The 222,837-nt window shown below is 65.6% G+C and carries 244 protein-coding genes, 1 tRNA gene and 2 pseudogenes (2 of these 247 only partly in view); 107 read left to right on the top strand and 140 right to left on the bottom strand.

The features are described 5' to 3' along the window. The 7 genes from G6N36_RS25700 to G6N36_RS25670 form a co-directional block, all read left to right on the top strand. A protein-coding gene (locus tag G6N36_RS25700; RefSeq protein WP_163689550.1) for a hypothetical protein crosses the window boundary here: on the top strand, positions 1–632 show its 3' portion. 226 nt of this gene lie to the left of the window's left edge; only the last 632 of its 858 coding nucleotides appear in the window; its start codon lies off the left edge, out of view; the stop codon is at positions 630–632. A gap of 77 nt (positions 633–709) precedes the next feature. Further along, the gene (locus tag G6N36_RS25695; protein ID WP_163689549.1) at positions 710–1,675 is read left to right on the top strand and encodes a metal-dependent hydrolase; all 966 of its coding nucleotides are present in this window, start codon (positions 710–712) and stop codon (positions 1,673–1,675) included. 5 nt (positions 1,676–1,680) lie between these two features. Further along, a complete protein-coding gene (locus G6N36_RS25690) occupies positions 1,681–1,860 on the top strand; it encodes a ferredoxin (RefSeq protein ID WP_235690173.1) in 180 nt (59 codons plus the stop codon). A gap of 4 nt (positions 1,861–1,864) precedes the next feature. After that, positions 1,865–3,055: an NAD(P)/FAD-dependent oxidoreductase gene (locus G6N36_RS25685; protein WP_163689547.1), complete on the top strand. Its 1,191-nt coding sequence runs from the start codon at positions 1,865–1,867 to the stop codon at positions 3,053–3,055. 5 nt (positions 3,056–3,060) lie between these two features. Beyond that, positions 3,061–4,227: an FAD-binding domain gene (locus tag G6N36_RS25680; RefSeq protein ID WP_163689546.1), complete on the top strand. Its 1,167-nt coding sequence runs from the start codon at positions 3,061–3,063 to the stop codon at positions 4,225–4,227. Positions 4,228–4,560: 333 nt separating this feature from the next. After that, the gene (locus tag G6N36_RS25675; RefSeq protein WP_163689545.1) at positions 4,561–5,004 is read left to right on the top strand and encodes an STAS domain-containing protein; all 444 of its coding nucleotides are present in this window, start codon (positions 4,561–4,563) and stop codon (positions 5,002–5,004) included. Between the two features lie 103 nt (positions 5,005–5,107). Then, a complete protein-coding gene (locus G6N36_RS25670; protein WP_235690172.1) occupies positions 5,108–5,527 on the top strand; it encodes a hypothetical protein in 420 nt (139 codons plus the stop codon). A 14-nt stretch (positions 5,528–5,541) separates the two neighbouring features. Here the strand turns inward: G6N36_RS25670 and G6N36_RS25665 are convergent, their stop codons facing one another. Both G6N36_RS25665 and G6N36_RS25660 read right to left on the bottom strand, forming a co-directional pair. Next, a complete protein-coding gene (locus G6N36_RS25665) occupies positions 5,542–6,783 on the bottom strand; it encodes a serine hydrolase domain-containing protein (RefSeq protein WP_163689544.1) in 1,242 nt (413 codons plus the stop codon). Between the two features lie 9 nt (positions 6,784–6,792). Then, a complete protein-coding gene (locus tag G6N36_RS25660; protein ID WP_235690171.1) occupies positions 6,793–7,758 on the bottom strand; it encodes a hypothetical protein in 966 nt (321 codons plus the stop codon). Between the two features lie 61 nt (positions 7,759–7,819). Between G6N36_RS25660 and G6N36_RS25655 the strand changes: the two genes are divergently transcribed. After that, positions 7,820–8,455 carry a TetR/AcrR family transcriptional regulator gene (locus G6N36_RS25655; RefSeq protein WP_163689543.1) on the top strand — a complete coding sequence of 212 codons (636 nt, stop codon included), beginning with the start codon at positions 7,820–7,822 and terminating at the stop codon, positions 8,453–8,455. 116 nt (positions 8,456–8,571) lie between these two features. Then, positions 8,572–8,901 (top strand): hemophore-related protein, encoded by a 330-nt coding sequence (locus tag G6N36_RS25650; RefSeq protein ID WP_163689542.1) that lies wholly within the window; start codon positions 8,572–8,574, stop codon positions 8,899–8,901. A gap of 15 nt (positions 8,902–8,916) precedes the next feature. On the opposite strand, the gene G6N36_RS25645 is transcribed toward G6N36_RS25650, so the two are convergent. The 5 genes from G6N36_RS25645 to G6N36_RS25625 form a co-directional block, all read right to left on the bottom strand. After that, positions 8,917–10,284: a serine/threonine-protein kinase gene (locus G6N36_RS25645; protein ID WP_163689541.1), complete on the bottom strand. Its 1,368-nt coding sequence runs from the start codon at positions 10,282–10,284 to the stop codon at positions 8,917–8,919. Between the two features lie 152 nt (positions 10,285–10,436). After that, positions 10,437–11,102: an IF2 family translation initiation factor gene (locus G6N36_RS25640; protein ID WP_163689540.1), complete on the bottom strand. Its 666-nt coding sequence runs from the start codon at positions 11,100–11,102 to the stop codon at positions 10,437–10,439. A 25-nt stretch (positions 11,103–11,127) separates the two neighbouring features. Beyond that, positions 11,128–11,682 carry a CsbD family protein gene (locus G6N36_RS25635; protein ID WP_163689539.1) on the bottom strand — a complete coding sequence of 185 codons (555 nt, stop codon included), beginning with the start codon at positions 11,680–11,682 and terminating at the stop codon, positions 11,128–11,130. Between the two features lie 173 nt (positions 11,683–11,855). After that, positions 11,856–12,323: a cyclic nucleotide-binding domain-containing protein gene (locus tag G6N36_RS25630; RefSeq protein ID WP_163689538.1), complete on the bottom strand. Its 468-nt coding sequence runs from the start codon at positions 12,321–12,323 to the stop codon at positions 11,856–11,858. 129 nt (positions 12,324–12,452) lie between these two features. Next, positions 12,453–14,000: a serine/threonine-protein kinase gene (locus G6N36_RS25625; RefSeq protein ID WP_163689537.1), complete on the bottom strand. Its 1,548-nt coding sequence runs from the start codon at positions 13,998–14,000 to the stop codon at positions 12,453–12,455. A gap of 379 nt (positions 14,001–14,379) precedes the next feature. On the opposite strand from G6N36_RS25625, the gene G6N36_RS25620 reads away from it, so the two are divergent. Both G6N36_RS25620 and G6N36_RS25615 read left to right on the top strand, forming a co-directional pair. Further along, entirely contained in the window at positions 14,380–15,291 is a 912-nt protein-coding gene (locus G6N36_RS25620) for a cyclopropane mycolic acid synthase family methyltransferase (protein WP_372512264.1), read from the top strand. Between the two features lie 44 nt (positions 15,292–15,335). Then, a complete protein-coding gene (locus G6N36_RS25615) occupies positions 15,336–16,220 on the top strand; it encodes a cyclopropane mycolic acid synthase family methyltransferase (protein ID WP_163689535.1) in 885 nt (294 codons plus the stop codon). Here G6N36_RS25615 and G6N36_RS25610 read toward each other — a convergent pair whose 3' ends face one another. Beyond that, the gene (locus tag G6N36_RS25610) at positions 16,221–17,471 is read right to left on the bottom strand and encodes a KasA/KasB family beta-ketoacyl-ACP synthase (protein WP_163689534.1); all 1,251 of its coding nucleotides are present in this window, start codon (positions 17,469–17,471) and stop codon (positions 16,221–16,223) included. Between the two features lie 138 nt (positions 17,472–17,609). Here G6N36_RS25610 and ppk2 point away from each other — a divergent pair, with 138 nt between their 5' ends. Continuing rightward, on the top strand, positions 17,610–18,488 hold the full coding sequence (gene ppk2, locus G6N36_RS25605) for a polyphosphate kinase 2 (RefSeq protein WP_163689533.1): 879 nt from the start codon (positions 17,610–17,612) through the stop codon (positions 18,486–18,488). Here the strand turns inward: ppk2 and G6N36_RS25600 are convergent. Together G6N36_RS25600 and G6N36_RS25595 are read right to left on the bottom strand one after the other, a co-directional pair. Continuing rightward, positions 18,416–18,970 (bottom strand): DUF5994 family protein, encoded by a 555-nt coding sequence (locus tag G6N36_RS25600; RefSeq protein ID WP_163689532.1) that lies wholly within the window; start codon positions 18,968–18,970, stop codon positions 18,416–18,418. The two genes, ppk2 and G6N36_RS25600, sit on opposite strands and share 73 nt — an antisense overlap. Before the next feature lie 378 nt (positions 18,971–19,348). Next, on the bottom strand, positions 19,349–19,552 hold the full coding sequence (locus G6N36_RS25595) for a cold-shock protein (RefSeq protein ID WP_083128005.1): 204 nt from the start codon (positions 19,550–19,552) through the stop codon (positions 19,349–19,351). 329 nt (positions 19,553–19,881) lie between these two features. On the opposite strand from G6N36_RS25595, the gene G6N36_RS25590 reads away from it, so the two are divergent. Further along, positions 19,882–21,234: a glycoside hydrolase family 183 protein gene (locus G6N36_RS25590; protein ID WP_163689531.1), complete on the top strand. Its 1,353-nt coding sequence runs from the start codon at positions 19,882–19,884 to the stop codon at positions 21,232–21,234. 39 nt (positions 21,235–21,273) lie between these two features. Further along, positions 21,274–22,005 (top strand): peptidoglycan recognition protein family protein, encoded by a 732-nt coding sequence (locus tag G6N36_RS25585; protein WP_163689530.1) that lies wholly within the window; start codon positions 21,274–21,276, stop codon positions 22,003–22,005. Between the two features lie 4 nt (positions 22,006–22,009). Here the strand turns inward: G6N36_RS25585 and G6N36_RS29980 are convergent, their stop codons facing one another. After that, on the bottom strand, positions 22,010–22,654 hold the full coding sequence (locus tag G6N36_RS29980) for a DUF4333 domain-containing protein (protein WP_235690170.1): 645 nt from the start codon (positions 22,652–22,654) through the stop codon (positions 22,010–22,012). Beyond that, entirely contained in the window at positions 22,651–24,069 is a 1,419-nt protein-coding gene (locus G6N36_RS25575; RefSeq protein ID WP_179964967.1) for a neutral zinc metallopeptidase, read from the bottom strand. The genes G6N36_RS29980 and G6N36_RS25575 overlap by 4 nt, the downstream gene beginning before the upstream one ends. A gap of 202 nt (positions 24,070–24,271) precedes the next feature. Between G6N36_RS25575 and G6N36_RS25570 the strand changes: the two genes are divergently transcribed. Beyond that, complete coding sequence (locus G6N36_RS25570) at positions 24,272–25,855, top strand: serine/threonine-protein kinase (protein ID WP_163690904.1); 1,584 nt, start codon at positions 24,272–24,274, stop codon at positions 25,853–25,855. Here the strand turns inward: G6N36_RS25570 and G6N36_RS25565 are convergent. The 3 genes from G6N36_RS25565 to G6N36_RS25555 all read right to left on the bottom strand — a co-directional run bounded on the left by G6N36_RS25565 (position 25,849) and on the right by G6N36_RS25555 (position 30,151). Next, positions 25,849–26,811 (bottom strand): serine hydrolase, encoded by a 963-nt coding sequence (locus G6N36_RS25565; RefSeq protein ID WP_179964869.1) that lies wholly within the window; start codon positions 26,809–26,811, stop codon positions 25,849–25,851. The genes G6N36_RS25570 and G6N36_RS25565 overlap by 7 nt on opposite strands. A 107-nt stretch (positions 26,812–26,918) precedes the next feature. Beyond that, entirely contained in the window at positions 26,919–28,721 is a 1,803-nt protein-coding gene (gene stpK7 / locus G6N36_RS25560; protein WP_163689529.1) for a serine/threonine protein kinase StpK7, read from the bottom strand. 71 nt (positions 28,722–28,792) lie between these two features. Continuing rightward, positions 28,793–30,151, bottom strand: coding sequence for a cytochrome P450 (locus tag G6N36_RS25555; RefSeq protein ID WP_163689528.1), 1,359 nt, complete (start codon positions 30,149–30,151; stop codon positions 28,793–28,795). 133 nt (positions 30,152–30,284) lie between these two features. Between G6N36_RS25555 and G6N36_RS25550 the strand changes: the two genes are divergently transcribed. Continuing rightward, complete coding sequence (locus tag G6N36_RS25550) at positions 30,285–32,657, top strand: lysylphosphatidylglycerol synthase transmembrane domain-containing protein (protein ID WP_163689527.1); 2,373 nt, start codon at positions 30,285–30,287, stop codon at positions 32,655–32,657. 43 nt (positions 32,658–32,700) lie between these two features. Here G6N36_RS25550 and G6N36_RS25545 read toward each other — a convergent pair whose 3' ends face one another. From G6N36_RS25545 to G6N36_RS25535, 3 genes are all read right to left on the bottom strand, one after another. Next, positions 32,701–33,666 carry a DDE-type integrase/transposase/recombinase gene (locus G6N36_RS25545; RefSeq protein WP_163684333.1) on the bottom strand — a complete coding sequence of 322 codons (966 nt, stop codon included), beginning with the start codon at positions 33,664–33,666 and terminating at the stop codon, positions 32,701–32,703. 35 nt (positions 33,667–33,701) lie between these two features. Next, positions 33,702–34,136 carry a hypothetical protein gene (locus tag G6N36_RS25540; protein WP_163684331.1) on the bottom strand — a complete coding sequence of 145 codons (435 nt, stop codon included), beginning with the start codon at positions 34,134–34,136 and terminating at the stop codon, positions 33,702–33,704. 66 nt (positions 34,137–34,202) lie between these two features. Continuing rightward, on the bottom strand, positions 34,203–35,747 hold the full coding sequence (locus tag G6N36_RS25535; protein WP_197746616.1) for an alkaline phosphatase D family protein: 1,545 nt from the start codon (positions 35,745–35,747) through the stop codon (positions 34,203–34,205). A 185-nt stretch (positions 35,748–35,932) separates the two neighbouring features. Here G6N36_RS25535 and G6N36_RS25530 point away from each other — a divergent pair, with 185 nt between their 5' ends. The 5 genes from G6N36_RS25530 (at position 35,933) to G6N36_RS25510 (ending at position 40,251) form a co-directional block, all read left to right on the top strand. Then, entirely contained in the window at positions 35,933–36,319 is a 387-nt protein-coding gene (locus G6N36_RS25530; RefSeq protein ID WP_163689526.1) for a DUF2237 family protein, read from the top strand. 46 nt (positions 36,320–36,365) lie between these two features. Beyond that, positions 36,366–36,848 (top strand): hypothetical protein, encoded by a 483-nt coding sequence (locus tag G6N36_RS25525; protein WP_163689525.1) that lies wholly within the window; start codon positions 36,366–36,368, stop codon positions 36,846–36,848. A gap of 96 nt (positions 36,849–36,944) precedes the next feature. Further along, complete coding sequence (locus G6N36_RS25520; RefSeq protein WP_163689524.1) at positions 36,945–38,195, top strand: TolB-like translocation protein; 1,251 nt, start codon at positions 36,945–36,947, stop codon at positions 38,193–38,195. Positions 38,196–38,306: 111 nt separating this feature from the next. Next, complete coding sequence (locus G6N36_RS25515) at positions 38,307–39,185, top strand: DUF4344 domain-containing metallopeptidase (protein WP_163689523.1); 879 nt, start codon at positions 38,307–38,309, stop codon at positions 39,183–39,185. A gap of 142 nt (positions 39,186–39,327) precedes the next feature. After that, the gene (locus G6N36_RS25510) at positions 39,328–40,251 is read left to right on the top strand and encodes a DUF4436 domain-containing protein (RefSeq protein ID WP_163689522.1); all 924 of its coding nucleotides are present in this window, start codon (positions 39,328–39,330) and stop codon (positions 40,249–40,251) included. Between the two features lie 13 nt (positions 40,252–40,264). Here the strand turns inward: G6N36_RS25510 and G6N36_RS25505 are convergent, their stop codons facing one another. After that, a complete protein-coding gene (locus tag G6N36_RS25505; RefSeq protein WP_163689521.1) occupies positions 40,265–41,404 on the bottom strand; it encodes a serine hydrolase domain-containing protein in 1,140 nt (379 codons plus the stop codon). A 377-nt stretch (positions 41,405–41,781) separates the two neighbouring features. Here G6N36_RS25505 and G6N36_RS25500 point away from each other — a divergent pair, with 377 nt between their 5' ends. Next, positions 41,782–42,228: a hypothetical protein gene (locus G6N36_RS25500; RefSeq protein WP_163689520.1), complete on the top strand. Its 447-nt coding sequence runs from the start codon at positions 41,782–41,784 to the stop codon at positions 42,226–42,228. Between the two features lie 5 nt (positions 42,229–42,233). Here the strand turns inward: G6N36_RS25500 and G6N36_RS25495 are convergent, their stop codons facing one another. The 6 genes from G6N36_RS25495 to G6N36_RS25470 all read right to left on the bottom strand — a co-directional run bounded on the left by G6N36_RS25495 (position 42,234) and on the right by G6N36_RS25470 (position 46,943). Beyond that, positions 42,234–43,010, bottom strand: a complete 777-nt coding sequence (locus G6N36_RS25495; protein WP_235690169.1) for an IclR family transcriptional regulator — start codon at positions 43,008–43,010, stop codon at positions 42,234–42,236. Positions 43,011–43,012: 2 nt separating this feature from the next. Further along, positions 43,013–43,825, bottom strand: coding sequence for a 3-(cis-5,6-dihydroxycyclohexa-1,3-dien-1-yl)propanoate dehydrogenase (gene hcaB / locus G6N36_RS25490; RefSeq protein WP_163689519.1), 813 nt, complete (start codon positions 43,823–43,825; stop codon positions 43,013–43,015). After that, complete coding sequence (locus G6N36_RS25485) at positions 43,822–44,106, bottom strand: dihydrodiol dehydrogenase (RefSeq protein WP_163689518.1); 285 nt, start codon at positions 44,104–44,106, stop codon at positions 43,822–43,824. The genes hcaB and G6N36_RS25485 overlap by 4 nt, the downstream gene beginning before the upstream one ends. Next, the gene (locus tag G6N36_RS25480) at positions 44,103–44,729 is read right to left on the bottom strand and encodes a 3-phenylpropionate/cinnamic acid dioxygenase subunit beta (RefSeq protein WP_163689517.1); all 627 of its coding nucleotides are present in this window, start codon (positions 44,727–44,729) and stop codon (positions 44,103–44,105) included. Before G6N36_RS25480 ends, G6N36_RS25485 begins: the two co-directional genes overlap by 4 nt. After that, positions 44,726–46,153 (bottom strand): aromatic ring-hydroxylating dioxygenase subunit alpha, encoded by a 1,428-nt coding sequence (locus tag G6N36_RS25475; protein ID WP_163689516.1) that lies wholly within the window; start codon positions 46,151–46,153, stop codon positions 44,726–44,728. The genes G6N36_RS25480 and G6N36_RS25475 overlap by 4 nt, the downstream gene beginning before the upstream one ends. Positions 46,154–46,247: 94 nt before the next feature. Beyond that, positions 46,248–46,943, bottom strand: coding sequence for a class II aldolase/adducin family protein (locus tag G6N36_RS25470; RefSeq protein ID WP_197746615.1), 696 nt, complete (start codon positions 46,941–46,943; stop codon positions 46,248–46,250). Positions 46,944–48,064: 1,121 nt separating this feature from the next. On the opposite strand from G6N36_RS25470, the gene G6N36_RS25465 reads away from it, so the two are divergent. Then, entirely contained in the window at positions 48,065–48,706 is a 642-nt protein-coding gene (locus G6N36_RS25465) for a TetR/AcrR family transcriptional regulator (protein ID WP_163689515.1), read from the top strand. Between the two features lie 185 nt (positions 48,707–48,891). Here the strand turns inward: G6N36_RS25465 and G6N36_RS25460 are convergent, their stop codons facing one another. Then, the gene (locus G6N36_RS25460; RefSeq protein ID WP_163689514.1) at positions 48,892–49,401 is read right to left on the bottom strand and encodes a hypothetical protein; all 510 of its coding nucleotides are present in this window, start codon (positions 49,399–49,401) and stop codon (positions 48,892–48,894) included. Positions 49,402–49,403: 2 nt separating this feature from the next. After that, positions 49,404–50,723 carry an amidohydrolase family protein gene (locus G6N36_RS25455; RefSeq protein WP_163689513.1) on the bottom strand — a complete coding sequence of 440 codons (1,320 nt, stop codon included), beginning with the start codon at positions 50,721–50,723 and terminating at the stop codon, positions 49,404–49,406. A gap of 224 nt (positions 50,724–50,947) precedes the next feature. On the opposite strand from G6N36_RS25455, the gene G6N36_RS25450 reads away from it, so the two are divergent. Continuing rightward, the gene (locus tag G6N36_RS25450; RefSeq protein ID WP_163689512.1) at positions 50,948–52,441 is read left to right on the top strand and encodes an aldehyde dehydrogenase family protein; all 1,494 of its coding nucleotides are present in this window, start codon (positions 50,948–50,950) and stop codon (positions 52,439–52,441) included. Between the two features lie 31 nt (positions 52,442–52,472). Here G6N36_RS25450 and G6N36_RS25445 read toward each other — a convergent pair whose 3' ends face one another. The 5 genes from G6N36_RS25445 to G6N36_RS25425 form a co-directional block, all read right to left on the bottom strand. Further along, positions 52,473–53,651: a thiolase family protein gene (locus G6N36_RS25445; protein ID WP_163689511.1), complete on the bottom strand. Its 1,179-nt coding sequence runs from the start codon at positions 53,649–53,651 to the stop codon at positions 52,473–52,475. Then, complete coding sequence (locus G6N36_RS25440) at positions 53,651–54,085, bottom strand: Zn-ribbon domain-containing OB-fold protein (protein ID WP_163689510.1); 435 nt, start codon at positions 54,083–54,085, stop codon at positions 53,651–53,653. Before G6N36_RS25440 ends, G6N36_RS25445 begins: the two co-directional genes overlap by 1 nt. Then, positions 54,078–55,502: an aromatic ring-hydroxylating oxygenase subunit alpha gene (locus G6N36_RS25435; protein ID WP_163689509.1), complete on the bottom strand. Its 1,425-nt coding sequence runs from the start codon at positions 55,500–55,502 to the stop codon at positions 54,078–54,080. The genes G6N36_RS25440 and G6N36_RS25435 overlap by 8 nt, the downstream gene beginning before the upstream one ends. A gap of 16 nt (positions 55,503–55,518) precedes the next feature. Further along, entirely contained in the window at positions 55,519–56,421 is a 903-nt protein-coding gene (locus G6N36_RS25430) for an SDR family NAD(P)-dependent oxidoreductase (RefSeq protein ID WP_163690899.1), read from the bottom strand. A gap of 85 nt (positions 56,422–56,506) precedes the next feature. Beyond that, the gene (locus tag G6N36_RS25425) at positions 56,507–57,397 is read right to left on the bottom strand and encodes an enoyl-CoA hydratase/isomerase family protein (RefSeq protein ID WP_163689508.1); all 891 of its coding nucleotides are present in this window, start codon (positions 57,395–57,397) and stop codon (positions 56,507–56,509) included. Between the two features lie 84 nt (positions 57,398–57,481). Here G6N36_RS25425 and G6N36_RS25420 point away from each other — a divergent pair, with 84 nt between their 5' ends. Genes G6N36_RS25420 through G6N36_RS25410 form a run of 3 tightly spaced genes read left to right on the top strand, consistent with a single transcriptional unit; the run spans position 57,482 to position 60,175 of the window. Beyond that, the gene (locus G6N36_RS25420; protein ID WP_163689507.1) at positions 57,482–57,919 is read left to right on the top strand and encodes an SRPBCC family protein; all 438 of its coding nucleotides are present in this window, start codon (positions 57,482–57,484) and stop codon (positions 57,917–57,919) included. Then, positions 57,916–59,109, top strand: a complete 1,194-nt coding sequence (locus G6N36_RS25415; protein WP_163689506.1) for an acyl-CoA dehydrogenase family protein — start codon at positions 57,916–57,918, stop codon at positions 59,107–59,109. Before G6N36_RS25420 ends, G6N36_RS25415 begins: the two co-directional genes overlap by 4 nt. Next, entirely contained in the window at positions 59,099–60,175 is a 1,077-nt protein-coding gene (locus G6N36_RS25410; protein WP_163689505.1) for an acyl-CoA dehydrogenase family protein, read from the top strand. Before G6N36_RS25415 ends, G6N36_RS25410 begins: the two co-directional genes overlap by 11 nt. Here the strand turns inward: G6N36_RS25410 and G6N36_RS25405 are convergent. Genes G6N36_RS25405 through G6N36_RS25395 form a run of 3 tightly spaced genes read right to left on the bottom strand, consistent with a single transcriptional unit; the run spans position 60,159 to position 63,052 of the window. Next, positions 60,159–60,584 carry a nuclear transport factor 2 family protein gene (locus tag G6N36_RS25405; RefSeq protein ID WP_163689504.1) on the bottom strand — a complete coding sequence of 142 codons (426 nt, stop codon included), beginning with the start codon at positions 60,582–60,584 and terminating at the stop codon, positions 60,159–60,161. The genes G6N36_RS25410 and G6N36_RS25405 overlap by 17 nt on opposite strands. Beyond that, on the bottom strand, positions 60,581–61,807 hold the full coding sequence (locus tag G6N36_RS25400) for a cytochrome P450 (RefSeq protein WP_163689503.1): 1,227 nt from the start codon (positions 61,805–61,807) through the stop codon (positions 60,581–60,583). Before G6N36_RS25400 ends, G6N36_RS25405 begins: the two co-directional genes overlap by 4 nt. 30 nt (positions 61,808–61,837) lie before the next feature. After that, positions 61,838–63,052 carry a cytochrome P450 gene (locus tag G6N36_RS25395; RefSeq protein ID WP_163689502.1) on the bottom strand — a complete coding sequence of 405 codons (1,215 nt, stop codon included), beginning with the start codon at positions 63,050–63,052 and terminating at the stop codon, positions 61,838–61,840. 128 nt (positions 63,053–63,180) lie between these two features. Here G6N36_RS25395 and G6N36_RS25390 point away from each other — a divergent pair, with 128 nt between their 5' ends. From G6N36_RS25390 to G6N36_RS25380, 3 genes are read left to right on the top strand one after another with little or no spacing between them, the layout of a single operon-like run. Then, complete coding sequence (locus G6N36_RS25390; protein ID WP_163689501.1) at positions 63,181–65,265, top strand: CoA transferase; 2,085 nt, start codon at positions 63,181–63,183, stop codon at positions 65,263–65,265. Beyond that, complete coding sequence (locus G6N36_RS25385) at positions 65,246–65,485, top strand: hypothetical protein (RefSeq protein WP_163689500.1); 240 nt, start codon at positions 65,246–65,248, stop codon at positions 65,483–65,485. Before G6N36_RS25390 ends, G6N36_RS25385 begins: the two co-directional genes overlap by 20 nt. Then, the gene (locus G6N36_RS25380) at positions 65,482–66,600 is read left to right on the top strand and encodes a thiolase family protein (protein ID WP_163689499.1); all 1,119 of its coding nucleotides are present in this window, start codon (positions 65,482–65,484) and stop codon (positions 66,598–66,600) included. The genes G6N36_RS25385 and G6N36_RS25380 overlap by 4 nt, the downstream gene beginning before the upstream one ends. 12 nt (positions 66,601–66,612) lie before the next feature. Here G6N36_RS25380 and G6N36_RS25375 read toward each other — a convergent pair whose 3' ends face one another. Both G6N36_RS25375 and G6N36_RS25370 read right to left on the bottom strand, forming a co-directional pair. Then, positions 66,613–67,833 (bottom strand): CaiB/BaiF CoA transferase family protein, encoded by a 1,221-nt coding sequence (locus G6N36_RS25375; RefSeq protein WP_163689498.1) that lies wholly within the window; start codon positions 67,831–67,833, stop codon positions 66,613–66,615. 35 nt (positions 67,834–67,868) lie between these two features. Further along, complete coding sequence (locus G6N36_RS25370) at positions 67,869–69,101, bottom strand: cytochrome P450 (RefSeq protein WP_163689497.1); 1,233 nt, start codon at positions 69,099–69,101, stop codon at positions 67,869–67,871. Positions 69,102–69,148: 47 nt separating this feature from the next. On the opposite strand from G6N36_RS25370, the gene G6N36_RS25365 reads away from it, so the two are divergent. Genes G6N36_RS25365 through G6N36_RS25350 form a run of 4 tightly spaced genes read left to right on the top strand, consistent with a single transcriptional unit; the run spans position 69,149 to position 73,274 of the window. Further along, on the top strand, positions 69,149–70,372 hold the full coding sequence (locus G6N36_RS25365; RefSeq protein ID WP_163689496.1) for a CaiB/BaiF CoA transferase family protein: 1,224 nt from the start codon (positions 69,149–69,151) through the stop codon (positions 70,370–70,372). A 23-nt stretch (positions 70,373–70,395) separates the two neighbouring features. Then, complete coding sequence (locus G6N36_RS25360) at positions 70,396–71,586, top strand: CoA transferase (protein ID WP_235690168.1); 1,191 nt, start codon at positions 70,396–70,398, stop codon at positions 71,584–71,586. Then, complete coding sequence (locus G6N36_RS25355) at positions 71,583–72,029, top strand: VOC family protein (RefSeq protein WP_163689495.1); 447 nt, start codon at positions 71,583–71,585, stop codon at positions 72,027–72,029. Before G6N36_RS25360 ends, G6N36_RS25355 begins: the two co-directional genes overlap by 4 nt. Positions 72,030–72,080: 51 nt before the next feature. Further along, a complete protein-coding gene (locus tag G6N36_RS25350) occupies positions 72,081–73,274 on the top strand; it encodes a cytochrome P450 (RefSeq protein WP_163689494.1) in 1,194 nt (397 codons plus the stop codon). A gap of 4 nt (positions 73,275–73,278) precedes the next feature. Here G6N36_RS25350 and G6N36_RS25345 read toward each other — a convergent pair whose 3' ends face one another. Then, the gene (locus G6N36_RS25345; protein WP_163689493.1) at positions 73,279–74,046 is read right to left on the bottom strand and encodes an enoyl-CoA hydratase/isomerase family protein; all 768 of its coding nucleotides are present in this window, start codon (positions 74,044–74,046) and stop codon (positions 73,279–73,281) included. Positions 74,047–74,169: 123 nt separating this feature from the next. Between G6N36_RS25345 and G6N36_RS25340 the strand changes: the two genes are divergently transcribed. From G6N36_RS25340 to G6N36_RS29975, 3 genes are all read left to right on the top strand, one after another. Continuing rightward, positions 74,170–75,726, top strand: coding sequence for a class I adenylate-forming enzyme family protein (locus G6N36_RS25340; protein WP_163689492.1), 1,557 nt, complete (start codon positions 74,170–74,172; stop codon positions 75,724–75,726). Continuing rightward, positions 75,723–76,649, top strand: coding sequence for an SMP-30/gluconolactonase/LRE family protein (locus tag G6N36_RS25335; protein WP_163689491.1), 927 nt, complete (start codon positions 75,723–75,725; stop codon positions 76,647–76,649). The genes G6N36_RS25340 and G6N36_RS25335 overlap by 4 nt, the downstream gene beginning before the upstream one ends. A gap of 289 nt (positions 76,650–76,938) precedes the next feature. Further along, positions 76,939–78,498 (top strand): HNH endonuclease signature motif containing protein, encoded by a 1,560-nt coding sequence (locus G6N36_RS29975; RefSeq protein WP_163689490.1) that lies wholly within the window; start codon positions 76,939–76,941, stop codon positions 78,496–78,498. Between the two features lie 42 nt (positions 78,499–78,540). Here G6N36_RS29975 and G6N36_RS25325 read toward each other — a convergent pair whose 3' ends face one another. Genes G6N36_RS25325 through G6N36_RS25315 form a run of 3 tightly spaced genes read right to left on the bottom strand, consistent with a single transcriptional unit; the run spans position 78,541 to position 80,285 of the window. Beyond that, complete coding sequence (locus tag G6N36_RS25325) at positions 78,541–78,963, bottom strand: DUF3237 domain-containing protein (protein ID WP_163689489.1); 423 nt, start codon at positions 78,961–78,963, stop codon at positions 78,541–78,543. An 11-nt stretch (positions 78,964–78,974) separates the two neighbouring features. After that, a complete protein-coding gene (locus tag G6N36_RS25320) occupies positions 78,975–79,874 on the bottom strand; it encodes a VOC family protein (RefSeq protein WP_163689488.1) in 900 nt (299 codons plus the stop codon). Between the two features lie 15 nt (positions 79,875–79,889). Next, positions 79,890–80,285, bottom strand: coding sequence for a nuclear transport factor 2 family protein (locus G6N36_RS25315; RefSeq protein ID WP_163689487.1), 396 nt, complete (start codon positions 80,283–80,285; stop codon positions 79,890–79,892). Between the two features lie 99 nt (positions 80,286–80,384). On the opposite strand from G6N36_RS25315, the gene G6N36_RS25310 reads away from it, so the two are divergent. The 5 genes and pseudogenes from G6N36_RS25310 (at position 80,385) to G6N36_RS25290 (ending at position 85,050) form a co-directional block, all read left to right on the top strand. After that, the gene (locus tag G6N36_RS25310) at positions 80,385–81,521 is read left to right on the top strand and encodes an acyl-CoA dehydrogenase family protein (protein ID WP_163689486.1); all 1,137 of its coding nucleotides are present in this window, start codon (positions 80,385–80,387) and stop codon (positions 81,519–81,521) included. Continuing rightward, positions 81,518–82,753, top strand: a pseudogene (locus G6N36_RS25305) (acyl-CoA dehydrogenase family protein). The gene G6N36_RS25310 and the pseudogene G6N36_RS25305 overlap by 4 nt, the downstream one beginning before the upstream one ends. Beyond that, positions 82,750–83,235, top strand: coding sequence for an FAS1-like dehydratase domain-containing protein (locus tag G6N36_RS25300; protein ID WP_163689485.1), 486 nt, complete (start codon positions 82,750–82,752; stop codon positions 83,233–83,235). The pseudogene G6N36_RS25305 and the gene G6N36_RS25300 overlap by 4 nt, the downstream one beginning before the upstream one ends. A 166-nt stretch (positions 83,236–83,401) precedes the next feature. Then, complete coding sequence (locus tag G6N36_RS25295; RefSeq protein ID WP_235690167.1) at positions 83,402–84,619, top strand: NAD-dependent succinate-semialdehyde dehydrogenase; 1,218 nt, start codon at positions 83,402–83,404, stop codon at positions 84,617–84,619. Then, positions 84,616–85,050 (top strand): MaoC/PaaZ C-terminal domain-containing protein, encoded by a 435-nt coding sequence (locus G6N36_RS25290; RefSeq protein WP_163689484.1) that lies wholly within the window; start codon positions 84,616–84,618, stop codon positions 85,048–85,050. Before G6N36_RS25295 ends, G6N36_RS25290 begins: the two co-directional genes overlap by 4 nt. Here G6N36_RS25290 and G6N36_RS25285 read toward each other — a convergent pair. Next, the gene (locus G6N36_RS25285) at positions 85,043–85,837 is read right to left on the bottom strand and encodes an SDR family NAD(P)-dependent oxidoreductase (protein ID WP_163689483.1); all 795 of its coding nucleotides are present in this window, start codon (positions 85,835–85,837) and stop codon (positions 85,043–85,045) included. The two genes, G6N36_RS25290 and G6N36_RS25285, sit on opposite strands and share 8 nt — an antisense overlap. Positions 85,838–85,933: 96 nt before the next feature. Between G6N36_RS25285 and G6N36_RS25280 the strand changes: the two genes are divergently transcribed. Genes G6N36_RS25280 through G6N36_RS25265 form a run of 4 tightly spaced genes read left to right on the top strand, consistent with a single transcriptional unit; the run spans position 85,934 to position 89,713 of the window. Continuing rightward, complete coding sequence (locus tag G6N36_RS25280) at positions 85,934–86,131, top strand: ferredoxin (RefSeq protein WP_163689482.1); 198 nt, start codon at positions 85,934–85,936, stop codon at positions 86,129–86,131. A 10-nt stretch (positions 86,132–86,141) separates the two neighbouring features. Beyond that, positions 86,142–87,188, top strand: coding sequence for an acyl-CoA dehydrogenase family protein (locus G6N36_RS25275; RefSeq protein WP_163689481.1), 1,047 nt, complete (start codon positions 86,142–86,144; stop codon positions 87,186–87,188). Between the two features lie 23 nt (positions 87,189–87,211). Then, entirely contained in the window at positions 87,212–88,351 is a 1,140-nt protein-coding gene (locus G6N36_RS25270; protein WP_163689480.1) for an acyl-CoA dehydrogenase family protein, read from the top strand. A 12-nt stretch (positions 88,352–88,363) separates the two neighbouring features. Further along, on the top strand, positions 88,364–89,713 hold the full coding sequence (locus tag G6N36_RS25265) for a phosphotransferase (protein WP_163689479.1): 1,350 nt from the start codon (positions 88,364–88,366) through the stop codon (positions 89,711–89,713). 4 nt (positions 89,714–89,717) lie between these two features. Here the strand turns inward: G6N36_RS25265 and G6N36_RS25260 are convergent, their stop codons facing one another. Next, positions 89,718–89,912: a hypothetical protein gene (locus tag G6N36_RS25260; RefSeq protein WP_163689478.1), complete on the bottom strand. Its 195-nt coding sequence runs from the start codon at positions 89,910–89,912 to the stop codon at positions 89,718–89,720. A gap of 96 nt (positions 89,913–90,008) precedes the next feature. Between G6N36_RS25260 and G6N36_RS25255 the strand changes: the two genes are divergently transcribed. Continuing rightward, the gene (locus tag G6N36_RS25255; RefSeq protein ID WP_163689477.1) at positions 90,009–91,313 is read left to right on the top strand and encodes an amidohydrolase family protein; all 1,305 of its coding nucleotides are present in this window, start codon (positions 90,009–90,011) and stop codon (positions 91,311–91,313) included. Here the strand turns inward: G6N36_RS25255 and G6N36_RS25250 are convergent. From G6N36_RS25250 to G6N36_RS25220, 7 genes are read right to left on the bottom strand one after another with little or no spacing between them, the layout of a single operon-like run. After that, positions 91,303–92,790 carry an adenylate/guanylate cyclase domain-containing protein gene (locus G6N36_RS25250; protein WP_163689476.1) on the bottom strand — a complete coding sequence of 496 codons (1,488 nt, stop codon included), beginning with the start codon at positions 92,788–92,790 and terminating at the stop codon, positions 91,303–91,305. The genes G6N36_RS25255 and G6N36_RS25250 overlap by 11 nt on opposite strands. A gap of 3 nt (positions 92,791–92,793) precedes the next feature. Then, the gene (locus G6N36_RS25245; protein WP_163689475.1) at positions 92,794–93,330 is read right to left on the bottom strand and encodes a nuclear transport factor 2 family protein; all 537 of its coding nucleotides are present in this window, start codon (positions 93,328–93,330) and stop codon (positions 92,794–92,796) included. 1 nt (position 93,331) lies between these two features. Then, positions 93,332–94,108, bottom strand: coding sequence for an SDR family NAD(P)-dependent oxidoreductase (locus G6N36_RS25240; RefSeq protein WP_235690166.1), 777 nt, complete (start codon positions 94,106–94,108; stop codon positions 93,332–93,334). A gap of 5 nt (positions 94,109–94,113) precedes the next feature. Continuing rightward, positions 94,114–94,935, bottom strand: coding sequence for an SDR family oxidoreductase (locus G6N36_RS25235; protein ID WP_163689474.1), 822 nt, complete (start codon positions 94,933–94,935; stop codon positions 94,114–94,116). After that, a complete protein-coding gene (locus G6N36_RS25230) occupies positions 94,932–95,870 on the bottom strand; it encodes an LLM class F420-dependent oxidoreductase (protein ID WP_163689473.1) in 939 nt (312 codons plus the stop codon). The genes G6N36_RS25235 and G6N36_RS25230 overlap by 4 nt, the downstream gene beginning before the upstream one ends. Positions 95,871–95,898: 28 nt before the next feature. Further along, a complete protein-coding gene (locus G6N36_RS25225) occupies positions 95,899–96,699 on the bottom strand; it encodes an enoyl-CoA hydratase/isomerase family protein (protein ID WP_235690165.1) in 801 nt (266 codons plus the stop codon). After that, a complete protein-coding gene (locus G6N36_RS25220; RefSeq protein WP_163689472.1) occupies positions 96,696–97,892 on the bottom strand; it encodes a cytochrome P450 in 1,197 nt (398 codons plus the stop codon). Before G6N36_RS25220 ends, G6N36_RS25225 begins: the two co-directional genes overlap by 4 nt. A 97-nt stretch (positions 97,893–97,989) precedes the next feature. Between G6N36_RS25220 and G6N36_RS25215 the strand changes: the two genes are divergently transcribed. Both G6N36_RS25215 and G6N36_RS25210 read left to right on the top strand, forming a co-directional pair. After that, complete coding sequence (locus tag G6N36_RS25215; protein ID WP_163689471.1) at positions 97,990–98,802, top strand: enoyl-CoA hydratase/isomerase family protein; 813 nt, start codon at positions 97,990–97,992, stop codon at positions 98,800–98,802. Positions 98,803–98,804: 2 nt separating this feature from the next. Then, a complete protein-coding gene (locus G6N36_RS25210) occupies positions 98,805–100,007 on the top strand; it encodes an acyl-CoA dehydrogenase family protein (RefSeq protein WP_163689470.1) in 1,203 nt (400 codons plus the stop codon). On the opposite strand, the gene G6N36_RS25205 is transcribed toward G6N36_RS25210, so the two are convergent. The 11 genes and pseudogenes from G6N36_RS25205 to G6N36_RS25160 form a co-directional block, all read right to left on the bottom strand. Further along, positions 99,973–100,743, bottom strand: coding sequence for an enoyl-CoA hydratase/isomerase family protein (locus tag G6N36_RS25205; RefSeq protein ID WP_163689469.1), 771 nt, complete (start codon positions 100,741–100,743; stop codon positions 99,973–99,975). The genes G6N36_RS25210 and G6N36_RS25205 overlap by 35 nt on opposite strands. Continuing rightward, entirely contained in the window at positions 100,740–101,540 is an 801-nt protein-coding gene (locus tag G6N36_RS25200; RefSeq protein ID WP_163689468.1) for an enoyl-CoA hydratase/isomerase family protein, read from the bottom strand. The genes G6N36_RS25205 and G6N36_RS25200 overlap by 4 nt, the downstream gene beginning before the upstream one ends. Continuing rightward, positions 101,537–102,508 carry an NAD(P)H-dependent flavin oxidoreductase gene (locus tag G6N36_RS25195; protein ID WP_163689467.1) on the bottom strand — a complete coding sequence of 324 codons (972 nt, stop codon included), beginning with the start codon at positions 102,506–102,508 and terminating at the stop codon, positions 101,537–101,539. The genes G6N36_RS25200 and G6N36_RS25195 overlap by 4 nt, the downstream gene beginning before the upstream one ends. Further along, positions 102,505–103,368 (bottom strand): enoyl-CoA hydratase/isomerase family protein, encoded by an 864-nt coding sequence (locus G6N36_RS25190; RefSeq protein ID WP_163689466.1) that lies wholly within the window; start codon positions 103,366–103,368, stop codon positions 102,505–102,507. The genes G6N36_RS25195 and G6N36_RS25190 overlap by 4 nt, the downstream gene beginning before the upstream one ends. Continuing rightward, on the bottom strand, positions 103,365–103,592 hold the full coding sequence (locus tag G6N36_RS25185; RefSeq protein WP_163689465.1) for a biotin/lipoyl-containing protein: 228 nt from the start codon (positions 103,590–103,592) through the stop codon (positions 103,365–103,367). Before G6N36_RS25185 ends, G6N36_RS25190 begins: the two co-directional genes overlap by 4 nt. Then, positions 103,589–104,557: an alpha-ketoacid dehydrogenase subunit beta gene (locus G6N36_RS30395; protein ID WP_372512430.1), complete on the bottom strand. Its 969-nt coding sequence runs from the start codon at positions 104,555–104,557 to the stop codon at positions 103,589–103,591. The genes G6N36_RS25185 and G6N36_RS30395 overlap by 4 nt, the downstream gene beginning before the upstream one ends. Positions 104,558–104,677: 120 nt before the next feature. Then, positions 104,678–105,478: pseudogene (locus tag G6N36_RS30390) on the bottom strand (thiamine pyrophosphate-dependent dehydrogenase E1 component subunit alpha); the annotation flags it as partial. Positions 105,479–105,671: 193 nt separating this feature from the next. Further along, positions 105,672–106,067, bottom strand: a complete 396-nt coding sequence (locus G6N36_RS25175) for a nuclear transport factor 2 family protein (RefSeq protein WP_235690164.1) — start codon at positions 106,065–106,067, stop codon at positions 105,672–105,674. A gap of 2 nt (positions 106,068–106,069) precedes the next feature. After that, positions 106,070–106,474: a Zn-ribbon domain-containing OB-fold protein gene (locus G6N36_RS25170; RefSeq protein ID WP_235690163.1), complete on the bottom strand. Its 405-nt coding sequence runs from the start codon at positions 106,472–106,474 to the stop codon at positions 106,070–106,072. Continuing rightward, on the bottom strand, positions 106,471–107,637 hold the full coding sequence (locus G6N36_RS25165) for an acetyl-CoA acetyltransferase (RefSeq protein WP_163689461.1): 1,167 nt from the start codon (positions 107,635–107,637) through the stop codon (positions 106,471–106,473). Before G6N36_RS25165 ends, G6N36_RS25170 begins: the two co-directional genes overlap by 4 nt. Positions 107,638–107,641: 4 nt before the next feature. After that, positions 107,642–108,715: an LLM class flavin-dependent oxidoreductase gene (locus G6N36_RS25160; protein ID WP_163689460.1), complete on the bottom strand. Its 1,074-nt coding sequence runs from the start codon at positions 108,713–108,715 to the stop codon at positions 107,642–107,644. Positions 108,716–108,813: 98 nt separating this feature from the next. Here G6N36_RS25160 and G6N36_RS25155 point away from each other — a divergent pair, with 98 nt between their 5' ends. From G6N36_RS25155 to G6N36_RS25130, 6 genes are all read left to right on the top strand, one after another. Beyond that, positions 108,814–109,638 carry a MaoC/PaaZ C-terminal domain-containing protein gene (locus G6N36_RS25155; RefSeq protein ID WP_163689459.1) on the top strand — a complete coding sequence of 275 codons (825 nt, stop codon included), beginning with the start codon at positions 108,814–108,816 and terminating at the stop codon, positions 109,636–109,638. Beyond that, a complete protein-coding gene (locus tag G6N36_RS25150) occupies positions 109,635–110,267 on the top strand; it encodes a TetR/AcrR family transcriptional regulator (RefSeq protein WP_235690162.1) in 633 nt (210 codons plus the stop codon). Before G6N36_RS25155 ends, G6N36_RS25150 begins: the two co-directional genes overlap by 4 nt. Beyond that, entirely contained in the window at positions 110,257–111,003 is a 747-nt protein-coding gene (locus G6N36_RS25145) for an SDR family NAD(P)-dependent oxidoreductase (protein WP_163689458.1), read from the top strand. Before G6N36_RS25150 ends, G6N36_RS25145 begins: the two co-directional genes overlap by 11 nt. Before the next feature lie 63 nt (positions 111,004–111,066). Then, a complete protein-coding gene (locus G6N36_RS25140; protein ID WP_235690161.1) occupies positions 111,067–112,692 on the top strand; it encodes a class I adenylate-forming enzyme family protein in 1,626 nt (541 codons plus the stop codon). Further along, positions 112,689–113,357 (top strand): nuclear transport factor 2 family protein, encoded by a 669-nt coding sequence (locus tag G6N36_RS25135; RefSeq protein WP_163689456.1) that lies wholly within the window; start codon positions 112,689–112,691, stop codon positions 113,355–113,357. Before G6N36_RS25140 ends, G6N36_RS25135 begins: the two co-directional genes overlap by 4 nt. Position 113,358: 1 nt before the next feature. Further along, positions 113,359–114,492 carry an acyl-CoA dehydrogenase family protein gene (locus G6N36_RS25130; protein WP_163689455.1) on the top strand — a complete coding sequence of 378 codons (1,134 nt, stop codon included), beginning with the start codon at positions 113,359–113,361 and terminating at the stop codon, positions 114,490–114,492. 2 nt (positions 114,493–114,494) lie between these two features. Here the strand turns inward: G6N36_RS25130 and G6N36_RS25125 are convergent, their stop codons facing one another. Then, the gene (locus tag G6N36_RS25125) at positions 114,495–115,304 is read right to left on the bottom strand and encodes an SDR family NAD(P)-dependent oxidoreductase (RefSeq protein ID WP_163689454.1); all 810 of its coding nucleotides are present in this window, start codon (positions 115,302–115,304) and stop codon (positions 114,495–114,497) included. A 208-nt stretch (positions 115,305–115,512) separates the two neighbouring features. Between G6N36_RS25125 and G6N36_RS25120 the strand changes: the two genes are divergently transcribed. The 7 genes from G6N36_RS25120 (at position 115,513) to G6N36_RS25090 (ending at position 122,094) form a co-directional block, all read left to right on the top strand. Next, a complete protein-coding gene (locus tag G6N36_RS25120; protein WP_163689453.1) occupies positions 115,513–116,124 on the top strand; it encodes a TetR/AcrR family transcriptional regulator in 612 nt (203 codons plus the stop codon). Between the two features lie 106 nt (positions 116,125–116,230). Then, positions 116,231–117,700 carry an aldehyde dehydrogenase gene (locus G6N36_RS25115; RefSeq protein ID WP_163689452.1) on the top strand — a complete coding sequence of 490 codons (1,470 nt, stop codon included), beginning with the start codon at positions 116,231–116,233 and terminating at the stop codon, positions 117,698–117,700. Continuing rightward, the gene (locus G6N36_RS25110) at positions 117,697–118,455 is read left to right on the top strand and encodes an SDR family oxidoreductase (protein ID WP_163689451.1); all 759 of its coding nucleotides are present in this window, start codon (positions 117,697–117,699) and stop codon (positions 118,453–118,455) included. Before G6N36_RS25115 ends, G6N36_RS25110 begins: the two co-directional genes overlap by 4 nt. Beyond that, on the top strand, positions 118,452–119,978 hold the full coding sequence (locus G6N36_RS25105; protein WP_163689450.1) for a class I adenylate-forming enzyme family protein: 1,527 nt from the start codon (positions 118,452–118,454) through the stop codon (positions 119,976–119,978). The genes G6N36_RS25110 and G6N36_RS25105 overlap by 4 nt, the downstream gene beginning before the upstream one ends. Beyond that, on the top strand, positions 119,975–120,277 hold the full coding sequence (locus tag G6N36_RS25100; protein ID WP_163689449.1) for a hypothetical protein: 303 nt from the start codon (positions 119,975–119,977) through the stop codon (positions 120,275–120,277). Before G6N36_RS25105 ends, G6N36_RS25100 begins: the two co-directional genes overlap by 4 nt. Before the next feature lie 63 nt (positions 120,278–120,340). Then, positions 120,341–121,630 (top strand): DUF427 domain-containing protein, encoded by a 1,290-nt coding sequence (locus G6N36_RS25095; protein ID WP_163689448.1) that lies wholly within the window; start codon positions 120,341–120,343, stop codon positions 121,628–121,630. A 14-nt stretch (positions 121,631–121,644) separates the two neighbouring features. Then, positions 121,645–122,094, top strand: coding sequence for a nuclear transport factor 2 family protein (locus G6N36_RS25090; RefSeq protein WP_163689447.1), 450 nt, complete (start codon positions 121,645–121,647; stop codon positions 122,092–122,094). A 152-nt stretch (positions 122,095–122,246) separates the two neighbouring features. Here the strand turns inward: G6N36_RS25090 and G6N36_RS25085 are convergent, their stop codons facing one another. Then, positions 122,247–123,053, bottom strand: coding sequence for an SDR family NAD(P)-dependent oxidoreductase (locus G6N36_RS25085; protein WP_163689446.1), 807 nt, complete (start codon positions 123,051–123,053; stop codon positions 122,247–122,249). A gap of 48 nt (positions 123,054–123,101) precedes the next feature. Between G6N36_RS25085 and G6N36_RS25080 the strand changes: the two genes are divergently transcribed. Beyond that, positions 123,102–123,944 carry an SDR family NAD(P)-dependent oxidoreductase gene (locus G6N36_RS25080; protein WP_308205960.1) on the top strand — a complete coding sequence of 281 codons (843 nt, stop codon included), beginning with the start codon at positions 123,102–123,104 and terminating at the stop codon, positions 123,942–123,944. A gap of 84 nt (positions 123,945–124,028) precedes the next feature. After that, positions 124,029–124,886, top strand: coding sequence for a mycofactocin-coupled SDR family oxidoreductase (locus G6N36_RS25075; protein WP_163689444.1), 858 nt, complete (start codon positions 124,029–124,031; stop codon positions 124,884–124,886). 92 nt (positions 124,887–124,978) lie between these two features. Here the strand turns inward: G6N36_RS25075 and G6N36_RS25070 are convergent. Continuing rightward, positions 124,979–125,061: transfer RNA gene (locus G6N36_RS25070), tRNA-Tyr, on the bottom strand. Between the two features lie 102 nt (positions 125,062–125,163). On the opposite strand from G6N36_RS25070, the gene G6N36_RS25065 reads away from it, so the two are divergent. After that, positions 125,164–125,655, top strand: coding sequence for a YajQ family cyclic di-GMP-binding protein (locus G6N36_RS25065; RefSeq protein ID WP_163689443.1), 492 nt, complete (start codon positions 125,164–125,166; stop codon positions 125,653–125,655). 3 nt (positions 125,656–125,658) lie between these two features. Here the strand turns inward: G6N36_RS25065 and G6N36_RS25060 are convergent, their stop codons facing one another. Then, positions 125,659–126,462 carry a transglutaminase-like domain-containing protein gene (locus tag G6N36_RS25060; RefSeq protein ID WP_163689442.1) on the bottom strand — a complete coding sequence of 268 codons (804 nt, stop codon included), beginning with the start codon at positions 126,460–126,462 and terminating at the stop codon, positions 125,659–125,661. Positions 126,463–126,595: 133 nt separating this feature from the next. On the opposite strand from G6N36_RS25060, the gene G6N36_RS25055 reads away from it, so the two are divergent. Beyond that, positions 126,596–127,621, top strand: coding sequence for an NAD(P)H-dependent glycerol-3-phosphate dehydrogenase (locus tag G6N36_RS25055; protein WP_163689441.1), 1,026 nt, complete (start codon positions 126,596–126,598; stop codon positions 127,619–127,621). Positions 127,622–127,629: 8 nt separating this feature from the next. On the opposite strand, the gene G6N36_RS25050 is transcribed toward G6N36_RS25055, so the two are convergent. The 3 genes from G6N36_RS25050 to grcC1 all read right to left on the bottom strand — a co-directional run bounded on the left by G6N36_RS25050 (position 127,630) and on the right by grcC1 (position 130,229). Beyond that, positions 127,630–128,154, bottom strand: a complete 525-nt coding sequence (locus G6N36_RS25050) for a hypothetical protein (RefSeq protein WP_372512429.1) — start codon at positions 128,152–128,154, stop codon at positions 127,630–127,632. Between the two features lie 147 nt (positions 128,155–128,301). Next, positions 128,302–129,180 (bottom strand): zinc metalloprotease HtpX, encoded by an 879-nt coding sequence (htpX, locus tag G6N36_RS25045; protein WP_163689440.1) that lies wholly within the window; start codon positions 129,178–129,180, stop codon positions 128,302–128,304. A 41-nt stretch (positions 129,181–129,221) separates the two neighbouring features. Then, the gene (gene grcC1, locus G6N36_RS25040) at positions 129,222–130,229 is read right to left on the bottom strand and encodes a nonaprenyl/(2E,6E)-farnesyl/geranylgeranyl diphosphat synthase (protein ID WP_179964868.1); all 1,008 of its coding nucleotides are present in this window, start codon (positions 130,227–130,229) and stop codon (positions 129,222–129,224) included. A 21-nt stretch (positions 130,230–130,250) separates the two neighbouring features. On the opposite strand from grcC1, the gene menJ reads away from it, so the two are divergent. Beyond that, positions 130,251–131,471 carry a menaquinone reductase MenJ gene (menJ, locus tag G6N36_RS25035; RefSeq protein WP_163689439.1) on the top strand — a complete coding sequence of 407 codons (1,221 nt, stop codon included), beginning with the start codon at positions 130,251–130,253 and terminating at the stop codon, positions 131,469–131,471. Positions 131,472–131,489: 18 nt separating this feature from the next. Here the strand turns inward: menJ and G6N36_RS25030 are convergent, their stop codons facing one another. After that, a complete protein-coding gene (locus G6N36_RS25030; RefSeq protein ID WP_163689438.1) occupies positions 131,490–132,089 on the bottom strand; it encodes a TetR/AcrR family transcriptional regulator in 600 nt (199 codons plus the stop codon). A gap of 85 nt (positions 132,090–132,174) precedes the next feature. Here G6N36_RS25030 and G6N36_RS25025 point away from each other — a divergent pair, with 85 nt between their 5' ends. Further along, the gene (locus tag G6N36_RS25025; protein WP_163689437.1) at positions 132,175–133,737 is read left to right on the top strand and encodes a phytoene desaturase family protein; all 1,563 of its coding nucleotides are present in this window, start codon (positions 132,175–132,177) and stop codon (positions 133,735–133,737) included. Here G6N36_RS25025 and G6N36_RS25020 read toward each other — a convergent pair. Beyond that, the gene (locus tag G6N36_RS25020) at positions 133,734–134,003 is read right to left on the bottom strand and encodes a hypothetical protein (RefSeq protein WP_163689436.1); all 270 of its coding nucleotides are present in this window, start codon (positions 134,001–134,003) and stop codon (positions 133,734–133,736) included. The two genes, G6N36_RS25025 and G6N36_RS25020, sit on opposite strands and share 4 nt — an antisense overlap. Before the next feature lie 21 nt (positions 134,004–134,024). Here G6N36_RS25020 and G6N36_RS25015 point away from each other — a divergent pair, with 21 nt between their 5' ends. Together G6N36_RS25015 and G6N36_RS25010 are read left to right on the top strand one after the other, a co-directional pair. After that, positions 134,025–134,456 carry a GAF domain-containing protein gene (locus G6N36_RS25015; protein ID WP_179964867.1) on the top strand — a complete coding sequence of 144 codons (432 nt, stop codon included), beginning with the start codon at positions 134,025–134,027 and terminating at the stop codon, positions 134,454–134,456. A 150-nt stretch (positions 134,457–134,606) separates the two neighbouring features. Further along, on the top strand, positions 134,607–134,846 hold the full coding sequence (locus tag G6N36_RS25010; protein ID WP_163689435.1) for a hypothetical protein: 240 nt from the start codon (positions 134,607–134,609) through the stop codon (positions 134,844–134,846). Here G6N36_RS25010 and G6N36_RS25005 read toward each other — a convergent pair. Together G6N36_RS25005 and G6N36_RS25000 are read right to left on the bottom strand one after the other, a co-directional pair. Next, a complete protein-coding gene (locus G6N36_RS25005; RefSeq protein WP_163689434.1) occupies positions 134,843–135,904 on the bottom strand; it encodes an alpha/beta hydrolase fold domain-containing protein in 1,062 nt (353 codons plus the stop codon). The two genes, G6N36_RS25010 and G6N36_RS25005, sit on opposite strands and share 4 nt — an antisense overlap. A gap of 40 nt (positions 135,905–135,944) precedes the next feature. Beyond that, on the bottom strand, positions 135,945–136,637 hold the full coding sequence (locus tag G6N36_RS25000) for a demethylmenaquinone methyltransferase (protein ID WP_163689433.1): 693 nt from the start codon (positions 136,635–136,637) through the stop codon (positions 135,945–135,947). A gap of 70 nt (positions 136,638–136,707) precedes the next feature. On the opposite strand from G6N36_RS25000, the gene G6N36_RS24995 reads away from it, so the two are divergent. Further along, on the top strand, positions 136,708–137,532 hold the full coding sequence (locus tag G6N36_RS24995) for an SDR family oxidoreductase (protein WP_163689432.1): 825 nt from the start codon (positions 136,708–136,710) through the stop codon (positions 137,530–137,532). Positions 137,533–137,610: 78 nt separating this feature from the next. Here G6N36_RS24995 and G6N36_RS24990 read toward each other — a convergent pair whose 3' ends face one another. After that, positions 137,611–138,738, bottom strand: coding sequence for a glycosyltransferase family 4 protein (locus G6N36_RS24990; protein ID WP_163689431.1), 1,128 nt, complete (start codon positions 138,736–138,738; stop codon positions 137,611–137,613). Positions 138,739–138,871: 133 nt separating this feature from the next. Here G6N36_RS24990 and G6N36_RS24985 point away from each other — a divergent pair, with 133 nt between their 5' ends. Next, positions 138,872–139,546, top strand: coding sequence for a DsbA family protein (locus G6N36_RS24985; protein WP_163689430.1), 675 nt, complete (start codon positions 138,872–138,874; stop codon positions 139,544–139,546). A 3-nt stretch (positions 139,547–139,549) separates the two neighbouring features. Here the strand turns inward: G6N36_RS24985 and G6N36_RS24980 are convergent, their stop codons facing one another. The 4 genes from G6N36_RS24980 to G6N36_RS24965 are packed head-to-tail and all read right to left on the bottom strand — an operon-like array spanning position 139,550 to position 143,020. Further along, positions 139,550–140,065, bottom strand: coding sequence for a DUF3592 domain-containing protein (locus G6N36_RS24980; RefSeq protein WP_163689429.1), 516 nt, complete (start codon positions 140,063–140,065; stop codon positions 139,550–139,552). Positions 140,066–140,087: 22 nt separating this feature from the next. Next, positions 140,088–141,716, bottom strand: coding sequence for a 2-succinyl-5-enolpyruvyl-6-hydroxy-3-cyclohexene-1-carboxylic-acid synthase (gene menD, locus G6N36_RS24975; RefSeq protein WP_163689428.1), 1,629 nt, complete (start codon positions 141,714–141,716; stop codon positions 140,088–140,090). 2 nt (positions 141,717–141,718) lie between these two features. Continuing rightward, the gene (locus tag G6N36_RS24970; RefSeq protein ID WP_163689427.1) at positions 141,719–142,501 is read right to left on the bottom strand and encodes an alpha/beta fold hydrolase; all 783 of its coding nucleotides are present in this window, start codon (positions 142,499–142,501) and stop codon (positions 141,719–141,721) included. Between the two features lie 18 nt (positions 142,502–142,519). Beyond that, positions 142,520–143,020 (bottom strand): nitroreductase family deazaflavin-dependent oxidoreductase, encoded by a 501-nt coding sequence (locus G6N36_RS24965; protein ID WP_163689426.1) that lies wholly within the window; start codon positions 143,018–143,020, stop codon positions 142,520–142,522. Between the two features lie 102 nt (positions 143,021–143,122). Here G6N36_RS24965 and G6N36_RS24960 point away from each other — a divergent pair, with 102 nt between their 5' ends. From G6N36_RS24960 to G6N36_RS24950, 3 genes are read left to right on the top strand one after another with little or no spacing between them, the layout of a single operon-like run. Continuing rightward, positions 143,123–143,557 carry a hypothetical protein gene (locus G6N36_RS24960; RefSeq protein WP_163684331.1) on the top strand — a complete coding sequence of 145 codons (435 nt, stop codon included), beginning with the start codon at positions 143,123–143,125 and terminating at the stop codon, positions 143,555–143,557. A gap of 43 nt (positions 143,558–143,600) precedes the next feature. Next, positions 143,601–143,795 (top strand): hypothetical protein, encoded by a 195-nt coding sequence (locus G6N36_RS24955; RefSeq protein ID WP_163689425.1) that lies wholly within the window; start codon positions 143,601–143,603, stop codon positions 143,793–143,795. Next, a complete protein-coding gene (locus G6N36_RS24950) occupies positions 143,795–144,556 on the top strand; it encodes a DDE-type integrase/transposase/recombinase (RefSeq protein ID WP_163689424.1) in 762 nt (253 codons plus the stop codon). Before G6N36_RS24955 ends, G6N36_RS24950 begins: the two co-directional genes overlap by 1 nt. A 19-nt stretch (positions 144,557–144,575) precedes the next feature. Here the strand turns inward: G6N36_RS24950 and G6N36_RS24945 are convergent, their stop codons facing one another. From G6N36_RS24945 to G6N36_RS24935, 3 genes are all read right to left on the bottom strand, one after another. Beyond that, a complete protein-coding gene (locus G6N36_RS24945) occupies positions 144,576–145,313 on the bottom strand; it encodes a DJ-1/PfpI family protein (RefSeq protein WP_163689423.1) in 738 nt (245 codons plus the stop codon). Positions 145,314–145,331: 18 nt separating this feature from the next. Continuing rightward, entirely contained in the window at positions 145,332–146,288 is a 957-nt protein-coding gene (locus tag G6N36_RS24940; protein ID WP_163690890.1) for a GlxA family transcriptional regulator, read from the bottom strand. A gap of 62 nt (positions 146,289–146,350) precedes the next feature. Beyond that, complete coding sequence (locus G6N36_RS24935) at positions 146,351–147,316, bottom strand: o-succinylbenzoate synthase (protein ID WP_163689422.1); 966 nt, start codon at positions 147,314–147,316, stop codon at positions 146,351–146,353. A gap of 44 nt (positions 147,317–147,360) precedes the next feature. On the opposite strand from G6N36_RS24935, the gene G6N36_RS24930 reads away from it, so the two are divergent. The 3 genes from G6N36_RS24930 to G6N36_RS24920 all read left to right on the top strand — a co-directional run bounded on the left by G6N36_RS24930 (position 147,361) and on the right by G6N36_RS24920 (position 149,048). Beyond that, the gene (locus G6N36_RS24930; protein WP_163689421.1) at positions 147,361–147,852 is read left to right on the top strand and encodes a DUF427 domain-containing protein; all 492 of its coding nucleotides are present in this window, start codon (positions 147,361–147,363) and stop codon (positions 147,850–147,852) included. Between the two features lie 96 nt (positions 147,853–147,948). After that, a complete protein-coding gene (locus tag G6N36_RS24925; protein WP_163689420.1) occupies positions 147,949–148,437 on the top strand; it encodes a TspO/MBR family protein in 489 nt (162 codons plus the stop codon). Continuing rightward, positions 148,434–149,048 carry an SOUL family heme-binding protein gene (locus G6N36_RS24920; RefSeq protein WP_163689419.1) on the top strand — a complete coding sequence of 205 codons (615 nt, stop codon included), beginning with the start codon at positions 148,434–148,436 and terminating at the stop codon, positions 149,046–149,048. Before G6N36_RS24925 ends, G6N36_RS24920 begins: the two co-directional genes overlap by 4 nt. A gap of 3 nt (positions 149,049–149,051) precedes the next feature. On the opposite strand, the gene G6N36_RS24915 is transcribed toward G6N36_RS24920, so the two are convergent. Beyond that, positions 149,052–150,596, bottom strand: coding sequence for a long-chain-fatty-acid--CoA ligase (locus G6N36_RS24915; RefSeq protein ID WP_163689418.1), 1,545 nt, complete (start codon positions 150,594–150,596; stop codon positions 149,052–149,054). A 125-nt stretch (positions 150,597–150,721) separates the two neighbouring features. After that, positions 150,722–152,326 (bottom strand): amidohydrolase, encoded by a 1,605-nt coding sequence (locus G6N36_RS24910; RefSeq protein WP_163689417.1) that lies wholly within the window; start codon positions 152,324–152,326, stop codon positions 150,722–150,724. A 697-nt stretch (positions 152,327–153,023) separates the two neighbouring features. On the opposite strand from G6N36_RS24910, the gene G6N36_RS24905 reads away from it, so the two are divergent. Next, positions 153,024–153,494 (top strand): YciI family protein, encoded by a 471-nt coding sequence (locus G6N36_RS24905; protein WP_163689416.1) that lies wholly within the window; start codon positions 153,024–153,026, stop codon positions 153,492–153,494. 64 nt (positions 153,495–153,558) lie between these two features. Here G6N36_RS24905 and G6N36_RS24900 read toward each other — a convergent pair whose 3' ends face one another. The 3 genes from G6N36_RS24900 to G6N36_RS24890 all read right to left on the bottom strand — a co-directional run bounded on the left by G6N36_RS24900 (position 153,559) and on the right by G6N36_RS24890 (position 155,203). Further along, positions 153,559–154,026, bottom strand: coding sequence for a hypothetical protein (locus G6N36_RS24900; protein WP_163689415.1), 468 nt, complete (start codon positions 154,024–154,026; stop codon positions 153,559–153,561). A gap of 13 nt (positions 154,027–154,039) precedes the next feature. After that, a complete protein-coding gene (locus G6N36_RS29555) occupies positions 154,040–154,783 on the bottom strand; it encodes a hypothetical protein (protein WP_163683909.1) in 744 nt (247 codons plus the stop codon). Between the two features lie 168 nt (positions 154,784–154,951). After that, positions 154,952–155,203 carry a DUF3253 domain-containing protein gene (locus tag G6N36_RS24890; RefSeq protein WP_163689414.1) on the bottom strand — a complete coding sequence of 84 codons (252 nt, stop codon included), beginning with the start codon at positions 155,201–155,203 and terminating at the stop codon, positions 154,952–154,954. 66 nt (positions 155,204–155,269) lie between these two features. Between G6N36_RS24890 and fadD8 the strand changes: the two genes are divergently transcribed. Further along, complete coding sequence (gene fadD8 / locus G6N36_RS24885; protein WP_163689413.1) at positions 155,270–156,871, top strand: fatty-acid--CoA ligase FadD8; 1,602 nt, start codon at positions 155,270–155,272, stop codon at positions 156,869–156,871. Between the two features lie 94 nt (positions 156,872–156,965). Here fadD8 and G6N36_RS24880 read toward each other — a convergent pair whose 3' ends face one another. Next, positions 156,966–157,559, bottom strand: a complete 594-nt coding sequence (locus tag G6N36_RS24880) for a nucleoside/nucleotide kinase family protein (RefSeq protein WP_163689412.1) — start codon at positions 157,557–157,559, stop codon at positions 156,966–156,968. After that, the gene (locus tag G6N36_RS24875; RefSeq protein ID WP_235690159.1) at positions 157,543–157,815 is read right to left on the bottom strand and encodes a hypothetical protein; all 273 of its coding nucleotides are present in this window, start codon (positions 157,813–157,815) and stop codon (positions 157,543–157,545) included. Before G6N36_RS24875 ends, G6N36_RS24880 begins: the two co-directional genes overlap by 17 nt. 66 nt (positions 157,816–157,881) lie before the next feature. Between G6N36_RS24875 and G6N36_RS24870 the strand changes: the two genes are divergently transcribed. Next, positions 157,882–159,093 carry an RNA polymerase sigma factor gene (locus tag G6N36_RS24870; protein WP_163690888.1) on the top strand — a complete coding sequence of 404 codons (1,212 nt, stop codon included), beginning with the start codon at positions 157,882–157,884 and terminating at the stop codon, positions 159,091–159,093. Here the strand turns inward: G6N36_RS24870 and G6N36_RS24865 are convergent. From G6N36_RS24865 to G6N36_RS24850, 4 genes are read right to left on the bottom strand one after another with little or no spacing between them, the layout of a single operon-like run. Next, complete coding sequence (locus G6N36_RS24865; protein ID WP_163689411.1) at positions 159,090–159,713, bottom strand: SAM-dependent methyltransferase; 624 nt, start codon at positions 159,711–159,713, stop codon at positions 159,090–159,092. The genes G6N36_RS24870 and G6N36_RS24865 overlap by 4 nt on opposite strands. Then, entirely contained in the window at positions 159,713–160,474 is a 762-nt protein-coding gene (locus G6N36_RS24860; RefSeq protein ID WP_163689410.1) for a PIG-L deacetylase family protein, read from the bottom strand. The genes G6N36_RS24865 and G6N36_RS24860 overlap by 1 nt, the downstream gene beginning before the upstream one ends. Next, positions 160,471–161,412, bottom strand: coding sequence for an acyl-CoA dehydrogenase family protein (locus G6N36_RS24855; protein WP_163689409.1), 942 nt, complete (start codon positions 161,410–161,412; stop codon positions 160,471–160,473). The genes G6N36_RS24860 and G6N36_RS24855 overlap by 4 nt, the downstream gene beginning before the upstream one ends. Further along, entirely contained in the window at positions 161,409–162,113 is a 705-nt protein-coding gene (locus G6N36_RS24850) for a glycosyltransferase family 2 protein (protein WP_163689408.1), read from the bottom strand. Before G6N36_RS24850 ends, G6N36_RS24855 begins: the two co-directional genes overlap by 4 nt. 56 nt (positions 162,114–162,169) lie before the next feature. Here G6N36_RS24850 and G6N36_RS24845 point away from each other — a divergent pair, with 56 nt between their 5' ends. The 8 genes from G6N36_RS24845 to menE all read left to right on the top strand — a co-directional run bounded on the left by G6N36_RS24845 (position 162,170) and on the right by menE (position 168,856). Further along, positions 162,170–162,856, top strand: a complete 687-nt coding sequence (locus tag G6N36_RS24845) for an HAD family hydrolase (RefSeq protein ID WP_372512239.1) — start codon at positions 162,170–162,172, stop codon at positions 162,854–162,856. After that, positions 162,853–163,314, top strand: coding sequence for a nitroreductase/quinone reductase family protein (locus G6N36_RS24840; RefSeq protein WP_163689406.1), 462 nt, complete (start codon positions 162,853–162,855; stop codon positions 163,312–163,314). The genes G6N36_RS24845 and G6N36_RS24840 overlap by 4 nt, the downstream gene beginning before the upstream one ends. A 10-nt stretch (positions 163,315–163,324) precedes the next feature. Continuing rightward, positions 163,325–163,786 (top strand): nitroreductase/quinone reductase family protein, encoded by a 462-nt coding sequence (locus G6N36_RS24835; RefSeq protein WP_083128073.1) that lies wholly within the window; start codon positions 163,325–163,327, stop codon positions 163,784–163,786. Next, positions 163,783–164,694, top strand: coding sequence for a 1,4-dihydroxy-2-naphthoyl-CoA synthase (locus G6N36_RS24830; protein WP_163689405.1), 912 nt, complete (start codon positions 163,783–163,785; stop codon positions 164,692–164,694). The genes G6N36_RS24835 and G6N36_RS24830 overlap by 4 nt, the downstream gene beginning before the upstream one ends. A 75-nt stretch (positions 164,695–164,769) precedes the next feature. Further along, positions 164,770–165,654: an SDR family oxidoreductase gene (locus G6N36_RS24825; protein WP_163689404.1), complete on the top strand. Its 885-nt coding sequence runs from the start codon at positions 164,770–164,772 to the stop codon at positions 165,652–165,654. Further along, positions 165,654–167,213 carry a long-chain-fatty-acid--CoA ligase gene (locus G6N36_RS24820; RefSeq protein ID WP_179964866.1) on the top strand — a complete coding sequence of 520 codons (1,560 nt, stop codon included), beginning with the start codon at positions 165,654–165,656 and terminating at the stop codon, positions 167,211–167,213. Before G6N36_RS24825 ends, G6N36_RS24820 begins: the two co-directional genes overlap by 1 nt. Before the next feature lie 23 nt (positions 167,214–167,236). Further along, positions 167,237–167,608: a VOC family protein gene (locus G6N36_RS24815; RefSeq protein WP_163689403.1), complete on the top strand. Its 372-nt coding sequence runs from the start codon at positions 167,237–167,239 to the stop codon at positions 167,606–167,608. Between the two features lie 159 nt (positions 167,609–167,767). Beyond that, positions 167,768–168,856, top strand: coding sequence for an o-succinylbenzoate--CoA ligase (gene menE / locus G6N36_RS24810; protein ID WP_220096929.1), 1,089 nt, complete (start codon positions 167,768–167,770; stop codon positions 168,854–168,856). Between the two features lie 12 nt (positions 168,857–168,868). Here menE and G6N36_RS24805 read toward each other — a convergent pair whose 3' ends face one another. Then, the gene (locus tag G6N36_RS24805; protein WP_163689402.1) at positions 168,869–170,272 is read right to left on the bottom strand and encodes a 13E12 repeat family protein; all 1,404 of its coding nucleotides are present in this window, start codon (positions 170,270–170,272) and stop codon (positions 168,869–168,871) included. A 160-nt stretch (positions 170,273–170,432) separates the two neighbouring features. Here G6N36_RS24805 and G6N36_RS24800 point away from each other — a divergent pair, with 160 nt between their 5' ends. Further along, positions 170,433–171,047, top strand: coding sequence for a pyridoxamine 5'-phosphate oxidase family protein (locus G6N36_RS24800; protein WP_163689401.1), 615 nt, complete (start codon positions 170,433–170,435; stop codon positions 171,045–171,047). A 38-nt stretch (positions 171,048–171,085) separates the two neighbouring features. On the opposite strand, the gene G6N36_RS24795 is transcribed toward G6N36_RS24800, so the two are convergent. After that, positions 171,086–172,096: a zinc-binding dehydrogenase gene (locus G6N36_RS24795; RefSeq protein ID WP_163689400.1), complete on the bottom strand. Its 1,011-nt coding sequence runs from the start codon at positions 172,094–172,096 to the stop codon at positions 171,086–171,088. Continuing rightward, positions 172,072–172,203 (bottom strand): hypothetical protein, encoded by a 132-nt coding sequence (locus tag G6N36_RS30155; RefSeq protein ID WP_264001400.1) that lies wholly within the window; start codon positions 172,201–172,203, stop codon positions 172,072–172,074. Before G6N36_RS30155 ends, G6N36_RS24795 begins: the two co-directional genes overlap by 25 nt. Before the next feature lie 109 nt (positions 172,204–172,312). Between G6N36_RS30155 and G6N36_RS24790 the strand changes: the two genes are divergently transcribed. From G6N36_RS24790 to G6N36_RS24775, 5 genes are all read left to right on the top strand, one after another. Further along, positions 172,313–173,674 (top strand): hypothetical protein, encoded by a 1,362-nt coding sequence (locus G6N36_RS24790; protein ID WP_163689399.1) that lies wholly within the window; start codon positions 172,313–172,315, stop codon positions 173,672–173,674. 126 nt (positions 173,675–173,800) lie between these two features. Next, complete coding sequence (locus G6N36_RS24785; protein ID WP_163690885.1) at positions 173,801–175,144, top strand: molybdopterin-dependent oxidoreductase; 1,344 nt, start codon at positions 173,801–173,803, stop codon at positions 175,142–175,144. A 1-nt stretch (position 175,145) separates the two neighbouring features. Beyond that, positions 175,146–175,667, top strand: a complete 522-nt coding sequence (locus tag G6N36_RS24780) for a hypothetical protein (protein WP_163689398.1) — start codon at positions 175,146–175,148, stop codon at positions 175,665–175,667. Between the two features lie 10 nt (positions 175,668–175,677). Next, complete coding sequence (locus tag G6N36_RS29550; RefSeq protein WP_179964865.1) at positions 175,678–175,971, top strand: hypothetical protein; 294 nt, start codon at positions 175,678–175,680, stop codon at positions 175,969–175,971. Next, positions 175,968–176,450 carry a YncE family protein gene (locus G6N36_RS24775; RefSeq protein ID WP_179964864.1) on the top strand — a complete coding sequence of 161 codons (483 nt, stop codon included), beginning with the start codon at positions 175,968–175,970 and terminating at the stop codon, positions 176,448–176,450. The genes G6N36_RS29550 and G6N36_RS24775 overlap by 4 nt, the downstream gene beginning before the upstream one ends. A gap of 21 nt (positions 176,451–176,471) precedes the next feature. Here the strand turns inward: G6N36_RS24775 and G6N36_RS24770 are convergent, their stop codons facing one another. From G6N36_RS24770 to G6N36_RS24760, 3 genes are read right to left on the bottom strand one after another with little or no spacing between them, the layout of a single operon-like run. Then, a complete protein-coding gene (locus tag G6N36_RS24770; protein ID WP_163690884.1) occupies positions 176,472–177,101 on the bottom strand; it encodes a class I SAM-dependent methyltransferase in 630 nt (209 codons plus the stop codon). A 1-nt stretch (position 177,102) separates the two neighbouring features. Next, complete coding sequence (locus G6N36_RS24765; protein WP_163689397.1) at positions 177,103–177,768, bottom strand: TIGR04282 family arsenosugar biosynthesis glycosyltransferase; 666 nt, start codon at positions 177,766–177,768, stop codon at positions 177,103–177,105. Beyond that, positions 177,765–178,421, bottom strand: coding sequence for a glycosyltransferase family 2 protein (locus G6N36_RS24760; protein ID WP_163689396.1), 657 nt, complete (start codon positions 178,419–178,421; stop codon positions 177,765–177,767). The genes G6N36_RS24765 and G6N36_RS24760 overlap by 4 nt, the downstream gene beginning before the upstream one ends. A gap of 100 nt (positions 178,422–178,521) precedes the next feature. Between G6N36_RS24760 and G6N36_RS24755 the strand changes: the two genes are divergently transcribed. The 4 genes from G6N36_RS24755 (at position 178,522) to G6N36_RS24740 (ending at position 181,257) form a co-directional block, all read left to right on the top strand. Further along, positions 178,522–179,220, top strand: coding sequence for a response regulator transcription factor (locus G6N36_RS24755; RefSeq protein ID WP_163689395.1), 699 nt, complete (start codon positions 178,522–178,524; stop codon positions 179,218–179,220). Next, entirely contained in the window at positions 179,210–180,235 is a 1,026-nt protein-coding gene (locus G6N36_RS24750) for a sensor histidine kinase (RefSeq protein WP_163689394.1), read from the top strand. The genes G6N36_RS24755 and G6N36_RS24750 overlap by 11 nt, the downstream gene beginning before the upstream one ends. Before the next feature lie 118 nt (positions 180,236–180,353). After that, positions 180,354–180,800, top strand: coding sequence for a nitroreductase/quinone reductase family protein (locus tag G6N36_RS24745; RefSeq protein ID WP_163689393.1), 447 nt, complete (start codon positions 180,354–180,356; stop codon positions 180,798–180,800). Between the two features lie 70 nt (positions 180,801–180,870). Beyond that, a complete protein-coding gene (locus tag G6N36_RS24740; protein WP_235690158.1) occupies positions 180,871–181,257 on the top strand; it encodes a hypothetical protein in 387 nt (128 codons plus the stop codon). Positions 181,258–181,320: 63 nt separating this feature from the next. Here the strand turns inward: G6N36_RS24740 and G6N36_RS24735 are convergent, their stop codons facing one another. The 5 genes from G6N36_RS24735 to G6N36_RS24715 are packed head-to-tail and all read right to left on the bottom strand — an operon-like array spanning position 181,321 to position 185,307. Further along, positions 181,321–182,448: an NAD(P)H-dependent flavin oxidoreductase gene (locus G6N36_RS24735; protein ID WP_163689392.1), complete on the bottom strand. Its 1,128-nt coding sequence runs from the start codon at positions 182,446–182,448 to the stop codon at positions 181,321–181,323. 13 nt (positions 182,449–182,461) lie between these two features. Further along, positions 182,462–183,274 (bottom strand): alpha/beta hydrolase, encoded by an 813-nt coding sequence (locus G6N36_RS24730; protein ID WP_163689391.1) that lies wholly within the window; start codon positions 183,272–183,274, stop codon positions 182,462–182,464. Next, positions 183,275–184,306 carry an NAD-dependent epimerase/dehydratase family protein gene (locus tag G6N36_RS24725; protein ID WP_163689390.1) on the bottom strand — a complete coding sequence of 344 codons (1,032 nt, stop codon included), beginning with the start codon at positions 184,304–184,306 and terminating at the stop codon, positions 183,275–183,277. It lies immediately after the preceding gene. After that, positions 184,303–185,079, bottom strand: a complete 777-nt coding sequence (locus tag G6N36_RS24720; RefSeq protein ID WP_163689389.1) for an S-methyl-5'-thioadenosine phosphorylase — start codon at positions 185,077–185,079, stop codon at positions 184,303–184,305. The genes G6N36_RS24725 and G6N36_RS24720 overlap by 4 nt, the downstream gene beginning before the upstream one ends. Before the next feature lie 3 nt (positions 185,080–185,082). Continuing rightward, the gene (locus tag G6N36_RS24715; RefSeq protein WP_083124226.1) at positions 185,083–185,307 is read right to left on the bottom strand and encodes a hypothetical protein; all 225 of its coding nucleotides are present in this window, start codon (positions 185,305–185,307) and stop codon (positions 185,083–185,085) included. A 71-nt stretch (positions 185,308–185,378) separates the two neighbouring features. Between G6N36_RS24715 and G6N36_RS24710 the strand changes: the two genes are divergently transcribed. Next, the gene (locus G6N36_RS24710) at positions 185,379–186,254 is read left to right on the top strand and encodes a 1,4-dihydroxy-2-naphthoate polyprenyltransferase (protein WP_163689388.1); all 876 of its coding nucleotides are present in this window, start codon (positions 185,379–185,381) and stop codon (positions 186,252–186,254) included. 81 nt (positions 186,255–186,335) lie between these two features. Here G6N36_RS24710 and G6N36_RS24705 read toward each other — a convergent pair whose 3' ends face one another. From G6N36_RS24705 to G6N36_RS24690, 4 genes are all read right to left on the bottom strand, one after another. Next, positions 186,336–186,848, bottom strand: coding sequence for a transposase (locus G6N36_RS24705; protein ID WP_163689387.1), 513 nt, complete (start codon positions 186,846–186,848; stop codon positions 186,336–186,338). Next, the gene (locus tag G6N36_RS24700) at positions 186,811–187,896 is read right to left on the bottom strand and encodes a transposase (protein WP_163689386.1); all 1,086 of its coding nucleotides are present in this window, start codon (positions 187,894–187,896) and stop codon (positions 186,811–186,813) included. Before G6N36_RS24700 ends, G6N36_RS24705 begins: the two co-directional genes overlap by 38 nt. A 119-nt stretch (positions 187,897–188,015) precedes the next feature. Further along, a complete protein-coding gene (locus G6N36_RS24695) occupies positions 188,016–189,122 on the bottom strand; it encodes a DUF1214 domain-containing protein (protein ID WP_163689385.1) in 1,107 nt (368 codons plus the stop codon). Next, complete coding sequence (locus G6N36_RS24690) at positions 189,119–189,694, bottom strand: TetR/AcrR family transcriptional regulator (protein WP_163689384.1); 576 nt, start codon at positions 189,692–189,694, stop codon at positions 189,119–189,121. Before G6N36_RS24690 ends, G6N36_RS24695 begins: the two co-directional genes overlap by 4 nt. A gap of 118 nt (positions 189,695–189,812) precedes the next feature. Between G6N36_RS24690 and G6N36_RS24685 the strand changes: the two genes are divergently transcribed. Beyond that, positions 189,813–190,976, top strand: coding sequence for a sulfotransferase family protein (locus G6N36_RS24685; protein ID WP_276067374.1), 1,164 nt, complete (start codon positions 189,813–189,815; stop codon positions 190,974–190,976). Positions 190,977–190,988: 12 nt separating this feature from the next. On the opposite strand, the gene G6N36_RS24680 is transcribed toward G6N36_RS24685, so the two are convergent. Beyond that, complete coding sequence (locus tag G6N36_RS24680; RefSeq protein ID WP_163689382.1) at positions 190,989–191,354, bottom strand: ester cyclase; 366 nt, start codon at positions 191,352–191,354, stop codon at positions 190,989–190,991. A gap of 53 nt (positions 191,355–191,407) precedes the next feature. Between G6N36_RS24680 and G6N36_RS24675 the strand changes: the two genes are divergently transcribed. Then, a complete protein-coding gene (locus tag G6N36_RS24675) occupies positions 191,408–192,193 on the top strand; it encodes a response regulator transcription factor (protein WP_163689381.1) in 786 nt (261 codons plus the stop codon). A gap of 14 nt (positions 192,194–192,207) precedes the next feature. Here G6N36_RS24675 and G6N36_RS24670 read toward each other — a convergent pair whose 3' ends face one another. Beyond that, the gene (locus G6N36_RS24670) at positions 192,208–193,242 is read right to left on the bottom strand and encodes an aminotransferase class V-fold PLP-dependent enzyme (protein WP_163689380.1); all 1,035 of its coding nucleotides are present in this window, start codon (positions 193,240–193,242) and stop codon (positions 192,208–192,210) included. Then, positions 193,239–193,547, bottom strand: coding sequence for a DUF4229 domain-containing protein (locus G6N36_RS24665; RefSeq protein WP_163689379.1), 309 nt, complete (start codon positions 193,545–193,547; stop codon positions 193,239–193,241). The genes G6N36_RS24670 and G6N36_RS24665 overlap by 4 nt, the downstream gene beginning before the upstream one ends. 48 nt (positions 193,548–193,595) lie before the next feature. Here G6N36_RS24665 and G6N36_RS29450 point away from each other — a divergent pair, with 48 nt between their 5' ends. After that, the gene (locus tag G6N36_RS29450) at positions 193,596–193,751 is read left to right on the top strand and encodes a hypothetical protein (protein WP_165799741.1); all 156 of its coding nucleotides are present in this window, start codon (positions 193,596–193,598) and stop codon (positions 193,749–193,751) included. Positions 193,752–193,764: 13 nt separating this feature from the next. On the opposite strand, the gene G6N36_RS24660 is transcribed toward G6N36_RS29450, so the two are convergent. The 8 genes from G6N36_RS24660 to G6N36_RS24625 are packed head-to-tail and all read right to left on the bottom strand — an operon-like array spanning position 193,765 to position 201,349. After that, on the bottom strand, positions 193,765–194,922 hold the full coding sequence (locus G6N36_RS24660; RefSeq protein WP_163690882.1) for a MinD/ParA family ATP-binding protein: 1,158 nt from the start codon (positions 194,920–194,922) through the stop codon (positions 193,765–193,767). A gap of 14 nt (positions 194,923–194,936) precedes the next feature. After that, positions 194,937–195,911: a c-type cytochrome biogenesis protein CcsB gene (gene ccsB / locus G6N36_RS24655; RefSeq protein WP_163689378.1), complete on the bottom strand. Its 975-nt coding sequence runs from the start codon at positions 195,909–195,911 to the stop codon at positions 194,937–194,939. A 16-nt stretch (positions 195,912–195,927) separates the two neighbouring features. Beyond that, positions 195,928–197,589: a cytochrome c biogenesis protein ResB gene (gene resB, locus G6N36_RS24650; protein ID WP_179964863.1), complete on the bottom strand. Its 1,662-nt coding sequence runs from the start codon at positions 197,587–197,589 to the stop codon at positions 195,928–195,930. Further along, positions 197,586–198,386 carry a cytochrome c biogenesis CcdA family protein gene (locus G6N36_RS24645; protein ID WP_179964862.1) on the bottom strand — a complete coding sequence of 267 codons (801 nt, stop codon included), beginning with the start codon at positions 198,384–198,386 and terminating at the stop codon, positions 197,586–197,588. The genes resB and G6N36_RS24645 overlap by 4 nt, the downstream gene beginning before the upstream one ends. Continuing rightward, a complete protein-coding gene (locus G6N36_RS24640; RefSeq protein WP_163689376.1) occupies positions 198,383–198,994 on the bottom strand; it encodes a TlpA disulfide reductase family protein in 612 nt (203 codons plus the stop codon). Before G6N36_RS24640 ends, G6N36_RS24645 begins: the two co-directional genes overlap by 4 nt. Next, positions 198,991–199,599 (bottom strand): histidine phosphatase family protein, encoded by a 609-nt coding sequence (locus G6N36_RS24635; RefSeq protein ID WP_163689375.1) that lies wholly within the window; start codon positions 199,597–199,599, stop codon positions 198,991–198,993. Before G6N36_RS24635 ends, G6N36_RS24640 begins: the two co-directional genes overlap by 4 nt. Next, positions 199,596–200,912, bottom strand: a complete 1,317-nt coding sequence (gene hemL, locus G6N36_RS24630; protein ID WP_163689374.1) for a glutamate-1-semialdehyde 2,1-aminomutase — start codon at positions 200,910–200,912, stop codon at positions 199,596–199,598. Before hemL ends, G6N36_RS24635 begins: the two co-directional genes overlap by 4 nt. 50 nt (positions 200,913–200,962) lie before the next feature. Next, positions 200,963–201,349 carry a PNPOx family protein gene (locus G6N36_RS24625; protein WP_163689373.1) on the bottom strand — a complete coding sequence of 129 codons (387 nt, stop codon included), beginning with the start codon at positions 201,347–201,349 and terminating at the stop codon, positions 200,963–200,965. A gap of 23 nt (positions 201,350–201,372) precedes the next feature. On the opposite strand from G6N36_RS24625, the gene G6N36_RS24620 reads away from it, so the two are divergent. Continuing rightward, complete coding sequence (locus tag G6N36_RS24620) at positions 201,373–201,753, top strand: nitroreductase family deazaflavin-dependent oxidoreductase (protein WP_163690880.1); 381 nt, start codon at positions 201,373–201,375, stop codon at positions 201,751–201,753. Here the strand turns inward: G6N36_RS24620 and G6N36_RS24615 are convergent. From G6N36_RS24615 to G6N36_RS24595, 5 genes are read right to left on the bottom strand one after another with little or no spacing between them, the layout of a single operon-like run. Then, a complete protein-coding gene (locus G6N36_RS24615; protein WP_163689372.1) occupies positions 201,750–203,117 on the bottom strand; it encodes a cytochrome P450 in 1,368 nt (455 codons plus the stop codon). The genes G6N36_RS24620 and G6N36_RS24615 overlap by 4 nt on opposite strands. Continuing rightward, positions 203,114–203,599, bottom strand: a complete 486-nt coding sequence (locus G6N36_RS24610; protein WP_163689371.1) for a pyridoxamine 5'-phosphate oxidase family protein — start codon at positions 203,597–203,599, stop codon at positions 203,114–203,116. The genes G6N36_RS24615 and G6N36_RS24610 overlap by 4 nt, the downstream gene beginning before the upstream one ends. Before the next feature lie 19 nt (positions 203,600–203,618). Next, positions 203,619–203,930 carry a hypothetical protein gene (locus tag G6N36_RS24605; RefSeq protein ID WP_163689370.1) on the bottom strand — a complete coding sequence of 104 codons (312 nt, stop codon included), beginning with the start codon at positions 203,928–203,930 and terminating at the stop codon, positions 203,619–203,621. Positions 203,931–203,974: 44 nt separating this feature from the next. Then, a complete protein-coding gene (locus G6N36_RS24600; RefSeq protein ID WP_163689369.1) occupies positions 203,975–204,571 on the bottom strand; it encodes a TetR/AcrR family transcriptional regulator in 597 nt (198 codons plus the stop codon). Continuing rightward, on the bottom strand, positions 204,558–205,415 hold the full coding sequence (locus tag G6N36_RS24595; protein WP_163689368.1) for an oxygenase MpaB family protein: 858 nt from the start codon (positions 205,413–205,415) through the stop codon (positions 204,558–204,560). Before G6N36_RS24595 ends, G6N36_RS24600 begins: the two co-directional genes overlap by 14 nt. A gap of 122 nt (positions 205,416–205,537) precedes the next feature. Between G6N36_RS24595 and G6N36_RS24590 the strand changes: the two genes are divergently transcribed. Continuing rightward, the gene (locus G6N36_RS24590) at positions 205,538–206,938 is read left to right on the top strand and encodes a WS/DGAT/MGAT family O-acyltransferase (protein ID WP_264001248.1); all 1,401 of its coding nucleotides are present in this window, start codon (positions 205,538–205,540) and stop codon (positions 206,936–206,938) included. Positions 206,939–206,949: 11 nt separating this feature from the next. Here G6N36_RS24590 and G6N36_RS24585 read toward each other — a convergent pair whose 3' ends face one another. From G6N36_RS24585 to G6N36_RS24545, 9 genes are all read right to left on the bottom strand, one after another. After that, positions 206,950–207,219, bottom strand: a complete 270-nt coding sequence (locus tag G6N36_RS24585) for a hypothetical protein (protein ID WP_163689367.1) — start codon at positions 207,217–207,219, stop codon at positions 206,950–206,952. Then, positions 207,216–207,707: a transport-regulating membrane protein Mce1N gene (locus tag G6N36_RS24580; protein ID WP_163689366.1), complete on the bottom strand. Its 492-nt coding sequence runs from the start codon at positions 207,705–207,707 to the stop codon at positions 207,216–207,218. The genes G6N36_RS24585 and G6N36_RS24580 overlap by 4 nt, the downstream gene beginning before the upstream one ends. After that, entirely contained in the window at positions 207,704–208,096 is a 393-nt protein-coding gene (locus G6N36_RS24575) for a hypothetical protein (protein WP_163689365.1), read from the bottom strand. The genes G6N36_RS24580 and G6N36_RS24575 overlap by 4 nt, the downstream gene beginning before the upstream one ends. Before the next feature lie 20 nt (positions 208,097–208,116). Beyond that, complete coding sequence (locus G6N36_RS24570; RefSeq protein WP_163689364.1) at positions 208,117–208,530, bottom strand: hypothetical protein; 414 nt, start codon at positions 208,528–208,530, stop codon at positions 208,117–208,119. Next, positions 208,527–209,507, bottom strand: a complete 981-nt coding sequence (gene hemB / locus G6N36_RS24565) for a porphobilinogen synthase (RefSeq protein WP_163689363.1) — start codon at positions 209,505–209,507, stop codon at positions 208,527–208,529. Before hemB ends, G6N36_RS24570 begins: the two co-directional genes overlap by 4 nt. Before the next feature lie 21 nt (positions 209,508–209,528). Continuing rightward, positions 209,529–211,211, bottom strand: a complete 1,683-nt coding sequence (locus tag G6N36_RS24560) for a bifunctional uroporphyrinogen-III C-methyltransferase/uroporphyrinogen-III synthase (protein WP_163689362.1) — start codon at positions 211,209–211,211, stop codon at positions 209,529–209,531. A 30-nt stretch (positions 211,212–211,241) separates the two neighbouring features. After that, positions 211,242–212,183: a hydroxymethylbilane synthase gene (hemC, locus tag G6N36_RS24555; RefSeq protein WP_163689361.1), complete on the bottom strand. Its 942-nt coding sequence runs from the start codon at positions 212,181–212,183 to the stop codon at positions 211,242–211,244. A 3-nt stretch (positions 212,184–212,186) separates the two neighbouring features. Continuing rightward, positions 212,187–213,533, bottom strand: coding sequence for a glutamyl-tRNA reductase (locus G6N36_RS24550; protein ID WP_163689360.1), 1,347 nt, complete (start codon positions 213,531–213,533; stop codon positions 212,187–212,189). Positions 213,534–213,647: 114 nt separating this feature from the next. Next, a complete protein-coding gene (locus G6N36_RS24545; protein WP_163689359.1) occupies positions 213,648–213,914 on the bottom strand; it encodes a glutaredoxin family protein in 267 nt (88 codons plus the stop codon). Between the two features lie 38 nt (positions 213,915–213,952). On the opposite strand from G6N36_RS24545, the gene G6N36_RS24540 reads away from it, so the two are divergent. Then, a complete protein-coding gene (locus tag G6N36_RS24540; protein WP_163689358.1) occupies positions 213,953–214,855 on the top strand; it encodes an HAD family hydrolase in 903 nt (300 codons plus the stop codon). A gap of 51 nt (positions 214,856–214,906) precedes the next feature. Beyond that, complete coding sequence (locus G6N36_RS24535; RefSeq protein WP_163689357.1) at positions 214,907–215,446, top strand: FAS1-like dehydratase domain-containing protein; 540 nt, start codon at positions 214,907–214,909, stop codon at positions 215,444–215,446. A 7-nt stretch (positions 215,447–215,453) separates the two neighbouring features. On the opposite strand, the gene G6N36_RS24530 is transcribed toward G6N36_RS24535, so the two are convergent. From G6N36_RS24530 to G6N36_RS24490, 9 genes are all read right to left on the bottom strand, one after another. Continuing rightward, on the bottom strand, positions 215,454–216,524 hold the full coding sequence (locus G6N36_RS24530) for a lysophospholipid acyltransferase family protein (RefSeq protein ID WP_163689356.1): 1,071 nt from the start codon (positions 216,522–216,524) through the stop codon (positions 215,454–215,456). A gap of 38 nt (positions 216,525–216,562) precedes the next feature. Then, complete coding sequence (locus tag G6N36_RS24525; protein ID WP_163689355.1) at positions 216,563–217,639, bottom strand: SDR family oxidoreductase; 1,077 nt, start codon at positions 217,637–217,639, stop codon at positions 216,563–216,565. Positions 217,640–217,668: 29 nt separating this feature from the next. Next, positions 217,669–217,770 carry a 30S ribosomal protein bS22 gene (locus G6N36_RS24520; RefSeq protein ID WP_003402602.1) on the bottom strand — a complete coding sequence of 34 codons (102 nt, stop codon included), beginning with the start codon at positions 217,768–217,770 and terminating at the stop codon, positions 217,669–217,671. Between the two features lie 157 nt (positions 217,771–217,927). Continuing rightward, positions 217,928–218,185 (bottom strand): helix-turn-helix domain-containing protein, encoded by a 258-nt coding sequence (locus tag G6N36_RS24515; protein WP_083124197.1) that lies wholly within the window; start codon positions 218,183–218,185, stop codon positions 217,928–217,930. A gap of 139 nt (positions 218,186–218,324) precedes the next feature. Next, the gene (proC, locus tag G6N36_RS24510) at positions 218,325–219,197 is read right to left on the bottom strand and encodes a pyrroline-5-carboxylate reductase (protein ID WP_179964861.1); all 873 of its coding nucleotides are present in this window, start codon (positions 219,195–219,197) and stop codon (positions 218,325–218,327) included. A 55-nt stretch (positions 219,198–219,252) separates the two neighbouring features. Further along, the gene (locus G6N36_RS24505; RefSeq protein WP_163689354.1) at positions 219,253–220,065 is read right to left on the bottom strand and encodes a thioesterase family protein; all 813 of its coding nucleotides are present in this window, start codon (positions 220,063–220,065) and stop codon (positions 219,253–219,255) included. A 17-nt stretch (positions 220,066–220,082) separates the two neighbouring features. Continuing rightward, a complete protein-coding gene (locus G6N36_RS24500) occupies positions 220,083–220,928 on the bottom strand; it encodes a sugar phosphate isomerase/epimerase family protein (RefSeq protein ID WP_163689353.1) in 846 nt (281 codons plus the stop codon). Between the two features lie 28 nt (positions 220,929–220,956). Further along, a complete protein-coding gene (locus G6N36_RS24495; RefSeq protein WP_163689352.1) occupies positions 220,957–222,075 on the bottom strand; it encodes an Rv0497 family membrane protein in 1,119 nt (372 codons plus the stop codon). Positions 222,076–222,132: 57 nt separating this feature from the next. Then, on the bottom strand, positions 222,133–222,837 hold the 3' portion of the coding sequence (locus G6N36_RS24490; RefSeq protein ID WP_163689351.1) for a Ppx/GppA family phosphatase. It continues 261 nt past the right edge of the window; 705 of the gene's 966 nt are visible here — the last part of the coding sequence; the start codon falls outside the window, past its right edge; its stop codon occupies positions 222,133–222,135.

Genomic DNA, 222,837 nt, shown 5'->3' with positions numbered 1-222,837 from the left:
ACAACGGCGCCACTTACCCGGGCTTTGATCGGGCAGTGCCGGAATTGCCGGCTCCGAACTCAGATGCCCCCGCCCAGTTAGTGGCCATCCGACCGGTACCCGGCGCCGAGCAATTCGGTCCTCCCGCACCGTTCTACGGAAACGAGTACTTCCACATTCTGGAGATCACGCCGGTCGAGCGTGGTTACCGCGCCTACGTGTGCGACGGTCTGTACAAGATTTTTCGCGAAGGCGAAGAGCGGGAAAAGTACGTGTCCGTCGTCAAATACGCCGCGAATCACCGGGGCCTCAACGACGTCAACGGCATGAAGGTGTGGCGAGTCGAATTCACCGACACTCCGCCTGCCGCCGATGCGCCCGCGATGGTGACCGATCAACGCGGGCCCAACCCCGCACCCGCCGGGGACGTGTTCGGGCCGTGGCGCATCACCGCCGCCAGCGACTTCGCCTGGGGGACGGACATCAACCGCGAATTCACCTCCGACGAGTGGATCGATGGCGCCCGACGCACATCGCAATGCTCCGATCTGCTGCCCCATTGGCGCACCGAGCGTGACGCGAACATCGGGGCCACGCTCGACACGCCGCCGGACCCCGAGCCCGCGTCGCCCGGCTGGCCGGAGGCGGGCTGACCGGAGGTACGTATAGCCAATATTCGCCCCGGGTAGTCAACCTTCACCGACACTGCCGCTACCCCGGGGAGGAATCGATGCCAGAAGTCCAACTGCATCACGACGGGCACCCGAAATACCGCCGCATGGTGCGCTTCGACTGGTCGCAGACACCGCTGCACTGGGTGCCCGACGATCCGTTCGCGACGCACATGATCAACGTGCTGCACCTGCTGCTCCCCGAAGGTGAACGACACTTCATCAAGGCGGTCCTCGAGGCCTCGTCACTCATCGACGATCCCGAATTGGAGTCGGCGATCAAACCGTTCGTGCAGCAGGAGTCCTGGCATGCCTGGGCACACCAGGTCGTGCTGGACCATCTCGCCGAGCAAGGCATCGACACCAAGCCCTACACCGACCGCCTCGGACGCACCCTGTCCATCACGCTCGGCGACCCGCCCAAGCTGCTCCCGGCACGACTCCACAAATGGTGGCTCTATCGCCGACTGGCTGACGTCGCTGCGCTCGAACACTTCACCGCGATGCTCGGCCAGTGGGTGCTGCAGAACCGCACCCACGACGAGATCGGCACCGACCCGATGATGCTCGACCTACTGCGCTGGCACGGTGCCGAGGAGGTCGAACACCGCTCGTTGGTCTACGACGTCTACCAACACGTCAGCGGCAACTACGTCATCAGAGCCGTCTCGATGGTGATGACGACGCCGTTGTTCATCGGTTGGTGGATCGCCGGCGCGCGGTACCTGATGGCCGCCGACCCGACCATCGACCAGAAATGGCGCTGGCGCGACTGGGTGCGGGCCGCGCGCAAGGGCCTACTACCCGGACCGTGGACCCTGCTGGTGTCCGCGCCGCTGCGCTACTTGCGGCCCAGTCACCACCCCGACCACGAGGCCTCCACCGAGCAGGCCATCGAATATCTCGAGTACTCCCCCGCAGCGAAGGCCGCCCGCGAACGGGCCGGCGCCCGGCAACGACCGCAGGGTGCCGAGATGACCAGCGGTCAGCAGATCTCCGAGGCGGAAAGGGCTGGCGCACAATGAAAGTGATGGTCGATCTCGACACCTGCGATGGAAACGGTGTCTGCATGAGCATCTGCCACGAGGTGTTCGACGTGCAGGAGGACGGCCTGCACGTGCTGCAGGATCACCCGAGCGACGACCTGCGCCATCAACTCGAGGGCGCAGCAGTGTCATGTCCCACTCAGGCGATCACGGTGGAGGACTGACGCGATGCCCACCGACCTTCGCGAGATCGTCGTCGTCGGCGCGGGGCTCGCAGGAATGCGTGCCGCCGAAACGCTACGGCAGCAGGGCTACGACAGCGCGCTGACCGTCGTCGGCGACGAGCGCCACGCGCCCTACCACCGTCCGCCCCTTTCGAAGAAACTCCTCAGCGGGCAGATCCAACGGGCCGGCATCGACCTTGCGCTGCAGTTCGATTTCGACGCGCGGGTCCTGCGTGGCGCGTCGGCGCGCAAGCTCGACACGTCGGCGCGCACCCTTGAACTCGACGACGACGGCACGCCGGTGTCGCTGCACTACGACGGCCTCGTCATTGCCACCGGCGCCACCCCGCGCGCCTGGCCGGGCGGGTCGGTGCCCGACGGCGTCCTGCTGCTGCGCACCGTCGACGACTGCCTCGCGATTCGCGAACGACTCGCGGCACGGCCGCGGGTCGTGGTGGTCGGCGGCGGGTTCATCGGCGCCGAGGTCGCCGCGACGTGCCGGACACTCGGGCTCGACGTCACGCTGATCGAACGCGGGAATGGTCTGCTGCAGTCCGCGCTCGGCGCCGAGATGGCCGAGTGCTGGGCGAAATTGCACACCCAGCACGGGGTCGACCTCAGGGTCGGTGTCGACGTGCAGGGGTTCGTCGGCGAACGAAAGGTGGAAGGCGTCACGCTGAGCGACGGCTCGCGGGTTGCCGCGGACCTTGTCATCGTCGGGTTGGGCGTCACCCCCGCCACCGGCTGGCTCGAAGGGTCAGGGCTGCGCGTCGACGACGGTTTGGTGTGCGACGCGACCGGTGCGGTCGACGGGTGCGAAAACGTCGTCGCGGCGGGCGACATCGCGCGCTGGTGGCATCCGCGCTACGAACGCCACCTCCGCATCGAGCACTGGGACCACGCGGGACGCCAGGGCGAAACCGCGGCCCGGACGCTGCTGGGCGCTGCGGATGCCTACGACGGCCTGCCGTACTTCTGGTCCGACCAGTACGACGTCAAGCTTCAGATGCTGGGGGTGCCGACCGGCTACGACGCCTTCACCATCGTCGACGGTCGACCCGACGGCTGGGACTTCACCGGGGCCTACGGGCGCGAGGGCCACACCATCGCGGTGCTGTCGACGATCCCCGGCCGGGTCCAGGTCTACCGCGACGCGATTGCACAGGCGGCAGCCTTTCCACCGAGACCGGTGTAGCGCAGATGCGGGTCGCCATCAGCGGGGCCGGTGTCGCGGGCACAGCGCTCGCATACTGGTTGGACCGGGCCGGCCACACGCCCGTTTTGATCGAGCAGGCACCGCGATTCCGCACCGGCGGATACATGATCGACTTCTGGGGCGTCGGCTACCGCGTTGCGGAGCGAATGGGCATCGAGGAGCAGCTCTGCGAGCTCGGCTATGACGTGAACTGTCTGCGCTCGGTCGGCCGCGACGGCAAGGTCAAGTCAGAACTCGGCGTCGAGATCTTCCGTCGCATGCTCGACGACGATTTCATCAGCCTGCCCCGCGGCGATCTGGCTGCGGCGATCTACCGCACCATCGACGGCCGAGTCGAGGCCCGTTACGGCGACAGCATCAGCGCGATCAAGCAACTCGGCAACGGCGTCCGCCTGAGCTTCGAGCACGCCCCGCCCGAACAGTTCGACCTCGTCGTCGGCGCGGACGGGCTGCACTCGACCGTGCGGCGGCTGGAGTTCGGACCGGAGGGTGACTACCTGCACTATTTGGGCTGCCGGGTCGCCGCATGCGTGGTCGACGGCTACCGCCCCCGCGACGACCTCACGTACGTCACCTACAACACCATCGGCCACCAGATCGCCCGCTTTGCCCTGCGCGGCGACCGCACGATGTTCCTGTTCGTGTTCCGCTCCGAGGACAGCGGTGACGAGACCCCACCGAAACAGCGGCTGCGCAATGAGTTCGGCCACCTCGGCTGGGAGTGCCCCCAAATACTCGATGCGGTCGATGACGTCGAGGATCTCTACTTCGACGTGGTGAGCCAGGTCCGGATGGACCGCTGGTCGCGCGACCGAGTGCTGCTGATCGGCGACGCCGCGGGATGCATCTCGTTGCTCGGCGGCGAGGGCACCGGGCTGGCGATGACCGAGGCGTACGTCGCCGCCGGTGAACTCGTCCGCGCGGACGGCGACCACCGCCGCGCCTTCGACGCGTACGAGAGCCGGCTGCGTCCGCTGATCTCGTCCAAACAGGTCAGCGCCCAGCGGCTCGTCGGCTTCTTCGCGACGCGAACCCGCTTCGGGTTGTGGTTCCGCAACGTCGCCATCCGCACCATGAACTTCTCTCCAGTGGCGACGCTGTTCTCCGGCAGCGTGCGCGACGACATCGAACTGCCCGATTACGCCATCTAGGTCGCCGGTTCAGCTAATCGCCGAACGGTCGCACGACCCGATAAGAGCAGGTGATCAAGGTGACGCTGCACAATTGTGCAACGGTTTCCGTTGTCCATAAGTGCAGTTACTGACATGCACGCAAGATCACACTTAGTCAAGCTGACCAAAAGTATTGCAGCCAAGCCAAACTGGAAGTTTTCTCAAGCTGCAGACGGGCGACGAAATCCGTACTATCCTCAACTTTGGTTGAGTTCCCAGCCCGCCGGCAGCGCCGTTCTGGCGCCGCGTACTGGACTCACTCCGGGACGCTCTCCGGCGACACCTCTACAAAAACGATTTCGGGGTTGTGCAATGAGGAATGGGACCGTTCGTATCGGTCGGCCGGATCCTGCTTTGGTAGATGAGCACCGGCAATGCGGCAGAGCGACCTTTGCGGTGCGGCGGCTCGCCGCGTCACGCCTGGCCATCGCGGTGATCGGCGACATCGACGCCGGTAACGGACGCGAACTCGGCCGCTTCGTCGAACAGCACACCGGGATTTCGCGCCAGCTGGTGCTCGACCTTCGGGCCGTCGACTTCGCGGGCACCCAGGCTTTCACGGCGATCTACTACATCAGCGTCCACTGCGCCCGCAACGACGTCGACTGGATCCTCGTCGGCAGCCACCCCGTGCGACGCCTGCTCTCGATCTGTGACCCCAACGGTGAACTGCCGCTCGTCGACGACCTCCCGTCGGCGCTGGAGCGCCTGACCCGCACGGCTCGGTGCCACCAGCACGTTCGATCCGCGGTATAGCTCCCCGGTCCGCATCCCGCAGTGCTGCTGGCGCAGCGAGACGCTTTTCTCATTCTGTATGACAACGATGCAGTGATCCCGCCTCTTCGAACACACCAGGGGATTGACCGAGCCCGCTGCCGCGATGGTCGAAGGCATCGCCTTCGCCGTCGAGAGACTCGCCGAAGATGCCCACTTCGCGAATCTGCTCAGGAACGGCAACAAGAGCGGCTCGGCCGTCTCGCTCACGTCCGACACCTCCAAGGCGTTCAGCCGCTCGATGCTGCACCGGTGCGACGTCGACTGGGAGAAGCACGGCTACGACGAGGCGGCGCTCGACGAGCTCGCCGAGTTGGGGCTGCGCACGTTCCACTCGATACTCGTCGACCCCGGCGAGCCCGCGCGTGACGGTTATGCCTTGCGCCGCTTCATCTCTCGATGGCTGGGCCCTGCCATCGTCTACCCGCGGCTGACCCAGGTCATGGAGGCGCTGCAGCCGGTCGGCACACGGGCGAAACGGAGCCGACCTACCGCTGCCTCGTGACCTGCCCGCATCGTCTAGAAGTTCATCCCGGTATAGACCTCGTTGAGGACCTTCGGCAGCAACGCGTTCGCAGTCGTGGCGCCATCGGGTGACAACGTGAGGTTCGTCCAAATGACCAGTGTCACATCGTTGTCCGGGTCATGGCCCATGAACGAGTTGAAGCCCGGCAGCTCGCCGCCGTGGTAATACATCTGCGCGGTCGGGCTGTACCGCTGATACGAGATTCCGTATCCGTACATCTGCCCGCCGGGTGAGCCCGGATCCTCGATTTGCAGGCTGTCCAACCACTGCTGCTGATAGTCGGCGTTGAACACCTCGCCCGATACCAGCGCCTTGATCCACGTCGCCAGGTCGTCGGCCGTGGAGATGGCTCCGCCCGCGGCGGTGGCGTACGACGGATTCTGATACGTGTAGTCGATCGGTTTGAGTGCACCGGAACGCATTTCGGCTTGCATCTCTGCCGGGTACGGGATGTCGGCCAACGCGTACTTGCTCTCGCCGTACATGTAGCCGTGTGAGTAGGGTGCCGGGATCGACGTGTCGTCGATCGCCGGAAGCGACGTCTGACCGATGCCGACCGGGCCGAGCAGCCGTTTCTTGAACTGTTCGGCCAGCGGACGCCCACCGACCTGCTCGGCGATGACACCCAGCAACACGTAGTTGGTGTTGTCGTACATGTACTCCGCGCCCGGAGCGAACTCCCGGGGATGGGCGAACGCGATCGCCAACGCCTCTCGCGGCGTCCAGGCTTTCACCGGATCGGACTCGAGGGATTCGGCGAGTTCGGGTGCTTCGGTGTAGTTGTAGAGGCCGCTGCGCATCTTCAGCAGATCGGCGATCGTGATCTTGTCACCGTCGGGCACGTCCGGAACGTATTTCGACACGGGATCGGTGAATTTCAGCTTGCCGTCCTGGGCGAGCAGCACGATGAGCGCCGCGGTCAGCGTCTTGGTGTTCGACGCGATCCGGAAATGCGTACCACCGGCGGGCGGCCGCTGCGCGCCGAGCTCGGTCGTGCCGACCGCCGCTCGATATTCACCCTGCGGGGTCCGCAGAACCACCATCGCACCCGGCACGTAGAGGTCCTTGGCCGCCTTCTCGACCGCCGCTTGGAACGCCCCGGGATCGATGGGCTTGAGCGCCGGGTTCTCTGGCGTGGCAGTCTCGGATGCCGTCGTCGACTCCGGCGATGAGCACGCGCCGATGACGAGGCCCAGGCACATCGCCAGTGACGCGACGCGAACCGTTGCCTTCATTGCCGCACCCTATGCGACTGGAGGGGACTCAGCGCACGGGACTCGAGGGTAAGTGGGGTGCTGGCGACTGTGTCGCTCCGAGGTTGGCATGAGGGCACCTTGACCCCGGAGGGAGGCTCGACGCGGACGGGTCACAACGTCCACCACGCGGTGCAGCCACGGTGTCCGGACGGGCCGCCACACATGCCGGTGCTCGGCCGGCCACGCGTAGGCGGGTCCCCCGTCGTCGACCAGCGATAGCAGACGTGGCTCACCCAGCACGCGCGCCGAGGCCGCATACAGCGCCTCGGCCCGCGGCGCGATCACCCCGACATCGACCATCCGAAATACGCTGTTCTCGCTGTCGATGATCTGCTCGATCGTCACGTTCTCGATCGGGTAGCTCACGGGCAATACATCTTTCAACGACAGCAGCGCCTGCGGTCCGCGCGCCCGCGGATGGCCGACGAGCGCCGCCACGGGCGCGAACCGACCCAGCGCGAGGTTCGCGTCGAACACCAAAGCATGGGCATACAGCACCCGCACCAAAACCACATTCATGAAGAACCGCTCGGCCAGGCCTTCCCGCTCGGCGAGCTCCGCGTGCGCGAGGTAACCGGCCACGACGCTCGCGTTGTGGGCCAGATACCAGGACCGCGCCGACGGCGCCCGGAAGAAGTCCGCCCAGCGCTCAACCGTCGGTCGCGACGCCACGACATCCTCACGCTCGACCAGAAGCTTCGCCTCGAGGGCGTCGCGCAGCAGATCCTCGTTGACCGCGCGCCACCACGGGCTGCCCGGCACCCCGGCGTCCAACGCATTGAGGACACCCCGCGACTGCTGCCACCGCATGAACGCCACCACCGCGCGCCGGTACGCGCGGAAGGGCCGCCGCGCACCGCGAAGCGCATACGTATCGCGAGCCAACCGAATGCGCGCCGCGGGATCGTCGCGCACCTCGGCGACCATCCGCGAGGCTTCCTGGGCGGCGGTCACATTCTGCCCCTCTCGTCAAATGTGAACAGTATTCACATCGGTTGATGTTAGCGTTGTAAACATGCCACGTCCAGTGGAAATTCCTCATCCGGAAAATTCAGGCCCGCGCGCCAGGCGGGGCGCCTACCACCACGGAGATCTCAAGCGCGCACTGACCGATGCGGCATTGGCGTTGGTTCAGGAGAAGGGCCCGAAGGGTTTCACGCTGCGCGAGGTCGCCCGGCGCGCGGGCGTCAGCGCTGCCGCGCCGTATCGGCACTTCGCCGACAAGGCACAGCTGCTGGCGGCCGTGGCCACGCAAGGGTTCGTACAACTGCACGAGGCGTTGGACGCGGTAGTCGCGGTCAACGACGACCTCGCCGAGCAAGCACTCGCGACGGGGAGGGAGTACGTGCGGTGGGCCGTCACCCATCCCGACTACTACCAGGTGATGTTCGGTGCCGAACTCGACAAGACCGGCAGCCCCGAGGTGATCACCGCCGGGATACGCGCCTTCGACGATCTACTCGACACCATCAGGCGGTGTCAGCAGGCCGGACTGCTGCCCGCCGGCGATCCGCGCGCGACCGCAGGCCCCATTTGGTCGCTGCTGCACGGCATTTCGATGCTCACGATCGGCAGCGAACTCACCCACGTCGGCATCGACGAGGAAACCGAGGCGCTGACGGATCGTGCGCTGCGCCAGATGATGTTCTGACCGCCCGATTCCGCTCTCTTAATGTTTACTCAGAGATGTTCTGCCACAAGGGGAATAGCCGTCCTCGATCGGAAAGAGACGTGGTGAGCTGGGGTGATGCGTGCTAGCGTCAACTCATGCGCTTGAAAGCAACAACTCTCGTCGCCTCGGGCGGTTTGCTGCTGTCGATGGCCGCAGGCGCCGGAACGGCGTCGGCACAGGATCTCGCCCCGCTCCTCAACACCACCTGCACGTATCCGCAGGTGATCGGGGCGCTCACGGCTCAGAACCCAGCCGCTGCGGGCCAGTTGACCGCCTCGCCCTCGACCGTCGCCATTGTCCAGCAGTACCTCGTCTCGCCCCCCACCGAGCGCCAGAAAATGCTCTCGCGGCTGCAAACCCTTCCGGCAGCCGCACAGTACGTCGGCCTCCTGTTGGGCGTCGCGGCCACCTGCAACAGCTTCTGACGCGCGAGCAGCCGGCTACGCCGGCCCGGTGAGGTTGCCCTCGCGGATGTCTCTGCGGCACTCGATCCGGGTCTTGCCCGTTTCGCCCACGCACACCCGCACCTGTTCCTCGATCCCCGGCGGGTACACCTCGTCGGTCGGACCGGGAGTGGCGGTCGGACTCGGTACGGGGCCTTGGTAAATCGACCATAGATGGTCGCCGGTCGACGGCAGCCGCGAGCAGTACGCCTGCTGGCCGGTCGTAGCGACACCCGCCGAGCCCAGCGGATCGCAGTCCGCACCGATGAGCACCACCGGCACGACCGGGGCGCTCGTCGGAGCCGACGCTTCAGGGCTGACCGCGGGACCTTGGGGCGCCGGCTCGTCCCGATTCGCGATGGTCACCCCAGCCGCGATCGCCGCGCCGCCGAGCACCGCGGCGACGCCCGCCGCCAGCAGTCCGAGCCGCCAGCGGCTCGATCCGCCGTTCTTCATGTGCTTGTTCCGGCGCCCCGACGCGGGCGCCGACATCGTCGCGTCGGTGGCTCCGATCTGCTGTGCCACCTCGGACAGACCGTGAGCCATCGCCTCGGCGAAGTCGCCGCACGAGTCGAAGCGGTCGCCGGGCGCCTTGGCCAGCGCGCGCTGGAACGCGGGGCCCAATCCGGACAGTTCGGGGATGCGGTCGCCGATCGACGGCGGGCTGGCCGTGAGGTGATTGCTGATGACCACGGCCGGGTTGTCGTGCTGGAACAACTGCTGGCCGGTGAGAAGGTGGAAGGCGGTCGCGGCGAGCGCGTACTGGTCGGCCCGACCGTCGAGCGGCTCGCCCATGAGCTGCTCGGGCGCCGCGTAGGCCACCGTGCCGACGGTCATGTTGGTGGCCGTCAGATCCGAGGTGTCCGCGTTCGAGCGTGCGATGCCGAAGTCGGCGAGCAGCGCGCGGCTGAAGGTGGAATTCGACTGGGCCAGAAGGATGTTCGACGGCTTGACGTCGCGATGGAGCAAGTGCTGCTGGTGCGCGTAGTCCAGCGCGTCGGCGACGCCCGACACGATCCGCACGACGTCCGCAGGCGGCAGCCCGCCGCCCTGATGGTCGGCGAGAAGCCGCGCGGCGTCGGTGCCCTCGACGAAGTCCATCGTGATCCAGAACTGACCGTTGTACTCGCCGCGGTCGTGCACTCCGACGATGTTCGGGTGCCACAGTCGCGCAACCAGGTCGGCCTCGCGGTTGAAGCGCTCGAGGTATTCGCGGTCGGTGGTCAGCTCGACCGGCAAGATCTTCAGAGCGTCGCACCGGGGCAGCCGCGGGTGCTGGACCAGATAAACCTCGCCCATGCCGCCCGCGCCCAGTTGGCGCACGACGGTGTACCCGGCGAAGACGTCGCCTTCGGCTAGGGGCATGGCGCCACGCCCCACATGGTGCCGCTATCGCCGTTTCGCGCCATCCGCAAACCTTCGCACGAAGACGTGCTGCGGTTGCTGTGGGGGCTGCCCTCAGCTGCCCACATCGAACGGCTGGACCGGGGCGAGCCCCTGAAGAACGTGATCGCTCACTAGTCCTCGTCGGCCCGACGCTGCGCCACTTCGTCGGCCAGATCGTCGACGCGGTCGGCGTGGGCACGCTTGTCGACGGCGTCGCTGCGCTTCTCGGCAGCATCGTCCAGCTCCGACTTGGCGACGGCGGTCACCGATTTCTCGGTGGCCGTGACGGTCTGCTGCTTGGCGCGTTTCGCATCTTCGACACCCGTCACCTTGCGGGCGGCCTCCTCGTCGATGCGTCGCTTCGTATCGTCCGACCGCTTCGCTGCGGAATCTGCGGCCTCGCGCTTGCGCTCTTCGGCAGCCGATCGCGCCTTGTCGACCTTGCGCTGCGCAGCCTTTCGGGCCTTGCCAGGCGCGGCGATGACGCCTTCTTGCTTTTGGCGCAGTTTCTCGTCGGCCTGCTTCTTCGTTCGCGCGGCTTCCTGGTCGAGCCGAGTGGCTTCTCCGAGTGCCTCGCTGCGCTCCACCAGGGCAACCCCACGCTTTCCGACTTCTGGATCGCCCAGTGCATTGCCGACCGCGGCGTCGACGACACCGACCGACCGCTCGTAGAGGAGCCGCCCGGGTGCCTCCGAGTCGACGCGAGTGAGCACGCGCTGTTCGAAGAGGCGCAACGGCGCGCGGGCGATCCGGTACTGCAGCCGTAAGGCCGCGAGCGGAATCTCGGTGATCTTCATCTGTCGCTCCTATCGGTAACCGTGGTCACGCCTGATCCGAATGGTCGATGACCTCCGCACGGCGTCTCAGCTGATTCGCCTCGGCCTGCGTGGAAACGGCGTCGCTCACGGCATGTCGATGCTCATCGACTGCATCGCCGTACTCGTCGGCCGCAGCCCGGATGCCGGCGCGCTCGTCTGCTTTCGCGCTCACCGCCTGTCGTTGCGCGTCCGCCTCGGCCTTCGTCTGCTCACGAACCGCTTCCTGCCTCGCGGCATCATCGGCCGCGGCCTTGGCTGCGGCTTGGTCGCCACGCACTTGCGCGGTGGCCACCGCCGCCTCCGCCCCCGCCTGCAGTCGTTCCTCGGAGGCTTCGCGCTTGGCGTCGTCCGCGACGGATTGTGCATGCGCGGCTTGGGCATCCGCTTCGGCTTCGGCCTTGGCGGCGTCTCGACGATCCTTGGCATCAACCTGGTCGAGTTGTCCCTCGGTGGTCAACGAGTCGTTCCCCGTGATGGCTCCGGCGACCTCTTTCGCCTTCCCCTTGACCGAATCGAACAGGGCCCTGCGGGCTTCGCCCGACTTCTCGCCTTTGGTCATCGCAACTCCTCACATCGTGTTCGCGATACTCATTCCACATCCGGGTCGGTTGAAACCCCGGCGCATGCGAGATCACTGACGAAACACGGGTTGAGCTGCACATTTCATCCGAAGATCGAATTGACGCTCTACGCAAATTAGTCGGCAAAGAAGCAAAACAGGCCGACCGCAGGTCAACTCGGTTCTGCGGTGGCCGATGCAGGTACGTGGCGCGCGACCGTCTCGTCCAACGTTTCACGCAGGGGGCGGACCTCGGTGAGCAGTCGTTCGAGGTCGTCACGCTCGATGTGCAACACCTCGGCCCTACCGGTCGTCGTCACCGTCGCATTGCGCAGTTTGCCGCGGCGCAGCGCGGATTCGCCGATGATCTCGCCCGGCCCGACGAGGGCGATGCGCTCGTGGCCGACATAGACACCCGCTTCGCCGCTGAGCAGGATGTAGCAGGCGTCCGACGGGGTGTGCTGGCGAATCAGCGGCCAGGGGCCAGATGTCGAGGTGCGGTGGGCGGCCTCGACGAGTTTCTTCAGGTCGGCGTCGGAGAACTTCTCGAACGTCGGGAACTCGCGCAGCCGGCGGGCACTCTCCTCCTGCTCCTGCCTGCGGGCCTCAGCACTGGCGCGTTCGTACGAGCGATTGTCCATGGTCGAGTCCCCGATCCGCGATGTGACCCCTGACGCCGTGAGCCTATCCATCAAACGACGCGGATGCGGCCGTAATCCGTGCGATTTGGGTGCGCTGACGATCGCTGAGCGAGTGTTGGCGCACCCAAATCACCGCTGATCGGAGCCGTACTCCAGCGCGGGCTCCGCCGAATCCACGCCGCTTCTGCTGAGAATGGTCAGCATGTCGGGCTGCACCTCGTAGCGGGCGCCGTCGGCGGGGTTGACCGCAGTGAACCCACCGCCCGACGGAACCGCGTTCGACAGTTGCAGATTGGCTCCGTCGCGCAGCCGCTCACCCCGGTAGTAGTACGTACCCGGCGCCGACTCACACACGACCGCAATGGAATTCGCCGTTCTGATCGCCGCAGCAGGCGTGCTGCCCGCGTCGCAGCGCGCGGTATGGCCGACGAACCCCTGCGCGTCCGTTCCAGACACCCCCGAAATCGGTTCAGATCTGGCCGACGTCGTGGTGGGAGTGGTGCTCGTGGTCGACGGCGACTCCTCGTCCGTCGGCGTGGTCGTGACCGTCGTCGTCGAGGGCGTCGGCAGTGCGAGCTTGGTCTGCGGTGCCGACTCGCCGCCGCGATCGCTGAAAACCAGCACCGCCGCGAGCACCACGGCCACGGTGAACATCGCTATCGTCGCTGCCACCAGCGCCACCTGCGCCGGGCTGAACCGCGACTTCTTGACCGGTGGGACCGCTGGCGGGACCGGGCCGTGCGGCTGCTGGTAGCCCGTCCGTGCCGGGTTCGGGTCGAGGGCCGAGAACTGCCTGGTATTGCTCGGCGGAGGTGGCACAGGTACTGGCGCCGCCGTCGAATCCGTCATCGCCGCTGCAGCCGCTTTGGCCAGCTCACCAGCCGTCGTGTACCGGTCGTTCGGCTGCTTCGCCATGCCCTTCGCGACGACGTCGTCGAACGCGCGGTTGATGCCCCTGCGCATGATGCTGGGCCGCGGCGGCGGCGAGAACATGTGCGCACCCATCATCTGCCGCACATCGCCCGCCTCGAACGGAGCGCGGCCGGTCAGGCACTCGTAGAGCAGGCAGGTCAACGAGTACACGTCCGCGGCGGGCCCACCGCGGCCGCCGCTGAACCGCTCCGCCGCCATGTAGGCGCACGACCCGATGACCAGCCCGGTGCTCGTCACGTTCGCCTCGCCGCCACCGTGCGCGATGCCGAAGTCGACCAGATAGGCGAAGTCGTCGGGCGTCAGCAACACGTTCTCCGGCTTGATGTCGCGGTGCACCAGCCCGCTGCCGTGCGCCGCGTCCAGGGCCGCCGCCACCTGGCTGATGATCGACACCGCGCGAGTCGGCGGAAGCGCGCCCTTGACCCGTAACTCGTCCTTCAGGCTGGCGCCCTCGACGAGGCGCATGTCGATGTAGAGGACGCCGTCGATATCGCCGAAGTCGTGCACCGGGATGACGTGCGGTTCCTGCAGCCGCGCGGCGACGCGGGACTCGCGGCGAAACCGCTGCTGGAAGCCCTGGTCTGCCGCTACCTCCGTGCGCAGCACCTTGATGGCCACCAGGCGTTCCCTGACGGTGTCGTAGGCGCGGTACACCTCGCCCATGCCGCCTTCGCCGATCAGCGCTTGAAGCTCATACGGTCCGAATTGCGTACCCACGCGAGTGCCGCCGTTCGGGGAACCCATATGAATCCTTCCGTCCTTTCGGTACGCAAATTTGCAGGTCGATCCGCTGCGCTCAAACGAGTTCCCGCGCCGCGCTCTTCCTTAACCCGCTCCCCACAGCGGGCAGATTGTGGCACCATCATTGCGGCCACTGAAAACAAAGCAGCACAAGCGATTTGCTTCAGTGGCCGAGTCTACAAAGGGTCGAGGTGCATTGCGAATTGATAGCCGCCCACCTGCAATGACACCAGCCGGGTGGTGCACCCCCGCGTGGTACTCCACAAATTCAGAGGCATAACGTCGGCCCTGTTGGGGAACACCTCCATGTCGACGTTCGAGTCGGAAACCGTACAAGAGTGTGACAGGAGTCGCGGTGGCTAGTTCAACGGAAAAATCCCAGGTGAGTACGCCCGACCCGAAGTCCAAGTGGCTTTCCGAGTCGGCGGGCCAGACCCGTGGTTCGGACAAGAAGGAAGTCCAGTTCCACTACGACATCTCCAACGACTTCTTCAAGCTGTGGCAGGACCCCACCCAGACCTATAGCTGCGCGTACTTCGAGCGCGAAGACATGTCCCTCGAAGAGGCGCAGATGGCCAAGGTCGATCTTTCCTTGGGCAAGTTGGGCCTACAGCCAGGCATGACGCTGCTCGACATCGGCTGCGGCTGGGGCTCGACGATCATGCGGGCCGTCGACAAATACGACGTCAACGTCATCGGTCTGACGCTGTCGGAGAACCAGAAACAGCACATCGAGGACCACTGGTTCGCCAACTCCAAGAGCAAGCGCAACATGGAGGTCCGTCTGCAGCCGTGGGAGGACTTCGACGAGCCCGTCGACCGAATCGTGTCCATCGGCGCGTTCGAGCACTTCGGCTTCAACAAGTACGACGACTACTTCAAGAAGACCTTCAACTGCCTACCCGAAGACGGCGTCATGCTGCTGCACACGATCATCATCCCCGAGGACGAGGAGATCAAAGCCAAGGGACTGCCGCTGACCATGTCGAACGTCCGCTTCATCAAGTTCATCATGGACGAGATCTACCCCGGCGGTCGTCTGCCCCTGGCGTCGATGGTCAAGAAGCACGCAGTCGGCGCCGGCTTCAACGTGACACGCGAGCAACACCTGCAACCGCATTACGTCCGAACACTGGACACGTGGGCGGCAAATCTCGAGGCCAAGAAAGACGAGGCCATCGCGGTCACGTCCGACGAGGTCTACGAGCGGTTCTTGAAGTACCTGACCGGCTGCGCCGACCTTTTCCGCAACGGCTACACCGATGTGTGTCAGTTCACCTGCGAGAAGGCGTGATTCGTCTCGTAATCATTTGAGTCTATTTAGTAGGGTCATCGACAATGACTGACATCGAGTCCGGACCAACCGATATGCGGCCTCACTTCGAAGAGATCCAGGCCCATTACGATCTCTCGGACGAGTTCTTCGGTCTCTTCCAGGATTCCTCGCGAACGTACAGTTGCGCGTTCTTCGAGCGTGATGACATGACGCTCGGGGAAGCGCAGTTAGCCAAAATCGATCTGGCACTCGGCAAGCTGGATCTACAGCCGGGCATGACGTTGCTCGATGTCGGCTGCGGCTGGGGCTCGGTAATGCAGCGCGCCGTCGAGCGCTACGACGTCAACGTCGTCGGCCTGACCCTGAGCAAGAACCAGCACCGCTACTGCCGGCAGCTCTTCAAGTCGCTCGACACCGACCGCAGCACCCGCGTCGAGCTACACGGCTGGGAGGAGTTCGACGAACCCGTCGACCGCATCGTCAGCATCGAGGCGTTCGAGGCATTCCCCAAGGAGCGGTACTTCCCCTTCTTCGAAACGTGCAACCGCATCCTTCCCGAAGGTGGCCGCCTGGTCCTGCAGACGATCATGGGGCATCCGCTCAAGCGCTGGCCCGACCTGGGCATTCCCATCGTCATGTCGGACCTGAAGTTCATGCGGTTCATCGCCAAGGAGATCTTCCCCGGCGGTTCCATCCCATGCGACGAGGACATCATCGGGCTTTCCGACAAGGCCGGCTTCTCGATGCACCACTTCGAGACCCTGAATCCGCACTACGTCCGCACCCTGCGAACGTGGGCCGACAATCTCGAAGCCGCACACGACGAGGCTGTCGCCGCCACCTCCGAAGAGGTCTACGAGCGCTACATGAAGTACCTGACCGGGTGCGCGGACTTCTTCGAGCGCGGCATCAGCGAACTCGGCCAGTTCACCCTGGTCAAGGGCTGATCAGGGCGCGCCGAAGGCCAGCACGACGTTGTTGCCGCCCAGCCCGAAGGAATTCGACACCGCGTACCGATAGTCGCCGGGCCGAGGCCGGTCCACCACCACATCGAGGTCGATCTCGGGATCGAGGGACTTCAGGTTGCGCGTCGCCGGAATGACGCCGTCGCGCAGCGCCTGCACCGTCAGCACCGCCTCCACGGCTCCTGCGGCGCCCAACGAATGACCCAGCGCCGCCTTGGGCGCATATACCGCCGCCGAATGGTCGCCCAGTGCGCGCCGGATCGCGTGGGCTTCGGCAAGATCCCCGAGTTTGGTGCCGGTGGCGTGGGCGTTGACGTGGTCGATGTCGGTCGCCGTGAGGCCCGCCAGGTGAATCGCCCGGCTGATCGCGTCGCCGGCCCGCTCACCGGTCGGGTCGGGGTCCACGACGTCGTAGCCGTCCGACGTGATGGCCGCGCCCATCAGTCGAGCGAGGATCGGAGCCCCTCGCGCCTTGGCGTGTTCCTCGGTTTCGATGAGCATCAGCGCAGCGCCCTCGCCGAGCACCATGCCATCGCGGTCGGTGTCGAACGGACGGCACGCACCCGCCGGGTCGTCGTCATTGGTCGACAACCACCCGAGGTTGTTGAATGCCGCGACGGGCACGGCTTCGATGCAGTTCTCGACGCCGCCGCAGATCGCGATATCGGCCTCGCCCAGGATGATGCCCTGCCAGGCTTCGGCGATGGCGGCCGCGCCCGAGGCGTCTGCCAACACCGGGGACGTGATGCCCCCTCTGGCCTTCAAGTCCAAGCCGACCGAGGCGGCCGGCGCGTTCGGCATGTGCATCTGCACAGCCAACGGGTTGGCCGCGCGCATGCCACGTTCCTGGAAGTCGTCGTAGAGCCGGATCATCGCCTCGGTGCTGGCGAGCGCGAGGCCGATCGACACGAGGAGGCGACGGGTGTCGACTTCGGGCGATCCGGCTGTCTCCCACAGGCGTCGGCCGAGCACCCGCGACATCTTCTGCATGTAGGACAGCCGACGGAGCTCGACCCGGTCGAGGTACTGGTCGAATTCCTCTCGGAGTTCACCTCCGATGCGGACGGGGAAGTTGTATTCATCGACGAACGGCTTCTCGAGGCGGCGAATTCCGCTCTGCCCCTCCAGCAACTGCTGCCAGGTTTCTTCGGCGTTGGTCGCCAAGGCATTGCTCGACGCCACCGCTGTGACGACGACATCGGGCAGACCGTCGCCGGTGGTCTTACTCGCCATGGGTCACCAAAGTTCCTTCACTGCGCTAGCTGACCTGGTCGAGATTTCCCCAATTTACGACCGAATATGCGTCGGCGCAGCGACTTTTTGCATGCGCTCGAATCCAACATTAGCGGCAACTGCCCTAGCGTTGAAACCATGACCGAGATCGATCTCGAGGCACTCTCGACAAGCACACACGGCTATACGGTCAACGACGAGGACGACGACGACCCCGTCCTGCTCGACGAAGATGGCAACTACATCGACACGTGGCGCGAGCGATATCCCTACGACTCCCGGCTGCCCCGCGCTGAGTACGAACGCGTGAAGCGGCGGCTACAGATCGAGCTGCTCAAGCTGCAGAACTGGAGCAAACGCACCGGGGCTCGGCACGTCATCGTCTTCGAAGGCCGCGATGCCGCCGGCAAAGGCGGCACCATCAAGCGGTTCATGGAGCATCTCAACCCTCGCGGCGCGCGGGTGGTGGCGCTGGAGAAACCCACCGACCTCGAGAAGGCGCAATGGTATTTCCAGCGCTACGTGAGGCATCTGCCGACGGCCGGGGAGATGGTCCTGTTCGACCGGTCGTGGTACAACCGCGCCGGCGTCGAAAAGGTGATGGGGTTCTGCACCCCGGAGGAGCACGCCGAATTCTTAAGGCAGGCACCGATGTTCGAAGACATGCTCGTCAGCCAGGGCCTGGACCTCACCAAGTTCTGGTTCTCGGTGTCACCTGCCGAGCAGCGCACCCGGTTCGCGATCCGTCTGGTCGATCCCGTACGCAACTGGAAGTTCTCGCCGATGGACATGGAGTCGATCGACAAGTGGGAGCAGTACACGCAGGCCAAGCAGGAGATGTTCGCCGCAACCGACACCGACTACGCGCCATGGATCGTCGTGAAGAGCAACGACAAGAAGCGCGCCCGCATCAACGCAATGCGCCATCTCCTCGCGAAGTTCGACTACGACGACAAAGACGACGAAGTCGTCGGCGAACCGGACTCGTTGATCGTGGGGCGGGCCTTGGAGGACTGAGGGTTGCGCAGCCGGCCGGCCCAGATCGCACTCTCGCCTCGCGCGACGCTCATCACGGTGCGCGCGGTCTCCCACAGCTGACTGCCGCGATCCGCGTGCACGGCGGGTAGACCCGCCGCACAGCGCATGACCATCGTGCCGAGATTCGCCGACGTCATGTAGGGCACCACAAGTAGATTCGCGCAGGTACCGCGCCCCTCGACCTTCATCAGGCGAGGGCGCCGGGGGCCTGGGCTGTCAACCGTTCTGGCGCCGCTGATGATCGAGTCGAAATCGACCGGGCCCTCGGTGGGCGACCAGTTGATGGCGATGTCGACGATTTCCCCCAGTGGCGCATGCAAACGTTCGATGAGTTCAGGAAGCTCCGCGCCCACCGAGGCGGTATGCGGCCACCACGCCCCGTCGATGTCGGAGCCCAGTTGGGGTGCGAGCAGAAGGCGAACGGGGCGGGCCAACCGGCGCGTCCCCGACAGGCCGTTCACGACAAGGGCTTAGCGGAAGATGACTTCTTTTGGTCGCTGTCCGAGAAGGTGGGATTCTGTGTGGGCTCCGTGGAGCTCGTGCGCTTGTCGGCGACGTGCGGCTGATGGGGGTGTGAAAACAGATCTGACGATTCCATAGAACACGTCCTTAAAACATACGGGTGCGAGCCCATACATACGAAGTGGGCGAACGGAGATCCGTCCGCAGGCTGATCGCGAGAGCGACATCAGAAGAATGCTGAGGCGAAAGGCCTGACACCCAATTTACCCGATCATCGATAAAACCGGTGATCCGCCTTCGCCGACGACCGCAAAGTCCGTAGATAGCGGTGTGGGCTGGCGGGTACGTCCCCACCAGCCCACACGACCAAGATCAGGTTAAACGGCGGACACACCGACTGCCTGGGGACCCTTGGTCCCCTGCTCGACGGTGAACTCAACACGCTGGTTCTCCTCGAGCGACTTGTATCCATTTCCCTGGATTTCGCTGAAGTGAACGAAAACGTCGTCCGCTCCGCCATCCGGAGCAATAAAGCCGAAGCCCTTATCGCTGTTGAACCACTTCACAGTTCCCTGCGTCATACTTTTCTACTTCTCTCATTGTGTACGGATGTCGACAGACACCCGTGTAGAGCCTAGCACGCCCGGGGGCGAAGACGTATTCGCCTGTGCGGTAATCCTTTTGGTGTTCGGCGCAATTGCGGGTGCTGGTGAGCGAAGCAGTCTCGATGACATGTCCTGAGCGGCAACGGTTCTGAACGACGACCCGGCTTGCGCGGGCCATCGGTTGCGACACGGTCACGGAAGGGTATCCATCCGGGTAGCACTAGTCACAAAAATCCCACTGGTCACTATCGTCACAGGAAGCCGATTATGACGTCACCGCGACGTCGTGCCACGAAAGGTGTGACATGTCGCCGCGTCATCTCATCGCATCGATATCCGCGGTTTCGGCGACCGTACTCACCGTGGCCATCGGCGTGGCACCGACCGCATTAGCCCAGCCCTGCAGCGGTGCCGCCGCGGCTATCCAGCCTCCCGCCTCATCCAACTCCGGCGAGACTCCGGACCTGCCGGGCGACGGTCGACCTCGGGGCCAGCGGCCCACCGGGGCCAATGAGGGCGCCGCACTGCCGAGTCTGGGGCAGGTCCAAGGGGCCTCCCGGTATGACCAGCAAGCCGCGGTGGTGCCCGATGCCGCCCAGCCTGTTCCCGATGCCAACCCGGTGGCGCCGCCGGCGCCTCCTCCGCCGCCGGCGCCACCGGGTACGTCGCTCGTGGGCTGGGTGACCGGACCGGAAAGCCCGAACGACACCGTCAACCGCTTCGCCATCACCGGCACCGACCTCGGCATCATGTGGGACAACGGTGGCGGTGAGGTGCTGATGGCCTTCGGCGACACCTATGGGTACTGCGGTGTGCGCGGCCAGCAGTGGCGGTACAACGCCCTGTTCCGAAGCCGGGACGGCGTGCTGTCCAAGACGGTGTCGGCCTCGAGTTCTCCCCTGTGGTCCCAAGGACTTTCGAAGCAGATCATCAACAGCATCAAGTTCTCGCCGACCGAGAAGGGCATCATCCCGACCGCAGGTATCGCAGTCGGCGGCAAGCAGTACCTGAACTTCATGTCGATCAAGAATTGGGACAGCGACGGTCGCTGGACGACGAACTTCTCGGCCATCGCGGTGTCGCCGGACAACGGCGAGCACTGGGGCGTCTATCCGGACTCCGTGCGCCCGGCATCGCCGAACAGCACCGACCGGGTCCGGTACGTCGCGGGCAATGAGAACTTCCAGCAGGGCGCGTTCCTGACGCCGGGCCCCGGCGATCCCTACCTCTACTCGTTCGGCACCCCGGCGGGGCGCGGTGGTGCGGCGTACATGTCGCGGGTGCTGCCCCAGAGCGTGCCCGACCTTCGCAGGTACGAGTACTGGAGTTCGGCCTCCAACTCGTGGGTGCCGGGCGATCCCGCGGCGGCGACGCCGGTGATCCCCGGACCCGTCAGCGAGATGTCCGCGCAGTTCAACAAGCATCTCGGGCAATACCTGGTGCTGTACGGCAACGGCGCCAACGACATGGTGATGAGGACGGCGCCCGCACCGCAGGGGCCGTGGAGCCCGGAGCGCGTGCTGGTTCCGTCGATGCAGTTCCCCGGCGGCATCTACGCGCCTTTCCTGCATCCGTGGTCGACGGGCCGAGAGCTGTACTACAACGTGTCCCTGTGGTCGGCATACAACGTCATGCTGATGAGAACCGTTCTGCCGTAAGGGTCTGGGTCGGGCCGGCATCTGCTTATCCTGGGCGCCATGGACATTCGTCCGCCCGACGAACACGAAGGCCGTCCCGACCTCATCAGCCGGCGTCGGCTGCTCTGGCTGAGCGGCGCCGGACTGGCGGCCGCCGTCGCGCCGATTGCCGTCCCTGTCGTGACGTCCGCTGCACCGGTGGCACATCAGATCTTGTGCCGGGACGCGTGGGGCGCCGCTCCAGCTCGCCCCGGCGGCAGGACTCACACGCTCGGTCGCATGACGATCCATCACACCGAAGTGACTCTCGGTGACAACGCCGACGCTCCAGCCCGGCTCCGTCAGCACCAGCGCTACCACCAGGACACGCATGGATGGATCGACATCGCCTACCACTTCAGCGTCGACCGCAACGGGAACATCTACCAGCTTCGAAGGCCAGACCTGGTGGGCGACACCGCCACGAGTTACGACCCGACCGGCCACTTCCTCGTCGTGTGCGAGGGCGACTTCGACAAGGAGCAGGTCAGCGAGGATCAGCTCAACGGGACGGCGCTCGTATTAGCCTCAGCCGCCCAGCAATTCGGCATCTCGCCTGACACGCTGGCGGGACACCGTGACTTCAGCTCAACGACGACCTGTCCCGGCGAGAGCCTCTACGAACACGTGACCTCAGGTGATCTCCGGAACCGGGTGGACGGGCTCCTCGCCGCAGGCCCGGTCGGCCTGCCGTTGCTCTGCGGGCCCGAAGCGACCGATACCGTCGCGGCCATCGAATCGGGCCTGCGCTGACTCCCTAGCGCGGTCCGTCGACCTCGTAGGTGCCGAGGTCGTCCTGGAAGACCACCTGCACCGTGCGTTTCGCGCCGTTGATGGTCACGTCACAGGAGAAGCCCGCGCCCACTTCGACTTTCGGGTTCTTGCCGCCGTTGCACTGCACAGCCGACACGTCGTTGGCGCCGTAGCCGTTGATCGGATTGCTGAGAATCTCCGTCACACCGGCTTCGGCCGCGCCGACGTCGAGAACCGTTCCGCCGCCGAGGAATCCGGAGATCCAGAGTCCCCCGATCAACGCCGCGCCGCCGATGATGACGACCGCGGCGACCGCGCCGGCGATCATCGGCAGTCGCGACTGTTGAGGGTTCACGGGCGGCGGCTGTTGTGGCGCAGCGGGCTGCTGGCCGTACTGCGGTGTCTCCGCGGGTGTCCATTGTGGGGTCGGCCGGGCCGCGGGCGGCCAACCGGGTTGCTGCTGCGGCGGGTACTGCGAAGGCGGGTACTGGGGCCGCTGCGGCGGCGGGTATTGGGGCCGCTGCGGCGGGTACTGCGGGCGCTGCGGCGGCGGGGCCGCCGGCCTGCCGGGCTGAGGCGCACCGCCAGGGCGCTGCCACCACGGTTGTCCGGATGGCTCTCCGGAGCCTCCTTCGGGTGGGCGCGTCATGTGAACCGCTCGAAACACTCGTCGATGCGGCTGGAAAGCCCCAACCGATAGGCGAGGATCCGGGAGAAGCCCGCCGGTGCCGGAACCCCGTTCACATCGCTGGCGGCCAGTCCGTTGGCCAGTAGACCCGCCACCGCCTCGTCGGTGTCTCCCGGCGACAGGATGAAATCGGCGCCGTCCTCTTCGGTCATCTGTCCCTGCGCCACGCCGGTCAGACAGGCAGTGCGCAGCGCCGCGACAGGCGTATCGATTTTCGCGCCACGCTCCTTCTGTACCGCGAGCGCATAGCGCGACGTCACGATCGACAACGCGGAGTTGTCGCCTTGCACCAACACCTCGTCGCTCTCCTCGTTCTTGGTCGCTCCCGCCGCCTGCAGCGCGGGCATGTCCACGAAGATCTTGTTGGAATCCGGGCAGTACGAGGTCGGTTCGGTGATCGTGGCACCCGTGCATTCGGACCGGTCGGTGGTCAGTGTCGGAGCCTCGGCCGGCTGAAAAGTCGTGTCCAGCACGGCCATCAGCTTCGCAAGGGTGTCGTCGTTGATCGGGCTGTCCAGCGACGTGCCGGAGTCGAACGTCACGTGTTCGGGCAGATCACCCTGGCGTTTGGTGATCTCGTCCATGTCGATCGCCGCGCATTGGTCCGCACCACCGGTGAACCCCAACTGAAAGGCACTGACGCGGTCGAGCGCCGAGCCGTGCGGGTCGTCGGACGGTCCGCCTTCCAAGCGGTCGCGGATGTAGATCACCCCGGCGAGCACGTGGTTGAGACCGTCGCCGGTGCTCAACGTGAACCGCGGCGAATCTCCGGCAGCCACCCAGTGCAGGTATACCCCCGCGAAGCAGTCGGCTTGCTGCTCTCTGACCAGGCCGGGGGTGTCCATGTCGGCGATCCCGGCCATCCATTGCAGCGCGTGCCCGTATTCGTGGGCGATCACGCCGACGACACCCATGTCACCGAAGTACTCCTGCGCGACCGGCAGGAACACCCCGCGGTCCCAGATCATCGTGTTGAGCCGGAAGCAGAACGCCGCGTTGGGGCTGTCATACAACGACGCGCCGCACAGCTCCGGGCTGTTCGGATCCGTCGAGTCGTAGGACGCCAGGGTGTCCACCGGTTCGAACTGGCCCGCCAGATACTTGTCGTAGTTCTTGGCCCAGAACTCCTGAATATCGTTGACCGCCAACAGCGCGAGGCGATCCATCGGGCCGTCGTCGCTGTACTCGACGGTGCCCTCGGGTTCGGGCGCATTCGGCCGGGGACCGCTGGGCCCTTCGCTGACCGGCAGGCCGCCGACGCGCTCGGGGTTGAACAGCATCGACGTCGCCCGGCCGTCGATCACCGAAGGCGTGCACGCCGTCAACAGCGCCGCGCATACGACGACCGGCACCACGCGAGCGAAGCCCCTGCGCACCGTCTCGCCCGCGCCGTGCCGCACCACCCGCACCACGTCGTTCACCTGTCGTTACCCCTGTCAGTGCAGTCGTCCCGCCCAACTTTGCCGCTTCCGCTGGACTTCAGCAGGAAGATTATGCGAAGAATCCCACCCGCGACGGATACTGCGTGGTGGAGGAGGTGAGATCGAGGTGGATTCTCCGAGCTCGCGCGTCGGCCAGATGTTCGGCCACTACCGGCTCACCGGCCTGCTCGGGCGGGGTGGCATGGGCGAGGTGTACCGGGCAGACGATACGAAGAAGGGCCGTACCGTCGCGCTGAAAATCCTCGCCGAACAGTTCTGGCAGGACGAAAAATTCAGAACCCGTTTCCAGCGTGAGTCGCGGGCGGCCGCCGTTCTTCAAGAACCACACGTCATTCCGATCCACGACTGGGGAGAGATCGACGGGCACCCGTACATCGACATGCGACTCGTCGAGGGCCAGACCCTGCAGGAGCTGCTGAGCACCGGACCGCTCAAACCCGCCCGGGCGTCGTTCATCATCGGCGGGGTTGCCGCCGCCCTGGACGCCGCGCACGCCGCCGGGCTGATTCACCGCGACGTGAAACCGCAGAACGTCATCGTCACACAGTCGGACTTCCCCTACCTCGTCGACTTCGGCATCGCCGAAGCCAAGGGCGAGAGCGGCTTGACGAACACCGGCATGCAGATCGGCACGTGGACCTACATGGCTCCGGAGCGGTTCCGCGACCGCGAAGCCACTCCCGCGGTCGACGTGTACGCACTCGCCTGCGTTCTGTTCGAATGCCTGACCGGCGAACCGCCATTCCAGTCGAACAGCATCGAGCAGATCATGACGTCGCACCTGTTCATGCCGCCACCACAGCCCAGCCAGGCCAATCGGGCCCTGTCACCGACATTCGACGACGTCGTCGCGCGCGGAATGGCCAAAGAACCCGATGACCGCTACGGAAGCTGCGGAGCCTTGGCCCGGGCGACACAGCGCGCCGTGGAATCGGACACCACGATCAGGCCCACCCCGGATCCCGGTCCCACGATGCCGGTGCCGACACAGCAGGCCTGGAATCGTCCGCGGACGGCCGCAGGCGCCGGCGATCCGACCATGCACCGGCCGGCGAACGTCGCCCCACCGCAGCCGCCGTACCGCCCGCCGCCGTCGCATCCTCCACCGCCCACCCCCAGCGCGCCGCGACCCGCCGCCAGTTCTCCGCCGCCGGCGGCGACCTCGCGCAAGTGGTTGATGCCGGCCGTCATCGCGGCCGTCGCGGTACTGGTGCTGGGCGGAACCGGGATCGTGATCGGAGTGCTGACCAACGACGACCCTCCCCCGCCGGTGCCCACCGATCGTGCGGATCCCCCGGTCCCGCGGCCCGGCGCCGATACCGATACCAGAACCCCGGAGCCGACGCCTACCGTGGATCCGCTGTCGGAGGGTTCGCCTCCTCCGCCGCCGCTGGTCGGCCGGGACACCAGCGCCAACCCGACGAGTTGCACCGGCGACTACGCGCTTCCCGGCCGCAACGATCCCGGCACGCACGCCCGCCGGGGTTCGGCCGACACCTCGTGCTTCTTCACCGACAGCGTTCTGCGTTCGTATTGGCAGAAGTACGGTGACGCCAGCCGTGACCTTCGAGAGGTGTCGGCGCCCGGTGCTGTCGATTGTGTTCCCGGCAACGGATTCCGCTGTGATGGAGCAAATTTCGTGATGGAGTGCCAAGCGCGTCCAGGCAACGCCTACATCACCTGCACCGGCGGCCGAGACGCCGTCGTCTATCTCTACTGAGGGCAGCTACCCGCGGGCAACAGGTCGGCATGGTCGGTAAGCCAGGTCGTGATCTGCGTCAAAGCCGCTGTCCCGTCGTCGAATGCGCCCGATCGCGGTTCGACGGCCACCGCGACGACCGCCGACCCGTCCCTTACGGGGATGACCCCTAACTGGCGGACGAGGTAATTGCCCGCCGGCGAGGGACCCCAGCCACCTTTGAATTTCGCGCCGGGGAGCATGCCAAGGCCCCAGCGCTGGTCGGGCTCGACCTCTCCCATCAGATCCATGACCGGCTGGTCTCTGGGATCGCACGCGGCCGCTGACAGGAACGTCGCCTGATCGGCCAGCGACCACGTCGTCTGCCCGAACGCGGTGAACTCCGGCCTGACCTTGCGGGATTCGACGGCGGTCGGTGCGCCGGCGTCGGCCAGCACTGCCTCCACCTTCTCGGCGGCCTCGGACGAGTCTCCCAGGCTCGCCCAGATCGATTCGGCCGCATCGTTATCCGATTGGGTGATCGCGGCCCGCATCGCCTCGGTGACCTGGCCGGTCTCCCGCAGGCCTGCGATGGCCAGCGGCACCTTGATGGTCGACCACGCCGTCCCGGTGCTCCATTCGCCCGCCGTCACCGGTGCCGGTCCCGCGCCCAACGGTCGGACGACGATGCCCACCGTTGCATTGAGTTGGGCTGCGAGAGAGGCGAACTCGGTGGCGAAGGGCCCGCCGTCGACGGGCGGCGGAACACCGGGGGTCGCGGGCGACGACGGCGCCTGGGTGAGGAGCGGCGGCGCACTGCTGCTCTGCGTGGACGCCGGCTCAGCCGAGATGTTGCGACCGATGACGATGCCGCCCCCGACGATTCCGATGGCTGCCAGGGCGGCGACGAGCACGACCAGAGATCGGCGGGGGCGATTCTGATTCGAGCGGGTGTCTCTGGGACCCGGCATCGGTCGGCTGTTGGTCGTGGTGGCCATCTCCCCCAGTATCACGGCTGTCGGCGCGGACTCCGCGCAGCAAGGCGGCACGCTGTTGATAACAATTTGACACCGCAGTGCAGCCGAGGAACCTCAGACTGTGGGAATCACTTCGCCGCGCCGTTGATCCTCGGTGTGAGGATCATGCCCTTCTCGACGCCCCACATCGTCGCGATCGTCTTGTATTCGCCGGTCTGAATCAGGTGCTCGAGCGCCTTAAGCAGCGATTGCGCCAGGCCTGATCCCTTGGCCACCGGCCAACCGTAGGGAGCCGAGTCGAACACCTCGCCCGCGGCCTCCAGTTCGCCGCCCGAGGTCTTGATCGCGAACAACGTCACCGGTGAATCCGCCGACATCGCATCCACCTCCCCGTCGATGAGCGCTGCGGTCAGATCGTCCTGGCTCACGAACACCTTCTTGTCGATCGGCGGCTGCCCGGCAGCTTCACAGGCGCCACTCTTCGCCGGGATCTCCTCCGCCTCTTGCAGAGACGGGTATGCGACACCGACGGACAACCCACACGCATTGTTCGGATCCACTCCGCCGCCCGGGCGTTGCGCCCACAGCGTCCCCGCCTCGAAGTACGTCACGAAGTCAACCGATTCCTCGCGCTCCTTGGTGTCGGTGAACGACGACATCCCGACGTTGAAGTCGCCGCCGCGCACGGAGGGAATGATCGCCTCGAACGCCGTTTCGCGGTACTCCGGCACCAACCCCAGGGTGCGGGTGATCGCATTCATCAGGTCGACGTCGAAACCGACGATTGCTCCACTGGCGTCCTTGAATTCGTTTGGGGCATAAGGCACATTCACCCCGATGATCAGCCGGCCCGTCGACCTGATGTCTTCGGGCACCGTGGCGGCGATCGATTCCACCGCGCCGGGCTGCGGCCCCGGCGTCATCGTCGACGAGCTCTCCGCCACGCTCGCGGGTTCGGCCCCACCGGAGCCGCCCCGCCATTGCCAGACCCCGAGACCGCCTGCCACCACCACCAGTGCCACCGCGACGGCGACCGCGACGAGGCGCCCGGACACGTGCCGTCGGGCGGGGGCGGCACGTCGGGCCGAATGCCGTCCGCTGCCCGCCATCCGCACCGGTGCATTGAGCGCACGCCGTGCGGCAGAGGCCAATTCGGCGGCCGACTGATACCGCTTTCCCGGCGACTTCGCCATGCCCTTGGCGATCACCGCGTCGAACGCCGCCAGCTTCGGGTCGACGGCCGATGGCCGCGGAATCGGCTGGGTCATGTGCCCGGCGATCTGCTGTTCCAGGCTCTGCGCCGGATAGGGCCGCAAGCCGGTCAGGCATTCATAGAGCACGCACGTCAGCGCGTAGATGTCCGACGTCGCGTCGACCGGCTTGCCCTCGAACCGCTCGGGCGCCATGTACGCCATCGTCCCCAGCGTGCTGCCCGCGGTCGTCAACCCGACTTCCCCTGCGGTTCGCGCCAGCCCGAAGTCGATCAGGTAGACGAAATCGCGGTCGGTGATCAGGATGTTCGACGGTTTGACGTCGCGGTGGATCAGCCCAGCGGCATGTGCGGCGTCCAGCGCGGTCGCGACCTGTTCGGTCACCTTGACCGAGAGTTCGGGATCCAGCGGGCCGGAGGTCTCGTTGAGCATCGTCCCGAGATTGCGGCCCTCGATCAGCCGCATATCCAGGTAGAGACGGCCGTCGATCTCGCCGAAACTGTGGATCGGCACGACATGTGGGTCGTTCAGGCCCGCGGCGGCCTGGGATTCGCGCCGGAACCTGGCCTGGAACGTCTCGTCGGCCGCCATGTTCGGCGGCAGCACCTTGAGGGCGACGATGCGGTCGGTTCTGGTGTCGTAGGCCCGGTAGACCTCACCCATTCCCCCTCGGCCTATCAGCCTTTGAAGCTGATAGTGCCCGAATGGTGTCGCATCCACCGTCAACTCCTCGGCAGCGGGCCCCCCGCGTCACGTGTCGATCGAAACTACATCAGGTTTGCCAGAAAGTCCTACGAGTGGGCGACTTGCGCTGGACCGGTGGGCGCGACCTTCTTGACGGCACGGACGGTGATCTGCCCGCCGCGCTGCGGCGTCATGATGACGTGCTTGAGCCTCGTCTTCTCACCAGGCTCGGAAGTGGTGCTCAACTCGACGCGACGCAGGATCTCGCGCAGCACGATCCGCATCTCGACCATCGCGAAACCCGCACCGAGACAACGCCGATTGCCGCCGCCGAACGGGAACCACGTCGTCGGACTCAGCGTCGCGCCGACCATCCGGTCCGGATCGAACTTCTCGGGGTTCGGGTAGACGTTCGGATCGGCGTGCACCGACGTGATGCTGGGGACCACCATCACCCCGACCGGTAGCTGGTATCCCCCGACCTCGACGGGTTCCTTCAGGATCCTGCCGACGTCGGGGACCACGGGGCGGATCCGCAGCGTCTCCTTGGCGATCGCGTCGAGGTACTCGTCACCGGCGGCATCGCCGGCCTCGGCCGCGGCGACGGCTCGCGCCAGAATCTGCGGGTGTCGGGTGAGCCGCTCCAACGCCCACGCCAGCCCGGTCGCCGTGGTGTCGTGGCCCGCCACCAGCAGGGTGATCAGCTGATCACGCAATTCCTTGTCGCTCATCCCGGTTCCGTCGGCCGCGCCGGCCTGAACCAGCATGGCCAGGGCGTCGGTGCGCTCGGCGAGGTTGGGATCGGCGCGACGTTCGGCGATCTCGGCGTACAGCAGCCGGTCGGCTTCGGCCATATTGCGTGCGAACCGCCGCCATGCCGGGCTTTTCTGCAGCTTCGGTTTCGCGATGGCCAACGACTCCCACGGGCCGACTTTCAACAGCCGGGGCATCACGTCGCGCAGTGCGGCGAGCCGCGCCGGATCGCTGGCGCCGATCACCGTCCGCAGGATCACCTCCAACGTGATCTCCGACGTTTTCGGCGCCACCGCGAACGGCTGGCCGACGGGCCAGCCCGCGATGTTCTCCGCCGCGATGTCAGCCATCAGCTCGGCCTGGCGTGCGACCGCGTCACGATGGAACGGGGCCATCATCAGCTTGCGCCGTTCGCGATGGACGTCGCCGTCGATGACCAGCACCGAGCTCGACCCCAACAACCCGCCCAGCATCGAATTTGCTTCGCCCGCATGGAAAATCCGCGGGTCGCCGGCGAACACCGTCTTGATCGCCTCTGGGTCGGCCATATAGACCATCTCGCCCATCATCGTGTTGCGCAGCGTGAACATCGTGCCGTAGCGGCGCCGGCACGACGCGACGAACTGCGGCCACCACCGCATCATCAACACCAGCTGGACCGCGGCGGGCAGTTTGGGCCCAGGGGGGAGAGCATTCCGCACTGTTGGACTCATGCCTAATAGGCTACGTGCGGGAGTCGGCCCAGGCAACGGGTTGGGCGTTTCCGATAACCTCGGTCACGAGATGTGCGGCTAATGTGTCGGCGAGTCGCGCACCGGCGCGCCGCATCCGAAAGATCCTTTATCTATGCGAGTTGACGGGCGGGACATCACCGTCACGGGTAGCTTGCTGCAACCGTTGACCCGCCGGACCAACGACATCTTCCGGCTGGTCCTCTCGGCGGTGTTTCTCGCCGTCGTCATCACCAGCTCGCTGATCACGCGCAACGAGTGGGTCGCCCTGGAACGGTCGATCTCCGAGATCGTGGCGGTCCTCACCCCCACCCAGGCCAACCTGGTGTACCTCGCATACGGCGTCGCGATCCTGGCGTTGCCGTTCGTCATCCTGGTCAGCCTCATCGTGGCCAGGCAGTGGAAACTCCTCGGCGCGTACGCGGCCGCCGCTGCGATCGCCGGTCTGGCGCTGTCGATCAGCAACGCCGGCATCGCGGCGCCGCAATGGCACTTCGACCTCCGAGACCGTCTCGACACGGTGCCGTCGCAGTTCGTCGACGACCCGCGCTGGATCGCGATGCTCGCCGCGGTGCTCACCGTTTCGGGGCCCTGGCTGCCCGCGCGGTGGCGGCGGTCATGGTGGGCGCTGTTGCTGGCGTTCGTACCGATCCATCTCGTGATCAGCGCGGTGGTTCCGGCGCGCTCGCTGTTCGGGCTCGCCGTTGGCTGGTTCATCGGCGCGCTGGTCGTGCTCGTCGTCGGCACCCCCGGCCTCGATGTACCGCTGGAAGGGGCGGTTCGCGCCATGGCGCGCCGCGGGTGCGTCGTGACCGCACTCAAGGTGGTGCGGCCGTCCGGTGCCGGGCCGCTGATCCTGCACGCGGAATGCGACCAGCAGCAGACGACGGCCGTGATGCAGATGTACGGACCACACCAGCGCGGCGGCGGCGTGCTGCTTCAGGTGTGGCGGAAGGTTCGGCTCCGCGATCGGGAGACCGCGCCACTGCACGCGTCGATGCGTCGCGCGGTAGAACACCGGGCGCTGATGGCGATCGCGATCGGTCAGCTGAAGCTCGCCAACATCTCCACGATCGCGGTAGCCGGGCTCGAGCGCAGCTGGACGTTGTACGCGCACACCCCCGCGCACGGGACGCCGCTCGGCGATTGCACGGCAGCCATTCCCGTCGACCGAGTCTGGGAGTCGTTGCGCGAACTTCACGACTGCCAGATCTCACACGGGGACCTGCGCGCCAGCGAGATCACCGTCGAGGAGACCGTGTTGTTCGGTGGCTTCGGCAGTGCCGAGTACGGCGCGACCGACGCGCAGCTGCGTTCGGACATCGCACAGTTGTTGGTGACGACGACCCATCTGTACGACGCGCCGTCGGCCGTACGGGCAGCGATCGATGCATTCGGCAAGGACACTGTGCTAGCGGCATCGCGGCGTCTCACCAAAGCAGCTGTGCCACTGCATATCCGGCAATCCGTGCGCGATGCGAAGACCGTCATCTCCGCCGCGCGTGACGAGGTGAAGCGTCAGACACGCGTCGATGAGATCCGGACCGAGACCGTCACGCGATTCACCCGCAGCCAGCTGATCCAGCTCGTGCTGTTGATTGCGCTGGTGTACGTCGCGTATCCGTTCATCAGCTCGGTCCCGACCTTTCTCACCGAACTCCGCACTGCGAACTGGTGGTTCGCACTACTGGGACTGGCGGCGTCGGGGCTGACTTATCTCGGTGCGGCGGCGGCGCTGTGGGCGGCCGCCGACGGCGTGGTGAAGCTATGGGGCCTGATCGTCATGCAGGTGGCCAACAAGTTCGCCGCGACGACGACCCCGGCGGGCGTCGGCGGTCTTGCACTCAGCGCGAGGTATCTGCAGAAGGGCGGCGTCACCCCGATGCGCTCGACGACCGCTGTCGCGCTGCAACAATCGGTGCAGGTGATCACCCACATCGTGTTGCTGATCTTCTTCAGCACCGCGGCGGGCGTGTCCGCCAACCTCTCTCGGTTCGTGCCCAGCGTCAACGTCCTGTATCTGGTGGCCGGCCTGCTGCTGGGGTTGGTCGGCACCTTCCTGCTGGTGCCCCGGCTGCGGCGCTGGCTGGCGACGTCGGTGCGGCCGCGACTGCAGGAGGTGATCGGCCATCTCATCGAACTGGGCCGCGAACCCAAGCGCCTGGCGATCATCGTACTCGGTTGTGCGGCAACCACTCTCGGTAACGCGTTCGCGTTGTGGGCAGCCATCGAGGCGTTCGGCGGCAACACCTCGTTCATCACCGTCACCGTGGTGACGATGATCGGCGGCACGTTGGCCTCGGCGGCGCCGACGCCCGGCGGAGTGGGGGCGGTGGAGGCCGCGTTGATCGGCGGTCTGGCCGCATTCGGGATGACCGCCGCGATCGCCGTTCCGGCGGTGCTGCTCTACCGTGTGCTGACGACCTGGCTGCCGGTGTTTGTCGGCTGGCAGGTCATGCGGTGGATGACGCAGAGCGGACGCATCTAGCCCGTCGCGATTTCGGTGCGCAAACAGTCGCTAGCGGGCGTTGTCAAGCTGCGTGGAGTCGGTCGGGGTCGTTTTCGGGTGGGAGGTTGATGCCCACAGTGGCCTTGGGTGATTCGGTGTGCGGGCGTGCGCGGAATCGTTCGGGGTGGGTGTCGTAGTAGGCCTGGAGGGCGTGGTCGCGTTGGAGCCACCGCTGCGTCCATTGCCCGTCGTGGACCTCGGCGGGGGTGAACAGTGCGATCCCGCTGTGGCGGTGGTGCTGGTTGTACCAGGAGACATAGGAGTTTACCCAGGCCCGCGCGGCATCGAGATCATCGAAGATACCGGGATAGTTCGGCCGGTATTTCATCGTGCGGAATTCCGATTCGGAGAACGGGTTGTCATTGCTGACCCGTGGCCGGTTGTGGGTCTGAGCGATGCCGAGATCGGCGAGGAGGTCTTTGAGATCCGTCGAGCGCATCGCCGGCCCAGAATCGGCGTGCACGACTGCGGGCGACCCGTGGGTGGTGATCGCGGTCTGGAACATCTGCGTGGCGAGATCGTCGCTCTCGCGTTGCTCGACGCGCCAGCCCACGATCTTGCGAGAGAAGATGTCAATTATCGAGTACGCCTTGAACGCCACGCCCCGCCACGGGGTGCGCAGGTCGGTGATGTCCCAACTCCAGATCTGTTGCGGGCCGGTCGCTTTGAGTACTGGTGCCGGCCGCGGAATCTTGTTCGTCGAGCGGGTCGGGCAGATCGGACGAGCGCTTTGATCGACGATCGCGGCCGCGATACGCCACCAGGACCGCCGTGAGGCCAGCATCACCCCGTCATCCCAAGCGGCGGCAAACGAATGGTCCACCGACGTGCCCGCCTGCCAGCCGGTGATGATCTTGTCCTGGATCACCACGCGGTCACCCGCGCAGATGCGCGCGGGGTAGGCCCGATCTTTCTGCGGCACCGGGTTACTCACCCGCGGCCGCGGCTTGCGGCGGTAATGCCACGTCGAACGCGACAACCCGATCATCGTCAGCGCCTGGCGCTGGGATCTGATCGCGGCGCTCAGCTCGGCGACGAGTCCGTTCTCGCGCTCGAGGAATCGTCGAGATCGGTCATCGTCAGGGCTGCATCGGGCTCTTCGGCGTTCATCGCATGCAAGAGCCCGATAGCTTTTCCCAGGGCCTCGTTGGCGTGTTCGAGCTCGCGTACCCGCGCCTGTAGTCGAGCCACTTCGGCCTCGTCGCGCTCCTGTTTCGCCGTCTGCGCCATCGCCAGCGCCGATCGTTTCGCCGGGGGAACCGTCACACCACTACCTTCTCGCGGAATAAGCCCCCGGTCGAGATCACCGGCGAACACCGTGGCTTCCCACCGCCTCAACTGGCGCACCGATACCCCCTGAGCAGCACGCCAGGATCCCTTCTGACCATGAGGCAACAAGTGATACTCAATGACGAACTCATGAATCTCGGCAGAGCTGAACCCCGCACTGATCGACACAACCCAACCCCTTCACACTGGCCCAAACCGACTCACAACCAGCGTGGCAAAGAGGGTAGGCGATCGTTAGCGCACCGAAATCGCTAATATGGGGGCGCGGTCCGATACGACGAACGACGCCCCCGTCCGCACCTCGGCGCCCGGCCTGGATACGTAGGGCAGGACGCGAAAGTCCGCCCGCATCTCGTCCGCGGCGAATCTGGCCCGCACATATCCGCGACGACCGCTGAAGTACCGAAGGTGCGGGTTCTCGGGCAGCATCGCCGCGATGTCGTCGCGCATATCAAATCCGTCGCCGCCCGAGCTGATCGACGTCGTCACCAATTCGGTAGCCACCACCGGCGATAACGGGTCATCGGGCCGAGCATGCACCTCGGCCGCCCAATGCGAATGCACGTCTCCGGTGAGCACCACGGCATTGCGGACGGGCGAGTGCACGAGGCCGTGAACGACCCGGTCGCGGTTGGCCGCATAGCCGTCCCACGCATCGGGGTTGAATCCGCGACCCGCACCCGGTGTGAACTCCACCTGCGAGAAGAACACCTGCTGGCCGAGGATGTCCCATCGCGACCGAGATCGCTGAAACCCGTTGAGCAGCCACCGTTCCTGTTCGGCGCCGATCAGTGTGGCCGACGGGAGCTTCCGTTCGTCGCAGTTCGTGCGGAACCCATCGCCGCACGGCTGATCGGTGCGGTACTGCCGGGTGTCGAGCATGTGCAACGTCGCCAGACCGCCCCACCGCACCCGACGGTAGAGCTTCATGTCGATGCCGCGCGGCACCGCCGACCACCGCAACGGCATGTTCTCGTAATAGGCCTGCAGTGCCGCGGCACGGCGACCGGGAAAAGCTGGGTCGGGCCTCTCCGGCACTTCGTCGGCCCAGTTGTCGGCCACTTCATGGTCGTCGAACACCGCCAGCCACGGCGCCACCGCGTGCGCGGCCTGCAGGTCCGGATCGGTCTTGTACTGCGCGTACCGCTGCCGGTAGTTGGCCAGTGTCACCGTTTCGGGACCGGCATGTGCCCGCACACCCATATCCGAAGCGGCGTACTCGTATTGGTAATCGCCAAGGTGTACAACAAGATCCGGCTGCTCCTCGGCGAGCCGGCGGTACGCCGTGAACCAGCCCTGCTGATAGTTCGCGCACGATGCGACGCACATCGTCACCGGTGCCAACGACCCGCCCTCGGGCGAGGTCCGCGTTCGGCCGACCGGCGACACATGACCACCGGTGCGGAAGCGGTAGAAGTACTCGGCACCGGGACGCAATCCGGCGAGTTCGACGTGCACACTGTGCGCCGACGCCGGGACAGCTGTCGTGATCCCCCGCTGTTCGATCTGGCTGAACCACTCGTCGCGCGCCACTTCCCATTCGACGTCGATCGCCCGTGCCGGCATGCCTGCGAATCCGTCGTCGGCCAACGGATTCGGTGCCAGCCGCGTCCAGATGACCGCGCCGTCTGCGGAGGGCTCACCGGACGCCACGCCGAGCGTGAACGGATCGGATCGGATGGGGCTCAAGCGGCGATCGTCGGTGAACCCGACGACCGGCAACGCGCCGAGCGCGAGCGCACCTTTGAGAACGGCGCGGCGGCTCGGACGCAGGGACACGGCCGAGTGTCAGAAAGCCAGCTGTCCTGCCGGTGACGGGCGGACATCCGGTGTCTCCCGCCGGTCAGGCCATTGCGCGAAGATCCGGCTACGACGCGACGAACGTGGGTTACCCGCACGCTTTCCGGTGTGCGAACGTGCGGGTAACCCACGTTCGCGCAAATCGGAGAGGCCATACTTAACGGGTGGGTGAACGCAATGTATTGGGCGGTCCGCTCGAGCCGTGCGGCACCGATCCGATGACCGGCTTCTACCGCGACGGCTGCTGCTCGACCGGACCTCAGGACGTGGGCAGACACACCATCTGCGCCGTCGTGACCGCCGAATTCCTCGAGCATCAACGCTCCATCGGCAACGATCTGTCGACCCCGATGCCGCAATACCGCTTTCCCGGTCTCGAGCCCGGCGACCGTTGGTGCGTCACCGCGGTGAACTGGCTGAGGGCATATGAGGACGGCTACGCCGCCCCGGTCGTCCTGGCCTGCACCCACGAACGCACGCTCGACGTCGTTCCGATCGAGGCGTTGCGCGAGAACGCCGTCGACGTCCCCGACGACCTGGAAAGCCTTTAGCGCAATACCCGTCAGCACGTCTCCGATCAGGCATACCGTGTGCGCTATGACCGATCAGGAACCCGCAGTCGCCGCTGCGCATCCACCCGAGAAATTGCTCCGCATCGTCAACCCGATGCTGCGCAAGCTGCTGGGCACCCCACTGGCGGGTTCACTTCGCAAGCAGCTGATGGTGCTCAACTTCAAGGGACGCAAATCCGGCCGCCAGTTCTCGATTCCGGTGAGCGCACACCACATCGACGGCGCGCTGTACGCCATCGCAAACGCGGGTTGGAAGCACAATTTCAGCGGCGGCGCCGACGCCGAGGTTCTGCTCAACGGCAAGACCACGAAGATGCACGGCGAAGTCATCTCGGACCCAGCCGCCGTCGCCGATCTCGCGCACCGCGCCGCCCAGTCCTACGGCGTCAAGAAGGCCCAGACGATGATGGGTCTCAAATTCCGCGACGACCGCATCCCCACCGTCGACGAGTTCGCCGAGGCGTTCGCCCGCGACAAGATCGTCGCGGTCAAGTTCACCCCGCGCTGACCCACCTCGGTCAGCGAGTTCAGTCCCCGCTTCCGACCGCATCAAGAATCCTCCAAGCCGCCTCGTGCACCCTTCCACCACTGGAAAGGACTGCACATGAATCAGATCTTGCGTCGAGCCTCTGTCGTCGCGGCGACAGCGGCGGTGGTGGTCGGATGCTCGTCGACGGAGCCGGCCGCGCACCCCGGCGAACCCGCGCCGTCGGCGCCAGCCACCTCAACACAGACGCCCCTTGCCGCAACGATGGCCGCATACAACGAGGAAGCGCCCATCCAGGACGTACCTTGGTCGGAGGTCGGCCCCGGCTGGATGCTCGCGATGTGGAACGCCGCCACCCCGACGAACGCCGGAGACGAATTCGAGCCGGGCGATCCGACGCCCTACAACTCGGAGACGACGCTGTACCTCGTCAACCCTGAGGGGGGCCGCTACGCGATCACCACATTCGAGGCGCCCGGCGAATCCGGTTCACTACCCACCCTTGTCGACTGGTCGGGCGACGGGACTCGAGCACTGTTCTCCCGCACCGGCGACGACCTGACCGTCATGCAGGTCGACCTGCGCACCGGTGAGCGGACGTCGTTCCGGGTCGAGGACGGCTTCGCGGTGACCCCGCGCTACTCGCTGCCCGAAGGCAAAGCGGTGTTGTTGCTCGAATCGCGGACCACCGAAGGCCCGGCATCCCTGACGCGGGTCGATCTCTCCGGTAAGCAGCAGCTGACGTACCCGGTGGACAAGCTCGGGAGCGAGTTCAACGAGTCGTTCCTCTCCACACCCGACGGCACGGAACTGATGCTCGGCACCGATCGGGGCCTGACGCGGATGGGCAACGACGGAACGCCGGGCAAGGAGCTGCCGGTGCCGGACGCCAGCTATTGCCTACCGATGCGGTGGTGGGACGCAGATGTGGCCCTGACCCGTTGCAACGGACCGGATTTCAGCTATTCGCGGCTGTGGCTTGTTCCCCTCGACGGCACGGCGCCGACGCCTCTGACGGCGAAGAACGACGGAACGCAGGGCCCCGACATGGCCGACCTCAACGCGTGGCAGGTGCCGGAAGGCACGTTCGTACAGGCAGCGGGCGGATGCGGCTTCGTGTATCTCGCGACGCTCAACGCGGACGGTACGACGACGCCGGTGTCGGTTCCGGACGTGGACGACAACCACAGCGTGCGCGTGCTCGGCGTCAAGGACGGCAACCTTCAGTTGCAGGCGACCCTGTCGTGCGGCAGCGGCGAGACGCTCGTCGACTACGACCCGGAGGCGGGAACGTCGACGGTTCTGCTCGGGGGTGACACCAACGGCGGTGGCGTCCTCGACGCCTTGGCCTACCCGGCGCGGCCCTAGCCGGGGCGTCGCTCGCTATCCCGATTCAACAAATCAGCTGGTCACCATTTACTTCGCACCCAAAATCTGCGACTGTGTCAATTTCGGGGGGTCGCAGCTAAGGGGTAAACCATGCGCAGTCGAATTCTGCCGCTGTTGGCGGCTGGCTTGATCGTGGCCGGATGCGGCAGTGCGACGACCGATGAGGCCAACGCTCCTGAAACTCCGGCAGCCGCGGACACGTCGGTGAAGGGAAAGGTCGACGAGAACGGTGCCCCGGAGGCGCCACCCGCAGACGGCGCCGGCGGAACGATGATTGTCACCTACGAAGACGCCGACACGCCCGAGGCGCTGAACGGGAAGAAGATTCAGCAGGCAAACCGGATGCTCGAAGACCTCGCCGACGACATAAACCAGACGCTCGTGCTGCCCAACGACATCACGCTGCGCGGGGCGCAATGCGGTGTCCCGAACGCATATTGGAGCGAGAGCGAGAACGCCATCACCATGTGTTACGAGGACACCGACTGGTCCATGGCGGTTTTCACGAACGCGGGCGACGCCGATCCGCTTCAGTCGGCGCTTGGCTCCGAGTACACGACGTTCTATCACGAGACCGGCCACATGGCGATCAGCATCTATGACCTGCCGGTCACCGGGCGCGAGGAGGACGTCGCCGATCAGGCCGCCGCCTACTTGCTCTTGACGCCAGGGGACGACGGAACGGTCGATCCGGAGTCGGTGCAGTCCGTGAAGGACTTCGCACGCGCGTTCGCCGCACTGGCAGAAGTCCAAACCGAGTTCACTGCCGAAGACATGGCCGACGAACACTCGTTGAATCTGCAGCGGGTGTACAACATGGACTGCTGGATCTACGGATCCGATCCCGAAGCCAACGGCGATTTGGTCGGCAACGGACAACTTCCCGAGGATCGCGCAGCGGGGTGCCCGGCCGAGTGGGAGCAGCTCGACCAAGCCTGGTCGACGTTGCTGGAACCCCACTGGAAATAGAGCTATCCATCCTACGAACCGTGATCTTGATAACTCGCTGGTAGTCGGTTTGCAGACACCAAGGTGAACATTATTGACATTGGCGTAGACGGCTGTGTTCAAAGCAAGGACAGAACCGTCTAGCGGCCCTAGCATTCCGTCCGTGGAACCCCAGAGGCCAGAGGCGCCAGAGCGCCAGGCAAATTCGCGCCACGGTACTCCCGAGCCCAAATCGGGCCGGCGCGTCGGAACCATCGTCGGCGTCGTCGCGGTGGTCCTGCTGGCCTACTTCGGCACGCTGTTCGCCTACTGGTGGCTGTCGGGCTCGTCGACCGAGTTGGGTCCCGCCGACACCGGCGACGGATCCGAAACCGTCGTCCTCGTGACGGTGAAGGCCTTGCGCACCGTCGACTATCAAGCCGACGTCAAGGTGCTCGTCATTCCGCAGGATGACCTCACCGACGAACGTCTCGAGGTGCTCAACGCCGACATATCGGTGCGGTTGTTCCCGTGGAACACGTTGGGCGACTTGAGCTTCCCCGCAGGTGAGGCACCTGCGGAGAAGACCACCACCCTCGACCTCAACGGTGACGTGAACAACTGGCCGTTCGACTCTTACAAGAGCGAGCCGATCAGTGCCACGCTACTTGTCGGATCGGGTGAGGAGCGGCAGTTCATGCCGGCCCGCGTGGAGGTAGAAGGCTCGCTGCAGGGCTGGGATATCACTGCCGACGAGGTTGCTCCGGGACCGCAGACCTCGGGCACCGACGAGGCGATTCAGGTGACGATGAAGCGGTCACTCGGCCCGCTGGCATTCGATCTCGGCATCTGCATCGTGTTGATCACGCTGCCCACGTTGGCGATTGCCACTGCCCTGCAAGTGATCACGCGACGGAAGGCATTCCAGATGCCGTTCCTGACGTGGTACGCGGCGATGCTGTTCGCGGTTGTGCCGCTGCGGAACATCTTGCCGGGAGCACCGCCGCCGGGTGCGTGGATCGACGTCGGCCTGGTGCTGTGGGTCCTCGTCGCCTTGGTGACGGCGATGTTGATGGCTGTCATCTCCTGGTGGAAACAGGTCGACTAGAACCGATTAGGCCTTATTCCCAGATGTCCTGTAGCTCGTCGGCGATCGCCACTGGGTCCTGCGTGTCGGTGTTGCAGGTGACGGCGATGGATGTGTGCCGGTCCGCACTGACGCGGAATGCGCTGACGAATCCAGCCCAGGAGCCGTCGTGGTCGAGGCTGCCGTCGGGGTAGACGAAGATGCCGGCGCCGTAACGGTCCCCGTCGCCGGAACCGGTGTCTGCGGCCCCTTCGACCTGCTCGTCGAGCAGACGCTGGCCGCCCAGCTTGCCGGTCCGATAGTTATCGGCCCACCGCACCAGTTGAGTGGGTGTCGTTTGGATGGCGCCGTCACCGACCTGCTCCCATGCGGAATTCGAGACGGTGTACTCGGAGGTGTCCTCGTCGAACCCGTAGGACAGGGCCTTGCCCGGGATCGAGCTGCCGGCATCCATCGCCATGGCTAGATCAAGCGGCTTGAAGACCTGGGCGCTCAGGTAGGCGGGCAAGGGTTGGCCGGAGACCCGCTGGACGATGTCGGCCAGCAGCAGGTAGTTGGAATTCGAGTACTCAAACTGGTCGCCGGGTTCGAAGTCCAAATCCTGTACCTGGGTGAGGATCTGCAGCGCCTGTTCCTGCGTCGTGCGGTCGCTGTATTGATAGCCGGCGTCTTCCAGCAGTCCGATGTAGTCCGGGATTCCGCTCGTTTGATGCATGACTTGGCCGACGGTCACGGTTTCGGCCCACGCCGGGAGTCCCGGCACCACGGAGGCCAGGGTGTCGTCGAGCGAGAGCTTGCCCGCGTCCACCAACAGCAGGACCGCAGTGGCGGTGAATTGCTTGGACACAGAAGCGATGTCGAAGACGGTGCTATGGGTGATCTCGGCGCCGGTTTTCAGATCGGCGAGACCACGGACTCCTTTCCAGACCACCTCGCCGTCGACGCCGACCGCGGCGGAGCAGCCGGGCTCGTCAAGCTTGATGGCGCCGTTGAGTACGTCCTGGCTGCGGGCCGCGGATTCGTCCGGCGCGAACGCCGCGGTGGCGGCGTTCCTGTCGTGGGTTCCCGGCGCCGGCGCGAGTGCGCTGCTGCACGCCCCCAGGAGCAGTGCAACGACGACAAGCCGAATCGTAAGCTGTCGCTTACGGGTCGCCCCGGCGCAACGAGTCACCATGGCTACCTCCCGCGCCGACAATATATCCACGTAACCTGCGTGACTGCTGTACGAGCGAAACACCGAGTACGAGATCGGCCAGCAGGCAACGGGATTGGACGACGAGCTCTGTCCGGACCACACGATCACGCGCTGACGTTGATCCGAAGCCGAACGTCAGCGATCCCGACGACACGTTGCTGACAGCTCGGACCCCTCGCTAGTCACAGGCGTATCGCCGGTCACAACTGCCACCGAAAACACAGGAAGCGCGGCCTTTTCGCAGGTTTTGTTTGAAATTCTCCGATTTCGGGGAATTCGCCATCGGGTAATGGTGTGATGGACATCACCGTCGATGAATTCATTTGGACCCAGGCATCCATGTGAAGGGGGGAACGATGGACCCAATTTTGGGGCACGCGTGGATCGGGGCGATAGCCATCCCACTGGCGATAGTGATGGCCATCGCGTTCGTCTTGGAGCAATACCAACAGCGTCAAGATCGCGTGGACGGCGTGCTGCTGTCATGGGATGACCTGCGGTTGACCCGCAGTCTTCTCATCGTCGGTTCAGGCCGTGACGCCGAGCGATATCCCGTCGGCGGGCTGAGCGCGAAGGTCGAGGTCACTCGCTCGCCCGGTCAGCCCGACGACGAAGTCCACCTCGTCATCAAGAACGCAGGGGCCGACATCCGCCGCAGGCAGCCGTACTCGTACGGTGCGAGCGGGAACGCGCAGATGTTCGCGATCAAGCTCAACATGCTCGGCGGCCACCCCCGCAAGGCGTCCGACGCCTCGGCCGCCGGCGTCGTCGATGGCCCACGCTCGGATCGCCACGCCGCCTGAGCACCCTACGTTTTCAGTAGCTGCGCCGCATCGTCGACCACGCCCATCACGATCTCGCCGATGCGACGCTTGCCCGTCGGGCTCATCCGTGGACGCGGTATCGCTGTGCTGAAGGCCAGGTGCGGCAACCCGTCGCGAGCGGGAAACGCGACCGCAATCGACGAGACATCCGCCTCGCTCTCCTCAGAGCTGCACGCATAACCGCGCCGCCGGATCTGCGCGAGCTCTCGCAGCAATCCGGCTTTGGTCTTGATGCTGCGGTCGGTGAGAGTGACGAGTTCTTCTGTCGGATAGAGCTTCTCGATTTCAACGAGCGACAGCCCGGCGAGCATCGCCTTTCCGGACGCGGTCGTACTCGCGGGCAGCGCCATACCCACCCGTGAAGCGGTCCGTGCCACCTTCGAGCCTTCGATCGCGTCCACGAAACAGACCGCCGTGTTGTCGAGCATGGACAGATGCACCGTCTCATCGAGCGTGGAGCTGAGCTTCTCCAGATACGGGCGCAGCGGCGCCAAGAAGTCGAGACGACGGGTGATGGAGAAGGCAATCTTCGTCAGCGCGGTGCCTGCGGTGTAGATCTTTGTCTTCGGGTCTTGTTGGACGAAACCGCGATAGAGCAACATCGCCAACATTCGGTGGGCACTCGAGGATGCGACACCGAGGTAGTCGCTCACGTCGGTCAACCGAAGTTCGCCCCGTTCCGCGAGGAGTAGTACCACCTTCAGCGCGTTGTCCACCGACTCGATGGGGTATTGCGGCATCGGTCCGCTGGCGGTTGTCACGATCACATGACCTTGCTCGGCGATGGACTGGGCCCGAGCCCGTACCCGCCGTCGGGATGCAAAGTGTCCCCGGTGATTCCGCGTGCACGATCAGAAGCCAGATACACAAAGCACCAGGCGTGATCTTCGGCGGTCAACGCGACGTTCAGTGGAGTTCGGGCCTTCAGAGCACTGGCGCGATCGGGATCGTCACCGAGTCGAAACTCGCTCTGGCCCAACGCGGTCAAGCCTCGCAGATCGGTCTTGACCGTGCCTCCCGGCGCGACACCGTTGACCCGGATACGCGGCGCCAATTCATAGGCGAGGCTGGCGACCAAACCGCGGACCGCGAACTTCGACGACACGTAGAGAACCCCGCCGCGTCCGGGATAGAACGAGGATGCCGACTCCGCGAGCACTACCGACGATCCAGTCCCGCGCTGCAAGGCCGGGACTGCCGCCTTGACCGACTGCAGATGGCTCAACACGTTGACTCGGAACATCTCGTCGAAGGCCGCGTCGAGGCGGTCCTCGGCGATGTCGGTCAGGCCTTGGTAGAAGTCGAACACGCCCACACAGTTGACCAAGGTGTCCAGTCCCCCATACGCGTCGACGGCGGCGTCTACGCCATCGACGTTGGCGGCCCTCGTCGTCGCGTCGCCCTCGATCACGGGTGCGTCGGGGAGTTCGTCGCGCAGGGCGCTGCACTTGTCGGCGTCGCGTTCCAGCGCCACCACCTGCGCGCCCTCACGGCGAAACGCGTCCACTACGGCGCGGCCGATACCGGATCCGGCTCCGACGATCAGCGCGCGTTTGCCGTCGAGCCATCCGGTCATCGGTCGCCCTCGCCGTCGGGGACCAGCGGCGCGTTGGGGTTGCTGATCATCGCCTCGAGTGTGGCCGTGTTCTGCCACGTCAGGGCTTCCACCTCCAACGCGTCCAGGGTTATCCAGCGCCCCGTGCGGGGTGACGTGATGAGAAGCCGTGTTCCGTTACGGGTCTCGATGCGGTGGACCTCGGTGGCACTGAACTCGTTCGCGATGACGATCGGATCGCCGACAACTGCGTCGAGCAGACTCTGCGGCACTGCCGATGTCCGGTCGTCTCCGGCACTCATAGAAAGATCGCCAGGTTCTGCATGCGGATGACCGATTCGTCGATGAAGATCGTGCGGCGGGCGATTTTCCAGCGGTCCCCTTCGCGCCGCAGCAGATCTTCACGGCCACACGACGCGGTCGCGGCTTCGTTGACGTCGCCGCGGCTGCGGAACAGCAGCTCGGCCGAGTCGACGATCAGGTGGTCGTCCTTGTCGGTCGCGAAGGTACGCACGTTGGTGATGTAGTGCCGCAGCCGAGACGGCGGATCCTCCGTCCACGCATGCTCGGTGCGGAACCGGGCCACCCGGCGGCTCAACGAGTACTTGTTCTCGTCGAAGTGAGCCATGCCCGGCGACGAGTCGTACCCGGTGCCCAACGCGGTCGAAACCCGCACCGGCATCACGTAGTGCACATCGTCGGTGAACAAGTCCAACCACTCGCCGTACGCCTGGGCGTCGAGCAGGTAGGCCTCATCGACGAGGAATTGGTGGGCGCGCAGGTGGCGCTCATCGTTGAAGGGCAGCGTGCTTCCGACGCGACGGTCACGCGCCGCGTGGTCGCCGAGTACCGACTGCTCGGAGTACGTCTCGCCGCGCCCGAATCGGCGGAATCCGCCGGCTCGATCATGCTGCGGCGCAGTCATACCCGCGCTCCATCGGCAACCGAAAGGGTTGCCGTCTGGACCAGTGGCTCGATCCCGTCGGCACGTGTCCCGACCGCCACCGTCGACGAGGGCGCGACCGGACGCTCCAGATGGTCGGCCCACAATCGCAGCAGAGCACGCTGGTTGGCTTCGTTGTAGCCGACCTGCGCTGTGCCTGGGCCATGAAATTCGTTGGGCAGCAGGCGCTTTCCGACAGGTGTATCGTCCTCCAGCAGCCCCATCCGACTGTTGAGCTGCAGACGCCGCGCCATCGAACCCGCCGCGGTGTTGGTCAGCGACACCCAGTTCTCGACATCGTCCTGCTCGAACATCCCCGTCGAGCCGAAACACATCAAATACGCCTTGTAGGAGTTCTTCTTGAAATCCTCCGGCGCCGCCGAGTCGACCGCGAACCAGGAGTAGACCTCGGTCTCGTGTGCGCTGATCGGTTGCCACGTCCGTAGCGAGATGAACGGCAGGACAGCGTCACCGTCCTCCACTTTGGGCCAGTTGTGCACCAGGCTCATGTTCGGGAAGCAGGACGCCGCCGAGATCATGAAGCCGTCGCCACCGACCAGCAACTGCTGATCCGAGGACCAGATCTGTTCGACACGCGCGATCATGTCGTCGGTGTAGCCGACGTAGCGCATCCGCTCCCGGAAATCGCCGGGCGGCAGCTTGTAGGTGGTGCCTCCGCCGACCCCGGCCCAGTAGGTGGCGCCGTCCTTGCGCTTTTCCGCTTTCGGCTCGCGGAACAGCCCGATCTCCACCACCGACGTGTGCGTCTGCGGCGTGTGATACATGTCGCCGGCGAAGTTCTCGGCGCCGATCTTCCAGTTGGCGTTGATGCGCCATCGCTGGGGACCGCGGACCTCCAAACCGGCCGGGCTCTGCCTGGAGTAGTAGTCGAGGTAGAACCGGAAGTCGCCGAGATAGTCCTCGAGGGGTTCGGCGTTGGCGTCCAGGCTGATGAAAATCAGTCCGTTGTAGCTGGCGAGGCTCGGGGCGGGCAGCAGAGTCTGACCGCGCTTCTTGAACCCTTGCTCACCTCCATAGGCCTCGTGATGAAACGGCAAGCCGAGGATGCGTCCGTCATTGCGGTACGACCACCCGTGATATGGGCACCGGAAGTTCGAGGCGTTGCCCATCTCCGCGCGGCACACCTGCATGCCCCGGTGCAGGCACATGTTGAACATCGCTCTGATCTCGCCCTTGGAGTCGCGCGCGATGACGAACGAATCGTCGAGCACGCGCCTGACCACGTAGTCACCTTCGAGCGGAACCTCTGACTCGTGTCCGACGAATATCCAGGACCGGCCGAAGATCCGCTCCCGTTCGAGGGCGAAGATCTCGGCGTCGTTGTAGATGTGGGCAGGGATCATGCCCCGGCGCACTGCAGCCAGGACATCCTCGAGGTCGGCCATCGCAATCCTCCAACCGGGCGGTTCTCCGGCAGAGAGTTCTCTGACAGACAGAAAGCCATCTCCGCCAGTTAGAGGGATTCTCTACACCGGAGCGCTAGTCAAGGATGCTCGGACGACTCTTGCGAAGCAGATACTGATATCCGGCGTCGAGTTGCTTCTGGTTCCACGCTTGTTCGCGCTTGAACGCCGACTCTGCAGGGTCGGACCAGATAGCCGGCCCCCCGGCGGACATCGCCATCAGCTGGGTACGACAGGCACGTTCGAGCAGGACGGCGTGCATCACCGCGCTGGCGACGTTCGGCCCGGCGACGGCAGCGCCGTGGAACGGCATCAAGATGGCCGGCGCACCACCGAGTTCGGCGGCCAGTGCGCTCCCGAGTTCTCGACTGGCAATCAACGCGCCGGTGACGGTGAAGCGCGGTAACCCGGCTTCGAAGAGGACGCCGTCGTGGGATATCGGGCGCAGCGGCACATCGAGGGACGCGAAGGCGGCCAGTGTCGGGGCGTGGGTGTGCACGACACACTGCACCTCGGGTCGGGCGGCCATGATTTCGGTATGGATCGGATACTCGATGTGGCGCGGTCCGTTTCCGGCGGCGACGTCACCGTCGGGCGTCACGAGAGCGACGCGGTCGGTCGTCACCTCGTCGAACCCCCACCCGCTGGCCTTCATCCAGACGCCGCTGCCGTCGGGATCCCGCACCGAAGCGTGCCCCCACACCATGTCGGTGAGGCCGTGCGCCGCCAGCGCGGCGCTCGCCGAAATGACTTCTGCTATCGGATCGTCCACGGCGTTCCCCTCGTCTCATCCGGTCCATGCACTCCCGATTGTGGTACTAGGACTGGCGAACGCGCGGGAACACTGCCTCGCGGCGCCGTGCGTTGCTTTGTTGCGACTGGACAATCGCGCCCGAGTTGTTTGGTCTAAAAAGCAGCACTATCGTTGTGCGACTAGACAATTGGGCCCGCGATGTTTGGTCATGAAGAGGCTATATGCTGCCGAGCGTGGATGTCAGTGCGGGCATAGCGAGCATCGGTCGAATTGGCGGGGGGCGTCGTGGCGTGTGCTTGTGAAGAATCAGGCCAGCCGCTCTGCGGCTGGTGCGAGGACGCCATCGGGCAGGATCTACCGTCCTCACACCACAAGTGCCTGAACGGTTACTGCTCGTAGCCCTGGCCATGGAAACCCGAGTCTTTCGGTTGGCTGGATCGCTTTCGCAATGCTGCCTTCGTCCCAGTGACTCTCGTGCCGCGACCGAACAGGCGATTCAAACCTGTCAGGCTCCCCCGTAAGGGGCCTTACCAGGGTGGCAGGTGCGTACAGCCGACGGTCGCGATGCCGTCGTCGATCGAAAAGGCAAGAGGCGCCGATCTCGACATCTTTGCGCTCGAGCGTGCCGAACGGCGGATGACGCGAGAGGTAGCCGGCCGATAACTGCAGCGGTGTCCTCCAATCGTGCTGTCTCGGTGATAGCCGCAGGTCGCGCGGAGTCTCTTCGTGTGCTTTCGCGTCGTCGCAATCGGCTTTTCTCCAGGTCAAGAAAACTTCTGTACGGTTTCGATTCCCGTCAGCCTCCGCCAGCTGAAGTCGCCTCACGCCGCATCGGACGAGTTTCGGCAAATCGCATGACCATTCTGGACGGCCATGTGCAGTAGCTCGGAAATTTCGGCTAGCCATTGACGGCCATAGAACAGTGGTCATACGCTTTTTCGAGCCATGTACGGTGGCCCATTGGGGCTAGGAGCGAAGTTGGGACGTCGACGCACGTGAACACGATCGCACCCGCCGTCATCGAACGTGACGGCACATGACATTCCATCGCATCGCTGCGCGCACCGTGAAAATCTCTACTGGGATTCACCGGTCCAACCGCACGAGGGCGTGTCGCGGCGAAACGCTCATAACCGCAAATGCGTAGTCGTGGCTGGGCGGGCGCTACGCCCTCCTCGGACGAGGAAGCGATCGGACGCATTCTGGATGCGGTGGATGAAGTGCTCGGCGAGCACGGATCGGTATTGCGCCTTGCAGACGTCGCCCGCAGGCTCGGGGTGACTCGGCAGACGGTGTACCACTACTTTCCCAATGCCGACGCGCTTCTCATCGCCAGTGCGATGCGCGCGGTCAACGGATTCGTGGACCAGGTTGTAGAACGCGTCCGCGGACTCCACGACCCGGTCACCGCGGTCGTGGAAATCATTTCGTTCGCAGTAGAAAACCTCACCGGAGATCCACAGTTAGAGAGCCTTCTCACCCGGCGACCCGATGCAGAAGCTGCGACCTCGCTAACGTCCGATACGGCAATCGCCTTCTGTCTCTCGGCTTTTCATCGGCTCGATGTCGATTGGGAGCTCCATGGGTTCGACGCCGCAACGCTGACGCAGCTCACCGAAATGACCTTGCGCACGGTTCAGTCCCTCCTCACCGATCCCGGAGAGCAGCCGCGCGAGGGAGTTGCACTGCGCCGTTTCGTTGCGCAATGGCTGGGCCCTGCGATCCTCCATCCACGAACGAGATCGTTGTCGGTAGACGGATACGACCCAAAACTTCGGTAGGGATGGGGCCTTCCCGGGTCCCACTGCTTGCCCCTCGCTCGCCGCGGTATCTCAGCCGGAGCGGGCCCGGTGGGGTTTCCCTGCGACGACGAGTACTCGTCGCAATACAGAACTGCGTTGTGTTCATATCCCACAGCCTCACCCGCGGCGACCGTCCACTGTCGTCGGTAGCGCCTTGCATCCCATTAACCCACTGGGTTTTCCGCACCGATTCGCGCTGCCAATCGGCGGAAATGTTCGCTTCCACCGACCGTCTCGATCTGCAAGTCCCCTGCCTGGACCGCACACCTTTTGAACGCACTGGCGGCGCTGCCCAAGCTGTATAGGAATCCGCCGCCGGCGGCGGCATCGTCCGGACCGCCGAGTCCGGTCAGCATGACATCGGCAGCCCCAATCGCCGAGGCGGCCGCGACATATGCCCCCACCCTGCGATTCTCGGCGTGAAGGCTCGCAGTGACAACCAAGACCGTCGGAAACGATGCGTATGCGTGGAGCAGACTCTCGAGGTCGCGACACTTTGCGCCGAGAATTTCAATTGCGATCGAGCATGCGTCGTCCTCTGTGTAGACGGTGACGTCCCAACCAGCAGCTGCGCGGTCGAATATGAGGCCGCCGGCATACTGCACCGCGGCTGAAACGCTTTGCGCCATAACACCAAGGGTGTATCTGACGGTCGAGTTGATTGGCGCATGCATGGTTACGACGAGGACGTGCCCCCAGTCATAATCGTCGCCATTCGCTTCCGCATCTCGCCGTAGGTGAGTGCCTGGATACCCGGCTTCGGAATGCGATCGACGTCGACCTTCGGGGTGGACAGGTCCTTATCCGCGACCTTCGCGCGTAGCGCGGCAACGGTGCAGGCTTCTCGACCAAGCCGTTCGACACCGGAATAGCCAAAGGCGTTCGCCGCATTACGCCAGGAGATCGCCTCGATTTCATCGTGACTGCACCCCTCGAGTTCTTCGGCGAGCTGTTCGGGGGCATCGGGCCAACTCGAGTCCGAATGCGGGTAATCCATTTCCCAGCATATGGTTTCGATACCGATACGGTGCCGATTTTCTATGCCGACGCGGTCACGGATGAAGCAGGACAGGAAGTTCCGACGAAACACGTCGGTAGGAGTGTTGCCATCGCCGAGGTCGTCACCGGTCCAGGCGCGCTGCCGGCCGTAAATATCCTCAAAACGCTCTAACAAGAACGGGATCCATCCGATACCGCCCTCCGACAGGGCGAACTTGATACTCGGGAACTCCTTGACAACGCGCGAGAACAGCAGATCAGCGGTGAACCTGCCGGTGTCCAGCGCCAGCATTGAGTTGTAGGCGAGGTAGCTGGTTTGGTCAGAAGGCACGGGCATTCCGCCGCCGGTCCCGATGTGAATGTTGACCACTGTGTTGTTCTCACAAACTGCTTCCCACAACACGTCCCAGTGAGGGTCTTGCCATGGCGGCTGGCCGTAATTGCCGACGTGCTGGGGCACCGTTACCGCGCGGCACCCAAGCGAAGCGAGCCGCCGCACCTCGCTCGCGGATTGGCCCGGATCCCACAACGGGAGAATTCCCATCGGGATGAAGCGGTCAGGATGCGCACCGCACCAATCCTCGATGTGCCAGTCGTTGTAGGCCCTGACCATCACCGCCGAGACCTCGCGCTCGCCCCGATAGGTGAACAGCGCACCCGAAATGGTTGGAAACGAGGGAAAGCACACTGAGGCGAGCACTCCGCAGGCGTTCATGTCCTCGACCCGGGCGTCGACGTCGTAGCAGCCTTTGCGCATGTCCTCGAATCGAGAGGGTTCGAAGCCCCACTCGTCGTTGGGGCGGCCCGCCACCGCGTTCAATCCGATGTTCGGCAGCTTGATACCGTCATAAACCCAGGCCACCGAGCCGTCGGCGTCCTCGACGATGCGCGGTGCGTCGTCCGCATAGCGTGCGGGGACCCGCCCGGCGAACATATCCGGTGGCTCAACCGTGTGGTCATCCACGCTGATCAACACCAAATCGGATGGATCGACCATCACAAAACTCCTTCATTTACGCGGTCTTCGCGCTGCGGGTTGCCCGCCACGTAGCATCATCGTCGAGCGCATGACGATACAGTCAGACATATTATGTTCAATTGAGACGAACTACAACGATGTCTACCGAATCTGTTTCTTGTCCGTTATCAGCAGTATTCGGCGATTTCTCGACGCTCCTAAATGTGTCACACTCATACATAGCTTGTTCTAGTGTTCTATCTATGACCACTCTTTCCATCCGTTCCCAGCTCGACTCGGCGACGCTACCTCCGGCGAGGATGCTGATCGACGGGCAATGGATCGACGGCGCTCTTGACCCGGTCCGTCATCTGCACCCAGCCACCGATGAGGTGGTCTTCGAGGCGCCGGGCGGGGACGCACAAGCCGTCGACGCTGCCGTTACCGCCGCACGCCGTGCCTGTGACGAGGGTCCCTGGCCGCGTATGTCGGGACGGGAGCGTGCGCGGTACCTGCGCCGTATTGCCGACGCGATCCGCGATGACGCCGACAACCTGGCGGCACTTCTGTCACTGGACAACGCGACACCTGTGGCGTTCGTCGGCTACTACCAGATGGGCGCCGAGTATCCAGCCGACCTGTTCGACAGCTACGCCGGCTGGATCGACAAGGTCACCGGTGAGACCTTCCCGCAGTGGGAGGCCGACCAGCCGTTCGTTTTCACCACCCACGAACCTGTCGGAGTCGTTGGCCTGATCACGCCGTGGAACGCCCCGCTGGGGTTGATGAGCCAGAAAGTGGCGCCCGCCCTGGCCGCCGGGTGCACTGTGGTTGCGAAGCCCTCGGAGATGGCGCCATTGACCAGTCTGCGCCTCGGCGAGTTGATTGCCGAGTCCGATCTGCCGCCCGGGGTGTTCAACGTCATCACGGGCGCGGGTGCCGATGTCGGCACTGCGCTGGTCGCAGACCGTCGCGTGGACAAGGTGTCTTTCACCGGCAGCCGTGCAGTAGGTGGACAGATCGCGTCGGCGATGGGCGCGCGGATCGGCCGTGTCTCACTGGAACTCGGCGGTAAGAGCCCGGCGGTGGTTTTCGCCGACAGCGACATCGGCCTCGCGGTCGCGATGGCCGCCGGCAACGCCTTCCTCGGTCTGTCGGGTCAGGTCTGCGTGTGCCAGTCCCGCATCCTCGTCGAGCGCCCGGTCTATGACGATGTCGTCGCTCAACTCGTCGGATTCGCCGCCGCCGCGAGCTACGGCGATCCGTTTGACCCGACTGTCACTGCGGCGCCGATGATCAGCGCCGCGCACATGAAGCGCGTGAACGAACACATCGACCATGCCGTGAAAGACGGCGCGGGGGTGGCGGCAGGTGGGACCCATCGCCCTGCGGGCGCGCCCGACTCGGGCAACTTTGTGTCACCAACCGTGCTCGTCGACGTCGAGAACAGCATGGCTGTCGCCCAGGATGAGATCTTCGGGCCAGTGCTGTGTGTGATTCCGTTCGACTCCGAGGATGAGGCCATCCGGATCGCCAACGACACCGAGTACGGACTCGGCGCGGCGTTGTACACCCGGGACGTGAGCAGAGCTATCAGAGTCGGTGCAGCGCTCCGGGCGGGGAACGTCGGTGTCAACACCTGGACCCTGCAGCCTCACGCACCTTTCGGCGGAGTCAAACAATCGGGCCTGGGCGCGGAGAACGGCCGAGCCGGAATCATGGAGTACCTCGACACGAAAACGACGTTCATCCGCTGAACGACAACGGCGGACGCGAAGTAGTGTCCTGTCAAGGTCGCCGGAGCAGCATCATGGTGGTACCGCTGTTGGCGCCACCGACACCGCACGCGGCGAGCTGCGCATCGGTTACCTGACGGGCACCGCCCTCACCGCGAACTTGCACACACGCCTCGTGCAAATGGCCGAAGCCGTGCAGCCGGCCGCCCGAAAGTTGGCCCCCCGCGGTATTGATCGGCAACTCACCGCCGAGCGAGAAGCGCGTCGGATCGGCGATCCAGTCCCCTGATTCGCCGTATCCACAGAATCCGAAATCCTCGAGGAAGCATAGAACAAACACACTGAAGCCGTCGTACAGCGATGCGTAGTCGACATCACTGGGCGCGAAATCGGTTCTCTCCCAGAGCGTCGACCACCGGGAGTTCAACCGACCGATATCCTGACCGCCCTCGAAAAGGAACCGGTCGTGGTGGGCGCAATCGAGCGCCTCGACGACGACGCCAGGGTGGTCCAAAGCGGACGCGTGCTCTGCGCGTGACACCACGAATGCGGTCGCACCGTCGCACGCGATGTCGCAGTCGTACATACACAGCGGGTCGGACACCATTCGCGAGTCGAGATATGTGCTCAGATCGATCGGTTCGCTGTAGACCGCCTTGGGATTGAGCTTGGCGTGCGCCCGCTGGACGATCGCGATCTGACCCAGCTGCTCCCTGGTCAGCCCGAATCGGTGCATCCGGGAACGGATCTGGAGCGCAGCGAGGTTGGCCGCCGCCGCCCCGTACGGCAATTGCCAACCGAGCTGACCCGTCGCCCGTGATCCGGGCGCCACTCCGTAGCCGCGCCGACGGTCAGCTCCCTGTGCCGTGCCCTCCCAGATGCTCCGCCAGCACAGGACGTGATTCGCCATACCGCCGGCCACGGCGAGCATGGCATCGACGACGGCGCCGAGCTGGCCGGGGTATTCGACACCACCGGCCACCCAGTTCGGTCGAATGCCGAGCGCATCGTGGATCTCGCGTAGCCCCGCGCCCGAGAAACCCTTGCCGGCCATCGACGCACCTGGGTAGGTCGTGAGCCCGTCGATGTCGGCCAGCGTCAAACTCGCATCCTCGACCGCCGCCAGACACGCATCGACGGTGAGCTGCAACGGATCCCGGCCCAGTCGACGCCCGATGTCGGACTGGCCGATGCCACTGATGATGACCTCGTTGGTCAAATTCGAATGCATCAGCGCTCCGGAGCGAACAGGGGCAGGTGAACGGTGTCCCCTGCTGCACCGTCGTCACACCTCTCGAAGGTCACCCGCACCGGCATGCCGACAGCGACATCGCCGGGGGCGACATCGATGAGATTGGTCAGGACGCGCGCGTGAGGATCTTCGACCGGGTTGACGAAGGCGATGACATAGGGCGTGGGGACGCCGGGAAAGAACGGATGGTGATTGACCGTCCACGACTCGACAATCCCGCGACCCGACATCGCCACCCACTCCGGCGTGGCATGGTCGAATTGGCAGCGCAGCGCCGGGGGATGAATGACGCGCTCGCATTCGGGGCACTGTTGTAGCCGCCAGACACCCTCGGCTCCCGATGTCCAGTACGGGCGGTTGAGCTCCGATAGCGCGGGCAGAGGTCGGCCGCTGGACGCGTGCTCGTCAGGCACCGACCGCCCCGTCATCGGCCGCGTCGTCGACACCGAAGATGAAGCGATCGGCAATCGCGTGTTCGTTGCGGATCGACATCTCCTGCGCGGTATTGAGCCACAGACCGTCGAAGCCCTTGGAATGCAGGCCCGCGTGGATGGCTCCAATGTTCTTGAGGTCCTGGGTTGGAAGCTCGCCCCACCCGTCGTGGTCCTGCCAACGTTCGAATTCCAGCCAACTGGTCTCGGGGACCTCGCCTGGCGCGAAGTGCTCCAGTGAGAACATCTCGAAGACGCACCGGTTCGGATCCTCGGCGTCGGGCAGCATCCGATATCCGAGGACGCAGGATTTCTCGACCAGAATCACCAGAGTCGGAAACACGTGCCAGTCTCCGTTACCCGCGAAGTACTGCTCCATGGTCATCTTCGGAAAATCGACGCCCTCGGCCAGGGCGAGTTCCTCGCACATCTGGTGATAAAGCACAAAGGGTGGGATCTCGCTGGGCTCCATCGTCGCAAGCTGTTGCGCCACGCGATAATCGCGTTCGGTGGCCAGTGACCGTACTTCGAGGTAGTTGTACTGCATCGAGTTGGCGAAGACCTCTGGGCGGGCCGCTTGCTCCTTGCGCGCGCTGTCCTTATTGCCGCTGTCCGGTCGCGCCGTGTAGATGAATCGGGAGTGGTTGCGATACGCGATCGTCGGCGTGTATGGCGCGTAGACGAATTCCTGGGGCGGCGCCGGCTCGGTCGACGGGCGCGGGCCCTGCGTCGCGCGCAACGTCTGCGGATGCGTGCCCGGTGTGTGGTAACCCTCGATGAACGCATCGATCACCGTCTTGTAGTTGGCAGGCAGGAACGTCCGTTTGCGCCAGCGGAAACGCATGTCCTGCAACCGGAAAGGCGCAAGGGCGGTTGGTAGCGGATCGAGCCACTCCAGGAGATCCGGCGGATCCTCGGCCATGCTGACGAACACCCAGCCTCCCCAAGTGCCCACCGCGACCGGCCGCAGCGACCACTGTTCACGAGGACGATTGAGAAACTCGTCGCGTGAGGGCACGAACGACGAGCGGCCGTCGAAAGCGTACCGCCACCCGTGAAATTCACACCGGAGCTCGCCGTCGGCGGCGCAGCCCGTTCCCCGAACGACTTTCATCCCCCGGTGCGTGCAGGCGTTGTAGAACGCTTTGATGCTCGCGTCCTTCTGCCGCACCACCATGATCGACTGCCTGCCGATCGTGTACTCGTAGTAGTTGCCGGGTTCGGGAATCTCTTCCTCGCGGCAGGCGGGTTGCCACACCTGTGTGAAAAGCCGATCGAGTTCGAGCTTCAGGAATTCGGGATCGATGTAGCGGCTCTTCGGGACGAACGTTTCACCGCAGGCGTACCGAGGTGGCACCTTCCCTGCGGCTTCCTGGGTCCCGTTGTCGATGGTCGTCATCGCGTGTCGCTTCCGATCAGCTGGCGGGGGGCTTGTCGAAGATGTTCGGGGACACCGAGCCCTTGAACGACGCCTCGATCTCGGCGAACGCTGTCGGGATGTCCCAGGTGCCCGATGCGGATACGATCTCGCGTTCGAAAACCGGGTTGGTCATCAGGCTGATCCGCCCATTACCCGCGAAGATGATTCGCCTGTTGAGCCATTCCGACTGCTCGCTGGCCAGGTAGATCACCGGCGGCACAACGTTTTCCGGAGCCAGCCGCTTGTTCTCCGCCGAGTAGTCCAGACTGCCGCCGCCCTTGATGCCCTGGGTCATCCGCGTACCGGCGATCGGAGCGATGGCGTTGCTGCGAACCCCGTACCCCGCGAGTGCGTTGGCGCACGAGTATGTGAGTCCGACGATGCCCATCTTGGCCGCGGCGTAGTTCGGCTGGCTGGGCGCGCCGTGCAGCCCGGACATCGACGTGAAGTTGATCAGGCGGTACTGACCACCGCGGTTCTCCCGCCACCACGTAGCCGCGTGGCGAGTCAGGTTGAAAGTCCCTTTCAAATGCACCGAGATGACGGTGTCGAAATCCTGTTCGCTCATCTTGAAGATCATGTTGTCGCGGAGAATTCCGGCGGCATTGACCATGATGTCGAATCCGCCCAGCGTCGACGCTGCACGGTTGATCAGCTCCTCGCAGGCACCGTAATCGGTGATGTCAGTGGTGTCGGAGAAGGCCTTGCCCCCGCGCTCGTTGATCGCAGCGGCAACACTTTCGGCCGGACCCGCATCGTGGCCGCTGCCATCGACCGCGACACCGGCGTCGGACACCATCACGGTGGCCCCTTCGGCTGCCAACCCCTCGGCAACAGCCGCTCCGATCCCGCGACCGGCGCCGGTCACCAGCGCCTTTCGTCCGTCCAGGACTCCCATCATCGACTCCTCACCGAATCACTCAACGACCAGCATACAGAACACATGCACACAATTTGTATAGCTGTAGCCAGGCTTTGGCAATTCAGTCAAAGCCCCACTCCGTGTACCTACGCTCGAGCTCGGCCATCGCCTGCCGGCCGCCACGCGCCGTGCGCTCCTTCATGAAGTTGAACTCGTCCTCGCGCCACGCGAGATTGGTGAACACGCTGTGACCCATCGGCACCCAGTCGCCGAACTGGGCCATCCCCACGGCGTTCCAGAACGTGATCAGCGCATGTTTTCCGATCATCAGGCCGTCGGCTGAGTGATGTGCGATCGCGCGGGCGTACCGCATGGCCTCCTCGCGCAACTCATCCGCGGGAACGACCGACGAGGCGACCCCCCACTCCTTGAGCTCGGCGGCTTTGACCTTGCGGCCGGTGATCATCGCCTCGTATCCGCGGTTGGGTCCGAGCTTGAGCAGTGCCAGCGGCATGATGGTGGAGAAGCCGGCGAAGCCGATCCGTGCCTGGGGCCTCGCGATGTACATGTCGTCAGAGACGACGAGGATGTCTGCGGCCAGGGCCAGATTCATCCCAGCGCCCAACGTGGCCCCCTGACAGGCGGCGATAACAGTCTTGGGGAACTCCATCCAGTTCGTGAAGTGGCGGTGCAAACGACGGGCGTTCGCCAGTCGGGCCGTCTGCGGAAGCCTCGAGCCCTTCTTCAGTCCCGCCTGCTCGACCGGCAACCGGCGAACGTCGTCTCCGCTGCAGAAGTCCTTGCCCGCAGCCGCCAGGACAACGACTTTGACCTCGTCGTCTTCCTCTGCCTTGTCCAAGCGGTCCTTGAACAACGCATGCATATCGGGGGAAAGGATCGCGTTTCGCCGGTCGGGCCGATTGATGGTGATGCAGGCGACGTGTGGTTCGACGACCTCGTAGGTCACCCAATCCTCGTCGACCTCGAATTCGCCGTCATTCTTCTCACCCACGAGCCTTGCCTTCCGCGCCACCACTCATCCTGAACATTAAGACAGTATCCGATCATTTGTTTCATCGGTGATATTCTCCTTCGCATGCCTCAACTCGCTATCACCAAGCACGTCGATGCGATACCGGCGACCGTGTGGGCGATTCTGGCGGACTTCGCCGACGTCAATTGGATTCCCGTGGCCGGAGTGGTGGAGGTCGAGGGCGAGGGCATCGGCATGCGCCGCTTGATTCACGGGAGCGGAGCCAAACCTGTTGCCGAAACGCTGACGAGCTTGAATCCCGCCCGCATGGAGCTGGGTTACTCGATTGCCGACAACCCCCTGCCCGTCGCACGATTCGACGCGCTCGTCTCCGTGCGCCCCGCCGGTGATGCCGCGACGACAGTCACCTGGAACGTCGACTACGACCCTGCGGGCACCACCGAGGCGGACCATTCTGCCGCGCGCGACGCGGTCGAGGCGGTGTACGGAATGATGGCCGGGTGGCTGGCGGACGCCTCGTCGGCCCGTGAGGCCACATGACCGAACGCGATTACGGCGTTCCGCTCTCGCCTTCGGATCGCATTTTCCGCGACGAGGTTCGCGACTTCCTGGCCTCGGCCCTGACCCCGGATCTGCGCTCACGCGAAGGCGGCGAGGCCGGGCGACTGGATCGGATGCGCACCTGGCAGAGCCGTCTCCACGAGGCCGGGCTGGCCGCCATTTCGTGGCCGACGGAATTCGGCGGCCGCAGCGCAACGCCGGCGCAGCAGTTGATCTTCAACGCCGAGATGGCGTCCGCACACGCTCCCGAGCCGATCAACCGCAGTGCGATAAATCAGCTCGGCCCCACGATCATTCAGTGGGGTGACGACGAACAGCGCTCCCATTACCTGCCGCGCATCCTCTCCGCCGAGGACGTCTGGTGCCAGGGCTTCAGCGAGCCCGAAGCGGGCAGTGATCTTGCCTCTCTGAAGACGAGGGCCATCGTTGATGGCGACGAGCTGGTGATCAGCGGACAGAAGGTGTGGACATCAAAGGCGCAGTACGCCAACAAGATCTATCTGCTCGTTCGCACGGACCCGGGCGCCCCGCCGCACGACGGGATCAGCTATGTCCTGGCCGACCTGGCGGTCGAGGGCATCGAGGTACGTCCCATTCGCCAGATCACCGGCGACGCCGAGTTCAACGAGGTCTTCTTCGACAACGTCCGGGTGCCGCTCACCGGCGTTCTCGGCCCGTTGAACGAAGGCTGGCGGGTGGCGAAGTCGACGCTTGGCTACGAGCGAGTCGGCCAAAGCCGCACGCACCGGATCGAGCGCCGCCTGACCATCCTCACCTCGATGGCCGCAGAGCCGAATGCGCTCAGCGGCAACGGGTTGGACGACGATTACGTAGCCGACCAATTGGTGCGCTTCACCGCCCAGGTCGAGGCGTTGCGCCAGATCGCGGCACAGGCGACGGCCGCAGGCGTACGCGGGGTGAGCCCAGGGCCTGAGGCGTCGGTCGCCAAACTCCTGACCTCGGAGGTCGACCAGGCGATGGCGAACTTCGGGCTCGACCTCGCCGGTCCAGCGGGCACGTTGTTGCCCGGGTCGCCCGGCGCGGTGAAGAAGGGCAACGTCGCCAAGAGCTATCTGCTGATGCGCGCTGCGACGTTCGGTGCCGGGACGTCGGAGATACAGCGAAACGTCATCGCCGAGAAACTGTTGGGTCTGCCCCGTGACCCGTGAGCATGAACTGTCCCTGACCGAGATGGCCGACTCCGCGGCGGAACTCAGCGAACTGCGAGCCACAGCTGATGACATCCTGAGTCACGCGTGGACAGTCGAGCGCACCCGCGGCCTCCTCGACGGCCCCGAACCGGCATTCGACAAAGACCTGTGGAAAACGATCGTCGAATTGGGCTGGCCCGATGTCTTGGTATCCGAGGCCCGCGGCGGCGGCGGCGCAGGCATACGCGAGCTCTGTGTACTCACCGAGGCGGCCGGCGCGATTGCTCTACCGGTGCCACTGGCCTCGGTCGCCGCCGCGGCCTGGTGCGCGGACCGTTGCGTCGAGGGCATCACGCTCGTTCTCGAGGACGTGGGCGCGACACTGCGGGAGGGCAAGGTCACCGGAACCTGGCCACTGGTGTCGTTCGGTGCGGTGGCCCAGCAGCTGATCGTCATCGCGAGGAGCGAAGCAGAAACCGTGTTGGGCATCGTCGATGCGGACGGCGGCGGTGTGCAGCGCACGCCACAACTTTCGCTTGACCACAATCCCACCAGCAGCATCACACTTGCTGACGCGGAGCTGCTGCCGTTCAGCTCAGGGGCCGATGCCGTCGAACGCCATGGCAGGGCCGTGATGCGCGATCGGCTCGCCACAATCGCCGAAGTCATCGGGATCGCTTCGGCCGCCAACGACGCCGCGGTCGAATACGCAAAAGTGCGAACCACTTTCGGTCGGCCGATCGGATCACGTCAGGCGATCAAGCACCGTCTCGTCGACCAACGTTCGGTCATCGAAGTCGCTCGCGCATTGGTGAATCGGGCCGCCGATGCCTGTGAACTCGCCCATCCCGACGCCGAAGCGCTGGTGTCGTTGGCCGCGTTCTGGGCGGTCGACTCGCTGCGGCGAGTACCAGAAGGCGCTACCCAGGTGTTCGGCGGGATCGCCTATACCTGGGAGCACGACGCGCACGTGCACTTGCGACGCGCAGCTTGTCGTATCGCGGACCTCGGCTCGCGCTCGTTCCACCGATCGGTTGTTGTTCGCTGGCTCGATTCGGGAGCCTCGGCTACCCGAAGTCCATGATGATATGGGTGAGTTTCGACTCGGCGAGCGCCCACTGTCCGTCGGTGCGGACCCAACGATCGTGGTAGTGCCCGAACGCCGTCAACGATGTCCCGTTGTCCCAGATAACACGTTCCTGCACAGGCCAGATGGCTTGGGCTTCATCTCCGTCCCCGGATATCTCGACTTCTGGGATGTGGACCTGATGCACGGTGCGGGCACCGGCCACTGATTCCTTGATCGCGGCGATGACCTCGTCGCGGCCAATGATCGGTTCGATGTCCGGGTTGCCGTCACTCAGATCGAGTCTGACATCCGGCGCGAGCACCGTGGCAAACTCCTCCCAATCCTTGGTATCCAGGGTCCTGCAGTATTTCGCCTTGGCTTGATACAGGTCTTGGATGACGATCAGAGCTGTGTCACCACTCATCTGACTGCAAGATCCAGCCGCTCGAGACGACGCACCAAGATGCTCGGAAGCCAACGTCCAACCGCTGCGGGCTCGATCCATTCGGTCTGTTCCAAAAGCATTTCCAAGACGAGTCGAGCTTCGAGGCGCGCCAGTGCTGCGCCGACGCAAAAGTGCGCGCCCTTGCCGAAGGTGATGTGGCCCTTGCCTTTCGGACGATCCAGTCGAAACTCATCAGGACTTTCGAACTGTGCGGGGTCCCGATTTGCCGCGCCCCACAACAGGAACAGCCGGCTTCCGGCCGGCAGTTCGACGCCGCCCAGGGCGGTGTCGTCGACCACGTGCCGATAGTGTCCCCGGAAGGGCGGCTCGAATCTCAAGGACTCCTCGATGAACGCGCCCAGTAAGGCCGGATCAGCACGAAGCTGACGCTGGATGTCAGGGTGCGTTGCCAAAATCCAGACGGCGCTGCCCAGCAGCGACGCCGTCGACTCACCACCTGCGCTGAACAGGGTCAACATGATGACCCGGGCGGTGTTGTCGTCGAGTGCGCCGGTCGCGCACGCCGTGGCGAGGTCGCCAAGCAGGTTGTCCCCGGGGTTGCCTGCCGCCTGCGCGAAGTACTCGCTGATGTAGACGCTCAGCTCGATTGCCGCTTTGCCGGCTGCTGCGAGACCGTCGGCGTCGATCAGTCCGTCGAGCAGTTGCGTCGTCGCATAGCCCGACTTGATGAGCATGTCGACGTCGTCGTCCGGCACCCCGATCAGCCTGGCCACCACCATCATCGGGAGGCGGTTGGCCATCGCGCTCATCCACTCGATCCGCCCGTCGGTTCTGCCGTCACGCCAGAGGCCGGCAGCCGTATCAGCGACGAATCGCTCAGTTGCTCGAATTCGTTTGGCTGCGAGTTGGGGCACGAGCATCTTCCGATGGACGGCGTGAATCGGGTCGTCCGCAGTCGCGAGAACATGGGATGAACCGCCGAACCCCTCCATCTCGAATGCGCCGACCCCGTTTTCAGGGGTATAGGTCATCGTGGCGGTCAGATTCGATGAGAAATCGTCGGGACGCCCGATGACTTCGTTCACCGCGTCCCAGCTGCAGACCGCGTAGAAGCCTGAGCCGGCGACCTCCTGAACCGGCCCGCGTTGGCGCATGCGCGCGTAGTACGGATAGGGGTCCTGGATGGTGGCGTCACTGAAGAATTCAACCCCGGAACCGGCCTCATGAACACTCACCGACATCGCGCTCCACCCTCTTCGCGGTAAAGACGATCAGCGGTAGTCGAGCGTGACGGGTAGCCGATCGTATGTGTGCACCAAGGCCGACGGACGCAAGGTGCCCTCACCAGTCACATGAATACCTTTGGCGCGCTTGATCACTTCGTCCAGGACGAACCGGGCCTCGCGCCGGGCCAACGCTGCCCCCATACAGAAGTGCTCGCCGACACCGAAGCCCAGATGTCCCGCAGCATCACTACGGTGCACATCGAATTCCTCTGCGGTCGGTCCCCAATGGTCTGCGTCACGGTTGGCGGATGCATAAGCGAGAAGAAGCCCGTCGCCTTCGCGGATCGTGGCGCCACGCAGTTCGACGTCTTGGGCCGCCTGTCGAGCCATGCTCATCACCGGTGTCCACCAGCGCAACACCTCCTCGACGGCGTTGTTGCCGACCTCAGGATCTGCGAACGCCTGCTGCGCCTGATCGGGATGCATGTCGAAACACGCCGCAATGCCCGCGATCAGACTCTGCGTAGTCTCACTGCCTGCGGCCAATAGCGTCAGCGCATAGGTCATCACCTGGATCTCGTTGAGCGGTTCGGAGTCGATCCGCACCTGGGAGAGCATCGACAGCAGATCATCGGTCGGATCCTTGGCGCGCTCGGCAACCAGTTCCATCAAGTAGGGGGCGACCTCACCGAAGATCAGCTCCATGTCGCCATCGTCAGCGACGCCGCTACCGACCTTCGCGATCGTCGTCGCCCACCCCGCCACCTTGGGCCAGTCGGCTTCGGGCACGCCCAGCAGATAAGCGAAGACATACACCGGGAACGGTTCAGCGACGTGTTCGATCCAGTCGAATTCGCCGTCGGGAAGGCCGTCGAAGATGGTGGCGATCACCTCACGCACGCGCGCCTCGAGTTTCGCGACGGCACCTGGCGTGAAGCGGACGCCGATCGCCTTGCGATGCGCACGGTGTTCGGGCGGATCCATGAACAGGATTCCGCGAGCGCCGTAGCCCTGAGGGTCGCGGCCCTCCCGACGCGCGATGAGATCCATCATGATCCCGATACGCTCCGACGAGAACTTCTCTGGACGCGCCGAAATGGTTTTGATGTCGTCATACTTCGTCACGACCCAGAACTGCCCCTGCTCATACCAGTGGACCGGGTCGGTGTCACGCAGCTGCGCAAACGTCGCGTTCGGATCACCCAGATAGAACGAAGCATCGTCGAAGCGAGCGTCCGAGGGTGCCGTGGTGGTAGCCATGACTCTGAACAATAGAACATGTTGTGTGAATGTGTGAATAGCCGCGCAGTCGGGGTGGTTGGACATCAATGGAACGAATGTTGTTCAATTGTATAAATGAGCCATGCCTCAGTCAGGAGCTGTGAAGGGTGACCGACGACGTGCCCTCCTCAGCTTTCTTGTCCGGTGTGCGTGTATTGCAGCTCGGTGACGGTATCGCGGGGTCATCGGCCGCCGCCTTGCTGGCCAGCCTCGGCGCCGACGTCGCCCGCCTTCCGCAACCGGCGGCCCACCGTGCGGGGCCCGCCATCAACACTGCCGGGGGTCCCGAACCGGCCGTCGACCTGGTCCTCGACCGGCAGAAGCGGACGCTGTCGTCCGACGCGGAAGCGGACCTCAGCGACTTCGACATCGTCATCAACGACGGTGCGAGAGAGCAGCCCTCAGCCACCGAAGGGGTCGTCGTCGTCAACCTCACGCCCTTCGGCATGGACGGACGGCACCGCATGCGACCCGGCGGTGAAATCGTGGCGCAAGCGAGCGGGGGGTTGCTGGCCACCATCGAGGACGTCGACGGCACACCCGTACCCGCGCCGGGGTACGTCGCGTCTAAATCCGTGGGGGCAGTGGCGGCGTTGGCGGCACTGCACGGACTGGACCGACGGATCAACGACGGCGGCGCCGTCGTGGTGGACGTTTCGGCGCAGGAAGCGGTGATCTTCACGGCTGCGCTCCCCGAGTGCGCCCACACCATGTACCGGTGTCCCGGCCGCGCCGGCAGCGGGCGTTACCTGGCGCCCTCGGGCGTCTTCGAATGCCGGGACGGACTCGTTCGCATCACCGCCGTTGAGAACCATCAGTGGCAGCAGTTGAGGAAGACTCTCGGCGATCCCGCCTGGGCGGCAGGCCTTGACGAACGGGCCGCCCGAATCGAGCATGCCGATCTGATCAACGCGCGGGTGACCGAATGGACGCGAAAGCAGAACAAGGCGGACTGCGCCGCGCTCTTGCAGTCCAACGGTGTTCCCTCGACCCCGGTCAATCATCCCGGCGAATTGCTGGATTCTCCGCAGCTTGCCCACCGCTCGTCCCTTCAGAACGTGCGAATCGACGATCGCGACGTCACCGTGCTCGGTCCACCGTGGAGCGTGACGCCGGGTCGGCCCGGGACCGGCCACGGCACCGGAATCGCCGGACTGCGCATCGCCGAACTCACCCACGTGCTCGCCGGACCCATCGTCGGGGCGCTGCTCGGCGGGATGGGCGCAACGGTCGTTCGGCTCGAGGATCCCGACCGCTTGGATATCTACCGTCGGAGCGGCCCGTTTGCCGACGGGGTCCCCGGCCCCGAGCGCGGCGCGTACTACGCCGTGGCAAATCACTCGAAGCGGAGCGTGTTGCTCGACCCGGAGCACATCGGCGCCGATGTCGCCGCGATACTCGCCGACTCCGATGTCCTCATCGAGAACGTCGGTTCGTCTCGGTTGAAGCGCCTCGGCGTGGATCCTGCGGAACTCGCGGACACCGGTCGATTGACTCTTCGCGTATCCGGCTTCGGCTCCGATGGACCACTGGCCGGATATCGGGTGTACGCCAACAACGTTCAGGGTTACGGCGGTTTGGCGGCACTGAGCACCACCGCTGACGGAGCGCCGGCTCGTCTGGGTACCGTTCTGGCCGATCCGCTGGCCTCGGTCGTCGGCGCGTTGGTGATCGCGGCGTGGGCACTGGATCGAAATCGATCCGGCGGGGCGGTGATCGATCTGTCCATGGCCGAAGTGGTCGCGTCGACGGTTGCCGAGTACGTCGCCGCCGCCTCAACAACGCAGACGACACCGACCGACGATGTTCGGCGACTTGTCCAACGTTCGACCGACGAACGCTGGGTCGCTGTCGAGCTGGCAGGAACCCAATGCGAAGCAGACACCATCGAGTTCGTCTGCGCCCTCATCGCCACCAATCGGGCGGACGACGCAGCGCTGAAGCTCCAAAGCGCGGGCATTTCGGCTGCTGTGGTCCGACGTGCCGATGAGCTGGTGAACGACAGCCACCTCAACGAGCGCGGCTTCTTCCCCGAGATCGCCCATCCGGATCCCGATCTGAGAACCGCACGAGTGGTTGGACTCCCTTGGCGGTTTGCCGGCGAGGGTCCAATTCCGCTGAGTCCGCCGCCCGCGCTGGGGAGTTCGAACGACCTCTACGAGAGGAACACCGATGCCGATGTCACCGCCTGACCGCCCGGCGACCGTATGGTCGTCGACCTTCATCCCCTCGAAGTCGCCCTTGCCGGGCTTCGGCGCCGACGGTTACAGCGTGGCGTGGGTCGACAGCGGCACCGAGCGACTTCAAGTGGTCGTCGACGGCGCCCGCCCAAGGCCCGGGACGACGGGACGGTTGGTGGGCCGCACCTTCGACGATCAGATCGTCGAGATGTTCATGGCGGATGACCGATGACCGGCGTTCATCTCGCCGGTGTCGGCGTCACGGAATTCGGGAAACACCGGGACGTCCCGCTGGTCGAACTCGGCGTCACAGCGGCGCGGCTAGCGCTGCAGGACTCCGGGCTTGACTACGCCGACATCGGCGAAGTTTTCACCGCGTCATCGCTGGCCGGACCGCAGACCGGCATCAAGGTTGCACTCGAGTTGGGACGCACCGGGATTCCGGTGACCGCAACCGAAAGTGCCTCGGCGAGCGGCATGGTCGCGCTCCGACACGCGATCTCTGCAGTCGCTTCGGGGCGAAGCACTGCCGCTCTCGCCATCGGCTACGAGAAGACCACCGCCCTGGAGCCCGGCGGTGTGGTGCCCGCAGCTGTCGGATTCTGGGACCGCTTTCCCGCCCAGACGCACTACGCCATCGAGGCCGCACGCTGGCTGCACGACGCCGGCTGTGGACCCGAGGTGATCGCGGCTGTGGCCGCGAAGTCATACAACCAGGCCCGCCTGAATCCGCTTGCCGTACGGCGCGACTCCGATGCGGTGACCGTCGACGATATTCTGTCTGCCCGGATGGTCGCCGACCCACTGACGAAGATGATGTGCCATGCCTCGGTCGACGGCGCAGCGGCGGTCGTCGTGACGCGCGACCCTCGCCCGCGGTCGGTCTCGGTGTTGGCGGTCGAACAGACCAGCTGGCCGACGGATCCGACCTGGCCCCTTGTCGGGCCCGTCGTAGGACCGCCGTCGCAACTCACGCTCACCGCCGAACGGGCTTACACCACCGCAGGCATCGAACCGGCAGATATCGGCGTGATCTCATTGCACGATATGTGTGCCAGCGAGGAGATCACGGCGCTGATCGCTATGGGTCTTGCCGATTCCCAAAAAGCCGTCGAACTCGCTCAGACTGGCGGTCTCGCGCATGACGGCGCCTTGCCCACCAACACCGACGGCGGGTGCTTGGCTCGTGGCCACGCCTTCGGGGCAACCGGCCTGGCCCAGGCCGCCGAAATCGTCACGCAACTTCGCGGCGAGGCTGGCGCGCGGCAGGTGGCACAGCCACGAGTCGGGATGGCTCAAGCCGTCGGCGGCGGGGGCTCCTGCGTCGTGGCGCTGATGCGCGCCTGACCTGGCGATCTTCTACGCGATCGCGCCGCTCTCCTTGAGCGCGACGATCCGGTCCCAGTCACCGCCGAGATCCAGGATGAGTTGCTCGGTGTCGGCGGCGAATTCGGGCATCGGAGCCAACGACAAGGGCGTCTCGTCGAAAAGCACGGGGCTCGCCACGAGGTCGAAACTCGCGCCCTGGTCCTGCACCGTGACGACGTTGCCGTTCGCGCGCACCTGTGGGTCGGCGGCCACCTCGGCGGTGGTCTGCACCGGCGCCCACTGTCCGTCGAAACCCTCCAGGGCTACCCGCCAATGAGCCAGCGGCTGAGCACCGATTGTTGCGCGCAGCACCGCTATCGCCTCTGCACCGTTGGCAGCGAGTAGCTGGTGGGTCGCGAAGCGTTCATCGTCGGCCAACTCAGGAACGCCCACCCGGCGACAGAACTCAGCGAAGTAGCGGAATCCCTGCAGCATGGACAGCCCGAGGAACCGCCCGTCTGCGGTCCGGTAGAACCCCACCAAGGGATTGTTCGGGGTGACGTTGGCTCCCGCAGGATTGGTCTGCCACGGTTGACCACTGACCAACGCGGCGTTGATCGCCACGCCGGAAGCCCACACACCCACTCCCAACAGCGAGATATCCACCACGCGGGCATGACCCGTGCGCTCGCGCTCGAAGAGCGCAGCGGCGATACCGCCGGCGATCGTCATACCACCGATCGAATCCCCGTACGCGGGGCCCGGTTGCGGAACCACCCCGTCGATATCGCAGGGCGTCGAACCGGCGGCCCCCGCGGCCCGGCTCCAGAATCCCGTCATGTCATAGCCACCGGTTCCGGCGTCAGGCCCCAACGGCCCATAGGCGCTGCCGCGCGCATACACGATGTCGGGATTGGCGGCCCGCAGATCGTCGACGTCGATCCGCAGCTTCTTCCGGGCGTCGGGCAGGAAATTTGTGAGGAAAACATCGCTGGTCTTGGCGATGTCCATCAGCAACTCATGACCGTCCGGCGTCGCCATGTCCAAGGCGACCGAGCGTTTCCCGCGGTTTGCGTGCTCCATCACCGGGTTTCGCTCACCCTCGATCGTGATGTGCCCGAGTTGACGGAGGCCGCGCTGGGAGTCGCCGGTCTGCGGATGCTCGATCTTGACCACGTCAGCGCCCCAGTCCGCCAACACTGCGCCGGCAGCGGGCACAAACGTCCACTGCGCGACTTCGAGTACCCGTACGCCCGACATGGGTCCGCTCATCGATTCCCCTCGTACCTTCGTTGATCGCTATCGTGTCAGCGGCGATTCAGCGTCACCGGCAGCAGATCGAAATTGTTGTTCAGCGCCGATGGCCTGGGAACGCGTTCTCCGGTGACTTCAATGCCGCTGGCGCGCTTGACGATTTCGTCAAGCGTCAGTCGCGCCTCTCTGCGGGCGAGTGCAGCGCCCATGCAGAAGTGTTCGCCGACTCCGAAGCCGAGATGGCTCGGCGCGTCCTTGCGTCTGATGTCGAACTGATCGGCCGTTTCACCAAAGTGCTCCGTGTCGCGGTTCGCTGAACCGTAGGCGAGCAGCACTCCATCACCCTCCCGGATCACCTTGCCGCGCAACTCCACATCGTGGGTGGCTTGTCTCGCCATGCTGCGTACCGGTGTCCAATAGCGAAGGACTTCTTCGATGGCGTTGTCCACCAGCGAAGGATCGTCGAACAGTGCTCGCGCCTGGTCCGGATGACTTGCCAGGCACTCGGCGATGCCCGCGATCAGACTCTGCGTGGTTTCGCTACCGGCCGCAAGCAGTGTGAGCGCATAGACCATGATCTGGAGGTCGTCGAACGGTTCCCCGTCGATCTCCCCCAACGTGGCGAGCATCGTCATCAGGTCGTCGTCGACCGGGTTCTGAGCCTTCTGCTTGGCGATGTCCAGGAGATACGGACCGATCTCGGTCATGATGACATCGAAATCCGCCTGGGTTGCCGCTCCACTTCCGGAGCGTGAAATCGCCGTCGACCATCCGGCCACTTTGGGCCAGTCGGCCTCGGGTACACCGAGGAGATAGGCGAACACGTAGACCGGAATCGGCTCCGCGACGTGCGATATCCAGTCGAACTCGCCGTCGGGCAACGCGTCGAAGACCTCGTTGACAACCTGTTTCACCCGCTCTTCGGCCTTGGCCACCGCCGCCGGGGTGAAGCGGCCCTGGAACGTGCGTCGATGTGCGCGATGGACCGGCGGATCGAGGAACATGATGCCTCTGTTCCGGTAGCCCTGCGGCTCGACTCCCTGCTTGTGCGCGATGAGATCCATCAGAATCGCGATGCGTTCGGAGGCGAACTGATGCGGTCGTGCCGAAATCGCCTTGATGTCATCATATTTTGTGATGACCCAGAATTGTCCGTCGTCATACCAGTGCACGGGATCGTGTGACCGCAGCTCGCGAAACACTTCGTCGGGGCGATCGAGGTAGAACTGAGCCTGATCAAATTTAGCGCCTGAAGTCGCCGACCGGGGATTCGTGACTGCCGCCATAGATGAACAATAGAACACAATATGTCTATTTGCGATATGGTTGTCGAGTGAGCGCTGCCTTGTCGCACCTTCGGGTGTGTGACCTCAGCGGGCAACTGGCCGGCGCGGGCGCGACGAAGATCCTGGCCGCGTTTGGTGCCCAAGTGATCCGGGTCGAGGATCCCGCGACCCGTGGCCTGTGGGACGCCCTACGGGGAGTCGGTCCCTATGTCGACGACCGTCGTGGGATCGATCTCGGCGCCGGGTTCAACAACCACAATGTCGGGAAGTACGGCGTCACCATCAACCTGCGTCTCGACGAGGGAAAACAGCTGCTGCGTGAACTCGTGGCGATCAGTGACGTCGTCTGTGAGAATTTCGCGGCGGGCGTGATGGCGCACCGCGGCTTCGGCTACGACGACCTTCGCGACATCAAGCCCGACATCATCTACGTGTCCAACTGCGGATTCGGTCACACCGGGCCGTACCGCGACTTCAAGACCTGGGGACCGATCGTGCAGGCGATGAGCGGTCTCACGTTCACCTCGGGGCTGCCCGATGCCGAACCGGCCGGCTGGGGCTTCTCCTACATGGATCACGGATCGGCCCTCTATATGACTGTGGCCATCATGGCGGCACTGCATCACCGTGACCGCACAGGCGAAGGTCAGCACGTTGATCTGGCCACGGTGCCCGCGGGCATCGCGATGCTGCCCACCGAGGTGCTCGACTGGACGGTGAACCAGCGGCGCACCTGCGCACGCGGCAATCGGGCCGACTTCGACGAGTTCGCACCCCACGGCATCTACCCCTGCGCGGGTGAGGACCGATGGATCGCCATCGCGTGCCGTGACGACAGGGAGGCGGCGTTGCTGGCCAAGGTGCTGGATGAACCCGCCATCGCATCGGAGCGATTCGCGACATTGGCCGCTAGAGTCGCCGCGGCCGATGAACTCGACGAACTGGTCGCCGCGGCCACCTCCACCCGCGATGCCATCGGACTGGCCGACGATCTCGTCGACGTCGGGGTACCTGCGAGTGTTGTCAAGAGCCCGCGAGAGCGCATCGACGAGGACCCGGACCTGGCACGGATGGGACTCTTTCCTACCGTCACGCACCCCGACATCGGCGCGGTACGCGTCGAGGGCGTTCCACTCACCTTCTCGGAAACCCCGTGGCGGATCGATAGACCGGGACCCAAACTGGGCCAACACAATCGTGAGATCTTCGGAGAGCTCCTCGGTCACGATGACTCGACCCTTGATCTGTGGGCTGAGCGAGGTGTGATCTGAGCGCGCTAGCCGATCTCCGCGTCGTGGAGATAAGCGACCAGTTCACGCCCGTGGGCGGGCGTGTGCTCGCTGAACTCGGAGCCGAAGTCATCGTCGTCGAACCGCCCCAGGGTTCCCCGCACCGTCTGCGCCCGCCGTTCGTCGATGAAGAACCCGGCGTTGACCGCAGCCTGCGTTGGTGGAGTCAAAACGTCGGAAAGCGCAGCGTGACCGTCGACCTTCGATCGGAGTCGGGCGTTGACACGTTGCGCCGACTCATCGGAGGCGCCGACATCGTGCTTGCCGGGGGTGATCGACTGACGGGTGGGATCACTTATCGCGAGGCAACCGCGGATCATCGCAGCCTGATCTGGGTTTCGGTGACGCCGTTCGGTCTCGGCAGCGTCCGGGCCGACGACCCCACCACCGACCTCACTGTGCTGGCCGGCGGCGGCCCGGTGTGGAATTGCGGCTACGACGATCACTCCATACCGCCGATGCGCGGCTCTGGCGACCAGGCGTCCAACATCGGCGGCATGTACGCCGCGATCGGCGCGCTTATCGCGCTCTCACACCGCGACCACAGCGGCGTCGGCCAACTCGTCGACGTCAACGTGACCGCGGCCTGCAATGTGACCTGCGAACAGACCACCTATCACTGGCTTGTGAACCAGGCGGTCTGTGTCAGGCAGACCGGACGCCACGCCTACCCCACACCCAGTTCCGAGGTCCAAGTACGTTGCGCCGACGGACATTACGCGACCACCGGGGTGCTGCCGCGCAAGCCCGAAGAGTTCAGTCGGATGATTGCCTGGCTCTCCGAGTTGGAACTGACCGAGGAGCTACCGGAGACCGTGTTCCTCGAGATGGCCGCCGCCCGAACCGCGCCAGTCGACCTTGCCTCGATCGGTGAGGACGACGAAACGACGGCGATCATGAGCGCGGCCCGTGAGGCCATCACCTTGATCGCCTCACGCATGCCAGCCAAGGAGTTCTTCATCGCGAGCCAGCAACGGGGTTTCCCGGCGGGCGCCATTCTGCCGCCTGATGAGGCCTTTGACGACGAACACATGGTGGCACGCGGTATGCATGTGCCTGTCGAGCACTCCGAGCTCGGCCGGACAATCGTTTATCCCGGTGTGCCGTACGCATTTTCGGCCAGTCCTACGTCACCGCCGAAACGTGCGCCGCTGCTCGGTGAGCACAATGCGCTTCTCGACGAGCTCGCACCTTGAGCGCCGGGCACCGCCTCACCCATGTCGGGCTGTGCGTCACGGACATCGAGCGCTCGACCGAGTTCTACTGTTCAGCGCTCGGATTCACCAAGATCGGCGAGATGCACGTCGATGACGAATCGTCCGCACGACTGCTCGACGTCGCCGAACTGGTGCTCGATCTGGTCTACCTCGAGCGCGACGGATTCCGCCTGGAACTGCTGGCCTATCCCACAGTGGGCACAACGGGCGACGGCGCGCCACGCCAGATGAACGCTCTCGGCTTCACCCATCTGTCCTTCCGCGTGGATGACGTCGACACTCTTGCCGCAGCCGTGGTCGAGCACGGCGGAAAACTGCTGCCCGATCGCACGGTCGAATTCGGCGGCGGCAATCGCGGGCTGATGCTGACCGATCCCGATGGAAACCTGCTCGAGTTCATCGAGCGCATACGCCGCGACTGAGCAACTAATCACAATTCGTTCTGTTGTTCAGTTGGATGGTAGAGTCCGTCTGTGCCCGCGACCAGCGAGTTGATGTACTCACCGTTCTCGAAAGCCGTCTTCGACGACCCCTATCCGGTGTACCGTCGGCTTCGCGACGAGGCGCCGGTGTATCGCGATCCCGACGACCGTTGGTGGGTGCTGTCGCGGTTCCAAGACGTGGCGGGCGCGCTGCGGGACTGGGAAACGTACTCATCCAAGCTCGGCCCGGCGCCGGAGAATCCCGACGACGACGGCCGCAAGTATTCCGTCATCTCGATGGACCCGCCGCGACACGACCGCATCCGGGGCGTCCTGAAGGGCTTCTTCACCCCCCGCGCCGTCGCCTCGCTGGAGGGTGCCCTGCAGGCGGTCGTCGACCATCACCTCGGTCAGCTCAAACGCGGCACCACCGTCGACGCAATGGAAGCCTTCGCCTTCGCCGTGCCCACCGATGTGATCGGCGACCTACTCGGCGTGCCGAAGGCCGATCGCGAACAGCTGAGGGTGTGGTGGGAAGCGTTCTTGACCAGGCACGAAGGCGAAGTCGCGATGCCGCAAAGTGCTATCGAGGCCAACCGCAACATCAGCGCTTATATCGGCGATCTCATCGACAGGCGCCGCACCGACCCGGGCGACGATCTCATCAGCATCGTGCTGCAGGCCACCTTCCACGACCCCGAAATCGGCGACGACCGCTCGTTGACGCCGCACGAGGTGTTGATGTTCTGCAATCTGCTTTCCGCGGCGGGTTCTGAGACCACCCAGAAGCTGATCTCCAACGGTCTGGTCGCATTGCACGACCACCCCGACCAGTGGCAGCGAATCGTCAGCGATCACAGCGTGATTCCGGCCGCGGTCAACGAGGCCCTGCGTTACGACACCCCCAGCCACTGGGTGGCCCGGACACTGACGCGTCCCGTGGAGCTACACGGTGTGACCATGGATGCCGGTGACTGGGTGCTGTTGCTGTTGGGCAGCGCCAACCGCGACGAGCGTCGCTACGACGACCCTGATCGCTTCATCATCAACCGTCCGCGCGGCACCGATGTCTACTTCGGCTGGGGCATCCACATCTGCCTCGGCCAGTGGCTGGCTCGGCGCGAGGCGCAGATGGTCTTCGAATACGTCGCGAAGCACTTTCCCGACTACGCGATCGGCGCACACGAACGTGTGCTGACGGCGACGGTGCGCGGCTATACCAGCGTGGAGATGACGCTGCGCTGAGCGCTCAGTCGACGACCCACTGCGGCTCGCGCTTCTCGGCGAAGGCCTTCATGCCTTCGAGGTAATCGGGATGGGTCATCTGGTGCTGCAGGACATAGCGGTAGGCGACGTCGTGGGCGGCGTGCAATCCGACGTCGAGGCTCGTCCACATTCCCTTGATCGAGGCCTGCACGGTCGCCGGGCTCAACTTCGTGATCGCCAGTGCGATCTCTCGCGTGCGCTCCTGCAGACGATCGGCCGGCACGACCTCGTTGATCAACCCGATCTCATACCCCCGCTGGGCGCTGATCCGCCCGTCCTTGGTCATCAGCGCCAATTGCATGACCATCGACAGGGGCATCCTGCGCAGAAGAACCGTTGGCTCCAATGCGAAGACGTTGCCGACCATCAGGTGGGTGTCGATCAGCTCGGCGTGCTCGGCCGCGATGATCAGGTCGGAGTCGGCCACCTGGTGTAGCCCTCCCCCGACCACCATTCCGTTGAGAGCGCAGATGACCGGCTTCCAGACGTTGTGATGCAGCCTCGAGCCCGGCACCTTGTTGCGGATACCCGACTGCGCGGTGGCACGGATGTCCTGGCCTGCGCTGAAGGCGCGGTCACCTGCGCCTGTGATGATGGCGACGCGGATGTCGGAATCGTCGCGTACCCGCGCCCACGCCTGCCCGAGCTCGGTACGGGTCAGATCATCGGTGGCATTGAGCCGCTCCGGGCGGTTGATGGTGATGGTCGCGATGTGATCGCTGACATCGAACAGGATCCTCTGAAAGTCCACCGCTAACCCCAATCGAAGTCGTGATGCAACAGATATGCATATAGTGTGTAAGTGTCTCATACCGACGAACCGGTCCGTTCGCCGGTCGAGACCGCAGATCATCGGTGCAGATCGGGAGGTGTGATGCCGGGGTCCGACGCAACCAAATCTGACGACCGCGCCGAGGATGTGGTTGATTCGCGACCCGATCTCGCCGACCGTATCGAGGCGATCCTCGGCATCGACCCTGATGCCGGCGCAATAGAGTTCGGCGGCACATGGACAACGTGGGGGTCGCTCGCAGCGGTCGCCCACGGAGTAGGAAACCGCCTGAGTTCGGCTGGTCTGGCCCCGGGCGCCCCGGTAGGCCTGGTGTTGCGCAACGATCCGGCAATGATCGCGGCGATGCTGGGAGTGCTGCTGGCCCGTTGTTGCATCGTCACGCTCAATCCGTCACATGGCGACGAGGGTCTGGGCCACGACATGCGCGACCTCCGCCTACCCGCAGTGGTGGCGTGCGGTGTCGACTGGGACCGGGCGGGCGTCAAGGAGGCCGCGACGGGGGCGCTCGGCCTTCGCGTATCGGTGACCGACCGCCCTGTCGAGGTCGTGACGGGCCTCGAATCCCCCGGCGACGGGCCGTTCCGCCAATCCGATCCAGCAGTCGCGGTGGAGATGCTCACCAGCGGAACAACGGGACCGCCGAAGCGGATTCCATTGGCATACAGCGCGTTCGAACGCACAATCGTAGCGGCCAGCGCTCATTACGGGTCCCACGACGAGACCGGCCCACGGCTGCGACGGGGTGTGATGATCGTCAGTTCGCCGCTGGTGCACATGTCTGGACTGTTCCGCACACTGCTCTACGTGTGTCAGGGCCGCCAGATCGCACTGTTGCCGCGGTTCACCGTCGACGATTTCATCGATCGTGTGGTCCGGCACCGACCCAAGGCCGTCAGCCTGGTCCCTACCGCGCTGGCAATGGTATTGGACGCCGACGTCGACCCCGGCGTGTTCGACAGCGTCAAGGTGGTGACATCGGGCACCGCACCGCTGTCGGCCCACCTGCAGGAGACGTTCGAAGACAAATACGGCGTCGCCGTGCTGCCCTCCTATGGTGCGACGGAGTTCGCGGGCGGAGTCGCGGGATGGAATCTGAAGCTGCACCACGAATGGGCCGAGTCCAAGCGCGGCAGTGTGGGCCGGCCCCAACCCGGCCGGGAGATACGCATCGTCGCGGCGGATGGTGACCATGAGGTCCCTGCAGGCGAGCAGGGCGTCATTGAAGTGCGCACCGCAGGCGGGGAATGGGTACGCACGACCGATCTCGGGCGCCTCGACAGCGACGGATTCCTTTTCGTCGACGGACGCACCGACGATGTCATCAACCGGGGCGGCTTCAAGGTCACACCTGCCGATATCGTCGCCGCTCTACGTTCGCATCCCGCCGTGCGCGATGCCGGGGTGACGGGCGTGCCCGATGAACGACTCGGCGCGGTTCCGGTCGCAGCCGTCGAGTGCGTCGAGGGCAAGGACGTCACCGCCGACGATCTGCTCACCTACCTCCGTGGGCGGCTAAGCCGATATCAGGTGCCCGCCGGTTTGAAGATCGTCGACGAACTCCCCCGAACCCCATCGATGAAAGTCAGCCAGCCGGGAATTCGCGCGCTGTTCGAAAGCCCCGACGAGGCGGCCGTGTGACAGTACGTTGCATCGCATCGGGATTGGGCTTTCCCGAAGGTCCGGTGGTCGATGACGACGGCTCGGTCTTGGTCTCGGAGATCGCCAACGGCCGAATCAGCCGGGTGCACGCCGATGGCACGGTGGAGACATTCGTTGTGACCGGGGGCGGCCCCAATGGGATGGCTCGATTGCCCGACAGCCGAATCATAGTGTGCCAGAACGGCGGCTCCCGGTTTGCCGTCAGGCCATGGCCGTTCGCCATCACCGGCTCCGTGCCGTTGTTCCTGCCCGCCGGCGCGCCCGATCAACCCGTCACCCCGCAACTGCAGATCGTCTCCGCCGACGGTGAGGTCACGACTCTCACAACGACGTTCACGAGTATCGGTGGTGATGAACTACCGTTGGCGCGGCCCAGCGACATCTGCGTGGATGCGCAGGGCGGCTTCTATGTCACCGATGGCTTCGCGGTGCAGGGACGGAGCCGAAACCTCACCGGCGTCCTGTACGGCACCCCCGACGGACAATTGCGCGAAATCGTTTACCCACTGGAACTCCCCAACGGCGTGGCGCTCTCCCCGGACGGATCGACGCTGTATGTCGCCGAGACCAGGACGCGGCGGATCTGGGAGTTCGAGGTGCTCGGCCCCGGCCGCCTCGGCTCCGCGCGGGGGCTGGCCACGGTGCCGAGTGGCGGACCGATGAATTTCGGCGGTGCCGACGGACTTTGCGTCGCTCCCGACGGCGCGATCATTGTCGCTACAGTGGGAACCGGTGGGGTGACGACGTTTTCGCCCGATGGTCAACTGCTCGGTGCGATTGTCGCCGATGACCCGATGACCACCAACGTCGCGCTCAGCCACGACGGCCGTTCGCTGTTCATCACGCTGGCATCGTCGGGTCGCCTGGTGGTCGTGGACGATTGGCGCTCTGCTCTCGTGTAGCCCCGTTGACACGACGCGACGCGACGGCTTACGGCGCTGATCGCAAGCGAGTTCCGCGACGACGGCCGCGACCTCCGAGTCCCGCTTTGATGACGTGGTGTCGGCGATCGCCAACGGCCGGATATTCCCGACGGACGCCGGATCGCCAACCGAAATCTGGCGATGCTCGCCCCGAGATTCGCGTCGCCGGGCTCCGTCCCCGAAGAATCGTGAAAACTCTTTTGCCCCAACAGTTTCAATTGTCACATACTTGACCGGACTTGTCGGTAACCGAACGTATGTTCGACTCATGGGGATGCCTCTCATGGACGCGGTCGCCGCCTACACCACCGGTGTGGACGCGCTGCTGAACGCCGAGGTAGACGGTCCGTCGCACCGCGACCTGCTCACGTGCTTCGACGCCATTCAGACTGCCTCGCAGCGTGTTCCAATGACGGGCTACGCCATCCTGGCGCGGTTGGACCGCGAAGCAGACCCCAAACAATTGGGGGCTACCTCGCTATGGCAGCTACTCACCCTGCGCACCCGGATGAGCAAGGGCGCGGCCCTGAAATCAATCGCGCGCGCCCGTCTGCTCGGTCCGAAGCGCACCCCGCAGGGTCAGGACCTACCACCGGAGTGGGAACACACGGCCGCCGGTCTCGCGGCAGGACTGTTCGGCGACGAACACGTCGAGGTCGTCCGCAAGTTCTTCAAAGCCCTGCCGGCCACCATCGACCCTGTCACCCGCGGTCAAGCCGAACACAGCCTCGCCAGCGCCGCTGCCGAATTGGACCCGCACTCCCTGACCATCGCCGCCATCCACCTGCTGGCTCTGTTGCACCCCGACGGGGACGAACCCGCCGACGCCGCCGCCCGCAAAGCCGGCCTCACCCTCGGCCCACAACAACCCGACGGCCTGAGCCACCTGTCCGGATGGATCTCGGCGAAAACTCGCGCCCTACTCGAACCTGTCCTCGCCAAATTCGCCGAACGCAACCGCCACCCAAAGACGCCATCGCCCGCCTCCGATGACACCCCGCCCGAGCAGGCTCCGACCGCACAAGACACGCTGCCCTTCACCGAGGAGCGCGAGCCGCAGCCGAAACCATTGAGCGACGAGCTACCAGTGGACACCGACGCGCTAACGGCCGATGACGAGCCCGCCGATGACGTTGCCGGGGAGGGCGATCCGTTCGCCACACATCCTGACGACCCGCCGTTGCCGCAACCCGAGCCGCTCCTCGACCTGCAGTTCCGCACCAAAGCCCAATACACTCACGACGCGTTCGCCACCGCCCTCGAGATGCTGCTGAGCTCCAGAACTCTCGGGACGCTGAACGGCCTACCCACCACCGTGGTCGTGACCACGACCCTGCAGGAACTCCAAGCCGGCGCGGGGTACGCCGTCACCGGCGGCGGCACCCGCCTACCCATGCGCGACCTCATCGCCATGGCAGCCCGCGGCGCCCACCACTACCTCGCCGTCTTCGACGAACACACCAGCGAAACGCTGCACCTCGGCCGCGCCAAACGCTGCGCCACCGCCGCGCAGAAACTCGCGCTGTTCGGCCGCGAACGCGGCTGCTCCGCCCCGGGATGCACCGCCCCCTTCTATGACTGCCAAGCCCACCACGGCGTCGAGGACTGGAAACTCAACGGCCAAACCAACATCGACGACCTCACCCTCGCCTGCGGCCCCAACAACCAACTCATCGAAGACACCGAGTGGACCACCCGCCGCGGCCCCGACGGCCGCTTCCAATGGATACCGCCTCCGCACCTCGACACCGGCCAACCCCGCACCAACAACCTCCACCACCCCGAACGCCTTCTCAAACCCAACGATGAAGACGACGACCCCCTCTAGGCGTCGGCCCGACTCACCTGCCACGCAGGTCGCTCCCATCGGTCACACGACTTCGTAGACCTCGTATTCCAGACTCTCACCCGCGAAGGATCCCTTGGCAACGCCGAGTATTCGGGTCAACCACTCGTACCGCGGGTCACCGGTTTCGAAGTACATCGCAGAGTAGACCCCCGCGGTGGCGGCATTCATCCGTCCGGTATAGGTGACCAGAATCGTTGCGCCATCGTCAGTTTCGAGCGTGAGCCTGGCATCGACGAGGACCCGCCCGGACGGCTCGACGAATGCCCAGTCGGCGGCCGCACGACCTTTGAGGGATGCTTGCAACCGCTCGCCCTCGTAACGTGCGCTGGTGATCTCACCGATCGTCCGGCTTCCCGACGGTCCCGTCGAGATCGCGATCGGTTCGGCGAGCTCGTAGGTGACGTGGCACAGCGGACGCAACGTGGCATCCAGAGACGTTGGCACCGCGGTCACCGTCACCCTCGTTCCGCGGCGACGAACTCGAACACCGCGCCGTAACAGCTCGCTGGATCGGTGATCAATCGATCGCCGTCGTGCTCGGCGATGACGATGTCATGGGCAACAAGGTGGGCCTCCGCCGCGGCGAGATCAGCAGTCTCGAAGATGCACGAATGCATGATCTCGCCGTTACGGGCCAGATCCCTGCCTGCCACCGAATCCTCGGTCAGCGGCTTGATCAGGTCGATCGTCGTATTCGCACCGAGTTCGAGTCGGTTGCGCTCTGCGTGTTTCCCGTCGTCCTTCGCGACGACGTCGGCCCCGAGTGCGCGATAGATGTCGGTGGCGCGATCGAGATCACGAACCACCACGCCGACCCGCCAACCAGTGATCGCCAGCGGATGCATGCGCCACGGTTCATTGCTCCACCCGTCGACGAAGCGCGGGTCCTCCCATCGCCCCGGGACTCCGAGCGGTCCCGGTCGAGCAGTCGAAAAAGGCATGAACTCGAGCTGGCCCGCGGTATCCCTGGGGTGGGTGAACACCGGACTCATCGGTTTCTCGACCATGACGTCGCGGCCGGCGCCTGCCAGCCCGAAGCACCGCACGCCCAGGGCGGTCAGCGCATCGAAGATCTCGGTCGGCGGGCCGTCCACGAAGTACGCAGAGGCGTGGAAGTGCCTGCCGAACCGCGTCAAGAACTTTCCGAGCGGTAGATCTGCACCCTCGGCGGTGGGCTCCATGACGTCGACGGCCAGATCGGCGATGGCGACCATGGACGCCCAGCGCTTCTCGGCGTCCAGCCACTCGTCGGTGAAAACGTCGACCGCTCCGAACACGTCGCGGTACCACTGGGTGATGGTCCGATAGTCGTCGACGATGTGGTTCACGTGCCACTGCTTGCCCACTGCGATCACGACATCAATCCTCACTCAAGCCGGGTCCTGGTCGAACCTGCGTTTGCAGAAGCGCCATCCGTCCGCATTTTTCGTCAGCTCGTCTCGGTAGATCCCCTGCGCGATCACCTGATATCCCCCGCCCGGGTTCGAGACGAACACGGTGCAGTACGCCTGGCTGGTCGCCGACGTGCCGTCCCCTTCAGCCAACACCGACGTGGTGACGTGGCGAAGCTGGCCGGACACCGCCGTAGCGGCGACGTAGGCCGCCAGCCCGTCGTGTCCGCGGGTCTGTTCGTCATCACCGAGGAAAAAACTGCCGTCAGCGGTGAAGCAGTGAGCAAATCCCTCTGCGTCGCGGCGATCGAACGCGAAGTTGTATCGGCTGACCAACCGCTCGATCTCGACGACATCCTCGACTGGCAACGGCACAGCAGGCCCTCCTGGAGCTGAACACACGATGGGGCCAGAACACTATGACATATATTGTCTAACTGATAACACCTGCCAACCGTGCGGAGAGAGGCCGAGATGACGCGTGCGGCTGCCGAGGTCGACCTTTTTCTGTCGACCACCCGCGCGTTCCTCGACCGCGACGCGTCGATCGAGCACGTCCGTGAGATGCACAGACGAGGTGACACTTACGACCGCGACTGGTGGCGAAAAGCCGCCGAACTGGGCTGGACCAGTCTGCTGGTGCCCGACGAACTCGGCGGCGGCAGCGTGTCCGGCAATGGTGTGGGCGACCTGGCTTCGGTCGCCGAGCAGATCGGCCGCACCGTCGCGCCCGGACCGCTGATTCCGGTCAGCGCGGCTCTGGCCGGTTTGATCGACGCGAGCAACAGCACGCAGCACGCTGACATGATCGCCACATTGGTCGAAGGTGCGGCCGTCATCGCATGGGCGGTGGACGAACGCGGTGCGCGGTTCGGCGCAGATCCCACAACCGTCGTGACGAAGTCGACGAACGGATACCGGATCGACGGAATCAAGGATCGCGTCGAGGCGGGCAACGGCTGTGACTACTACCTCGTGACGGGCCGTGCCGACGATCAGACGATCCAGGTGGTGGTGCCCGCCGATGCTCCGGGCGTCACGGTCGAGCCGGTGCCGTCGATCGATCTGGTGCGCGACTACGCGACCGTTCGATTCACCGGAGTCGAGGTTGATGCGGACAAGGTCGTCGGAACCCCGCACGAGACACCGAATCTCATTGCGCGTCAGTCCCAGATTGCGCAGCTGCTTCAAACGTGCGAGATGATCGGAATCCTCGATGCGGTGTTCGCCAGGACCGTGGAGTGGGCCCGGGAGCGACACAGCTTCGGGCGGCCGCTGGCCTCCTATCAGGCGCTCAAACACCGGTTCGCCGACATGAAGATGCAGCTGGAGGCGTGCCGCGCGATCGTCACCACCGCGGTACGCGACGTCGGTGATCGCAGCCTAACCGCGGCGTTGAGCGTCAGCGCCGCCAAGGCCTACGTCGGCGAGTACTCGGCCGCCATCGTGCAGGACTGTGTCCAGCTCCATGGCGGTATCGGCGTGACGTGGGAGCACGACCTGCACGTCTTCCTGCGGCGGGTGGAACTCAATCGGACTCTTTACGGCACTACCGAGGAACACCAGGAGAACGTATTCGTGCTGTCGGATGAACTGGCTGCCACGCGATGAACCAGACTCCCACCGAGTTCGCCGACCGAGCACGCGACTGGCTCGCGGACAACATGCCGCCGCTGACCGCCAACACCCCGCCCCTGCTGGATCGCGCCGAGGAGAGGACTTGGCAGCGGGCACGAGAGCTCCAACGTCGGCTCTATGACGGCGGATTCGCAGGCATCTGCTTTCCGACGGAGTATGGCGGGTTGGGCTTGGACTACGCGTACCAGGCCGCGTTCAACGCGGTCGCCGAACCCTACGAGATGCCGCTGGTACTGAACATTCCAAGCCTGACGATCTGCAGCGCAACCCTGCTCGACGCCGGCACCGAGGACCAGAAGCGCACGCGGATCGCGGCGGCGCTGCGCGGTGAGGAGGTGTTGTGTCAACTGTTGTCGGAGCCGGGCGGCGGATCCGATCTGGCGGGTGTCACGACCCGCGCAGACCGAGCCGGCGACGAGTGAATTCTCAACGGCGCCAAAACCTGGAGCAGCAGTGCGTTCGCCGCAGATTTCGGCCTGTGTCTGGTGCGCACGAACTGGGATGTGCCCAAGCACGAGGGGCTGACGATGTTCCTGGTGCCGCTGAAGTCCCCGGGGCTGACCCTGCGACGGATCCGTCAGGTCAACGGGTCCGCTGAGTTCTGCGAAGAGTTCTTCGACGACGTGGAATTGTCCGACGAGCACGTGGTCGGCGAGGTCGGAGGAGGCTGGGCCGTCGCCTCCAGGCAGTTGTTCCACGAGCGTCGCGCAGTGGCGAAGGGCTCCGAGTACGCAAATTGTGGCGCCTCCGAGGAAAGACGTGATGGCGCTTTCGATCTCGTAGCTCTGGTGCATGCCACCGGTCAGTCCGGCGATCGGTGGGCGCGGCGGCTGGCGGGGCGTGCGCTGGCGCACCGCCTCGTCGAGAAAGCGCTGGGCGAGAGCGTCTTTCACGGTGTTTCCACCGGGCTGATGCCGCCTGCGTCAGGCTCTATCACCCGCCTGTACTACGCACTCTGCGAGAACCTGAATCTGGATGCCGCTGTGGCGCTGGCCGGCCCGGGGGCAGTGGTGGGTGCGGCAAACGAGGACCTCCTGGCGATCGGGCGGAAGTACCTGTCTCGGCAGACCGTGTGCATCGGTGGCGGCACGACGGAGATCGCACGCAACATCATTGCTGAACGCGTGCTGGACTTTCCGCGCGAGTATGCCGCAGATCGGGGCGTTCCCTTCAAGGATGTGCAACGAGGTGGGACACGACAATGACCCTGATCACCGACCGCTTGCGCGCCGCGATCGGCGTCTGGCACGAGCAGGACGCTCCGGCGTTCCCCATCGATTCCTCGGACATCCGCCGGTGGGCGATCGCCACTTACTGGCCACATGAGCCGCCGCGGTTGTTCTGGGACGAGGACTATGCTCGCACCACTCGATGGGGTGGCGTCATCGCTCCCGACGACTTCAATCCGTTCGCGTGGCCCATACAGCCCCCCGATGCCGGACCCGCGCAATACGCACTTCCCCAGCCCGGCGAGCCTGGGCAACATGTCCTCAACGGCGGAGTGGAGTTCGCGTTCGGTGAGCCGATGCGACCGGGTGACGTGATCACCGGGCGGTGGCGGATCAAGGACGCCACCGAACGTGGGGGGCGACTAGGTCAGATGCTCTATGTGCAACTGGAACGCGAACTGCGCAATCAGCGAGGCGAGGTCGTCCGCACTCGCATCGACACCCTGATCCGATACTGAGAGGCAGCCGTGTACATCGATGGGAAGTGGCAATCCGCCTCGTCCGGCATGACTTTCTCGAGCATCAACCCCGCGACCGGCGCGGTGCTGGACACCGTCGCCGACGGCGGCCGCGCCGAAGCCCGCCTACGAGCGGGCAGACATCCTGGTTGCGGCGCACCGAATCATGCTGGAACGCCAGGACGAGCTGGCGACCCTGATGACGAAGGAGCAGGGCAAGCCGCTGCGGATGGCTCGCACCGAGGTCGGCTACGCCGCCGACTTTCTGCTGTGGTTCGCCGAGGAGGCCAAACGTGTTTACGGCGAGGTGATTCCATCGTCACGCGCGGATCAGCGCTTCCTGGTGTTACAGCAGCCGGTCGGGGTGTGCGCGGCGATCACACCGTGGAACTACCCGATTTCGATGATCACCCGGAAGGTTGCTCCCGCGTTGGCCGCTGGCTGCACGTCGGTGCTCAAACCGGCCGAGCAGACGCCGTTGTGCGCGATCGAGACGTTTCGCGTTTTCGAAGACGCCGGTGTGCCCGCCGGTGTGGTCAACCTGGTGACGTGTTCGGATCCAGAACCGGTGGCCGAGGAGATCATGTCGGACCCACAGGTTCGAAAGATCAGTTTCACCGGCTCGACCGAGATCGGGAAGATGATCGCTGCGCGCGCGGGTGCCACGATGAAGCGGGTGTCGATGGAACTCGGTGGGCACGCACCGTTTCTCGTGTTCGACGACGCCGACCCCGAGCACGCCGCCAAGGGCGCAGCACTCGTGAAATTCCTCAACACGGGCCAGGCATGCATTTGCCCCAACCGGTTCATCGTGCACCGCTCGATCGTCGCGCCGTTTCTCGAGACGTTGCGGCAGCGAGTGGAAAAGCTTGTTCCCGGAGACGGATTGGCGAAGGGAACGACAGTTGGCCCCCTCATCGACGAGACGGCCCTGAGCAAGATGACCCGCCAGGTCGACGATGCGGTCGCCAAGGGCGCCACGCTGATGCTCGGAGGTACGCAACTGACTGGTGACACGTTCGACGGTGGTCACTTCTTCGCGCCGACCATCCTGTCCGAGGTCACCCCGAACATGGTGATCTGCTCGGAAGAAACATTCGGTCCCATCGCCCCGGTCCTGGTCTTCGACGACGAAGCCGAGGCCATCGAGATGGCCAACTCCACCAGCTACGGACTCGCCGGATACATCTACACGCGGGATATCGGTCGCGCGATCCGGGTCGCCGAAGCGCTGGACTTCGGCATGATCGGCATCAACGACATCAACCCGATCTCGGCCGCGGTGCCGTTTGGCGGCATCAAGGAAAGCGGGCTCGGCCGTGAGGGTGCTCGTGCGGGTATCACCGAGTATCTCGATACCAAGGTATTGGGGATCGCATTGTGACTGAATCGAATTCGCCCGTTTTCGAGTCGATCAACATCGGTGACCGACTCCCGGAGTTCGTCCGAACCACGGGCTTCGCCGAGTGGAACCGCTATGCGGCCGTCAACGACGAGTTCATCCCCATTCACATGGACGACGAGGCCGGCAGGGCCGCAGGTAACGAGAAGGGCGCGTTCGGGATGGGCAACCTGCGATTGGCCTACCTGGTCAACATGCTGCGGCAGTGGATCGGCGACGACGGCGAAATCCGATCGCTGAACGCGAAGTACCGGAGCATGAACCAGAAGGGTGACGAGTTGCGCGCGGTCGGCGAGGTCATGGGCAAGGAAATCGTCGACGGTCTCGCGTTGGTGCACCTCAAAGTCGACGTCATCGACCAGAACGGCACGAGCACAACACCGGGTGAAGCCACCGTGGCGCTGGCTATTTGAACACGCCGGGCGACTTCGAATAGTCGACGGTGGACAACTCGGTCATCCCGCCGTCGATGTGCAGCACGGTTCCGGTGACAAAGGATGAATCGTCGCTGGCCAGGAAGGCCACCGCAGGCGCGATCTCGGCGTCGGGGTCAGCGCCGCGTTTCATCGGTGACGCCTCGGCGGTACGCGTGTAGTTGTCCCACTCGGTGCCGATCATGTCGCGCTGCACATCGGTCAGCGCGAACGGGCATACGGCGTTGACGCGAATGCCGTGCGCGGCCCATTCGTTGGCCGCCACTTTGGTCAGCGCCCCGATGGCTCCCTTCGCCGCCGAATACGGTGCCGTGTAGGCGATGCCACCCAGCGCGGAGCCGGACACGAAGTTGATCACCGACGACTTCTCCGCCGCCTTGAGGTACGGGTGCGCGAGCTGCATGAAGCGGAACGTCGCGCGTGGACCCGTCGCCTCCGACAGCTCCCAGTCCTTGTCGCTGACGAGTTCGAGCGCCTTGGGCATGGCGAAGTACTGCGCGGCGTTGACCAGCACGTGCAACGCACCGTCGACGGCGGCGGCCTCCACCGCGGCGGCAATCTCCTCGCGTTTGGCGACGTTGGCCTGGACGAACTTCGCCGTGGCGCCGTCTTTTCCGATGAGTTCGACGCACTCGGCCGCCTTGTCGGCATTGAGATCGACGATCGTCACGTGTGCGCCCTCGGCAGCCAGCCGCCGCGAGATCGCGCGCCCGAGCCCCTGAGCACCGCCGGTGACCAATACGTTTCGCTTGTCAAGGCGGGCCATGGGCAATCCTCCGGTGTGTAACAGTTGAACAATATTCGTTCTATCATCCATTATCATGGCAGACCGTTGATGCCTGTCGTCGGGAAGGGGTAGAGGATGCGGGTAGACGTGGATCGCGACCTCTGTGAGTCCAACGCCGTCTGCGTCGGCATAGCCCCTGACATCTTCGAACTCGACAACGAGGACCTTGCCGTGGTGACCGTCGACGAGATACCCGCCGACCGGGAGGCCGACGTTCGGCAGGCCGTTCAGCTCTGCCCGAAGATCGCGCTGACGCTGCGCGAGGACGGATAGGCATCGAACGATGTTCATCGGGCTGACAGACGAGCAAGAGCTGCTGCGCGAGACGATGAGGCGATTGGCTGACACCACCGCCACATCAGGTCCCGATGACATCGCGTCGGATGACCGTCTGGACACGCAGTGGGAGCGCCTCGTCGAGGTCGGCGTGCCCGCGTTTCGCGCGCCCGCGACATGCGGGCTGGAGGCCAGCGGCGTCGAGACGGCGCTATCCATCGAGGAATTGGGGCGCAGCTTGAGCGCGCTACCCGCGCTCGGACAGGCGGTCCTGGCCACCGAACTGCTCTACGCCGCCGGTGCGGAAAAGGAAGTCGACCTGGTGGCCGAGGGCGCTCTGCGCATGGCGCCGGTGTTGAAGGACGACCTGTCCGGATTCGCCGATTCCGAAGACCGCGGTGTAGTCCTTGACTCCGCAGGCGCCACCCATGCGCTCTTGGCTCTTTCCGATGGAAATCGCCGGCGCTTGGTCTACGCCGCCATCGATACTGCATCGGGGCGTGAAGGCCTGGATTTGACGCGGTCGATCAGTCCCCTATCCGCCTCCGATCTCGGCGCCACCACGTCGGTGGGAGATCCAATCGACGCACGCCGGTGGGACTCCGCCATGGCGATGGCGCTGACCGCCGTCGCCGCCGACCTGATCGGGGTGATGACGGGGGCGCTCGATGACGCCGTCGGCTACGCAGGCGAACGCGTGCAGTTCGGCGTCAAGATCGGAACCTTTCAGGCCGTCCAGCACATTCTGGCCGACTCGCTCGTCCGCCTCGAGGGAGCTCGTAGCTGTCTCTGGCACGCGGCATGGGCGGTCGACCACCTGGCACCGCGCGAGGCCTTGCTCGCGGCGCGCACAGCCAAGGCCTATGCATCTGCCGCAGGTCGCGACGTCGTCGAGGCGGCCATGCAGGTTCTCGGTGGCATCTCCATAACCTGGGAGCACGTCGCACATCTGCGCCTTCGCCGAACACTGTTGAATCGCAGGCTGTTCGGTGATGAAAGTGACCAATACCAGGCGATCGCCGACATGCGGCTGACCGATCCGGACCTGGGTTAGATTCCGCGAGCACCCGGAGAACCATGGATTTCACCGACACTCAAGACGAAGCCGAATTCCGCGCGCGGCTGCGCACCTGGCTCCACGACAACGCCGCAGCCGCCGCGATCCCGGAGGACCCCAGCGCACGGGCTGACGCCGCCAATGCCTGGCATCAGACCCTCTACGAAGCCGGCTACATCGGCCTGTCGTTCCCGACCGAGTACGGCGGCCACGGGCTCTCACCCATCTACGAGGCAATCCTCAACGACGAGCTGGGACGCGCAGGCGCACCGCCGATCGAAGGTGTCGGCCATCTGTCGAACGCATTGCGGCTCTTCGGGTCCGAGCAACAACGCGCCGATCTACTGCAGGGGCTGTTGTCGGGTGCGGTGCGTTGGTGCCAAGGGTTTAGTGAGCCCGAGGCCGGATCAGACCTTGCCAGTCTCAAGACCAAGGCGGAGGCGATCGAGGTCGACGGCCGACCGGTCTTCCGCATCAACGGCCGCAAGATCTGGACCAGCTTCGCCGCGGTAGCCGACTGGTGCTTCCTGCTGTGTCGCACCGAACCCGACGCCGCCAAACACGCGGGCATCTCGGTCCTGCTGGTGCCCATGACCACCGCCGGCATCGACGTCGCGCCGATCGTGAACGCCGCGCGCAACAAGGAGTTCGCCGAGGTCACGTTCACCGACGTCGACGTACCCGCCGAGAACTTGCTGGGCGAGCGCGGCCAAGGCTGGTCGATCGCCAACCAATTGCTGGCCTACGAACGGGGCCCGAGCGATATCAACTGGATCAGCAGGCTCGCATTACAACTGCGGGCACTCGAGGACGACGTGCGATCGGGTCGGCTCGCCGACACGCCCGCGGCCCGCGCTCGGCTCGGCGAGGCGTACACCGAACTCCGGGCTCTCCAGGTCAAGGTGCAGCGTTCACTCACCGACCGGGTAAAAGGCGCACTGCCCGGCGCAGAAGGCTCGGTGGACAAACTGCTGATGGCCAGGGCAGACCAGACGTTCGGGCACACGATGATGGATCTGCGGGCGAGCGGTCCCGTCTTGCGAGAAGGCCTGGAATGGGACGTGTACGTATGGTCGCGTGCCGCGGGCATCTACGGAGGAACCGCCCAGATCCAGCGCAACATCGTCGCGCAACGCGTGCTGGGCCTACCCCGCAAATGAGCTGAGGGACTCGTGGCGGATGACATTGGCGATGCGGTCGTGGAATGGATTTCTGCGATGGTGGGTCCGATCCGCTCCATCGAACGCCAACAGCGTTGGCGCCCAGCGTGGTTCGTCACCGCTGAACGCAACAGCCAACCCGTTCGCCTGTATGTCCGCGGCAACCGGGAAGGGTTCGGATTCGCCTCTGTCGACGCCGAGGCGGCGATCTTGCGGGAGATGGAAAGCCATGGCATTCCGGTGCCACACATCCACGGGGTCATCGCCGACGGTGCCGCGGTAGTGATGGATTGGCTGCCCGGCGAAGCTGACCTCGGCAGCGCTGCCGATGCTTCCGAAATCGACGCCGTCATGGACGATTATGTCGACGCACTCGTTCGGGCGCACCGCATCGATCCTGCCGCCTTCACCGACATCGGCTTACGCGTTCCCACCGGAGCGCACGCAATCGCACTCGACTATTTCGAGACCTTCGTGGATCGGTATCGATCCTTCAAACAGCGACCGGAACCGTTGCTGGAGTTCGCGATCGGGTGGCTCAGGAGGAATCCGCCTACACACAGGTCCACACCACAGTTCGTCCTCGGCGACACCGGACAATTCATGTTCGCCGATGAGCGGATCACCGGGCTGCTCGACGTCGAGTTGGCACACATCGGCGACATCTCCCACGACCTGGCGGGCTTGCGATTACGGAACGTGACCGAACCCATGGGTGACCTGGGCCGAGTGCTGCGACGCTACGCGGAGGTTTCCGGCGAGCCACTTGATCTGAGATCCATCGAGTTCCACACCGCGAAGTTCGCGCTCTGCACACCCCTCGGGGTCGCGCTGGTCCTTCACATGGACCTCCCGCTGACCGACATCGTCCAGTACATCGAGTGGTTCCACCAGCTTTCGCTGCACGCGATCGAGTCCATCGCGCGACTGTCAGATGTCGAACTCGCCCCGGTGTCGCTACCCGAGCCCGTCCGGTCGTCGTACGACGGAGTGATCGGCGGGTTGGCGACGATGGTGGAATCTCTCGACGCGGACCCCGGCATCGCCGAGTATCAACGCGGTGCCGTGGCGAAAGTGGCGCGGTTCTGCCATCGCGTGAGCGAGTTCGGCGCAGCGATTGATCGTGCGGATCTGGCCGACATCGAGGCAACCCTCGAGCTGGAATCGACTGATCGCCGCGCTGCCGACGAAGCACTCGAAACGTTCATCCTGCACGCCGGGCCTGAACGCGACGCGGAGCTCATCCCGCTCCTCCATCGTCGGGTCATGCGGCAATTGCTGCTGCTCGAGCCCCTGCTGCCCGGCGGCCGGATCGGTCATGTCGCGCCGCTGGCCGAACTACCCACGTGCGAAGCTTCCTGACCGCTCAGCGCTCGCGGTAGTGCTTGAGCGCTTCCTTCATGCCGGCCAGTCGGCGCTCCATCAACTCGTCGCCCTCACCAGCCTCGATCTTCTTGGAAACCTCTGCGATCTCGTCGACCAGCCTGCCGGCCGCCTCATCACGCGTGAGGAGGTCCTGATCGACCCAGTCGTCCTTGGGGATACGCTCGCTCGGGTCCATATTCGCTCTTCCTCGTGGTACGCGCTATAGTTCAACTAAGCAGATTATGTTCAGTTGTTCCATAAGCCTAGCAGCCGTGCATGGGAGGAACCCGCGATGCCGCTCCAGCCGTCGATGAAACTTCTGTCCGTCGATGACCACCTGATCGAACCCCCGCACGTCTGGACCGACCGGCTGCCGAAAAAGTACGTGGAGGACGGGCCCCGCATCGTGGAATTCCCACGCGAGGGCAAGCCGCCGATGCACCAGTGGGTGTACGAGGGCCGCAGTTATCCCAACATCGGGCTGAACGCCGTCGCGGGGAAATCACCAGAAGAATTCGGTGTCGACCCGGTGCGCTACGACGACATGATCCCGGGATGCTACGACCCGAAGGCCCGACTCGCCGACATGGACATCGACGGCGTGCACGCGATGCTCTGCTTCCCGTCGTTTCCGCGGTTCTGCGGGACCGTGTTCCTGGAGGCTGAAGACAAGGACCTGGCGCTGCTGTCCGTTCAGGCGTGGAACGATTTCTCACTCGACGAGTGGTGCGCCACCGATCCCGCGCGCTTCATTCCCATGATGATCAGTCCGCTGTGGGACACACAGCTGATGGTTGCGGAGATCGAACGCAATGCCGCCAAGGGGTGCCGCGCTGTCGGTCTGCCCGACAACCCGATGAACCTCGGCCTGCCCAGCTTCCATACCGACCATTGGGAGCCGGTCTGGTCGGCCCTGGAGGAAACCAACATGACGGCCGTCATGCACTTCGGTTCCGGAGGCATGCCCCCGTCGACCGCACCCGAAGCGCCGTTCGCGGTGATGGTCACGTTGATGGGGACGACGTCGATGGCGTGCGCCATCGAGTTGGTCTTCTCCCCGGTGTTCCACAAGCACCCGAACCTGAAAGTCGCGTTCTCCGAGGGCGGAATCGGTTGGATGCCGTATCTGGTCGAGCGTGCGGACTACGTCTGGCGCAAGCACAAGTACTACCAGAACATCCATCCGACGATCGCGCCGTCCGAACTGTTCCGCCGCAACATCACGGGCTGCTTCATCGAGGATGAAGTCGGTGTGGCGATGCGTCACCAGATCGGTATCGACAACATCACCTGGGAGTGCGACTACCCGCACTCGGACTCGTTCTGGCCCAAGAGCCGAGCGCGTGCAGAGGAGATGCTCGCGAGTGTGCCCGACGAGGATGCCGCCAAGATCGTCGAACTCAATGCGCGACGCTGGTATGCGTTCCCCGAGGAGGGCTTCAAGTCGTCTACCGCCGACAGCGGATGGCGCCCCAATAACGGCGAACCGCCCGAGTACGACTACGACGCGGTCATGTCGGATCACGGCGGCGTCGGCTACGGAGCGTTCATCGAGAACCTCGCGAATCAGATGGCAAACAAAGAGGTCAAGAACTAGCGGCGGGAATCGCGATATCCGTCGGGGTGTCGCGACCGCGCAAGACTTCTGCCGAGACGATGCGCCAACGAGCTGATTCGGCGGCGTCGGCCGCGCTCAACGCTGAGCCCGAAGCAGCCACCCCGCCTGAAGATTTCGCGAATTCCGACAATCGAGCCGCCTCATTGACCGGATCCCCGATCACGGTGTACTCGTAGCGACGGGGATCGCCCACATTGCCCGCGACCGCTGGGCCGGCCGAAACACCGATACCCGCGGCGAGCTGCAAGCCGCCTTCGGACAAGGCATCCGACAGCTCCCGCGCGGCTGCCAGGGCTGCGCCCGCGTGGTCGTCCAGGGCCTGCGGCGCCCCGAAGATCGCCAGAACTGCGTCGCCTTGAAACTTGTTGACCCAGCCGCGATGTCGCTCCACGATCTCAACCACCACGGCGAAGAAGTCGTTCAATAAGGCGACGAGGTCCGGCGGACTCATCTTCGTCGCCATTCGTGTCGAGCCGACCAGGTCCACGAACATGACCGCGACGTCGTGGGTTGCGCCGCCCATCGCGGGCGCGCCCCCCGCTTCGGCGAGGCGTGCCACATCTCGGCCGACGTGCCTGCCGAACAAGTCACGCAGGCGTTCTCGCTCCCGCAGCCCTTCTGCCATCGAGTTGAAACCCGCTTGCAGCAAGCCGAGTTCGGATGCGTCGAACACCGGGACCGTGACGTCATAGTCACCGCGTTCGACGCGTCTCATTCCGGCGCGCACCTCGTCGACGGGATCGGCCATCGTTGCGCCGGTAAAGAGCGTCACGACAAGCCCACTCAATAAAGCGGCACCGCCCAATCCGAGAACAACGACAGCCAGTCGGTCACCCGGGTAGTCGACGACTAGCGCACTGGCGGCGGCGAGCAACACCATCAGCAGGGGCACACCGGTTCCCACCACCCACGCCGCGAGTGCCCGCATCCGAAGACCCAGGCGCTGCTGTTGAACCGGAGGATTTTTGGTGAGGACTGGCGCAACATGCGGACGCAGCACCCGGGTGCACCACCAATACGTGAGCGTGGCCGTGACCGTCGCGCCCGACAACGTCGAGACACCAAGAGTCGTCGCGAGCCAGGGCCTCGCGGAATTCACGAGGACCAGCAGTACGACCGCCCCCGTCCAGACCGCGGCATTACCGGCTGTCAGGCAGGCGGGGATGCGCATGAGCAGTGTGTGCCGCTCCGCCGGGGAGGCATCCGACCGTGAAGTCGTGCACCACAGTCCCCAGAGGGCGGCCATCGGCACGACGACCGCGCAATAGACCGCAGCAGCGATGATGTTGGTCCGCAATGCCGTTGGGTCACCGAGCGCCGCACCCGTGGGAAGTCCGCGCGAGGTCATCACCCCGATGATGGAAGCCCCCAACATACTGGGGACGAGGGTTCCCACCGTCAGCATGGCTCGAGCGGACCGGTTGACGACGAACTCTCGCTCGCGCAAGAACTTCACGAGTCAGTCCTTGCTCCTGGTTCGCCACCAAGCGGCGAACTCCGGATCCGCGAGTGGGATGTCCCCGACCCCGATCTGGGCTCGGGGCCAGTCCGCGGCATTCTGCTCGAGCGGCGACCGCGCATGTGCAACGCCGTACCACAGTCGATGGCGACGGCGGGTGAAGAGCCACCGCCCGGCCACCTGCTCATAGGTGTCCTCGTACTTGATCAACTGATCCAGGAAGCCGACCGTCCGTTCCTGGGCATAGCAATGTGCCCAAACCTGACCCCGCGCGTGGACGTCATCGTCGAACTCCACCAGATGGTTGGCGACCAGAATCACTGCGAAGAGGTTTTCTGTCATGCTGTCCGCCATCAGACGACGCAACCCTTCCGGACCGTCGCCATGGGTGCCGAATCGTGCACTGGGTGAGAAGAGTTCGGCCATGGCGTCGACGTCGCGCGATTCCACTGCGGCGGCGTATTTGTACGGTAGCTCACGAATTTCGTTGATCGACAGCAGTTTCGCCACTTGTCGAGCGACATCAGGCTCGGACATGTCAGCCTCCGGTGACATTGATGTCCTGGCCGGTGATCGCCGAGGCGCCGTCGGACGCCAGCCACATGGACACCTCGGCGACCTCATCAGGCTGCACCAGCCGGTTGAGCTTGTTCATTCCGGCCAACCGTTGGCGCACAACGCTGGGATCCACTCCCTCGGCCGCTGCCCGTCGCCCGACGTAGGTGTCGAAGAGCTGACCCGCGACGCTTCCGATGATCAGACAGTTGACCCTAATACCGTTGGAGCCCACTTCCATCGCCATCGTCTGCGACAGCGCGGACAAGCCCAGCTTGGCGGCCGCGTAGTGCGCCTTTTTCGGCTGAACATTTCTCGCGGCCGCCGAGGACATGAACTGAATATTGCCCCGGCCCGCGGGCAGCATCGCCTGGCTCAGCGCCTCGCGCGACAGCACCATCGGGGCGACCAGATTGGTCGCCAGCACATCGTTCCAGTTGGCGATCGACGCCTCGTGGACCGCCTCATCAGTGCCGGGCGTGGCCGCATTGTTGATCAGCACATCGAGACGCCCCCAACGGGCGATGACGTCGGCAACCAGGTCTCTGCACGACTCCTCGTCGCGGATATCTGCGACATGGGTCGACGCGCCGCCACCTTCATCCGCGATGTTCTCCGCAGTGATCGCAAGCTCGTGCGACCGTCGCGCGACCAGTGCAACCTGGGCACCGTGACGCGCATATCGTCGCGCGAGTACCCGGCCGATGCCTCCGCTGGCACCGGTGACGACGACCACCTGTCCGGAAAAGTCGACACTCACGTCGGCTACCCGTCCAGCAGCATCTTGGCCATGGGAGTCCCGGCCGGGAACGCCTCCGTGATGCCGGCACTGAGATATCCAGAATCCGTGATCATCGTGATGCCGTTGACGACGCTGGCCGCATCGCTGCACAAGAACAAGAGAGGGTAGGCCTGCTCCATTGCGGTGGCCGCCCCCACTCCTACCTTCGCGCGGTAGTCAGCACCGAAGTCCAGCCACAACTCGGCGTTGGCCTGAGCCAGCGGAGTGTCCGTCGGTCCCGGACAGATGGCATTGATACGGATGCCGTCGGCCATGAAGTCCATGGCCTCTCTGGCGACATAGGCACACACCGCCTGTTTGGTGAACATGTAGTGCGCACACTTGTTGTCGATTGCCCACGCCGTAGCCGTATCGAAGTCCATGATGTCGAGAAACTCGCGCAGCTGTGCCATGTTCGACCGCCACGCCAGCCCCGCGGCCGACGAGATGAAGGCGATGGCACTACCGCGCGGCAGCATGTCGTTGGCGCGCAGCCGCTCGATGAGATACCGGTGGCCGAGGAAGTTGATGCGCTCGATACCTTCGCCGTCGGCGACACCCGCACAGGCGAACAGCGCGTCCACCCTGCCGCCGCATTCGGCCACCGCTGCTTCGATGCTTTTCGCGTCTGCCAGGTTGACGTGGATCGCCGTCGTGCCGGCCAGATCTGACGACGCGTAGTCCATGACGACGACCTCCGCGCCGGCATCGAGCGCCAATCGTGCGGTCGCGTTGCCCATACCGGTGGCACCGCCTACGACAAGCACACGCTTGCCGCGATAGGAGAAAGCATCGAACAAACTCATGTGGTCTCCAGAACTGTAGTAGATGACAGGGCTGCGATGACGGACGAGCCGAATTCCTCGATGGCCTCGACGGCACGGTTCACGCTGTCCCCCGGAACCGTGAGTGTAAGGGCGGTGACGCCGAGTCGACTCAACCGATCAACCTCGCTCAGATACGCATCGGCGACGAACGACAATGTTCCCGGCGTGCCGGGAAGACCGTTGAAGGCGACGTCGATGGCCCCGAAATCCCTTCCCGCCGAATCGCATCGGCGTCGAAGATCATCGAGGCCGGCGACTAGACCACCCTCGGCGTCCATCACCGCGGTCTTGGTGTGCCTGGCCAAGGCGTCGGCTGCCGCGAATGGGCACCAGCCGTCGGCGTATTGGACGACCCGACGGCGGGCAGCGTCGGTATTCCCCCCCACCCAAATCGGGGGGCGATTCACTGGCCGCGGATGGGCGGTGATCCCGGCGGCCTGAAAGTGCTCACCGGAGAATGTCACGTCGTCCTGGGTCCACACCAGGCCGATGAGTTCGAGTGCCTCGTCGACCAATCCAGCGCGCTGCTCGAAATCGATTCCCAGCGCGGCGAACTCACCCTGGAGATAGCCGACGCCGACAGCGAGTGTGAACCTGCCGCCAGACAGGATGTCCAACGTCGCACCGGACTTGGCGACCAGGAAGGGGTTACGGTACGGCAGCACAACCAGATTGGGGACCAAGCGCAACGTGGACGTGACCGCGGCCGCGTACCCCATTGCGACGAACGGATCGAGAGCATCATGGCCCCCGGCGTCTAGCCACCGCTGTGTCGGCGCTGGATGATCGGTGAAGCCAAACCCCGTGAAGCCTGCCCGTTCGGCGGCCGCGGCGACGGCCGCCACGCCCGACCCCGTGACCAGTTCCGGGTTGTACGGGTGGCTGTGCATCGGATGGGTCAGGATGAATCGCATCGTCTACCTCGCTGAGATGAAGCGCCGGCTACCGGCCCTGAAACCGCGGATCGCGTTTTTCCGTGAAGGCCGCAACCCCTTCGGCGACATCGGCGGTATTGGCGACCTGCTCGACCAACAGCGCTTCACTGACGAATGCCGATGCTCGGTCCACATCGAGGGCCTGATTGAGCATCATCTTCGCCGCCGCCAACGCCCGAGTCGGCCCGCTCGCCAGCCGTTGCGCCCATTCAGAAGCCACATTGCGCAGTTCGTCGTGGTCGGCGACAACCTCGTTGACGAGGCCGATCCGATGGGCTTCGGTCGCCGACAACTCCTCACCGAACAAGACCAACCTCTTGGCGACGTTGAACGGCAACTTCCGGGTCAAGAGATACGCAGCGCCGCCGTCGGGCGCGAGACCCCTACGGACGAACAGTTCGATGATCCTCGCTGATTCCACCGCCACGATGAGGTCACAAGCGAGAACCATGCTGGCGCCGACCCCTGCCGCGACACCGTTGAGCGCGCAGATCACCGGCTTGTCGCAGTCCAGCAGCGCGGCGACCACGGACTGAGATCCGGTACGCAGGATTCTGGCCGCATCACCGGCGATCCGGTCTTGGCTCGGCCGCATATTCGGGTCGCGCAGGTTTGGGCCCGTGCAGAAATGCCGCTCACCGCTTGCGGTGAAAACGACGGCCCGAATTTCGGGATCCGCGGACGCCGAGGCCAGGTTGTCGATCAAGTCGCGTTGCATCGCGCGGGTGACGGAATTGCCGACGTCGGGTCGGTCGAGCACCAACCAGCGCACACCGGCTTCCGTCCGGACTGTGAGCCCCGTGGTCACAGCTTCACGGGAACGCTGGCGGGACCACGCACCGAGTTCGTGTGGACGTGTTCGACCGCAGCCTCGTCGACCTCCCACGTCGGGAAACGTTTCAGCGTCTCCTCGATGGCGACGCGCGCCTCCAGCCGGGCGAGCGCAGCACCGAGGCAGAAGTGCGAGCCATGACCGAAGCTGATATGTCGGATTCCCGTGCGCGTCACGTCGAACGTATCGGGATCGACGTATTGACGCTCGTCGCGCCCGGCCGATCCGGTCAGCAGCGCGACTTTTGATCCCGCAGGTATGACGGTGTCGTGATAGGTGCTGTCGCGCAGTGTGAAACGGCCCTGAATCGGCGACGGCGCGTCGTACCGCAGCAGCTCCTCGACCGCGCCGCCGATGAGTCCGGGGTCTTCCACCAATTTCGCACGCTGCTCGGGATTGCGCGCCAGCGTCAGCGCCGCCCAACCTAGCAAGCGTGCGACTGTCTCGTTACCCGCCACATTGACCATCGCGATGAACACGAGCAGCTCGCCATCGTCGAGTCGGCGCGGGTCGACGTCGGGCATGACGAGATCGGAGTCCATCAGGTCGCTGACGATGTCGGCGGTGCGATGCTGCCGTCGCAGTTCGATCTGCTGACGGTAGTACTCGAACAGCTTTGCCGAGGCCTCGTCGCCGGCCGCACTGCGTTCCACCTCGCCCTCGTCGCGATGGACCTGCGCATCGGACCACTCGCGGAGGTTGTCGTGGTCCTCCTCGGGAAAACCGAGCAGCGAACTGATGACCATCACCGGCAATTTTGCCGAGAAGTCGCGCACATAGTCGAACCCATCGGTGCCCACGTACTGATCCAGGTACCCGCGGCACAGTTCGCGGACATAATCCTCGAGCTTGGCGATCCTGCTCCGAAAGAACGTGCGGTTGACCATCTTGCGCAGCGACGTGTGATCCGGCGGGTCCATCATGATCATCGCCTTGGGCGATCCCCACGGATCCTCGGTGATCATGTCGAGGGTGATCCCGTGCTCGGAGGAAAACGCCTCGGTGTCGAGCGACGCCGTCATGACATCGTCGAACCGGCTCAGCGCGTAGAAGTCGAACTCCGGGTTGTAGTAGACCGGCGCTTCGTCCCGCATCCGTTTCCACACCGAGTACGGTTCGGCGTGCAGGCTGCGGTCAAAGGGATCCCACCGCAAGTCCGTCGTCGTCATCGGCACCGTCCTTCCAAGTAGAACACTATTACATAATATGTTTAATTGCACTACCATCAGAGCGCCCGGAGCTAGGCCGTTGAGGAGGACATAGCAGGTGGAAACGCGGGAGTTAGACCACGTCATATACGAAAAGGACGGGCCGATCGCGCGCATCATCCTCAACAACCCAGAGCGTGCCAACGCCCAGACCTCTGAGATGGTGCACAGCGTCAACGCAGCGCTTGATGATGCGCAGTACGACTACGACATCAAGGTGGTCATCATCAAGGCCAACGGCAAGGGGTTCTGCTCGGGCCATGTCCCCGACGGCAGTTATCCGGAGTTCAAGGCCGAACTCGAGGCTTCGGGCAAGGTCTGGCGTTCGGCCGCTCAACTGTTCCTGTGGCCGGTGCTCAAGCTATGGGAGTTTCCGAAGCCGGTGATCTCGCAGGTGCACGGATATGCCATCGGCGGCGGAACCACCTGGGCACTCATTCCTGAAATCACCGTGTGCAGCGACGACGCCTGGTTCCAGATGCCGTTGGTGCCCGGGTTCGGACTGCCCGGTTCGGAGACGATGTTCGAACCGTGGGTGTTCATGAACTACAAGCGTGCCGCGGAGTACCTGTACACCGCTCAGAAAATCTCCGCGGAACAGGCGCTTGAATTCGGCCTGGTCAACCGCGTCGTGCCGCGTGACCAGTTGGAGGCTGAGGTGGAGGAACTGGCGGCCAAAATCGCCAAGGCACCGCTGATCACATTGCAGGCAACCAAGGCCGGCATCCTGCGCGCATGGGAGAACATGGGCTTTCGCACACATCAACAGGCCAGCAATGACCTGCAAGCGGTGGTCACCGGGTCCAAGGAGTTCCAGGACTACATGGTGGAGCTGATGAAGAAGGCCGCCAAGCCATCGGACCGGGTCTGACCGTGCCGCTGAGCCCGATCGTCCGATTTGGAGGCGGACCCCGGATCGACGGGCTGCGCGACGAGCTGCGGGAGTGGCTGGCCGCCAATCTGCCCGACGAATTTCGGCGTACCGCAGCGAATCCCGATTACTGGCCGCGGGAAGCGCATGAACGCGCCGTCGAGTTCTGCCAGGCACTGCACCAACGAGGCTGGTTCGTACCGCACTGGCCCGCGAAATTCGAGGGCGGTGGACTGGGGATTGTCGAGCAAGTGGTGATCCGCGAGGAACTCGCCTATGCCGGCGCTCCGATGGTCAATACCAATGGCGTCAACATGCTCGCTCCGGTGCTGTTCCGATTCGGTACCGGAGAGCAGCAGGTCGAGCACCTCCCCAAGATCGCCCGGTCCGAACGAATGTGGGCGCAGGGCTACTCCGAGCCCGAAGCGGGATCCGATCTCGCCGCGCTGCGCATGACTGCCCGCCGCGACGGCGATGACTACATCCTCGACGGGCAAAAAACCTGGACCAGTAATGGTGTACTCGCCGACTGGATCTTCGTCCTCGCCCGGACCACGCCGCTCGGGGAGAAGCGGCAGGCGGGCATTTCGTTCTTCCTCGTCGACCTCGACTCGCCAGGTATCACGCGTCGCCCCATTCGCTCGATGACGGGCTATCCGACGTTCGCCGAGGAGTTCTTCGACGGGGTTCGCGTCCCGGCGACCAACCTGGTCGGCGGTGAAGGTGATGGCTGGAAAGTCGCGAAGGCTCTGCTGGTCGCCGAGCGGTCGAACGTCACCCGCGCCGCCCAGGCGCAGCGTTACCTGGACGAATTGGTGGACTGGTGCCACGCTCAACGAGGCTCGTCGCACGATCCGCTGGCCGACCCGGCAAACAGGCTCGCGCTGGCACATGCAGTGGAACGGGTCGAGGTCGGCCGCGCGCTGTCCTATCGGGTAGCCCAACAGCAGGCCGCGGGCGCCCTCGATCCCGCGCTCCCGTCACTGTCGAAGCTCTATCACTCCGAGCTCACCGCGGAACTCCGTCAGTTGGGCGCGACTCTCCTGGGGCCGGCGGGTGCCCTGATGCCCGATGACCCCGATGCCGTTCTGCACGGCCACTTTTCGGAGGGATTGCTGCTCTCGCTCCTGCACACCATCGGCGGCGGGACAAGCGAAATTCAGCGGGATCTCATCTCGACCACTGGCCTCGGGCTGCCTCGCTAGCCGATCGCTGCTGCGCGACGGTGGCCACCGCCAACTCCAACGGGTGGAAGGCAGCCAGTTGGGCGGCTTCGGCTGATGCGACCAGTCGTTTCGTCAACTCGACCGCGCCCGGTTCGGACTCGGCAAGCGAACGCGCGATAGCGATGGCGTCATCGACTACCACGCCAGGTTCTGCGAGGTCGGTGACCAGTCCCAGCCGATACGCCTCTTCGGCAGGTAACCTGTTGCCGCGCAACAACAGTGACGATGCGCGGTGCCTGCCGAGCTGCTGGGTGAGTCGCCACGCCAATCCGCCGTCGGGCACCACCGCGCGGGTGACGAACGGCGCCGAGAAGAATGCATCGCGCGCGGCGACCACCAGATCGCAGGACAGAGCCAGGCTCCAGCCGAGACCGACCGCGGCCCCCTCGACCGCGGCGACCGTCGGCACGGAAACCGACCGAAGCTGCTCCATGACCCGCTGTGCGTGTTCGACCCTCCCTGCCGGCCCCATGGGCCCGGAGCCGTGCGCAGGGCCCGTCTTCAAATCCCCTCCGGCACTGAAGAAACCCTGTGCACCCGCGATGACGATGCCGCTTGCCCCAGAAGTCGCTGTCAGCGCGGAGGCCAGTTCCGACCAGGACTCATAGCGCAGCGAATTGCGCTGCGCCGGACGGTTCAACCAAATCACCGCGATCTCGTCGTGATTCTCGATCAAGATCAGCGGATCCGGATTCGCGCCGTGGATGCCGGTCATGACTTGTCGAGGAACTTGTCTATCGCAGCACGGTGTTCCGGGGTGGTGAAACACTCTGTCTCAGCAGAGATCCCGTATTCCAAGATCGCGGTGACCGCGCGCTCAGCGTGCAGGTTCAGGGTGCGCTTGGTGTCCTGGACCGCGCGCGCGGGAAGTGCAGCCAGCCGATGAGCGAGCGCCAGGCCCTCGGTCTTGATGTCGCTGTGGGGAACTACGCGGTTCGCCAACCCGAGTTCGACGGCTTTCTCGGCCTTGATGCGCTCTCCGAGGAGCAAATACTCCTTGGCTTTTAACAGACTCATCAGTAGCGGCCACAACACCGAACCGCCATCGCCGGCCACCAGGCCGCTCGCGACGTGCGTGTCCGCGAAGAACGACCGGTCCGACATCAGCACGATGTCGCATAAGACGGCGATGCTGCAACCGAATCCGACCGCCGGACCGTTGACCGCCGCGACGATCGGCAGCGGGAAGTCGATCATGTCGCGCACGATCCGGCGAGCATCACGCATGCCTTCGCGACGGGTTACCGGGTTCTCCACATGCGTGTGCAGCCACTCCACGAGATCCCCGCCCGCAGAGAAGAAGTCACCGGTCCCCGTCAGCAGCACCGCGCGGGCTTCGGGATCTTCACCGAGGGTGGTCCACAGCCTCGCAAAGGCACCGTGCATCCGGTTATTCACGGCATTGGCGTTGCCGGGATTGTTCAGCGTCACGATCCGCACGGCGCCGTCGTTGGCGACGAGAATTTCTTCGCATCCGGTGAGTTCTGATGTGCCGGCGGGGAGTTCGGTCATCGGAGTGCGCCCGCTAGCCGCTTGCCGATGATCGCCTCCGCCTCGGTCACGATGCGCGAAACCAGTTCCCCGGCCGTCGGTATGTCGTCGATCAACCCCATCGCCGTCCCGACCCACCAGATGCCGGCGTCCAGATCCCCGGTCTCGTACACCTTGACCCCGCGCTTACCCGAGACCAAATGTGCGATGTCCTCGAATTGGCCGCCCTGATTGAGGATTTCGACGACTTCACGTGAGACAGTGTTGCTCGCCACCCGGCCTGTGTTGCGCAACGTCCGGAAGATCAACTCCGTGCCCAGTTCGTTCCCCGCCACGATCGCCTCCTTGACCTTCTGGTGGATCGGCGACTCCGCGGTGCACATGAACCGCGACCCCATGTTGATACCGTCGGCGCCAAGCGCCAGCGCGGCAACCAGCCCCCTACCGTCGGCGAACCCGCCCGAGGCGATCATGGGAATCTCGATCTCCCTCGCCGCCGCGGGTATCAGGACCAGACCGGGAATGTCGTCCTCGCCAGGATGACCGGCGCATTCGAAACCGTCGATGCTGATGCCGTCCACACCCAGACTCTGAGCCTTGACCGCATGCCGCACCGAGGTGCACTTGTGCAGCACCTTGATCCCGTTGTCGTGAAACATCGGCAGATGCGGACCCGGATTCGAACCGGCCGTCTCCACGATTTTGATCCCGGCATCAACGATCACCTGCCGGTACTCATCGTAGGGCGGCGGATCGATGGTCGGCAGGATCGTCAGGTTGACCCCGAACGGCTTGTCCGTCAGATCCCGGGCGCGGGCGATCTCGTTCGCGAGGTCGGCAGGGGTGGGCTGAGTCAGCGCGGTGACCAGTCCCAGACCGCCGGCATCCGATACCGCGGCAGCCAGTTCCGCGCGGCCAACCCACTGCATGCCGCCTTGCACGATCGGATGTTCGATGCCGAACGCTTCGGTGAACCTGGTGGAGATCAACGGATTTCGGTCCCTTCGGGATGAGTTGGTGCTGGCATCCACGCCGGCCGACGGGTAGCGACGAACGCGTCACGGTCGACGGTGGCCGGCCATTTCGGAGGCCGCTTCTGCAGGAATGCGGTGAACGCTTCGATCTGTTCTGGGGTGCCCATCGACGCCCAGTAACCCGACGCGTCGACAGGCGGGAGCGCACGAGCCATTTCACGCTTCATCGCGGCGCGCGCCGCAGGGCCGGTGTTGCGCACCCGGTCGAGCAGCGCGGTGGTCTCGGCTGCGAGCGACTCATGCGGCACGACCTTGCCGACGAGGCCGAGTCGTTCGGCCTCGCTGGCGTCGACCCAATCGTTGCCGTAGATCAGGTGATTGGCCCGCAGCGTGCCGACTCGCTGTGGGATTCGCGCGGCGATAAAGGCCTCGTAGACACCGCGAGTCAAGTCAGGTACGCGGAGCCGGGCTCTGTCGGAGGCGATCACCAGATCCGCATAGAGCGTCATCACCAGCCCGCCGCCAAGAGCGAGTCCGTTGACAGCGCACACCACGATCTTCGGGACCTTGCCCAATGTCTCGAACGGAGTGGCGTCGTAGGCGTCGGTGAACGAATCCCATCGCCGCTCAGGGTTGCCGACAGCGTTCATGTCGCCGCCCGCGCAGAATGTGTCGCCCGTACCGGTGATGACGAGGAAATTCAGTGTGGGCTCGTCGGCGACGATCATCGCCGCTCGCTTGATTCCGTGATACCCGTCGGCAGTCAGCGCATTCCGCTTCTCCGGCCGATTGATGGTTACCGTGAGCGTGTCACCGGCGATGGTCCCGGACAGCTCTTCGGCGCCCAGGTCAACGCGGCTTGGGAGTTCGGTCACGAGATGACGGCGATCAGCTCACCGACCTCATAGGTGCCACCTTCGGAGACCTTCCATGACACCGTGCCGGTCGCGGGAGACTCGATGTCCATCTCCACCTTGTCGGTGGCAATGGAGTACAGCGGCTCACCTTCGGAGACGGACCCGCCCTCCTCGTGGAAGAACTCGGTGATCTCGGCTTCGGTGATTGCGTCACCAGGCTTGGGCATCCGCACTTCTGTCACGAAATACTCCTGATCGCCTCGACCACCTGGTCTGCGCCCGGTCGGCAGGCGGCTTCCAGCGTCGCCGCCCGTGGGATCGGCGTGTAAGTCCCTGCAACGCGCTGAATCGGCGCACTGAGCACACCGAAGAGTTCGGTACCAACCGCGGCGGCGATCTCGGCGCCCGGGCCACAGAATCCGACTGATTCGTGGGCGACCACCAGTCGAGTCGTCTTGCGGACCGAATCCAAAACCGTTGCCAGGTCCAGCGGTACCAACGTGCGCAAATCTACGACCTCGACCGAAATCCCCTCGCCGGCCAGCCTTTCAGCCGCCTCCAAAGCCGCATGCACCATGACGCCATAGGTAACGACGGTGACATCGGATCCCTGGCGTTTGACGTCGGCCTGACCGAGCGGGATCACGTAGTCGGAAACCGGCACGGGCCCCTTGCCGCCCCCGTAGTAGAGCTTCATGGATTCCACGAACAGGCACGGATCGTTGTCAAGAAGACAGGCTTTCAGCAGTCCGGCGGCGTCAGCAGCGGTACTCGGCCAGACGACTTTCAGCCCAGGTGTGTGCATGGCCCAGGCTTCGAGCGCTTGCGAATGTTGCGGTCCTGCAGCCATTCCCACCATCGTCCTGATCACCAGCGGCGCGCCTTTGCGACCGCCGGACATGTAACGCACCTTTGCCGCGTGGTTGGCAATCTGGTCCATCGCGACGCCCAGGAAGTCCATGAACATCAACTCGGCAACTGGGCGCAGGCCGCCCAACGAGGCTCCGATCGCCGCACCCACGATCGCGGATTCCGCGATCGGGGTGTCGAGCACGCGACCTTCCCCATACTTACCCGAGAGACCGGCGGTGACTTTGAACATGCCACCGCCCGACGGATCGCCGATGTCCTCGCCGAGCAGAACAATAGACTCGTCGGCGGCCATCGCTCGGTCAAGTGTCCTGTTGATCGCCTGCACCAAACCCATTTCCTCGGTGTCCCCCCCTGGCAGGACGGCATGCACCTGGCCGGGTTCAGCAAGCTCTGACCCGTTGCAGGAGAACACATCTCGGGTGAGTTCGTCGACAACCGGGGGTTCCGACGCAGCAGCGGCAGTAAAGGCTGCGTCGAGTTCAGCGGTCACTTCGTTGTCGATGGCATCGAGTTCCGCTTCGGTAGCGGTTCCATCGGCGATCAACCGCGCCCGGTATCGGACGAACGGGGGGTCGGACCGTTTGGCGGCCAGTTCCTCCTGGTCCGCGTATCCCATCGCGTCGCCGAAATAGTGGCCCTGTAACCGGTAGGCCTTTGCCTCGACGAATGTCGGGCCCGCTCCGGCTCGCGCTCGTTCAGCCGCCGCCGAAACCGCGTCGTAGACGGCTTGTGGATCAGTGCCGTCGACGGTGACCCCGGGCATTCCGTAACCCACGGCGCGGTCGGACAGCTGGGCGGCGCGCGTGTATCGGTCGTAAGCGGTGCCCTCGGCCCACGCGTTGTTCTGGCAGAAGAAGATCACCGGCAGTGACCAGACCGCGGCCATGTTCATCGCCTCGTGGACATAGCCGATGCTGGTGGCTCCGTCGCCAAAGCTCACCAGGACAACCTGCCCGGTCTCGCGGCGCGCAGCGGCCAACGCGATGCCGTTGGCGATCAAGGGGCCTGCACCGACGATGCCGGTGGTCCATGCGATGCCGTGTGCGGGGTCGCAGATACCCATCGCGCCTGCTTTGCCCTTCGACAATCCGTCGCGGCGTCCGAGAATCTCGGCGAAGTAGGCCTCCAGATCGATGCCCTTGGCCAAGACATCGCCGAGTCCGCGGTAGGTGGTGACCAACTGGTCCCCATCGGCCAACGCAAGCATCGCGCCTGCCGACATCGCCTCCTGACCGTCGACCGGCCAGTAGCTCATCGCCGCCTCTCCCGAGGACAACGCCTTGCGCACTCGTTTGTCGCCGTGTTGCACCTTGCTCATCAGTCGGTAGAACTCGACCGCGAGGTCTGTGCTCGGCGCCGAGGCCTCAGTGCCTGTTTGAGCGGACATCACACTCCTTGCCGGGTCGGCGAGAATTCTACAATATGACGATATGTGTTCAATCGTGCAGTCAGGTGGCGGCCTGCATCTGCGCGGCAAACAGCATCCGATCGAAATAGCAGCGCTCCAGGATCAGCCCGTCGCCGCGGAAGATGAACAGGTTGATGCTGAGCATGTCCACCGCAGCACCAGGACGCGTCGTCCTGGTTTCCACGACCAGCCCGTCAGCGGAGTGGAATATGGCTTCGGCCGAGTAATGCAGCCGAGGTAACTCATCCCACTGACGCAGGATCATCTGACGGACCTGCTGGTCTCCGTCGAAGACCATGCCGGTCGGGACGATCTCGTAACGCGGATGGGTGAATGTCGCCATGATCGCCTCGAGATCACGGTCATTCTCGCCTGCGACGTGTCGCAAGACCAGTTCCTCACGCCGTCGCTGGAGTTCGACGTCTGGCGCAGACACGACTACCTGCACTCGAAAGTCGGCAGGTTGCGCCCATCCGGCAGCGGCACCCATGCGACGTCGACCTCGTCCCCGACCTGTGGCGGGACACCGAACACATTCGACATGATGCGTGCACCCTCAGCCAGGTCAATGAGCACGACGGAATAGGGCACCTTGTCGGCGAGAGCGGGCAGCGCCGGACGATGATGCACACTGACCGCGTAGACCACACCGCGACCGGACAACGTTTCCCAGGCCAGTTCATCGCCGCCGCAGTGCGGACATGCAAAGCGTGGATACCACACCAGGCGAGAACAATTCACGCACCGCTGCATTGCCAGCCTCTTGCTCCGGGTCGCTTCCCAATAGGGCGCCGAGACCGCGCTCGGCTCGGGGAGCGGGATGGCGGGAACGTCCTCGCTCACAACGTCGCCTCCGTTCCGAGTATCACCGTGGACGTCGCCGACAACACGCCGCCTGTTCCGTGCGCCAGGGCGACGTCGGCATCCACCTGTCGATCGCCGCATTCACCGCGAAGTTGGCGAGTCGCCTCGACGAGCAGGAATGCACCGAAGGCACCGGGGTGCGTATAGGCGAGTCCGCCGCCGGTGGTCTGGCCGGGCAGCGCGCCGCCCGGGGCCAGCGCGCCATCGCCGACGAAGGCCCCGCCCTCCCCCTTGGCGCAGAAGCCGAGGTCCTCGAGGGCCAGCAGCACAGTGATGGTGAATGAGTCGTACAGCTGTACAACATCGACATCCCCGGGGGAGAGCCCGGCGGCAGCGAACGCCGCGGGTCCTGACACCGCGCCGGGGGTCACCGTCAAATCGGGCATTTGCGAAATCATCGTGTGCGATGCGGCCGAGGCGGCCCCCAACACGTATGCCGGGGCCTTTTCGAGATCGCGAGCCCGTGCCGCCGAGGTGACCACTATCGCTCCCGCGCCGTCGGTGACCAGGCAGCATTCCAATTTGTGCATCGGCTCGGCGAGGAAGCCGGAGTTCAGCACATCGTCGACGGTGATTGCGTTCTGAAGGTGTGCGCGCGGATTGAGGGAGGCCCAGGTACGAGTGTCGACAGCGATCTGCGCGAGTTGTTCGGCAGTGGTACCGAATTGAGCCATGTGCCGATTCGCGGCCAACGCGTAGGCGCTGATCGGCAGCATCACCCCGAAGGGCGTCTCCCATTCGAGACGCTCGGGCGTGGCGAACACACCCATCCCCTTTTCGCCCCGTCGACGCGCTGCGCGGGGTGTCGATGCGTAGACGATCACCACGGTTTCGGCGAGGCCCGCCGCGATCGCCGCCGCCGCATGCTCGACATATAGCCCGTAACTGGCACCGCCCGTCTGCGTCGCATCGGTGAAACGCGGTGTGATGCCCAGATATTCGGCCAGTTCGACAGAGTGCATCAACGTGCCACCCGTGCAGGAACACAGTCCGTCGACGTCTTTGAGGCTCAGTCCCGCGTCGGCCAGTGCCGCCCGGACGACTTGCGCCTCGAGCTGCCGCAGTGGCACATCGATGACGCCTTCCGGCGATACCTCGTCGGCGACGCCGACGATGGCCGCCACGCCACGGATGCTCGTCACAGCGTCACGCCGGGGCTGCTGCGAGTTCGGTCGCGGCAGGAATCACCTCTTGGGAGAACAACTTCATCGACTCGTAGACTTTGGCGCGGTCCATGGCACCACCTCGCGACATCCGCAGCATGATGTTGCGCCAGCCCATATCGATGACGGCCTGCATCTTGCCGATGATGCGCTCGGGGTCACCCATCAACGTGAGATGCGAGTTGAGCACCTGCTCATAGCTCTGCTTGTCGTGCTTTTCGAACCAATCCGAGTAGGCCTTGTAATCGGCTGGAATCTCGCCGCCGCGCTCGAACGGATTCGAATATTTGAGGTGCGTCTCGATGGACAGCTCAACGCTCTGCCGCGGATAGGTACGGGCGAAACCGTCGTCGTTGTGGCAGAACGCGTTGAGGAGCGCCCAGACGTTCTCGGTGGCGGCCTCGAGACCCTTCTTGGCCTGTGTCTCCAGGTAGATGTCCAGAGCACCCTGCAGGTCCGGGTCGACCGTGTAGGGATTGCCGATGATCGCGCCGAAACCCTTGTCTGCCAACCATTCAAAGCTCGAGGGAGTTTTCATCACGGTGCCCCATACCGGAACGGGCCGTTGCACCGGACGCGGATAGATCGTCACGTCCTCGAGTTGGAAATACTTGCCCGCATAGCTCACATTCTCCTGGGTGAGCAGGAGGTTCACGATGTCGACACACTCCTGATAGCGGCCGGTCGCCTCGTCCATCGAAATTCCGAAGCCCTTGAACTCGTGGGCTTGGTATCCGCGACCGAACCCGGCATCGAAGCGCCCACCGGACAATACATCGACCATCGCAATACGCTCGGCGAGCTGGATCGGGTTGTGAAAAGGACTGACCATGCACGCCGTGCCGATACGGATGCGCTCGGTCTGCGCGGCAATGGCAGCGGCAACCAACGGAAGATCGGCCAGCATGCCGTAGGGCGAGAAATGGTGCTCAGCCAGCCAGACCTCGTCATAACCGAGTTCCTCGGCCCAGCGCGCCTCCTCCAACACATTGGCGAACACCTGCTGATCGGACAGGTGGTTGGGCTTGTCGCCGAGGATGAATACGCCGAACTTCATTCCGATCGCTCCTAGAAACTAGTTGCAGTTACTGCCACTATATTGCACGATCGAACATATATCGTCAATCCGTTCAATACGGTCACCGGGAGGTTGCGTTGAGCCTTGACGCGAATGCAGTGGGCACCAAGCTCGATCCGACGACGTTTGCCTGGACGGAAGCCGACACGATCCTCTACGCGCTCGGGGTCGGTGCCCGACCACCGGACGAGCTCCGCCTCCTCGACGAACGCCGTGGTCCCGCGGTGCTGCCGACCTTCGCCCTGCTGGCGAACTGGTGGGCGGTCAAGGATCTGCGCAGCGTCCTCGATCTCGGAACGTTTCCAATCGTGCACGGCGGACAGTCGCTGTCGGTGTCTCGCCCGGTGCAACCCCGCGGCGAGGTCGCGGTGACCGGTGAGGTCACCGCGGTGTGGGACAAAGGCAAACACGCCTCGATCGAGGTCACGACGCGCGGTACCGACGGTGACGGCGAACTGTTCGTCGCGGTGGGACAGACGATGGTGCTCGGCGGCGGCGGATTCGGCGGAGACCGCGGGCCTGCGTCGGCCGATGAGCCCTCGGGACCGCCCGACGTCACTGTGGTCGACGAGGTGCGGCCCGAACAAGCTGCCATCTACCGCCTCAACGGTGACCGTAACGCGCTGCACATCGATCCCGACGCCGCGAAGAAGGCTGGCTTCAACGATGTTTTCCTGCACGGCCTGTGCACCTTCGGATTTGCCGCGCGCGCCCTGGTGAACAGTCTTGGTGGCGGCGACCCCACGGCCCTTCACTCGATCAGCTGCCGATTCGCCAAACCGGTGATGCTCGGCACCCCTTTGAGCACCGAAGTCTGGCGGCGCGGCACGAGCGTGCAGTTCCGCACCAGTCAGGGTTCGGTCGTTGCCCTGTCGGCAGGCACCGCGACGCTGCGAGGATGACGGTCATGGATCAACGTCGGATGCGGGGCCAACGCAACCGGGTGGCGCTCATTGCCGCAGCGGTCGAACTCTTTGAGATCGAGGGCTACGACGCCACCACCGTCGATCAGATCGCCGCCGCCGCAGGGGTCGCGCCACGGACGTATTTCCACCATTTCGCAACCAAAGAGGACATCCTTTTCGACGGCTACGCCGAGAGGCTCGACGAGGCCACTCGGCGCTTTCGCGCATCACGCTCCACCACATTGTGGGGGGCCCTGTCTGAGACATCGGCCGCCGTCGCCGAAGCGATCGCCGCACAACCGGAGATCTTCGTGGTCCGTGCCCGAATGTACGCAAGTCACCCCGCACTGCGTGCGACGCGGCTGCGCATCAACGACGACTGGATCGACCAGATGACCCGCGAGGTCGCCCGGTGGCTCGATGCCGACCCCGACTCAGATCTGCGCCCCCGTTTGGCGGCCACGGTCGTGAACGGAGCCAACCGCGCCGCGATCGACACGTGGGTGGCGCGCGACGGCCGCGGTGATCTGGTGGCCCTTATGGGCCAGGCGGTCGTCCTCCTTCGACCGTCCATCAACCGCATCGAGCGGCTGGTCAGAGAAGATCGGCGCCGCCATGTCGGGTAACCGTGGGCTGGCGGTGGTGACCGGCGGCGCTCGTGGAATAGGCGAGGCGATCGTCGACGAGCTGGTCGCTGCCGGCTACCGGGTGGCCGTGGTCGATGTGAACGCCAAGGCGCTGGCCAAGATCAGCGACAGTGATGCCGCCCGGACGGGCGTGGTGATCCCGGTCGAACTCTCCATCACCGACCGCACAGCCGTCGAACGCGAACTCGGTGCGCTCGCGACCGCCCACGGCGCAATCCAGGCACTGGTCAACAACGCAGGTATGACCTTGCCCGCAACGTTTCTCGACCAAACGGACGAGGATTGGAATCGGATCATCGCGGTCAACCTCACCGGCACCTTCATCATGGCGCAGGTCGCCGCACGCCAGATGGTCGAGCAGAGATCAGGCGCGATCGTGAACATCAGCTCGGTGTCTGCGCACGGCGTCCGCACCGGGCCCGCTGCGTACGCCGCCGCCAAGGCGGGTGTCGAAGGCCTGTCCAGGCTGATGGCGGTGCAACTCGGTCCGCTCGGGGTGCGGGTGAACACCGTCGTCGTCGGGACCACCGCGACACCGTGGCTGCTCTCGCGGAAGAGCGATGAAGAACTCGAAACAATGCGCTCCACGACACTTACCGGTTCCATCGGTGAACCCGCCGACATTGCCAAGACGGTCGCATTCCTGTGCTCACCGTCGGCCAAACACATCACCGGCCAGATGGTCTCGGTGTCCGGCGGGCAGTGGATGCCATAGTCGGGCTCGTTGTACGATGAAACACCCAATGCAAATCTGTTCAGTCCGATCGAGGTAGCCAGGGTGAGTCCGACCCGCACATTCGCCTACGATCCGCTTCCCTATCCGGCTGTCATGCCGTCGATGCTCGCCGAACTTGTCGAGCGCTTCGGCCCCGCCGACTTCGTCGTGTCTTCGGACGGGGCCGGTACCGACGAACGCATCACCTACGCCGAAGTGGGTGAACGATCGGCGGAGATGGCGCGACGACTATTGGCCGCCGGCGTGACCAAAGGGTCCCGGGTCGGCATCCTGGCACCCAATGGCCCTGACTTCGCGGTCGCGTTCCTGGCCACCACCCGGATCGGGGCGGTGGCGGTGCCCATCAACACGTTTTTCCAGCCCCCCGAACTCGAATGGCTGCTTCGCGACGCCGATGTCCACACAGTGGTGTCGGTGTCCACTCTGCTGGGCAAGGACGTAGCGGCCCGACTCGTGCAGGCGACCGGAATAGCGCCGGGCACCGCCAACCCGGTCCTGACCGATCGGCTACCGCACCTGCGCAATGTGTTCTTGCTGCCCCTCGATGCCCAGGGCTGGCCCGAACCCGTCACGCAGTCCTTCCTCGATGCCTGCGAGTCGACGGTGCGCCCCACAGATGACATGGTGATCATCTACACCTCCGGAAGTACGTCAAATCCCAAGGGCATCATCCACTCTCAGAACACTGCGATCGCGCATTCCCGGTTCATCGCAAGCCAACACGAATGGGATCCCACCGACCGCGTCTATATTCCGATGGCCTTCTTCTGGGTCGGCGGCCTGATCTTCGGGCTTCTGGGACCGATGCAGATCGGCGTGACGATCCTGACCGAGCACCGGTTCGATCCTGCCGATGTGCTGCGGCTGTTGGCGGCCGAACGGGCGACCTACGCGACAGGGTTCCCCCACGTCGGGCCCGCGTTGACGAACCATCCCGACTTCGCGACCACCGATCTGTCCGCGCTCCGCGAGGGCTACCAGCAGGTGCTGCTGCCGCCGGAACGGCGCGCTGACGACCCGTCGCTTCGGGTTCGACAACTCGGCATGACCGAGACCTGCAGCTCGCACACTTGGTGGCCGCCCCACGAACAGGTGCCGGAATCCAAGCGCGGGTCGCTCGGAGTTTCGGCACCCGGCTACGAACACAAGGTGGTCGACGAGACGGGTCAGGAAGTGCCCAACGGGGTGGCCGGCGAGATCTGCGTGCGCGGTTGGGCGATGATGCGCGGCATCGTCGGGCGCAGCAATCGGGACGTATTCGATGCCGACGGTTGGTATCACACCGGCGACGCGGGATATCGCGATGACGACGGACACCTCTACTTCGCGGGCCGCACCGACGACATGATCAAGACCTCCGGGGCCAACGTGGCTCCCATCGAAGTGGAGTCAACGCTGAGCAGAATCGACGGCGTGCGCATCGCCTACGTCGTCGGGCTGCCCGACCCGGTAAAGGGCGCGGTGGTCAGTGCCGTGGTTGTGCTCGACGACGGTGTCGACCTGTCGGCCGACGCTCTGGCCGCACAGTGCCGCAAGCAACTGGCGGCCTACAAAGTGCCCAAGAAGTGGGTCATCCTGCCCGACGCGGACAACCTGCCGTATACCACCACCAACAAGATCGACAAGATCGCGCTCGGCACGTTGTTGGCATCGGGCGCACTCGCATGAGCGGCGACAACACGATCGAAGCGCTCACTGCACGCATCGAACGTCTCGAAGCGCTCGACGAAATCCGTCAGCTCGCAGCCAAATACGCTGTGGCTCTGGACATGCGTGACCTCAATGCTGTCGTCAACCTCTTCGTCGAGGACGTCGGAGTGCCGGGTAAACGTCGTGGGCGGGAGGCGTTGCGTCAGTGGTACGACACCGAGATGCGACACGACCTGCTGGGTAGTGCACACGGACCGCTTGCACATGTGATCGACGTCCATGACGACGGCCACGCCACCGGCCTCGTCTACTCGCGCAACGATCTGGAAACCGAGACAACATGGGTGATCGAACTGCTTGCCTATCTCGATGCATATGAACGACGCGACGGCCGTTGGTATTTCGCTCGACGGACTCCGCTGTTCTGGTATCAGACCGATATCACCGATCCGCCGCTTGGTCCCGAAAAGATGCGCTGGCCCAACACGAATGCGCACGTAGGAACTTTTCACGACGCGTTCCCCAGCTGGGCGGAGTTCTGGTCAGCCGATCCGGGGCGACTCGAGACTCCCGTCCCCGCGCCACCGCCGGTTGGCGAATGGCTGCAGGCGTTGCGCCGAAGCGACTCCGCCCCGCGCGTCAGCCCGACAGGTCGAAGCGCCGACGATCCAAGGAACGGATGACATGACAACCGACTCGGATTCCGCCGTCTTCACACTCACAGACGACCAGCGCGAGTTTCGATCAACGGTGCGCGCGTTCCTCGAACACCACTCGCCGGAACCCGAGGTGCGCCGCGTCATGGAGTCGGCGCAGGGGTTCGAATCGGCTATATGGCGAGCCATGGCCGATCAGCTGAGACTGCAAGGGTTGATCATTCCCGAGGAGTACGGCGGCGAGGGGTTCGGCTTCACCGAACTCGGTCTGGTGCTAGAAGAGATGGGCCGGGCACTGCTCCCCGGTCCATACTTCACGTCGGCAGTGCTCACTGCAGCTGTACTCCTGGGTTCCGATGACATCGAAGCGTGCAAACGCTACCTACCCGGCATCGCTTCCGGTAAGACCATCGCGACCCTGGCACTCACAGAGCGCTCCGGACGATGGGATCGCGAAGGCATCGAGACAACAGCCGACCAAGATGGTGCCGCATGGACACTGCGGGGAGCCAAACACTATGTGCCAGATGGCGGTATCGCCGATCTCGTCATTGTCGTGGCCCGCACCGCGTCCGGGGCCGTCGGCCTCTTCGCCGTCGAGAGCACCGATGATTTGGTGCGCCGAGAGCAGTCAAGCCTCGACCCGACACGCCGCCAAGCCGTCATCGAGTTCACCGGCACCGCTGCGACGCGGGTCGGTCTCGAGGATGCGTGGCCCGGGCTGAGCCGCGCGCTGAGTCAGGCGACCGCGGCGTTGGCCAACGAACAAGTGGGCGGCGCTCAGCGGTGCCTCGATCAGGCGGTTGCCTACGTCAAGGTCCGCACCCAGTTCGGTCGACCAGTCGGCTCCTTCCAGGCGATCCGGCACCGCTGCGCCGACCTGATGCTCGACATCGAATGCGCCAGAGGCGTAGCGCAATACGCCGTCCACGCCATTGATCACTTTCCCATTGAGTCCAAATCGGCGGCAGCGCTGGCCAAGGCGTTCTGCTCGGACGTGTACGCGCGTGCCGCAGCGGCCAACATCCAGTTGCACGGCGGTATCGGATTCACCTGGGAACATCCCGCGCACATGTATTACAAGCGAGCGAAATCGTCGGCGATGTTGCTCGGAGACCCGAGCTACCACCGCAGCCTGTTGGCCGACTCCATCGGCGTCTGAGTTCAGAAGTCGGTGCCGCCGTCGATGTTGATGACGGCACCGGTCATGTACGCGGCGCGGTCCCCGAGCAGGAACGCGATGAGTTCGCCTGCCTCGTGCGGTCTTCCGCCGCGGCCCAGCGCCACTCTCATATTCCAGTCGGGATTGCTCGACAGGTGGGTGTAGATCGCATCTTCGAGCGGCACACCGTATTGCTGTGCACGATGCTCTCGGATGTGGTCGTTCGTTTCGGTGTCGAACAGACCGGGGCACACCACGTTCACACGGATTCCGTCGGGGCCGTGTGTCTTCGCCAAGATCTTGGACAGCGTCAGCACAGATGCCTTCAGCGCGTTGTAGGGCGGGATCAGAATCTTCGGGGCTCGTACCGAATATGCGGCGGTGGTCACGATGGTGCCGCCGCCATTCCGCTGTAGATGTGGGATGACCGCGCGACACGATCGCACGGTTGCCATCAGGATGAGCTGGTAGTACCAATCCCAGGAGTCGTCGCCGTGTTCGAGGAAAGGCCCCTGCTGGTTCATTGGTCCTGCGGTGACGGCAAGTCCTCGTAGCGGGCCCAGCTCTTCTGCCGCGCGGTCGACGGCGCGATCCACCGCTCCTCCGCTCTCGGTCGCATCCACGGCAATCCCCATGGCCCGGATACCGAACTCTGTCGTCAGTTCTTGTGCACGCTCCTCGGCTCGTTGACCGTCGCGCGCGAGCAAGGCGACGTTCGCACCGTCGCCGGCCAGCGCCCGGGCCGTGCCGTATCCCATGCCAGTGGTCCCGCCGACAAGCACAAAGTTGCGGCCTTCCAGTCCGAGTTCCACGCTTCCAACCTCCGGTGACGTTTGGGAAGTACTGAACAATAGGACGAACTATGTCATATTGATATGCAGTGATCAGTGCGTTCAACGCGGCCGAGGGCGACGCGGCCGCACCGTGGCGGCGCACAGGAACAGGCCGTGTCGCGTAGCATCGGTTATTTGGCAGGGCCAACTCGAGCCGTCTAGCAGGCCCTACCGGACAAGGAGCGGGATGGCGACCCAACGGGCCACGGCCGACATCGAGACGCAGGACGAGCACGACCGACAGGATCAGATCCTGGAGGCGGCCAACCAGTGCTTCACCCAGTTGGGCATCCATCGCACCAGCGTGCAGGACGTCGCCAGAATGGCGAACGTGTCGCGGGGCACGGTCTACCGCTATTTCGAGGACCGCAATGTGCTGATCGATGCGGCGATCGAATTCGGCGCCCAGAAGTTCTATCAGCAGGTTGCCGCGGCCATGGCCAAGAAGTCGACTCTCGCGGAGAAGCTCGGCGCCATGGCCGAGACTCACGCGATCATCCTGTTGGACCATCGCACCCGCAACCGCTTGATGGCCGACGACTCAGAGCTGATGCGTCACATGATTTCCGATGGCGATTCCGCCGTCCGGCGTACCACGGAATTCCTGGTGCCCTATGTCCGCGAAGCGCAGAAGCGCGGCGAGGTCGGCGCGGGCATTGACGTCACCGCCGCCAGCGAGTGGCTGGCCAGGATCATTTACTCGTTCTCGACGGTCAATCAAGCGCAGACTTTCGACATGTCCAAGCCCGACACCGTCCGCAAGTACGTCGAAAAGTTCGCCGTCAACGGATTGCGCTGACACAACTACCCACTCTCTCTGTTCAACTGAACAAACCCTGTACTACTGTTCTTTATGATCTTGCGGCGTGGACCTCGCGCGCGCAGGTCAGAGGATCAGGAGACCCATGACCGAGATCTGGCGCGAAGAGCGGATGTTGATTGACGGCCGGCTCGTTGACGCGCGAGCGGGCGGCGCATACGACAACGTCAACCCGGCGACGGAGAAGGCTATCGGCTCCGCCGCCGACGTCACTGCCGCGGATATGGACGCAGCCATCACGGCCGCGCGGCGAGCCTTCGACAGTACGGACTGGTCGACAAATCACGATCTACGTGTGCGGTGCATCCGACAACTGCACGAGGCGCTCGTCAAGCATGCCGACCAACTTCGCAACACCACCGTTGCCGAGGTCGGCTGCCCGCTTGCGCTGACATATGGCCCGCAGATCGACGCTCCCCTGGCCGGGCTGCCCTGGGTCGCAGATCTTGCCGAGAGCTACGCGTGGGAAACCGACCTTGGAATCGCCGAGCCGTTCGGCATCAAAACCCGTCGCACCGTACGACGAGAGCCAGTGGGCGTCGTCGCTGCAATCACTCCCTGGAATTACCCGGTGCAGATCAACCTCGCAAAGATGATCCCCGCACTGGCCGCGGGCAGCACCGCGATTCTCAAGCCTGCGCCTGACACGCCCTACAGCGCAACACTTCTCGGGCAGCTCATTGCCGAGCACACCGACATTCCGCCTGGCGTTGTCAATGTGGTCACCTCAGCGGGCCACGACGTGGGCCAGCAGCTGTGCGAAGACCCGCGCGTCGACATGATCTCGTTCACCGGCTCGACGGCAACGGGAACGCGCATCATGATCGCAGCAGCCGCGACCATCAAGAAGGTGTTCCTCGAACTCGGCGGCAAGTCGGCGCTCGTGGCACTCGACGACGCCGATATCGGATCGGCAGTCACATCGGCCGCATTTGCCGCAACTACTCACGCCGGACAGGGCTGCGCCAACACCACGCGACTTCTGTTGCCCCGAGCCAAGTATCGCGAAGGTGTCGACGCACTGGCCGACATGCTCAAGGGCTGGTCGTATGGCGACCCCACCGATTCATCGGTCCTCATGGGTCCGCTGATCCGCGAGGAACAGCGACAGCGGGTGCTCGCTTACATCCGCAAGGGAATCGACGAAGGCGCCACACTGGCTGTCGGCGGGGGCATTCCGGAGCATCTGCCGGTGGGTTACTACGTCGAGCCGACACTGCTCACCGATGTCGATCCCAATGCCACAGTCGCCCAGGAGGAGATCTTCGGGCCCGTCCTGGTCGCCATCCCGCATGACGGTGACGACCATGCGGTAGAGATCGCCAACAACTCGCGTTACGGCCTGTCCGGATCCGTGGTGAGCGCGTCGGACGACCGAGCGCGCTCGGTGGCCAATCGCATTCGCACGGGCACGGTGAACGTCAACGGCGGGGTGTTCTACGGCGTTGACGTCCCATTCGGTGGTTACAAGCAGAGCGGTATCGGACGGGAGATGGGCGTGGCCGGCTTCGAGGAGTACCTGGAAATCAAGTCGATCGCGCAACGGGCCTCATGACCGCGCGGTCGCTGTCAGGTAAACGGGTCGTCGTCGTCGGTGCCTCAGCCGGCATCGGCAAAGCATTCGCGATCCGGGCGGGTAAAGAGGGAGCGAACCTCGTCGTTGCTGCTCGACGCTCCGACAAGCTCGCTGAAGTCATCGCTGAAGTTGGCTCGGGCACACCGGTGGTCACCGATGTGCGCAGACCCGAGGATTGCGCCCGTGTCGCTGCGATAGCCCGCGAACAATTGGGCGAGGTCGATCTGCTGGTGATCAGCACCGGATACGCACCATTGAAGAATCTCGGCGACACCGATACTCATGACTGGCGCGACGTGTTCGAGACAAACGTCGTTGGTGTACACGAGACCATCCGCGCCCACCTGCCCATTCTCACGCCCTCGGCGATCGTCGCTGCCATGTCCTCTGACTCGGTGCGTAATCCCCACTCCGCGCTCGGGGCATACTCCTCGAGCAAAGCGGCGCTGGAGCGGTGTCTGATCTCGTGGCGCCTGGAGAATCCAGGCTACAGATTCTGCTGCGTCGAGGTAAGCGGCACCGTCCCCACGGATTTCACCTCGGCATTCGATCCAGACGTACTCGGAGAGGCTGCGACGGAGTGGATGTCCCGCGGCCTTGTCCAGGCGAGCAGGATGACCCCGGAAGACGTCGCAGAAGTGTTGGCGGGCGTCTTCGGCAGCGTGGTGGACTTCCCGGAAGTCGGTGTGGAATCGCTGGTCGTCAAGTCGCCATCGGGACCGTTGCGGCCGTGAGCGTTTCACTCCTGCTCGAGATGGCTCAGGACGCGGCGCTGGCCGAGCCTGATCGCGTCGCCGTGGTCTCCGGTGATCTCCGCCTGACCATCGCGGAACTGAGCACCCTCGCCGACGGCGCTGCCGGCGTGATCAGCGCTTCGGGAGCCCAGCACGTCGCTTACGTCGGAGCCGGCGGAGCAATGCTTCCACTGATGGTCTTCGCTGCGGCACGGGCCGCAGTACCTATCACGCCGCTGAACTATCGCCTGTCTGCGGAGGGTTTGCGGACGCTGATCGGACGGCTTCCAAGGCCGGTCATCATCGTCGACGACGAGTACCGCGATATGGTCGGAGACCTACCGGGCGACGCCGTGCAGATCATGTCCCCTGCCGAGTTCATCGCCACAGCACGGACGTCACCACCTGCGGCCGAATACGCCGACCCGGATTCGGTGGCGGTGGTGCTGTTCACATCGGGCACGACGTCGGCACCCAAAGCCGTTGAACTGAGCCATAACAACCTCACCAGCTACGTCATGGGAACTGTCGAGTTCGCGTCCGCAGAACCCGGTGACGCTGCCGCAATCTGCGTACCGCCCTATCACATCGCGGGCATCGGAGCCGCCCTCACAAATCTCTACGCCGGACGTAAAGCGGTGTACCTCAGCAACTTCGATGCCACGGAATGGGTCCGACTGGTAAATCGCGAAACGGTCACCTCGGCAACAGTCGTTCCCACGATGCTGGACAGAATCGTGACCGTGCTCGAAGGGCTCGACGAGTCTCCTTTGCTGCCCTCGTTGCGCACGCTAGCCTATGGCGGATCGAAGGTCGCCGCTCCGCTGGTGCGCAAGGCGATGACTCTGTTGCCCCATGTCGGGTTCGTCAACGCGTACGGTTTGACCGAAACCAGCTCCACCATCGCCGTCCTCACTCCCGAGGACCATCGCACGGCGCTGGCGTCAAGCGATCCCGCGACGGCACGACGGCTCGGATCAGTCGGCCAGCCCGTCCCCACGATCGAGGTACAGGTCCGGGCGCCGAACGGCGCCGTGCTGGGCCCGGGCGAGCCCGGCGAGTTGTACGTGCGCGGCGAGCAGGTATCGGGCCGCTACACCGGCATCGGCTCGGTGCTCGACGCAGACGGTTGGTTCCCCACCAAGGACGTCGCATACCTCGATGAAGACGGCTATCTGTTCATCGGCGGCAGATCCGACGACACCATCATCCGCGGCGGCGAGAACATCGCGCCGGCCGAGATCGAAGACGTCCTGGTCGAGCATCAGCACGTACGAGAATGCGTCGTCGTTGGCGCCGACGACGACGAGTGGGGGCAGATCATCGTCGCCGTCGTCGTACCCCGCGGTGACTCCGAACCCGACCCCGAAGAGCTACGGGGTTTTGTGCGTGAACGGCTGCGGGGATCGAGAACCCCGGACCGCGTCGTCTTTCGTGAACAACTGCCCACCAATGCGACCGGCAAGGTATTACGGCGCGAAATCGTCGATGAACTGAACACGAGCGCGAAGGAGCTCACATGATGAAGAACGGCACTCGGCTGAAGAGTCAGGTGTGCGACACCCAGGTCATCATCGTGCGCAGTTCGGAGGCGCTCGACGACCTCCGCGCGGGCGGTGCGCCGATGGTCCCTGTCGGCGATGAGGTCGATGGCAGCCTGAGCCTCGATGACAGTTTCGCCGACGGCACGCAGATGGGGAAACGCTACGTCGACGACACAGGGGCCGAAGTGCTGGTCACCAAGGCCGGCGCGGGTTCGCTGTCGATCGGCTCTACACCGTTGACCATCAAGGAAGCCAAGCCGCTGCCCGCCAGCGACTAGGACGGACCGTGGCTGATGTACTCGTCACCGGCGCAACCGGCTTGACCGAGGAAAGGGTATTTCATGGCGGACACCGTCAATGACGTTCAATCGCTCTGGCCCGACTACCCGAACTACCGAATCGACCTGACGCCCTGCAAGCTCACCGGACAGGTCTGGGCCGGTGACACTCTGCTGGCCGAGAGCGACGCCTGTCTCATCGTGACCGAGACCGATCACGAGGACAGACTGTACTTTCCGGAATCGTCGGTTGATTGGCAGTACTTCGAGTCGTCTGATCAGACCACGGTGTGCCCCTTCAAGGGACGGGCCGGTTATTGGAACCTCGTCGGCCCGCATGGGCCGAGGGCCAACGCCGTGTGGACCTACCGCACGCCGCTGCCAGAAGTCGCCGGCCTGAAAGGTTATGTGTCGTTCTACGATCACGGTCTGCGCATCGTCGTCGTCGAAAGATGGCCCGACGGAACCGAGGTACCCGCGACGTTCCCACTGTGGGGTGATGCAGCCGAACTGCTGCGCCTCATCGATGTTGAACCCACCTCAGACCGCAAATTCATCGGACCGGCTCACGGCCCAACTCGCCGTGATGTCGTAGAAGGCGGTCAGTTCGTCGCAGAAGCCATCGTCGCCGCCACTAAAGCCCTTCCTGGACAACGGATCACATCGGTGTCGATGATCTTCACCAAGGCGGCATCGTTCACCGCACCCGTCGAAGTCGACGTCGATGTTCTCCGACACGGCCGAACGTTCTCGACCACCGAGGTGCGGATCAGCCAGCATGGATCGTTGCGGAGTGTTGGGTTGCTTCTCGCCGACTCAGGCGCCGAGGACGTCATTCGCGACAGTGCACCAATGCCCGACACCCCCGGCCCCGAAGATGCCGCACAGTTCGCCGGTTTCGGGATGCCCGGCCGCGAGATCAGGATCGTCGACGCCGCATACGATCCCGATCCCGAGCGAATCGGGCCCCCGACGATCGACGCCTGGGTCCGGTTCCGGGAGGCGCCTGATGAGCAATACCTACATCAAGCACTGCTGGCCCAATCGACGACGCACTGGACCATTGCCGCAGGCATGCGGCCACACCGCGGTTTCGGTGAGGCCCGCGCACACGACACGTTGTCCACCGGAATCATGAAGGCGACCATAGCCTTCCACGAGGACGTCGACGTCAGTGACTGGCTGCTATACAGCAATCGCGCGTTCTGGTCGGGGCGAGGCCTCGTTCAGGGCGAGGGCCGGGTGCACACTCGTGACGGTCGCCTCGCTGCCTCCTACACCATTCAGGCGATGGTCCGAGAGTTCAGCCGCAGCCCAGCAGACATGGGTCGCGACAGCCGGACCGCAATGTGATTGGTTTCAACCAAATGGACCTTCAGTCCGCTGCGCCTGACCTCGAGCTTGAAACGCTCTCCCGCCGTTACGCCGCAGCGATCGATCACCGTGATATCGCCGGGCTACTCAGCGTGTTCGCAGCCGACGCAACCATGCGCGTGGAACAACCTGGTCACAAGGTCGGCCACCTGAGCGGCCACCGGGAGCTCGAACACATCATCAAGGTTGTCAATCGCTTTTCACGTACCGCACACGTTCTCGGACAGGGCCTCTTTCAGGTGGACGGTGATCGCGCCGAGGGTGAGATTTATTGCACCGCACATCACTTCAGTTCTAGTGCGTCGGGTTCCGGTCACGACCTGGTGATGCACATCAGGTACATCGACCGCTACGCCATCGGCCAGGATCTCAGCTGGCGCATCGTCCACCGCACGGTGCGCGTCGACGCCATCGAAGAACGGCGGGTACAGGGGGACTGGTGATGCGGTCCCTTACCAACAGATATCCGTCATCGCCGGTCAAGGTGACAATGGCGCCGGCTTCGGTAAATCGGCTCGCCACCTCGAAGCCGATTCCCCTCCTCCCACGCGTGACGGCAACACGCGCTCCGCTCTGGACTCGAATCAAATGCTCTTCATGGGACATGTCCGAGCACGTACTGCCCGCTGTCGGGATGGTGATACCACCCACCGGCTGCGCTGGTCCCACCGTCGACGTGCAGCGTTTGGCCGGTCACGTAGGAGCTCAGGTCGCTGGCGAGAAACAGTGCGGCGCCGGCCATCTCGTCGACATGGCCAGCCCGACCGAGTGGCACCATGAGCTTGGCATTCTCCTCGCCGTTGGGTGCCATTCGGCGCAGGCTCTCGGTGAGGGTGAAGTCGGGCGCCAGACCATTGACCCGAATACCGTGTGGTGCGAGTTCAAGCGCCGACGTCTTGGTGAAATTGAATACCCCCGCCTTCGCTGCCGCGTACGCGGCGAAGCCGGGTGCTGCACGAACGCCTTCGATCGTGCTGACGTTGATGATGCTCCCGCCCAGTTGCGCGTCGACCATGGCGCGAGCCACCCGCTGGGTGCACAGAATCACCTGCGTCAGGTTGATTCGGATCAACGAATCCCAGCCGTTGGGAGACGTTTCGAGGAGACCTGACCAGAAAACGCCGCCAGCGTTGTTCACCAGAATCGTCGGCGTGCCGAGTTCACCCTCCGTCGCCGCCAGAGCAGCGTCGACCTGGTCGGGATCGCGGACGTCGGTCACGCAAGCAAGCCCGCCGACCTCAGTCGCGGCATCGGCCGCCGACGCCGCGTCCTTCTCCCACACCGCCACCTTGGCTCCGAACTCGGTGAACGCTGCTGCTATTGCTCTGCCGATGCCTCCTCCGCCGCCAGTCACGACGGCAATGTGACCAGCGAGTGACACCGCATCACGGCGTAGGACCATCAGACCTCCTCGCAAGGTACGCACAGGCACTATACGACTAGACACATAATGCTCTATTGTTTCACTCGGAGATACCCGGGAGTGATGGATGTCGTTCAAAGACAAATATGGGCCTTGGGCGCTGGTCGCCGGCGCATCGGAGGGTCTGGGGCCGCGCTCGCCAGCGGTGCCGCGGAGCGTGGATGCAACGTCGTGCTCATCGCGCGCTCCGAATCGAAGCTGGCCAATGTCGCCGCCCACGTCGAGCGAACTCACGGTGTCCAGACCCGCACGCTGTCGGTGGATCTCAGCGGCCCCGATGCGACAAGCCGTGTGCTCGACGGCGTCGAAGATCTCGAAATCGGCCTCTTCATCTACAACGCCGCCGCCGAGCCGCGCGGGTTGTTCCTCGATACCCCCGATGACGAACTCGTGCGCAATGTCTACATGAATTGCACGGTCCCCACCCTGCTCACCAAATCACTCGCCGCCAAGATGGTCGAACGGCGGCGCGGCGGTATTGCGCTGTGTTCGTCCGGTGGTGCACTGCAGGGCTTGCGCATCTTCGCCGCATATGGGGCGGCCAAGGCGTACGAATTGCTTCTCGCGGAGGGTCTGTGGGACGAGCTGCGCGGTTCCGGCGTCGACGTCATGGGGTACGTCATCGGCACGACCCTGACCCCTGAGTACCGCCGAAACATGAACGTCACCCCTGAGGTCGAATCGAACTTGCGTGCCGCCGGCGCCCAAAGCCCGGAGGAGTGCGCAGCCCGTTTCTATGAAGTATTCGGCACCGGCCCACGGGGATATGCGAGCGATCATATCGAGGCGAACTTTGCAGCCAATGCGCGTCTGCCGAGGGCTGAGGTGGTGGCCGCCATGGGCGAACACATGCAGGCAAGCTTTGGTTAGACAGCGGCGGTTCTTCCAACGAACCGGCCGACAGTCGCCTGCTGCTCAGATATCAATGACCGAACATATTCAACGGAGGCACATATGAACCGACTCAAGGGCAAGGTAGCTCTCGTCACCGGAGCGGCCCGCGGACAGGGACGGAGCCACGCCGTCCACCTCGCAGATGAGGGCGCAGACATCATCGCCGTCGACATCTGCGCCGACATCGAGTCCAACGAGTACCCCCTTGCCACTCGCGAGGACTTGGACGAAACAGCGAAGCTCATCGAGAAGTCCGGTCAGCGTGTCGTCACGGCTGTCGTCGACGTGCGCGACCGCGCAGGTCTCAAATCGGCGCTGGACGACGCCGTTGCACAATTGGGTGGTCTGCACGTTGTCGTGGCGAACGCAGGAATCTGCCCACAGGGCAATCACATTCCTTATCAAGGCTTTATCGACGCATTCGACGTTGACTTCGTCGGAGTCGTCAACACGATCCATGTCGGCCTCGATCACCTGACTGCAGGCGGCTCGGTGATTGTGACGGGTTCCATCGCCGGACTTGTCGAGCAGAAGGATCTCGCGACTGGTGGCGGTCCTCAAGGACCAGGCGGGGCGGGTTACGGAATGGCGAAGAAGATGGTGCGTGACTATACGAAGGCGCTAGCCCTCACGATGGCCCCGCACAGCGTACGTATCAACGCCGTTCACCCTACGAACGTGAACACCGACATGCTTCACAACGTGCCTATGTACAAAGTCTTCCGGCCCGATCTTTCGGAACCGACACGTGAGGATGCCGAGGCGGTGTTCCCGATATTGCAAGCGATGCCGACGCCTTGGGTGGAACCGGAGGACATTTCACACGCGGTGGTGTACCTCGCCTCCGACGAGGCCCGATTCGTCACCGGACAACAACTGTTCGTCGACGCCGGCGCCGGACTCAAGATGGGCATGTAGCTGCGGTCGCCGTCGATTCTGCTGCGGACGAACTGCGGACGGGCGACCCGCTGAACACAGTCAGGCCCCCTCGTAAGGGGGCCTGACCAGGGTGGCAGGTGCAGGATTCGAACCTGCGTAGGCGTAAGCCGACGGATTTACAGTCCGCTCCCATTGGCCGCTCGGGCAACCTGCCTGGGTGCTGCACCACCCGGGTACCGGTTTGGTGCGAATAGCAGGGTACAACGAGGATGGTGCTAAGACGAAAACGCACCAGAGACCAGGAGGGCCGAGTCCAATGGCGGATTCATCGTTCGACGTCGTGAGCAAGGTCGACCGTCAAGAGGCCGACAACGCACTGAACCAGGCGGCCAAGGAGCTGTCCACGCGCTACGACTTCCGCGGCACCGACACCTCCATCGCCTGGCAGGGCGAGGAGACCGTCGTCATCACGTCCTCGACCGAGGAGCGGGTCAAGGCGGCGATCGACGTCTTCAAGGAGAAGCTGATCCGCCGCGACATCTCCATGAAGGCCTTCGACGTCGGCGAGCCGCAGGCTTCGGGCAAGACCTTCAAGGTCAGCGGCTCGATGAAGCAGGGCATCAGCAGCGAGGACGCCAAGAAAATCACCAAGATCATCCGCGACCAGGGCCCCAAGGGCGTCAAGGCTCAGATCCAGGGCGACGAGATCCGGGTGTCGTCGAAGAAGCGCGACGACCTGCAGGCCGTCATCGCCCTGCTCAAGGGCTCCGACCTGGATGTCGCCCTGCAGTTCGTCAACTACCGCTGACCCCTAGCCGATCGACACCAGTTCGCCGATCGGGTCCCTCGGCAGGTCGCCGTCGGTGACGGCGGTCACCGACATCCAGTTCAGGTTGATCCCGCCCCTGTGGTTGTCCAGGAAGGCGGTGTCGGCGGCGTCGCGTCCAGTGGCGATGCGGACCAGTGTCTGCCGCGGCGCCAGCAGGGTGGCGTCGACGACGCGCCACTGCCCCTCGACGAACGCCTCGGCCACCGCGTGAAAGTCCATGGGGAACAGACCCGGCGCATACACCGACACAACGCGGGCCGGGACGAACACGGCTCGCAGCAACGCCACCGCCAGGTGCGCGAAGTCGCGGCAGACTCCGGCGCCGGCGAGCAACGTGTCCGCCGCGCCGTCGATCGGGTCGCTGGACCCGGGCACATAGTTCAGCCGCGTACCCACCCAGGACGACACCTTCTCCAGCAGCGTCGCCGAATCGACGTAGTTGCCGAATTCCGTTGCCGCGAACCCGAAGAACTTGTCGGCCTCCGCGTAGCGGCTCGGCCTCAGGTACACCGACTTCTCGTACTCGGTGACCGGCGGCGGATCAGCTCGGCCGGTGACGGTCGCGGCATAGTCGACCCTCAGCAATCCGCCTGCAACGTCAATCTTGTGGATCCTGTTGCCGTGCGTTCCGCTTATCTCCAAGGGCTGCAGAGGTTTTCCGTCCAACACGAAGGACAACGATTCCGACACGTGAGCATTGACGTGCGGTGCGACGGCGATCTGAAACTCCAGTTCGGTCGGCGCGAGCACCTGGACTTCGAGCTGCGCGCCGACGTCTCGCCTCATGCTGCTGATGATGCGCCTCTCGGTCGGGTTGTGCGAGCCAGACGACGAACGTGGGACTCGCCAGAGGATCTACCCGCATTCAGTCGCCACAAACCGGTCCGCGCGGCTCGCCGACAGTCATACCCTGATCGGCATGGCACCTGCGCAACGCGAACCCAAAGTCGTCGTCCTCGGTGGAGGCTCATGGGGCACCACCGTGGCGTCCATCTGCGCGAGGCGCGGGCCGACGCTGCAGTGGATGCGTTCCCAGGAGACCGCCGACGACATCAACGACAAGCACCGCAACGCCAAGTACCTGGGCAACGAGGTCGAGCTGGCGCACACACTCAAGGCCACCACCGACTTCTCCGAAGCCGCCGAGTGTGCTGACGTCATCGTGATGGGAGTGCCGTCGCACGGCTTCCGCGGGGTGCTGACCGAACTCGCCAGGGAGCTACGACCGTGGGTGCCGGTGGTGTCTCTGGTCAAGGGTCTCGAGCAAGGCACGAATTACCGGATGAGCCAGATCGTCGACGAGGTGCTGCCCGGACATCCGGCGGGCATCCTGGCCGGACCGAACATCGCCCGAGAGGTGGCCGAGGGCTACGCCGCGGCCGCGGTGCTCGCCATGCCCGATCAGCGTCTCGCGGCAAACCTCGCGGATTTGTTCCGCACCAGACGGTTTCGTACCTACACCACCGACGACGTCGTCGGTGTCGAGATGGCGGGTGCGCTCAAGAATGTCTATGCCATCGCGGTCGGTATGGGCTATTCCCTTGGGATCGGCGAGAATACGCGCGCGATGGTGATCGCCCGCGCGTTGCGCGAGATGTCCAAGCTCGGCGAGGCCGTGGGAGGACATCGCGACACGTTCGCCGGTGTCGCGGGCATGGGCGACCTGATCGTCACGTGTACCTCACAGCGCAGCCGCAACCGCCATGTCGGTGAGCAGCTCGGCGCGGGCAAGTCGATCGAAGAGATCATCGCCTCGATGAACCAGGTCGCCGAGGGCGTGAAGGCCGCCAGCGTGATCATGGAGTTCGCCGAAAAGTACGGCATCGCAATGCCGATCGCGCGCGAGGTCGACGGCGTCATCAACCACGGCTCCAACGTCGAGGAGGCGTACCGCGGCCTGATGGCCGAGAAGCCCGGCCACGAGGTATACGGCGCGGGGTTCTAGCGCGGTGCTCAGTTGAAGTACGGGTTGGTGCCCTCGGGCCGATCCAGCAGCGGGTTGACGCCGCCGTTGATGATGAAGCTGCCCGCCGGGCTGAGCACGAACCCGGACTGGTTGCGGCTGTCGGCGCAGGTGGTCACCGACCCGTCGCTCCCGCAGCTGACCGTCTGATAGCTCAGGCGCGAACCCGCGGGCAGCGGCTTGGCGTTGACGTTGGCGAACACATCCCCTGCCGAGTTGGCGAACGACGGGACGCCGGGACCACCACTGACCAGGTTCGCGCCTTCCGGCGCCCCGGGGATCGCGCCGCTGCAGCCGTAGCCGCCGTTGCGTTGCAGGACGCAGGTCAGGCCGTCGGGCGTCTTGAAGGCGTACCACTGGTTGTCCATCACCTGGTACTCCGACAGCTTCACCGGCGCGTACGCGTTCACGTTCGGTGGGGGTGGCGGTGGCGGCGGTGCCGGCGGCTGGGCCATCGCGATGCCCGGTGCTCCGATGAGGGCCGCCCCCGCAGACGCCACGACGCCGATCAGCATTCTGTTCAGCACGGTCCACACCCTAGATGGTGCGGTTGTGACTCGCAGCATGCCCATGTCATCGCCGGTCAGGGTGGCGACGTTACCCATCAGCGACTTCGGTGCGCCAACCGTCGCTGAGCGAACGTTTGCGCACCGAAATCGCACTCAGTAGCGGTCCGGGCCGCGGCCGGCCATCGCCTCCAGCCGGGCGATGCGATCTTCCATCGGCGGGTGCGTCGAGAAGAGCTTGCCGATCTTCTCGCCCGCCCGGAACGGGTTGGCGATCATCAAGTGCGCCTGATCGGCGAGCTGAGGCTCCGGCGGCAGCGGGGCCTGCTGCACGCCCATGCTGATCTTGCGCAGCGCACTCGCGAGCGCCAGCGGATCGCCCGTCAGCTCGGCTCCCGACTGATCGGCCTGGTATTCACGCGACCGCGAAACAGCCAACTTGATCACCGTCGCGGCGATCGGACCGAGCAGCGAAACAAGAAGAATGGCAAAGGGATTGGTACCACCGTCGCGATTACCACCGAACATGCTCGCGAAGAAGGCGATGTTGGCGAGCGCGGTGATGACCGCGGCCATGGCGCCGGCCACACACGAGATGAGGATGTCGCGGTTGTAGACGTGGCTGAGCTCGTGGCCGAGCACCGCGCGCAATTCCCGCTCGTTGAGGATGCCCAGGATCCCGGTCGTGCAACACACGGCGGCATTGCGCGGGTTGCGCCCCGTCGCGAACGCGTTCGGGGCCGCGGTGTCGCTGATATAGAGCCGCGGCATCGGCTGACGCGCCGTGGTCGCGAGTTCGCGCACGATCTTGTACATCACCGGCGCCTGCATCTCGTTCACCGGCTGCGCATGCATCGCCCGCAACGCCAGCTTGTCGCTGTTGAAGTACACGTAGGCGTTCATGCCGACGGCGAACAGGACGGCCAGAAACATGATGTTGCGCCCGAACAACGCCCCGATGAACACGATCAGCGCAGAAAAGCCTGCGAGCAGCAGGAACGTCTTGGCCGTGTTGGCGTGCGGATGCCAGGTCATGCCCGTTTAACGCTTAGCCCGGCTGTGCAAGTTCCGCTCCGTCAGCCGTGCCGATTGGCCGTGTAGTCGGCCAGCGTCGCCAACGCCTGGCGCCCGGGGCTCTCGGGCAGGTTCGCCAGCTCCTCGCGTGCCTGTGCGGCGTACTCGGCGACGGTCTGCTTGGCCTTCACCATGCCCTGCGAGGCACGCAGCAGGCGCAGCGCCTCGGCGAGGTCGTCGTCGTTCTCGACGGGGCCCGCGAGCAGCTCACGCAGCCGGTCGGCGTCCGGGCCGGTCTCCCGCAGCGCGTAGAGGACCGGCAGCGTGTGCACGCCTTCGCGCAGGTCCGTGCCGGGCAGCTTGCCGGATTCGTCTGGATCGCTGTCGATGTCGATGATGTCGTCGGAGATCTGGAACGCCGTGCCGACGATGCCGCCGAGGCGGCTCAACCGTTCGATCTGCTCCTCGTCGGCACCGGAGAACGTCGCCCCGAACCGGCCGGACGCCGCGATCAGACAGGCGGTCTTCTCGTACACCACCTTCAGGTAGTGCTCGACGGAGTCGACATGGTCGGCCGCGCCGCGGGTTTCCCGCATCTGGCCCGTGACCAGCTGGGCGAACGTGTCGGCGATCACGCGCACCGCCTCCGGACCCAGCCGGGAAACCAGCCGCGATGCCGTCGCGAACAGATAGTCACCCGCCAGGATCGCGATGTTGTTGCTCCACCGCGCGTTCGCGCTCGGCGCACCGCGACGCACCTGAGCCTCGTCCATCACGTCGTCGTGGTACAGCGTCGCCAGGTGCACCAGCTCGATGACGGCGCCTGCCACGTCGACCTGCCACGCATCGGGTTCGGGGCCGAGGCGCGCCGCCAACACCGTGAACAGCGGACGGAACCGCTTGCCGCCCGCCTGGAACAGGTGCTGGACGGCCGCGGACATCAGTTCGTCGGCTTTGCCCAGCTCAGTGGCCATCAAATCTTCGATTCGGGCCACGGCCTCGCGCACATCCTGCGCAAAGGCGGGGTCTCCGAAGTCGACGCCTGCCACCACACTCGCCGGTGTCCTCACCCTGCCAACATACTGGGAGCTATGCATACGCGAGCCGACGTGGTGGTCGTCGGGGCCGGACCCGCCGGTTCCGCCGCGGCGGCGTGGGCGTGCCGGGCCGGGCGCGACGTGCTGGTGATCGATTCGGCGCAGTTCCCGCGCGACAAAGCGTGCGGCGACGGCCTGACACCGCGCGCGGTCCAGGAGATGGAGCACCTCGGGCTCGGTGCGTGGCTGGACGGACGCGTGCGACACCGCGGGTTGCGGATGTCGGGGTTCGGCGCGGACGTCGAAATCGAGTGGCCGGGTCCGTCGTTCCCCGCCACCTCGAGCGCGGTCCCGCGAACCGAACTCGACGACCGCATCCGCATGGTGGCGGTCGATGAGGGCGCCAAGATGATGCTTGGCGCCAAAGCCGTTGATGTCCATCATGATTCGTCGGGACGAGTGACGTCGCTGGTGCTGGACGACGGCGCCGAGATCGGCTGCGGCGAGCTGATCGTCGCCGACGGCGCCCGCTCGACGCTGGGACGCGTGCTCGGTCGTGAGTGGCACAAGGAGACGGTGTACGGCGTGGCCATCCGCGGGTACATCGGCACGCCGCGCGCGAGCGAACCGTGGATCACGTCGCATCTCGAACTGCGCTCACCCGAACGTGAGGTGCTGCCCGGCTACGGCTGGATCTTCCCGCTGGGCAACGGCGAGGTGAACATCGGTGTCGGCGCGCTCGCGACGTCCAAACGGCCGGCCGACGCCGCACTGCGTCCGCTGATGGCGTATTACACCGACCTGCGCCGCGAGGAATGGGGCTTCGACGGAGCGCCGCGCGCGGGTCTGTCGGCGTTATTGCCGATGGGCGGTGCGGTATCCGGGGTGGCCGGGCCGAACTGGATGCTGATCGGTGACGCCGCGGCCTGCGTCAACCCGCTCAACGGCGAGGGCATCGACTACGGGCTGGAAACCGGAAGGCTGGCGGCCGAGCTGCTGGGCACCGGCGACTTCACGTCGGCATGGCCCGCGGTGCTGTCGGCGCACTACGCGCAGGGTTTCTCGGTGGCGCGACGGCTCGGGCTGCTGCTGACCATCCCGCGCTTTTTGCCCGCGACCGGTCCGCTCGCGATGCGCTCGTCGTTCCTCATGACGATCGCGGTGCGCGTGATGGGCAACTTCGTGACCGACGAGGACGCGGACTGGGTTGCGCGGTTGTGGCGGCGTGCGGGTGCGGCCTCGCGTCGGATCGACGAACGACCCCCGTTCAGCTAGACGGATCGCCGCGGCGAATCAGGACAGCGGCGCAAGGCCCGATCGGATGAGGTTCATCGATCGCGCCGTGATCTCGCCGAGGTCACCGGAGCAGCCGTTGCGACCCCAGTGCTCGACGGCCGTCACCAGCGCCGCGGCGACCACCGCCCCGGCCACGTCGGCGACGAGGTCGATGTCGGCGACATCCCGGTATCGGTTCCTGATGAACTCGGTCAACACAGCGGCGAACGAGGACTGCACGACCCGTAGGTGCCCGGCGATCCGCTCGGCGCTGATCAATTCCGCCCTGGCGGTCGCGGCCTGGCGGACCACCTCGATGTCGAACGGGAAGCTGACGATGCCTGCGAGCACCGCGTCGAACAAGGATTCCGTGGGCGGTCGCTGCTCCAACGCTTCGGCCAGCCACTCCACCTGCGTCTCGTAGTCCTGGAACAGCACCGCTTCCTTGGTGGGGAAATGCCGGAAGAACGTCCGCTCGGTGACTCCGGCCTCGCGCGCCAGCTCGGTGACCGTCACATGGGCGAACCCCTTGTCCGCGAAGCTGGCCAGCGCGGCCCGCCGCAGTGCCTCACGGGTCGCGCGTCGCCGCTGCTCATGCAGGTTGGGAGCGGAGGTCATCGTGGCCCGATGGTAGCCGAGCCTTGAAAATTCATGTCAGTACTGACATATTTTTGGGACGGGTGCCAGGCGAAGGGAATGGGCCATGAGCGAATACGACGCGATCGTCGTCGGCGCCGGACATAACGGGCTGACGGCGGCGGCCGTGTTACAGCAGGCAGGAATGCGCACGCTGTGCGTGGAGGCCAACACCTACAGCGGCGGGATGGCGGCGACGGTCGAGCTGATCGAGGGGTTCCGCTACGAGATCGCGGGCTCGGTGCAGTTCCCGATGCCGCCGCAGATCGCCAAGGAGCTGGGGCTGGACACCCTGCCGACCGTGGACGCCGACGTGCAGTCGGTGAATCTCGGCGACGCCGGCGAGGAGCCGCTGATCTTCTACCGCGACCCCATGAAATTCATGACTCATCTGGCCGACAAACACGGCATGGAGGCGGTCGCCGGGATGGCTGGGTTGATCGGGTGGTCGCAGGGTCCGGCAAAGGCGTTGGGCCGCTTCGACGTTCGCACACCGCCGAAAACACTTGACGAGATGTACGCGTGTGCGGCCAACGAGGCCGAACGCACCGCGATCCACGATGTCATGTTCGGCTCCGCAATGGACGCCATCGACCGCTACCTTCCCGACAAGGAGAAGCACGCGGTGTTACGCGGCATGCTGGCGTTTCTCGCGATCAACTCGACCTACCGGGGGCCCTACACCCCGGGCAGCGCAACGTGTCTGGCGTGGGCATTGGCGGTGCCCGACGACACGACCGCCATGATGACCAAGCTCGAAGGCGGCATCGGCGCGCTCTGCGACCATCTCCGTGAGTTGTTTCTGTCCTCCGGCGGTGAAATCCGTTATCGCACAAAAGTGGAGCGCATCCTGGTGTCCGATGACCGCGTCACCGGGGTTCGCCTACGCGACGGATCTGAGATCAGCGCGCCGGTGGTGGTTTCGAATCTGTCGCCGGACTACACCCTCGTCGACCTGGTGGGAGCCGACCTGCTGCCCGCCGACCTGGTCACCCGCATCAGCGGCCGTGACCACCGCGCATCGTTTGTCCAACTGCACTTCGCCCTTGACGGCCTCCCCGAATTCGCGCCGCCGTACGACTTCCTCAATGATCCCGAGATGCTCGGGTCGGTGGCGATCTTCAATTCGCCAGAGGAACAACAGCGCCAGTGGGACGAATGCCGGCGCGGGATTGTGCCGGACAACCCGTCGATGGGCATGCAGATCCCGTCCGTGCACGACCCCAGCATGGCGCCACCGGGAAAGCATGCCGCCAGTGCCTTCGCTTACGCGCTACCCGTCGAGAACAGTCGGGACACCCGCAAGCTCAAGAACGAGATGGCCGAGAAAGTCATCGACAAGATCACCCGATATGCGCCTAATTTCCGCGATATCCAGATACGGCATATCACCTTCGCGCCGTATCACATGGACACCATGTTCGCCGCGCCGTCCGGGGACTTCTGCCACGGTCTGCTGCATCCAGATCTGATGGGGCCCAACCGGCCAGGGCCGAAAGGCTTCCTGGACATGCCGATTCCGATCGACGGGCTCTACCTCGGCGGGGCCGGCTGTCACGGCGGGCCGGGAATCACCTTCACCCCCGGCTACAACGCCGGATATCAGGTCATCGAGGATTTCACGGGCTAACCCTCACCGATGCCATTGCGCTGCTTGCGCCTCTGCAGGGCCATCGCGAATTTGACGTCCTTGGGAGTCTTGTCGTCGCCCGTTGAACCGGTGAGCCACAAGGCAATCAGGATGTCGGCCGCGGTGATGAACAGACCCCACCAGTACGCCCAGCGCAGCTCGGGATCGGGCGGTGACGCGAAGAACATGATCAGGAAGATCGGGCCGACGATGCCGAAGACGAACATCATGGCCTGAAACATCAGATATCGCTTGAAGGTCGCCATTTCGAGAGCAGAATAGCGCGGATGCCCGAGGTCTACCGCGCACCGATGCGGTCCCGCCGCGACGACATCGATCCTCGATCGACGGTGGGTCGCGCACTGGCGAAGGGGGTCGTCGGCTTCGGCGACGCGGGCGCTGACGATCGTCTCGACCGCCGCGTCGCGCGTTTCGCCGACGTGGCCGACGGATCGTTCGTGTGGACTCGCGACGCCGACGGTCTCTTCTGGCTCGGCCGCATCGAGGGACCCCTGTTCTACGACGATGCCGGGGCCGCCGTCGATCTCGTTCATGTTCGGCCGTGCCGGTGGATCGCCGAGCCGGTGCTCGAACCGGAGGTTCCCTCCGCAGTGCTTGCGACGTTCGCGCGAGGAGGTCGCAACTTTCAGCAGACCCACGACCCGGAGGTCGGCGAGCAGACGGCGGCGATTTGGCGCGCGCGCCGCCCAGCGCGCTGACGAGGGGGCCGTGAAAACCTTTGCTGGAGCGGGCGATTTGCACAGCCCAGCTAAATGTAAGCCCAGCTAGAGGACCTATTTTCAAACGCTCCGCGGGATTACTCTGGAGTGCACCGGCGTTCCCACAAGCATCGGCGGAAGGAATCCACGATGCGCAAGCTGACAGTTCGATCAGCACTCGCGGCAACGGCCATTGCAGCCGCCGCGATGGGCACGGCCACGATTGCCAGCGCCGCGCCGGCCGGCCCGTGCGAAAAGGTCACGTCTGTCGGCGTCTGCCAGCCCTTCGATCAGCAGCGGCAACAACAGCAACGCACCCAGTCACCACAGCAGGGCATGGGTGAAGTGGTCGTGCCCGGGCTCGGCTCCAACCCTCTGACCCTCGGCTAGCCCCCGAGCGACTTCGCGAACCCGCTCACGTCCCGGATCGAGGCGTGGAACACCTCCGGCATCACATCGGGCAGCAACAGGTCGCCACCGTGGCACGTGCCCGCGACGACCCGGCCCACCGTCGGGACCCCCGCCTGCAGGAGCCGGCGGTAGTACTGCAGTCCCTCGTCGCGCAGCGGGTCCAACTCGTTGACCGAGATGACATGCGGCGGCAGGCCCGCCAATTCGTCATCGGTGGCGACCGCGGCCCAGCAGGCTGCGTCGTCGCTATGGCTGTTGGTGGGGTCATAGAGGGAGCCGAGCAGTGCCAGTTGGTGGCACGTGACGAAGTACTCGTCGTTCTCGGTGAGCGACAGCAGGTCCTCACAGTCCTCGAGCCAGCGGTTCGAGATGTAGGGGCACTGCGCGTAGAAGCCGGCGATTTCGCCCAGCCAGCCTTCCCGCTTCGCCTTGTGTGCGACGGTCAGCGTGAGGTTGCCGCCACCGGACTCGCCGGACACGATCAGCTGCGCGATGCCGAGCTCGCCGCGGTTGGCGGCAGCCCATCGGACCGCGGCCGCGCAGTCGTTCAGACCCGCGGGGAACGGGTGGGGTCCGAGCTTGCCGCCGGAGTTGCGGAACTCCACACCGATCACGACAACCCCTGTGGCAGCGAGATGTTCGCGCAGCATCAGGTATCCGATATCCGCGGCGGCGCCGATCGCCATGCCGCCACCATGCAGGTGCACGACGCCCGGTAGCGGACCATCGGCGCCGTCGGGCCTGCTGATGTAGAGCGTGATGTCGTTGCCGTCGTCACCGGTGACTGTGGTGGTCGTGGTGGTGACACCCTCGGCCGCGGTTGCTGATTGCGCGAACACGTCGAAGATCGCGCCCATCCCCTCTTCGCTCATCCTGGCAAACGCCAGCCGCTCCTCGAGGGGTGCGTCGACGGCCAGCTCAATCGGCGGTAGCCGACCGTCAAGCCCGAACTCGGCGAGCGCCTTGACCATTCGCGGGTCGGAGCGGGGATCGGTGGCGAGTGTCGAATCCGGATCAGCGTGACGTCCATAGGCCATGGCGCGACCGTACAACGGTCGGCAGTTGTGAACGCGCGCTTTACCGTGAAGGTTTGGTCGCAGCGTGCAGCGCCACGATGCCGCCGCTCAGGTTGCGCCACCGCACCGCCGACCAGCCTGCGTCGGCGATGTGTCGCGCGAGGTCGGGCTGATCGGGCCACGCGCGGATCGACTCGGCGAGGTAGACGTAGGCGTCGGGATTCGACGACACCGCGCTCGCCATCCGCGGCAACGCCTGCATCAGGTACTCCTTGTAGGCCGTCGCGAACAGCCGGTTCGTCGGCGTCGAGAACTCGCACACCACCAGCCGCCCGCCCGGCCGGGTCACCCGGGCCATCTCACGGAGCGCAGCGCCGTGGTCGACGATGTTGCGCAGCCCGAAGCTGATGGTCACCGCGTCGAACACGGCGTCGCCGAACGGCAGCTTTGTCCCGTCGGCGGCGACCTTGGGCACCTTGCGCGCACTGCCCGCGGCGAGCATGCCAACGGAGAAGTCCGCGGCCACGCACCATGCCCCCGAGGTCTCGAGCTCCACGGTCGAGACGGCGGTGCCGGCGGCCAGGTCGAGCACCGTGTCACCAGGGCCGATACGCAGCGCCTCGCGCGTCGCGCGTCGCCAGAAGCGGTCCTGCCCGAGAGACAACACCGTGTTCGTGAGGTCATAGCGGCGCGCCACCCCGTCGAACATCGATGCGACCTCGTGGGGATCCTTGTCCAGCGTCGCGCGGTTCACAACGGCGACGCTACCTGTCAGCATCCTGGCGCCGGGAATGGAATGCGCCCCAGCGGGCATTAATCCGCACATGGCGGAAAAAGTTTGGTTCATCACCGGTACATCGCGGGGCTTCGGGCGAGAGTGGGCCATCGCGGCACTCGAGCGCGGCGACAAGGTAGCGGCGACGGCGCGGAACACGTCGACGCTGGACGAACTGGTCGCGAAATTCGGGGACGCGCTGCTGCCGATCCAACTCGACGTGACCGACCGCGCCGCGGACTTCGCCGCGGTGAAACAGGCGCACGATCACTTCGGTCGGCTCGACGTCGTCGTCAACAACGCGGGCTACGGCCACTTCGGTTTCATCGAGGAGCTGACCGAGCAGGAGGCGCGCGACCAGATCGAGACCAACGTGTTCGGTGCCCTGTGGGTCACCCAGGCGGCGCTGCCCTACCTGCGGGCGCAGCGCAGCGGACACATCATCCAAGTGTCGTCGATCGGCGGTATCACCGCGTTCCAGAACGTCGGCATATATCACGCTTCGAAGTGGGCCCTGGAAGGATTCTCTCAGTCGCTGGCGCAGGAGGTCGCGCCGTTCGGCATTCATGTGACGCTGATCGAACCCGGCGGGTTCTCGACCGATTGGGCGGGCTCGTCCTCGAAGCGGTCCACACCGCACCCTGACTACAAAGTGGTGCATGAAGAAGCGGACCGGTTACGCAGCGAGCGCGTCTCGGAGCCCGGTGACCCGAAGGCGTCGGCAGCCGCGGTACTCAAGCTCGTCGACGCCGAAAAGCCGCCGCTGCGAATCTTTTTCGGTGAGCTTCCGCTGCGGCTCGCCAAAGCCGACTACGAAAGCCGGCTGGCTACCTGGGAGGAATGGCAGCCGGTGTCGATCGAGGCCCAGGGCTAGGTTTGCCGGCGCGAGCAGACGTAAACCTGCCCAAATCGCACGCGAAAAGGGCACTTTTGCGTCTGCTCGTCCAAGAAATTAGGCGGCTTTGAGGCGGCGCAGGCCGATGACCTCGTCGTAGTGTCCGAGCAGCTCGTCGCAGATCGCAGGCCACGTCCGGGTCAGCACGCTGCGGCGCGCCGCCACCGAGTAGCGCTGCCGTTCGGCGATCAGATGGTCGACGGCCGCAGGCAACTTGGCCTCGAACTCGTCGACCGACAGCAGCAGTCCGGTGCGGTACGGAGTGACGAGATCACGCGGACCGCCGGCATCGGGTGCGATCGCCGGCAGCCCCGAGGCCATCGCCTCCTGCACCGCCTGACAGAAGGTCTCGTGCTCGCCGGGGTGGACGAAGACATCCATGCTCGCGTACGCGGCGGCCAGCTCTGCGCCGTACAGCGCACCGGTGAAAACAGCTGACGGCAGCACGGTTTCGAGCTTTGCACGGTCGATGCCGTCACCGACGACGACCACCTGAAGGTCGTCGCGCTCCGACAGTGCCGCCAGCCGCTCGACGTGCTTCTCAGGCGCCAGCCGGCCCACGAATCCGACGATCGGCTTACCCCGCGGGGACCACAGGCTGCGCAGGCTCTCGTCGCGTGCCGACGGCGCAAAGCCGGTGATGTCGACACCGCGCGCCCACTTGTGCACCCGTGGGATGCGATGCGCCGTCAGGTTTTCCATCGCAGCGGCCGACGGCGCCAGTGTTCGGTCGGCGCGGGTATGAACCATCCGCGTCCACGCCCAAGCCGCCCTGGACGCAAAGCCCATGCCATAGCTCTCTGCGAAACCCGCGACATCCGTTTGGAATACGGCGACTGTCGGCACGCCGAGGTGACGCGCGGCGAGCATGCCACCCCAACCGAGCAGAGCCGGCGAGGCCAGGTGCACGACATCGGGGTCGAACCCGCGCAACACACTCACCATGCGGGGACGCGGCACGCCGAGCGGCAGCGACGTGATTTTCGGGAACATCCGCGACGGCACCCGGTGCACCCGGATCCCTTCGTAGATCTTGTCGGCCGCCGGCTCACCCCGCGGGGTGTCGGGTGCGATGACGAGGGCCTCATGACCCGTGCCGCGGAGATGCTCGAGCACCCGAAGCACCGAGTTGGTGACGCCGTTGACATTCGGGAGAAACGACTCTGCGACGATTGCAACGCGCACGCCTCGAGAGTCCCATCGGCGGCTGTCGTCAAGGTTTCCTGCAGGGATATGTCACGCAAATAGCTCGTGCCGATGAACGGATTCTCCAGATCGGCGTTTTCAAGTACTCTGCGCTCAAAGAAAGGCGGTGGACATGCGGATTCCCCGGCTAGCGTCGGTGGCCATCGCTGCGGTGCTGATCGTCACCGGCTGCACTACGCAGGTGACCGGCACTGCGCTCCGCGATCCCGTGCAACCTCCGTTGACCTTGAGCGAAGACGGCTACGGCATCGTCGCGGGATACGAGGACGCGCCGACCCGCATCGAGATCTTCACCGAGCCGCAGTGTTCCCATTGCGCGGATCTGCAGGCCGATTTCGGCGATCAGTTCGCGTACTACATCGGCGTCGGGGCGTTGAAGATCACCTATCGACCCTTGACATTCCTGGACAGCGGAGGCGGCGGCTACTCGGCGAATGTGAGCAACGCGCTGTTCCTTGCCGCCGAGGGCGATGCGACGGGAACGCAGTTCCAGCGCTTCGTCGAGGAACTGTACGCACACCAGCAACGGACCAAGGGTGGCCCCGGCCCCACCGACGACGAAATGGCCGACATGGCGAAGACGGCGGGCATGCCGGACACCGTCGCGAATCGCATCGCCGATGCGGGTTCGGCGATCAACACCAAAGACATGGACGCCGCCAACTTCGAGTACCTGTACGAGATCGATCCGCTGAACACCGGCACACCAACGGTTTACGACCCGCAGACCGACGAGAAGATCGATATCTACGACAACGACTGGCTGAACACGCTGATGCAGACCTGAGGTCTATCCGACCTTCTGCACAGAAACCGGCCGTACGTCGCGGCGGCGCTCCCAATAAGCCAGGCCCGCCAGTGCCGCCACCGCGATGAGCCAGCCGACCACCGCGATGGAACCGGCCGGGATGATCGCCAGCGAGGCGTTGCGATCCCGGACCCGTACCAAATCCGGGTTGTTCGTGTCGTATTCGACGTAGATCCGCATACCCGTCTCCAGTTCGGACGGGTACAGCACACCCAGCTCGGGGCGATAGGTCACGCGGTCGGGCGTCACGAACTCGATGGTCGACCGTCGCGGTCCGGCGCTGAGCACCTCGGCGGCGGCCACGCCCATGTGCCGCTCGATCTGCCGGTCGTTACGCCACGCGCCCAGTACCATGAGCACCGACTGCAGCGTCACCAGGCATGCGACGAGCACGATTCCGATGCGGATCCGCCGGAACACGCGCTGCGCCCGCGTCTCGGTGGGGTCGGGCGATAGTCGCGGAACCAGCTTGCGCCACAACGCGATAACGCGGCTCACAGGGCAATCTCGTTCGCTCGGCTCACAGTGCAGCCTTGATCGACGCGTGCAGAGCCCGCAGCGACGACCGGTCGGCCTTCACCTCCAGTACCCGCATACCGTCGAACGGCTCGTTGAGCGCCTCAACCAGACCATCGACCTCGATCTGCCTGCTGTCGATGTGATACGCCCGGCACAACGCGCCGACGTCCACATCGTGCGGGGTACCGAATATCCGCGACGACACGTCGGAGAACCGCGGATCGCCTTGCTCGAGCAGTTCGAAGATGCCGCCGCCGTTGTCGTTCGACACGACGATGGTCAGATTGCGTGGCGTGGGCTCGGTCGGACCGATCAACAACCCGGAGCTGTCGTGCACGAATGTCAGGTCACCGATCAGCGCGAGGGTCCTGCCGTCATGCGCAAGGGCGGCGCCGATCGCCGTCGACACCGTGCCATCTATCCCGGCGACTCCGCGGTTTGACCGCACCTTCAAGCCCTGGGTGTTGAGGCCGACGAGCGCGGCATCCCGAACCGGGTTCGACGCGCCGAGCACCAACTGGTCGCCGGTGCGAACCGCGTCGGCGACGGCAGCCGCCACATGGAGTCCCGTCTTGAGCGGATGGGCCTCCAACTGGGCCCGAACCGCGTCCACAGCGTGCCTATTGACCTCCTCGCAGCGCGCCAACCAGGCGGGATCGGGTTCTCCGCTGGTCACGGCGCGGGTTCCGGTGGCGGCCGAGTTCCCCGAAACGTCGGGCCAGCGCGGGCCCGTGGTCAGCGCGTAGACCGGGACCGCCGGATCGGCCAGCAGCGTCGACACCGGCCGGTGCAGCGTCGGGCGGCCCAGCATGATGACCTGCTTCGGCCGCACCAGCCGCAGGGCGAATGGATGCAGCGGGTTGGCGGCCGGCGGCGCCGTCGGCTCCGCGACGGTCGGGAGCGCAGCGAGGTTCGGGTGTACACCGGCACCGTGGCCGGCGATGACGACCGTGTCCGGCGTCAGGTCGATGTCGAGCGGCTGATCGAAGGTGACCGGCGGCGTGTACGTCCACGGCTTGCCGTCCGGCCGTCCTTGCGGCGCGTAAACCGACGCTAGATCGTCGACGCCGGGCACCAGCGGTTCGCGCAGCGGAATGTCGAACTGCACGGGTCCCGCATTGGCCGAACGAGATCCGGTGGCGGCCACCAGGACTCGACATGTCGCCGATCGCCACTGCGCGTTGAGTGCGTCCATTTGATCAGGCCTGTCCTCGGCGAGGCCGAGGCTGATGCTCTCGCGGACCTGCGTGCCGAAGTAGCCCAGCTGCTCGAACGTCTGGTTCGCTCCGGTACCCAGCAATTCGTACGGCCGGTTGGCGCTCAGCACGATGAGCGGCACCCGCGCGTAGTTGGCCTCCACCACCGCCGGACCGAGGTTGGCCACGGCTGTACCGGACGTCATCGCGACGCACACCGGCGCGCGCTCGGCGACGGCGAGGCCGATCGCCAGGAAGCCGGCCGTGCGTTCGTCGATGCGTACGTGCAGGCGCAGCCGGCCCGCACGGTCGGCGTCGTGCAGCGCGAACGCCAGCGGGGCGTTGCGCGAACCGGGGCACAGCACGACATCACGCACGCCGCCGCGGATCAGTTCGTCGACGACCACGCGGGCCTGCGTAGTCGAGGGGTTCACCACTACAGACTATCGGCGAAGAATTTCAGCGCCGCGGCGTTGACTTCCTGCGGCTTCTCGAGGAATCCGAGGTGACCGGCATCGGCAATCTCCAGGTAGTAGCCGGTACGGACGGCGTTGGCGACTTCACGGCCCAGATGCGGAGGCAGCACGATGTCGTCGGCGAACCCGATGACCAGCGTGGGCGTCGTAATACTTTGGTAAGCGGGCAGCCGATCAGTCGTGGGTCCGGCGTCGGTCTGACAGCGCAGTCCAGGCGACGGCTTCGTGGGCCACATCGTGAACATCTCGGCCCAGTCGCGGACGAAGTCGTCGTTGTTCAGCGTGGCCGGCGAAAAGCTCTCCATCAGACGGATTTTCGCGTCGTAGGAGGCGGGCAGCTCGATGCCGGAGTCGTAGAGTTCACGCTCGGCGTCGCGGAAGAAGCTGCGGGCCCGGTCGTGGCGACCGCGGGTGGCCATCAGCACCGAGGCACTGACCAGCTCCGGACGCGCCAGCATCAGTTCCTGCGCGATGTAGGAGCCCATCGAGACCCCGACGATGCGCGCAGGTCCGGCGTCGAGCTTCTCGATCAACTCGGCGGTGTCGGCGACCATCTCCTCGATGCCGAAACTGTCTTCGTTCTCGGTGGCGCCGATACCCCGGTTGTCGAAGGTGATGCAGCGGTATCCCGCGCGCTGGAACTCCGGCACCTGATGCAGGTGCCAGGTGCGACCCGCACCGCCCCTACCTGCGATGAACAGCACCGAATCGCCTTTACCGCGGTCGTCGTACGCCAGATCCACGCCGACGACGCTACTTGCTCACTCGACCTCGGTGAACGCCACCACCGGGATGCGGCGACCCTGCGTCGTCTTCTGGTAGCCCGCATAGTTCGGCAGGAACTGGGCGGCGAGCTCGAACAGTCGGTCGCGTTCGGCGCCCAGCATTTCCTCGCCGACGAAGGTGCCCTGGTGACCGCGGGACGTGAGCGTGACGCGGGGATTGGCCTTGACGTTGTGGTACCACGCGGGATGCCGAACGCCTCCGTAGTTGGAGGCGACGACGATGACGCGGCCACCCTCGGTGAAATACGTCAGCGGTGTACTGCGCTGCTGCCCGGACTTCGCGCCGGTATGTGTCAGCAGCACCTCCGGCATGACCATCGACATCGACAGGTGGCCCTTGCTCGCCTTGATCAGCGCGCGGTCGATGCGCCAGCCGACCGTGCGAAGGAACGACTGCATGGGGCCCGTCGCCATGAGACGCGCGCCGGCTCTGACCATGGCTGACGGCGGGTTGGGCGGAACCTCGGGAATTCCCACGCCACCGACCGTACTTCAGCGGCTTCGGTGCGCAAACGTTCGCTCACCCTCTTTGCCACGCTGGTTGTGAGTCGGTTTGGGCCAGTGTGAAGGGGTTGGGTTGTGTCGATCAGTGCGGGGTTCAGCTCTGCCGAGATTCATGAGTTCGTCATTGAGTATCACTTGTTGCCTCATGGTCAGAAGGGATCCTGGCGTGCTGCTCAGGGGGTATCGGTGCGCCAGTTGAGGCGGTGGGAAGCCACGGTGTTCGCCGGTGATCTCGACCGGGGGCTTATTCCGCGAGAAGGTAGTGGTGTGACGGTTCCCCCGGCGAAACGATCGGCGCTGGCGATGGCGCAGACGGCGAAACAGGAGCGCGACGAGGCCGAAGTGGCTCGACTACAGGCGCGGGTACGCGAGCTCGAACACGCCAACGAGGCCCTGGGAAAAGCTATCGGGCTCTTGCATGCGATGAACGCCGAAGAGCCCGATGCAGCCCTGACGATGACCGATCTCGACGATTCCTCGAGCGCGAGAACGGACTCGTCGCCGAGCTGAGCGCCGCGATCAGATCCCAGCGCCGGCGCTGACGATGATCGGGTTGTCGCGTTCGACGTGGCATTACCGCCGCAAGCCGCGGCCGCGGGTGAGTAACCCGGTGCCGCAGAAAGATCGGGCCTACCCCGCGCGCATCTGCGCGGGTGACCGCGTGGTGATCCAGGACAAGATCATCACCGGCTGGCAGGCGGGCACGTCGGTGGACCATTCGTTTGCCGCCGCTTGGGATGACGGGTGATGCTGGCCTCACGGCGGTCCTGGTGGCGTATCGCGGCCGCGATCGTCGATCAAAGCGCTCGTCCGATCTGCCCGACCCGCTCGACGAACAAGATTCCGCGGCCGGCACCAGTACTCAAAGCGACCGGCCCGCAACAGATCTGGAGTTGGGACATCACCGACCTGCGCACCCCGTGGCGGGGCGTGGCGTTCAAGGCGTACTCGATAATTGACATCTTCTCTCGCAAGATCGTGGGCTGGCGCGTCGAGCAACGCGAGAGCGACGATCTCGCCACGCAGATGTTCCAGACCGCGATCACCACCCACGGGTCGCCCGCAGTCGTGCACGCCGATTCTGGGCCGGCGATGCGCTCGACGGATCTCAAAGACCTCCTCGCCGATCTCGGCATCGCTCAGACCCACAACCGGCCACGGGTCAGCAATGACAACCCGTTCTCCGAATCGGAATTCCGCACGATGAAATACCGGCCGAACTATCCCGGTATCTTCGATGATCTCGATGCCGCGCGGGCCTGGGTAAACTCCTATGTCTCCTGGTACAACCAGCACCACCGCCACAGCGGGATCGCACTGTTCACCCCCGCCGAGGTCCACGACGGGCAATGGACGCAGCGGTGGCTCCAACGCGACCACGCCCTCCAGGCCTACTACGACACCCACCCCGAACGATTCCGCGCACGCCCGCACACCGAATCACCCAAGGCCACTGTGGGCATCAACCTCCCACCCGAAAACGACCCCGACCGACTCCACGCAGCTTGACAACGCCCGTCAGCGACTGTTAGCGCACCGAAATCGCTTTCTTGCGGCCGCCGCGCACGCGGTCGATGGCAGCACCCCACAGCAGCTGCACCGTCGGCGTCAACTGGTGCCCCTTGACGGTCTCGACGCTCAGCGCCGCGGTGGCCGCCGCCTTGGTCGCGGCCGAAGCCTTCGACACGTGGCCGGAGTCGTACGGCGGCTGGGGGTCGTACTCGATGACCAGCTGGACGGCCTTCGCCTTGGCGTCGCCGCAGATTTGACCGAACAGCCATATCGCGAGGTCGATGCCGGCCGACACGCCCGCGGCGGTCACGATCTTGCCTTCGCGCACAATCCGCTCGTCGCCGACAGGCTCGACGCCGAACGGCTTGAGCATCGGCACGCACAGCCAGTGCGACGTGGCGCGGCGGTCTTCGAGAATGCCCGCGGCGGCCAGGATCACCGAGCCCGAGCACACCGACGTCGTCCACGTGGACGTCTCGTGTGCCCTGCGCACCCAGTCGAGCACCTTCTCGTCGCGGGCGTGCTCGAACGTCGCCATGCCGCCGGGCACCAAAATGATGTCCGGAGAGGGGGTTTCGTCGAACGAGTGCGTCGCACCGACGAGCAGCACTCCCGAGTCAGCGGTGATGGGTCCGGGTTCGTGCCACACGAACCGCACCTCGGCGTCGGGGAGGTTACGCAGCACCTCGTAGGGCCCGATGAAGTCCAGGGCGGTGAAGCCGGGGTACACCATGATTGCGATCTGCTGGGACATGTGGAGCTCTCTTTTCTACTAGGCGAACGTCTTGCGGTACTGGTCGGGCGAAATGCCCAGTCGTCGAACGAAATTGCGGCGCAACGTCTCGGCACTACCGAAGCCGCAACGCGCCGCGATAACCGTCACGGTGTCGTCGGTCTCCTCGAGTTGCCTGCGGGCGGCCTCGGTGCGGATCCGCTCGACATATGCCCCCGGCGCCTCGCCCACCTCGTCGGTGAACACCCGCGTGAAGTGCCGAGGGCTCATCGACGCGCGCCGTGCCAGCTCGGGAATACTGTGCGCACCACCGGGTTCGGCCTCGATCGCGTTCTGCACGTCGCGAATGGGTGCCCGCTTGGCGCGTGGCATCCACACCGGCGCGGCGAACTGCGTCTGGCCGCCGGGCCGCCGCAGGTACATCACCATCCAGCGGGCCACGGTCTGCGCAACGTCGGTGCCGTAGTCGTCTTCGACCAGCGACAGGGTCAGGTCGATGCCCGCCGTGACGCCCGCCGCCGTCCAGACCTGTTCGGAACTGCGCACAAAGATCGGTTCGGGATCGACGGTCACCGCCGGGAACTCGTCGGCCAGCTGAGACGCGAACGCCCAGTGCGTGGTCGCGACGCAACCGTCGACCAGACCGGCCTGCGCGGCGATGAAGGCGCCGGTGCAGACGCTGACGACGCGCCGCGACTGCTCGGCGGCGATCCGAATCCAACCGACGGTGTCGGGATCCCGTCGCGCATCGTCGACGCCCATGCCTCCGGGCAACACGAGTGTGTCGATCGGCTCGCGCGGGTCGGGGAACGGCTGGGCGACCAGTGCGAGACCGGTGTGGGTGGCGGCGGGTTCGCCGGTGCGGGTGACGACGCTGACGGTGTATCCCTCGTCCGCGCGGCCCTGGCCGGCTAGGGCCATGGTGGCGCCGGTGAAGACGTCGAACGGGCCGACCAGGTCGAGAGCCTGGACGCCCGGGAAGCCGAGGATCACCACCGATCGCACGTGTTCAGTGTTGGCCAGCGCGCGGGTGGCGTCTAGGCCACGGTCCCCACAAATTAGGACAGCAGCGGGTGGCAGGCGCGGATCCGGTCGATCCACCAACGCCGACGTTCCGGCGCCGCGGCCAGCTCGGCCAGCCGAGCCGGGTCGGGAACGACTGGCGCGACAGAAAGGAAGCCGTCGACGGGCGCTGCGGACTCGGCGATGTCGTCGACGAAAAGGCCGCCGGTTCCGAGGCCGCAGGCGTACGGGAGTTCGGGCAGCGCGGCGGCCGCGAGCAGTCCGCGGCCGATGCCGACCGCGGAATCGAGCGCGCTGGACACCACGATCGGGATGTCGATCTGACCGGCGATCTCCAGCATCCTGACGACGCCGCCCAGCGGCGCGACCTTGAGAACCGCGACATCCGCGGCCTTGGAACGCACCACGCGCAGTGGGTCGGCGGCCTTGCGGATGCTCTCGTCGGCCGCGATCAACACGTCGACACGGCGGCGCAGCTCTGCCAACTCGGGCACCGTGGCACACGGCTGCTCGAGGTACTCGATCGGACCGTCGGCGGTCAGCGCGGCGGCTGCCTGGGCGGCCTCGTCGACGCTCCAGCCGCCGTTGGCGTCCACGCGCACCCTCGGCACCAGTGCGCGTACGGCGTTGACGCGTGCCACGTCGTCGGCCAGGGTCTGCCCGGGCTCGGCCACCTTGACCTTCGCGGTGCGCGCGCCGGGAAACCGGTCCAGCACCTCGGGCACCTGCGCGGCAGCGACGGCGGGCACGGTGGCGTTGATTGGAACGCGATCACGCAGGACATCGGGCGGCGCCCGGTAGGCGCCCTCGATAGCCGATGCCAGCCAATGCGCCGCCTCGGGCGGCCCGTATTCGACGAATGCCCCGAACTCTCCCCAGCCGGCCGGCCCCTCGATCAGCGCGACCTCCCGAACGGTGATGCCGCGGAACCGGACTCGCATCGGCAGCGAGACGACGTGCAATCCGTCCAGAACCTCCTCCAGCTGCGGCACGCCCCCCATACTGCCCCGCTCCGCCTCAGCGATCCCAGCTTTACAGTGGTGCCATGCCCATCCCCGAGAAGCCGCGGCCGGGCCAGGAGTCGGTGTGGGATTACCCGCGGCCGCCACGGTTGGAGGAGTTCAGCGGTTCGATCACCGTGGAACTCGGTGGCGTCGTCATTGCATCGACAACGTCGGCGTGGCGCGTGCTCGAGACCAGCCATCCCCCGACGTACTACCTGCCTGCCAGCAGCTTCATCGATGGCAGTCTGCGCCCGGCGGCCGGCTCCTCATGGTGTGAATGGAAAGGGCAAGCAAGCTATTTCGATCTCGTCAGTCCACGGCAGGTCGCACCACGGGCGGCATGGACCTACGTTTCACCGACGCGCGGATTCACCGCGATCGCTGGCGCGCTCGCCGTCATGCCCGCACTGGTGGACCGGTGCACTGTCAACGGTGAACAGGTCATTCCACAACCGGGGGGCTTCTACGGCGGGTGGATCACGAGTTGGGTCGCGGGCCCCTTCAAAGGAGTGCCGGGCTCGACGGGCTGGTGACCTTAGTCGTCATGCATCGGTCACTTTTGGCCCACGTTTAGATCCGCCCCCTCTGGATATAGTTAAGAAACTTAATGATGTCCCGAGGAGCAGATCTTGAAGGCAGGAACTATCGCAGGAACCGCCGTGGCGACCGCCGCGACCGCCGTCATCGGCGGGCTGGCCAGTCGGCCTGCGCAATCACCGTGGTACGCGAACTTGAAGAAGCCGCCGTATCAACCTCCGCGCCAAGCCTTTCCAATCGTCTGGCCCGTCCTGTACGCCGACATCGCGGTGGTGTCGGCCGCAACGATCGACGAATTGGAGAAACGCGGACTACGAGACGAGCGGCGGAGATATATCGCTGCGCTGGTGACGAACCTGATCCTGAACGGCAGCTGGTCCTGGTTGTTCTTCAATCGCCGCTGGCTTGGCACATCGGCAATCGCAGCCGGGATTCTGTCCATCAGCAGCGCCGACCTGACCCGGCGCTCGGTCGCCGTCGGTGGTGGGAAGGCAGCCCCGATGGCCGCTTATGCAGCGTGGACATCGTTCGCCACCGCGCTGTCAACCCACATCTGGGCGCTGAACAGGCGGCGTCGATGAGACTGATCGACATACCTGGCCAGGTTGCCGAATCGATCTTGTCGATCGTCGGCATCCGCGTCGGCACCGAAGAGCCCCACTATCTGGCGACCAAGCTCACCGACGGCGTAGAAATCCGGCGGTACGGCCCGCGGATCGCCGCCGAAACGGCGGTGGCGGCCGACGACGAACGCGCCCGCAACATCGGCTTCCGCCGATTGGCGGGTTATATCTTCGGCGGCAACCATCGCGGCGAGACGATCTCGATGACGGCACCTGTCAGCCAGCAGCGCGGTGACACGATTGCCATGACGGCGCCGGTCGCACAGGCCCGAAACACCGAGGGCGAGTCGATGATCCGGTTCTTCATGCCGTCGAAGTGGACGATGGAGACACTTCCGACGCCGGATGACGAGCACGTCCAGTTGGTCCAGGTCCCCGCCGAGACCTACGCGGTCCTGCGCTTCACCGGTGACCGCGGCCCGGCGGCCGTCGCCGCTCGGACCGAAGAACTGCGGAAGGTTCTGCGCGACAACGATGTCAAACCCGTCGGCGAGCCGGTCGCGTGGTTCTTCGATCCGCCGTGGACGCTGCCGTTCCGGCGGCGCAACGAGGTCGCGATCCCGATTTAGCGCCTACGAGTACTGCTTGCGCAGATCTTTCTTGAGGATCTTTCCGGTCGGATTCCGCGGCAACTCGTCCTTGAAATCGACGGACTTCGGGCACTTGTACGCGGCCAACCGCTCTCTGGCGAAGGTGATCAACTCTTCTTCGGTGGCCTCACCCTCAAGTTGGACAACGGCTTTGACGACCTCGCCCCACTTGTCATCGGGGATACCGATTATCGCGACATCGGAGACCGCGGGATGCTCGGCGAGTACCCGCTCCACCTCGATCGAGTAGATGTTCTCTCCGCCGGAGATGATCATGTCCTTGAGTCGGTCCTCGACGAAGATGTAGCCGCCGTCGTCGACGCGCCCGATGTCACCGGTGCGGAACCAGCCGTCCTCGGTGATCGACTCCTCCGTCGCCTCCGGTTTGTTGTGATAGCCCCTCATCAACTGTGGTGAGCGGAACCACAATTCACCCTGCTCACCTTCCGGCACGTCTTTGAGGGTGTCGGGATCGACCACCCGCACCTCCGCGTTGGGAACCAGCGTGCCCGCACTCGATAGCCGCTCCTCCTTGCCCGGGTCACGGTGCGCCTCGGGAAGCAGGTGGCTGATGACGCCGCACACTTCGGTCAGCCCGTACGCCTGCATGAAATCGGTGTTCGGCCATGCTTCCAGCGCCCGACGCAGCAACGGAAGCGGCATCGGCGAAGCGCCATAGGCGAACGTCTTCAGCGAACCGAACAGCTTGACCGCGTCCTCGCCGGAGTCGAGCACCTTGGCCAGCACCGCGGGCACCAGGAATGTCCTGTTGGCACCCTTGAAGATCGCGCCGGCCAGGGACGCGCCGTCGACCTCGCGGGTCATCACGCTGGGGACGCCGTCGTGGATTCCGAATTGCACATAGGACGAGCCGCCGACATGGAACAGCGGCATCGACACCATGTTCTTGTCGCCTTCGTCGAACTCGAATCCCTCGTGCGCATTCACCGTGTGCGCAATGATGTTCGCCTGAGTCAGCTGCACGCCCTTCGGTTTGCCCGTCGTGCCTGACGAATACATGATGATCGCGACATCGTCGGGCTCGACATCGTCCTGACGATCGACCGGCGTAGCCGCGGCGAGCATCGCCTCGTACTCGTCGCCGTCACCGCCCTCAGGCGTCACCTCGATGACGTGCTCGACGTGGGTGAGCTTGTCGCGGATCTTGTCGACGTTGGGCCGCAGTTCCTTGCCCACGATCAGCAACTTGGCGCCCGAATCGTTGAGCACGTAGTCGAGCTCGTCGGCGGCCAGCCGGAAGTTGATGATCGCGTTCGCGGCGCCCAGCGACGCGGCGGCCAGCGTCAGCTCCACACAGGCGGGGTGGTTCTTGTCGAGGAACGCCACCACGTCGCCGCGCTTGACGCCGCGCTCCTTCAACGCACCCGCCAGCCGGCGCACGCGGTCATTCCACTCCGCCCACGTCCAGGATCGATCGAGGCAATCGAACGCCTCGGCGTCGGGCCGTGTTTCGGCCCAATGAGCGGTGCGTTCGTCTAGGAAGCGGGGTTCAGCCAGGTCAGACATGATCTGAGCCTGCCACGGACACCGCCGGCGGTACCCGCGTTTCGGCCAATCCGGCCGTTTACGCGTGGTCGGTCGCGGTGGTTCGAACTTCGCCAGGCATCCGAAGAATTTGCGCCCAGGCCGCGTCATTGTCCGTAGACCTGCCTGCCCGCCAGGTAGGTGGCACGCACTTCGAGGTCGGCGATCTGCTCGGGCGGTACTGTTCGCGGGTCGGCGGAGAGCACCACCATGTCCGCGTACTTGCCCACTTCCAGCGAGCCGATAACGTCATCTGAGTGCAGCTGCCACGCCGCGTCGATGGTTTGCGCCCGAATGGCCTGATCAACCGTGATCCGCTGTTCCGGTCCGATGACCCGGCCACTGGGCGCCGTGCGGGTGACGGCGACGCTGATGTTGCGCAGCGGCTCCTCAGGCGTGACGGGCGGATCGTTGTGCAGCGAGATGCGCATTCCCGTCGCCACCGCCGAACCGCAAGGCATCCAACGGTTTCCGCGCTCAGGCCCGAACAGGCCATCGACAACGATGTCGCCCCAATAGTGGATCTGGTCGACGAACAGGCTGCAGGTGACGCCGAGATCGTGAGCACGCTGCAGTTGGTCGTCGCGAATCGCACCGACGTGCTCGAGGCGTAGCCGATGGTCGTCGCGGGGGTGCTCGCGCAGGGCTTCTTCGTAGACGTCGAGGATGGTGTCGGCACCCGCGTCGCCCTGGACGTGGCAGGCCATCTGCCAGCCCTTCGGAAAGTAGGCGCCGACGATCTCGGTCAGCTGCTCACGGGTGTAGTTCGCGCAGCCGCACGACCCCTTCGGGATACCGACGCTGCGGGTGGCCGCGGTGTCGAGGTACGGGAACGACAGGTCGATGTTGCCGATCCACGGCGAACCGTCGACCCAGATCTTGATGCCCGCCTGCCGGAGCATGTCGTCGCCGTTGTCGGGTACCTGGTCGGTGGTCATCGCGGCGGTGGACATTTCGTAGACCCGAAGCCGCACGGTGAGTTCGTCACGCATCTGATCGATCACGGGGCGGAATGCCGGGTCGAACGCCATTTCCGAGCACGTCGTCAGCCCGGCGCGGTTCAGCCGGGCCAGTTCGGCGTGCAGCATGGCCGGGTAGTCGGCGGGCTGGATCGCACCCTGCAACAGCGGGAACACCGCCTGGATCTCCTCGGCGCTCCCGTCGAGCGAGCCGTCCGCGTTCCGGCCGTACTTGGCGCCCTTCGGGTCCGGTGTGTCAGCGGTCAGCCCGACGCGGGCGGCCGCCGCGGAGTTGAAGTACGCCTTGTGCCCGGAGTTGTGGATGATCACCAGCGAGAATTCGGGGGCGATGCCGTCGAGCCAGGCGAGCGTCGGGTCGGGCAGTCCTTGCTGCAGCAGCGCGTCCCATCCGTTGAGGTAGGCGCCCTCGGCCCCGCGCTTAGCGACTTCGCCTTTGACCGCCGCGACCACGTCGTCGGCGCTCGCCAGTGTGACGGGGCGGATGTCGACCATCCGGTCGGACAGCACGATCGCCTCCATCAGCGGGTGCCCATGAGCCTCGACGAGTCCGGGCATGACACAGGCGTCGCCGAGGTCCTCGGTGTGCGTGTCCGGGCCGATCCAGGCTGCGACCTCAGCCCTGTCGCCGACCGCGACAATGCGGCCACCGGACACGGCTACCGATTCGGCAGTGGGTTGTGCGTCGTCGACGGTGAGAACGGTCGCGTTAATTACCAAGTCTGCGAAGGGCATCGGCAAAGTATGACCCGCCCGGCCGTGGCCGTGGCGCTATTCGGCTGTCGAAACTATGGAGCGCCACCGAACCCGGGACGCAGTACCGAGCGCAGCGCGGTGGTGTGCCTGATCGAGGGCGGCGACGACGAACGGGTGAGCCGACGGAGGGATCGCAGTCCGCGGGTCTACCCCCGGCGGAACACCGCATACGGCGAATGCGGCTTGCTATCAAGGCAGTTCGACTTGGTTGCCCGCCATCGACTGTCGACATTCTTCATCGTCATCTTGACCCTGCTGCGGTCGAGCCGTCCAAGACCTGGGCGAAGTTCTCCTCGACCCTGCTCGATTCACCTGTCCTGCCAGAGCTGCCAGGCGAAGACGCCCGAAGTGGCAAGTGTGCTAATGAAGGTCATCACGACAGTGCCGATTCGGAGGCTGCGTCCCCACCGGCGATCGGCTGCGGGCGTGCTGTCGTCGCTGTCATCGGCCTCAGCGTCGTCAGCCGCCTCGGCCGTTTCGTACCCTTACGTCGCTGGATCCGCGAACGCGGACGCGTACCCGGCCGGTTCTGGGCCAACAAAGCACGAGCTCGGGCCGGTTGCGAAAATTCGATGAGTTTTTTTCGTTGTCCGTGTCGATTTCAGTGGGTTGCCGTTCGACGTAGGCACGAGGGCAAGATGAAAACGAGCCCCTTCCCAACTAGAAGGAGACAACAATGTCGCGCTACATGCTGATCATGCGGTCCAGCGCCGAGGCCGAGGCGGCCATGGCGGAGGCGGATATCGACTTCGACCAGATCATCGAGGACATGGGCCGCTTCAACGAGGAGCTCATCAAGGCCGGTGTGCTGCTCGCCGGTGAGGGCCTCACGGGACCCGAGGAGGGCTTCGTCGTCGATTTCAACTCCGACCCGCCCGTGGTCACCGACGGCCCGTACACCGAGGCCAAGGAACTGTTCAACGGGTTCTGGATCATCGACGTGTCGTCCAAAGAGGAAGCCAAGCAGTGGGCGCAAAAGATCCCGCTCGGCAAGGGCGTCAAGGTCGAGGTGCGCCGGGTGTCGGAGACCGAGGAGTTCCCGCAGGACAACCCCTGGGTCCAGAAGGAGATCCAGTGGAAGGCCGAGCTGGCCGAGAAGATCGCAGCGCAGGCCCGAGCAGACGCCGACAAGTTCGCCAAGCGCTGACTCAACTCGGCTCTCTACGAAGCAGCGCTGCGCTCTTGTCCGAGGCAGCGCTGCTTCGGGGTGGCTAAGCGACTTTCGCCAAGCTGAAACCACTCACGTACGCGACCTCGGCAGGATCGCCGCACGCCGGCGCGGACTGCGTGTTGACCGCGGTGCCGTCCAACGTCGCCGCGTCGAATGCAAACACGACTGTCCCGGGGACGGTCACGTTGTCATTGGGCGGCTTGCATCGAACCGCTTCGGGGTACTGCACAGCCATGCCCCACCGACCGTCGTTCAACAGGGCGCGTCCGCTATACGGGGCGACCCTCGGGTCGGTGACCGGCGTGACGGCGACGTCGGCGCAACCCGGACCGCACGGCGTGATCACCCATGTGTTGACCCTGCCGGTGTCGGACTCATAGGTGTAGGTGCCGCTGAGCTCACCCGGTGACGGCTGGAGGGGACCGTCGGCGGATGCGGCACTTGGGAATCCGATCGCCACGCCGGCGGCCAGGATGATCGCCGCGGGCAGCTCGCGAGTGATGGTCATGCCGTTCCTCTCGTTACACATGTCCGGGCATTCCACCCATGCCAGCGCCCATGCCGCCGATATGACCGATTCCGCCCATACCGCCCATTCCACCGATTCCGCCCATTCCACCGATCCCGCCCATCCCGGCCGGGCCGCCGATCCCGCCCATCCCGGCGCCCATGCCGCTGATTCCGCCCATGCCGGCCGGCCCGCCGATCCCGCCGATTCCGCCCATCCCCGTGGGCGCCATCGGTGGCGGTGCGATCGGCGCCATCGGTGGCGGTGCGATCGGCGCCATCGGTGGCGGTGCGATCGGCGGCGCCGGTGGCGGAGCCAGTGGCGGTGGCGCGACCGGCGGCGCCGGCGGGGGTGGCGGAGGTGCAGGCGGTGCGGGCGGTGCGGGCGGCGGCGGTGGCGGAGGTGGCGGCGGCGTCGGCAGCCCGTAAGGACCGCCCGCGCACACCGGGTTGGCAGGCTGGCTGATGCATGCGGGATCAGCCGGGCCGGTGGGCGCCCCCGTCGCAGGTGGCGGCGGCGGCGCGTATGGACCGCCCTGGCACACGGGATTGGTCGGCTGCGAAATGCATCGGGGATCGTCCGGCCCGGTCGGTGGTCCGGACGGCTGAAGTGGCACGGGGGCAATGGACGAACCGCCGAAGGCGGGCATCGCGATCGCCGGGCCGACCGCGCCCGTTGCGCCGACGACGATGAGCGCACCGGCCAGAGCACCCTTAGCCACAATGCTGCCGACACGGGAGGCATTGGTCCAGCTCATCTTTCGCTCCTTCGCGCTCCGGAAAGGCGATGTGAGGCCCAATGTTATTGACGCCAAAGCAAATTCGCCCATACCTACTGTGCCGCCGGGTGGAACATTCGCACGCTAACCCATCGAAAAACGCGCCGACAGCAAATCAGCGAAACCAGGTGTTCACGTTGCTGAGCGTCACCGCGGCCGAGCGCGAATCCGGATGGGTCCGCGCCACTGTGCTTCCGGGTCGATCACCTCGCCGCGCTGCATGATCTCCACGTCGCCGGCTCTCGCGAGGTCTCGCGCGATGTCGCGGGCGGCCTCCATCAAATCGCGCCAGTCGTCACCCCCGACGGCGCGTGCCGCGTCCGACGGACAGATGGTTTTGCCCGGCGCCCGCTCGCAGGCCAGCCTCAGGATCGCCTCGCGCAACCGCTTCTCACTCATTGATCGGATAAAGCCCGTTCGGGGTTCCCTTGAAACCATTTCTGTAACACGTTCTAATCTGAAGGAATGAGCGACTCGCTGCTGCGGCATCCCATCCATTCCGGGCACCTCACGGTCGGCGCGCTGAAGCGCAACAAGGACAAGCCGGTGCTGTTCCTCGGCGACACCACCCTGACCGGCGGCCAGCTGGCAGAGCGCATCAGCCAGTACATTCAGGCCTTCGAGGCGCTGGGCGCGGGCACCGGGGTGGTGAGCGGGCTGCTGGCATTGAACCGGCCCGAGGTGCTGATGATCCTGGGGGCCGGCCAGACGCAGGGTTACCGACGCCTGTCACTACACCCTCTCGGCTCATTGGACGACCACGCCTACGTGCTCAACGACGCCGGCGTCACGTCGCTGACCATCGACCCCAACCCGATGTTCGTCGAGCGGGCCAAGGGGTTGCTCGAGAAGGTTCCCGGTCTCAAGCAGGTGCTGACGATCGGCCCGGTCCCCGAGGAACTCGCCGAGGTCGGCGTGGACCTCACCGCCGAAGCCGCCAAGTACTCGCCGAAGCCGTTGGTCGCCGCTGACCTGCCGCCGGACCACATCGGAGGCATGGCTTACACCGGCGGCACCACCGGCAAGCCCAAGGGCGTGATCGGCACCGCGCAGTCGATCACCACCATGACGACCATTCAGCTCGCCGAGTGGGAGTGGCCCGATCGCCCGAAATTCCTCATGTGCACGCCGCTGTCGCACGCAGGCGCGGCCTTCTTCGTGCCGACCATCATCAAGGGCGGCGAGCTGGTGGTGCTCACGAAGTTCGATCCGGCCGAGGTGCTGAAAACCATTGAGGAGCAGAAGATCACGGCCACGATGCTGGTGCCGTCGATGATCTACGCGCTAATGGATCACCCGGACTCGCACACCCGCGACCTGTCGTCACTGGAGACGGTGTACTACGGCGCCTCGGCAATGAACCCGGTGCGCCTGAAGGAGGCGATCGACCGGTTCGGCCCGATCTTCGCGCAGTACTACGGCCAGTCCGAGGCACCGATGGTCATCACCTACCTGCCCAAGGGCGATCACGACGAGAAGCGGCTGACGTCCTGCGGGCGGCCGACGGTGTTCGCGCGAACCGCGCTGCTCGATGGCGACGGAAACCAGGTGCCCCAGGGTGAGGTCGGCGAGATCTGCGTGTCCGGTCCGCTGGTGTCCGGCGGCTACTGGAACAAGCCGGAGGCGACGGCCGAGACGTTCAGGGACGGCTGGATGCACACCGGCGACCTGGCCCGCGAGGACGAGGACGGCTTCTGGTACATCGTCGACCGAACCAAGGACATGATCGTCACCGGCGGCTTCAACGTGTTCCCGCGTGAGGTGGAAGACGTTGTCGCAGAGCATCCTTCGGTTGCACAGGTGTGCGTGATCGGCACCCCCGACGAGAAGTGGGGTGAGGCGGTGACCGCCGTGGTGGTGCTGCGGCCCGATGCCCCGACCGACGAGGCGGCGATCGCGACGATGACGGCCGAGATCCAGTCGGCGGTCAAGGAGCGCAAGGGCTCGGTGCAGTCGCCCAAGCAGGTCATCATCGTCGATTCGGTGCCGGTGACCGCGCTTGGCAAGCCGGACAAGAAGGCGGTGCGCGCACAGTTCTGGGAGGGCGCCGACCGCGCGATCGGCTGAGTTGTTCGCGAGCCCCGCCCGTCAGCCGCGAGCGACCGCTTCGGTCCGCCCAATAGCGGCGTGTCGCAGTGCCAACACGGTCACTCGCGATGCGCTAGATCACTAGGTCGGCTCTACCGCGGCCGCGGTCGATGCGCTCGGCGTTCGGCTCGTCGATGGCGCGCACCCACGCCTGCGCCCGCTCGGGCGACTTGCCGAACTCGATATGGCGTGCGATGAGCCGGCGTCGACGCTCATCGGGCGCGCAGTCGACGAACCACACCTCGTCCAGCGTGCGCCGCACCAGCGGCCACGGCTCGTCGTCATCGAGCAGATAGTTACCCTCGGTCACGATGAGCCTCGCCGTCGGCTCCACGCGGATGCTGCCCGCGACCGGTTGCTCGATATCGCGGTCGAAAGCCGGGGCATAGACAGCCTCGCCGCCTCGGCGGATGCGTTGCAGCAGCGCGAGATACCCGTACGCGTCGAAGGTGTCGATCGCGCCCTTGCGATCGAGCCGGCCCAGCCGCCGCAGCTCCGCGTCCGCGAGGTGAAAGCCGTCCATGGGCACGTGCACCGCGTCATCAATTGATGACGCGACCTGACGCGCCAACGCCGTCTTGCCCGCGCCGGGCGACCCGGTGATACCGACGATGACGCGGTTCTCCCGGGCGAGCAGAGCGTCGAGACGGCTATTCCAGGAGGTCATCGATCTCGGCGGCCAGCCGCTCGATACGCTCCCGTTCACTGGGGATACCGCGACTGTCGTCGGCGGCGCGCCGCCAGCCCATCCGCCACATCCGCGCGACGGTCCGGTCCCCGATACCCGCGTACGGGTTCGCGATCCGCTGCGGGTAGGCCTTGCGGCCTTCCCGGTAAGCGGTCACGAGTCGGTGCGTCATCACCGTCAACTCTCCTGCGCGAACCGCGGCAAAGGCCGCCATTTCAGCGGCGTGTCGGAGCATTTTCCCCGTCCTCGGCAGAATGGTGGGGTGCCGCTCATCCAACAGACGATCGACGCGGTGTGGCGGATGGAGGCCGCCAAGATCGTTGCGACGTTGACGCGGGTGGTCGGCGACGTCGGCTTCGCGGAGGATTTGGCGCAGGAGGCGCTCCTCGACGCGCTGACCCAATGGCCCTCCTCGGGTGTGCCGCGCAATGCCGGCGCCTGGTTGACCGCGGTGGCCAAGCGCAAGGCGATCGACCAGTGGCGGCGTCAGGAAAATCTCGACGCGAAGTACGCCGTGCTGGCGCACGAACTGGAAACGCAGGACCAGGACTCCGCCGAGGCGTGGGATCCCGACCACATCGACGACGACGTGTTGCGTCTGGTGTTCATCTCGGCGCACCCCGTGCTCTCCCGCGAAGGTCAGATCGCACTGACGCTGCGTGTCGTCGGCGGTCTGACGACCGAGGAGATCGCCCGCGCCTTCCTCACGTCCAAGGCGACGATCGCCGCGCGCATCACCCGCGCGAAGAAGACCCTGTCCGAAGCGAATGTGCCGTTCGAGGTGCCGGACCGCTCGGAGTATCCGCAGCGTCTGTCGGCTGTGCTGTCGGTGATCTACCTCATCTACAACGAGGGCTATTCGGCGTCGTTCGGACAGCGCTGGATCCGCGACGAACTGTGCAGTGAGGCTTTGCGGTTGGGCCGCGTGCTCGCCGCGCTGGCACCCGACGAGCCGGAGGTGCACGGCCTGGTTTCGCTGATGGAGTTCCAGTCGTCGCGGTTCGCGGCCCGCACCGACAGCGACGGCAGGCCGATCCTGCTGGAGGCTCAGAACCGGGCGCGGTGGGATCGCGCGCAGATCCAGCGCGGCGTGGCGGCACTGGAGCGATCGGCAGACGCGTTGCGGCGCAAGGGTGTCGGCTGGGGTTCGTACGGCCTGCAGGCGGCAATAGCGGAATGCCACGCCACCGCACCCACGGCCGGTGACACCGACTGGAAGCACATCGTCATGCTGTACGACGGGCTTGTCCAGGTGTCACCGTCGCCCATCGTCCATCTCAACCGTGCCGTCGCGGTCGCGATGGCCGGCGAACCCGCCGAGGCGCTGGCGATCGTCGACGGCTTGACCGGTCTCGACGGCTCGTACCTGGTGCCCAGCGTGCGCGGGGAGTTCCTCATCCGGCTGGGCCGCAATGCCGAGGCCGCCGACGAGTTCGATCGCGCCACCGAATTGACCGACAACGAGCGGGAGCGGGAAGTATTGGCCGACAAGGCCGTTCGCGCGCGTGGCTAAGCCCCCGGCACACCCGTCCGCGCGGCCACCGATTTCGAGGAACCGGTATCGAATACCTCGACGATCACGTCCGCGTCGCGGTATCCGCCCAGGTGATGCAGATCCGACGTCGCGGCGATGACGTCTGTCGCGTAGTCCCCCGTCATCGGGTATTCGGCCACCGGGTGACGCCAGTGCGCGGCGACGACCGTCGTGCCGGACCTCAAACGCGGTATCTCGCGGTCCAGGGTGTCGCGTAGCACCTCGGGATGCAGGTAGTAGCAGAGCTCGGACAACACCACCAGATCGAATCCGTCCTGCGGCCACGGGTCGTCCACCGACCTGCGAAGCAGCGTCACGTTCTGACGCCGGCCCGCGTCGATGAGCCGTCTGTGCGCGGCGTCCAGCGCCGCACTCGCGATATCGGTGCTCGTGACGTGATCACACCGTGTGGTGAGTTGTTCGGTGAGCACACCGATCGAACAGCCCGGTTCGAAGGCATGGCGGTAGCGCCGATAGGGCAACAGCGCCAACGTGATCGCATACTTGCGCTGCTCATACCACCGTCCTCCGAGCTGCCAAGGATCTTCGGACTCGGAGTAGATCCGGTCGAAATACCCGGTCGATAGCCGAGTGGGCATCAGAACACCACCTCCCTGACGGCGAGCAGCCGCCGTAGTACGAACGACGGCAGCAGCGGCGCATCGGCACCGTCCGGCTCGACCTGTGTGCGGTAACACCGCACGGCCGCCGTTTTGCGGTCGAAAGCGTGTGGAGTGATCGGCATGGCGAGCACCCGATTCCACGGCAAGGCGATGTCCCCGGGTGTGGCCCAGTGCCACATCCAGATCGGATACTCCAGCAACACCGCGTCACAGCCATGCGCGGCGGTCGCCGCGGCACGGCCTACGGCCTGGTGGTCGGGGTGCCCATCGCCACGCCACGTCGCCGCGATCCACGTCCGGCTCGTCCTCGCCGCCAGGATCTCGGTCAGCAGGTCCGCAAGCCGATCCTCGTGATCGCTCAGCTCACCGTCGGGCATGCCGAGACAGATCGGCGCGGGAACCCCCAGCACCGAAATGGCTTCGTGCAGTTCGGCGCGGCGGGCACGTTCCAGCTGCAGACGCTCCAACAGCCCGATGCCCTGACGCGAGGCTCCGCCGTCGCTGGCGGCGACGACCTGTACCCGCACTCCCTGCTCGGCGAGGGCGACCATCGACGCGCCGAATCCGAGCGTCTCGTCGTCGGGATGCGCTGCCACGACAATGATTTCGTCGCAGCCGCCAACATCCAGTTCGGGTACATCCGCGAGCGCATCGAGCCACTCCTCCGTTGGCGTACCAACGTCGGTAAGGGGCCGCGCCGCGAAGCGCGCGCAGTTGTCTACATTCGCCACGGTCATGGTGCGGTTCCCGCCAGCACGCCCAGCCGCTCGAGATCGCGCTCGGCGTGGCTCTGCCTTACGTAGACCGTCAGGTCGGCGACGCGTTTCGCGTGCTGCGCGTCCTGGCACAGCGGCGCCGGGCCCAGGGCGCGACCCGTTCTTCCGATCGATACCTCGACCGCGGTTTCGATCACCGCACGCGTTCGTCGCGCGATCATCTCGGCCGCACCTTTACGGTTCAACGGATCGTTGTCGACCGCAACCGCCGCGCTGTCCAGCATGGCTTCGCCAGCCGCCAGTGCGGCGTCAACTGCGCCCAGGTGCGCCAGCGTGTGCGGGTCGACGGGATCGTGCGCAGGACGGGCATACAGTGGCTGGGCGACGGCGCGCGCCCCGCCCAGCCAGCATGCCGCGACTCCGATGGCGCCGTGCCAGAACCCGGGCCGCGACAGATACTCGCCGGGCCGGCCGACGGGCTTGGCCGGTGCATCACTGAATTGCACTGAGCGGGTATCGGATTCGGCCATCCCAGGGTTGCGCCACCCGCTCGGCAAAGGCCGCACTCCTGGGTTCCGCAGATCGACTGCGAACAATCCGCGCTCGCCGGAGTCGAGTCGCGCGGTGACGAGAGCATGCGTGCACAGTCCGGCCCCCGAGCACCACACTTTCGTGCCGTTCAGTGACGTCGCCTCGCCGTCGCCGTGCGCGCTCAGCACCGCATCGCGTGACTCGGCCGCCCAAACGCCCCACAGCTGACCGGATTTCGACTCGGATCCACCGAGTTCGGCGAGGATCGCGACCGCATCGGTATGGGCCTCGGCGAGTCGGGCGGCGACCACGTCGACCTCGGCCAGCTCGGCGAGGCGGTGCCAACGTCGGGCCGTTTCGCCGCCGCCGGGCAGCGGTAAGTCCAGCGCTCCGGAATCCAACCAACGGCTGAGCAGTCCACTTGTCATGTCTCAGCACGCACCTTGCGCCGTGGCCGGCCCAGCCCGCGAAGGTGGGCGGCGAATCCGCCGGGTGCGCGGCCCTGCTCGCGGGCCGAGGTCGCCACTGTGAGCTTTGCGTCGCGGTGGATGCTCAGGTGCGCAACCTCGAATCGCTCTACGAGGTCGACGTCCTCACCGGTGCTCAGGGCACGGAAGCCGCCGACGCCCCAGTACGCGTCGGCCCGGAAGCCCATGTTTGCGCCGTGGACGTGATCGTGTCCCGGCCCCTTCGAGTTGTAGGCCGCTCGGTAGCGGCGGGCCGCCTCGACCGGGAGCCGCCACACCGGTATGCGCACCGTGCCGAGCACCATGTCGGCGCCGGCTTGCGTCATCTGCGACAGCCACCGACTGCCGACGATGGTGTCGGCGTCCGTGGTGGCGAACCAGGTGCGGGCGGGCTCGACGTCGGTGCACACGGAGCGCGCGCACTCGAACCCGGCGGCGCGGGCGGCGCCGACGTTGGCCACGTCGGTCGAGACGAAATGCACGTTGGGGCCGTAGCGCCCGATGAGGCGATCGCTCCCGTCGTCGCAAGAATCGAGCACCACGACGATCAACACCGGCATCTGCGCGCTCATCGACGTCGCGAGCAGCGCGGACAGGCTGCGCGGCAAACGGTCGATCTCGTTGTGCGCGGGCACCACCACGACGGCCTGCTCGAACTTCATCACGGGTGGTTAATTAGCCAATTTCGCCAATTCTCACACCTGGCAGCATGGTGCGGGTGGATCGCATCAAAGCTGCTCTGTTCGATTTCTCCGGCACGCTGTTCCGGCTGGAGGAGGACGACAGCTGGTTCCACGGCATCGAAGTCGACGAACGCCAGATCGACGGCCACGTCCAGGCCGAGCTGATGCGCAGGATGACCGCACCCACGGGCCAGCACGTGGACATGCCTCCTGACGCCCATCACGCATGGATCAACCGTGACCTCGCCCCGCACCTGCACCGCGAGGCCTACCTGCATGTCCTTCGCGAGTCGGGGGTGGCCGACCACCACGCCGAAGCGCTTTACGGCCTGATGATCGACCCGCTGAACTGGACGCCGTACCCCGACACCGCCGGCGTGCTGGAGGGCCTGCACAGCCAGGGCATCAAGACCGCTGTCGTGTCGAACATCGCCTTCGACGTGCGGCCGGCGTTCGAGTCGATCGGAGCCGCCGAGTTCGTCGACGAATTTGTGTTGTCGTTCGAAGTCGGCGCCGTCAAGCCCGACGCGGCGATTTTCCAGACCGCGCTGGACCGGCTCGACGTGCAGGCCGCGCGGGCGGTCATGGTCGGCGACAGCGACGAGGCCGACGGCGGTGCGCGCGCGCTGGGCTGTGGATTCGTGCTCGTCGATCCGTTGCCGACGGCAGAGCGCCGCGACGGCTTGCGCACCGCCTTGGCCGATTACGGTGTGCAGCCATGACGGGTCCCGAGCCGATCCGAGCGCCGTGGTGGCTGAAGTACGCGAACAAGGTCGTCGTGAGGCTGGTGCGGGTCGGCGTGCCGATCTCACGACGTGAGTCACCGGTGGTGCTGACGGTGCCGGGCCGAAACACGGGCAGGCCACGCTCGACTCCGGTCACACCGATGCACCTGAACGGCAAACGATTTGTCGTCAACGGTTATCCGGGCGCCGACTGGGTCCGCAACGTGCGCGCCGCCGCAGAGGTGACCCTGGCCCAGGGCAGACGGTCGGAGACAGTGCGAATGGTCGAACTGAGCGCCGAAGATGCTCGACCGATCCTGCGGGAGTTCCCCGTTCAGGTGGCGGACGGCGTCGACGTCATGAAGCGAGCAGGCGTGCTGAAGACGGGGACCGTCGACGAGTTGGTGGGCCTGGCGGGACGACTGCCCGTGTTTCGCATCGACCCGGTCGCGTAGCGTTCCAGCCATGTCCGACAGCGCGCGTATCCGGCCGCCGTGGTGGCTGAAGTACGTCAACAAAGTCATGATCGGTATCCAGAAAATCGGTCTGCCGATGGGCGAGAAGGGACCGGTGATCCTCGTGGTCCCCGGTCGGAAATCGGGTAAGCCACGGTCGACGCCGATCACCCCGATGACCGTCGAGGGGAAGCGCTACGTGCTCGGCGGCCTGCCGGGCAGCGATTGGGCGGCCAACCTGCGGGCAGCCGGTGAGGCGGAATTGAAGCAGGGCAGGACCTCCCAACGTGTGCGCGTCATCGAGTTGCCGCCCGAGGAGGCCAAGCCACTGCTGCGGCTGTTCCCCGTCGAGGTGCCCACCGGTGTCAGCTTCATGAAAAACGCGGGCCTCATCACCGGTCCGAACCCCGACGAGTACGAGGCCCTCGCCGGCCGCTGCCCGGTGTTCCGATTCGATCCGGTAAACGCATGAAAGACAACCCTTTTGACCCGTCACTGTGGCAGGCCGTGGACGGGTTCGACCTGACCGACATCACGTACCACCGTCATGTCGTCGACGGGAAACCACAGCCGACGGTGCGGGTGGCCTTCGATCGTCCCGATGTGCGCAACGCGTTCCGGCCGCACAGCGTCGACGAGCTGTATCGAGTGCTCGACCATGCCAGGATGTGGCCCGAGATCGGCGTCATCCTGCTCACCGGTAACGGGCCCAGCCCGAAGGACGGCGGTTGGGCGTTCTGCTCGGGTGGCGACCAGCGCATCCGTGGGCGCAGCGGCTACCAGTACGCGTCGGGTGAGACCGCCGAGTCGGTCGATCCTGCGCGTGCCGGGCGGCTGCACATCCTCGAGGTGCAGCGGCTGATCCGGTTCATGCCCAAGGTCGTGATCTGTCTGGTCAACGGCTGGGCGGCTGGCGGCGGGCACAGCCTGCACGTGACCTGCGACCTCACGCTGGCCAGCCGCGAGCACGCGCGGTTCAAGCAGACCGACGCCAACGTCGGCAGCTTCGACGGCGGCTACGGCAGCGCGTATCTGGCCAAGCAGGTCGGCCAGAAGTTCGCCCGCGAGATCTTCTTCCTCGGCAGGCCCTACACCGCCGAGCAGATGCACGCGATGGGCGCGGTCAACGAGGTCGTCGAGCACGCCGCGCTGGAAACCGTCGGGCTCGAGTGGGCGGCCGCCATCAACGGCAAGTCACCGCAGGCGATCCGGATGCTCAAGTACGCGTTCAACCTGACCGACGATGGGCTGATGGGTCAGCAGCTGTTCGCCGGTGAGGCAACGCGATTGGCGTACATGACCGACGAGGCCGTCGAGGGCCGCGACGCGTTCCTGGAGAAGCGCGATCCGGACTGGAGCCAGTTCCCCCGCTACTTCTGAGTTGCGAGTTGTGCACGATTTGCGGCGGTGAGCGCCGGAAATCGTGCACAAAACGGCGCCACCTAGACTCGCCGCGTGAGCAAGAACCCGCTGCGCTGGCTCTCCGAACAGGTGCTGCTGGCCGGCATGCGACCACCGCTGGCCCCGCAATTGATGATGCGCCGCCCAGACCGCGAAGAGATCGAGCTCAAGGGCAAGCGGATCCTGCTGACCGGGGCGTCGTCGGGCATCGGCGAGGCGGCGGCGGCGAAGTTCGCCCGACGCGGTGCGACGGTGGTGGTCGCCGCCCGTCGCCAGGAACTCCTCGACGAGTTGGTCGACCGGATCACCGCCGACGGCGGGACGGCGACGGCCCACGCGTGCGACCTGTCGGACCTGGACGCCGTCGACGAACTGGTCGCCACGCTCGAGCGCGACCTCGGCGGCGTCGACATCCTGATCAACAACGCGGGGCGCTCGATCCGTAGGCCGTTGGCGGAGTCTCTGGACCGCTGGCATGACGTCGAGCGCACGATGTCACTGAACTACTACTCGCCGCTGCGGCTGATCCGTGGGCTGGCGCCGGGAATGCGCGAACGCGGCGACGGCCACATCATCAACGTGTCGACCTGGGGTGTGCTCAACGAATCGTCACCCCTGTTCTCGGTGTACAACGCGTCGAAGGCGGCGCTGACCTCCGTCAGCCGGATCATCGAAACCGAGTGGGGCGACGACGGGGTGCACTCGACGACGCTGTTCTACCCGCTCGTCCTCACACCGATGATCGCGCCTACCCGCGCCTACGAAGGACTGCCCGGATTGAGCGCCGACGAGGCAGCGGACTGGATGATCACCGCGGCACGGGTCCGTCCGGTGCGCATCGCACCGCGGATGGCCGTCACCGCGCAGGCGGTGAATACGTTCGCCCCCGGCGCGGTGAACGCGGTGATGAAACGTCAACGCGTGCAACCCAGCAGCTGATGGCCGCACCCGTGATCACCACGATCGCCGACATCGTCCGCGTCCAGGCGCGGCGTCGGCCCGACGCCACCGCGCTCATCGTGGGGGAACGGACGATCTCGTTCGCCGAACTCGACGCACGATCCAACCAGGTCGCCCAGGCGTTCCGCGCCGTTGGCGTCGGATTCGGTGATCGGGTCGCATTCATCGAGAAGAACGGCGCGGAGTTCTTCGAGGTGATGTTCGGCCTCACCAAGCTTGGTGCCGTTGGCGTACCGGTGAATTGGCGGCTGGCCGCACCGGAGATGCTGCACATCATCGAGGACGCACAGGCCTGCATCGTCGTCGTGGGATCCGAATTCTTCGGCCATCTCGAGGCCGTCGAGGATCAGCTGACGACGGTGGGCGACATCGTCGCGATCGGAGCGCACGACCGGTGGCCGTCGTTCGAGGACTGGCTGGCCGGTCATTCCGATGAAGACCCCGGTGTCACGACGGGTCCCGACGATATCGCCTTCCTGATGTACACGTCGGGCACCACCGGGCTGCCGAAGGGCGTCATGCTGACCAATGGCAACTACCTCTGCAAGTCCAGCGGCATCGCCCAGCAATGGCGCTTCACCGACGACAGCATCAGCCTGGCCGTGATGCCGATGTTCCACATGGCCGGCTCAGGTTGGGTGCTCGTCGGAATGTACGAAGGCGCCACCACCGTGGTGCTGCGCGACGTCGATCCGGCCGCGATTCTGGATTCCGTTGTCCGACATCGGATCACCAACCTGCTGCTGGTGCCCGCGGTGATCCAGATGATGCTCGGCGCGCCGGGGGTCGACAGCGCCGACTTCTCGAGCGTACGGGCCATCGTCTACGGCGCTTCGCCCATCACCGACGACGTGCTGGTGAAGGGGCTCGACCGCTTCGGGTGTGAGTTCATCCAGGTGTATGGGTTGACCGAAACCACCGGCTCGGTAACACAACTCGACGTTCACGATCCGTCGCGACGTCCGGAACTGCTGCGCTCCTGCGGTAAGCCCTACCGGTGGGTGGAGCTGCGCATCGTCGGCGACGACGGCTGCGAGCTACCCACCGGCACAGTCGGTGAGGTGTGGACGCGGTCGGCGCAGAACATGCGCGGCTACTGGAACAACCCCGACGCGACGGCAGCGACGGTCACCCACGACGGGTGGTTGAAGACCGGCGACGCCGGCTACGTCGACCACGACGGCTTTGTCTACCTGCACGACCGGAAGAAGGACATGATCGTCTCCGGCGGGGAGAACGTGTACCCCACCGAGGTCGAGAACGTTTTGATGACCCATCCCGCCGTCGGCGATGTGGCCATCATCGGAATCCCCGATGAGAGGTGGGGCGAGGCGGTCAAGGCCGTCGTCGTGCCCGTAGCAGGGGCCGCACCGACCGAGGCCGAGCTCATCGCTTACGCGCGCGAACGGCTTGCCGGTTTCAAGTTGCCCAAGTCTGTCGACTTCGCCGAAGTGCTGCCCCGCAACCCGAGCGGCAAGCTGCTCAAGCGAGCGCTTCGCGAACCGTACTGGGCGGGCGTCGACCGTCGAATCGGCTGACCGAGCGTGATAGACACGTTCGTATGGAGATCCTGGCCAGCCGCATGATCATTCGGCCCGCGGATTACGAACGCTCGCTGACGTTCTACCGCGACGAGATCGGATTGGCGATCGCCCGTGACTACGGTGCGGGCACGGTGTTCTACGCCGGCCAGTCACTGATCGAGATCGCCGGCCACGGCGCCCCGACCGCCGGCGGGACGATGTGGCTTCAGGTCCGGGACATCTACGCCACCGAGCAGGAATTGACCGGGCGTGGCGTGCCGATCGACCGCGAGGCACGTCAGGAGCCGTGGGGCCTGCACGAGATGCACGTGACCGATCCCGACGGGACACTGCTGATCTTCGTGCAGGTGCCCGAGAACCATCCGCTGCGCCGCGACAACCGCAAATAGACCGAACGCGATACTTCGGAGGGATTCGTGACCTTTCTGGACCTCGGCTGGCGCCGTGCGCTGGCCGCTCGACGACCCGAGTGATCCGGAGGTGAGCGCATAGCCGTCCTCCGCCCCGTCGCCGTCCCCTCTGGTGCTACGGCGCCTTCGGTGCTGCCCATGGTGGAAGCGGCGCTCGCCGGACGCGCGACGCTGTTGCCGGTGCCGAAGGAGGACGAGCGCGAAACCTCGCTGATCACAACGTCATTGCGGGCAGACTCGGAGGTCGACGACGATGTGGCCGTCGTGGTGTCGACGTCTGGCACAACAGGGACACCCAAGGGCGCGTTGCTGACCGCGTCGGCGTTGACGGCCAGCGCCGAGGCCACCCATGCCCGCCTCGGTGGCGCAGGACGGTGGCTGCTGGCGCTACCCGCCCATCATGTGGCCGGGCTGCAGGTCTTGGTGCGCAGTGTCATTGCGGGGACTGCGCCGGTCGCAATACCGGCGGGTTTCTCTGCGGTAGAACTGGTTTGGGCTGTCGACTCCCTCGGTTCGGGCCGGCGGTATGTGTCGTTGGTGGCTGCGCAGCTCGACAAGGCACTGCGCGATGCCGGTGCTACCGAGGCGTTGGCGTCGATGGATGCCGTGCTGATCGGCGGCGGGCCGATGCCTGCCGGGGTCGCACACCGAGCCGCGGCCGTGGGCATTCCCGTGGTCCGCACGTACGGCATGAGCGAGACCGCCGGCGGCTGCGTGTACGACGGGTTGCCGCTCGACGGTGTGCGGGTGCGCATCGATGATGGACGCGTGGTGCTCGGCGGCGCGACGCTGGCCAAGGGCTACCGCAATCCCGTCGACCCCGACCCGTTCGTCGAGCCGGGCTGGTTTCGCACCGATGATATTGGCGCGATTGATGACTCGGGGATGCTGACCGTTCTGGGCCGAGTCGACGACGCGATCAGCACAGGCGGGTTGACCGTGCTGCCGCAACTGGTGGAGGCAGCGGTGGCGTCGCACGACGCGGTGGCCGAATGCGTGGTATTCGGAGTCGACGACGAACGGTTGGGGCAGCGGGTCGCGGCTGCGGTTGTCGTGGCACCGGGGCGTACCGTCCCGACGCTGGCCGACATCCGCGCGCACGTCGCAACGACACTGGACGTCACGGCGGCACCGCGGGAAATCCACATCATCGGCGAGATTCCGCGCCGCGGCATCGGCAAGGTCGACCGGCGGACACTGGCGGAACGGTTCGGCGGCTCCAACTGAGCTGTTCCCGAATCATGGTCCGCGTTCTGTGTTTCCGTCCTCATCTGGTGGTCGGAGGAGGAGTTCGGGGCGGTGGTGGTAGTTGGTGCGGGTTTGGCCGGTGTCGAGTCCGGGTGGTGGGTGCCATTCGACGTCACCGCGCTCGTTGATGGTGGTGGTCCAGCCGTTGGTTTTGTGGACCAGGCGGTTGTCGGGTCCGCAGGCCAGGGCGAGTTCGTTGATGTTGGTGTTGCCGTCGTCGGCCCAGTCGCGCAGGGCGTGATGGGCTTGGCTGCCGTAGGCGCCCACCGTGCAGCAGGGTTTGGTGCAGCCGCCGTCGCGGGCGATGAGCATGATCCGCTGGGCCGGGGACGCGGTGCGGCGGGCCCGGAACAGGTCCAACGCTTGTCCGGTGGCCTTGTCGAAGACGGCCAGCCAGTGGTGGGCGTGGGCGGCCATGCGGATCACGTCGTGGATCGGCAACAGGGTGCCGCCGCCGGTGACACCCACCCCGGCGCGGGATTCGAGGTCTTGCAGGGTAGTGCGGATGATGATCGAGGTCGGCAACCCGTTGTGCTGGCCGAGTTCGCCCGATTCCAGGGCGTTGCGCCCGATCGCGACCAACGCGTCGTGCTGGCGTTGGGCCAGGCTGCGCTGATCGGTGTCGATATGTTCCTGTGAGGGGGTACCGCTCACGCACGGGTTGTCGTCGTCGGGGTTACACATACCTGGTGCCGCCCATTTGGCGAAGATCGGTTCCAAGACCGCCCACGCTTCAGGGGTGAGGTCGCCCTTGATGGAGACCATCCCGTCGCGGCCCTGCGGGCCGGCGACCACCCCGCGCTTGCGCTGCCGTTCGGTGTCATCAGGTTCGGGGCCGTCCTGATCGAGCAGAAACAGGGCGATGTCGGCGGCCTTCTTCAACTCGGTGGGCCCTACCCCTGCTGCGATGCGCACCAGGTCGGTTTCGAGCTGCTCACGGGTGGCCGCGTCGACCCAGCCGGGAATTCGTCCCATCGCGTCGCGGATCTTGTCCACATGCTCGGCGTTGATCAACCCAGCGCCTTGGGCGGCCGCGGTCACCGCCAGCACCGGCGCGAGCGGTTCGCCGGTCAACGCCCGCCGTGGCCCCAGGTCGGCCGCTTCGGTCAAGCGCCGGTTGGCCTCCGTCGCTGAGATGCGCCACCGGATCGTCAGAACGTCTTTCCAGTTTTTGGCGCCCAGCTCCTTGGGGGTGGTCTCGGCCTGCAACCGCGCCAACCCCCGATGCCACTGCGCGGGCAGCTGACACGACAACTCCTCCAACCCGTCCAGCACATCGAGCAGTTCACGGTGGGTCAATAACTCCAGATCGCAGGCTGCCAGCGACTCGTGCGCGGACCGCAGCGCGGCCATCGCCACCTGAACCGGAGTCGCTAACATTATTCGAACATACATTCGACCACCGACAAATCCGGCCGCCATGTTGCAACTGAAACAAAAGTGGCAGAAGAGTTTTCAGCTGTTCGTGAGAGCCCGCCTGGCGTAGGCGCGTACGTCGGGCACCCGGCGCCGGTGCCACGCTTGATCCGTGCAACCTCATGGGCATGATGTAGCCATGCGCAACCAAGTGACCACCGTCGCCGACCTCCGCGCGATTGTGGGAGAACCTCAGCAGGCGGTCGCCAACAAGGTCAAGGACAGATTGTCCCCGGTCCAGCGGGACTGGCTGGCGCACTCGCCGCTCGGCTTCGTCGCGACCACCGATGCACAGGGCCGCGTCGATGTGTCACCGAAAGGCGACCCGCCCGGCTTCGTTCACGTCATCGACGACACGACGATCGCGATCCCCGAACGCCCGGGCAACAAGCGCGTCGACGGCTACCTCAACGTGCTGCAGCGCCCGCAGGTCGGCACGCTGTTCCTCATCCCGGGCCGCGGCGACACACTGCGCATCAACGGCTGCGCCCGGATCCTCTCTGACGCAGACTATTTCGATGCTCTCGTAGTGAAGGGTAACCGGCCCATCCTCGCATTGGAGATCGACATCGAAGAGGTGTTCTTCCACTGCGCCAAGGCTTTTATGCGGTCGGACACCTGGGACCCGTCGAGTTGGAATCCGACGGCCTTGCCGAGCGTCGCCGAACTCGCCAAGGCCATCCGGACCGACTGGACGCAAGCCCAGCTCGAGGAGTACTACAGCGACGATAACTATCGGAAGCAGCTCTACTAGAACTGGTGAATATTCCTGAACGGCGGTGTGACCCGGTACTAAGGTGCAACAGCGGCGCGCAACTTGCCTGCGGGCGCGGGTGCGAGAGCCGACGCGATGGCGTCCAGGTCGACAGGGTCGGCGACCACCGCGCGCCACGGATACACCTCGAGGGTGCGCTCCAGGAACTTCACAGCACGGGTGAGGTGACGGGGTTCGTAATTGTGGACGCCGGTGATCGTGAGCCACTGCCGCACCATCGTTTCCGGACTGACCTCGATTCGCCGGCCCGGCAGCACCGAACCGGCAAGCACCAACACCCCGCCGGTGCTCAGCCGTGCGAACGCCGAATCGATCGCGTCTGACGACCCAGAGAAGTCGATGGCGGCGTCCACCGACCCGCCGCCATCGGGGGTACCGCCGAAACGGCTGACCATCTCCAGCCGTTGCGCATCGACATCGGTGACCCGCACGCGCGCGCCCGCCTCGGCGAGCGCCGCGGCGGCGGTCAGCCCGAGCATGCCCCCACCGATCACGAGGACCCGACGACCGGTGACGCTACCCGCGGCCTCGAGTGTCGCCATCACCGTCGCGGTCGCGCACGCCGCCGGGGCGGCCACCGCGTCGGGCATGGATTCGGGAACCTTCGCGATCGACGTACCGGGCGGCAGCACAACATGTTCCGCGTACGCACCGGACAGCGGCCAGTCGCCGTCGAAACGCTCGTGGCCGACCTTGCGCACCGACGAACACTTGGCGGTGAATCCGGACCGGCAGCGCGCGCACCTTCCGCACGACACGGTGACCGACCACACCACCCGGTCCCCCACAGTGATCGACCTGGTGCCGCCGGCCACGACGGTGCCGACGGCCTCGTGCCCCAGCACCGAAGGACACGGCGCTCGACGGCGACGCGTCACGGTGTGCAGATCGCTGCCGCACACCGTGGCCAACCGCACCCGGACCAGCGTTTCTCCACTGGCGAGTTCGGGCAGGTCGACGTTCTTCACATCGACGCCGCGGCCCGTCCACACGGCCGCCCGGGTCACACGAGTCTGGACCGTATCCATCCGGACAGCCTGTCGATCGTGTACGCGCGGGCCGCGACGATCTCCGTCGTCGGCACCACGGCCATGTCGGGGACAGCCAGCACGATCGCGTGTCTCTGGTCTCGCACAGGCACACCCTCTGCCGTGGGGCAGACATCGAGGTACCAGCCGGCGAAACGCGGGATGAACAATCGTGGTCGATTTGGTCTAGACCACGGCGTGGGTAGGGTCGGTCAAATGGCGGCCACTTCTCACCGACGCGAGATCGTGGCCGTCGCCGTCGGAGTCGTCCTTGTCGTCGCGGCGTTCGTGGTGCCGCACCTGAATCTCGGTGTCGTCACCCCGTTGATCAATGCGACCCCTCAACGCTTCCGCGACTTCGCGGGCACCGCGCCGATCTTCGGGTGGTGGAACGCCCACGTCGGCTGGGGCACGGTCCCCGCCGTCGTGATCGGCGCCGCGGCGGTGTGGTGGGGACCGTCGGTGGCGCGGCGACTGCCGTGGCGGTGGGTGCCGTGGGTCACATGGGCGACGGCGTGCGCATGGGCGTTTTCGCTGGCCATGATCGACGGCTGGGAACGCGGTTTCGCCGGTCGGCTCACCGCGCGGCATGAGTATCTGCGCCAGGTACCCACCATCACCGACATCCCGGAGGCGGTGCGCACCTTCGCGAGCAGAATCCTTGATTACCAGCCTGATTCGTGGATCACCCACGTGTCGGGCCATCCACCGGGAGCGCTGCTGTCGTTCGTCTGGCTCGACCGCATCGGGCTGGGCGGAGGCGGATGGGCGGCGCTGCTGTGCCTGCTCGTCGGTTCGAGCGCGGCAGCCGCGATCGTGGTCGCGGTGCGCGCACTCGCCAATGAGGACTTCGCGCGGATGGCGGCACCGTTCACGGCGGTTGCGCCTACGGCGATCTGGATCGCCGTGTCCGCCGACGGCTACTTCGCCGGTGTGGCGGCGTGGGGTATCGCGTTGCTGGCGTTGGCGGCTCGGCGAACCGTGCGCTGGCCGATGCTGGCGGCGGCCGGTTCCGGGCTGCTGCTGGGCTGGGGCATCTTCCTCAACTACGGCTTGGGTCTCATGGCAGTTCCCGCTGTCGCGGTGTTGCTCGCGGCGGTGGACTGGCGGGCGGCGCTGCGCGCGCTGGTCCCTGCGGTGCTGGTCGCGCTCGTCGTCGTCGCGGTCTTCGCCGCCGCGGGGTTCTGGTGGTTCGACGGGTACGTCCTTGTGCAGGAACGCTATTGGCAGGGCATAGCGAGCGACCGCCCGTTCCAGTACTGGTCGTGGGCGAATTTCGCGTCGGTGGTGTGCGCGATCGGGCTGGGCAGCGTAGCGGGGATCGGCCGCGTCTTCGACCGGGCCGCGATCAGGCTGCGGCCAGGTCTGCATCTGGTCGTGCTTGGCGCGTTGGTCGCGATCGTGTTCGCGGACCTGTCCATGCTGAGCAAGGCCGAAACGGAACGCATCTGGCTGCCGTTCACGATCTGGCTGACGGCGGCAGGGGCGCTGTTGCCACCACGTTCGCAGCGGTGGTGGCTGGCCGTCAACGTGGTCGGCGCGCTTGCGCTGAACCATCTGATCCTGACCAATTGGTGACGTTGTCACTGACTATTCGGTGACGCACTGCTCGATTCCCGGCAACCGTGGCCTGGTAGGTCGACAATCGGATGGGTAACGACCGCGCGATTCACGCCACTCAAGGTGGGACGGACACCCGAGCACATGGACCATTCCGACGAGCCTGATGGAGCGCCGACAGACGCGCGCCGATACGGATTCCCCCGACGCTTGTGGCGCGGTCTGGCCGAGCATCCGCCACCGGGCCTGAAACGCGCCACCCGCTGGCGCAGTCCGCTGCGCGGCCTCTGGCTGACGTCTGTTCTAGGGTCTGTACTGCTGGTCGCCCTTCCGGTGGTGACGATCACCGGCCTGCTTTCGTATATCGCGTATGGGCCGCAGTTCGGCCAGGCGATACCGGGCGATGTCGGCTGGCTCAAGTTACCGACTTTCGACTGGCCGACCGACCCGTCGTGGCTGTATCGGCTCAACCAAGGCCTGCATGTCGGGCTCGGGCTGATCCTGATCCCGATTGTGCTGGCCAAACTCTGGTCGGTGATTCCGCGACTGTTCGCATGGCCACCGTCACGGTCGGTTGCACAGATGCTCGAACGCATCTCGTTGCTGATGCTCGTGGGTGGGATCCTGTTCGAGATCATCACCGGCGTCCTCAACATCCAGTACGACTACATCTTCGGCTTCAGCTTCTACACGGCCCATTACTACGGAGCATGGGTCTTCATCGCGGGCTTCGTGATTCACATCGTCATCAAGATTCCGCGCATGTGGGTGGGGCTTCGATCGATGTCCATGCGACGAGTGTTTCGCACCGACACCAAGGACACCCGACCCGAGCCCTACGAACCCGACGGGCTCGTCGCAGCCGAACCCGGACCCGCCACGATCAGCCGCCGTGGCGCCCTCGCTCTCGTCGGCGGTGGTGCGGTGTTCATGGCACTCATCACCGCCGGCCAGACGCTGGGTGGCTGGACTCGGCAGACAGCACTGCTGTTGCCCCGCGGGCGAACCCACGGCGACGGGCCGAACGACTTCCAGATCAACCGCACTGCCGCCGCGGCCCGGATCACCCCCGACTTGACCGGCGAACGCTGGCGCCTCACCCTTACCGGTGGGCCGTCGCCCGTCGTTCTCGACCGCGCGATGCTCACCGCGATGTCGCAGCACACCGCACGATTGCCGATCGCCTGCGTCGAGGGCTGGTCGACCACCGAAACGTGGACCGGGGTGCCCCTGCGGGACCTGGCAAGGCTCGCCGGTGTCCCCGAACCGCGGTCCGCATTCGTGCGCTCAGTGGAGCGTTTCGGCGCGTTCAACCGCGCCACCCTGCAGGCCAACCAGGTGATGCACCCGGATTCGCTTCTCGCGCTTCGGGTCAACGACGCCGATCTGTCCCTCGATCACGGCTTTCCGGCACGGATCATCGTTCCCGCATTGCCAGGCGTGCACAACACCAAATGGGTTGTATCCATCGATTTCAGGGCCCAATGACATGTCACTGAACGGGTTTCACCGAGTCTACGGCTCGCATCCGCTGCACCTGCTGACGCTGGTCGCGGGTTTCGCACTCTTCGGATACGTCATCGCGACAGTCAAGCCAGAGACGTTGTGGAACACCAACGTGTGGTGGCAGTCGATCGCAGTGTGGTTCGCCGCCGCGATCATCGCTCACGACCTCGTCCTTTTTCCGATCTATGCCCTGGCGGACCGACTGCTGACCGCCAATCGGCGCTCAGTCGCAAATGTCCCTGTGCTCAACTACATCCGCGTACCCGCGCTGGGAGCTGCGCTGACGCTGGTGGTCTTCCTGCCCGGCATCATCGAACAGGGCGCGCCGACGTATCTGGCCGCCACCGGACAAACCCAGGAACCTTTCCTCGGTCGGTGGCTGCTGCTGACCGCGGCGATGTTCGCCGCGAGCGCCATCGCGTTCGCGATCAAGCTTGTTCTCAGCCGGGCGAAATCCACTGACCCGCAGAAAGGGACGGTTCACAGTGCCGAACCGGCCGATTAAGGCGGTCGGGGTGCTGCTCGCCGTGATAACGGCGGTAGCGGCCTGCGGCGGAGATGCGACGACGGTGGCACCGATGGGCATGGTCGTGCCGATCCCCGGCGGGCCCGAGGGCATCGTCGTCGGCAGATCGGGGACCGCTGCGATCGCCGTACGTAATCCCCCCGGGGTGGCGCTGGTGGACAGCGCAACCGGGGTCGTTCGCCAGACCGTCCAAATAAACGGAGCTGCACGGCATTTGAGTCTCGCCGGCGTCGACGGCCAGTGTTGGTCCCGCTGGAGTCATCCGACGAGTTGGCCGAAGTGAGCCTAGCCGATGGCAACGTGGTGTCGAGGACCGGCGGCATCGGGCGGCAGCCTCACGATGCAGTACGCACGTCCGATGGCACGGTCGTCGTCACCAACGAGATGGGTGGCGGTGTGGTGTTCGTTCGGGACGGGGCCGTCGTCGGGTCACTACCCGCGGGTCCGCCGCAGCCGGGTGGTGGCGCGGCGGTCGGGAAGTACGCCGCCGTGGCCGACGTGCAGGGCAACGGGGTGTGGGTTTATGACGGATCGACTCGCGAGCAGGTGGCGCAAGGCCCGGTCGGGACGAAGCTGACGCACGTCACCCTGACCGCCACCAACCAACTGCAGGTGATCGACGTGGCCGATCCCGCCACACCACGGATCGCCGGCACCGTCCCGACGGTGCAGCAGCTTAATTCGGTCGCGGTGGAACCACGTTCCGGTGCGGTACTTATCACGGGTAGCAGCCCGAACGGGTCACTTCAGATCATCACCTAAGATCTGCTGCCCCGCTGATCGTCACGGTAGTGCCAGCGTTGCCACGACGCGCCCGCCGATCGTCTGCATACCCGTCATCACCAATCCTGCGTCCTTGGCGAGCGAGGCTGCGCAATCGATGCCGACCAACGCCCAACGGAACCACGGGCCGATAGTGCGACTCGACTCCAGCCGCACCCAGCTGGTACGGATTCCCATTGCCTCCGAATCGAATTCGGCCACGCATTGTCCGCCGTGACCCAACAACTCAGCTGCTCTTCTCAGCATCCGCAGTGGGTCACCACCCAGCCCCACGTTTCCGTCGGCGAGGAGGACTGTCTGCCAGCGCCCCATTCCCGGTAGCGGTCCGAACACGTCTCGTCGGAGCACCGGAGCGCCGTTGCGCCTCGCCAGGTCGATGGCCGTCGCGGACTGATCGACCCCGAGCGCGGGAATGCCGCACCGAATGAGTTCCGTCACGAATCGGCCAGGACCACAACCCAAGTCGATGGTCGGCCCAGTGCACAAGTCGAGCACGGCACTGTCGAACTTGTTGTCGGCGTGCTTCCCGCCGAGCCACCGTCGCACCGGTAGCCGTCGGACTTCGCCGTCGTCGCGCCTGATCCAGCACCGCTCACCATCGAGAGCACGGTCATAAAGGTGTCCCAGCATGTCAGGCACGCACCCCCTCGGTGACACGGGCGAATCGACTGTCCGCGGCGCACATCCGCCGGACCGACGCGATGTCGTCCACCGTATCGACATCCGCTAGCTCGGCAACCCGCGTGACCTCGATTCCCTTGGACCACAAAGCCGCCAGCGTCAACGCACCAGTGTCGGGTTGTGACATCGGCACCGTCCGAAGGCAATCGGCCATCGCGGCGTCGGACACTCCCAGCACCCACCATCCACCGTCGTCGGCGAGGCCGAGCACCGCGCCGGTGCCCATCAGTTCATGGGCGCATTCGGTGAGCATGTCGGCCGACACCTGCGGGGTGTCCATCCCGATCTGCAGCACCGCTCGATTGCCCGTCGCTGCCGCCGCGTCGATGTGCGCATTGGCGAGCCGGTCGGCGAACCCGTCCCCGCGCTGCGGCACTACCGTGAACGCATCCAGGCGGCTGCGGATCGTCGCCGATGCCCGCGCGTCATCGAGGTCGCCTGTCATCGCCACCACGCGCGCCTGTACGGGCACGGCGGCGACCGCGTCGAGGGTGTCCAGCAGCGCAGCCGCTGCGATGTCGGCGGCCACCCGATCCCCGACCGAGGCGGCCAGCCGCGTCTTCGCCAATCCGGGCACGGGCGCCTTCGCCACCACAAGGGCGACCACCGGAATCACGAAATCACCCGCCAGAAATCGAATGCCGCGACCACGCTGCCGCGCATCGAACCGCTCACCTTCGATTTCCCACCGGTTCTGGGTCCGTAGTCCACATCGCGTTCGACGACCTTCCAACCCGCGGCAGCGGCCCGCACCAGCAGTTCGAGCGGATATCCGGATCTGCGGTCCTGCACGCCCAGCCTCAGCAGCGCGTCACGGCGGACCACCCGCATCGGCGCAATGTCGTGCACCGGCAGACCGTGCTTGCGACGCAGCCGCCAGCACACCGCAGCGGTCCCGGCGCGGGCATGCCACGGCCAGTTGAGGCCCTGCACGGCACGCCGCCGTCCGATCGCCATATCCGCACCGCGTTCGAGATCGTCGACCAATTTCGGTAGGTCACGCGGATCAAGCGAGCCGTCGGCGTCGATGACCGCCACGACCGGCGTCGCCGCCGCCACTATCCCGGTGTGCACCGCTGAGCCGTATCCCGGGCGGGTCTCGGTGACCACGTCCGCACCGTGCCGTCGGGCCACCTCGGCGGTGCCGTCGGTGCTGTTGTTGTCGACCACCAGGGTTCGGTACCCGGGCGGGATCGCCGCCAGCACCCCCGGCAGTGACGCGGCCTCGTTGAGGCACGGCAGCACCACCGTGACGCGACAGTCGGGCATGGTTCGAGGCTAGCCACCCCCGCACTGGTCAAACGCGGTTACCCATGACAAATTCATTACGTCGCTGCAGGTCGCGGCCGCGCAGGGCTAACCTCGGGGGGTGACTCGGGTGCTGATCGCCGACGACGACACCGTCGTGCGCGATGTCGTGCGCCGGTATCTGGAGCGCGACGGCCTCGAGGTGTCGATCGCCCACGACGGAACTGAGGCGCTGCGGCTGCTCGGTTCGCAGCGCATCGACGTCGCGGTTCTTGACGTGATGATGCCCGGACCCGACGGGCTCACGCTGTGCCGCAGCCTGCGGCAGCGCGGGGGCTACGCGATTCCGGTGATCCTGCTGACCGCGCTCGGTGAAGAGGACGACCGGATCGCCGGTCTGGAGGCCGGTGCCGACGACTATCTGACCAAACCGTTCAGTCCGCGGGAACTGGCGCTGCGGGTCCGGTCGGTGCTGCGGCGTGCTCCTGCACAGTCGGGCCCCCCGCCGCTCGACATCGCGGTCGGCAAGCTGAGCGTGTCGGCAGCCGCGCGCTCGGCGACTGTGTCGGGGCACCAAGTTTCGCTGACCAACCGCGAATTCGACCTGCTGATGTTCTTCCTCACACACACGGACACGGTGTTCTCCCGTGAGGAACTGCTGAAACAGGTGTGGCGCTGGGACTTCGGCGATTTGTCGACGGTGACGGTGCATGTGAAGCGGCTCAGGTCCAAGCTCGGAGACGCGCACCGGTTGCAGACCGTGTGGGGCAAAGGCTACCTCTGGAGCAGCGCCGAGGAACAGCAGGCTCATGCCGACTGACCTGTGGGAGATCGCCTGGTGGGCCTTCGCCTGCTCGGTGCCGGTGGTCCTCGCCGGAGCGATCATCATCCGGTTGGCGCGGTCGTGGTCGTTGGCTGTCAGCATGGTGGCGCTGGTGCTGATCCCGGTGCTGGCGACGTTCTCCGGAGTGCTCGGTGCGAGCGGGTTCATGATCACCGAGACGTTCGAACAGACGGCGGTCGTGCTGGTCATCGTCGCGGTGGTCACGATTCCGGCGGCGGTGATGTTGGCGCGCTACCAAGCCCGGCGCACCGTGTGGGAGCAGGAGATTCGCGATTCCGAACGGGCCGCCGAGCAGTCGCGGCGGCGGCTGGTGGCGTTCGTGAGCCACGACCTGCGCACGCCGCTGGCCGGGATCCGCGCGGTGTCCGAGGCGATCGCCGACGGCGTGGTTCCCGAATCAGAGGTGCAGGTGCACGCCAAAACGATTGAGCAGGAATCGATTCGGCTCGCCGAGATGGTGGACGATCTGTTCGAGATGTCGAAGATCAATGCAGGCGCGGTACGGCCCGCCTTGGACAAGGTGGCGCTGGACGAGGTCGTCGACGACGTCCTGGCTGCACACCGGATCGCCGCCGAGCGCGCCGGTGTCCACCTGACGGCCGAGTTGCCGTCCAAGGCGGTACGGGTGGTGGGTAGCGACCGGGCATTGGTCAGGGTGTTGTCCAACTTGGTGGCCAACGCGATCGCGCATACCCCGGAGGGCGGGCAGGTTTTGCTCTCCCTCGGTGCCGACGACAACGGCGCATGGGCCCGCGTCGACGACACCGGCGTCGGCATCGCCGAGGCCGATCTTCCGCGGGTGTTCGATGTCGCGTACCGCGGCTCCAACAACCGTGTGCCACGCTCGGATTCGTCGCTGCCCAGCGGATCCGGACTCGGCCTCGCCATCGCCGCGGGTCTCGTTCAGGCCCATCGCGGCACACTGACCGCGCACAACCTCGACGCCGGCGCCCGGTTCGAGGTGCGGCTGCCGTTGGCGGCCGACGACTAGTTGACCGCGGCCGACGACTAGTTGACCGCGCGTAGACGAACGTGGTCCTCACCTATCTGACCTGCGACTTCGACTCGACCACTAGTATTTGAGTGATCACTCAACTACTGTCACTCGCATGACCATGAAGAGTGCCGAGAAGGCGCGACGCAAATTCAAATTCGAACGACGCATGGGACGCATCGTGATGAACCCGTTGATGACGGCGCTGGACCGCCTTGGCGTCCGCTCGTCACTTGTGGTCGAACTCGAAACCATCGGCCGCAAGTCGTCAGAACCGCGCCGGGTGCCGCTGGCCGGTCGGATCGACGGCAACGACCTGTGGGTCATCTCCCAACACGGCCGACGGGCCGGCTGGGCCTACAACATCGCCGCCAACCCAAACGTCCGGGTGCGGGCCAACAACGAATGGCGCACCGGCACAGCCACTTTCGAACCCGATGACGACGTGCGCGCCCGGGCCCGCAGCTTCGGTGGCGGCGGCCGCTTCGGGCAATCGGCGACCGCGTTCACGATGCGCGCCATGGAGAGCGACCCGATTTCGGTCCGCATCGCCCTCGACTAGGTCGACCTCCTGCCGTTTCGAGCCGACTGGGACGGGTAGTCCCACCGCGTCGGAAGGAAACGGAGGATCTGTGAACAAGCAACTACGAACATCGTTCGCTGTGTTCGGCGGAGCGGCTGCAATGGTGCTGGCCGTCGGCTGTGGCGGCGGCGACGACGGTGATTCGACCAGCACGACCAGCACGACCACCGAGACGACGTCGGCGACAACCACCACGACCGTTCCGGCGACCACCACCGCTCCGGCGCCCGCGCCGGGTGGCGGTGCCACGGTTCCGGGAGGACCCACCGGCGGGGGCGGCCCGGAGGGCGGCGGTGGCGCGATCCCGGGCGGCCCCACGGGTAGCGGTGGCCCGGGCGGAGGCGGCGGGTCCATCCCCGGCGGCCCCTCAGGTGGCGGCGGCCCAGGTGGCGGCGGCGGTTGTGTTCCCGGCGTGGGTTGCGTCGAGGTCCCGTAGCACCCGAGCCATGTTGACTTCCCCGGCTCCGGGGAAGTCAACATGGCCGGGCTGGATCTGAACCTAGTCCGGCAGTGAGTTGCTCAGCCGCTCCGTCGCCGCGAGGTAATCCTCGATGAACTCACGAACCACCTCTTTTGCGGGCTTCACCTTGTTCATCAGCCCCACGCCCTGTCCGACGAAATAGGTCGCCAGGGCTTGCGCCCCCGGGTGACCTTGCGCCGCCAGCACGTCGATGCGCCGGATGATCGGCTCGGCCACCATCGATTGCAGCGGCAGCGGCAACGTTTTGTGACCGCCCTCGTTCGGCTGCCATGCATCGGTCCAGTCCGAAACCAGCTGCCGCGCGGGCTTTCCGGTTCGGCCGGTGGAGCGGATTGTGTCGCGTGACGACGCGGCGAGGAACTTCTGCACCGTATGCGGCGCCGTTTCGGCCTCCTCCGTCGTCAGCCACACCGAGCCGGTCCACGCCCCGGCAGCACCCATCGCCACACACGCGGCCATCTGCTTGCCAGTGACGATCCCGCCCGCCGCCAACACCGGGATATCACTGCCGATGGCTGCTAGAGCCTCCAAGACCTCGGGGATCAGCACCAGCGTCGTCACCTCGCCGCAGTGGCCACCGGCTTCGGTGCCCTGCGCGACGATCACATCCACCCCCGCCTGCACCTGCTTGACCGCATGCTCCTTCGCGCCCACCAACGCGGCGACCGGAACGCCGTTGCGCTTCCCCGCCTCGATCATGTAGTCGGGCGGTACCCCCAGCGCGTTGGCGATGAGCTTGATCGGATGGCTCATCGAGACCTCGAGCAGATCCTGCCCGGTGTCCCCGGACAGAAATGACGGGCCGGTCTTCGGCGACGTTTCGGGCTCGATGTCGTGCTTGGCCAGCAGCTCCGCGATGAACGTGCGGTAGTCCTCGGGGATGCGGGACGCCAGCTCGCCCCGGCCCAGCTTCTCGCCCTTGCCCTCGAACTTGGCGGGCACGATGAGGTCGAGGCCGTACGGCTTACCACCGACGTGCTCGTCGATCCACGACAGTTCCTGGTCGAGCAGCTCCGGTGTGTAGGCGGTTGCGCCCAGAACGCCGAATCCACCGGCATTGGTCACCGCGGCCACCACGTCCCGACAGTGGCTGAACGCGAAGAGCGGGAAATCGATGCCGAACTGCTCACAAATGACGGGCTTCATTCGACCAGTATCACTAGGTCACACCGGTCGACGACAGGAACCCTTGGATCTCGGTGAGCATCTGCCGACCGTCCGACATCTCAGGGTCGTTGTGACCGGACCCCGGCACCAGCACGTACCGCTTGGGCTCATGGGCCGCGTCATAGAGTCGCCGGCTCAACGCCTCAGGGACGATGTCGTCGCGGTCACCGGCGATCACCATGACCGGCACGTGCACCGATCCGATCCGGTCGATCGACGGATACCGGTCCATCAGCAACCACCGCACCGGCAACCACGGATAGTGCATCGCGCCAACGTCGGGCAGGGAGGTGAACGGTGATCGCAAAATCAACGCCGCGGGCGGCCGTTCCACCGCGAGGCCGACAGCGACTGCGCCGCCGAGCGATTCGCCGAAATACACGACTTTCTCGACGCCGGGTTGCGCAGCCAGCCATGCCTGGGCGGCCCGTGCATCGGCGGCCGTTCCGTCCTCGGAAGGTTGGCCGGGGTTGCCGCCGTAGCCGCGGTAGTCGAACAGCAGCACCGAAAGGCCCATACGGTTCAGCGCCGCGGCCAGGGCGATCCGGCCCGACCGGTCGCCGCCGTTGCCGTTGCACACCAGCACCGCAGGACCGCCGCCGGCGACCGGGAAATACCACGCCCCCAAACGGATTCCGTCGCTGTCCAGAACGACGTCCTGTCCGTTGGGCAACATCGTCGCCGCCGGCGGGACCGGCCCAGGCGACGGAAAATAGATCAACCGTCGCTGCTGCGACCACGCCAACGCCAGCAGACCCGATGCCACGAGCGCGACGATAGCGACAACCACCGCCAAGTGCTTCATCTACGCCCGCAGCGGTGCGAACGCGAACTCGCGCAGGCCGTCGCGCGGATCGACGGCGGCGCGAAAGCCGAGCACGTCGGCGGCGCGGGCGGGGTCGGCGACGATATGGCGGACATCGCCGCTGCGGTACTGCCCGGTGACGACGGGTGCTGCGGCGCCACGCACGTCGCACAACTCGGTCGCGACCTCCATGATCGAAATCGGCCGACCGGAGCAGACGTTGAACGCGTCGAATCCGTCGACTGCGGATTCGACGGACGCGACGTTGGCTGCCGCGATGTCGTCGACGTGCACGAAGTCGCGCATTTGACCACCGTCTTCGAAAACCCTTGGCACGTCGCCGGATTCCAGCTCCGAGCGGAAGATCGCCGCGACCCCGGAGTACGGGGTGTCGCGCGGCATGTGCGGGCCGTACACGTTGTGATAGCGCAACGCGACGACCGAGCCGCCGCTGGCCTCAGACCACGCCAGTGCGTAATGCTCCTGCGCGGTCTTGCTCGCGGCGTACAGGCTGCGCGGCCGCAGCGGCGCGTCCTCGGCCACCAGTTGCCAGTCGACCGTCGCACCGCAGACCGGGCAGCGGTGGTCGAACACCCCGGCATCGAGATCGTCGCGCGAGCGGGGCAGCGGGTCGATCGGACCGTGCGCGGCGCAGTCGTAGCGGCCCTGGCCGTAGACCACCATTGACGAGGCCAGCACCAGTCGCCGGCAGTCCGCGGCGAACATCTCGGCCAGCAGAACCGACGTCCCGTAGTCGTTGTGGCTGCCGTACGACGGTGCGTCGGCGGCGTTCACCCCGGCACCCACCACCGCCGCCTGGTGGCACACCACGTCGACACCATCGAGCAGCGGCGCCAGCGCCGACCCGTCGCGGATGTCGAGAAGCCGGCAATCCGGCGGCGGCTCAGCACCCGGACCGTGCGCGGCGGGCAGCATCGCGTCGACCGCCACGACGTCGTGTCCGGCGTCGCGAAGTGCGGCGTCGACCCGGGTTCCGATGAACCCGGCCGCTCCGGTCAGCAGGACTCTCACGGCAAGTCGAAGGGAAGTTGAATGCCGTCGTGTGGCAGGCAATGCGTGCAGGAATTGACCTGGGTCACATTCTCTATGGCCTCGTGAACCAGCTTCTTGAAGGGCACCAGGTTGCGCTCGAATTCGGCGAAGACGTCGACGGCGCGCACCGCCGATCCGCTGTCGATCCCCGCATCCACATCTGTTACCAAAGCGATTGCCGCGTAACATATTTCAAGCTCACGCGCCAATACCGCCTCTGGATAACCGGTCATGTTGACCAAGCTGAACCCCTGGCTCGCGAACCACCGGCTCTCAGCCCTGGTGGAGAACCGCGGTCCCTGCACCACCACCATCGTCGCGCCGTCGACCACACCGGGTAGGTCGGCCGCGGCGGCGCGCAGTGTCGGGCAGTACGGGTCGGCGAACCCGACGTGGATGCCGCCCGAGTCGAAATAAGTGTCGTCGCGACCGCTGGTGCGGTCGACCAGTTGGTCGGGCACCACCATCGCGCCGGGCCCCAGGTCCGGCGTCAGGCTGCCGACGGCGCAGGGCCCGAAGATGCGCCGCACACCGAGCGCGCGCAACGCCCACATGTTGGCGCGGTAGGGGACGGTGTGCGGGGAGAACTCGTGCCCGGCACCGTGTCGTGGCAGGAACGCAACCTCGTGGTCGCCGACGGTGCCGACGGTGATCGGCGCGCTCGGCTCACCGTAGGGGGTGTCCAGGCTGATCGCGCGGGCGTCCGAACCGAAGAACGTGTAGAACCCGCTGCCGCCGATGACTCCGAGCAAGGGCTACACGCCCGGCGTTTCGTCCTCGACCACCGACTGCTGCGAGGCGCGGCGTGCTCCGTCGCGGATCTCGAACACGTCGGTCGCGAAGCCGCCGATGGCGTTTGCGACGTCCTTGACTGCGGTGGTGATGATCGAGGCCACATCGCCGACGGTTGCCGCGCCGGACTCGACGATCTCCTGCACGGCATCCTTGCGGATCTCCGTCTTACTGAGTCGGTCCTCCATGAGGACAGTCTGCCACGCGTACGGGCGCCGGACCCGAAGAGGAAAACAACGACCGTGCAAGACTGGCGCTCGTGGCCAGTTTCGCGCAGTGGGTGGAGGGCGCCCGGCCCAGAACGCTGCCCAATGCGATCGCCCCGGTCATCGCCGGTACCGGCGCGGCGGCCTGGTTGCACGCGTGGTGCTGGTGGAAAGCTCTGCTGGCGATGGTCGTCGCGGTCGCGATGATCGTCGGGGTGAACTACGCCAACGACTACTCCGACGGTATCCGCGGCACCGACGATGTGCGGGCCGGGCCGCTGAGGTTGGTGGGGTCGAAGGTCGCCACCCCGCGCTCGGTGCTGATCGCCGCGATCGTCAGCCTGGCCATCGCGGCCCTCGCCGGACTCGCGCTCGCGTGGTTCAGCGCGCCGTGGCTGATCGTGGTCGGCGGACTGTGTATCGCCGGCGCGTGGCTGTACACGGGCGGTTCGAAGCCCTACGGCTACCTCGGGCTGGGCGAGGTCGCGGTGTTCGTGTTCTTCGGTCTGGTCGCCGTACTCGGCACCCAGTACACCCAGGCGCTGCGAATCGACTGGGTCGGGGTGGCGATGGCCGTCGCCATGGGCGCGATGTCGTCGGCGGTGCTGGTGGCGAACAACCTGCGAGACATCCCGACCGACAAGGAATCCGGCAAGATCACGCTCGCCGTCCGGCTCGGCGACCCGCGCACGCGGCTGCTGTACCAGATGCTGCTGGCAGTGGCGTTCGCCCTGACGCTGGTGCTGATCCTCGCGACGCCGTGGGCCGCCGTCGGTCTGGTGGCACTCCCTCTGGCGGTGCGGGCCGCTGCTCCGGTGCGAAAAGGTTCCGGTGGCAAGGATCTGATCCCGGTCCTGCGCGATACCGGGCTGACCATGCTGGTCTGGTCGGTCGCGGTCGCCCTCGCCCTGGCGATTTCGGTGCGCTGACAGTCGCTGAGTGGCTGTTGCGAAATGCCGATGGCTGACGATGGCCGGCACTGGTGATAGTGGGTGGCGCCGTCCGGGGGGTTACCCGGCCGTGGCTGCGTACAAGCGGGTGAGGTTGAGCGCTGCGGCGGCCAGGTGGAGTTCGGCGGTGACAGCTGCCAGTCCGCGGCGGGCGTAGCGGCGTAGGCCGATGCGGTCTTTGAGATGTCCGATGACCGGTTCTACGGTCGCTGATCGGCGTTTGTATCGTCGTGCCTGAGCAGGATCTTTGAGCGTGTGGCGCATCGCGTCTGCGGGTGAGAGGTTCGGCGGTGGGGGTCCCTGGGTGGGGTGGTGTTTGGCGTCGTGGTGGACGTCTTTCCCGGTGCCGGGTGCGATGAGCCGGTCGGGGCCGGGGCTGGTGAGGTTGTCTTCGGTGAAGTAGCCGTTGTCGGCCAGGACCAGTCCGATCGTCTTGTCCAATGCCTCGGTGTGGGTTATCGCCGCAGCCAAAGCCGGTGTCCAACAATGCAGATCGTTGGCATCTTGAGATACGTGCACTCCGATGATGAGGTGGTCATCGGAGCACACGATCTGGCTGTTGTAGCCCTGCACCGATCCGCTGCCTGAGCCTTGGACCATCAACCGGGCCTGCGGGTCGGTCAGATTGACCACCGGTCCGCCCTTGGGGCCGCGGCGGGTCTGAAAATAGGCACGTTGACGCGCCGCTGAACCACGCCGATCGACCAATCCCGTTGCCTGACGCCGTTGGGCGTCGGCCAGCCGCGCCTCGGCCTTGCGTATCAGCTTGCGAATGTCGCCGCGCTGCTGGGCTTCGAGTCCCACGCACCCCGATCAGCGGGGCCAGCCGCTGCTGTTGACGGGCCAGCCGGGCCCGCCACAACCGGACCTCGTCGACGCCGGCCGGCGGCGGTCCGGCCACGACTTCGCCGGCCTCGACACGCTGCAGATACTTCTCTTGACGCTCGGCGTCGGCGGCGTCGGCCTCCTCATGGCGGGCGTCCTGTTCGGCGATCTCGGCCATCGCCTTCTTGATCGCCGCGGCCCGTCCAGCCCGAGTCGTCAACTCCGGTGCCGGTGTGGCCGGCGGCCCACCGACCGCGGCTTCAGCGGCGTCCTCGGCGGCGTCGGCGGCGGCGGCCTCACCGACCGCGGTCTCGGCGATCCGACGGGCCTGCTCACGCACCCATTTCTGAGAGCGGTTGGCCGACATCGACGCGTTGGCCGCGATCTTGGTGCCATCAATGGCGATCGATTCGACCCGCACCATCCCGGCCTGCGAACACATCCGCAGCACCTGAGCGAACACGTCGATCACGGCGTCGTCGTGGTCGGCGCGGAACCGGGCAATCGTGGTGTGATCCGGCGGATCTTGAGCACACAGCACCCGGTAGGCGACGTGATCGGCACACAATCGTTCGATGCGCCGCGAGGACCGCTGCCCCGAGGCATAGGCGTAGATCAGCAAGGCCAACAACATGTCCGGGTCATAGCCGGCGCGGCCGACGCCACCGGTGCGCCGATGCTGGTGAAACGCCGAGGTGTCCAACTGCTCGATCGAGTCGAGGATGAACCACACCAAATGATCATCGGCCAGCCAGTCGGCCATATTCGGCGGCAACAAGAACTGCTGATCACGCACTACCGGACGATACGAACGAGCCACACCTCAATCGTTTCGTGCCGACCTCAAAACACCAAACACCTCAACCGGCATTTCGCAACAGCCACTCAGCGATCGTTAGCGCGCCGAAACCGCAACTAGGAGACGCTTGTCGGCGCTTCCGACACCTTCACCAGTGCCACCTCTGGCCGGGCCGGAACCTCATCGGCCAAGAACCATCGGAACGCCAGATTGCCCCGCGGATAGTCAAGCGTGGTAATGGCGTTCGGATGTTCGGTCATCCCCCGTGAGATGACGACGGTCACCGAACCATCGGCGTTGGGGACCGCCGAGTAGCCGTTGACCGAGCTGCGCGCGTCGGCGACACCCGGCGTCGCCATGAACTGATTCCACACCACCAGGTTCCAGAATCGGCATCGCGGCGGGCGGTGGGTGACGACGAGCGCCTCGTCCTCGTCGAGTACGAAACTGCCGTAGGCATAGCAGGCGTCGCGCGCCGACCAGCCGAAGTTCGCATCGGGTACCTGATACGGATCAGCGAATTCATTTGCGGCCGTGGCAATCTCGTGTCCCAGTCTGTGTTGTTGCTCGCTACGCACACCCACCGCCAGCGGCAGAATCGCGAACATCGTGCGCAACCAGGCCGCACTGGAGCGCAGCGCAGCCGCCGTCTCTGCGTCGCCATGCCGGAATGGATCGGGCTTGTCGAGCGCCTCGATCTGCCACTTCACCGGGCGCCCGGTTTGGGGATTGCCCTGGTAGTCACGGGTCATCAGCACCGCCGCGTCAGGCGTCGGACCGAAGTCGAAGGAGAAGTTGCCGTCGGCATCGATGTCGAGGTCGTCGTCGCGCAGGATGGCCACGATCCGGTCGGACCACGCCCCCGGCGACGGCTCGTTGTAGGCCGTCACCGAGAAGTAGACGCTGTCGCCCTTGTTCCCGCTGATCCGGTAGCGCCGATTCGGATCGACCGGGCACATGAAGTAGTAGGCGTCGGTATTGTCGCCACCCCACCGGCGGTCGGGCCGAAACGGTGAGTTGACCTCCACCCACAGCGGCCGGCTGGGGTCGGCGAACAGGTACGTGTCGAACGCGACGCCGAGGGTGGTCGCCAGCATGCGGTAGCCGTCGGCGACATGGCGGTCATCGGTCACCGCACGGTCACCTTCGAGGAAGGTGCGGTCAAGGCCGCCAAGGGTTTCCAGAAGCTCGCGCCAAGCCGCCGTGGATTCGTGTTCGGTCATGCGCTGATCCCTCTCGCGATGAACTCCGCGGTGCGGCCCATCCAGTCCTCGTCGAGTGTCTCGGGGTGTGTGATCAGAGCGAGGAAGATGATGCCGGCGAGCGCGTCGATCACGTCGGCGGGACGGACCTCGGCGCGAACCTCACCGCGCTTGCGGGCCGTCTCGAGCCAGTCGTCCAACCCGTGGGACAGGACGTCGACGAACCGCTCGAGCAGCGCGGCGTGCAGCGTGGAGTCGACGGCCATCTCCGCCACCAGCCCGGGCAGTGCCGCCAGCGCCGCTGGGGTGGTCAGGAGCGCGAACGTCCGGGCCATCATCTCGCGCACGTCACCGAGCGTGCTTCCCGTCGAAGGTAACTCGGTGTATTCGGTGACCGGGAACACCGCCTCATGCACGAGGTGCGCCTTACTGGGCCACCGCCGGTAGATCGCCGGCTTGCTGGTCCCCGCACGCTTCGCGATCGCGTCCACCGACAGCGACGCGTAATCGGTCTCGCCGAGCAACTCGGCCGTTGCCTCGAGGACCGCACGGTCGATCCGGGGATCGCGCGGTCGACCAATTTCCACCATCATTATGGAACTGACAGTAACATAAGTTGCCGTGACCGATGCCCACTCAGCGCCGCCCCCGGTGCACCTTGACGACCTCGCCGAACCACGCTTCTCACCCGAGGCCGAGCCGATTCGCGAGATGATGGGGGCGACGGCGGCGGATTGCCCGCTGGACGCCGACGCGCTGCACACCAAGGCCGCCGCCGAAACCGGACTCGACGATTTCGGCGCCGACGACTACCGCGAACGCCTCGATGTGTTTCTTGCAGCGCTGCAGGACATTCCGGGCATGCATGACGCGGGCATCGTCAACTTCCACGCCCAGTTATTGCAGTGGCTGAAGAACAGGCTCCTGCTCACCGACCTACTGACCCGCCATCCCGAGATTCACGACATCGAGCTCGCTCCGCCGGTGGTGATCGCCGGACTCCCCCGCACCGGAACCACCCATCTGCACAATCTCCTCGGCGCGGCGCCTACGTTTCGCACCATCCCCTACTGGGAGAGCAACGAGCCGTTCCCCCTACCGTCGGAGGCGGGCATCGAGCCGGATCCCCGCAGGACGCGAATGGACGTCGCAGTCGAGGTGATGAACATCGTGATGCCCCACTTCGCGCTGATGCACGAGATGACCACAGACCATGTGCACGAAGAGATTCAGCTGTTGGCCAACGACTTCTCGACGATGCTCTTCGAGACCCTCGGTCATGTGCCGGCGTGGCGCGACTATTACCTGTCCCACGATCAGACGTCGCATTACGAATACCTCGCCGTTCAGCTGAAGGCGCTGCAGTTCCTGCGCGGCGGACGGCGCTGGCTGCTCAAGTCCCCGCAACACCTGGAGCAGCTGCCGGTCCTGGACGCCGTCTTCCCCGGGGTGATCGTCGTGTTCACTCATCGCGACCCGGTGCCCGTCGTGCTCTCCATGCTCACGATGCTGACCTACAGCGCCCGCATGCACTGCTATCCGGTGCCGGTGCGCGAGATTGCGGCGACGTGGATCGATCGTCTCGAGCTGATGCTCAACGCGTTGGTTCGCGACCGTGCCGTCATAGCGCCGGACCGCTCGGTCGATGTCCGCTTCGACGACTTCATGGCCGACGAAATGGGCGTCGTCGAACGGATTTACGACCTCGCGGGAGAGCCGCTGGCCGACGATGCACGGACCTCGATCCAGGACTACCTCGCCGGACACCAGCGCGGTCGGCTCGGCCGTATCGCTACGTCAGCCGAGATGTTCGGGCTCGACGAGAGCGACATGCGGGCCCGGTTCGCCCCGTATACCGAACGCTTCCTGGCGTGACGGACCCGAAGGTCAGCCTGTCGAGGTTCCGGTCCAGTACTCGACCACTCGGCCGTCGGCGATCCTGAGAATGTCGTTGCCAGTGAATCGCTTCGGACCGTCCGGCGTGGCGCCCGTCCCGATCCAGCGCGCCGCCAACATGTCGCGTTCGACGAACGGTTCCACGTCGATGACGAATTGCAGATCGGTCAGCATCGACCTGGTCTTGTCCACTATCGCGTTCAACTCGTCGGGCCCATGGACCTCATGGTCCGGCCAGTGCCCGACGAAATCTTCGGACACCAGGTCGTTCGCCACCGGCTTGCCCGCCCACAGTTCGTCCAGCCAGCGCCCGTAAAGCTCCTTCGCAGAGCTCGCGCACTCCTTCGTTGAAGACATGCGGATTTACTACCCCGTCAACGGCAAAAATAAGCCAGAAGTTCGGGAGCGCGATGCCAGCCAACGCACGACGACCCGGCCCACAGCTGTTCCCCGCCACCCCGACCCAGGAATGCCTGCTAGCTGCATTGTCGGCGCACTCGTGGTCCGGTGTGCTGGTGGCGGTGGCAGTACAGGAGGCCGAGAGGGCCGGGGCTCGGGTGATCATCGCCGACGACGACGTGTTGCTGCGCGAAGGTGTGGCCAGTCTGTTGGACCGATCGGGCTTTCACGTGATCGGGCAGGCTGCCAACGGCGTGGAGTTGCTGTCGCTGGTAGGCACCCACAGACCCGACGTGGTGATCGTGGATATCCGCATGCCGCCAACCCACACCAACGAAGGACTCGACGCGGCCCGCGCGATCCGCGCCGAGTCGCCGGACACCGGCATCCTCGTACTGTCGGCCCATGTCGAGGTCGACCATGCGATGGAGCTTCTCGGCGGCGATCGCGCGATCGGCTACTTGCTGAAGAGCCGCGTCACCGATGTAAGCGACTTCATCGACACGCTCACGCGCATCACGAAGGGAGCGTCGGTGGTGGATCCCGCGGTCGTCGCCGAACTCCTGTCCACGCGCCGGCGTAACGACCCACTCGGTGTGCTGAGTTCGCGCGAATTGGAGGTACTGGCGCAGATGGCGGAGGGCCGCTCCAACGCGGGCATTGCGCGACGCCTGTGGGTCACCGAGGGCACCGTCGAAAAGCACGTCCGCAGCATCCTGGCCAAGTTGGGCCTGCCCGAAACCGGCGACGATCACCGCAGGGTCCGGGCCGTCATCACCTTTCTGGAGGCGCGCTGAGCGATGGGGTTCCATCAGGGCTGTAGCGCGTCGACCAACCGGTCCAGGTCGTCGTCGTTGTTGTAGAGATGAAAACCCACCCGAATCGCCCCGGCGCGGACAGACGCGCGGATACCTGCCCGCTGAAGTGCCTCGGCCGCACCCTCGATAGGCAGCGAGACGATCGCCGAATCGTGCGGCGGCAGACCCAGTTCGGTGCGCAGACGATTGGCGAGCCCCAGACAGTGCGACTGCACGGCGTCGCCGTCAAGGGAGGCCAGCCACGGCATAGCGAGTCCGGCGCCCAGGACGCTGAACCACGCGGGCGACAGGTCGAACCGGCGAGCATCCTCCGCCAACCGGAGCGGCAGCCCGTATATCGTCTGCCAAGGGTCAACGCCGGCGTACCAATTGGCGGCGTGCGGCGTCATCGCGCGACTTACTCTGTCGCTCAACGAAACCCACGCCGTACCGCGAGGCGACAGCAGCCACTTGTAGACCGCCGCGACGGTGACGTCGACCCAGCCCAGCTCGACGCGCTTCCATCCGAGCGCCTGCGTGATGTCGATAACTGTCAGCGTCTCGGTGCCGGCAACGTGGCTGCGCAGCGCATCGATGTCGAGCACCACACCGTTTGCCGACTGCACCAGGCTCACGGCAACGACGTCGAAATCGGCTGCCGCCGTGACCAGTTCGTCGGCGGGCAGCTCGGTGACGGTGACCCCGCGTCGCGCCTGGGCGGCGAACGGAAATGTGGTGCTGGTGAACTCACCCGGCAGCGTGAGGACACGGGCACCGTCGGGGATGGCCGCGGCCACCAGCCCCAGCGCTGAGGAGACGGTGCTGCCCATCGCCACCGAGCCGGCGGGGAGGCCCGTCAGCGCGGCGTAGCCTTCACGTCCGGCGGCGACGTGGGCGTCGAACGAGGGGACGTCCATCGTCCCGTTCTGCCACTTGCCGATGCAGTCCAGCAATGCGTCCACGAGGAACTGCGGCGGCAGGCCATAGGTGGGTGAGTTGAGAAATCCATCGGCCCCGAGGAATTCGGCGCCGAATGCTTCCCGCGTCATGGCGTGGGAGGCTCGTCGCCACGAAGTCTGGCCTGCAGTTGCTCGCGGTCCTTGCGACGACGTTCGTCGAGTAGCGCAATGCTGGCGGTGGCGCGACGGCGCAGTGGGGCGAAGAGCCAGATACCCAGTGGCAACGCGATCACCACGGCGAACAGAAGCGCCACCACGAGCGGAAACTCGCGCACCCCGAGCACGTGGGCCGCTCCGACGATCACCGCGGTCAACGCGACGACGAGAAGCAACCGGGCCAGCACGTAAAGCACCAGGTCTGCGACGAGGCGAGATCCCGGCCGACTATCAGACACGGCCCGAGCCTACCGACGACGCGTATATTCGGAGCAAGGAGGTTTGTTGTGATTTACCTGTTCGCGATTCTCGTCTTGGCCGCCCTGGTCTATGTGGGCTACCGGCTGATGCGCGCGAACGCGACTCCGCGGCCCCGCACCATCGGCCCGGACGACGATCCTGATTTCCTGCGCCGACTCGGCCCTGAGAACAAGCCGCGGTAGCCGCCGGTTCAGATCAAGCTCGACGAGGCCGACCTTCCGGCTTCGGATCGCGCCGCGCGCCCGGGAAGCCCGATGCCACCACTGCCGCCAGTTCCAGCAGCGCCTCCCGCGTCTCGGGCTTCAGTCTCTCGAGGCTGATTTCGGCGCCCTCTTCGAGGTGCGGGTCGAACGGCACCTGCAAGACGGCCCGGCAGCGCCGGGTGAAGTGATCGACGACCTTGTTCATGTCGACCTTGCCGGAGCGCGGCCGCACGGCGTTGATGACCGCGATCGAATCGCGCACCAGATCTTCGTGCCCGTGGGCGTCCAACCAGTCGAGGGTGGCCGACGCGCTTCGGGCGCCGTCGACAGATCCGGAGCTGATGACGATCAACGCATCCGCTTTGGCCAGCACCGCCGCCATCGCCGAATGCATCAGGCCCGTGCCGCAGTCGGTGAGCACCAGGCTGTAGAACCGCTCGAGGACCTCGAGGGTGCGGGTGTAGTCGTCGGAGCTGAACGCCTCCGACACCGCCGGGTCGCTCTCCGACGCCAGCACCTCCAGCCGGCTCGCGCCCTGCGAGGTGTACGCGCGCACGTCGCTGTAGGCCTCGATGCCCTCGGCGTCGCGCAATAGGTGACGGACCGTCGCCGGCGTCTCCAGCGGAACCTTCTGGCTCAACGTGCCGCGGTCGGGGTTCGCGTCGACGGCGATGACGCGGTCGCCGCGGACCGACGCCAGCGTGGCACCGAGGGTCGCGGTGACGGTCGTCTTGCCGACCCCACCCTTGAGCGACAGGACGGCGATGCGGTGGCAGCCGCGCAGCGGCTGCTGCGCCTGCGCGATCAGAGAGTCACGGTGGATCACCTTCGGACTCTCGCCCACGTTGATCGACTTGAACGACGCCAAATACAGCCATTTGCGCCAGCCGACCGACGGGGCCCGCTTGCGCTGTCCGAGCAGCGCCACCGTGGACAGATCCAGATACGGCGCCGGATCCTGGGCCGGCGGTGGCGCCGCGGCCGGCGGTGTCGGTGTCGGTGTCGGCGGGACCATCAGCGGCAACCCGGTGGGCGGCGTCGGCGCGGCCCAGTCCTGCGGCGCGTCCTCCGCCGGGTTCGTAAACCGATTCTGGCCACGAAATCCCGTTGAGCCAGCGGAGTTTCTCGGTGCGCTAGCGTCCGTATCCAGCTTCTCGTCCCCTTCTAGCCAACTCCGGCGTACGAGTGCAGACCCACCGTCACGAGGTTGATGAAGAACAAATTGAAGACCATCGCGATGAAGCCGGCGACGTTGATCCACGCGGCTTTCTTGTCACGCCAGCCGGCCGTCGAGCGGGCATGGAGGTACGCGGCGTAGATCACCCATGCGATGAACGACACCGTCTCCTTGGGATCCCAGCCCCAGTAGCGACCCCACGCCTCTTCGGCCCAGATCGCGCCGAAGATGACACCGAAGCCGAACACCGGGAACGCGAAGATCGTCGTCCGGTACGCAATGCGGTCCAGCGTCTGCGCGTCAGGCAGTCGCTGGACGACGCGGGCGACGACGCCCTCTCGATCGGACTCCCCCAGCTTGGACATCTTCAGCAGGAACAGGATGCTCGCGACGCCCGCGACGAGGAAGACACCCGAGCCGAGGCTGACCACCGAAACGTGGATGGGCAGCCAGTAGGACTGCAGCGCGGGCATGACCGGAGCGGCGTTGGTGTAGAGCCAGCGGCCCGACACCGTGAGCAGGATCAGCACCGGAACCAGCACGAAAACCCACAGCGCGCGGACCTGGGGGCGGCGCAACACGATGGCCGCGGCCACCAGGCCGGAGAAGCACGTCAGGTTGATGAACTCGTACATGTTGCCCCACGGCACGCGCGAGGTGGCCATACCGCGCAGCACGATGCAGATCAGCAGCAGGGCGATGCCGAGATACGTCAGTGCCAGACCCGCTCCGCCGATCCGCTCGTCGACACTGCGCCGCGGCCGCTCGACAACGATGCCCGGTCCGCCGCCGCCGGGGCCGACACCTGCACCCACCGCCTCACGCTCGATGACCTTGCGGCTTCGGCTGTACGCCAGCTCGACGGCAAGCAGGAGCAGGGCACCGACGAGCACCACGACCGACGTGGTGAAAGCCCAGTCCGAATATTTGGCCAGGCCGATGTCGATGTGGTCGGTGTTCATGGGCGCTCGGCGTTCGTCATGCGCGATCCCGCTTCGCTTCTCGCTCGGTCATCTCGGGTTCCTCTCGCTGCGCATCGTCGGCCCCGGCTAACAGGCGCTCGGTCAACCGCTCGAACTCGTCGCCCCAACCAGAGTTGTCGGTACGGGCCAGCCCGCCCAGCTCGACGCTCACGGTACCCGGCCCACCGGGGGCGATTCGAATCCAGATCCGCCGTCGCCGCACCACGAGGGACACCAGCAGACCGGCCATCATGGTCAGCGCAAACACCAGCACCCAGATCTGGGCGGGGTCGTGTGACACCTGGACGTTGATGAACGGCACGGCACCGTCGAACCGCACGACGGTGCCGTCGTCGAGGCTGGTCGACTCGCCGACGCCGAGGTTGACCCTGGCCATCTTGGTCAGCCGGCCCTGCCCGATGAGGCGTGGGTCGAGGGTGAACAGCGATTGCGGTCTGCCGGTGTCCAGGCCGGCGTCACCCTTGTAGATGTCGATGGCGACGGCCGGGTCGTTGGGTGCGGGGAAGCTCGACGACAGCAGCGTGCCTTCGAGCAGCTCGGTCGGCGCGAACAGGCCCTGGATGGCGATCTGGTTCTTCCGCCGCTCGTCCGCGTCGGGGTAGGTGCCCGCCGGCGGGTCGAAGCGCATCGCACCCGAGGACAGCATGGTGATCTGATCGTCGGGTCGCCACTGCAGCGTCTGGGTGCGGGTCTGCCCGTCGGGGAAAGTGACGGTGAACGTCGGGGCGTAGCCGTGGCCCTGAAGATAGATCCGGTCGCCGCCGACCCGCAGCGGGTGGTTCACCTCGAGGCGGTAGGGCCGCCAGGTGTCCGAGGTCAGGTCCGCCCCGGCCTGGTAGTCGACATCCGCGGCGAACGACACAGCCTGTCCGGAGGGCAGATAGTCGGCCTGGAAGTCGTTGACCCGCAGGCAGATCGGATGCAGGGACGTGCCGTCGACGGTGTTGCCTGCGCGGAACGAGTCGAACGCCGCCGGTGACGCCGAGCAGAAACCCGGCCCACCGTCGGCAACGACGATGACGTTTCCCTCGTAGCCGAACAGCTTGCCTGCGGCCACCGCGACGAGCAGGCCGAGCAGCGAGAAGTGGAAGACGATGTTGCCGAACTCGCGCAGATAGCCCTTCTCGGCGGATATTTCGACGCTGTCGTCGCGGACGGTCGTGACTTTGCGCCACCCCCGCAGCCGGCCGGTCATCGCCGTCGCCAATGCCTGCGCCTCGCCGGTCACCGTGGCGGTGTGGTGCTTCGGCAGCCGGGCGAAGTTTCGCGGCGCCGCCACCGGGACCGCGCGCATGCTGCGGACGTGCTCGATCATCCGCGGTGTCAGGCAGCCGACGAGTGAAATGAACAGCAGCGCATAGATGGCGGTGAACCAGAAGCTGGAGAACACGTCGAACGCCTGCAGGCGGTCCAGCCACGGGCCGATCGTCGAATGCTCGGCGATGTACTCGGTGACCTTGGCCTCGTTGAGGCTGCGCTGCGGCAGCAGCGCACCCGGGATCGCCGCGAGCGCGAGCAGGAACAGCAGCACCAAAGCGGTGCCCATCGACGTCAACGTGCGCCAGGTGTTGCGTGCTAGCGCGAGCAGACGCAAAGTTGCCCTTTTTCTGCCATTTTTAGGCACTTTTACGTCTTCTCGCGCCTGGGTGTCGGTCATATCGGCAACGTCACGTCGCTGACGAACGCGTCGCGCACCCAGGACACGAAGTCGCCCCACAGTCCGGTGACCAACGCGATGCCGACGGCGATGAGCAGCACGCCGCCGAAGATCTGGATGGCACGCGCGTGTCTGCGCAGCCACGCCATGCCCTGGACGGCACGCGCGGAGCCGAATGCCAGCAGCACGAACGGGATTCCCAGTCCCATGCAGTACGCGATGACCAGTGCCACGCCCCGCCACACGTTGACGCCGTCGGTCGCCGACGCCACCGCGATGACGCCGGTCAGCGCCGGTCCCAGGCACGGCGTCCAGCCGAGCGCGAATACCGCGCCGAGCAGCGGAGCACCGGCGAGCGTGGAGAGCTGACGCGGCGCGAACCGGGTGTCGCGCTGCAAGACCGGAATGAAGCCGACGAACACCAGGCCCATGATGATGGTGATCACGCCGCCGATACGTTGCAGCAGAAGCTGATTGGTGATCAGTGTCGTCGTCATGCCCAGCACCGCGACGGTGCCGAGCACGAACACCGCGGTGAACCCGGCGACGAACAGCGCTGCGGCTCCTGCGACGCGCACCCGCGCCGTGCGGACCGCGACGCCCTTCTCCCCCGTCGAGGTGTCCGGTGCGGACCGGTCCTCCACACCCACGACGGCGGCGAGGTAGGACAGGTAGCCCGGCACCAGCGGCACCACGCACGGAGAGGCGAACGACACCAGCCCGGCGAGTGCGCTGACGAGGAAGGCCAGCAGGACCGGACCACCCGCCATCAGCTCGTCGATCTGGTCGAGACTCACGCGCCGCCCTTACCCGGCTCCGGCGTCTCGGCGGCCAGGCGCTCCACGAGCGGTTGCAGGTCCTCGGCGAGAAGTTCGCGCAGGAACACCGCGGCGACGCGGTGCTCGCGATCCAGCACCACCGTCGAGGGGATGACGGTGGTGGGGTATCTGCCACCGAACGCGATCATCGTCCGCATCGGCGGGTCGTAGATCGACGGGAACGTGATCTTGCGGTCGATGACGAAATCGACCGCGGCCTGCCGGTTGTTGTCGCGGACGTCGATGCCGAGGAACTCGACGCCCTGCGCGCGCGTCGCGTCGTACACCTGCTGCAACTGGGGCATCTCGGTCCGACACGGCCCGCACCACTGTCCCCAGATGTTGATCACGACGACCTTGCCCGCGTAGTCGTCGAGCGAGATGGTCCTGTTGGGATCCATCAGGTCGGGACCGGACAACGGGCCGGGGCGGCCGCGGCTGTCGGGCGGGTCGTAGGCGATGTCGGTCTTACCGCCGGGGGCGACGAACTCGAACGTGCCGCCCTGCGCGACGGCGTCGGTGCCGGTGGAGCAGCCGGCGAGCGCGATGCACAACGCGCCCACCAGCACCGCCACCAACGACTTCACTGCCCGGCCAGCTCCGCATAACCCCAACCGACGAAGGCATCGTCGTGGAAGTAGAAGGAGGTCAGCGAAGCCAGGTTGCACAGCCGCCGGGTCGGGAAGTGATGCAGGTTGCGCTTCGTCATGGCGCGCCGCAATGTCTCGACCGGCAGCTGGTGGCTGACGCACACCGCTTCATGACCGGCCGCCTCGAGGCGGGCCCGCTCCAGCGCCGCCGTCATCCGTTCGGCGATCTCCCGGTACGGCTCACCCCACGACGGCTGCCGCGGATTCCGCAGGTGCCACCAGTTCTTCGGATTGCGCAGCGCACCGTCGCCCGGCGATACCCGTTGGCCCTGAAAGATATTCGTCGACTCGATCAGATCGCCGTCGGTGTCGATCGGCAGATCGTGCGCGCCCGCGATCGGCGCGGCGGTCTCTTGTGCGCGCTCCAACGGCGATGCCACGACGTAGGTGATGTCGCGCTCCGCCAACCAGTCGGCGACCGCCTGCGCCTGGGCCCGACCCCGGTCCGAGAGGTGGTAGTCCGGCAGCCGGCCGTACAAGATCTTCTCCGGGTTGTGCACCTCGCCGTGGCGCATCACGTGCACTACCGTGTTCTCGGTCATACGGGCGGTGTCGCTTCCGCTGCGGCACGCGCGGCGCTCGGCAGGGCGGCGGCGATGCGGTCGAATGCGTCGTCATCCAGAGCGGCTGAGACAAACCAGGTTTCGAATGCGCTGGGCGGCGCATAGATCCCCGCGTCGAGCAGCCCGTGGAAGAAGGCGGGGAAGCGCCAGGTTTCCGACGCCCGCGCTGACGCGAAGTCGGTCACCGGCTGCTCGGTGAAGAACACGCTGAGCATGTTGCCGGCGCGCTGAACCCGGTGCGCCACACCGGCTTCGGTCAGCGCCGCGGCGAACAGTCCGTCGAGGCGGTCGGCGTTGGCGTCCAGGCTTGCGTATACGGCGTCGTCGGCCGCGCGCAGCGTGGCCAGCCCAGCGGCCATCGCCACCGGATTACCCGACAGGGTGCCTGCCTGGTAGACGGGTCCGAGCGGAGCCAGTCGTTCCATCACCTCCGCCCTTCCCCCGAACGCCGCGGCGGGCAGGCCGCCGCTCATGACCTTGCCGAACGTGAAAAGGTCCGCATCGACGGGATCGATTCCGTACCAACCTGATCGGCTGACCCGGAATCCGGTCATCACCTCGTCGGAGATCAGCAGGGCGCCGTGGTCGGCGGTGATGCGTCGCAGCGCCGCGTTGTAGCCGGGCAGCGGCGGGACTGTGCCCATGTTGCCTGGGCTGGCCTCGGTGATGACGCAGGCGATCTCGTCGCCGAACTGAGCGAAGATGTCCTCGATCGCGGCGACGTTGTTGTACGGCATGACGATCGTGTCGGCTGCAGCGGCGCCGGTGACACCGGGCGACGAGGGCAGGCCGAGCGTGGCGACACCGGACCCGGCGTCGGCGAGGAGGGCATCGCTGTGGCCGTGATAGCAGCCGGAGAACTTGATGATCTTGGCCCGGCCGGTGTATCCGCGGGCGAGCCTGATCGCGCTCATGGTGGCCTCGGTACCGGAGTTCACGAGGCGGATCCGCTCTACGGGCGCGATGCGCCCGATGATCTCCGCGGCGAGCTCGGTCTCCGACGGGGTGGGGGCACCGAACGACAGGCCGTTGGCGGCGACACGTCGGACGGCTTCGACGACGGCGGGGTGTGCGTGCCCGAGGATCATCGGTCCCCAGGAGCACACGAGGTCGACATATTTGTTGTCGTCGGCGTCGGTGAGCCAGTAGCCACTGGCCGAGGTGATGAACCGCGGGGTGCCGCCGACCGAGTTGAACGCCCGGACCGGGGAGTTCACCCCACCTGGGATGAGCGCGCATGCGTCGGTGAACAGCGCAGCGGAGGTCGCCGTCGCTGAGGAGGTGCTGCGCATGCCACCAGTCTCCCAGCCGGGCCAAATGCGTCAACTACAGGGTGTAGTGGTCAGCCCTTCGGCGTCAGCGCGAACACCGGGTGATCGGCGTCATCGGGCAGCTGGCGCCAGTACCCCTCGACGACTTTTCCCGCCAGCGGGCGGTACGCGGCGATGACGGGTGCCCGCTGCTCGACCGGAATCTCCTGGGCGGCGTACTTCCGGTCGCCGACCATGACCTCGGGTATGGCACGCACGTTCTTCACCCACTCCGCCTCGCCGCGCGTGGACACGAGGTACTTGACCCCGTCGACCTCGGGCACGACCACCGGGATCTGCTGCGGTTGCCTGCTGAGGCGCTTGGTCACGATCAGAGTTTGGCTGCCGCCGACACCGGTCGCCATCGCGATCTTGTTGAATATCGCCCGCGTGAACCACGGGGGCTTGAGGTACGCCATACCGTCCGAGTTTGATGGTCGACATGCAACTACCGCAATGGCTCGCGCGGTTCAACAGGCACGTGACCAATCCGATCCAGCGGCTGTGGGCGGGTTGGGCGCCGACGATGGGAATTCTCGAGCATGTCGGCCGCAAATCGGGAAAGCGGTACCGCACCCCGCTGACGGTGTTCTCCACCGAGGACGGTGTGGCGATCCTGCTGACGTACGGACCCGACCGGGACTGGCTCAAGAACATCACCGCGGCCGGTAGCGGCCGAATGAGGCGTTACGGCAGAAACTTTGAGGTGCGCGATCCGCTGGTCGTGCCGAAGGCCCAAGCGGCGCCGTCGGTGACAGGGTTGGGGCGGCTGGTCTTCGCGCGGCTACCGTTCGAGCAGGCCGTGCTGCTAACCAGGGTCTAGCGGCCTGCGTGCCGCGGGTCGACGCGCGCGCGGATGGGCCCCTTGGCAACCGTGGTGAACGGCACCTCGCAGGCGAAGTCCTCGTCCAGCGAGCTGACCTTCATCGCCCGGACGATGGTGGCCAGCGCCAGCGTGGTTTCCAGCCGTGCGAAATGTTCGCCGATGCAGGGGCGCCCACCGCCGAGGAACGGGAGGAACTGCCAGCGATCGCGGGTCCTGACGTTCTCTGGGCTGAACCGGTCGGGGTCGAAGTCCATCGGATTGGGCCATAACGTCGGATCGTGGTGCAGCGCATAGATGCCCACGGCGATGAGGCTGCCCGCCTGCACTCGGTATCCATTGACCGCGATATCGCGAGTCGCCAGCCGCGCGACACCCGCCGCGGGAGGACACAGCCGCAGCGCTTCGTGCAGCACCTGCACCGTGTAGCCGAGTGCGGGCACGTCGTCGGGTGTCAGCTCTCGATCGCCGATGGCCGCCGCCTCGGCGGCCACCCGGTCCTGGACGTCGGGATGGTGGCCCAGGATCCACAACGAGTACGTGAGCGCCGTCGCGGTGGTGTCGTGGCCGGCGAGCATGAAGATCAGCAGGTCATTGGAGATGTCGTCGTCCGAGATCGGTTGCCCGGTTTCCGGATCGGTCGCCGCGAGCAGAGCCTGCACCAGCGGCGCGTGCCGGGTGGGATCCGCGCGGCAGGCCCGCACCATCTCATCGGTGATCGTGCGCATTTTCCGGACCGCGGCGCTGGCCCGGCGGCGCGCCGGTGTCGGCAACCACCGCGGTGCGCGCACCGGCCGTAACGCCCGGTCGGCGGTGTAGGCGGACGCTACATGCATACAGTTTGCGATCGTGTCGGCACGTTCGTTGAGGTCGACACCCAGCACCGAACGGCCCAACGACTGCATGGCGATCTTTCGGCATTCCACGTCGAGGTCCACATCGCCGCCCGCCGGCCAGCGATCGACGAAATGCTGTGCGGCGCGGGACATGTGACCGCCGAAGTTACGGACGTTGTACTTGGTGAACACCGGTTGCAGCGCCCGCTTACGGGGGCGCCACTGTTCGTTGGGCAGCACGAACAGGCTGTCGCCCGCCATGTTCCGCACCTCGTCGTGGATGACGCACCGGTCCGACGATGCGTCGCTGCGCCCCAACACATCACGCATCGCTTCGGGCGACATCACCGCCACGATCGGCGGCATGAAGCTCTTCGGTCCGAACTGGATGCGGGTGATGGGGCCACCGGCATCGCGGATGACTTCCTGCCCGGTGTCCAGCCTGCGCACCAGCTTCACCAGCCGATGGATCGGCAGGGGATTCTTCGGCACCAACGGCAGGGTGCTGACGTCGACGGTAGAGGTCACTCCGCACTCCAAAACAGCGGTGCGCCTTCACCTTTCAGCATGACCGTTCCGGCCATGACTCTCAGCCGGTACGGGGCTAGCCGCAACGCGGCGAAATCCTCGGAAGTTGGCCCCTTCTCCCATTGCGGAATGACCCGGGGGTCATAGCCCACCGGTGCCGGAGCATTGGCGAATTTGCCCCAGACCGCGGCGCGGGTCTCGTCGTCGAGATACCACTCGACGAGGCACTCGGCGCTGCAGGTGTCCTGGCTCGGGGTCCAGTAGTTCAGCGACATCTGCGGATGCACGGCAAGGTGCGCCTTCTTCACCGGACTCGGCACCGTCGCGACCCAGCCGAACAGGTCGGTGCCGTCCCACTCCCAGATCGGGTGGAGCACCCGGCTGCGCGGATGGCCGTTGGCATCGACGGTGGCGGCGGAGGCCCACACGATCGAATGGGCCATCTCGATGAACGCGGGCGCGATCTTCTCGAGAGAGGTCACGCCGGAACTCTAACGCGGTCTACGTTTTGTCCTGCTTGTTGCTCTCGTCGCTGAACTTCGGGTTCCCGTCGTCGTCGATCCACTCGTTCACCGCGGTACCCGACACTGCGCCGTCGGTCCCGGGCATCACGACCGTCTCCTGCTCCTCCTCGTAGTCCTTGCGCATCTCCTTGGCTTTTTCTTTGTGCTCGTCGGTGACCTCCGGCTTCTCGGTGGGTTCCGGCGGATCGGGCGCGTCGACGACCTGATGGTGTTCGTCGGTTTTCGGTTCGGACTCGCGGCGCTCTCGTGTGCTCTGTAGCTCGTCAGTGCCCTGCTGTTCAGTACTCATGCCACTGTTTGCCCGGTGGTGTGATCCATCAAACAGTGGGGGCGCTAACCAGCGAGAACGGTGCGCAGCGCGGCAGGAAGGCTGGGGAGGAAGTGCTGCGTGGCGAACGCCCGGATGTCGTCAGCGCTGTCCAGCGGTTGTGCGCTGGGCAGGAGCAGCGCCATCGCCGCATACCGCAGAATCGTGTCGGCGAATTCGTTGACGGCCCGCTCACCGATCCGCTGGGCGAAGCCGGCCGGGAAGATGACCCGCAACGCCTCGGCCATTCGGACGATCGCGGCACCGTGGTGCTGAGCCGCCAGTTCGAGGACCAGCGCCGGCTCGTCCCTGATCATGCGGTCGAGGACGCGGTGCCTGCGAAACTTCAGGATCGCGAGGGTGAATGCCTCGACGTAATAGTTCGCCTGCGGGCCCGCCTGTTTCAGCTCGTTGGCGATGTCGGCGAACAGCGTCACGTTCTCGCGTTCGATGACGGCCGCGACCAACTCGTCCTTGTTGCGGAACCGCCGGTAGATGGTCGTGCGGCTGACCTTGGCGCGCCGTGCGACATCGTCGATCGCAACCCGGCGGAATCCGTGTTGTTCGAACTCGACGACGGCGGCGTCGAGGATCGCTTCCGTCGTGGGGTCAGGCCCTGGCATAGCCGGTCTGGGCGAACGTGTTGTAGCGCAACCGCATTGGCAGATGATCCCACAGCCAGTTCACCGCCCGGGTGCGCCACAGCGCGGCGAAGCGCTGGTATCGGCGTTCTTGGCGCTCACTCCACGGCAGCCCGAGCAGGTCCCTGGTCCGCGGCGGCATGCCGCCGGTGGTGAGGAACGCGGCCACGGGGTTGAAGACGGGCGCGATCAGCCGCCACAGCACCGGCGAGACTCCTTTGGGGCGCGGGAAGCCCTTGGTGACATAGCCGACGCCGTACTTGGCGGTCGGATGTGCGACGACGATCTCGTCGATCATCCGGTTCCAATACCGCTCGAACTCGTCGTAGTCGGCGGGCATCGGCCGCTCGCTCACGCCGTAGCGGCGATACCACGTCTTGGACTCGAGGTAGATCTGTTCCTTCTCCGCACGGGTCAATCGCTTGACGAACGTATCGGCGAAGTAGAGCACCTGCTCGACGAATGTGGCGTGCGCCCAGAAGTACGTGTCCGGATCCAGCGCGTGGTAGCGGGAGCCGTCCGGCATCTCGCCCTTGATGTTGGTGTGAAAGTCGCGGACCCGGGTCCCCTCGTTGTCGTCGTCGGCACCATAGACCGTCATGAAGATCGGTGGCAGCGACCGCTTGACCCGGGCGGCGGTGTCGGCGAAGAACACCGAATGGTCCAGCACGCCCTGGCCGAGTTCGGCGAGCATGTTCTGCAGGACGGCGGGCCGAGGCCCGATCAGGTACATCCGATTGTCGCCGAAATACCGCCAGACCAGCGAGTCCGGACCCAATGGCAGGGCGTCGAGCGTCTGTTCGGCATTCTCGGCCAAATCGGTCATGTGCACAGTGTTACAAATTTCGAACTTTGTACCAACCGCTGCGGGTGTGATGCCCGTCGCACTTGAATGCGTCCGCAGGCATATCGTCGGAAGCCTCTGCTTTCGACAATCAAGGAGCGCCGGTGGCAAAGCGTCTGAGTCCGCAGGACATGATCTTCCTGTACGGCGAAACTCCCAGCTCGATGATGCACGTCGCCGCGCTGATGCCATTCACCCCGCCGGCCGACGCGCCGGCCAATTATCTGCGCCAGATGTTCGAGGAAACTCGGGACCTCGACGTCGTCGAACCCTGGAATCTCAAGCTGTCCCATCCGCGCATGCTGTTTCGGCCGGACCAGTCGTGGGTCGTAGACGAGAAGTTCGATATCGACTACCACGTCCGCCGGTCGGCGCTCGCGAGTCCCGGCGACGAGCGCGAACTGGGCATCCTGGTCTCCCGGCTGCACAGCCAGAACATCGACTTCACCCGGCCGCCGTGGGAATTGCACTTCATCGAAGGGCTCGAGGGCGGGCGGTTCGCGATCTACATGAAGATCCACCACTCGTTGGTGGACGGGTACACGGGGAACAAGATCCTCGAGCGAAGCATGTCGACCGACCCGACGCTGCGGGATCAGCCGCTGTTCTTCAACGTCGGCCCGCCGTCGAAGAAGCGCTCGAAGGCACCTGCGCCGGCCCGCAATCCCATAATGAGTCTGGTCGGCGGCTTGCTGGGCGGCGCCGTCGGCGGCGCTCAGTCGGTGGTCAACGTCGGAAAGGCGTTGTACAACACTCAAATCCGCAGCGACGACGAGTATGGGCACATCACCAACTCGTTCCAGGCGCCGCATTCGATCCTGAACAAGCACATCAGTCGCAATCGCCGGTTCGCCACCCAGGTATACCCGTTCGAGCGCCTCAAGAGCATCGGCAGCAAGCACGACGCCACCGTCAACGATGTCGCGCTCACGATCATCGGCGGGGGACTCCGCGCGTTTCTCGATCAACTCGGGGAATTGCCCGCCAAACCCTTGGTCGCATTTCTGCCGGTCAACATCCGACCCAAGGACGACGTCGGCGGTGGTAACGCGGTGGGGACGATCTTGACCACGATGGGCACCGACATCGACGACCCGGTCGAAAGGCTGCACGCGATCACCGCGGCGACGCGCGCGGCGAAGGGTCAGCTGCAGAACATGTCACAGTCCGAGGTGCTGGCCTACACCGCGGCGTTGATGGCGCCGACGGCATTGCAGCTCGCCAGTGCGATGACGGGCGTCAGGGGACCGTTGCCCTTCACATTCAACCTGTGCGTCAGCAACGTTCCCGGGCCGCGAGAAACCTTGTATCTCAACGGAAGCCGTCTGGAAGCCACCTATCCGGTTTCGATTCCGATGCACGGTATGGCGCTCAACATCACGCTGGAGAGCTACGCCGACACTTTGAACTTCGGATTCATCGGATGCCGGGACGCCCTGCCACACCTGCAGCGCCTCGCGGTGTACACCGGTGACGCGCTTGACGAATTGGACAAGCTGGCCTGAGCGAATGTCGCTCACACAGGGACTGCGGCTGCACTCTCGGCTCGAGCGCGATGGACGCGGCGCCACCCCGCGACCCCCAGCACGGCAAGCACGCCCGCGACGGTCGCCAGCAGCAGAGCCAAACTCAGCAGGGGCGCACTGTAAACCGCCGACGTGGTCATCGGCTCACCCTCGATGATCGGGGGCACTTCGACCGTCGTGACCGCGGCCAGCCAGCTGAGCACACAGCCGACGGCCGCAGCGGCTGCCAACACCAGTTGGACGACAGCGCGCCCCGTCACGGCCTAGGCTCCGGCGGGATGCGTTCCTCGACCAGTCGGATCAGTTCGGTCCGCAACCGCTGATGCTTGCGTGCCCATGCCTGGGCACCGCGGTCGTTGGTCAGCTTGAGGCCGATGCCCTTACGTCCACGTGGCACCCCGGTGAGTTCGCCGAGTGCGCGCGACGACTGCCATTTCGGCGTTTCAGCGCCGGTGGCCTCGGGATAGATCCGCACGATGTCGTCGATGCTGATGCGTTCTTCGCCCTGGCGCAGATGATCCGGTGTCAGTTCCACGGAGGTGTGGATCCGGGCCGCCTTGATCTGGATCCACAAGAACCCGGTCACGAGGACGAAGAAGATGCCCGGCACCAGCCATTGGATGCCGTAGCCGGCCGAGAGTTGGATCAGCGCCATGGAGATGCCCGCGACGGGGCCGGCCAGGATCCACCACCACGTGGCACCCGGCTCGTAGAACAGGACCTGGGGCGGCGAACCGGTGTCCGTCACGTGGGCTCGTCTTTCTGGTCGAGTGCGAACCACTCCAGTGCGGGTGGCCGCATCATCAGGACGGCGCCGACCATGGTCAGAATCATGATGAGCAACCAGATCGGCCCGCGGCTGTACAGCGCAAAGAGCGCGAGAACCACCACAACCGCCAGCGACAGTGCGATGGCCGCGCGCCGGAACCGCTCGTCGCCCAGGCGGGCCCGGCCGGCCAGAAATCCCAGGCCAAGGCCCGATGCGGCGAACAGCGCCCCCATGCCGCGGAACAGCGAGGGGATGGCGTCCGGCGAGAATGCGAGCAGCAGCCCGAATGCCACCAGCAGCACCGCGCCGGCCGCCCAGCACCAGAACCCGGCGGACACGACACGCGGTCGCGACTGTTGAGCTGTCATGGTCGGGCCAGCGTAACGCTTCACCGCGTGAAGAACGCGTGGGCGTTCTTGCGGTGCAACAGGAACACCCCGCCCGCGATCAGGACCGATCCCAGGATGCCGCTGACCGCGTAGACCATCGCCGCGACGGTGGGCCGGACCGTGAAGAGGTTCGTCGCGACGTACACGACCGTCGCGACCCCACCGCCGGTCAGCACCGTGCGAGCCCATCGGTAGCCGTGGCGCATCAGGATCTGGAAGGTCAGCACGACCGCCGCCAGCACGACGACGAAAAGTATCGACAGCACCAACACCGCAGTGGGCAACCGATCATTAGGGGTGGCGACCATGTCGATGATGTGGCCGACCAACAGCAGCGGTAGAGAGGCCACCCACAGCCAGAATCCGGTGTCGACGTCCACCGGCCGGCCGGAGGGCTCGACCGGAGGCGTCACGCCAGCCAGGCGGCGACGTCGGCCGCCCAGTACGTCAGCACGATGTCGGCGCCTGCCCTGCGGATGCCGGTCAACGTCTCCAGCGCGACGGTCTGCGGGTCGATCCAGCCCTTCTCGGCCGCGGCGCAGATCATCGCGTATTCGCCGGACACCTGGTAGGCGGCCACCGGCACCGGCGAGATGTCGGCGACCGCGCGGACCACGTCGAGGTAGGCCATCGCGGGCTTGACCATCACGATGTCGGCTCCCTCGTCGATGTCGAGGTCCACCTCGTGCAGCGCTTCGCGGGCGTTGCCCGGCTCCTGCTGATAGGTGCGCCTGTCGCCTTGCAGGCTCGAGGACACCGCCTCCCGGAACGGACCGTAGAAGCCCGAAGCGAATTTGGCAGCGTAGGCCAGGATCACGGTGTCGATGTGGCCGGCCGCGTCCAGACCGGCGCGGATGGCCCCCACCTGCCCATCCATCATGCCACTGGGGCTGACCACGTGCGCACCTGAATCAGCCTGTGCCACAGCAAGTTCGACGTAGCGCCGATTGGTCGCGTCGTTGTCGACCCTGCCGGTGGCGTCGAGGACACCACAGTGACCGTGATCGGTGAACTCGTCGAGGCAGGTGTCGGCCATCAGCACCGTGTCCTCGCCGAGGTCCTTCGCCAGATCCCGCAGCGCCACGTTGAGAATGCCGTCCGCCGAAACCCCGACCGACCCGCCGGCATCCTTGTCCTCGTCGCGCGGCACACCGAACAGCATCAGACCGCCGACGCCCGCGGCGACCGCCTCGGCGGCGGCGCGGCGCAACGAGTCACGGGTGTGCTGTACGACGCCGGGCATGGACGCGATGGGCCGCGATTCCGAAATCCCGTCGGCAACGAACATCGGCAGCACCAGATGCCTTGGCTCCAAAGAGGTTTGCGCGACCAGCCGACGCAGCGCAGGTGTCGACCGGAGCCGACGGGGACGGTGACTCGGATAGGACATGCAAGGCCACCTTCTGTTGCGTTAGCGGCGACGACTTTTCTTACGCGGCGGGGGCAACGCACCTTCGGCGCGCAACCGGGCTGCGTGCTCGGCGAGCGCCTCGACCAGTGGACCGACGGCGGCGACCTCAGGCTGCACATCGACACGCAGGCCGAACTCCGCTGCGGTTTCAGCGGTCTTGGGCCCGATGCACGCCACGATCGTGCGTGCGTGCGGCTTGCCGGCGATGCCGACGAGATTGCGCACCGTTGAACTCGAGGTGAAGCACACCGCGTCGAAACCACCGGTCTTGATCATCTCGCGCGTCTGCGCCGGCGGCGGTGCCGCCCGCACCGTGCGGTACGCGGTGACATCCTCGATCTCCCAACCGCGTTCACGCAGACCTTCGGCCAGCGTCTCGGTGGCGATGTCGGCGCGTGGCAGCAGCACCCGGTTCACCGGATCGAACACGTCATCGTACGGGGGGAACTCGTCGAGCAAGCCGATCGACGACTGTTCACCGACAGGTACCAGCTCGGGGTTGATACCGAAAGCGCGCACCCGATCGGCGGTCGCCTGACCGACGCACGCGATCTTCACTCCGGAGAATGCGCGGGCATCGAGGCCGAACTCGTTGAACTTCTCCCACACCGCACGCACCGCGTTGGTGGAGGTGAACACGACCCACTGGAACCGTCCGTCGACGAGGCCCTTGACCGCGCGCTCCATCTGCGCGGGGCTGCGCGGCGGCTCGACGGCGATGGTCGGCACCTCGATCGGCAATGCGCCGTGGGACACCAGCTTTTCGCTCATCTCGCCGGCCTGGTCCTTGGTGCGCGGCACCAATACGGTCCAGCCGTACAGAGCGCGACTCTCCCACCAGTTCAGCTTGGCGCGGTTGGCGACGGTCTTGCCGATCGTGACCACCAGCGGCCCGGCAAACGGACCGGAGGACTCTGCACCGGCCAGTGTCGCCTTGTCCAACAGCCCGGCCAGCGTCGTCTCGACCGAACGCTGTTGGCACGTCGTACCGTTCGCGGTCACCACGGTCTGGGTGTTCTCGGCGAGGCCGTACTCGATGAGCGTGCGCGCCGCATCGGGAAGGTGAGATGCGGTGGCGTGCAAGATCAGTGGTCCCGGCGCCGCGGCCAGGGACTCCCAGTCCACGTCGCCGCGGACATCGGCGACGGTGTGCGCCGACCCCAGCGGCAGGCCCGCATACGTGGGCACCGCGGTGGTGTCGGGCAGGCCCGGCACGATCTCGAAATCCAGGTGCGTCTTCGCCAGCGCCGTCACCTCGGTGATCACCGCATCCACCGAAAGTGGATCACCAGCCACCAGACGCACGACGTCGGCGCCGGCGCGCGATTCGGCCGCCAGCGTCTTGGCGACTTCGGCCGGATCGCCCAGCGCGGGCCGGATGTCGGGACCGCCTGGACCCCCGCGCAAGTTGGGGAAAATCGTGGGTGCCACATTCCCGGCTGCGTCGCCGTCGACGGGTGCCGGCGGATCGGCGGGTTCGGGGCCCGACGGCGGCGGCAGCTCAGAACCCGCGAGGGCGAGCACCGCTTCCGGCACGTCGGGATCTGTGAACACCAGGGCGGCGTTGGCTAGCACCGTGCGGGCCCGCGTCGTCAGCAGACCCGGATCGCCCGGGCCCGAACCGACGAACGTGATGCGGCCCGGCTTCGGCTTACGCCCTCGCCCGCTCCCTTGGCCTGTCATCTATCACTCACCTCGATGCTTGTCGCAGCTCTAGCTACTGCCGTCGCGTTCCGCCATGAGCTCGCGCGCCCCCAGCTCGAACAACTCCTCGGCCACCGAGAGCCCCAGCTCCCGTGCCCGATCGGTAGTCCCTACCGCGGACGCACGGATCACGTCGGATCCGTCCAGCGTCGCCACGCAACCGCGCAACGACACCTCTTCGAAGACCCGGCCGTCCTCGTCGATGGACTCGACCACCTCGGCGATCGCACCCACCGGCGCGGAACAACCCGCCTCCAGTGCGGCGAGCAGGGCCCGCTCCGCCGTGACCGCTGCGCGGGTGTCGGCGTCGTCCAACTCCGACAGCAGCGCGGCGAGCTCGGTGTCGCCTGCGCGGCACTCGACCGCGAGGGCACCCTGAGCCGGCGCTGGCAACATCTGCACCGGTTCCAGAGTCTCGGTGACATCGGCCAGCCGTCCGATGCGGGCCAGACCCGCTCGGGCGACGACGACGCCGTCGAGATCACCATTGCTTACCCTGTTCAACCTGGTGTCAAGGTTGCCTCTTAGGGGGCGGATTTCCAAACCGAGACCCAATGCTCTAAGCTGCGCGGCCCGTCGCGGGCTCGATGTGCCGATGACCGACCCAGCAGGCAACTCCCCCAGGACCAGGCCGTCACGGGCCACCAGGGCGTCGCGAGCGTCCTCTCGCGGGGGTATCGCAGCGATCTTGAAGCGTTCGTCGGGCGCGGTCGGCAAATCCTTGTAGGAGTGCACCGCCATGTCCACCCGGCCGTCGTGAATCGCTTCCCGCAGCGCCGCGGTGAACACGCCGATACCGATCTCGGCCACCGGGGCGTCGGATCGATCGCCCTCGGTCGAGACGATGACCAACTCGGCGGCGTGACCTCTGCCCTCGAGTGCGTCTTTGATGAGACCGGCCTGGGTCGTCGCCAACAGGCTGCCCCGGGTGCCTATCCGGATTACAGTCAAGCTCTACTCGGCGGTCTTATCGAGATCGGTTGCCATCAAAGGCAATTCGCCCGCCGCGACAGCGTCGACGGCCTGCTGGTCGAGCTCGAAGAGCTCCCGCAGCGCTTCGGCGTAGCTGTCGCCGCCCGGGGCGCTGGCCAGCTGCTTGACCCGGACTGTCGGGGCGTGCAGGAGCTTGTCGACGACCCGTCGCACCGTCTTGGCGACCTCGTCGCGGTGGGCCGCTTCGAGCCCCGGCAGCCGGTTGTCCAGCCGCAACAGCTCAGCCTCGACCACGTCGGCGGCGCGCTGGCGCAGGGCGGTGACCGTGGGTGTGACCTCGGCCATCCGCTGGCCGGACAGGTAGTTCGCCACCTCGGCGGCGACGATGGTCCGGGCCGCCTCGGTGTCCGACGCCGCGGCGCGCGCCGACGGTTCGCGCTGGATCCTGTCCATGTCGACGACGTAGACGTCGGGAAGGCCGGCGACGGCCGGGTCGACGTTGCGGGGCATGCCGAGGTCGCAGATCACCAGCTGTTTGGGCGTCTGACCGTGTGCGAGACCGCGGTGGACGTCGGCCAGCGACACCACCGGACGGACAGCGCCCGTACAGCTCACGACGACGTCGGCGTCGGTCAGCGTCGGCGTGAGGTGGTCGAACGGAAACGCGTCGGCCGTCACACCGAGCTCACGGATCTTCTCGGCCAGCCGCTTCGCGCGCGGCAGCGAGCGGTTCACCACGTGAATGCGCTCGACACCCGCCTTCACCAGGTATTTGGCCGACAGCGAACCCATCGAGCCCGCGCCGATGACGACGGCGCTGCGGCCCGCCAGCGAGCCGAGCTTGGCGTCGGCCATGTCGAGCGCCACCGACACCACGGATGCGCCTGCGGCGTCGATGCCGGTTTCGGCGTGCACTCGCTTGCCGACCGACAGGGCGCGCTGGGACAGTTCGTGCAGCGTGCGGCCCACGGTGTGGTTCGCCTCGGCGGTGGCGTACGCCCGGCGCACCTGCCCGAGCACCTGCTGCTCGCCGACCACCGCGGAATCCAGGCCGCTGGCCACCGCGAACAGATGCTCGACGGCCGCCTCGGCATAGCGCACGTAGGCGTATTTCGTGAGGTCGTTGAGGCCCATACCGGAGTGCTCCGAGAGCACCTGCCCGATCACTGACAGGCCGCCGTGGAAGGCCTCGACGACGGCGTAGACCTCGACCCGGTTGCAGGTGGACAGCACCATGGCCTCAGTCACCAGCGACGACTGCAGGACCTTCTCGACGATTTTGGCCTGTTCGGCCTCATCGGTGCTCAACCGCTCGAGGACAGACACCGGCGCGCTGCGGTGCGAAACCCCGAAAAGCAGCACGCTCACGGCTTGTCCACCACATCATCCAAGGTAATCGGTGACCAACGAGCTCACCAAATTATCGACGTTGCCGAGATGGGACTTTCGACACGTCTGACGGCCGGAATCCGTACCGGAAGATTATTTCGGCGGCGGGTTCCGGAGATCCGTCCGCAACCGGGGCTCATCGACTTCCCAGTAGCTGTGTTCGGCGCCGTCGAGCAGCACCACCGGCAGCCGATCGCCGAACTCGGCCCGCAGCGCCGGGTCCCCCTCGGCCGCAACGGTGTCGACGTCGGTGATCGTCAACGTGAAGCCCAGCTCGTCGGCAAGTTCAGCGAGACGGGCCGCGGCGCCGGTGCAGATCGTGCAGCCGGCACGTGTGAGCAGTTCGACCCGTCTTCCCATGGGGCAAGTATCTCCGCACGGTGACCTAGGCTGAATTCGTGTCCGACTCCGACGTCATCGAGCCCTCCGCGGGGACAGACGCCGATGATCAAAAGCTCGCGGGCGAGGCCAGCGCGGGCGCGGCCGTCTTCGACCTGGATGAACCCGGCGCAGCAGGCGCCCCACCGCCCGACCTGACCGCGGCGGCGTTCTTCGACGTCGACAACACGCTCGTACACGGGTCGTCGCTGGTGCATTTCGCGCGTGGGTTGGCCGCCCGCAAGTACTTCACCTACGGGGATCTCGGCCGATTCGCCTACGCGCAGGCCAAGTTTCAACTGCTCGGCCGGGAGAACAGCGACGACGTGGCCGCCGGTAAGCGAAAGGCGCTCGCGTTCATCGAAGGCCGGTCGACCGAGGAACTGATGGCCCTCGGCGAGGACATCTACGACCAGATCATCGCCGACAAGATCTGGCCGGGCACTCGCGCCTTGACACAGATGCACCTCGACGCCGGCCAACAGGTGTGGTTGGTCACCGCGACGCCCTACGAGCTGGCGGCCACCATCGCCAAGCGGCTCGGGCTGACCGGTGCGCTGGGCACCGTCGCCGAATCGATCGACGGTGTGTTCACCGGCCGGCTCGTCGGCGACATTCTGCACGGTGCAGGGAAAGCGCATGCGGTGCGGGCGCTGGCCATCCGGGAGGGCCTGAACCTACGGCGCTGCACCGCGTATTCGGACAGCTTCAACGACGTCCCGATGCTGTCGCTGGTCGGCACCGCGGTGGCGATCAATCCGGACGCCGACTTGCGTGATGTCGCGAGGGAGCGCGGATGGGAGATCCGCGACTTCCGCACCGCGCGTAAGGCCGCGCGCATCGGGGTGCCGTCGGCGCTGGCGTTGGGCGCCGCAGGCGGCGCATTGGCGGCGATAGTGTCGCGGCGCCAGGACGGCCGCTGAGACCAGCGCTGATAGGCTCGCGCCCGCACATCACGAGACGAAGAGAACGACATGGCTATCGCTGAAGACATCATCGGGACCCACTACCGCTACCCCGACTATTTCGAGGTCAACCGGGAGAAGATCCGTGAGTTCGCGCGTGCGGTCAAAGACGAGCACCCGGCGCACTACTCCGAGGAAGCCGCCAAGGAGTACGGCCACGATGCCCTCGTCGCGTCACTGACATTCCTCGCGGTGGCGGGCCGCCGGGTACAGCTGGAGATCTTCAACCAGTTCGATGTGCCGATCAACATGGAGCGGGTCCTGCACCGAGATCAGAAGTTGGTCTTCCACCGGCCGATCCTGGCCGGCGACAAGTTGTATTTCGATTCCTATCTGGACTCGGTCATGGAGTCGCACGGCGCGATTCTCACCGAGATCCGCGGTGAGGTGACCGACGCCGAGGGCAAGCCGGTGATCACCAGCATCGTCACGGTGATGGGTGAAGCCGAATCCGACACCGAGGTCGACGATGTGAGCGCCCGGATCGCTGCGGCGCGCGACGATGCCATCGCGAAAATGATTGCCAAGCAAAGCTCTAAGGAGAGCTAGCTTCCGCCTATCCGAGGAAGGCGTTCCGCCGGTTGGCCAACAGCTGGTAGAGCGTCTGCTGGATGGTCTCGCGGACGTGGTCCGTCAGCTCGAAGGTCACCATCGGATCGTCGGCGGACGTTTCGTCGTAGTCGGACGTGTAGATCGGCTCGCCGAACTGGATGTGCCACTTCGACGGAAGCGGCACCAGCCCGACAGGTCCGGCCAGCGGGAACAGCGGTGTGACGGGGAAGTACGGCAGCCCGAGCAGGCGGGCCAGCAGCTTGACGTCGGCGATCATCGGATAGATCTCTTCGGATCCGACGATCGAGCACGGCACGATCGGCGCCTTGGTCCGCAGGGCCGCCGCGACGAACCCGCCGCGACCGAACCGCTGCAGCTTGTAGCGGTCCTTGAAGTGCTTGCCCAGACCCTTGTAGCCCTCGGGGAAGACCGCGGTGAGTTCCCCGGCTGCCAATAGCCGGTGCGCATCGGAAGTGCAGGCCATGGTGTGCCCGGCCTTGCGCGCTGCCTGCCCGACGAAGGGCATGTCGAATACCATGTCGGCGGCCAGCAGACGCAGATCGCGATTCGTCGGATGGTTGTCGTGTACCGCCACCGACGTCATCAGCCCGTCGAAGGGCAACACCCCGGCGTGGTTGGCGACAATCAACGCGGCGCCGGTGACCGGGAGGTTCTCGATACCGCTGACCTCGACCCGGAACCACGACTTGAAAAGGCCTCGCAGCAAAGGCAAGAAGATTGCGTTGTTGAGGTGGGGGTCGAAGCCGAACTCGTCGACGGTGTAGTCGCCCATCATCCGCTGGCGGATGAATTCAGCTCCGGCACCTATTCGTTTGGCGAGTTCGGAGGGAGTCGCGTCGGTGCCGGAAGTACCCGCCGCGGCGCCGCGGGCCTGATCGATCTCGCGAACGACCGCGGCGATCTGCTCAGCGGAGGCGTGCGCACCGCTGTCGGAGAACACGGACGGATGTCGACGCGAACTGTCTGCGCGCGCTGCGGCAGCCCGCCGCTGGGCCGTCGAACGACCCGAATTGGAATGCAGCGGAATGACTTTGGCCTTCGACTCGCCCGCCACCTTCTACCTTCTCCCCGACCCGAATCGAATCGTTGCTGTTATCTTCCCCACCGCTGCGCCATGGACACGGCGCGACTCTCCATTGAGCGTACCCATTTCGGGTCGATGATCGGAGTCAACCCGCGACCTCTCACGTAATCGTCAAACGCTTCCACGGTTGTCCACTTCGGGCTGTAGCCGAGGTCGTTACGCATACGTGTCGTATCCATAACGCGGCCGTAGCTCAAGTAGTCGAGCTGCTCTCGATCGACCTCAGTGTAGCGAGTTGCGCGCGACAGCGAATCCACAGCGGAGAGCGCGGAACGAGGGACCGGCAGGGCGATGCGCCCGGCACGCCGGATGGCCTGGCTCATCATCATGATCCCGGTGGCACCGATGTTGAAGGTGCCCGACTTGCCCGCCATCGTCGCGCGCTCCAAAGCGCCGAGGGCGTCCTGCTCGTGCAGCAGCTGCAGTCGGGCGTCGTGGCCGATGACCGTCGGCACCACCGGACCGGCGAGATACCGCGACAACGCGGTGTCCATCGCGGGACCGATCATGTTGGCCAGCCGCAGGATCGTGACCGTGATGTCGGGCCTGCGCCGGCCCAGACCGCGGGCGTAGCCCTCGATGTCGATGCTGTCGCGGGCGAAGCCCTCGCCCGGTGGCCGCCTCGCACCGCTGGCCTCGGTGAACAGCACGGGATCGTGCGGGTGTGAGCCGTAGACCTCCGACGTCGACTTCACGATCACCCTGCGCACCGTCGGTGCCTTCTGGCAGGCGGCGAACAGCTGGATCGCGCCCATCACGTTGAGCTCTTTGAGCACGGCCCGTCCCCCGGCACGAGGCGCGTAGGAGGCCGCGGCGGCGTGCACGACGGTGTCGACCTCACCGTTGCGGATGACCTTCGCAATGAAGGGGTTACGGATGTCGGCGCGCACGAACTCGGCGCGACCCATTCTGCGCAGCAGATCCTTGCTCGGGGCTATGGCGTCGACGGCGATGACGTGGTTGATCAGCGGGTTCTGGGCCAACCGTGCCGTCAGATACCCGCCGAGAAATCGGCACGCGCCCGTGACAAGCACGACCTTGGGGTAGTGGACGGTGTCGTCTGGAGAACGACCCTCAGAATCCATCCGGTCAGCCTAGCGACCAAGTGCGAGAACTACTTGCCGAGTTTTCTGCGCTGGACCCTGGTGCGACGAAGCAGCTTGCGGTGCTTCTTCTTCGACATACGCTTGCGCCGCTTCTTGATGACTGAACCCATGAACTCCGCTATCTAGATGATGTTTGTGCACTTCGCGCACGTGACTCGACCCGCTACCTTACCTGGGCGGTCAGGCTAAACGAAAAACGCGTGACGGAGCCGGACGGCCGGCGACATCGGGCGCGGTGGTCAGCGGTGCACGGCGACGAGAAACAAATCAACCCGCGTCGAAGTACGAGCTTTCGAGCATGTCGTGCACTGCCTTGGCGTGCACCCGGAAAGAGCGGCCGACACGCACTGCGGGCAACTCTCCGTTGTGTACCAAGCGATATACCGTCATCTTGCTGACCCGCATCAGGCTGGCCACTTCCGCGACGGTGAGAAATTGAGCACGAGGCGGCTGGCCGTCGGAAGCGCTGCTGTCCCGCTTGCCGCTCGCCGAATCACGACCCGATGGCCCGTTCATAGACGTCATCGCAACCCATTCAGTTCAGGCACGAGCAGTTCCAGCAGCTTCCCCACCGCTGGCACCAACCCGTGCTTACACGAGGAGAATAGCGTGGCGTGTGGGGTTACTGCGACGGGTGTGGGCTAATCAATTTGAATTGATTGAATTACTGGGATGTAATTCCTAGCTGCTCAGACCGGGTTTTCGCGGCTTCGACCGCGGATGCGACGGCGGCCCGCAAACCGCCTCGTTCGAGTTCTCGCAGACCAGCTGCGGTGGTACCCCCGGGCGAGGTAACTGTCGCACGTAGCTGAGCCGCCGTGGTGTCAATCGCCGTCCCCAGCGCGACTTCCCCCGACGGCTGCGCCTCGTCGAGCCGCTCCAGCAACATCGCGGCCGAGCCCGCCATCGTTTGCACGACCAGATCGGTCGCCACCGACCGCGACAAACCCGCGGCCACGCCCGCGTCCACCAAGGCCTCGACCATCAGGAAGAAGTAGGCCGGCCCCGACCCGGACACGGCGGTGACGGCGTCGAGCTGTGATTCCGGCACGGTGAGCACACCCCCCACCGCGTCGAAGATCAACGACACCTCCTTGAGGTGCTCCGCAGTGGCGAAGCGGCCCGGCGCCAGGGCGCTCACCCCGCCCCCGACGACGACCGGGGCGTTGGGCATCACCCGGATGACGGGCGACCCCGCGGGCAGCTTGTTCTCATAGAACGCGGCCGTAACGCCGGCCGCGACAGTCACGAAAACCTTTTCGGCAGTGTCGGTTTCGGCCCTGGCCGCGGCATCGGCGATCTCGGCCACCAGCCCCTCGACGTCGAACGGCTTCACCGCGACGATGACGTACGTCGCGGTGTCGACCGCATCGCCCACCGTCGTGACCAGCACCGAGTACGTCTCAGACAGGAACTTGGCGCGGCTGGGATCCTTCTCGGCGACCACCAGGTCCTTGACCTGCCGACCGGCGCGCAGCATGCCCGACAGCAGCGCCTCGCCCATACTTCCGCCACCGATGATCGCGATTCTGGCCATGCGGGCAAGCATTGCAGACGGCACGGGCGGCCGGTGTCATCGGCCGCCGTCGGCGTCACGCCTCGGGGGGCACCAACGCCAACTGGCGGCTCTGCACGACGATGTGCCCCGCACAGTCGACGACGATGTGGTCCTCGTCGAACCAGTCCTGGCCGATCTGCACCGTCGTACACAGCACCCGCAGCCAGCCGTCGGCAGGCAGGGCCCGCAGATAGGCGGTCAGTTGCACGGTGGGCGCCCAACCGAACCTGTTGACCCCGAACGTCACCGGAGCCGACACATCGCCGCACAGCAGCGCGAACAGCACGTCGGGTGCCACCCCCTTGGGGCGGACCCAGTACTCGATCACCGGCGGGCCGCCGTCGGCGCGCGGCTCCATCGTCGTCAGCGACGGACGGATATCGCAGCCGTGTGCCAGGTGGACGATGTCGGCCATCCGGTGGCCGGGCCCAATCGGTTCCAGCCCCGGCGGCGGTTCCGGCTGCATCAGCGGGATGACTGGATTGACCGAAAGCAGCGGAGGCACGTGATGCTCGGGTTCACCCAGCGTCACCGACGCCCGCACCGCTGTCCGGTCCCCTTGGTGGAGTTCGACGTCGATGAGGCTGACGCGGCGGCCCCGCTTGCGCACCGTCGTCGTCAACCGCATCGGGCCGGGATCGGGTGCCCACAGAAAGTTGCCCGAAATGGCGATCGGCTGGACATCTCCGGCGTGCTCGGTGCGCGCAGCGTTGGCGCACAGCGCCAGCATCGCCCCGCCGTGCACCTTTTCGCCGATCGTCCAATGTTCGTTCAGCTCACCGTCATACACGCCGTCGCCGGCACTCGTCAGCGCCATGGCATCGGTGAACAGGGTCGAGCTCGGCATGGGGATCCTCACCTCGGTCAGCGCAGCAGATTGGCGCGAGCGAATTGCAGGGACTCGGCGAGCAGCGCCTCACGCTCACTCGCCGACCGCGCCCCCGACGTCGTCACCTCAAGGATCACATGCCCGGAGAAGTCGCTTGCCGCCAGCATCTCGCAGACCTCGACGGTCGGTTGGGTGCCGCGGCCGGGGACCAGATGCTCGTCGGTCGACGCGCCGCTGCCGTCGCACAGATGCAGGTGCACCAGGCCCTCACCCATCCGGTGTGCCATCTCGAGGGCGTCGGTGCCCGCGGTCGCGGTGTGCGACAGGTCCAGCGTGTAGTGCGCGTGGTTACCGTCCAGCGGGTCGTAGGACGGCGCGAACGCCGAGATGCCCGGTCCGGGCTTACCCCCGCGTTTGCGCATCCGCTCGATCGACGTCTGGCCCGCACCGAAAAACCGGTCGGCACGGAACGGGAACATGTTCTCCACCGCCACCATCACCTCGCTGGACGCCTCCAATTCGGCGACCTGCGTGCTGAACCCCTCGGCGTACCGGCGCTGCCACCGGAACGGCGGATGCACGACGACGGTCTGGGCGCCGAGCTGCTCGGCGGCCCGCACGCTGCGCTCCAGTTTCGGGATCGGATTGGCGCCCCACACGCGCTGCGAGATCAGCAGACAGGGTGCGTGTACCGACAGCACCGGCATCTCGTAGCGCTCGGACAGCTCGGCGATCGCATCGATGTCCTGGGAAACGGTTTCGGCCCACACCATCAGCTCGACACCGTCGTAGCCCAGGGTTGCCGCGTACTCGAAAGCAGCCTCGGTCCTCAGTGGATAGACCGAGGCCGTCGACAGACCGACCTTGATTGCGGGGCGCACGTTGGCTGTTAGGCGGCGGTAGTCGCCGTCAACCCGACTGCAGCAGCGCCAAGGGGCCCAACGTGACGAGAGCCCCCACAGCCACTGCGATCAGCGTGCTGCCGATGTCCTCGGTCTTGCGCACCACCCGCACCCCGACGACGAGGCCGAGAATCACCAGGACAGACAGCACCAGTGCGACGATGTTGTTCCACTTCCACAGCTGGTCGAAAGCGACGAACAGGCCGGCGCCGAACGCGACCGCCAGGACGCACTGCCCGACGATCCACACGCCGTGCATGAACGACGACATGGTCGTCGGCTGGGCCGCCTCGGTCCCGCGGTCTGGGTCGTCGAGTTCGATGTCCGCCGGCGCCGGCGCTGTGCCCCTGCGCGCGATGTCGTCGGCGACGGTCTGGCCGCCGAACAACGCACCCTCGACGGGACGGGGATGGGACCTCGAGCGGTCGGAATCCTTGGCGTCGTCCTCGAGGTCGCCGACCGTATCGAGGGCGTCGATGTCGTCCTCGGACTCGATCTCGGGCGCCGACCAGTCCAGGGCGGTGTCCCCGTCGACGGGTTCCGGGTCGGGGCTCATCTCCTCGGCGTCGACCAGCGCGCCGAATCGGCGCGGTGCGTAGCTCGAGCGACGCGGTGGCGCGAAGAAGTCGACGTCGGCGTCGCTGTCCCGCTGTTGGATGTGGGCGGCGTAGTCGGTGACCGCGTCGGCGTAGTCATCGTCGGTCTCGTCGGCCGCGTCCTGTTCGACGGCCTCATCGGCCTCATCGGCCTCGACGGCCTCATCGGCGTTGTCGGCCTCGACCGCTTCGACCACGTCGGTGTCCTGATGGTCGACGGCGCCGTTGCTCGCGGCTGGGCTGGTCAGCTCCGGCGGCTCGACAGCTTCGACCTGTTCGACCGGGACCTCGACGGGCTCGGCGGCATCCTGCTGGGCCGACGGTTCGTCAGCGACGGGCCGTTCGACGATGTCGCGATCGGTGACGATCGGAATCTCACCGGTCAGCTCTGCGACGGAGATCGAGTCGGTGTCTCCGCGACGGCGCCTGCGGCGGCCCCCGACCGGCGGGGCACCGATGGTGCCGTTACGGGCCAGCAACTCCGCGACCGAGATCGGTCGCGTGCTCTGGCTGTCTTCTGGTCCTGTCATTCGTCTCTCGCCTCTGGGCCCCTGGATTCGGCGCCGTGTGAGCCTCCAGTCTGCTGGTCAGCGTCGCTGGACAGATGTCTCCACCAAGGCAGTTCCATCAGCCTCGCTGTCGAGTTTCCGCAGAATCAGCCCTTCTCGCAATGCCCATGGACAGATATCCACGCTTTCGACATCCAGAGCCTTCATGCTCGCCTCAGCTACCAAGGCTCCGGCCACGATCTGCGGCGCCCGTTCGGCGCTCACCCCTTCCAACTCTGCACGGTCAGCCGCGGTCATCCTAGAGATGAATGCTATGAGCTGCCTCAGGCCGGTGGCCGTCAACGTCCGCTTCACCCTCGGACCTGCCCCGGAGGGGGCCGCGCCGGTGAGGCGGGCCAGCGAGCGGAACGTCTTCGAGGTCGCGACGGCCAGGTCTGGAGTGCCCGCCTTGAGCATCTCGGCGCCCGCGTCGGCCAGCTCGGTGGCCAGCCAGTCGCGCAGCATGTTCACGCGGCGGCGGCCCGGGGGATCGTCGGGCAGCCATTCCCGGGTCAGCCGGCCCGCACCGAACGGCAGCGACAGCGCCACCTCGGGCTCCTCGTCGACGCCGTTCGACAGTTCAAGCGAGCCGCCACCGATATCGATGTTGATGATGCGGCCCGCGCTCCAGCCGTACCAGCGGCGCACCGCGAGGAACGTCAGCCGGGACTCGTCGACCCCGCTGAGCACCTGCAGCGCCACGCCGGTCTCGGCGTGCACCCTGGCGAGTAGTTCTTCGGAGTT

The sequence above is a fragment of the Mycolicibacterium gadium genome (assembly GCF_010728925.1).
Lineage (GTDB): Bacteria > Actinomycetota > Actinomycetes > Mycobacteriales > Mycobacteriaceae > Mycobacterium > Mycobacterium gadium.
This window is presented reverse-complemented; position numbering and strand designations above follow the sequence as displayed.

Excerpts from the sequence above, each read along its gene's own strand:
- G6N36_RS24920 (WP_163689419.1), top strand. The coding sequence starts at position 148,434 with ATGAGACTGATCGACATACCTGGCCAGGTTGCCGAATCGATCTTGTCG.
- G6N36_RS25295 (WP_235690167.1), top strand. The coding sequence starts at position 83,402 with ATGCTGGAACGCCAGGACGAGCTGGCGACCCTGATGACGAAGGAGCAG.
- G6N36_RS24605 (WP_163689370.1), bottom strand. The coding sequence starts at position 203,930 with ATGAGTACTGAACAGCAGGGCACTGACGAGCTACAGAGCACACGAGAG.
- G6N36_RS24930 (WP_163689421.1), top strand. The coding sequence starts at position 147,361 with ATGCCCATCCCCGAGAAGCCGCGGCCGGGCCAGGAGTCGGTGTGGGAT.
- G6N36_RS25060 (WP_163689442.1), bottom strand. The coding sequence starts at position 126,462 with ATGAGGCGAGACGTCGGCGCGCAGCTCGAAGTCCAGGTGCTCGCGCCG.
- G6N36_RS24870 (WP_163690888.1), top strand. The coding sequence starts at position 157,882 with ATGGAGGCCGCCAAGATCGTTGCGACGTTGACGCGGGTGGTCGGCGAC.
- G6N36_RS25065 (WP_163689443.1), top strand. The coding sequence starts at position 125,164 with ATGGCGGATTCATCGTTCGACGTCGTGAGCAAGGTCGACCGTCAAGAG.
- G6N36_RS25550 (WP_163689527.1), top strand. The coding sequence starts at position 30,285 with ATGCGAGTTGACGGGCGGGACATCACCGTCACGGGTAGCTTGCTGCAA.
- G6N36_RS24750 (WP_163689394.1), top strand. The coding sequence starts at position 179,210 with ATGCCGACTGACCTGTGGGAGATCGCCTGGTGGGCCTTCGCCTGCTCG.
- G6N36_RS25555 (WP_163689528.1), bottom strand. The coding sequence starts at position 30,151 with ATGAGTCCAACAGTGCGGAATGCTCTCCCCCCTGGGCCCAAACTGCCC.
- G6N36_RS25565 (WP_179964869.1), bottom strand. The coding sequence starts at position 26,811 with ATGGCCACCACGACCAACAGCCGACCGATGCCGGGTCCCAGAGACACC.
- G6N36_RS25310 (WP_163689486.1), top strand. The coding sequence starts at position 80,385 with ATGACGCGTGCGGCTGCCGAGGTCGACCTTTTTCTGTCGACCACCCGC.
- G6N36_RS25625 (WP_163689537.1), bottom strand. The coding sequence starts at position 14,000 with ATGGGTTCCCCGAACGGCGGCACTCGCGTGGGTACGCAATTCGGACCG.
- G6N36_RS25500 (WP_163689520.1), top strand. The coding sequence starts at position 41,782 with ATGGACCCAATTTTGGGGCACGCGTGGATCGGGGCGATAGCCATCCCA.
- G6N36_RS25135 (WP_163689456.1), top strand. The coding sequence starts at position 112,689 with ATGAGCGGCGACAACACGATCGAAGCGCTCACTGCACGCATCGAACGT.
- G6N36_RS25415 (WP_163689506.1), top strand. The coding sequence starts at position 57,916 with ATGACCGAACGCGATTACGGCGTTCCGCTCTCGCCTTCGGATCGCATT.
- G6N36_RS25095 (WP_163689448.1), top strand. The coding sequence starts at position 120,341 with ATGGCGGACACCGTCAATGACGTTCAATCGCTCTGGCCCGACTACCCG.
- G6N36_RS24850 (WP_163689408.1), bottom strand. The coding sequence starts at position 162,113 with ATGAAGTTCGAGCAGGCCGTCGTGGTGGTGCCCGCGCACAACGAGATC.
- G6N36_RS25525 (WP_163689525.1), top strand. The coding sequence starts at position 36,366 with ATGACCGATCAGGAACCCGCAGTCGCCGCTGCGCATCCACCCGAGAAA.
- G6N36_RS25400 (WP_163689503.1), bottom strand. The coding sequence starts at position 61,807 with ATGTCGGTGAGTGTTCATGAGGCCGGTTCCGGGGTTGAATTCTTCAGT.
- G6N36_RS25480 (WP_163689517.1), bottom strand. The coding sequence starts at position 44,729 with ATGACTGCGCCGCAGCATGATCGAGCCGGCGGATTCCGCCGATTCGGG.
- G6N36_RS25655 (WP_163689543.1), top strand. The coding sequence starts at position 7,820 with ATGCCACGTCCAGTGGAAATTCCTCATCCGGAAAATTCAGGCCCGCGC.
- G6N36_RS24730 (WP_163689391.1), bottom strand. The coding sequence starts at position 183,274 with ATGAAGCACTTGGCGGTGGTTGTCGCTATCGTCGCGCTCGTGGCATCG.
- G6N36_RS24760 (WP_163689396.1), bottom strand. The coding sequence starts at position 178,421 with ATGCCCGACTGTCGCGTCACGGTGGTGCTGCCGTGCCTCAACGAGGCC.
- G6N36_RS25020 (WP_163689436.1), bottom strand. The coding sequence starts at position 134,003 with ATGGCGACCTTCAAGCGATATCTGATGTTTCAGGCCATGATGTTCGTC.
- G6N36_RS24680 (WP_163689382.1), bottom strand. The coding sequence starts at position 191,354 with ATGTCTTCAACGAAGGAGTGCGCGAGCTCTGCGAAGGAGCTTTACGGG.
- G6N36_RS25030 (WP_163689438.1), bottom strand. The coding sequence starts at position 132,089 with ATGACCTCCGCTCCCAACCTGCATGAGCAGCGGCGACGCGCGACCCGT.
- G6N36_RS24675 (WP_163689381.1), top strand. The coding sequence starts at position 191,408 with ATGCCAGCCAACGCACGACGACCCGGCCCACAGCTGTTCCCCGCCACC.
- menE (WP_220096929.1), top strand. The coding sequence starts at position 167,768 with ATGGTGGAAGCGGCGCTCGCCGGACGCGCGACGCTGTTGCCGGTGCCG.
- G6N36_RS24995 (WP_163689432.1), top strand. The coding sequence starts at position 136,708 with ATGGCGGAAAAAGTTTGGTTCATCACCGGTACATCGCGGGGCTTCGGG.
- G6N36_RS25230 (WP_163689473.1), bottom strand. The coding sequence starts at position 95,870 with ATGCGATTCATCCTGACCCATCCGATGCACAGCCACCCGTACAACCCG.
- G6N36_RS25590 (WP_163689531.1), top strand. The coding sequence starts at position 19,882 with ATGTCGCCGCGTCATCTCATCGCATCGATATCCGCGGTTTCGGCGACC.
- menJ (WP_163689439.1), top strand. The coding sequence starts at position 130,251 with ATGCATACGCGAGCCGACGTGGTGGTCGTCGGGGCCGGACCCGCCGGT.
- fadD8 (WP_163689413.1), top strand. The coding sequence starts at position 155,270 with ATGAGCGACTCGCTGCTGCGGCATCCCATCCATTCCGGGCACCTCACG.
- G6N36_RS24890 (WP_163689414.1), bottom strand. The coding sequence starts at position 155,203 with ATGAGTGAGAAGCGGTTGCGCGAGGCGATCCTGAGGCTGGCCTGCGAG.
- G6N36_RS25115 (WP_163689452.1), top strand. The coding sequence starts at position 116,231 with ATGACCGAGATCTGGCGCGAAGAGCGGATGTTGATTGACGGCCGGCTC.
- G6N36_RS25010 (WP_163689435.1), top strand. The coding sequence starts at position 134,607 with ATGCGCAAGCTGACAGTTCGATCAGCACTCGCGGCAACGGCCATTGCA.
- G6N36_RS24830 (WP_163689405.1), top strand. The coding sequence starts at position 163,783 with ATGAAAGACAACCCTTTTGACCCGTCACTGTGGCAGGCCGTGGACGGG.
- G6N36_RS24915 (WP_163689418.1), bottom strand. The coding sequence starts at position 150,596 with ATGTCTGACCTGGCTGAACCCCGCTTCCTAGACGAACGCACCGCTCAT.
- G6N36_RS25685 (WP_163689547.1), top strand. The coding sequence starts at position 1,865 with ATGCCCACCGACCTTCGCGAGATCGTCGTCGTCGGCGCGGGGCTCGCA.
- hemL (WP_163689374.1), bottom strand. The coding sequence starts at position 200,912 with ATGCGCAGCACCTCCTCAGCGACGGCGACCTCCGCTGCGCTGTTCACC.
- G6N36_RS24935 (WP_163689422.1), bottom strand. The coding sequence starts at position 147,316 with ATGGGGGGCGTGCCGCAGCTGGAGGAGGTTCTGGACGGATTGCACGTC.
- G6N36_RS25430 (WP_163690899.1), bottom strand. The coding sequence starts at position 56,421 with ATGGGAGTCCTGGACGGACGAAAGGCGCTGGTGACCGGCGCCGGTCGC.
- G6N36_RS24745 (WP_163689393.1), top strand. The coding sequence starts at position 180,354 with ATGACCATGAAGAGTGCCGAGAAGGCGCGACGCAAATTCAAATTCGAA.
- G6N36_RS25545 (WP_163684333.1), bottom strand. The coding sequence starts at position 33,666 with ATGATCGGGTTGTCGCGTTCGACGTGGCATTACCGCCGCAAGCCGCGG.
- G6N36_RS25585 (WP_163689530.1), top strand. The coding sequence starts at position 21,274 with ATGGACATTCGTCCGCCCGACGAACACGAAGGCCGTCCCGACCTCATC.
- G6N36_RS29555 (WP_163683909.1), bottom strand. The coding sequence starts at position 154,783 with ATGAGCTGGACCAATGCCTCCCGTGTCGGCAGCATTGTGGCTAAGGGT.
- G6N36_RS25220 (WP_163689472.1), bottom strand. The coding sequence starts at position 97,892 with ATGACGACGACGGACTTGCGGTGGGATCCCTTTGACCGCAGCCTGCAC.
- ppk2 (WP_163689533.1), top strand. The coding sequence starts at position 17,610 with ATGACCGAGATCGATCTCGAGGCACTCTCGACAAGCACACACGGCTAT.
- G6N36_RS24785 (WP_163690885.1), top strand. The coding sequence starts at position 173,801 with ATGGACCATTCCGACGAGCCTGATGGAGCGCCGACAGACGCGCGCCGA.
- G6N36_RS30395 (WP_372512430.1), bottom strand. The coding sequence starts at position 104,557 with ATGGGTTTGGTGCAGGCGATCAACAGGACACTTGACCGAGCGATGGCC.
- G6N36_RS25085 (WP_163689446.1), bottom strand. The coding sequence starts at position 123,053 with ATGGTCCTACGCCGTGATGCGGTGTCACTCGCTGGTCACATTGCCGTC.
- G6N36_RS25455 (WP_163689513.1), bottom strand. The coding sequence starts at position 50,723 with ATGGTCGATCCATCCGATTTGGTGTTGATCAGCGTGGATGACCACACG.
- G6N36_RS24795 (WP_163689400.1), bottom strand. The coding sequence starts at position 172,096 with ATGGATACGGTCCAGACTCGTGTGACCCGGGCGGCCGTGTGGACGGGC.
- G6N36_RS24560 (WP_163689362.1), bottom strand. The coding sequence starts at position 211,211 with ATGACAGGCCAAGGGAGCGGGCGAGGGCGTAAGCCGAAGCCGGGCCGC.
- G6N36_RS25050 (WP_372512429.1), bottom strand. The coding sequence starts at position 128,154 with ATGCTGATCGGCGTCGTGGCGTCTGCGGGGGCGGCCCTCATCGGAGCA.
- G6N36_RS25385 (WP_163689500.1), top strand. The coding sequence starts at position 65,246 with ATGCCGATGTCACCGCCTGACCGCCCGGCGACCGTATGGTCGTCGACC.
- G6N36_RS24835 (WP_083128073.1), top strand. The coding sequence starts at position 163,325 with ATGTCCGACAGCGCGCGTATCCGGCCGCCGTGGTGGCTGAAGTACGTC.
- G6N36_RS25695 (WP_163689549.1), top strand. The coding sequence starts at position 710 with ATGCCAGAAGTCCAACTGCATCACGACGGGCACCCGAAATACCGCCGC.
- G6N36_RS25640 (WP_163689540.1), bottom strand. The coding sequence starts at position 11,102 with ATGAAGATCACCGAGATTCCGCTCGCGGCCTTACGGCTGCAGTACCGG.
- G6N36_RS25370 (WP_163689497.1), bottom strand. The coding sequence starts at position 69,101 with ATGGCGGCAGTCACGAATCCCCGGTCGGCGACTTCAGGCGCTAAATTT.
- G6N36_RS24860 (WP_163689410.1), bottom strand. The coding sequence starts at position 160,474 with ATGACCGTGGCGAATGTAGACAACTGCGCGCGCTTCGCGGCGCGGCCC.
- G6N36_RS24635 (WP_163689375.1), bottom strand. The coding sequence starts at position 199,599 with ATGACCGAGAACACGGTAGTGCACGTGATGCGCCACGGCGAGGTGCAC.
- G6N36_RS25080 (WP_308205960.1), top strand. The coding sequence starts at position 123,102 with ATGCTCTATTGTTTCACTCGGAGATACCCGGGAGTGATGGATGTCGTT.
- G6N36_RS29975 (WP_163689490.1), top strand. The coding sequence starts at position 76,939 with ATGGGGATGCCTCTCATGGACGCGGTCGCCGCCTACACCACCGGTGTG.
- G6N36_RS25610 (WP_163689534.1), bottom strand. The coding sequence starts at position 17,471 with ATGGCGAGTAAGACCACCGGCGACGGTCTGCCCGATGTCGTCGTCACA.
- G6N36_RS24855 (WP_163689409.1), bottom strand. The coding sequence starts at position 161,412 with ATGACAAGTGGACTGCTCAGCCGTTGGTTGGATTCCGGAGCGCTGGAC.
- G6N36_RS24770 (WP_163690884.1), bottom strand. The coding sequence starts at position 177,101 with ATGCTGGGACACCTTTATGACCGTGCTCTCGATGGTGAGCGGTGCTGG.
- G6N36_RS24595 (WP_163689368.1), bottom strand. The coding sequence starts at position 205,415 with ATGACCGATTTGGCCGAGAATGCCGAACAGACGCTCGACGCCCTGCCA.
- G6N36_RS24815 (WP_163689403.1), top strand. The coding sequence starts at position 167,237 with ATGGAGATCCTGGCCAGCCGCATGATCATTCGGCCCGCGGATTACGAA.
- G6N36_RS25515 (WP_163689523.1), top strand. The coding sequence starts at position 38,307 with ATGCGCAGTCGAATTCTGCCGCTGTTGGCGGCTGGCTTGATCGTGGCC.
- G6N36_RS25460 (WP_163689514.1), bottom strand. The coding sequence starts at position 49,401 with ATGCATGCGCCAATCAACTCGACCGTCAGATACACCCTTGGTGTTATG.
- G6N36_RS25160 (WP_163689460.1), bottom strand. The coding sequence starts at position 108,715 with ATGAAGTTCGGCGTATTCATCCTCGGCGACAAGCCCAACCACCTGTCC.
- G6N36_RS25110 (WP_163689451.1), top strand. The coding sequence starts at position 117,697 with ATGACCGCGCGGTCGCTGTCAGGTAAACGGGTCGTCGTCGTCGGTGCC.
- G6N36_RS24600 (WP_163689369.1), bottom strand. The coding sequence starts at position 204,571 with ATGCCAGGGCCTGACCCCACGACGGAAGCGATCCTCGACGCCGCCGTC.
- G6N36_RS24505 (WP_163689354.1), bottom strand. The coding sequence starts at position 220,065 with ATGCCGAGCTCGACCCTGTTCACCGATGCCATGGCGCTGACGAGTGCC.
- G6N36_RS25340 (WP_163689492.1), top strand. The coding sequence starts at position 74,170 with ATGCCGGGGTCCGACGCAACCAAATCTGACGACCGCGCCGAGGATGTG.
- G6N36_RS25255 (WP_163689477.1), top strand. The coding sequence starts at position 90,009 with ATGCCGCTCCAGCCGTCGATGAAACTTCTGTCCGTCGATGACCACCTG.
- G6N36_RS25260 (WP_163689478.1), bottom strand. The coding sequence starts at position 89,912 with ATGGACCCGAGCGAGCGTATCCCCAAGGACGACTGGGTCGATCAGGAC.
- G6N36_RS24910 (WP_163689417.1), bottom strand. The coding sequence starts at position 152,326 with ATGCCCTTCGCAGACTTGGTAATTAACGCGACCGTTCTCACCGTCGAC.
- G6N36_RS25285 (WP_163689483.1), bottom strand. The coding sequence starts at position 85,837 with ATGGCCCGCCTTGACAAGCGAAACGTATTGGTCACCGGCGGTGCTCAG.
- G6N36_RS25090 (WP_163689447.1), top strand. The coding sequence starts at position 121,645 with ATGGACCTTCAGTCCGCTGCGCCTGACCTCGAGCTTGAAACGCTCTCC.
- G6N36_RS24800 (WP_163689401.1), top strand. The coding sequence starts at position 170,433 with ATGCGCAACCAAGTGACCACCGTCGCCGACCTCCGCGCGATTGTGGGA.
- G6N36_RS25570 (WP_163690904.1), top strand. The coding sequence starts at position 24,272 with ATGTTCGGCCACTACCGGCTCACCGGCCTGCTCGGGCGGGGTGGCATG.
- G6N36_RS24715 (WP_083124226.1), bottom strand. The coding sequence starts at position 185,307 with ATGGAGGACCGACTCAGTAAGACGGAGATCCGCAAGGATGCCGTGCAG.
- G6N36_RS25435 (WP_163689509.1), bottom strand. The coding sequence starts at position 55,502 with ATGACGACCATCGACAACGGGACCCAGGAAGCCGCAGGGAAGGTGCCA.
- G6N36_RS24535 (WP_163689357.1), top strand. The coding sequence starts at position 214,907 with ATGGCTATCGCTGAAGACATCATCGGGACCCACTACCGCTACCCCGAC.
- G6N36_RS25205 (WP_163689469.1), bottom strand. The coding sequence starts at position 100,743 with ATGACCGGCATCCACGGCGCGAATCCGGATCCGCTGATCTTGATCGAG.
- G6N36_RS24790 (WP_163689399.1), top strand. The coding sequence starts at position 172,313 with ATGGCGGCCACTTCTCACCGACGCGAGATCGTGGCCGTCGCCGTCGGA.
- G6N36_RS24690 (WP_163689384.1), bottom strand. The coding sequence starts at position 189,694 with ATGATGGTGGAAATTGGTCGACCGCGCGATCCCCGGATCGACCGTGCG.
- G6N36_RS24515 (WP_083124197.1), bottom strand. The coding sequence starts at position 218,185 with ATGACGTCTATGAACGGGCCATCGGGTCGTGATTCGGCGAGCGGCAAG.
- G6N36_RS25275 (WP_163689481.1), top strand. The coding sequence starts at position 86,142 with ATGTTCATCGGGCTGACAGACGAGCAAGAGCTGCTGCGCGAGACGATG.
- G6N36_RS24945 (WP_163689423.1), bottom strand. The coding sequence starts at position 145,313 with ATGTCCCAGCAGATCGCAATCATGGTGTACCCCGGCTTCACCGCCCTG.
- G6N36_RS24545 (WP_163689359.1), bottom strand. The coding sequence starts at position 213,914 with ATGGGAAGACGGGTCGAACTGCTCACACGTGCCGGCTGCACGATCTGC.
- G6N36_RS25120 (WP_163689453.1), top strand. The coding sequence starts at position 115,513 with ATGGCGACCCAACGGGCCACGGCCGACATCGAGACGCAGGACGAGCAC.
- G6N36_RS24525 (WP_163689355.1), bottom strand. The coding sequence starts at position 217,639 with ATGGATTCTGAGGGTCGTTCTCCAGACGACACCGTCCACTACCCCAAG.
- G6N36_RS25520 (WP_163689524.1), top strand. The coding sequence starts at position 36,945 with ATGAATCAGATCTTGCGTCGAGCCTCTGTCGTCGCGGCGACAGCGGCG.
- G6N36_RS24840 (WP_163689406.1), top strand. The coding sequence starts at position 162,853 with ATGACGGGTCCCGAGCCGATCCGAGCGCCGTGGTGGCTGAAGTACGCG.
- G6N36_RS29980 (WP_235690170.1), bottom strand. The coding sequence starts at position 22,654 with ATGACGCGCCCACCCGAAGGAGGCTCCGGAGAGCCATCCGGACAACCG.
- G6N36_RS24780 (WP_163689398.1), top strand. The coding sequence starts at position 175,146 with ATGTCACTGAACGGGTTTCACCGAGTCTACGGCTCGCATCCGCTGCAC.
- G6N36_RS25405 (WP_163689504.1), bottom strand. The coding sequence starts at position 60,584 with ATGAGTGGTGACACAGCTCTGATCGTCATCCAAGACCTGTATCAAGCC.
- G6N36_RS25150 (WP_235690162.1), top strand. The coding sequence starts at position 109,635 with ATGACGGTCATGGATCAACGTCGGATGCGGGGCCAACGCAACCGGGTG.
- G6N36_RS25395 (WP_163689502.1), bottom strand. The coding sequence starts at position 63,052 with ATGGCTACCACCACGGCACCCTCGGACGCTCGCTTCGACGATGCTTCG.
- G6N36_RS24865 (WP_163689411.1), bottom strand. The coding sequence starts at position 159,713 with ATGCCCACTCGGCTATCGACCGGGTATTTCGACCGGATCTACTCCGAG.
- G6N36_RS25465 (WP_163689515.1), top strand. The coding sequence starts at position 48,065 with ATGCGTAGTCGTGGCTGGGCGGGCGCTACGCCCTCCTCGGACGAGGAA.
- G6N36_RS25145 (WP_163689458.1), top strand. The coding sequence starts at position 110,257 with ATGTCGGGTAACCGTGGGCTGGCGGTGGTGACCGGCGGCGCTCGTGGA.
- G6N36_RS25485 (WP_163689518.1), bottom strand. The coding sequence starts at position 44,106 with ATGAGTGCCGGAGACGACCGGACATCGGCAGTGCCGCAGAGTCTGCTC.
- proC (WP_179964861.1), bottom strand. The coding sequence starts at position 219,197 with ATGGCCAGAATCGCGATCATCGGTGGCGGAAGTATGGGCGAGGCGCTG.
- G6N36_RS25635 (WP_163689539.1), bottom strand. The coding sequence starts at position 11,682 with ATGACCAAAGGCGAGAAGTCGGGCGAAGCCCGCAGGGCCCTGTTCGAT.
- G6N36_RS24985 (WP_163689430.1), top strand. The coding sequence starts at position 138,872 with ATGCGGATTCCCCGGCTAGCGTCGGTGGCCATCGCTGCGGTGCTGATC.
- G6N36_RS25270 (WP_163689480.1), top strand. The coding sequence starts at position 87,212 with ATGGATTTCACCGACACTCAAGACGAAGCCGAATTCCGCGCGCGGCTG.
- G6N36_RS25615 (WP_163689535.1), top strand. The coding sequence starts at position 15,336 with ATGACTGACATCGAGTCCGGACCAACCGATATGCGGCCTCACTTCGAA.
- G6N36_RS24880 (WP_163689412.1), bottom strand. The coding sequence starts at position 157,559 with ATGACCTCCTGGAATAGCCGTCTCGACGCTCTGCTCGCCCGGGAGAAC.
- G6N36_RS24620 (WP_163690880.1), top strand. The coding sequence starts at position 201,373 with ATGCAACTACCGCAATGGCTCGCGCGGTTCAACAGGCACGTGACCAAT.
- G6N36_RS24520 (WP_003402602.1), bottom strand. The coding sequence starts at position 217,770 with ATGGGTTCAGTCATCAAGAAGCGGCGCAAGCGTATGTCGAAGAAGAAG.
- G6N36_RS24575 (WP_163689365.1), bottom strand. The coding sequence starts at position 208,096 with ATGACAGCTCAACAGTCGCGACCGCGTGTCGTGTCCGCCGGGTTCTGG.
- hemB (WP_163689363.1), bottom strand. The coding sequence starts at position 209,507 with ATGTCCTATCCGAGTCACCGTCCCCGTCGGCTCCGGTCGACACCTGCG.
- G6N36_RS24625 (WP_163689373.1), bottom strand. The coding sequence starts at position 201,349 with ATGGCGTACCTCAAGCCCCCGTGGTTCACGCGGGCGATATTCAACAAG.
- G6N36_RS25235 (WP_163689474.1), bottom strand. The coding sequence starts at position 94,935 with ATGAGTTTGTTCGATGCTTTCTCCTATCGCGGCAAGCGTGTGCTTGTC.
- G6N36_RS24950 (WP_163689424.1), top strand. The coding sequence starts at position 143,795 with ATGCTGGCCTCACGGCGGTCCTGGTGGCGTATCGCGGCCGCGATCGTC.
- G6N36_RS25675 (WP_163689545.1), top strand. The coding sequence starts at position 4,561 with ATGAGGAATGGGACCGTTCGTATCGGTCGGCCGGATCCTGCTTTGGTA.
- G6N36_RS24900 (WP_163689415.1), bottom strand. The coding sequence starts at position 154,026 with ATGACCATCACTCGCGAGCTGCCCGCGGCGATCATCCTGGCCGCCGGC.
- htpX (WP_163689440.1), bottom strand. The coding sequence starts at position 129,180 with ATGACCTGGCATCCGCACGCCAACACGGCCAAGACGTTCCTGCTGCTC.
- ccsB (WP_163689378.1), bottom strand. The coding sequence starts at position 195,911 with ATGAACACCGACCACATCGACATCGGCCTGGCCAAATATTCGGACTGG.
- hcaB (WP_163689519.1), bottom strand. The coding sequence starts at position 43,825 with ATGACCGGATGGCTCGACGGCAAACGCGCGCTGATCGTCGGAGCCGGA.
- G6N36_RS25690 (WP_235690173.1), top strand. The coding sequence starts at position 1,681 with ATGGTCGATCTCGACACCTGCGATGGAAACGGTGTCTGCATGAGCATC.
- G6N36_RS25630 (WP_163689538.1), bottom strand. The coding sequence starts at position 12,323 with ATGGACAATCGCTCGTACGAACGCGCCAGTGCTGAGGCCCGCAGGCAG.
- G6N36_RS24495 (WP_163689352.1), bottom strand. The coding sequence starts at position 222,075 with ATGACAGGACCAGAAGACAGCCAGAGCACGCGACCGATCTCGGTCGCG.
- G6N36_RS25505 (WP_163689521.1), bottom strand. The coding sequence starts at position 41,404 with ATGGTGACTCGTTGCGCCGGGGCGACCCGTAAGCGACAGCTTACGATT.
- G6N36_RS24875 (WP_235690159.1), bottom strand. The coding sequence starts at position 157,815 with ATGCTCCGACACGCCGCTGAAATGGCGGCCTTTGCCGCGGTTCGCGCA.
- G6N36_RS25595 (WP_083128005.1), bottom strand. The coding sequence starts at position 19,552 with ATGACGCAGGGAACTGTGAAGTGGTTCAACAGCGATAAGGGCTTCGGC.
- G6N36_RS25200 (WP_163689468.1), bottom strand. The coding sequence starts at position 101,540 with ATGACCGAACTCCCCGCCGGCACATCAGAACTCACCGGATGCGAAGAA.
- G6N36_RS25005 (WP_163689434.1), bottom strand. The coding sequence starts at position 135,904 with ATGGCCTATGGACGTCACGCTGATCCGGATTCGACACTCGCCACCGAT.
- G6N36_RS24670 (WP_163689380.1), bottom strand. The coding sequence starts at position 193,242 with ATGACGCGGGAAGCATTCGGCGCCGAATTCCTCGGGGCCGATGGATTT.
- resB (WP_179964863.1), bottom strand. The coding sequence starts at position 197,589 with ATGACCGACACCCAGGCGCGAGAAGACGTAAAAGTGCCTAAAAATGGC.
- G6N36_RS25380 (WP_163689499.1), top strand. The coding sequence starts at position 65,482 with ATGACCGGCGTTCATCTCGCCGGTGTCGGCGTCACGGAATTCGGGAAA.
- G6N36_RS25680 (WP_163689546.1), top strand. The coding sequence starts at position 3,061 with ATGCGGGTCGCCATCAGCGGGGCCGGTGTCGCGGGCACAGCGCTCGCA.
- G6N36_RS24820 (WP_179964866.1), top strand. The coding sequence starts at position 165,654 with ATGGCCGCACCCGTGATCACCACGATCGCCGACATCGTCCGCGTCCAG.
- G6N36_RS24685 (WP_276067374.1), top strand. The coding sequence starts at position 189,813 with ATGATGGGGGCGACGGCGGCGGATTGCCCGCTGGACGCCGACGCGCTG.
- G6N36_RS25055 (WP_163689441.1), top strand. The coding sequence starts at position 126,596 with ATGGCACCTGCGCAACGCGAACCCAAAGTCGTCGTCCTCGGTGGAGGC.
- G6N36_RS25245 (WP_163689475.1), bottom strand. The coding sequence starts at position 93,330 with ATGTCCGAGCCTGATGTCGCTCGACAAGTGGCGAAACTGCTGTCGATC.
- G6N36_RS24695 (WP_163689385.1), bottom strand. The coding sequence starts at position 189,122 with ATGACCGAACACGAATCCACGGCGGCTTGGCGCGAGCTTCTGGAAACC.
- G6N36_RS24735 (WP_163689392.1), bottom strand. The coding sequence starts at position 182,448 with ATGAAGCCCGTCATTTGTGAGCAGTTCGGCATCGATTTCCCGCTCTTC.
- G6N36_RS25650 (WP_163689542.1), top strand. The coding sequence starts at position 8,572 with ATGCGCTTGAAAGCAACAACTCTCGTCGCCTCGGGCGGTTTGCTGCTG.
- G6N36_RS25375 (WP_163689498.1), bottom strand. The coding sequence starts at position 67,833 with ATGAGCGGACCCATGTCGGGCGTACGGGTACTCGAAGTCGCGCAGTGG.
- G6N36_RS25420 (WP_163689507.1), top strand. The coding sequence starts at position 57,482 with ATGCCTCAACTCGCTATCACCAAGCACGTCGATGCGATACCGGCGACC.
- G6N36_RS25445 (WP_163689511.1), bottom strand. The coding sequence starts at position 53,651 with ATGCATTCGAATTTGACCAACGAGGTCATCATCAGTGGCATCGGCCAG.
- G6N36_RS25450 (WP_163689512.1), top strand. The coding sequence starts at position 50,948 with ATGACCACTCTTTCCATCCGTTCCCAGCTCGACTCGGCGACGCTACCT.
- G6N36_RS25025 (WP_163689437.1), top strand. The coding sequence starts at position 132,175 with ATGAGCGAATACGACGCGATCGTCGTCGGCGCCGGACATAACGGGCTG.
- G6N36_RS25130 (WP_163689455.1), top strand. The coding sequence starts at position 113,359 with ATGACAACCGACTCGGATTCCGCCGTCTTCACACTCACAGACGACCAG.
- G6N36_RS25075 (WP_163689444.1), top strand. The coding sequence starts at position 124,029 with ATGAACCGACTCAAGGGCAAGGTAGCTCTCGTCACCGGAGCGGCCCGC.
- G6N36_RS25645 (WP_163689541.1), bottom strand. The coding sequence starts at position 10,284 with ATGCCCCTAGCCGAAGGCGACGTCTTCGCCGGGTACACCGTCGTGCGC.
- G6N36_RS25100 (WP_163689449.1), top strand. The coding sequence starts at position 119,975 with ATGATGAAGAACGGCACTCGGCTGAAGAGTCAGGTGTGCGACACCCAG.
- G6N36_RS25475 (WP_163689516.1), bottom strand. The coding sequence starts at position 46,153 with ATGGCCGACCTCGAGGATGTCCTGGCTGCAGTGCGCCGGGGCATGATC.
- G6N36_RS25280 (WP_163689482.1), top strand. The coding sequence starts at position 85,934 with ATGCGGGTAGACGTGGATCGCGACCTCTGTGAGTCCAACGCCGTCTGC.
- G6N36_RS24905 (WP_163689416.1), top strand. The coding sequence starts at position 153,024 with ATGTCGCGCTACATGCTGATCATGCGGTCCAGCGCCGAGGCCGAGGCG.
- G6N36_RS24805 (WP_163689402.1), bottom strand. The coding sequence starts at position 170,272 with ATGTATGTTCGAATAATGTTAGCGACTCCGGTTCAGGTGGCGATGGCC.
- G6N36_RS25015 (WP_179964867.1), top strand. The coding sequence starts at position 134,025 with ATGCCCGAGGTCTACCGCGCACCGATGCGGTCCCGCCGCGACGACATC.
- G6N36_RS25665 (WP_163689544.1), bottom strand. The coding sequence starts at position 6,783 with ATGAAGGCAACGGTTCGCGTCGCGTCACTGGCGATGTGCCTGGGCCTC.
- G6N36_RS25300 (WP_163689485.1), top strand. The coding sequence starts at position 82,750 with ATGACCCTGATCACCGACCGCTTGCGCGCCGCGATCGGCGTCTGGCAC.